Source organism: Amycolatopsis sp. CA-126428, from assembly GCF_002904335.1.
In the GTDB taxonomy this organism is placed as follows: Bacteria; Actinomycetota; Actinomycetes; order Mycobacteriales; family Pseudonocardiaceae; genus Amycolatopsis.
Map to the genome: position 1 here is coordinate 1 of NZ_PPHF01000187.1, position 206441 is coordinate 206441.

At 71.6% G+C, this 206441-nt stretch carries 183 protein-coding genes, 2 tRNA genes and 3 pseudogenes; 113 read left to right on the top strand and 75 right to left on the bottom strand.

The window, feature by feature from the left end; all coding sequences use genetic code 11:
* From C2L58_RS47490 to C2L58_RS47500, 3 genes and pseudogenes are all read left to right on the top strand, one after another.
* Positions 1-5419: type I polyketide synthase (locus tag C2L58_RS47490; protein WP_146073853.1), on the top strand; the 5419-nt coding region annotated here is incomplete at its 5' end.
* A gap of 53 nt (positions 5420-5472) precedes the next feature.
* A pseudogene (locus tag C2L58_RS47495) lies at positions 5473-16977 on the top strand (type I polyketide synthase); the annotation flags it as partial.
* Positions 16974-18245: a macrolide family glycosyltransferase gene (locus C2L58_RS47500; RefSeq protein ID WP_103344209.1), complete on the top strand. Its 1272-nt coding sequence runs from the start codon at positions 16974-16976 to the stop codon at positions 18243-18245. The pseudogene C2L58_RS47495 and the gene C2L58_RS47500, both read left to right, overlap by 4 nt.
* 136 nt (positions 18246-18381) lie before the next feature.
* Here C2L58_RS47500 and C2L58_RS47505 read toward each other — a convergent pair whose 3' ends face one another.
* From C2L58_RS47505 to C2L58_RS47530, 6 genes are all read right to left on the bottom strand, one after another.
* The gene (locus C2L58_RS47505) at positions 18382-19839 is read right to left on the bottom strand and encodes an ArnT family glycosyltransferase (protein WP_233226339.1); all 1458 of its coding nucleotides are present in this window, start codon (positions 19837-19839) and stop codon (positions 18382-18384) included.
* Between the two features lie 484 nt (positions 19840-20323).
* Complete coding sequence (locus C2L58_RS47510; protein ID WP_158264266.1) at positions 20324-20989, bottom strand: helix-turn-helix transcriptional regulator; 666 nt, start codon at positions 20987-20989, stop codon at positions 20324-20326.
* Positions 20990-21391: 402 nt separating this feature from the next.
* Entirely contained in the window at positions 21392-24685 is a 3294-nt protein-coding gene (locus C2L58_RS47515; RefSeq protein WP_146073854.1) for a glycoside hydrolase family 172 protein, read from the bottom strand.
* A gap of 206 nt (positions 24686-24891) precedes the next feature.
* A complete protein-coding gene (rfbB, locus tag C2L58_RS47520) occupies positions 24892-25866 on the bottom strand; it encodes a dTDP-glucose 4,6-dehydratase (protein ID WP_103344366.1) in 975 nt (324 codons plus the stop codon).
* 5 nt (positions 25867-25871) lie between these two features.
* Positions 25872-26756, bottom strand: coding sequence for a glucose-1-phosphate thymidylyltransferase RfbA (rfbA, locus tag C2L58_RS47525; RefSeq protein WP_103344212.1), 885 nt, complete (start codon positions 26754-26756; stop codon positions 25872-25874).
* Between the two features lie 77 nt (positions 26757-26833).
* The gene (locus C2L58_RS47530; RefSeq protein ID WP_158264267.1) at positions 26834-28102 is read right to left on the bottom strand and encodes a macrolide family glycosyltransferase; all 1269 of its coding nucleotides are present in this window, start codon (positions 28100-28102) and stop codon (positions 26834-26836) included.
* A 269-nt stretch (positions 28103-28371) separates the two neighbouring features.
* Here C2L58_RS47530 and C2L58_RS47535 point away from each other — a divergent pair, with 269 nt between their 5' ends.
* The 10 genes from C2L58_RS47535 (at position 28372) to C2L58_RS47580 (ending at position 49968) form a co-directional block, all read left to right on the top strand.
* A complete protein-coding gene (locus C2L58_RS47535; protein ID WP_103344214.1) occupies positions 28372-29391 on the top strand; it encodes a Gfo/Idh/MocA family protein in 1020 nt (339 codons plus the stop codon).
* Positions 29391-30161: an NAD-dependent epimerase/dehydratase family protein gene (locus C2L58_RS47540; protein WP_103344215.1), complete on the top strand. Its 771-nt coding sequence runs from the start codon at positions 29391-29393 to the stop codon at positions 30159-30161. The genes C2L58_RS47535 and C2L58_RS47540 overlap by 1 nt, the downstream gene beginning before the upstream one ends.
* Positions 30162-30251: 90 nt before the next feature.
* A complete protein-coding gene (locus tag C2L58_RS47545) occupies positions 30252-30752 on the top strand; it encodes a TetR/AcrR family transcriptional regulator (protein WP_199191775.1) in 501 nt (166 codons plus the stop codon).
* Between the two features lie 14 nt (positions 30753-30766).
* Positions 30767-31117, top strand: a complete 351-nt coding sequence (locus tag C2L58_RS47550; protein ID WP_103344217.1) for a hypothetical protein — start codon at positions 30767-30769, stop codon at positions 31115-31117.
* Complete coding sequence (locus C2L58_RS47555; protein WP_199191776.1) at positions 31114-32148, top strand: alpha/beta hydrolase family protein; 1035 nt, start codon at positions 31114-31116, stop codon at positions 32146-32148. Before C2L58_RS47550 ends, C2L58_RS47555 begins: the two co-directional genes overlap by 4 nt.
* Positions 32149-32193: 45 nt before the next feature.
* Positions 32194-32544: a hypothetical protein gene (locus C2L58_RS47560; protein WP_146073855.1), complete on the top strand. Its 351-nt coding sequence runs from the start codon at positions 32194-32196 to the stop codon at positions 32542-32544.
* Positions 32545-32720: 176 nt separating this feature from the next.
* Positions 32721-44510 carry a DNRLRE domain-containing protein gene (locus C2L58_RS47565; protein WP_158264268.1) on the top strand — a complete coding sequence of 3930 codons (11790 nt, stop codon included), beginning with the start codon at positions 32721-32723 and terminating at the stop codon, positions 44508-44510.
* 75 nt (positions 44511-44585) lie between these two features.
* Positions 44586-45095, top strand: coding sequence for an SMI1/KNR4 family protein (locus C2L58_RS47570; protein WP_103344220.1), 510 nt, complete (start codon positions 44586-44588; stop codon positions 45093-45095).
* 77 nt (positions 45096-45172) lie between these two features.
* Positions 45173-48916 (top strand): S8 family serine peptidase, encoded by a 3744-nt coding sequence (locus C2L58_RS47575; protein WP_146073856.1) that lies wholly within the window; start codon positions 45173-45175, stop codon positions 48914-48916.
* Positions 48913-49968, top strand: coding sequence for a Dyp-type peroxidase (locus C2L58_RS47580; protein ID WP_103344222.1), 1056 nt, complete (start codon positions 48913-48915; stop codon positions 49966-49968). Before C2L58_RS47575 ends, C2L58_RS47580 begins: the two co-directional genes overlap by 4 nt.
* 73 nt (positions 49969-50041) lie before the next feature.
* On the opposite strand, the gene C2L58_RS49120 is transcribed toward C2L58_RS47580, so the two are convergent.
* The gene (locus tag C2L58_RS49120) at positions 50042-50566 is read right to left on the bottom strand and encodes a hypothetical protein (RefSeq protein WP_146073857.1); all 525 of its coding nucleotides are present in this window, start codon (positions 50564-50566) and stop codon (positions 50042-50044) included.
* A gap of 189 nt (positions 50567-50755) precedes the next feature.
* Between C2L58_RS49120 and C2L58_RS47585 the strand changes: the two genes are divergently transcribed.
* Positions 50756-51289: a hypothetical protein gene (locus C2L58_RS47585; RefSeq protein WP_103344223.1), complete on the top strand. Its 534-nt coding sequence runs from the start codon at positions 50756-50758 to the stop codon at positions 51287-51289.
* A 270-nt stretch (positions 51290-51559) separates the two neighbouring features.
* On the top strand, positions 51560-52126 hold the full coding sequence (locus C2L58_RS47590) for a hypothetical protein (RefSeq protein WP_103344224.1): 567 nt from the start codon (positions 51560-51562) through the stop codon (positions 52124-52126).
* Positions 52127-52195: 69 nt separating this feature from the next.
* Here C2L58_RS47590 and C2L58_RS47595 read toward each other — a convergent pair whose 3' ends face one another.
* On the bottom strand, positions 52196-52957 hold the full coding sequence (locus C2L58_RS47595) for an ABC transporter permease (protein ID WP_103344225.1): 762 nt from the start codon (positions 52955-52957) through the stop codon (positions 52196-52198).
* Positions 52954-53718 carry an ABC transporter ATP-binding protein gene (locus tag C2L58_RS47600; RefSeq protein ID WP_103344226.1) on the bottom strand — a complete coding sequence of 255 codons (765 nt, stop codon included), beginning with the start codon at positions 53716-53718 and terminating at the stop codon, positions 52954-52956. Before C2L58_RS47600 ends, C2L58_RS47595 begins: the two co-directional genes overlap by 4 nt.
* 91 nt (positions 53719-53809) lie before the next feature.
* On the opposite strand from C2L58_RS47600, the gene C2L58_RS47605 reads away from it, so the two are divergent.
* From C2L58_RS47605 to C2L58_RS47625, 5 genes are all read left to right on the top strand, one after another.
* Entirely contained in the window at positions 53810-54136 is a 327-nt protein-coding gene (locus C2L58_RS47605; RefSeq protein WP_103344227.1) for a PadR family transcriptional regulator, read from the top strand.
* Positions 54133-54489 carry a DUF1048 domain-containing protein gene (locus tag C2L58_RS47610; RefSeq protein ID WP_103344228.1) on the top strand — a complete coding sequence of 119 codons (357 nt, stop codon included), beginning with the start codon at positions 54133-54135 and terminating at the stop codon, positions 54487-54489. Before C2L58_RS47605 ends, C2L58_RS47610 begins: the two co-directional genes overlap by 4 nt.
* Before the next feature lies 1 nt (position 54490).
* Positions 54491-54799 (top strand): DUF1048 domain-containing protein, encoded by a 309-nt coding sequence (locus tag C2L58_RS47615; protein WP_103344229.1) that lies wholly within the window; start codon positions 54491-54493, stop codon positions 54797-54799.
* Positions 54800-54899: 100 nt separating this feature from the next.
* The gene (locus C2L58_RS47620) at positions 54900-55847 is read left to right on the top strand and encodes an ATP-binding cassette domain-containing protein (protein WP_103344368.1); all 948 of its coding nucleotides are present in this window, start codon (positions 54900-54902) and stop codon (positions 55845-55847) included.
* Positions 55844-56611 carry an ABC transporter permease gene (locus tag C2L58_RS47625; protein WP_103344230.1) on the top strand — a complete coding sequence of 256 codons (768 nt, stop codon included), beginning with the start codon at positions 55844-55846 and terminating at the stop codon, positions 56609-56611. Before C2L58_RS47620 ends, C2L58_RS47625 begins: the two co-directional genes overlap by 4 nt.
* Here the strand turns inward: C2L58_RS47625 and C2L58_RS47630 are convergent.
* A complete protein-coding gene (locus tag C2L58_RS47630) occupies positions 56589-59714 on the bottom strand; it encodes an ATP-binding protein (RefSeq protein ID WP_103344231.1) in 3126 nt (1041 codons plus the stop codon). The two genes, C2L58_RS47625 and C2L58_RS47630, sit on opposite strands and share 23 nt — an antisense overlap.
* A gap of 124 nt (positions 59715-59838) precedes the next feature.
* Here C2L58_RS47630 and C2L58_RS47635 point away from each other — a divergent pair, with 124 nt between their 5' ends.
* Together C2L58_RS47635 and C2L58_RS47640 are read left to right on the top strand one after the other, a co-directional pair.
* Positions 59839-61395, top strand: a complete 1557-nt coding sequence (locus C2L58_RS47635) for a Na+/H+ antiporter (RefSeq protein ID WP_103344232.1) — start codon at positions 59839-59841, stop codon at positions 61393-61395.
* A 222-nt stretch (positions 61396-61617) separates the two neighbouring features.
* Positions 61618-63555 carry a potassium transporter Kup gene (locus C2L58_RS47640; RefSeq protein WP_233226340.1) on the top strand — a complete coding sequence of 646 codons (1938 nt, stop codon included), beginning with the start codon at positions 61618-61620 and terminating at the stop codon, positions 63553-63555.
* 6 nt (positions 63556-63561) lie between these two features.
* Here C2L58_RS47640 and C2L58_RS47645 read toward each other — a convergent pair whose 3' ends face one another.
* The 7 genes and pseudogenes from C2L58_RS47645 to C2L58_RS51200 form a co-directional block, all read right to left on the bottom strand.
* Positions 63562-64623, bottom strand: a complete 1062-nt coding sequence (locus C2L58_RS47645) for a cation diffusion facilitator family transporter (RefSeq protein ID WP_103344234.1) — start codon at positions 64621-64623, stop codon at positions 63562-63564.
* A 258-nt stretch (positions 64624-64881) separates the two neighbouring features.
* Entirely contained in the window at positions 64882-66069 is a 1188-nt protein-coding gene (locus C2L58_RS47650; protein WP_103344235.1) for an MFS transporter, read from the bottom strand.
* Entirely contained in the window at positions 66066-66188 is a 123-nt protein-coding gene (locus C2L58_RS51365; protein ID WP_255410635.1) for a hypothetical protein, read from the bottom strand. The genes C2L58_RS47650 and C2L58_RS51365 overlap by 4 nt, the downstream gene beginning before the upstream one ends.
* Positions 66189-66346: 158 nt before the next feature.
* A complete protein-coding gene (locus C2L58_RS47655) occupies positions 66347-67291 on the bottom strand; it encodes a M56 family metallopeptidase (protein ID WP_103344236.1) in 945 nt (314 codons plus the stop codon).
* Positions 67288-67649: pseudogene (locus C2L58_RS47660) on the bottom strand (BlaI/MecI/CopY family transcriptional regulator). The gene C2L58_RS47655 and the pseudogene C2L58_RS47660 overlap by 4 nt, the downstream one beginning before the upstream one ends.
* A 180-nt stretch (positions 67650-67829) precedes the next feature.
* On the bottom strand, positions 67830-68426 hold the full coding sequence (locus C2L58_RS47665; protein WP_103344237.1) for a DUF305 domain-containing protein: 597 nt from the start codon (positions 68424-68426) through the stop codon (positions 67830-67832).
* A 60-nt stretch (positions 68427-68486) separates the two neighbouring features.
* On the bottom strand, positions 68487-69593 hold the full coding sequence (locus C2L58_RS51200) for a coiled-coil domain-containing protein (protein ID WP_233226341.1): 1107 nt from the start codon (positions 69591-69593) through the stop codon (positions 68487-68489).
* A gap of 292 nt (positions 69594-69885) precedes the next feature.
* Here C2L58_RS51200 and C2L58_RS47685 point away from each other — a divergent pair, with 292 nt between their 5' ends.
* Both C2L58_RS47685 and C2L58_RS47690 read left to right on the top strand, forming a co-directional pair.
* A complete protein-coding gene (locus tag C2L58_RS47685; RefSeq protein ID WP_103344238.1) occupies positions 69886-70758 on the top strand; it encodes a hypothetical protein in 873 nt (290 codons plus the stop codon).
* Between the two features lie 20 nt (positions 70759-70778).
* A complete protein-coding gene (locus C2L58_RS47690; protein WP_103344239.1) occupies positions 70779-73016 on the top strand; it encodes a heavy metal translocating P-type ATPase in 2238 nt (745 codons plus the stop codon).
* 124 nt (positions 73017-73140) lie between these two features.
* Here C2L58_RS47690 and C2L58_RS47695 read toward each other — a convergent pair.
* Positions 73141-73213, bottom strand: a tRNA-Arg gene (locus C2L58_RS47695).
* A gap of 151 nt (positions 73214-73364) precedes the next feature.
* On the opposite strand from C2L58_RS47695, the gene C2L58_RS47700 reads away from it, so the two are divergent.
* Complete coding sequence (locus C2L58_RS47700) at positions 73365-74465, top strand: epoxide hydrolase family protein (protein ID WP_103344240.1); 1101 nt, start codon at positions 73365-73367, stop codon at positions 74463-74465.
* Here the strand turns inward: C2L58_RS47700 and C2L58_RS51205 are convergent.
* Positions 74462-74602 carry a hypothetical protein gene (locus C2L58_RS51205; protein ID WP_233226342.1) on the bottom strand — a complete coding sequence of 47 codons (141 nt, stop codon included), beginning with the start codon at positions 74600-74602 and terminating at the stop codon, positions 74462-74464. The two genes, C2L58_RS47700 and C2L58_RS51205, sit on opposite strands and share 4 nt — an antisense overlap.
* Positions 74603-74645: 43 nt before the next feature.
* Here C2L58_RS51205 and C2L58_RS51210 point away from each other — a divergent pair, with 43 nt between their 5' ends.
* Both C2L58_RS51210 and C2L58_RS47710 read left to right on the top strand, forming a co-directional pair.
* Positions 74646-74933, top strand: coding sequence for a hypothetical protein (locus C2L58_RS51210; protein WP_233226343.1), 288 nt, complete (start codon positions 74646-74648; stop codon positions 74931-74933).
* Between the two features lie 154 nt (positions 74934-75087).
* Positions 75088-76008, top strand: coding sequence for a cation diffusion facilitator family transporter (locus tag C2L58_RS47710; RefSeq protein ID WP_103344241.1), 921 nt, complete (start codon positions 75088-75090; stop codon positions 76006-76008).
* Positions 76009-76027: 19 nt separating this feature from the next.
* On the opposite strand, the gene C2L58_RS47715 is transcribed toward C2L58_RS47710, so the two are convergent.
* A complete protein-coding gene (locus C2L58_RS47715) occupies positions 76028-76750 on the bottom strand; it encodes a DUF305 domain-containing protein (protein WP_103344242.1) in 723 nt (240 codons plus the stop codon).
* Positions 76747-77565 carry a DUF3105 domain-containing protein gene (locus C2L58_RS47720; protein ID WP_103344243.1) on the bottom strand — a complete coding sequence of 273 codons (819 nt, stop codon included), beginning with the start codon at positions 77563-77565 and terminating at the stop codon, positions 76747-76749. The genes C2L58_RS47715 and C2L58_RS47720 overlap by 4 nt, the downstream gene beginning before the upstream one ends.
* A gap of 196 nt (positions 77566-77761) precedes the next feature.
* Between C2L58_RS47720 and argS the strand changes: the two genes are divergently transcribed.
* From argS to prfA, 8 genes are all read left to right on the top strand, one after another.
* Positions 77762-79417 (top strand): arginine--tRNA ligase, encoded by a 1656-nt coding sequence (gene argS, locus C2L58_RS47725; protein ID WP_103344244.1) that lies wholly within the window; start codon positions 77762-77764, stop codon positions 79415-79417.
* Between the two features lie 3 nt (positions 79418-79420).
* Positions 79421-80851 carry a diaminopimelate decarboxylase gene (gene lysA / locus C2L58_RS47730; RefSeq protein ID WP_103344245.1) on the top strand — a complete coding sequence of 477 codons (1431 nt, stop codon included), beginning with the start codon at positions 79421-79423 and terminating at the stop codon, positions 80849-80851.
* A gap of 6 nt (positions 80852-80857) precedes the next feature.
* Positions 80858-82183, top strand: a complete 1326-nt coding sequence (locus C2L58_RS47735) for a homoserine dehydrogenase (RefSeq protein ID WP_103344246.1) — start codon at positions 80858-80860, stop codon at positions 82181-82183.
* Positions 82180-83241, top strand: coding sequence for a threonine synthase (gene thrC / locus C2L58_RS47740; RefSeq protein ID WP_103344247.1), 1062 nt, complete (start codon positions 82180-82182; stop codon positions 83239-83241). The genes C2L58_RS47735 and thrC overlap by 4 nt, the downstream gene beginning before the upstream one ends.
* Positions 83238-84122: a homoserine kinase gene (thrB, locus tag C2L58_RS47745; RefSeq protein ID WP_103344248.1), complete on the top strand. Its 885-nt coding sequence runs from the start codon at positions 83238-83240 to the stop codon at positions 84120-84122. Before thrC ends, thrB begins: the two co-directional genes overlap by 4 nt.
* Positions 84123-84532: 410 nt before the next feature.
* Positions 84533-86554 carry a transcription termination factor Rho gene (rho, locus tag C2L58_RS47750; RefSeq protein ID WP_103344249.1) on the top strand — a complete coding sequence of 674 codons (2022 nt, stop codon included), beginning with the start codon at positions 84533-84535 and terminating at the stop codon, positions 86552-86554.
* A gap of 181 nt (positions 86555-86735) precedes the next feature.
* On the top strand, positions 86736-86966 hold the full coding sequence (gene rpmE / locus C2L58_RS47755) for a 50S ribosomal protein L31 (protein WP_086863515.1): 231 nt from the start codon (positions 86736-86738) through the stop codon (positions 86964-86966).
* Between the two features lie 76 nt (positions 86967-87042).
* On the top strand, positions 87043-88113 hold the full coding sequence (gene prfA / locus C2L58_RS47760; RefSeq protein ID WP_103344250.1) for a peptide chain release factor 1: 1071 nt from the start codon (positions 87043-87045) through the stop codon (positions 88111-88113).
* Between the two features lie 150 nt (positions 88114-88263).
* Here the strand turns inward: prfA and C2L58_RS47765 are convergent, their stop codons facing one another.
* The 5 genes from C2L58_RS47765 to C2L58_RS47785 form a co-directional block, all read right to left on the bottom strand.
* Positions 88264-89535, bottom strand: coding sequence for a DUF2029 domain-containing protein (locus C2L58_RS47765; protein ID WP_103344251.1), 1272 nt, complete (start codon positions 89533-89535; stop codon positions 88264-88266).
* 22 nt (positions 89536-89557) lie between these two features.
* Positions 89558-90823, bottom strand: coding sequence for a mannosyltransferase family protein (locus tag C2L58_RS47770; RefSeq protein ID WP_103344252.1), 1266 nt, complete (start codon positions 90821-90823; stop codon positions 89558-89560).
* The gene (locus tag C2L58_RS47775; RefSeq protein ID WP_103344253.1) at positions 90816-91247 is read right to left on the bottom strand and encodes a GtrA family protein; all 432 of its coding nucleotides are present in this window, start codon (positions 91245-91247) and stop codon (positions 90816-90818) included. The genes C2L58_RS47770 and C2L58_RS47775 overlap by 8 nt, the downstream gene beginning before the upstream one ends.
* Entirely contained in the window at positions 91244-92248 is a 1005-nt protein-coding gene (locus C2L58_RS47780) for a glycosyltransferase family 2 protein (RefSeq protein ID WP_103344254.1), read from the bottom strand. Before C2L58_RS47780 ends, C2L58_RS47775 begins: the two co-directional genes overlap by 4 nt.
* Positions 92249-92368: 120 nt before the next feature.
* On the bottom strand, positions 92369-92527 hold the full coding sequence (locus C2L58_RS47785) for a hypothetical protein (protein ID WP_199191777.1): 159 nt from the start codon (positions 92525-92527) through the stop codon (positions 92369-92371).
* A gap of 164 nt (positions 92528-92691) precedes the next feature.
* Here C2L58_RS47785 and prmC point away from each other — a divergent pair, with 164 nt between their 5' ends.
* The gene (gene prmC, locus C2L58_RS47790; RefSeq protein ID WP_091317424.1) at positions 92692-93558 is read left to right on the top strand and encodes a peptide chain release factor N(5)-glutamine methyltransferase; all 867 of its coding nucleotides are present in this window, start codon (positions 92692-92694) and stop codon (positions 93556-93558) included.
* 328 nt (positions 93559-93886) lie between these two features.
* On the opposite strand, the gene C2L58_RS47795 is transcribed toward prmC, so the two are convergent.
* Positions 93887-95860 (bottom strand): M6 family metalloprotease domain-containing protein, encoded by a 1974-nt coding sequence (locus C2L58_RS47795; protein ID WP_103344255.1) that lies wholly within the window; start codon positions 95858-95860, stop codon positions 93887-93889.
* A 955-nt stretch (positions 95861-96815) separates the two neighbouring features.
* Between C2L58_RS47795 and C2L58_RS47800 the strand changes: the two genes are divergently transcribed.
* The 14 genes from C2L58_RS47800 (at position 96816) to aroA (ending at position 108860) form a co-directional block, all read left to right on the top strand.
* Positions 96816-97466: an L-threonylcarbamoyladenylate synthase gene (locus C2L58_RS47800; protein WP_013229531.1), complete on the top strand. Its 651-nt coding sequence runs from the start codon at positions 96816-96818 to the stop codon at positions 97464-97466.
* Between the two features lie 74 nt (positions 97467-97540).
* Positions 97541-98698, top strand: coding sequence for a glycosyltransferase family 4 protein (locus C2L58_RS47805; RefSeq protein WP_103344256.1), 1158 nt, complete (start codon positions 97541-97543; stop codon positions 98696-98698).
* Positions 98699-98745: 47 nt separating this feature from the next.
* Positions 98746-99189 (top strand): hypothetical protein, encoded by a 444-nt coding sequence (locus C2L58_RS47810; protein WP_103344257.1) that lies wholly within the window; start codon positions 98746-98748, stop codon positions 99187-99189.
* Positions 99190-99699: 510 nt separating this feature from the next.
* Positions 99700-100500: a F0F1 ATP synthase subunit A gene (gene atpB / locus C2L58_RS47815; RefSeq protein ID WP_103344258.1), complete on the top strand. Its 801-nt coding sequence runs from the start codon at positions 99700-99702 to the stop codon at positions 100498-100500.
* Positions 100501-100555: 55 nt separating this feature from the next.
* A complete protein-coding gene (locus C2L58_RS47820; RefSeq protein WP_033261340.1) occupies positions 100556-100813 on the top strand; it encodes an ATP F0F1 synthase subunit C in 258 nt (85 codons plus the stop codon).
* Between the two features lie 30 nt (positions 100814-100843).
* Positions 100844-101401, top strand: coding sequence for a F0F1 ATP synthase subunit B (locus C2L58_RS47825; RefSeq protein ID WP_103344259.1), 558 nt, complete (start codon positions 100844-100846; stop codon positions 101399-101401).
* Positions 101402-101407: 6 nt separating this feature from the next.
* On the top strand, positions 101408-102235 hold the full coding sequence (locus tag C2L58_RS47830; RefSeq protein ID WP_103344260.1) for a F0F1 ATP synthase subunit delta: 828 nt from the start codon (positions 101408-101410) through the stop codon (positions 102233-102235).
* 57 nt (positions 102236-102292) lie between these two features.
* Positions 102293-103933 (top strand): F0F1 ATP synthase subunit alpha, encoded by a 1641-nt coding sequence (atpA, locus tag C2L58_RS47835; protein WP_103344261.1) that lies wholly within the window; start codon positions 102293-102295, stop codon positions 103931-103933.
* Positions 103934-103944: 11 nt separating this feature from the next.
* Positions 103945-104892: a F0F1 ATP synthase subunit gamma gene (locus C2L58_RS47840; RefSeq protein ID WP_103344262.1), complete on the top strand. Its 948-nt coding sequence runs from the start codon at positions 103945-103947 to the stop codon at positions 104890-104892.
* On the top strand, positions 104892-106319 hold the full coding sequence (gene atpD / locus C2L58_RS47845; protein ID WP_103344263.1) for a F0F1 ATP synthase subunit beta: 1428 nt from the start codon (positions 104892-104894) through the stop codon (positions 106317-106319). The genes C2L58_RS47840 and atpD overlap by 1 nt, the downstream gene beginning before the upstream one ends.
* 127 nt (positions 106320-106446) lie before the next feature.
* Positions 106447-106812 (top strand): F0F1 ATP synthase subunit epsilon, encoded by a 366-nt coding sequence (locus C2L58_RS47850; protein ID WP_003102658.1) that lies wholly within the window; start codon positions 106447-106449, stop codon positions 106810-106812.
* 25 nt (positions 106813-106837) lie between these two features.
* Positions 106838-107272, top strand: coding sequence for a DUF2550 domain-containing protein (locus C2L58_RS47855; RefSeq protein ID WP_013229520.1), 435 nt, complete (start codon positions 106838-106840; stop codon positions 107270-107272).
* Between the two features lie 19 nt (positions 107273-107291).
* Entirely contained in the window at positions 107292-107612 is a 321-nt protein-coding gene (locus tag C2L58_RS47860) for a putative quinol monooxygenase (protein WP_103344264.1), read from the top strand.
* A 9-nt stretch (positions 107613-107621) separates the two neighbouring features.
* A complete protein-coding gene (gene aroA / locus C2L58_RS47865) occupies positions 107622-108860 on the top strand; it encodes a 3-phosphoshikimate 1-carboxyvinyltransferase (protein WP_103344265.1) in 1239 nt (412 codons plus the stop codon).
* Positions 108861-108914: 54 nt separating this feature from the next.
* Here the strand turns inward: aroA and C2L58_RS47870 are convergent, their stop codons facing one another.
* Entirely contained in the window at positions 108915-109490 is a 576-nt protein-coding gene (locus C2L58_RS47870) for a cob(I)yrinic acid a,c-diamide adenosyltransferase (protein WP_103344266.1), read from the bottom strand.
* A gap of 61 nt (positions 109491-109551) precedes the next feature.
* Between C2L58_RS47870 and murA the strand changes: the two genes are divergently transcribed.
* Entirely contained in the window at positions 109552-110826 is a 1275-nt protein-coding gene (gene murA / locus C2L58_RS47875; protein ID WP_103344267.1) for a UDP-N-acetylglucosamine 1-carboxyvinyltransferase, read from the top strand.
* Between the two features lies 1 nt (position 110827).
* Here murA and C2L58_RS47880 read toward each other — a convergent pair whose 3' ends face one another.
* Positions 110828-111421 carry a TetR/AcrR family transcriptional regulator gene (locus C2L58_RS47880; RefSeq protein ID WP_103344268.1) on the bottom strand — a complete coding sequence of 198 codons (594 nt, stop codon included), beginning with the start codon at positions 111419-111421 and terminating at the stop codon, positions 110828-110830.
* 93 nt (positions 111422-111514) lie between these two features.
* Between C2L58_RS47880 and C2L58_RS47885 the strand changes: the two genes are divergently transcribed.
* From C2L58_RS47885 to C2L58_RS51220, 4 genes are read left to right on the top strand one after another with little or no spacing between them, the layout of a single operon-like run.
* Positions 111515-111946 carry a nuclear transport factor 2 family protein gene (locus C2L58_RS47885; protein WP_103344269.1) on the top strand — a complete coding sequence of 144 codons (432 nt, stop codon included), beginning with the start codon at positions 111515-111517 and terminating at the stop codon, positions 111944-111946.
* Entirely contained in the window at positions 111939-112757 is an 819-nt protein-coding gene (locus C2L58_RS47890; RefSeq protein WP_103344270.1) for an NmrA family NAD(P)-binding protein, read from the top strand. The genes C2L58_RS47885 and C2L58_RS47890 overlap by 8 nt, the downstream gene beginning before the upstream one ends.
* Entirely contained in the window at positions 112754-113518 is a 765-nt protein-coding gene (locus C2L58_RS51215) for an alpha/beta hydrolase family protein (RefSeq protein ID WP_233226344.1), read from the top strand. The genes C2L58_RS47890 and C2L58_RS51215 overlap by 4 nt, the downstream gene beginning before the upstream one ends.
* A complete protein-coding gene (locus tag C2L58_RS51220; RefSeq protein ID WP_233226345.1) occupies positions 113494-113946 on the top strand; it encodes a hypothetical protein in 453 nt (150 codons plus the stop codon). The genes C2L58_RS51215 and C2L58_RS51220 overlap by 25 nt, the downstream gene beginning before the upstream one ends.
* Here C2L58_RS51220 and C2L58_RS47900 read toward each other — a convergent pair.
* Both C2L58_RS47900 and C2L58_RS47905 read right to left on the bottom strand, forming a co-directional pair.
* Positions 113943-114569 (bottom strand): LysE family translocator, encoded by a 627-nt coding sequence (locus C2L58_RS47900; RefSeq protein ID WP_103344271.1) that lies wholly within the window; start codon positions 114567-114569, stop codon positions 113943-113945. The two genes, C2L58_RS51220 and C2L58_RS47900, sit on opposite strands and share 4 nt — an antisense overlap.
* A complete protein-coding gene (locus tag C2L58_RS47905) occupies positions 114569-115195 on the bottom strand; it encodes a LysE family translocator (RefSeq protein WP_103344272.1) in 627 nt (208 codons plus the stop codon). The genes C2L58_RS47900 and C2L58_RS47905 overlap by 1 nt, the downstream gene beginning before the upstream one ends.
* 265 nt (positions 115196-115460) lie before the next feature.
* On the opposite strand from C2L58_RS47905, the gene C2L58_RS47910 reads away from it, so the two are divergent.
* The 3 genes from C2L58_RS47910 to C2L58_RS47920 all read left to right on the top strand — a co-directional run bounded on the left by C2L58_RS47910 (position 115461) and on the right by C2L58_RS47920 (position 118647).
* Entirely contained in the window at positions 115461-115982 is a 522-nt protein-coding gene (locus C2L58_RS47910; RefSeq protein WP_103344273.1) for a PH domain-containing protein, read from the top strand.
* A gap of 54 nt (positions 115983-116036) precedes the next feature.
* The gene (locus tag C2L58_RS47915) at positions 116037-116543 is read left to right on the top strand and encodes a hypothetical protein (RefSeq protein WP_103344274.1); all 507 of its coding nucleotides are present in this window, start codon (positions 116037-116039) and stop codon (positions 116541-116543) included.
* 85 nt (positions 116544-116628) lie between these two features.
* Positions 116629-118647, top strand: coding sequence for a protein meaA (locus C2L58_RS47920; RefSeq protein WP_103344275.1), 2019 nt, complete (start codon positions 116629-116631; stop codon positions 118645-118647).
* Here C2L58_RS47920 and C2L58_RS47925 read toward each other — a convergent pair.
* Entirely contained in the window at positions 118640-119197 is a 558-nt protein-coding gene (locus C2L58_RS47925) for a cysteine hydrolase family protein (RefSeq protein WP_103344276.1), read from the bottom strand. The genes C2L58_RS47920 and C2L58_RS47925 overlap by 8 nt on opposite strands.
* A gap of 72 nt (positions 119198-119269) precedes the next feature.
* On the opposite strand from C2L58_RS47925, the gene C2L58_RS47930 reads away from it, so the two are divergent.
* The 4 genes from C2L58_RS47930 to C2L58_RS47945 all read left to right on the top strand — a co-directional run bounded on the left by C2L58_RS47930 (position 119270) and on the right by C2L58_RS47945 (position 122028).
* Positions 119270-120253 (top strand): GlxA family transcriptional regulator, encoded by a 984-nt coding sequence (locus C2L58_RS47930; RefSeq protein WP_103344277.1) that lies wholly within the window; start codon positions 119270-119272, stop codon positions 120251-120253.
* On the top strand, positions 120235-121002 hold the full coding sequence (locus C2L58_RS47935) for an enoyl-CoA hydratase-related protein (protein ID WP_103344278.1): 768 nt from the start codon (positions 120235-120237) through the stop codon (positions 121000-121002). The genes C2L58_RS47930 and C2L58_RS47935 overlap by 19 nt, the downstream gene beginning before the upstream one ends.
* A gap of 64 nt (positions 121003-121066) precedes the next feature.
* Positions 121067-121567, top strand: a complete 501-nt coding sequence (locus C2L58_RS47940; RefSeq protein ID WP_103344279.1) for a TetR/AcrR family transcriptional regulator — start codon at positions 121067-121069, stop codon at positions 121565-121567.
* Complete coding sequence (locus tag C2L58_RS47945; protein ID WP_103344280.1) at positions 121564-122028, top strand: DUF2867 domain-containing protein; 465 nt, start codon at positions 121564-121566, stop codon at positions 122026-122028. Before C2L58_RS47940 ends, C2L58_RS47945 begins: the two co-directional genes overlap by 4 nt.
* Here the strand turns inward: C2L58_RS47945 and C2L58_RS47950 are convergent.
* Positions 122000-122545 carry an NUDIX domain-containing protein gene (locus tag C2L58_RS47950; RefSeq protein ID WP_103344281.1) on the bottom strand — a complete coding sequence of 182 codons (546 nt, stop codon included), beginning with the start codon at positions 122543-122545 and terminating at the stop codon, positions 122000-122002. The genes C2L58_RS47945 and C2L58_RS47950 overlap by 29 nt on opposite strands.
* A 37-nt stretch (positions 122546-122582) precedes the next feature.
* On the opposite strand from C2L58_RS47950, the gene nucS reads away from it, so the two are divergent.
* The 10 genes from nucS to C2L58_RS48000 all read left to right on the top strand — a co-directional run bounded on the left by nucS (position 122583) and on the right by C2L58_RS48000 (position 132143).
* Complete coding sequence (gene nucS, locus C2L58_RS47955; protein ID WP_014467679.1) at positions 122583-123242, top strand: endonuclease NucS; 660 nt, start codon at positions 122583-122585, stop codon at positions 123240-123242.
* Position 123243: 1 nt separating this feature from the next.
* Positions 123244-123450 (top strand): DUF1653 domain-containing protein, encoded by a 207-nt coding sequence (locus tag C2L58_RS47960; RefSeq protein WP_103344282.1) that lies wholly within the window; start codon positions 123244-123246, stop codon positions 123448-123450.
* 435 nt (positions 123451-123885) lie between these two features.
* The gene (locus C2L58_RS47965) at positions 123886-124662 is read left to right on the top strand and encodes a hypothetical protein (RefSeq protein ID WP_103344283.1); all 777 of its coding nucleotides are present in this window, start codon (positions 123886-123888) and stop codon (positions 124660-124662) included.
* 198 nt (positions 124663-124860) lie between these two features.
* Positions 124861-126558 (top strand): sodium:solute symporter family protein, encoded by a 1698-nt coding sequence (locus tag C2L58_RS47970; RefSeq protein WP_103344284.1) that lies wholly within the window; start codon positions 124861-124863, stop codon positions 126556-126558.
* A 9-nt stretch (positions 126559-126567) separates the two neighbouring features.
* Positions 126568-126852: a hypothetical protein gene (locus C2L58_RS47975; protein ID WP_103344285.1), complete on the top strand. Its 285-nt coding sequence runs from the start codon at positions 126568-126570 to the stop codon at positions 126850-126852.
* A 47-nt stretch (positions 126853-126899) separates the two neighbouring features.
* A complete protein-coding gene (locus C2L58_RS47980) occupies positions 126900-127892 on the top strand; it encodes a DUF3558 domain-containing protein (protein ID WP_233226347.1) in 993 nt (330 codons plus the stop codon).
* 67 nt (positions 127893-127959) lie between these two features.
* Positions 127960-128961, top strand: a complete 1002-nt coding sequence (dhaK, locus tag C2L58_RS47985) for a dihydroxyacetone kinase subunit DhaK (RefSeq protein ID WP_103344287.1) — start codon at positions 127960-127962, stop codon at positions 128959-128961.
* A complete protein-coding gene (dhaL, locus tag C2L58_RS47990) occupies positions 128961-129590 on the top strand; it encodes a dihydroxyacetone kinase subunit DhaL (protein ID WP_103344288.1) in 630 nt (209 codons plus the stop codon). The genes dhaK and dhaL overlap by 1 nt, the downstream gene beginning before the upstream one ends.
* On the top strand, positions 129587-130258 hold the full coding sequence (dhaM, locus tag C2L58_RS47995; protein WP_103344289.1) for a dihydroxyacetone kinase phosphoryl donor subunit DhaM: 672 nt from the start codon (positions 129587-129589) through the stop codon (positions 130256-130258). Before dhaL ends, dhaM begins: the two co-directional genes overlap by 4 nt.
* Before the next feature lie 118 nt (positions 130259-130376).
* Entirely contained in the window at positions 130377-132143 is a 1767-nt protein-coding gene (locus C2L58_RS48000; protein WP_103344290.1) for a 3-hydroxyacyl-CoA dehydrogenase family protein, read from the top strand.
* Positions 132144-132286: 143 nt separating this feature from the next.
* Here C2L58_RS48000 and tsaA read toward each other — a convergent pair whose 3' ends face one another.
* From tsaA to C2L58_RS48015, 3 genes are read right to left on the bottom strand one after another with little or no spacing between them, the layout of a single operon-like run.
* Entirely contained in the window at positions 132287-132682 is a 396-nt protein-coding gene (tsaA, locus tag C2L58_RS48005; RefSeq protein ID WP_103344370.1) for a tRNA (N6-threonylcarbamoyladenosine(37)-N6)-methyltransferase TrmO, read from the bottom strand.
* Between the two features lie 11 nt (positions 132683-132693).
* Positions 132694-133119, bottom strand: coding sequence for a nucleoside deaminase (locus C2L58_RS48010; protein ID WP_093948181.1), 426 nt, complete (start codon positions 133117-133119; stop codon positions 132694-132696).
* Positions 133116-133955: an LLM class flavin-dependent oxidoreductase gene (locus C2L58_RS48015; protein WP_103344291.1), complete on the bottom strand. Its 840-nt coding sequence runs from the start codon at positions 133953-133955 to the stop codon at positions 133116-133118. The genes C2L58_RS48010 and C2L58_RS48015 overlap by 4 nt, the downstream gene beginning before the upstream one ends.
* 93 nt (positions 133956-134048) lie before the next feature.
* Between C2L58_RS48015 and C2L58_RS48020 the strand changes: the two genes are divergently transcribed.
* The gene (locus tag C2L58_RS48020) at positions 134049-134513 is read left to right on the top strand and encodes an Lrp/AsnC family transcriptional regulator (protein WP_103344292.1); all 465 of its coding nucleotides are present in this window, start codon (positions 134049-134051) and stop codon (positions 134511-134513) included.
* On the top strand, positions 134497-135021 hold the full coding sequence (locus C2L58_RS48025) for an AAA family ATPase (protein ID WP_103344293.1): 525 nt from the start codon (positions 134497-134499) through the stop codon (positions 135019-135021). The genes C2L58_RS48020 and C2L58_RS48025 overlap by 17 nt, the downstream gene beginning before the upstream one ends.
* Positions 135022-135023: 2 nt before the next feature.
* Here the strand turns inward: C2L58_RS48025 and C2L58_RS48030 are convergent, their stop codons facing one another.
* Entirely contained in the window at positions 135024-135500 is a 477-nt protein-coding gene (locus C2L58_RS48030; protein ID WP_103344294.1) for an Lrp/AsnC family transcriptional regulator, read from the bottom strand.
* 58 nt (positions 135501-135558) lie between these two features.
* Between C2L58_RS48030 and C2L58_RS48035 the strand changes: the two genes are divergently transcribed.
* Positions 135559-136677 carry a trans-sulfuration enzyme family protein gene (locus C2L58_RS48035; RefSeq protein WP_103344295.1) on the top strand — a complete coding sequence of 373 codons (1119 nt, stop codon included), beginning with the start codon at positions 135559-135561 and terminating at the stop codon, positions 136675-136677.
* 6 nt (positions 136678-136683) lie between these two features.
* On the opposite strand, the gene C2L58_RS48040 is transcribed toward C2L58_RS48035, so the two are convergent.
* Positions 136684-136896, bottom strand: a complete 213-nt coding sequence (locus tag C2L58_RS48040; RefSeq protein WP_103344296.1) for an FmdB family zinc ribbon protein — start codon at positions 136894-136896, stop codon at positions 136684-136686.
* Positions 136897-136941: 45 nt separating this feature from the next.
* Here C2L58_RS48040 and C2L58_RS48045 point away from each other — a divergent pair, with 45 nt between their 5' ends.
* The 3 genes from C2L58_RS48045 to C2L58_RS48055 all read left to right on the top strand — a co-directional run bounded on the left by C2L58_RS48045 (position 136942) and on the right by C2L58_RS48055 (position 139841).
* Complete coding sequence (locus C2L58_RS48045; RefSeq protein WP_103344297.1) at positions 136942-138066, top strand: alkaline phosphatase family protein; 1125 nt, start codon at positions 136942-136944, stop codon at positions 138064-138066.
* Positions 138067-138186: 120 nt separating this feature from the next.
* A complete protein-coding gene (locus C2L58_RS48050) occupies positions 138187-139287 on the top strand; it encodes an NAD/NADP octopine/nopaline dehydrogenase family protein (RefSeq protein ID WP_199191778.1) in 1101 nt (366 codons plus the stop codon).
* Between the two features lie 248 nt (positions 139288-139535).
* Positions 139536-139841 (top strand): hypothetical protein, encoded by a 306-nt coding sequence (locus C2L58_RS48055; protein WP_103344298.1) that lies wholly within the window; start codon positions 139536-139538, stop codon positions 139839-139841.
* 34 nt (positions 139842-139875) lie between these two features.
* On the opposite strand, the gene C2L58_RS48060 is transcribed toward C2L58_RS48055, so the two are convergent.
* Entirely contained in the window at positions 139876-140415 is a 540-nt protein-coding gene (locus C2L58_RS48060) for a GNAT family N-acetyltransferase (RefSeq protein ID WP_103344299.1), read from the bottom strand.
* Here C2L58_RS48060 and C2L58_RS48065 point away from each other — a divergent pair.
* Entirely contained in the window at positions 140414-141181 is a 768-nt protein-coding gene (locus tag C2L58_RS48065) for an alpha/beta fold hydrolase (protein WP_103344300.1), read from the top strand. The genes C2L58_RS48060 and C2L58_RS48065 overlap by 2 nt on opposite strands.
* On the opposite strand, the gene C2L58_RS48070 is transcribed toward C2L58_RS48065, so the two are convergent.
* Positions 141163-141984 carry a phosphotransferase family protein gene (locus C2L58_RS48070; RefSeq protein ID WP_103344301.1) on the bottom strand — a complete coding sequence of 274 codons (822 nt, stop codon included), beginning with the start codon at positions 141982-141984 and terminating at the stop codon, positions 141163-141165. The genes C2L58_RS48065 and C2L58_RS48070 overlap by 19 nt on opposite strands.
* 134 nt (positions 141985-142118) lie before the next feature.
* Between C2L58_RS48070 and ctaD the strand changes: the two genes are divergently transcribed.
* The 4 genes from ctaD to C2L58_RS48090 all read left to right on the top strand — a co-directional run bounded on the left by ctaD (position 142119) and on the right by C2L58_RS48090 (position 146449).
* The gene (gene ctaD / locus C2L58_RS48075) at positions 142119-143906 is read left to right on the top strand and encodes an aa3-type cytochrome oxidase subunit I (RefSeq protein ID WP_103344302.1); all 1788 of its coding nucleotides are present in this window, start codon (positions 142119-142121) and stop codon (positions 143904-143906) included.
* Between the two features lie 116 nt (positions 143907-144022).
* Complete coding sequence (serB, locus tag C2L58_RS48080; RefSeq protein WP_103344303.1) at positions 144023-145252, top strand: phosphoserine phosphatase SerB; 1230 nt, start codon at positions 144023-144025, stop codon at positions 145250-145252.
* Positions 145249-146028 (top strand): peptidyl-tRNA hydrolase, encoded by a 780-nt coding sequence (locus tag C2L58_RS48085; protein ID WP_103344304.1) that lies wholly within the window; start codon positions 145249-145251, stop codon positions 146026-146028. Before serB ends, C2L58_RS48085 begins: the two co-directional genes overlap by 4 nt.
* Before the next feature lie 16 nt (positions 146029-146044).
* Positions 146045-146449, top strand: coding sequence for an OsmC family protein (locus tag C2L58_RS48090; protein ID WP_103344305.1), 405 nt, complete (start codon positions 146045-146047; stop codon positions 146447-146449).
* On the opposite strand, the gene C2L58_RS48095 is transcribed toward C2L58_RS48090, so the two are convergent.
* From C2L58_RS48095 to C2L58_RS48105, 3 genes are all read right to left on the bottom strand, one after another.
* Entirely contained in the window at positions 146446-146787 is a 342-nt protein-coding gene (locus tag C2L58_RS48095) for a hypothetical protein (RefSeq protein WP_103344306.1), read from the bottom strand. The genes C2L58_RS48090 and C2L58_RS48095 overlap by 4 nt on opposite strands.
* A gap of 58 nt (positions 146788-146845) precedes the next feature.
* On the bottom strand, positions 146846-148894 hold the full coding sequence (locus C2L58_RS48100) for an ATP-dependent DNA helicase (RefSeq protein ID WP_103344307.1): 2049 nt from the start codon (positions 148892-148894) through the stop codon (positions 146846-146848).
* Between the two features lie 104 nt (positions 148895-148998).
* Positions 148999-149586, bottom strand: a complete 588-nt coding sequence (locus tag C2L58_RS48105; protein ID WP_103344372.1) for a biotin transporter BioY — start codon at positions 149584-149586, stop codon at positions 148999-149001.
* A gap of 212 nt (positions 149587-149798) precedes the next feature.
* Here C2L58_RS48105 and C2L58_RS48110 point away from each other — a divergent pair, with 212 nt between their 5' ends.
* Entirely contained in the window at positions 149799-150416 is a 618-nt protein-coding gene (locus C2L58_RS48110; RefSeq protein ID WP_103344308.1) for a choice-of-anchor P family protein, read from the top strand.
* A gap of 1 nt (position 150417) precedes the next feature.
* Here C2L58_RS48110 and C2L58_RS48115 read toward each other — a convergent pair whose 3' ends face one another.
* Genes C2L58_RS48115 through C2L58_RS48125 form a run of 3 tightly spaced genes read right to left on the bottom strand, consistent with a single transcriptional unit; the run spans position 150418 to position 152953 of the window.
* Positions 150418-151062: a bifunctional 4-hydroxy-2-oxoglutarate aldolase/2-dehydro-3-deoxy-phosphogluconate aldolase gene (locus C2L58_RS48115; protein WP_103344309.1), complete on the bottom strand. Its 645-nt coding sequence runs from the start codon at positions 151060-151062 to the stop codon at positions 150418-150420.
* Complete coding sequence (locus tag C2L58_RS48120) at positions 151059-151637, bottom strand: isochorismatase family protein (protein WP_103344310.1); 579 nt, start codon at positions 151635-151637, stop codon at positions 151059-151061. Before C2L58_RS48120 ends, C2L58_RS48115 begins: the two co-directional genes overlap by 4 nt.
* A gap of 14 nt (positions 151638-151651) precedes the next feature.
* Complete coding sequence (locus tag C2L58_RS48125; RefSeq protein WP_103344311.1) at positions 151652-152953, bottom strand: nicotinate phosphoribosyltransferase; 1302 nt, start codon at positions 152951-152953, stop codon at positions 151652-151654.
* Between the two features lie 74 nt (positions 152954-153027).
* Between C2L58_RS48125 and clpS the strand changes: the two genes are divergently transcribed.
* The 3 genes from clpS to C2L58_RS48140 are packed head-to-tail and all read left to right on the top strand — an operon-like array spanning position 153028 to position 154870.
* Complete coding sequence (gene clpS, locus C2L58_RS48130; RefSeq protein WP_013229464.1) at positions 153028-153327, top strand: ATP-dependent Clp protease adapter ClpS; 300 nt, start codon at positions 153028-153030, stop codon at positions 153325-153327.
* Positions 153324-153881 carry a DUF2017 domain-containing protein gene (locus tag C2L58_RS48135; protein ID WP_020640928.1) on the top strand — a complete coding sequence of 186 codons (558 nt, stop codon included), beginning with the start codon at positions 153324-153326 and terminating at the stop codon, positions 153879-153881. The genes clpS and C2L58_RS48135 overlap by 4 nt, the downstream gene beginning before the upstream one ends.
* Positions 153878-154870, top strand: coding sequence for a P1 family peptidase (locus tag C2L58_RS48140; protein ID WP_103344312.1), 993 nt, complete (start codon positions 153878-153880; stop codon positions 154868-154870). The genes C2L58_RS48135 and C2L58_RS48140 overlap by 4 nt, the downstream gene beginning before the upstream one ends.
* Here C2L58_RS48140 and C2L58_RS48145 read toward each other — a convergent pair.
* Positions 154855-155199: a hypothetical protein gene (locus tag C2L58_RS48145; protein WP_103344313.1), complete on the bottom strand. Its 345-nt coding sequence runs from the start codon at positions 155197-155199 to the stop codon at positions 154855-154857. The genes C2L58_RS48140 and C2L58_RS48145 overlap by 16 nt on opposite strands.
* Before the next feature lie 117 nt (positions 155200-155316).
* Here C2L58_RS48145 and C2L58_RS48150 point away from each other — a divergent pair, with 117 nt between their 5' ends.
* The 3 genes from C2L58_RS48150 to C2L58_RS48160 all read left to right on the top strand — a co-directional run bounded on the left by C2L58_RS48150 (position 155317) and on the right by C2L58_RS48160 (position 157016).
* Positions 155317-155724: a Mov34/MPN/PAD-1 family protein gene (locus tag C2L58_RS48150; RefSeq protein ID WP_103344314.1), complete on the top strand. Its 408-nt coding sequence runs from the start codon at positions 155317-155319 to the stop codon at positions 155722-155724.
* Between the two features lie 65 nt (positions 155725-155789).
* A complete protein-coding gene (locus tag C2L58_RS48155) occupies positions 155790-156062 on the top strand; it encodes a MoaD/ThiS family protein (RefSeq protein ID WP_086679767.1) in 273 nt (90 codons plus the stop codon).
* A 3-nt stretch (positions 156063-156065) separates the two neighbouring features.
* Entirely contained in the window at positions 156066-157016 is a 951-nt protein-coding gene (locus tag C2L58_RS48160; protein WP_103344315.1) for a PLP-dependent cysteine synthase family protein, read from the top strand.
* Positions 157017-157299: 283 nt separating this feature from the next.
* Here C2L58_RS48160 and C2L58_RS51680 read toward each other — a convergent pair.
* Positions 157300-157884 (bottom strand): annotated as a pseudogene (locus C2L58_RS51680) (MBL fold metallo-hydrolase); the annotation flags it as partial.
* Here C2L58_RS51680 and C2L58_RS48170 point away from each other — a divergent pair.
* Positions 157856-158572, top strand: coding sequence for an aspartate/glutamate racemase family protein (locus tag C2L58_RS48170; protein ID WP_103344373.1), 717 nt, complete (start codon positions 157856-157858; stop codon positions 158570-158572). The pseudogene C2L58_RS51680 and the gene C2L58_RS48170 overlap by 29 nt on opposite strands.
* Before the next feature lie 2 nt (positions 158573-158574).
* Here C2L58_RS48170 and C2L58_RS48175 read toward each other — a convergent pair whose 3' ends face one another.
* Positions 158575-159426: an arylamine N-acetyltransferase family protein gene (locus tag C2L58_RS48175; protein WP_103344317.1), complete on the bottom strand. Its 852-nt coding sequence runs from the start codon at positions 159424-159426 to the stop codon at positions 158575-158577.
* Positions 159427-159517: 91 nt separating this feature from the next.
* Here C2L58_RS48175 and C2L58_RS48180 point away from each other — a divergent pair, with 91 nt between their 5' ends.
* The 5 genes from C2L58_RS48180 to rdgB are packed head-to-tail and all read left to right on the top strand — an operon-like array spanning position 159518 to position 163146.
* On the top strand, positions 159518-160147 hold the full coding sequence (locus C2L58_RS48180) for a rhomboid family intramembrane serine protease (protein WP_103344318.1): 630 nt from the start codon (positions 159518-159520) through the stop codon (positions 160145-160147).
* Entirely contained in the window at positions 160144-160950 is an 807-nt protein-coding gene (gene murI / locus C2L58_RS48185; RefSeq protein WP_103344319.1) for a glutamate racemase, read from the top strand. The genes C2L58_RS48180 and murI overlap by 4 nt, the downstream gene beginning before the upstream one ends.
* 29 nt (positions 160951-160979) lie before the next feature.
* Positions 160980-161747 carry an MBL fold metallo-hydrolase gene (locus tag C2L58_RS48190; RefSeq protein WP_103344320.1) on the top strand — a complete coding sequence of 256 codons (768 nt, stop codon included), beginning with the start codon at positions 160980-160982 and terminating at the stop codon, positions 161745-161747.
* Positions 161748-161770: 23 nt separating this feature from the next.
* Positions 161771-162547, top strand: coding sequence for a ribonuclease PH (rph, locus tag C2L58_RS48195; protein WP_103344321.1), 777 nt, complete (start codon positions 161771-161773; stop codon positions 162545-162547).
* Positions 162544-163146: an RdgB/HAM1 family non-canonical purine NTP pyrophosphatase gene (gene rdgB, locus C2L58_RS48200; protein ID WP_103344322.1), complete on the top strand. Its 603-nt coding sequence runs from the start codon at positions 162544-162546 to the stop codon at positions 163144-163146. The genes rph and rdgB overlap by 4 nt, the downstream gene beginning before the upstream one ends.
* Here rdgB and C2L58_RS48205 read toward each other — a convergent pair.
* The 6 genes from C2L58_RS48205 to C2L58_RS48230 form a co-directional block, all read right to left on the bottom strand.
* Positions 163143-166322 (bottom strand): NACHT domain-containing protein, encoded by a 3180-nt coding sequence (locus tag C2L58_RS48205; RefSeq protein ID WP_103344323.1) that lies wholly within the window; start codon positions 166320-166322, stop codon positions 163143-163145. The genes rdgB and C2L58_RS48205 overlap by 4 nt on opposite strands.
* Positions 166323-166326: 4 nt before the next feature.
* Positions 166327-166800 carry a thioredoxin-dependent thiol peroxidase gene (bcp, locus tag C2L58_RS48210; protein ID WP_103344324.1) on the bottom strand — a complete coding sequence of 158 codons (474 nt, stop codon included), beginning with the start codon at positions 166798-166800 and terminating at the stop codon, positions 166327-166329.
* A 15-nt stretch (positions 166801-166815) separates the two neighbouring features.
* Positions 166816-167361, bottom strand: coding sequence for a hypothetical protein (locus C2L58_RS48215; RefSeq protein WP_103344325.1), 546 nt, complete (start codon positions 167359-167361; stop codon positions 166816-166818).
* Positions 167362-167551: 190 nt separating this feature from the next.
* Entirely contained in the window at positions 167552-167734 is a 183-nt protein-coding gene (locus C2L58_RS48220) for a hypothetical protein (RefSeq protein ID WP_103344326.1), read from the bottom strand.
* 129 nt (positions 167735-167863) lie between these two features.
* Entirely contained in the window at positions 167864-168751 is an 888-nt protein-coding gene (locus C2L58_RS48225; protein WP_103344327.1) for a hypothetical protein, read from the bottom strand.
* Positions 168752-168800: 49 nt separating this feature from the next.
* Positions 168801-169679 carry an AraC family transcriptional regulator gene (locus tag C2L58_RS48230; RefSeq protein ID WP_103344328.1) on the bottom strand — a complete coding sequence of 293 codons (879 nt, stop codon included), beginning with the start codon at positions 169677-169679 and terminating at the stop codon, positions 168801-168803.
* A gap of 118 nt (positions 169680-169797) precedes the next feature.
* Here C2L58_RS48230 and C2L58_RS48235 point away from each other — a divergent pair, with 118 nt between their 5' ends.
* Positions 169798-170880 carry an aldo/keto reductase gene (locus C2L58_RS48235; protein WP_103344329.1) on the top strand — a complete coding sequence of 361 codons (1083 nt, stop codon included), beginning with the start codon at positions 169798-169800 and terminating at the stop codon, positions 170878-170880.
* A gap of 6 nt (positions 170881-170886) precedes the next feature.
* On the opposite strand, the gene C2L58_RS48240 is transcribed toward C2L58_RS48235, so the two are convergent.
* Positions 170887-171804, bottom strand: coding sequence for a helix-turn-helix domain-containing protein (locus C2L58_RS48240; RefSeq protein ID WP_199191780.1), 918 nt, complete (start codon positions 171802-171804; stop codon positions 170887-170889).
* 70 nt (positions 171805-171874) lie between these two features.
* Between C2L58_RS48240 and C2L58_RS48245 the strand changes: the two genes are divergently transcribed.
* Entirely contained in the window at positions 171875-172816 is a 942-nt protein-coding gene (locus C2L58_RS48245) for a saccharopine dehydrogenase NADP-binding domain-containing protein (protein ID WP_103344331.1), read from the top strand.
* Here C2L58_RS48245 and C2L58_RS48250 read toward each other — a convergent pair.
* Positions 172803-174116, bottom strand: coding sequence for a hypothetical protein (locus C2L58_RS48250; RefSeq protein WP_146073858.1), 1314 nt, complete (start codon positions 174114-174116; stop codon positions 172803-172805). The genes C2L58_RS48245 and C2L58_RS48250 overlap by 14 nt on opposite strands.
* Positions 174117-174275: 159 nt before the next feature.
* A tRNA-Leu gene (locus tag C2L58_RS48255) sits at positions 174276-174349 on the bottom strand.
* Positions 174350-174449: 100 nt separating this feature from the next.
* On the opposite strand from C2L58_RS48255, the gene C2L58_RS48260 reads away from it, so the two are divergent.
* A complete protein-coding gene (locus C2L58_RS48260) occupies positions 174450-174671 on the top strand; it encodes a DUF3618 domain-containing protein (protein ID WP_103344333.1) in 222 nt (73 codons plus the stop codon).
* Between the two features lie 3 nt (positions 174672-174674).
* On the opposite strand, the gene C2L58_RS48265 is transcribed toward C2L58_RS48260, so the two are convergent.
* Positions 174675-175130, bottom strand: coding sequence for a hypothetical protein (locus C2L58_RS48265; protein WP_199191783.1), 456 nt, complete (start codon positions 175128-175130; stop codon positions 174675-174677).
* Positions 175131-175334: 204 nt separating this feature from the next.
* Positions 175335-175892 (bottom strand): TetR/AcrR family transcriptional regulator, encoded by a 558-nt coding sequence (locus C2L58_RS48270; RefSeq protein WP_199191784.1) that lies wholly within the window; start codon positions 175890-175892, stop codon positions 175335-175337.
* 113 nt (positions 175893-176005) lie between these two features.
* Between C2L58_RS48270 and C2L58_RS48275 the strand changes: the two genes are divergently transcribed.
* A complete protein-coding gene (locus C2L58_RS48275; RefSeq protein WP_103344336.1) occupies positions 176006-177463 on the top strand; it encodes a flavin-containing monooxygenase in 1458 nt (485 codons plus the stop codon).
* Between the two features lie 58 nt (positions 177464-177521).
* Here the strand turns inward: C2L58_RS48275 and C2L58_RS48280 are convergent, their stop codons facing one another.
* From C2L58_RS48280 to C2L58_RS48290, 3 genes are all read right to left on the bottom strand, one after another.
* Positions 177522-177992, bottom strand: a complete 471-nt coding sequence (locus C2L58_RS48280; RefSeq protein WP_103344337.1) for a helix-turn-helix domain-containing protein — start codon at positions 177990-177992, stop codon at positions 177522-177524.
* A 180-nt stretch (positions 177993-178172) separates the two neighbouring features.
* The gene (locus tag C2L58_RS48285; RefSeq protein WP_103344338.1) at positions 178173-179846 is read right to left on the bottom strand and encodes an LCP family protein; all 1674 of its coding nucleotides are present in this window, start codon (positions 179844-179846) and stop codon (positions 178173-178175) included.
* Between the two features lie 144 nt (positions 179847-179990).
* On the bottom strand, positions 179991-182144 hold the full coding sequence (locus tag C2L58_RS48290) for a phospholipase (RefSeq protein WP_103344339.1): 2154 nt from the start codon (positions 182142-182144) through the stop codon (positions 179991-179993).
* Between the two features lie 165 nt (positions 182145-182309).
* Here C2L58_RS48290 and C2L58_RS48295 point away from each other — a divergent pair, with 165 nt between their 5' ends.
* Positions 182310-183440 (top strand): hypothetical protein, encoded by a 1131-nt coding sequence (locus tag C2L58_RS48295; RefSeq protein WP_103344340.1) that lies wholly within the window; start codon positions 182310-182312, stop codon positions 183438-183440.
* Here C2L58_RS48295 and C2L58_RS48300 read toward each other — a convergent pair.
* Together C2L58_RS48300 and C2L58_RS48305 are read right to left on the bottom strand one after the other, a co-directional pair.
* Positions 183418-184860, bottom strand: coding sequence for a GGDEF domain-containing protein (locus tag C2L58_RS48300; RefSeq protein ID WP_103344341.1), 1443 nt, complete (start codon positions 184858-184860; stop codon positions 183418-183420). The genes C2L58_RS48295 and C2L58_RS48300 overlap by 23 nt on opposite strands.
* 284 nt (positions 184861-185144) lie before the next feature.
* Entirely contained in the window at positions 185145-186359 is a 1215-nt protein-coding gene (locus C2L58_RS48305) for an MFS transporter (RefSeq protein WP_103344342.1), read from the bottom strand.
* 337 nt (positions 186360-186696) lie between these two features.
* Between C2L58_RS48305 and C2L58_RS48310 the strand changes: the two genes are divergently transcribed.
* Positions 186697-187596 (top strand): SDR family NAD(P)-dependent oxidoreductase, encoded by a 900-nt coding sequence (locus C2L58_RS48310; RefSeq protein ID WP_103344343.1) that lies wholly within the window; start codon positions 186697-186699, stop codon positions 187594-187596.
* Between the two features lie 60 nt (positions 187597-187656).
* Here C2L58_RS48310 and C2L58_RS48315 read toward each other — a convergent pair whose 3' ends face one another.
* Positions 187657-189522, bottom strand: a complete 1866-nt coding sequence (locus C2L58_RS48315) for an AMP-dependent synthetase/ligase (RefSeq protein WP_103344344.1) — start codon at positions 189520-189522, stop codon at positions 187657-187659.
* Positions 189523-189734: 212 nt separating this feature from the next.
* On the opposite strand from C2L58_RS48315, the gene C2L58_RS48320 reads away from it, so the two are divergent.
* From C2L58_RS48320 to C2L58_RS48340, 5 genes are all read left to right on the top strand, one after another.
* Positions 189735-190391, top strand: coding sequence for a transcriptional regulator (locus C2L58_RS48320; protein WP_103344345.1), 657 nt, complete (start codon positions 189735-189737; stop codon positions 190389-190391).
* A gap of 598 nt (positions 190392-190989) precedes the next feature.
* On the top strand, positions 190990-193557 hold the full coding sequence (locus tag C2L58_RS48325; RefSeq protein WP_103344346.1) for a sensor histidine kinase: 2568 nt from the start codon (positions 190990-190992) through the stop codon (positions 193555-193557).
* On the top strand, positions 193557-193976 hold the full coding sequence (locus C2L58_RS48330; RefSeq protein WP_013229428.1) for a roadblock/LC7 domain-containing protein: 420 nt from the start codon (positions 193557-193559) through the stop codon (positions 193974-193976). Before C2L58_RS48325 ends, C2L58_RS48330 begins: the two co-directional genes overlap by 1 nt.
* A complete protein-coding gene (locus C2L58_RS48335) occupies positions 193973-194344 on the top strand; it encodes a DUF742 domain-containing protein (RefSeq protein WP_103344347.1) in 372 nt (123 codons plus the stop codon). Before C2L58_RS48330 ends, C2L58_RS48335 begins: the two co-directional genes overlap by 4 nt.
* A complete protein-coding gene (locus C2L58_RS48340) occupies positions 194325-194927 on the top strand; it encodes a GTP-binding protein (RefSeq protein ID WP_103344348.1) in 603 nt (200 codons plus the stop codon). Before C2L58_RS48335 ends, C2L58_RS48340 begins: the two co-directional genes overlap by 20 nt.
* Positions 194928-195043: 116 nt before the next feature.
* Here the strand turns inward: C2L58_RS48340 and C2L58_RS48345 are convergent, their stop codons facing one another.
* Positions 195044-195475: a DoxX family protein gene (locus C2L58_RS48345; protein WP_103344349.1), complete on the bottom strand. Its 432-nt coding sequence runs from the start codon at positions 195473-195475 to the stop codon at positions 195044-195046.
* A gap of 113 nt (positions 195476-195588) precedes the next feature.
* Between C2L58_RS48345 and C2L58_RS48350 the strand changes: the two genes are divergently transcribed.
* The gene (locus tag C2L58_RS48350) at positions 195589-196056 is read left to right on the top strand and encodes an NUDIX domain-containing protein (protein ID WP_103344350.1); all 468 of its coding nucleotides are present in this window, start codon (positions 195589-195591) and stop codon (positions 196054-196056) included.
* Here the strand turns inward: C2L58_RS48350 and C2L58_RS48355 are convergent.
* The 3 genes from C2L58_RS48355 to C2L58_RS48365 all read right to left on the bottom strand — a co-directional run bounded on the left by C2L58_RS48355 (position 196046) and on the right by C2L58_RS48365 (position 198895).
* A complete protein-coding gene (locus C2L58_RS48355; RefSeq protein WP_103344351.1) occupies positions 196046-196693 on the bottom strand; it encodes an HAD family hydrolase in 648 nt (215 codons plus the stop codon). The two genes, C2L58_RS48350 and C2L58_RS48355, sit on opposite strands and share 11 nt — an antisense overlap.
* A gap of 207 nt (positions 196694-196900) precedes the next feature.
* Positions 196901-197692 carry an alpha/beta fold hydrolase gene (locus C2L58_RS48360; protein ID WP_103344352.1) on the bottom strand — a complete coding sequence of 264 codons (792 nt, stop codon included), beginning with the start codon at positions 197690-197692 and terminating at the stop codon, positions 196901-196903.
* Positions 197693-197776: 84 nt separating this feature from the next.
* Positions 197777-198895, bottom strand: coding sequence for a metallophosphoesterase (locus tag C2L58_RS48365; protein WP_233226350.1), 1119 nt, complete (start codon positions 198893-198895; stop codon positions 197777-197779).
* Positions 198896-198942: 47 nt separating this feature from the next.
* On the opposite strand from C2L58_RS48365, the gene C2L58_RS48370 reads away from it, so the two are divergent.
* The gene (locus C2L58_RS48370) at positions 198943-199239 is read left to right on the top strand and encodes a DUF6412 domain-containing protein (protein ID WP_233226351.1); all 297 of its coding nucleotides are present in this window, start codon (positions 198943-198945) and stop codon (positions 199237-199239) included.
* 62 nt (positions 199240-199301) lie between these two features.
* On the top strand, positions 199302-199946 hold the full coding sequence (locus C2L58_RS48375) for a YidC/Oxa1 family membrane protein insertase (RefSeq protein WP_103344355.1): 645 nt from the start codon (positions 199302-199304) through the stop codon (positions 199944-199946).
* On the opposite strand, the gene C2L58_RS48380 is transcribed toward C2L58_RS48375, so the two are convergent.
* Complete coding sequence (locus C2L58_RS48380) at positions 199929-200342, bottom strand: J-domain-containing protein (protein WP_103344356.1); 414 nt, start codon at positions 200340-200342, stop codon at positions 199929-199931. The genes C2L58_RS48375 and C2L58_RS48380 overlap by 18 nt on opposite strands.
* Positions 200343-200404: 62 nt before the next feature.
* Here C2L58_RS48380 and C2L58_RS48385 point away from each other — a divergent pair, with 62 nt between their 5' ends.
* Complete coding sequence (locus tag C2L58_RS48385; protein WP_103344357.1) at positions 200405-201175, top strand: TetR/AcrR family transcriptional regulator; 771 nt, start codon at positions 200405-200407, stop codon at positions 201173-201175.
* Here the strand turns inward: C2L58_RS48385 and C2L58_RS48390 are convergent.
* The 3 genes from C2L58_RS48390 to C2L58_RS48400 all read right to left on the bottom strand — a co-directional run bounded on the left by C2L58_RS48390 (position 201172) and on the right by C2L58_RS48400 (position 203719).
* A complete protein-coding gene (locus tag C2L58_RS48390) occupies positions 201172-201429 on the bottom strand; it encodes a hypothetical protein (protein ID WP_103344358.1) in 258 nt (85 codons plus the stop codon). The genes C2L58_RS48385 and C2L58_RS48390 overlap by 4 nt on opposite strands.
* 4 nt (positions 201430-201433) lie before the next feature.
* Positions 201434-202609, bottom strand: coding sequence for a lytic transglycosylase domain-containing protein (locus tag C2L58_RS48395; protein ID WP_103344359.1), 1176 nt, complete (start codon positions 202607-202609; stop codon positions 201434-201436).
* A 195-nt stretch (positions 202610-202804) separates the two neighbouring features.
* Entirely contained in the window at positions 202805-203719 is a 915-nt protein-coding gene (locus C2L58_RS48400) for a LysR family transcriptional regulator (protein ID WP_103344360.1), read from the bottom strand.
* Between the two features lie 103 nt (positions 203720-203822).
* On the opposite strand from C2L58_RS48400, the gene C2L58_RS48405 reads away from it, so the two are divergent.
* Together C2L58_RS48405 and C2L58_RS48410 are read left to right on the top strand one after the other, a co-directional pair.
* On the top strand, positions 203823-204518 hold the full coding sequence (locus tag C2L58_RS48405) for an SDR family oxidoreductase (protein WP_103344361.1): 696 nt from the start codon (positions 203823-203825) through the stop codon (positions 204516-204518).
* A gap of 88 nt (positions 204519-204606) precedes the next feature.
* On the top strand, positions 204607-205311 hold the full coding sequence (locus C2L58_RS48410) for a hypothetical protein (RefSeq protein ID WP_233226352.1): 705 nt from the start codon (positions 204607-204609) through the stop codon (positions 205309-205311).
* Between the two features lie 2 nt (positions 205312-205313).
* On the opposite strand, the gene C2L58_RS48415 is transcribed toward C2L58_RS48410, so the two are convergent.
* Entirely contained in the window at positions 205314-205754 is a 441-nt protein-coding gene (locus C2L58_RS48415) for a GNAT family N-acetyltransferase (protein ID WP_103344363.1), read from the bottom strand.
* Between the last annotated feature and the right edge of the window lie 687 nt (positions 205755-206441).

The following is a 206441-nucleotide window of genomic DNA, read 5'->3' on the forward strand; positions in this document are numbered from 1 at the left end:
GCTGTTCTCGTCGTTCGCCGGCACGGTCGGCGCGGCGGGACAGGGCAGCTACGCGGCGGCCAACGCCTACCTGGACGCGCTGGCGGAACACCGGCGCGGCGCGGGCCTGGCCGCCACCTCGATCGCCTGGGGCCCGTGGGCCGAGGCGGGGATGGCCGCCGAGGGGGCCGAGCGGATGCGCCGCGGCGGCCTCACCCCGCTGCCGCCCGCGGCCGCCACGCCGGCGCTCGGGCAGGTCACCGGCGCCGTCACGGTGACGGTCGCCGACGTCGGCTGGGAACGGTTCGCGCCCGGCTTCGCCGCCGCCCGGCCGAGTCCGCTGCTCGCCGAGCTTCCCGAAGTGCGCCGCGTCGCCGGCCGCCGGCCGGTCGCGAACCCGGTGCCGGCCGACCTGCCCGGAGCCGACCGGCCGGGCGCCCTGCTCGAACTCGTGCGCGCCCAGGCCGCGGCCGTGCTCGGCCACCGGGGTCCCGAGCAGGTCGATCCCGCCCGCGCCTTCCGGGAACTCGGGTTCGACTCGCTGACCGCCGTCGAGTTCCGCAACGCGCTCGGCGCGGCCACCGGCCTCTCGCTGCCGTCGACGCTGGTCTTCGACTACCCGACGGCCCAGGCGCTGGCCGGCTACCTCCACGCCGAGCTGTTCGGCGACTCACCGGAACCGGGCCGCCCCGCGCGGACCGTCGCGCTCGACGAGCCGATCGCGATCATCGGGATGAGCTGCCGGTTCCCCGGCGGCGTCGACTCGCCCGAAGCCCTGTGGCGGCTGCTGGACCTCGGCGTGGACGCGATGACGCCGTTCCCCGAGGATCGCGGCTGGGACGTCGAGGGGCTGTACGACCCGGACGGTGAGCGGCCCGGCACGTCGTACACCCGGCACGGCGGTTTCCTCGCCGGTGCCGCGGAGTTCGACGCGGGCTTCTTCGGGGTGTCACCCCGGGAAGCGGTGGCGATGGACCCGCAGCAGCGGGTGCTGCTCGAAGCGTCCTGGGAGGCGCTCGAAGACGCCGGGATCGACCCCCGGTCGGTGCAGGGCAGCCCGGTCGGCGTGTTCGTCGGGACCAACGGGCAGGACTACCCGATGCTGCTCGCGTACGCCGACCAGGACTCCGCCGGGCACGCGGGCACCGGCAACGCGGCGAGCATCGTGTCCGGCCGCGTGGCGTACACGCTGGGCCTGGAAGGCCCGGCGGTCACGGTCGACACGGCGTGCTCGTCGTCGCTGGTCGCCCTGCACTGGGCGAGTGAGTCGCTGCGCCGCGGCGAGTGCACGCTCGCGCTGGCGGGCGGGGTGACGGTGATGTCGACGCCGGGCTCGTTCATCGAGTTCAGCCGTCAGCGGGGGCTGGCCCCCGACGGCCGGGTGAAGGCGTTCTCCGCGGACGCGGACGGCACCGCCTGGGGCGAAGGCGCCGGCGTGCTGCTGGTCGAGCGCCTGTCCGACGCGCGCCGCAACGGGCACCCGGTGCTGGCCGTCGTCAAGGGCTCGGCGGTGAACTCCGACGGCGCGTCGAACGGCTTGACCGCCCCGAACGGCCCTTCGCAGCAGCGGGTGATCCGCGACGCGCTGGCCGCCGCCGGGCTCGAAGCGTCCGATGTGGACGCCGTCGAGGCGCACGGGACGGGCACCACGCTGGGCGACCCGATCGAGGCGCAGGCGCTGCTGGCCACCTACGGGCGGGACCGCGACCGGCCGTTGTGGCTGGGCTCGGTCAAGTCGAACCTCGGGCACACGCAGGCGGCCGCCGGGGTGGCCGGCGTGCTGAAGATGGTGCTGGCCCTGCGCCACGGCGTCCTGCCGCGGACGCTGCACGTCGGCTCGCCGACGTCGCACGTGGACTGGACCGCGGGAAACGTCGCGCTGGCGACCGAACCGGTGCCGTGGGACGGGGGCGAGCGTCCCCGCCGCGCCGGCATCTCGTCCTTCGGCCTCAGCGGCACCAACGCCCACGTCATCATCGAGGAGGACACCGAGCCGGCGCCGGCGAGGGACACCGAGCCCGTCGTCTCCGGTGGCACGGTGCCCCTCGTGCTCTCCGCGCGCGATGCCGACGCGCTGCGCGCCCAGGCACGCGCGCTCGCCGCCGTCGTGGAATCCCGCCCGGAAGCGGAGCTCGCCGACCTCGGCTGGTCGCTGCTCACGAGCCGGGCGTCGCTCGAACACCGGGCCGTGGTGCTGGCCGGCGACCGGGCCGCCGCGCTGGCCGGGCTGACGGCGCTCGCCGAGGGCGGCCGGGGCGGCGTCACCGGCGTGGTCGCGGAAGGCCGTTCGGCGTTCCTGTTCTCGGGACAGGGCGCGCAGCGGGCCGGCGCGGGCCGGGAGCTGGCCGAGACGTTCCCCGCGTTCGCCGAGGCGCTGGCCGCGGTGTGCGCGCACCTGGACGCCGAACTGGACCACCCGCTGCGGGAGGTGATGTTCGGCGACGCCGAGGTGCTCGACCAGACCCGGTACACGCAGGCCGCGCTGTTCGCGCTCGAAGTCGCGCTGTTCCGGTTGCTGGAGTCGTGGGGTGTCGCGCCGGACTACCTGGCCGGCCACTCGATCGGCGAACTGTCGGCCGCCCACGTGGCCGGCGTGCTTTCGCTGGCCGACGCCTGCCGGCTCGTCGGCGCGCGGGGCCGGCTGATGCAGGCACTGCCGCCCGGCGGGGCGATGGTGGCGATCCAGGCGAGCGAGGCCGAAATCGCCCCGCTGCTCACCGGCGGCGTGTCGATCGCGGCGGTGAACGGGCCCGCCTCGGTCGTGGTTTCGGGCGACGAGGACGCCGTCGAGGCGATCGCCGCCCGGTTCCGGGACGACCGCAAGACGCGCCGGCTGACCGTCAGCCACGCGTTCCACTCACCGCGGATGGAGCCGATGCTCGCCGAGTTCCGGCGCGTCGCGGCCGGGCTGACCTACCACGAGCCGTCGATCCCGGTCGTGTCCAACGTGACCGGAACCCTGGCCGCGGAGGGCGAACTGACCTCGCCGGACTACTGGGTGCGGCACGTCCGGCAGGCGGTGCGGTTCCACGACGGGATCACCTGCCTCGCGGCGGAGGGGGTCACCCGGTTCCTCGAACTCGGCCCCGACGGCGTGCTCACGGCGATGGCCGCCGAGTCGGCCGACGCCACGATGGCCGGGGTCCTGCGCAAGAACGGCGGCCCCGAGCCGGAGAGCGTGCTGACGGCCCTCGCGGCGCTCCACGTCACCGGGCAGCCAGTCGGCTGGACACGGCTGTTCACCGGCGCGCGCCGGGTCGCGCTGCCCGGCTACGCCTTCCAGCGCCGGCACTACTGGCCCCGGTTCGACGCCGCAAGGGCCGCCGCGGCCGGCCCGGCGAACGACGTCGACGCGCAGTTCTGGGCGGCCGTCGAGCGGGAGGACCTCGGCGCGCTGGCCGAGACCCTGTCCGTCGACGGCGAAACCACGCTCGGGTCGCTGCTGCCCGCGCTGTCGGCGTGGCGGCGTGAGCGGACCGAAAAGTCCACTGTGGACTCCTGGAACCACCGGATCGGGTGGCGGCGGATCGAGGCGACGGCCCGGCCCGCGCCGGCCGGGACCTGGCTGCTGGTGCTGCCGGTGCGGGCCGGCGACTGGCACGCGGCGGTCCGGAAGGCCCTCGAACAGCGGCTCGGCCGCTGCGTGCCGGTCGAGATCGAGACCTGCGCGGACCTCGACCGCGCCTCGCTCGCGGAGCGGTTGCGCGCGGCCGCCGCGGAGGAACCCGGCCTAGCCGGCGTGGTCTCCCTGTCTCCCTTGGCCGATACGGCCGAGCCGGGCGAACCGGCGGTGACGCTGGCGCTCGTGCAGGCACTCGGCGACGCCGGCGTCGCGGCCCCGCTCTGGTGCCTGACGACGGGCGCGGTGTCGGTCGACCGGGCGGAACCGGTCCGCAGCCGGATGGGGGCCGCGGCCTGGGGTCTCGGCCGGGTCGCGGCGCAGGAGGCGCCGGACCGCTGGGGCGGCGCCGTGGACCTGCCCGAGGTGCTCGACGAACGCGGCGCCGACCAGCTCGTCGCGGTGCTGGCCGGCCTCGACGGCGAGGACCAGGTCGCGATCCGGGCGACCGGCGTCTTCGGCAGGCGGCTCCTGCGCGCCGCCGCCGTGGACACGGCGGGCGAGTGGCCGGTCTCGGGCACCACGCTCATCACGGGCGGCACGGGTGCACTCGGCGCGGAGGTCGCCCGCTGGGTGGCGGGCCAGGGCGCGGAACACATCCTGCTCGCGAGCAGGAGCGGCGAGAACGCGCCCCGCGCGGCGGAACTCGCCACCGAACTGGCCGGACTGGGCGCGCGGGTCAGCGTCGTCGCGTGCGATGTCGCCGACCGGGACGCGGTGCGGCGCCTGCTCGCGGAAATACCGGAGGAGTACCCGCTCACCGCGGTGGTGCATGCCGCCGGCGTGCTCGACGACGGCGTGCTCGACTCGATGACCCCGGACCGGCTCGCCGCCGTGCTCGAGGCCAAAGTGGACTCCGCCGTGCACCTGCACGAGCTGACCCGGGAGCACGAGCTCCAGGCCTTCGTGCTGTTCTCCTCCTTCGCGGGCACGATCGGCGCGGCCGGGCAGGGCAACTACGTCGCCGCGAACAGCGCGCTCGACGCGCTGGCCGAGCAGCGCCGGGCGGCTGGCCTCCCCGCCACCTCCATCGCGTGGGGGCCGTGGGCCGAGGCGGGCATGGCCGCGGGCGAGACGGTGGCGAGTCGGCAGCGCCGCGGCGGTGTGCGCGCGCTCCCGCCGCGGCTGGCCGTGGCCGCGATGGCTCGCGCCGCCGAGCGTCCCGACGCGTGCCTGGTGGTGACCGACGTGGACTGGGCGGCCTTCGCGCCCGGGTTCACGGCGCTGCGGCCGAGCCGGCTGTTCGACGAGATCCCGGAAGCCCGGCGCGCTGCCGCCGCGGAACCCGAGAGCTCGCCGGCGGACTTCACGGCCCGGCTCGCGGCCCTGCCGGAAGGCGACCGGGCCAACGCCGTGCTCGAACTCGTGCGCGGGCAAGCCGCGGCGGTGCTCGGCCACGAGGGCGCGAGCGCGATCGAACCGGGGAAGGCGTTCTCGGACCTCGGCTTCGACTCGCTCACCGCGGTCGAGCTGCGCAACGTGCTCGGCGCGATCACCGGCCTCGCGCTGCCGGCGACCGTCGTGTTCGACCACGCGAACCCCGCCGCGCTGGCGCGGCGGCTGCGCAGCGAGCTGTTCGCCGGCGGCGAGGCCGAGGTCGTGCCGGTGCTGGCCGAGCTGGACCGGCTGGAGAGCGCCGTGGCCGCGCTCCCGGTCGAGCAGCTCGCGGGCACCCGCCTCGCGGCCCGCCTGCAGGCCCTCGTGAAGCAGCTCGGCGACGCACAGCACGGCGAACGCGGCAACGAGGTCGCGGAGCAGCTGCAGACGGCGACCTCGGACGAGGTCTTCGACTTCATCGACAAGGAGCTCGGCCTCGGCTGAGGCCGGTCCGAAGCGCCACCCAGCCAGCGAGACGACGAACCGGAGAGACCAGGATGGCGGACCAGGACAAGCTCCTCGACTACCTCAAGCGGGTGACGGCCGACCTCCACCAGACCAGGCAGCGGCTGAGCGAAGCCGAGGCCGGCCTGCCGGAGCCGATCGCCATCGTCGGGATGAGCTGCCGCTTCCCGCACGGCGCCGACACCCCGGAACGACTGTGGGACCTGCTGTCCGGCGGCGTCGACGTGATGTCGGAGTTCCCCGCCGACCGCGGCTGGGACCTCGACTCGCTCTACGACCCCGACCCGGAGAAGCCGGGGACGAGCTACGTCGCCGAAGGCGGCTTCCTCGACGCGGCGGGCGAGTTCGACCCGGCGTTCTTCGGGATCTCGCCGCGCGAGGCGCTGGCGATGGACCCGCAGCAGCGGCTGTTGCTGGAGACGTCGTGGGAGGCGATCGAACGCGGCGGCCTCGATCCCGCCTCCCTGCGCGGCGGGCAGGTCGGGGTCTTCGCCGGGACCAACGGCCAGGACTACGGCGGGCTCGCGGCGCTGGCGCCCGGCACCGAGGCCTACCTGGGCACCGGGAGCTCGGCCAGCGTGCTGTCCGGGCGCATCGCGTACGCGCTCGGGCTCGAAGGCCCCACGCTGACCGTCGACACGGCGTGCTCGTCGTCGCTGGTCTCGGTGCACCTCGCGGCCCAGGCCCTCCGGGCCGGCGAGTGCCGGCTCGCGCTGGCCGGCGGCGTGACGGTGATGGCGACGCCGGGCGCGTTCGTCGCGTTCAGCCGTCAGCGCGGGCTCGCCGCCGACGGCCGCTGCAAGGCGTTCTCCGACCGGGCCGACGGCGTCGGCTGGAGCGAGGGCGCCGGGATGCTGCTGCTCGAACGGCTCTCCGACGCCCGGCGCAACGGCCACCCCGTGCTCGCGGTCGTGCGCGGTTCGGCGATCAACTCCGACGGTGCCTCGAACGGGCTCACCGCCCCGAACGGCCCGTCGCAGCAACGGGTCATCCGGCAGGCGCTCGCCGACGCGGGGCTCTCCCCGTCCGATGTGGACGCCGTCGAGGCGCACGGGACGGGCACCTCGCTGGGCGACCCGATCGAGGCGCAGGCGCTGCTGGCCACCTACGGGAAGGACCGGGACCGGCCGTTGTGGCTGGGCTCGGTCAAGTCGAACCTCGGGCACACGCAGGCGGCCGCGGGCGTCGCGGGCGTGCTCAAGGTCGTGCTGGCGCTCCAGCACCGCGAGCTGCCGAAGACGCTGCACGTCGACCGGCCGTCGAGCCGGGTCGACTGGACGGCGGGCGACGTGCGCCTGCTGACCGAGCCGCAGCCGTGGACCGGCGACACGCGCCGGGCCGGGGTTTCGGCGTTCGGGGTCAGCGGCACGAACGCGCACCTGATCATCGAAGAGGCGCCCCGGACCGACGAGACCGCGCCGGAGCCGGCGGAGGTGCACGCGCCGACGCCGTGGCCGCTGTCGGGCCGCACCGAAGCGGCGCTGCGGGACCAGGCCCGGCGGCTGCGCGAGCGGCTCCGGGCGGCCCCGGAGCCGGCGCCCGTCGACGTCGCCTACTCGCTGGCTTCCTCCCGCTCCGCGTTCGAGCATCGTGCCGTCCTGCTCGCCGACGACGTCGAAACCGCGTTGCGCGGCCTCGACGCGCTCGCCACGGGCGAGCGGGCATCCGGCGTGCTCACCGGGGTGGCCGCCGAAGGGCGCACGGCGTTCCTGTTCTCCGGGCAAGGTGCCCAGCGGACGGGGATGGCCGCCGGTCTCGCCGCGGCGTTCCCCGCGTTCGCCGAGGAACTCGGCCGGGTCTGCGCCGAGCTGGACCGCCACCTCGACCGGCCGCTGCGCGAGCTGCTGGACGCCGGGGCCGACGTGCTGGACCGGACCGAGTACACCCAGCCCGCGCTGTTCGCCGTCGAGGTCGCGCTGTACCGGTTCCTCGGCCGCTGGGGGCTGGCCCCCGATCTGGTCGCGGGCCACTCGATCGGCGAGCTCGCCGCCGCGCACGTCGCCGGGGTCCTCTCGCTCGAAGACGCCGCCGTGCTCGTCGCCGCGCGTGGCCGGCTCATGCAACGGCTGCCCGCCGGGGGCGCGATGGTGGCCGTCGCGGCCACCGAGGCGGAGGTGGTGCCGCTGCTCACCGCCGGCGTCGAGCTCGCCGCGATCAACGGGCCGGCTTCGGTCGTGCTGTCCGGTGACGAGCCGGCGGTGCTCGACGTCGCCGCGCAGTTCGATCGACAGGGCCGCAAGACCCGGCGGCTACGGGTCAGCCACGCGTTCCACTCGCCGCGGATGGAACCGATGCTCGCCGAGTACGCCGCTGTCGCGGACGGACTGTCCTATCGGGACCCGTCGATCACGGTCGTCTCGACGGTGACGGGCGAAGCGGCGAAACCGGGCGAGCTGAGCACCGCCGAATACTGGGTCCGGCAGGTGCGCCGCGAGGTGCGCTTCCACGACGCCGTCCGCGCGCTGCGCGAACTGGGCGCCACCCGGTTCGTCGAGCTCGGTCCGGACGCCGTGCTCACCCCGATGGTCGAGGAGAGCCTGGCCGGCGACTCCGGCGAAGAGGTGGTGATCCCGGTCCTGCGCCGGGATCGTGACGAAGCCGAGGCGCTGACGACCGCGGTGGGCGTCCTGCACGGCGCCGGGGTCTCGCCGGACTGGGCCGCGGTCTTCGCCGGGCGGGGCGCGCGCCGGGCCGACCTGCCCACCTACCCGTTCCAGCGCAGCCGCTACTGGCCGGACGTCGTGTTGCCCGGCGGGAGTGACGGGATGCGCTACGCCGGGCTGAGCGGCGCGTCCCATCCGCTGCTCGGTGCGGTGGTCGGGCTCGCGGGGGCCGGCGGTGCGGTGTTCACCGGCCGGCTGTCGACGCGCACCCAGCCGTGGCTGGCCGACCACGTCGTCGCCGGAACGATCCTGGTGCCCGGCACGGCGTTCCTCGAACTGGCGGTGCGGGCGGGCGACGAGTTCGGCTGCGCGTGCGTGGAAGAGCTCACCCTCGCCGTGCCGCTGGCTTTGCCCGAACGCGGCGGTGTCCGGCTGCAGGTCGTCGTCGGTGACGCCGACGACTCGGGCGCGCGGGCGATCAGCGTCCATTCCCAGCGCGAGGACGAGGGCGCCGAGGCACCGTGGACCCTGCACGCGACCGGCGTGCTCGGCACCGGCGCGCCGGCCGGGACCGACCAGGACACCACTGCTTTTCGGGGGTTCCGGGTGGCGGAGCCCCCGGCCCGGGGCGAAGCCCCGGATCTCACCGTGTGGCCGCCGGACGGCGCGAGCCCGGTGGACCTGACCGATGCCTACGCCAAGCTGGCCGCCGCGGGACTGGCCTACGGCCCGGTGTTCCAGGGACTGACCGCTGTATGGCGGCTCGGCGACGAGCTCTTCGCCGAAGTCGCCCTGCCCGGGGACGCAACCGGGGAGGCCGCCCGCTTCGGGCTGCACCCGGCGTTGCTCGACGCCGGTCTCCACGCCCTCGGCGTCGGCTCCGGGGCGGCGCTGCCGGGAGCGGCGTCCGGGACCACCGTGCTGCCGTTCTCCTGGACCGGGGTCGTGCTGCACGCGACGGGCGCGGCCTCCTTGCGCGTGCGGCTGAGTCCCGCCGCCACCGAGGACGCCGTCGTGCTGCACGTGACGGACCCGGCGGGCGCGCCCGTGCTGACCGTCGAGTCGCTGACGTTGCGCGCGGCGCCCGCGGACCCGGGGACGGCCGGCGCGACCGAGTCGCTGTTCGAGCTCGCCTGGCCGGAGGTGCCGGCCGGGGCGAAGGCCGGCTGGACCGACCTGGCCGGGTCCGAGCTGGCCGCGCTGGCCGCGCGGATCGACGACGGCGCCACCGTGCCCGAGCACGTGCTGGTGTCACTGGTAGCTCGGGGCGGACTGCCGGAGCGGGCCCACGCGCTGGCCGGCCAGGCGCTCGGCCTCGTTCAGGCGTGGCTCGCCGACGCGCGGTTCGCCGCGTCCCGGCTCGTCTTCCGCACCCGCGGAGCCGTCGCGGCCGGCGCCGGCTCCGACGTCACCGATCCCGCCGCCGCGACGGTCTGGGGACTGGTGCGCTCGGCGCAGGCGGAGAACCCCGGCCGGTTCGTGCTCCTCGACACCGACGGCAGCGAGGACTCCGGCGATGCCGTGCTGGCGGCCGCGCTCGGCTCCGGCGAGCCCCAGCTGGCCGTGCGCTCCGGCGTGCTGCGCGCGCCGCGGTTCGCCCGTGCCGCACCGGCCCCGGACTCCATTGTGGACTGGGGCGACGGGACCGTGCTCCTCACCGGGGGAACCGGTGCGCTCGGCGGGATCTTCGCCCGGCACCTCGTGACGGCGCACGGCGTCCGGAGGCTCCTGCTGGCGGCCCGGCGCGGCCTGGCCGCCGACGGGGCGGCCGAGCTCGTCGCCGAGCTCACCGGCCTCGGCTGCCACACCGAAGTCGTCGCCTGTGACGTCGCCGATCCGGACGCGCTGGCCGAGCTGCTGGCCGGCCTTCCCGCGTCCGCCCGGCTCAGCTCGGTCGTGCACCTGGCCGGGGTGCTCGACGACGGCATCATCGAATCGCTGACCCCGGACCGGCTCGGCACCGTGCTGCGGCCGAAGGTCGACGCCGCGTGGCAGCTGCACGAGCTGACCCGCGAGGCGGACCTGCGCCAGTTCGTGGTGTTCTCCTCGATCTCCGGCGTCGTCGGCGCCGCCGGCCAGGGCAACTACGCCGCCGCGAACGCGTTCCTCGACGCGCTGATGGCGCAGCGCGCGGCGATGGGCCTGCCCGGCCGCTCGCTCGCGTGGGGCCTGTGGGACGAGGCCGGCGCGATGACCGGCGGGCTCGACGAGGCGGACCGGTCGCGGATCGCCCGCGGCGGGGTGCTGCCGCTGTCCGCCGACGAAGGCCGCGCGCTGTTCGACGCGGCCCTCTCGACGCCGGGTGCGCTGCACGTGCCGATGCGGCTCGACCTGCCCGCGCTGCGCGGGATCGGCGAAGCGCTCGCGCCGATCTGGCGGACGTTGGTGCCCGCCGTCCGCCGCCGCAGCGCCGGCGCCGCGGCACCGCGGGGATCCGCCACCGCGCTCGGCGAACGCCTCGCCGAGCTGGCCCCGGACAAGCGTCAGGACGCGGTCGTCGAGCTGGTCCGCGCGCAGGCCGCCGCCGTGCTCGGGCACCCGGACGGCACCGGGGTCGACCCCGGCCGCGCGTTCCGCGAGCTCGGCTTCGACTCGTTGACGGCGCTCGAACTGCGCAACGGGCTCGCCGCGGCGACCGGGCTGCGCCTGCCCGCCACCCTGATCTTCGACTACCCGAACTCGGCCGTGCTCGCCGAGCACCTGCTCGAACGCGTCTTCGGGCCGGGAGAGGCCCGGGCGGGGACGCGGACGGTCCGGCGGTCCGGCGACGAGCCGATCGCGATCATCGGGATGAGCTGCCGCTATCCCGGAGGCGTGCGCAACCCCGATGACCTGTGGTCGCTCGTCGAGGCCGGCGGCGACGGGATCTCGCCGATGCCGCTGGACCGGGGCTGGAACCTGGAGGCGCTGTTCGCCGGCGATCCGGACCAGGCCGGCTCCAGCTACGTGCGGGAGGGCGGGTTCCTCCACGACGCCGCGGAGTTCGACGCCGCGTTCTTCAGCATCAGCCCGCGCGAGGCCCTCGCCATGGACCCGCAGCAGCGGCTGCTGCTGGAGGGCTGCTGGGAGGCGGTCGAGTCGGCGGGGATCGACCCGACGTCGTTGAAGGGCAGCGAAACGGGCGTCTACACCGGCGTGATGTACCACGACTACGGCGCCCAGCTGTTCATGCTCCCCGACGGCGCCGAGGGCTACGTCGGGACCGGCACCTCGGGCAGCGTCGCCTCGGGCCGGGTGTCCTACGTGCTCGGCCTGGAAGGCCCCGCCGTCACCATCGACACGGCGTGCTCGTCGTCGCTGGTCACCCTGCACCTCGCCGCGCAGGCCCTGCGCCGCGGCGAATGTTCGCTCGCGCTCGCCGGTGGCGTGACGGTCATGTCGACGCCGAGCACCTTCATCGACTACAGCCGGCAGCGCGCGCTCTCGGCCAGCGGCCGGTCGAAGTCGTTCGCGGCCTCGGCCGACGGCACCGGCTGGGGCGAGGGGCTCGGCATGCTGCTCGTCGCGCGGCTCTCGGACGCGATCGAGGCCGGCTACCCCGTCCTGGCGATCGTGCGCGGCACGGCGGTCAACCAGGACGGCGCGTCGAACGGGCTGACCGCCCCGAACGGCCCGTCCCAGCAGCGGGTCATCCGGCGGGCGCTCGCCGACGCGGACCTCGACGGCGCCGAAGTCGACGTCGTGGAGGCCCACGGGACGGGCACGCGGCTCGGCGACCCGATCGAGGCGCAGGCGCTGCTGGCCACCTACGGGCAGGACCACCCCGACGACCGGCCGCTCTGGCTCGGCTCGGTCAAGTCCAACCTCGGCCACACCCAGGCCGCGGCCGGCGCGGCGGGGGTCATCAAGATGATCCTCGCCATGCGGCACGGGCTGCTGCCGAAGACCATGCACGTCGACGCCCCGACGCCGCAGGTCGACTGGTCCGCGGGCAACGTCCGCCTGCTGACCGAACCGGTGCCCTGGGAACGCAACGGACGGCCTCGCCGCGCGGCGGTGTCGTCCTTCGGCATCAGCGGCACCAACGCGCACGTGATCCTCGAAGAGCCCGAACCGGGCGAGCCCGCGGCCCGCGAACCCCGCACCGGCCCGGCGCTGCCGTGGGTGCTCTCGGCCAAGACCGCGGATTCGCTGCGCGGGCAGGCCGCCCGGCTGTTGTCCTATGTGGACGAACACGGTCAGGTCGACCTCGCCGACGTCGGCTTCACCCTGGCGACGCGGCGCGCGGCGTTCCAGCACCGCGCCGCGGTGACGGCCGGCGATGTCGCCGGGTTCCGGGCCGGGCTCGCCGCCCTCGCCGACGGGACGGTGGCGAGCAACCTCGTGCGTGCCGAGGCCGGGCCGGCCGGCAAGACCGCGTTCGTGTTCCCCGGCCAGGGCGCGCAGTGGGCCGGGATGGGCGCCGAGCTGCTCGACGCCTCGCCCGTCTTCGCCGAGCGGATCTCGGAGTGCGCGCTCGCCTTCGCCGGCCTCGTCGACTGGTCGCTCGTCGACGTCCTGCGCGGCGAGCCGGGCGCGCCCTCGCTCGAGCGGGTCGACGTCGTCCAGCCGGTCTCGTTCGCCGTCATGGTCTCGCTCGCCGCCCTGTGGCGCGCGGCCGGCGTCGAGCCGGACGCCGTCGCCGGGCACTCGCAGGGCGAGATCGCCGCCGCCTGCGTCGCCGGTGCGCTGTCCCTCGAGGACGCCGCGACGATCGTCGTGCGCCGCAGCCAGGCCATCGAAGCCGGCCTGTCCGGGCACGGCGGCATGGCGTCGGTCGGTCTTCCCGAGGAGGAGGCGCGCCGCCGCATCGCCCGGTGGGAACCGCGGGTGTCCGTCGCGGTGGTCAACGGCCCTTCGGCGGTCGTGGTGGCGGGGGAGCGGGACGCGATCGACGAGCTGGTCGCGGTTTTGGACGCCGACGGGGTGCGCGCCAAGCGGATCGCCGTCGACTACGCGTCGCATTCGGCGCACGTGGAACGGATCGAATCCGTGCTCGCCGAGGTGCTGGCCGGGGTGCGGCCGCGCGAGGGTGCGATCCCGATGCTGTCCAGCGTCACCGGCGACTGGATCGGCGGCGCGGAGCTCGACGCCGCGTACTGGTACACGAACCTGCGGGAGCCGGTGCGGTTCGCGACGTCCGTGCGTGGCCTAGCGGACGCGGGCTACACGGCGTTCGTCGAGGTCAGCCCGCACCCGGTGCTGTCGACGGCGATCCAGGAGACGCTGGCCGACGCGGGCCGCGGTGGGGCGGTGACGGGGACGCTGCGCCGCGACGACGGCGGCCTCGGCCGGTTCCACACGTCGCTGGCCGAGTGGCACACCCACGGCGGAGCCGTGCGGTGGCAGCGTTTCTTCGCCCCGTACGACGCGCGGCCGGTGGAGCTGCCGACCTATGCCTTCCGGGCCGAGCGGTTCTGGCCGAAGGCCCCCGACTTCGGCGGCGACCCCGTCTCGCTCGGGCTGGCGGCCGCGAAGCACCCGCTGCTCGGCGCCGGGGTGTCGCTGGCCGGCTCCGAGGCGCACCTGTTCACCGGCCGGCTCTCGGCGAACACCCAGTCCTGGCTCGCCGATCACGTCGTCGCCGGCACGAACCTGGTGCCGGCCACGGTGTTCGTGGAACTGGCGATCCGCGCGGGGGACGAGGCCGGCTGCGACACCGTGGACGAGCTCGTGCTCGAAGCGCCGCTCGTGCTGCCCGCGCGCGGCGGGGTGGCGCTGCAGGTGCGGGTCGAACCGGCCGACGGGACCGGCCGCCGGCCGGTGACCGTCCATTCGCGACCGGACGGGGCCCCGGACGAGCAACCCTGGACGAGGCATGTGAGCGGCCTGCTGGCGGCCGGAGCCACCGCCGCCCCGGCCGGACCGTTCGGTGGCGAGTGGCCGCCGGCCGGCGCCGAGCCGATTCCGCTCGACGGCTTCTACGGCGACGACGGCTTCTACGACTACGGGCCGGCGTTCCGCGGCCTGCGCGCCGCGTGGCGGCACGGCGACGAGGTTTTCGCCGAGGTCGTGCTGCCCGAGGGCGGCGAGGCCGACCGGTACGGCCTGCACCCCGCGCTGCTCGACGCCGCGTTGCACACGCTCGGCCTCGGTGTCGTCCGGCTCGGTGAGGACGGCGCGGCCGTGTTCCCGTTCTCGTGGTCGGGCGTGACCCTGCACGCCGCCGGCGCGTCGGTGCTGCGCGTGCGGGTGGCGTCCGCCGGCACCGGCAGCGTCGCGATCGACGCGGCCGACGAGGCGGGCGCGCCGGTGCTGACCGTCGGCTCGCTCGCCTTCCGGCCGATGCCGGCCGACGCGATCGCGGCGGCGAGCGCGGTCCACCACGAATCGCTGTTCCGGCTGGAGTGGGCGCCGGCCGCCGTCGCCGACGCGGCCGACGACGGGATCTGGGTGGTCCTCGGCGACGACGAGCCGGCCCTGCGCGACCGCCTCGACGAGGCCGGCCGGGGACGGCGGACGATCGAGTCCTATCCAGACGTCCACGCGCTCGGCGAGGTCGTCGAGTCCGGTGTCGCGGGCGTGCGGACCGTGGTGCTGCCGGTCGTGACCGGTACGACGGCCGAGGCGGTCCGGGCGGCGGCGAACCGGGCGCTGGCGGTGCTCCAGGACTGGCTCGCCGACGATCGGCTGGCCGCGACCAGGCTCGTCGTCGTCACGTCGGGCGCGGTCACCACCGCGGGCGAAGCCGTCACGAACCTCGCGGGCGCGGCCGTCTGGGGGCTGGTCCGGACGGCACAGTGGGAGAACCCCGGCCGCATCGTCCTGATCGACCACGACGACGACCCCGCCTCGCTCGCCGCGCTGCCCGCGGCCGCGTCGGCGGGCGAACCCCAGCTGGCGGTGCGCGCGGGTGTCCCGAGCGTCGCGCGGCTCGCCCGGGTGGTCGCCGCCGGGACCGAGCCCGCGAAGTGGGATCCCGAGGGCACGGTGCTGATCGTGGGCGGCACGGGCACGCTCGGCCGGAGCGTCGCCCGGCACCTCGTCACCGAGCGCGGCGCGCGCCGGCTGCTGCTGACCAGCCGGCGCGGAGCCGAGGCCGACGGCGTCGCCGAAACGGTCGGGGAACTCACCGAGCTCGGCGCCGAGGTCACCGTCGCCGCGTGCGACGCGACCGATCGGGACTCGCTCCGCGCGGTCCTCACCGGCATCCCCGAGGCGCACCCGCTGACCGCGGTCCTGCACGTGGCCGTCGTGATGGACGACGCCACGATCGGTTCGCTGACCCCCGAGCGGATGGACACGGTGCTGCGCTCGAAGGTCGACGTGGCGCTCAACCTGCACGAGCTGACCGGCGACCGGGAGCTCGCGGCGTTCGTGCTCTTCTCCTCGGTCGCGGGCGTGCTCGGCCTGCCCGGGCAGGGCAACTACGCCGCCGCGAACGCGTTCCTCGACGCGCTCGCGCACCACCGCCACTCGCTGGGGCTGCCCGCCCTCGCACTCGACTGGGGCCTGTGGGCGCGGTCGGTCGAGGCGGGCCGCACTCCCGAGCAGGTGGGCCAGGCCCGGGTCGGCGGCGGCGCGGTCGCCCCGCTGCCCACCGAGAAGGGGCTGCGGCTGCTCGACGTCGCGCTCGCCTCGGGAGAACCCGTGCTCGCCCCCGTGGCGCTCGATCTGGCCGCGCTGCGCACCCAGGGCGAGCTGCTGCCGAAGGTGTTCCGGTCGCTCGCACCGGTCACCCGCCGGGTGGCCGGGGCGGCCGCCGAGACCGACAGCCGGGAACTGGTCGCGCGGCTGGCCGCGCTGCCGCCCGCCGACCGCGTCGACGAGACGGTCCGGCTCGTGCGGTCCTACGCGGCCGCCGTGCTGGGCTTCCCCGGGCCCGACGCGATCGAACCGGACCGCGGGCTCGCCGAGCTCGGCTTCGACTCGCTCACCTCCGTCGAGCTGCGCAACGGATTGGCCGCCGCGACCGGGCTCCGGCTGCCCGCGTCGCTCGTCTTCGACCACCCGGTGCCGACCGACCTGGCGGAGTTCCTGCTCGAGCAGCTCGCGGACGCGCTCGGCACCGTCGCGCCGCCGGCGGGCGGGAACCCGGCGGGCGCGGCCGCCGCGCCGGACGACGACGGCGAGACGCTCAGCGACCTGTTCCGGCTCGGCATCGAGCAGGGCAAGGAGCGGGAGACGTGGGAGATCCTGCGGGCTGTCTCGAAGCTGCGGTCCACGTTCTCCGCGGTCGCGGAGGCGACGAGGATCCCCAAGGCGGTGACGCTCTCGCGGGGGCCGTCGCCGGCGAAGCTGATCGCGTTCTCGTCCTACGCGGGACTCGGCGGCGTGCACCAGTACGCGCGGATGGCGGCCGCCTTCCGCGGCACGCACGAGCTGCACGCGTTCCCGAACCCCGGCTTCGCGAAGGGGGAGAGCCTGCCGATCTCGATCGAAGCGGCGGCCGCCGTGCTCGGCGAGGCGACGCTGCCGCACGTCGAAGACGGCGACTTCGTCCTCTTCGGACACTCGGCGGGCGGCCTCATGGCCCACGCGACGGCGTGCTACCTCGAACGGCTCGGCGTGCGGCCGGCGGCGATCGTGATGATGGACAGCTTCCGGCCGGACGACAGCGCGGCGCTCGGCGTCTCGGGGCCGGAGATGATGGCCGGTCTCCTGTCGCGGGAGGACATCGCGGGCCGGATGGACAGCACCCGGCTCACCTCGATGGACTGGTACTTCCGGATCAGCGGGGAGTGGACGCCGGGGGAGCCCGCCGCGCCGATCCTGTTCCTGCGCGCGGCGGACCCGATGGGCGAGACGGAACCCGATCCGGACGGCGGCAAGCCGTGGCAGCCGACCTGGAAGGAAGCGCACACGGTGCTCGAAGTGCCCGGCGACCACTTCACCATGGTCGAGTCGCTGGCCGCCGGCACCGCCGAAGTGATGCGGACCTGGCTCGCCGAGCACCTCCCCGCCGAACTGACGGTTACCGGGATCTCCCCGGCGGAAAGGACGACAGCGCGATGACGGTCACCACGGCGAAGGACAACGAGAGCGGCACGGCGCCGGAGGAAGCGAGCCCGGGCAAGCACCTGCTGGTGTGGCCGTTTCCCGGGTACGGGCACGTGAATCCGGTGCTGCCGGTGGTGCGCGAGCTGGTCCGGCGCGGGCATCGGGTGACGATGCCGACGACCCCGCGCTTCGCCGCCGAGGCCGAGGCGGCGGGCGCCGAGGTGCTGCCGTACGTCTCGGCGCTGGCGGGGCGTCCGCTGCCGGAGGTGTTCGACGCCGACTACCTGGCCAGGGAACCGCTGCGCGCGATGCTGGAGGCGATGGCGACCATCCCGCCGGTCGAGTCGTACTTCACCGGCCGGGAGGTGCCCGACCTGCTGCTCTACGACTCGAGCACCTACGCCGCCGGCCGGGTGCTCGCCGCGAAGTGGCAGCGCCGGGCGATCCAGCTGTACCCGACGTTCGCGGCCAACGAGAAGTTCCAGCTCGGCCCGCTGGTCGGGGCGGAGTTCGCCCCGGAGCTGGACGCCACGCACCCCGCGTTCTCGGAGTTCTTCGCGTGGATGGGCGAGCTGCTGGCCAGCCACGGCCTGGCCGAGCTGCCGATGGAGGAGTTCCACGCTCCGTGCGAAAGCAGCAACATCGTGTTCCTGCCGGAGGTGTTCCAGCTCGAGTCCGCAAGCTTCGACGACCGGCACGCGTTCGTCGGCCCCTGCGTGGAGGCCGCGCCCGCCGGCGAACGGCCGTGGCAGCCACCGGCCGGCGACGACCCGCTCGTGGTCGTGTCGCTCGGTTCGGAAAAGAACCGGGACGCGGGCTTCTTCACCCGCTGCGCCACCGCGTTCGACGGGCTGCCGTGGCGGGTGGTGCTCACCCTCGGCGGCGGCCTCGACCCGGCCGATCTCGGCCCGCTGCCCGCGAACGCCACGGCGTACCGCTGGCTGCCGCACACCGAGGTGCTGCCGCACGCCACGGTGCTTATCACGCACGCCGGGATGAGCAGCGTCATGCGCGCCCTGCACGCCGGCGTGCGCCAGGTACTGGTCCCGGGCACCCCGGAGGAGCACTTCGTCGCCCGCCGCGCCGTCGAACTCGGAGCCGGCCGCTTGCTCGACCCGTCCGAGGCGGACGCCGAGTCCCTGCGCGACGCCGTCCTGGCGGTGGCGACCGACGAGTCGGTGGGAGAGAGCGTTGCACGGCTGCGCGAGGCGACGAGGAACGCGGGGGGTGCGGTGCGCGCCGCGGACGTCGTCGAAGCACGTCTCGGCGCGCCGGCCCGGTGAGCCGCCCGGCGATCAGCTGGTGCGGTTCACGAAGTTGTGCCGCTGACGGGGCCTGAGACGGGGGACGGGTCTTCCGGCGGCGGGACGAGAAGTGCGACCCACTCGTCCCGCCGGAGCAAGACCCGTCCTCGTCCGGCTAGCTGGTCCGCAGGTGCGGCCAGATCTCGCTCCACGGCTGCCGACGGCCCTCGTACAACGTCAACAGGCCCCCGACCACCTCGCGGCTGCTGCTGAAGTAGGGCGCGATCTGTTCGCCGTCGCTGCGGCTCGGGTTGACGACGAGGACCTTGTCCTTGGTGTCGGACGGCATCCCGAAGTACCAGTAGCCCCGGTGTCCGCTGTAGACCTGCTCGATGCCGTAGGCGCGGCCGTAGTAGTCGGTCGCGGCCGCGAACGGGTAGATCTCGGCGAAGACCGCGGTGTGCGCGCGCACTTCTTCGGGCAGTGCGGCGTACGCCTGGCCCGCGCGGATGCCGACGTCCCGCTGGGGCAGCTCGCCGCTCGCGAAGGTCGAGCCGAGCGGGATGCCCTGCCACGACTGGGGCATGCCCTGCACCTTGCTCGCGGGGTAGATCGGCAGCTGGACGACGGCGAGCACGGCCGAGAGCGCGAACACCGGCCAGACCAGCAGGCGCCAGGGCTTCGCCATCTTGCGCCGGCTCAGCTCGGCGGCCGCGGCGCCGAACGGCAGCGCGTACAGCCCCATCGTGTAGTAGAACCGCCCGTCGGTCAGCAGGAACGCGACGAACGTCGCCAGCAGCGCGACCGCGAGGAACCGGTAACTCCGCAGCTCCGGTGCGCGCAGCAAGCGCCAGTACCCGTAGCAGAGCCCGATCACGCCCGCCAAGAACCCGGCGCCCGACACACTCGTGATGACGAAGGCCACCTTGCCGGTGGACTCGCCCGCGACGACCTGGCCCATCTGCAGGTACGGCCAGCCGTGCGTGGCCTGCCACACCAGCGTCGGAACGGTGCAGACCACCGCCACGGCGGCGCCGAGCCAGAGCATCGGCCGGCGCAGCAGCTCGCGCGGCCCGAGCACGAGCGCGCTGAGCCCGGTGAGCACCCAGAACGCCGGGATCATGAACTTGGTCTCCAGCGAGACCGCGGTGACGATGCCCGCCCAGAGCAGCGGCCGGTCGTCGCGGACGCCGGCCCGGTGCAGCCGCACCCAGCGGACCACCAGCCAGGTGAGCAGCGTCCAGAAGAACGGGTCGAGGGTGTAGGTCGCCAGCCAGTGGCTGACCGTGATGACCCCGCTGCAGGCGTAGGCGCCGGCGGCCATGGCCTGCGCGCCCTTGCCACCGCCGAGTTCCCGGGCGATGAGCGCGGTGATCCCCGCGCCCGCCGCGGCCGCGAGGCTGACCGGCAGGCGCAGGGCGACCAGCGAATCCGGGAACCACCGGTCCAGCAGGCCGGCCAGCAGCGGCACCAGCGGCGGCTGGTCGAAGTAGCCCAGGGCCGGATGATCACGCCCGGCGATGAGGAAGTACATCTCGTCGAACCCGCGGGCGTAATTGGCGCTGGTCACCACCATCACGACGCCGACGAGGAAGACAATGGCGAGTACCGGCCCCCACGCGATGCGGGGCACCGAGGGGGAAGCGGGAACGGGTGTCGCAGTGCCGGCTCTCGCGGCGCCTGCCGGGGCGGTCAGCGTCCGTGCGTTCTTGGAAAGCATCACGGGTACCGGCGGTCCTTTCAGTGGGAACCAGCTCGACTCTCGGTGGTGAGATACCCATCTGACCGTGGATCAAGCGCGGTTTCGACCTCTCCAAGGTCCAGGATTGGTGCGGATGACCCAATACTTTGGTATGCCCCACTCGGATCGCGTGAAAAGGGATTACCCCATTTGGGTAATGCTATCGAGAGGATGAATACGGTGAGTAGTCAAATCTCGGGAAGTGGGTCAGGTTGCTCTGACGCTTACGGGTGATGTTTAAACCTAATGTGACTCAGATCTCACGGCGGTCGGTCTGCCCGGCAGAGATGGCTGGCCTACAAGAAAAGGGCACCGCGCCCCCTTCTCGGAGTGCGCGGTGCCCTTTTCGGTAGGTCCGAAAACCCTGACGGCGTCGTCAGTGAATGTTTTCCGGTGAAACCTTCGGTGGCCATTGGCCGACGGGCAGGATTCCTTGCGCGTACGCCTTGGAAACCAGTGCGGAACGGTTGGGAGTCTTGAATCGGCGCAGCATCGCGCTGACGTGGTACTCGATCCCCTGTCTGCTCAGGTAAAGCTTGGTGGCCAGTCGTGCGGTCGAAATGCCGGTGGCGATCCCTTCGAGCACGCGCGCGTCCAGCTCGCTCAGCGTCTTGCGCTGGTCGGGCTCGGGCGGGGGTACCGCCGCGCGGGCTCGATCCGGCCTGAGCAGCATGACGATGCCGCTCACCTCGCCCCCGGCCTTGCGCACGGCGATCCCGGTCAGCATGCCGGAGGCCACCGTGAAGCTCGGCCGTTCGGCCAGCATCCGGGTCGTGAACCGGTCCCGGGTACCCGCCCGGAGTCCGGCCAGGTGCTGGGAGACGAGACGTTCGACGCTGGGATGGACGAACTTGCTGAACGTCCGCCCGTAGACGTCGGTCGCGGACCGGCCGAGGTAGTGGAGAAACTCGGCGTTCGCTTCCAGTACGAGGAGGTTGTGGTCGAGATTGGCTACACAGAATTCGGAAAGCTGACCGGCGGGTGCCGGCCACCCTGTTCGCTGCGTCGGGCAAATAGCTCCCGGTGCCGGCGAAGCTTCCATACGCACATTCATTAGTAGACCCCCCAGAGACCTACGAATAATGTTAATTGTATATTAATTGCATGTATGCAGAAGCCATGGTGAACTTCTAACTATAACCTATCAGCAGTGGGTGGGTCAGTCAACCAGGCTTTGATAAGTGTTGAAGTCGGGAGTTTTACTCCTGGGTTAAGTGGACTGAACGGGAAATGATCATGGCTAATAAGGGACCGATTCCCGTCATTCATGCGAACTGTTCTCGGTCGAGCAAGCGACCTTGGGATATCTTTCGATATACCTTGGTATATTTTTCTGTTGCCTGGATCTCATCCCCTTGTCGTGGCTCGCAAAACATCGCGGCCGGCTCGCCTCGAAGCCGGAGGGTGGGTGGCTCCCCCGTAGATCAGTGTCCTCGGCCGCGGATCAAACGAGTGTGAGAACAAGCTTGTCCACACCGAACACCAGCGCGGCCGACGCCGCGTTCTTTCCGGCGCTCCGGACGGCGAGCTCGTGCTTTCCGGCGGTCAGCCGCACGGTGCCCCGGTCGTTTTTCACGACTGTCTCGCCGCCGGGCCGGTAGGCGTCGAACGGCTCGCCGACCGCTTTCCCGTCGAGCTCGATCGCGCCCAGGCCGCGTTCGGGGGAGGCCGACCAGAATGCGCTCAGCTCGTACGCCCCGTCCCGGGGCACCGAGACGGACGCGGTGAAGCCGTCGCCGGGGTGGTCCGCCGCGGCCAGCACGTAGGCCGTGTCCGACATGAGGGGACTCAGCGGCACGTAGAGCTGCACGTTCGACTGCGCCTTCGAGGCGAGCGCCTCGGCCTCGATCTCGTATTGCCGTCCCGCGGTGCCCGCGACGGCGGCGGAGGCAGCGCTCGCGTTGCCTCCGCCGTCCACCGCCCGGACGCGGTAGTACCACCGGTCGCCGGGACCGGCACCGCGGTGCTGGAACGAGAGGCCGGTCGTGGTGCCGGCGAGGTTCGCCGGCGTCAGCGGCACATCGGGCGTTTTCGCCGCGTACACCTCGTACTGCGAGATCGTCCCGTCGTCGCGGGCCGGCGCCCACGCGACGTTCACGGAGTCGGTGCGGTCCGCCCTCGCGCGCACCGAACCCGGCACGGCCGGTGGGGTCGTGTCGGCGAAGGGGTCGACGCGGGACAACAGCCGGTACTGGGAGGCCGACCACGCGGGCGCGCCGGCTTTCGGCCGGAGTTCGACGGTGAGCTCGCGCTGGTTCCCGGTCAGGGCGGCGGGCAGCGGGAACTCGTCCTCGAGCCAGCGCGAGGTCTTGTCGTGCAGCGGTTGCCGCCACGTCCCCGCCGCCGTGCCGTTGACGAACACCTCGGCTTCCTGGCCGGCGAGCTGCTGATCGGCCAGCCGCCGGAGGAGCGCGCCGCGGCCGTCCGGCGCGGTCCGCACGGTGAACGCGACGGTGCCGGTCGCCGAGGTCGTCGGCCGCTGCAGCTTCGCCCGGTAGGCCACGCCCTCGACCGTGCTGTCCAGGGTGGACACGGTCTCGCCGCCGGCCCGGTAGCCGTGTGCCGCCCGGCTCGCGCCGTCGGCGGTGTCGACGAGGTCGGTTTCCCGCAGCCCGGCCTTTTCCTGGCCGTACCAGTACGAGGTCCAGCTGTGCTCGACCGGGTCGGTGTTCACCGAGCCGCGTTCCGCGGAGAACCGCAGTGAACCGGCGAACGGGATCGAGTCGGTCAGCAGCAGCTTGGTCGCGCCGACGCACAGCGCGGTACATCCGTCGGCCTCCTCGGAGAACCCGGACAGCGCGGCCGTCGGCGTCGACCCGGGCATGGTGATGCCGAGGAAGTACCAGCCGCCGCCGTAGAAGTCCTCCGTGCCGGTGCCGTGCAGCGCGGGTGTCGCGCGGCCGTCGACGTAGGCGCGCTCGTCGCCCTCGAGGAATTCGAGCTGGTTCGGGCCACCCGGCGCGCCCCGCATCGTGTCGGTGACGCCGTAGAAGGTCCCGCGGCCCCGCGCGTCGAGCAGCGGCACGTCCTGGCCGTCGGGGAGCCTGCCCGACTTGCCGTGGGTGGCGTGGAAGTAGCCGATGGACTGGGCCGCGAGCTTGCCGGCGACCGAGCTGTCCGGCGCCGAGGTGACCTCGACCTTCGCGCCGGTGATGGGCACGCCGGCGTCGTTCACGAGCTCGACCTCGGCGTGGCCGGCGAAGGGCATCGGCCACCACGCCGTGTACCAGCCGCCCGGCGAGGGGTCCATGGCGTACAGCAGGGTCCTGGTGTCGAACGCCCCGAGCCCGGAGCCGAAGAACTCGCCGACGGGCGCGTCGACCGTGGTGTGCCCGTCGAACGAGATGCGCAGGCGCGCCCCGGCGAGCAGGGCGCGAGAGCGCTCCGCGGCGGCGTCGGGCACCGGGATGCGCAGCTTCCGGAGGCCGTGCCACACCTCGCCGCGGTTCGTGTAGTCGTGGGCGCGTTCCTCGGCGGCGTGCCAGTGGCCGACGTCGAGCGTGTCGGTCCTGGTGTAGGAGCCGTCGACGAGACTGTGGACGTCGAAGCGGAACTCGGTGGAGCGGTCGGTACCCGGGCCGGTCTTGGTGGTGATCGCGAGCGACGATTTGCCCGCCGTGAGCTCCGCGGGCACCTGCAGCGACTCGAACGCGGCATCGCCGGCGGCCGTCGCCGTGACGTCCGCCCGCTTGCCGTCGACGAACACCTGCGCGCGCGGCCCGGCCTCCGCCGGGTCGACCTCGCGCGTGAGCCGGACCCCCTGGTTGCGGGGATCGACGGCGACGCGGAACGAACTCCCGCCGCCCGCGCCGAGCGTCCGGCCGTCTTCGTAGCCCGCGGAGGCCGGCACGACCTGCGGAAGGGCGACGCGCAGCCGGGTGATGCGGCCGGGGCCCGTCAGCCGGATCGGCTCGGTGGCCCGGCCGCTCGGGATGTCGGCGGTCCGGGTCGCGGCCGTCGCGCCGGGGGCCGGTGGTTTCGGGTCGTCGAAGCCGAACCGCCGCAGCCGCTGGACCACGTCGGCGGCGGGGTCGGCGGGGTCGAACGTGCGCACCTGGGACGCGTCGTCGAAGTCGCGGTAGTCGACGTGGTAGAACAGCGGCGAGCTGCTCATGGTGACCCGCATCGACTGGCGGTAGGGCATCGGGATCCCGATCGACATGCCGCCCTTGGTGCCGAGGCTGTCGCCGACCAGCGGCCAGACGAACGGCCCGCCGAGCTTGCCGGACACGACGTCGCCCATGCGGGCGGCGAGCACCGTCTTGCCGTCGAGTTCGATCTTGATCGTGTTGTTCTCGTAGCGGTCGGGCGGCGGCACGCCGGCCGCTCCGGCCGGGTTCGGCGGCCCGCCCGCCTGCTTGATGGCCTGCTTGGCCGGGGGATCCGGCTCGTCCGGGGGCGTGTCGCCGACCATCCAGATCGAGGTCAGCTCCCCGGCGCCGGTCCGGTCGGCGATGACGCAGCCGTCCGGGCTCTCCCGCAGGCAGGTGTAGGTGCCGAAGAAGCCGTCGTCGTTGGCGCCCGACCGGTCGAAGCTGGAGAACCGGCCGCTCCGGTCGCCCGCGCGCAGCGAGCTCAGGCCGTCGAGGTCGCGGTAGGCGTCCCAGCCGCCGCGCTGGGCTCCGGACGCCGCCGCCGCGGACGGCACCCCGCCACCGGAAGCCGTGGCGAAGCCGGTCGCGGCGGTGGCGAGCACCAGAAACCCGGACAGCAATCGTTTGCATCGATCGAACCGCACGATGTAGTACTCCCCCAGAGCACTAGGTGATCAATGACGCCGACGTTAGAACATCGGGTGGTTGCTCGCGCGGTGGTCTGCGGCTTTGAGGGAAAATGCCAGTCCTGCCCGCGTCAGGCCTGGTCAAGGGTTGCCGTGCCCCGGGTGGGGGTGGGAAACTGGGACACTTGGGGGATGGCCCGCTCCAGGAGCGTGCGCCGCCGCGGTCAGCGCGCCTTCAGCGGCTCCCACCACGACCGGTTGTCCCGGTACCAGGAGACGGTCTCGCGAAGCCCGGTCGCGAGGTCCACCCGCGGCTGGTAGCCGAGCTCGGCCGACGCCTTCGTGATGTCGACCGAGTAGCGGCGGTCGTGGCCCTTGCGGTCGTCGACCGGGAGGATGGCGGACTCGTCGCGGCCGGTCGCTTCGAGCAGCCGGTGGGTCAGGTCGCGGTTCGTCAGCTCGGTTCCGCCGCCGATGTTGTAGACCTCGCCGGCCCGCCCGCCGCCGGCGACCAGCTGGATGCCCCGGCAGTGGTCGTCGACGTGCAGCCAGTCGCGCACGTTGAGCCCGTCGCCGTACAGCGGGACGCGGAGGCCGTCGAGGAGGTTCGTGACGAACAGCGGGATGACCTTCTCCGGGAACTGGTACGGACCATAGTTGTTGGAACAGCGGGTCACCGAGACGTTCAGCCCGTGCGTGCGGTGGAAGGCGAGCGCGATCAGGTCGCTCGACGCCTTCGAGGCCGCGTAGGGGGAGTTGGGCGAGAGGGGGAAGTCCTCCGTCCACGAGCCGTCGTCGATCGAGCCGTAGACCTCGTCGGTGGAGACGTGCACGAAGCGCCCGACGCCGGCGTCGAGCGCTCCCTGGAGCAGCGTCTGGGTGCCGACCACGTTGGTCCGGACGAAATCGGCCGCGCCCTCGATCGACCGGTCCACATGCGACTCGGCGGCGAAGTGCACGACCAGGTCGGCGTCGGACATCGTCTGCTTGACGATCGCGGGATCGCAGACGTCGCCGACGACGAACCGCAGCCGCTCGTCGGCCTCGACCGGGGCGAGGTTGGCCCGGTTGCCGGCGTAGGTCAGCAGGTCCAGCACCGTCAGCACTTCCGGTTCGAATCCGGGGTAGGCGCCGGAGAGCGCCTGCCGGACGTAGTGCGAACCGATGAACCCGGCTCCGCCGGTCACCACGACGCGCATCCGGCTCACCTCCCGTTCCGTTGTGCGGCGAGCGCGATTTCCATGACGTACTGCCCGTAGACCGACTTGCTGATCCGTTCGCCGAGCCGGTGGCAGGCCTCGGGGTCGATGAACCCCATGCGCAGGGCGATCTCCTCGAGGCAGGCGATGCGCACGCCCTGGCGTTGCTCCAGCGTCTGCACGTAGTGCCCGGCTTCGAGCAGCGACTCGTGCGTACCGGTGTCCAGCCAGGCGAAGCCGCGCCCGAGATCGACGACGTGCGCGCGGCCCCGCTCCATGTAGGTCGCGTTGATGTCGGTGATCTCGAGCTCGCCCCGCTTGGAGGGGGTCAGGCCCTTCGCGATCTCCACCACGTCGTTGTCGTAGAAGTAGAGCCCCGTGATCGCGCGGTTGGACTTCGGCTCGGCCGGCTTCTCCTCGACCGAGATCAGCTTGCCGTCGTCGTCCACCTCGCCGATGCCGTGCCGGTGCGGGTCGGACACCGCGTAGCCGAAGAGGACACAGCCCTTGAGGTCCTGCGTCTTGGCCTTGAGCATCCCGGAGAAGCCGGGGCCGTGGAAGATGTTGTCGCCGAGGATGAGCGCGGCGTCGTCGTTGCCGATGTGGTCGGCGCCGATGATGAACGCCTCCGCGAGGCCGTTCGGTTCCGGCTGTTCGGCGTAGTCGATCCGCAGCCCGAGCCAGGATCCGTCGCCGAGCAGGCGGCGGAAGGCGGGGAGGTCGGTGGGTGTGGTGATGATCAGGATCTCGGTGATGTCGGCCAGCATGAGCACCGACAACGGGTAGTAGATCATCGGCTTGTTGTAGACCGGCACGAGTTGCTTGGACACGGCGAGCGTGACCGGATGCAGCCGGGTGCCGCTGCCGCCGGCGAGGATGATGCCCTTCATGGGAAACCTCGTGAGGTTGTCGGGACGAACGGAATGGGGGCACCGCGTCCGGGATCGGGGGCGGCGGAGGGGAACGTTCAGGGTGCGGTCGTGCGCGGCCACAGCGACTCGAGCACGTCCGCTGCCCGGACCGAGCCGCCGGCCTCCCGGATTTCGGTGTGCATGCGGGCGACGTGCCGGGCGATCCCGGGATCGGTGGTGACCGCATCGACCGCCGCCCGGATCGTCGCGCCGGTCGCGTCGGCGGGGTCGAGTGTCTTGCCGAGCCCCACCTTCTGGAGGTGGCGGGCGAACGTCACGGCGTCCGGTTGCTGCGGCACCATCACCACCGGCACGCCGTGCCGCAGGGCGTCGAGGACCGTTCCCGCGCCCGCCGAGCAGACCACGGCTCGCACCTGGGGGAACACTGCGTCGTGGTCCACCCAGTCGTGCGCCTCGACGCCCGCGGGCAGCCGGTCGACGTCGGCCGCGCCGAGGTGGCCCGCCGTCGCGAGGACGACCCGCCAGCCGCTGCCCGCGAAAGCGTCCGCGCAGCCGCGGAAGAACTCCGGGTTCGCGGTCGCCGACGTGCCGAGCGAGACGAGCACCGCGCGGTCCCGGTCCTGGTGCGGGCGCAGGGTGCCGGTGTCCGGTCCCGGTTCGGGGCCGACGAACGCGAAGGTGTCGTCGAACCGGTCCGCGTAGGGCTGGAGGGCCTTGGGGATGAAGACCAGGTTCGCCGAAGCCGCGCGGCCGTGCTGGGCGTACTCGAACGCGGCCTCGTCGAGCCCGTACGGCACCAGCGAGGTGAACAGTTCCTCGCCGGCCCGCTCGATGATCGCCGTGTCCGGCATCAGCGGGTTCTCCGGAGCCGGCTCGCCGCCGTCGAGCGAGACCTCGTCGTTGCCGGCGAACCCCGCGAACGTCCGCACGACCGGGCAGCCGGCGTCGCGGGCGATGAGGGCACTGGTCGCGGTGCTCAGCGCGTCCTCGAGCACCAGGTCGGGGAGCTGGTGCCCGAGGTGCTTGCGCGCGGCCGGCAGGGCCGCCAGCCCTTCGCGCAGGAAATCGACGAGGAGTGCGGTCAGCTCTTCCGGGGTGTCCACCGGTCCCACCGCGGAGGGGAAGCGCGACGGGTACGGCACGACGTCCGCGCCCGAGGCCGCCACGGCGTCGGCGTACGACTCGGCGGCGAAGTAGGTGACCCGGTGTCCCCGGCGCAGCAGTTCGCGCACGACCGGCAGGGTCGGCCGGATGTGCCCGAACCTGGGGAAGTTGAAGACCGCGACATGACGGGGGCGGCCGGCCTCGCCGCGGCGAGGCACTCTCGGCGCGTGCGGGAACTCGGCGGCGGTTGGCTTGGACACGCGACCACCATGCCGTCCGCCGAGGTCACGGCCAACCGACGGTGCCGAGTAATGAGAGATTCCCTAGTGGGTCGCACGCGGCGCCGGAAGAACCCCCCGATCCCGCCTAGTGTTGACCGACAGAACTCGGGGAGTGGCCGAGTTTTCCCGTGAGGAGAGTGCATGTCCCGCCACCGCGAACCGAGTTCGCCCCACCCTCGAGCCGCGGCGCCGCGCCCGGAAGCCGGCACGCGGTCGCGGAACACGCCCGCTTTTCCGAGGGGGTTGCGATGAACGAGCACGCCGGCCCGCCGTTGCGCTTGGGACTGATCGGGTGTTCCCCGATCGCCCGCCGCCGCATGCTGCCGGCCATCGGCCTGGTGGACACGGTTCGCTTGAGCGGCGTCGCCGCGCGCGAGGTCGAGCGCGCCAAGGAGATCGCCGCGGAGCTCGGCACCGTCGCGTGCGGCTACGAGGAGATCCTCGAACGCGACGACGTCGACGCGGTCTACATTTCCTTGCCCAACGGACTGCACTGCGAATGGGCGGGAAACGCGTTGCGCGCCGGCAAGCACGTGCTGTGCGAGAAGCCGCTGGCCACCACGCGCGAGGACGCCCTCGAACTGACCGAGCTGGCGGCCCGCAACGGCCTGGTGCTGCGGGAGAACTTCAGCTTCGAACACCACAGCCAGCACACGAAGGTGCGGCAGCTCCTCGCCGAAGGGCGGTTCGGCACCCCGAGGACGTTCACGGCCTCGTTCTGCATTCCACCGCTTCCCCCGGACGACACCCGGTACAACGCGGCACTGGGCGGTGGCGCGCTGCTCGACATCGGGGTGTACCCGCTGCGGGCCGCCCAGCTGTTCCTCGGCCCGGACCTGACCGTGACCGGCGCGACCCTGCGCATCGACGAGCGGCTGTCGGTCGACCTCGCCGGCCAGGTGCAGCTGGTTTCCGCCGACAGCGTGTTCGCGACGCTCGACTTCGGGATCCAGCACAGCTACGGCTCGCGGTACTCGCTGTGGGGGAGCACGGCGTCGGTCGCGCTCGATCGCGCTTTCACGCCGCCCCCGAGCCGGCTGCCCGTGTTGCGCATCGACGAGCAGGACCACGCCGAGGAGATCGTGCTGCCGCCGTCGGACCAGTTCCGCAATTCCCTCGAAACCTTCGTGGGGGCGGCGACCGGGCCGGTGGTGGACGAAGACGTCGAGCGTCCGTGGCGGGCCGCGGCCGTGACGACCGCCGGCCTCATCGACGAGATCCGCAAGAAAGCCGTGTGCGTCGGTGTGCGTGACGAAGGCGAGAGTTGATGGAGATCATCGGGAACGGCTTCATCGCGGGGCACGCGCGCGCGTACTTCGGCGCGGCGCATCCACACGCGACACTCATCGCGGCGGGAGTGTCCAGTGTGTACCTGACCGACGCACCCGCGTTCGAGCGCGAAGCGAAACTCGTCTACGACGTGATCCGCCGGTGCAAGGCCGAAGGACGCACGGCGGTCTTCCTCTCCACCGCGGCGGCCGGGATGTACGGCGCGCCCGACTCGCCGGGCACCGAGGAGGGCCCGGTGTTCCCGGAGACCCACTACGGCCGGCACAAGCTCGCCCTGGAGGCGGTGTTCGCGGCCTCCAGCGTGCGCTGGCTCGGGTTGCGCCTGACGCACATCGTCGGCGAGATGCAGGTGGCCCACCAGCTCCTGCCCTCGCTCACCCGGCAGCTGCTGAGCGGCAAGGTCACCGTCTACAGCGGCGCTTCGCGGGACCTGCTGGACATCGAGCACCTGATGCGGGCCGTCGACCTGCTGCTGACCCGCGACGTCCGCGACGAGATCGTCAACATCGCGTCGGGACAGCCCGAGGACATCGAGCTCATCGTCGACGGTCTCGAACAGCGGCTGGGGACGCAGGCCGAGCGGACCGTGGTGCACGGCAAGCCGGCCAAGCGCTCCGTCGCGAGCATCGCGAAGCTGCGCAAGCTGGCGCCGGAGATCGACGACTTCGGCTTCGGCCCCGGCTATCTCGCGGCGCTGCTGGACCGCTACGTCGACGACCTCGCGGCGCACGCCAGCAAGGCGCTTTAGCAGCACTTCACGCGGTCGGCCCGGCCGTGCCGGACCGTTGAGGAACGATCGTTCTTGACTGATCGTTCCTCAACGGTCTACGGTCGTGCCATGGGCCGGCCAAGAGCGTTCGACGAGGACGAAGTGGTGCGCGCCGCCGTCGCGTTGTTCGGCGGCCGCGCGTACGACGGGGTGTCCGTCGACGACCTCGTCACCCACCTCGGCGTGCACCGCAACAGCCTGTACAAGGCGTTCGGCAGCAAGCGCGGCCTCTACCTGGTCGCCTTGCGCCGCCACCTCGCCGACGACGTCGGCCCCTTGGCCGAAGCGCTGGCCGCGGCACCGGACGCCGCGACCGCGCTGCGGCTCGTCACGGCGGCCGACCTCGGCCTGCTGCTGCTCGCGGCGGTCGAACGCGCCCCGGCCGACGAGGAGGTGGCCGCCGAGGTGGCCGCGGCGCTGGCCGCCGTCGACCAGGCGATCGCCGGCGCCCTCGGCACCTCCACCGAACTGGCCGCCGCCCTGACGGCGGCCGCACTGGGCATCCTCCTGCGCGGCAACCCCGACGGCGCCGCGGCCGCGCTCACCCACCGTCTCGATCCCCTCGATTGACAAGGAAAACAGAAATGGCACTGGTTCACATCGACGGCGACGACCTCGTCGTCGTGATCGAAGGTCTCGACAAGCTCTGGGCCTTCAAGAGCAGCCTCACCATCCCGCTGGCCAACGTCCGCGGCGCCACCGCCGACCCCGGCATCGCCGCCGACCCGAAGGGGATCCGCGCGCCGGGTGCCCACCTGCCCGGCGTCATCACGGCGGGCACCTTCCACCTCGACGGCGAAAAGGTCTTCTGGGACATCAAGGATCCGGCGAAGGCGGTCGTGATCGAACTCGCCGACGAGCGCTACGCCCGCCTGGTCCTCCAAGTCGACAACCCGCGCGAGACCGTCACGCTCGTCGAGAACGCCCTGCGGTGAAGACGTTCCCCCACCTCACCGCGGCCGTGATGTCGCTGGCGGTCGTGACCGCCACCCCGGCCGAGGCGGCGCCCGGCCTGGTGCCCGCCGCCGACCGCGAAGTCGTCTTCACGGCCGACGGGACGGCGACGTACGGCACCCTGCACGTGCCCGCCCACCGCGCCGGGCACCGGTTGCGCGCGGCGCTGCTGCTGCCCGGCAGCGGCCCCACCGACCGCGACGGCAACCAGCCACCCCACGCGGCTCCGAACACCCTGGCGCAGCTGGCCGCCGCCCTCGACGCCGACCGGGTCGCGACGCTGCGGTTCGACAAGTACGGCACCGGCCGCACCGGCCTCGGCGCCTACCGCGACCACCCCTCGGAACTCGACTACCCGGCGTTCGTCCGTCAGGCAACAGCCGCCTACGCGTTGTTGCGCGACCAGCCGGAGACCGACCCGCACGCGCTGATGGTCGTCGGGCACAGCGAGGGCGCGATGACGGCCCTGCTGCTCGGCGGCTCGGCCCACCTGCGCCCGGCCGGCGTGGCCCTGCTGCAACCGCAGGCGATCCGCCTGCTGGACCTGGTCGCGCTGCAACTGCACGCCCAGGTCGCCGAGGCGGCCCGGCAGGGCCAGCTGACCCCGGACCAGCAGCGGACCATCGACGCGGCGGTCGACGCCGCCGTCACCGCCCTGCGCGAACACCGGCCGGTCGACACCACGGGCCTGCTGCCCGCCGTCGCCCAGCTCTTCGAGGCCTTCCAAGGCCCGAACGGCCGATTCGTGCAGAGCGACGACGCCGTCTACCCGCCGGCGGCCGCGGCGGCCCTGCGGCCGGGGACCAGGGTGCTGGTTACCTGCGGCACGAACGACGTCCAAGTCCCTTGCGCTACAACGGACGCCTTGACCGCTGCACTACGCCGGGCGCACGTCGGCGGACCGGGCCGGGTGCGGCTGCCTGGACTGGACCACCTGCTCCACGACACCGACCACCCGGACACCGTCGCCCCGGCGGCGCTCGACGCCCTGCGCCGATTCGCAGAGCGCTGAGGCTCCGCCGGCGAGGTCGAAAGCGGCCGGGCTCATAATCCGGCCGTGGTCACCCGGTTCTGGCCTACGCTGGACGCCATGACTCGCCATCTCCGCCTCGCCGGTGGTTGTGCAGCCGTAGTGCTCCTGGGGTTCCTGACCGCCTGCAGTGGCGACGAGCCGCCGAGCCGGGACGTGATCATCGCGAAGATCAAGTCCGATCCGCAGACTCAAGGCACGTCGGACCGCACGGCCGGATGTCTCGCTGAGTGGTACCTGAAATACGCCACGGCAGAACAGGTCTCGGCCTTCGTGGCAGGCAAGGCGGGAGATCGCCCGCTCGACCAGGTCGCCGCGGATCCGCAGGCCAAGGCCGCCATGCTCGACTGCCTGAAGGCGGCTGCCGACGATCGGTGAGAGTGCCCGGCTTGTGCCCGATTGGGCGAAGATGACGCTGTTTGGGCTATGGCGCGTGATCCAAAGCTGGTTAGGCTGAGGATCAGCAGCGGCCGCCGGCACCATCGTCAAAGGGGGGGATGGCTTCCGGCGGCCACGATCTGGGGGGATCAGTGCACGGTAGACGTGGCTCTGGTGTGCTCTCGCGCGTCCTGGTCCTGGCTCTGGTGCTTGCGGTGGCCGCCATCGGGCTACCCGCGTCCTTGCCGATTTCCCTGGGAGACGGCCAAAACAACGCGCGTCACCAGCCCGCCGGGGCGCCGGTGCGCGTGCGTGAGCTGGCCGAGCGCCGCACCGCGGACATGCGGGTGTTCGAGCTGTCGAACGGCCAGCTCGAAGCGGAGCTTTCCGCCCGGCCGCAGTCTTTCCGCGACCGGCAGGGAACTTGGCAGCCGATCGACACCACGGTGCGCGAGCACGCCGGCGACGGCTACCGATTCGCCAATGACACCAACCGGTTCAGCACCTCCTTCGGGGACCGGACGGATCGGCTGGCCCGGTTCGCCATCGACGGTACGCGGGTCGAGCTGGGGCTCGACGGCGCGGGCCGGCCGGTCGAACCCCGGGTGGGCAAGGACTCCGTCAGCTATCCGGGCGCGTTCGACGGCGCCGAGCTGAACTACCAGGTCACCCGCGATTCCCTCAAGGAACGAATCGTCCTCGCGGCACCGCCCCGCGATGCCACGTACCGCTTCAAGGTGCACCTGTCCGGCGTTTCCGCCCAAGCGCAGCCGGACGGCTCGATCGCGTTCTTCGGCACCGGCACCGACGGGCCGCCGCGGTACGTGATGCCCAAGCCGTTCATGCTCGACGCGTCGGGTTCGCGCACGGATTCCTTCAGCGGCCGGGTTTCCCAGACGGTCGAGCAGCACGGGCCGGACATCACCGTGGTCGTCAAGGCGGACCACGACTGGCTGGCCGCCCCGCAGCGCAGGTACCCGGTCGTGATCGACCCGACGATCAAGGTCGAGCCGACGTCGAACTCCGGTCAGGACAGCCAGCTCTGGTCCGACACCCCGGATCGCAACGACGGCGCGAGCTACCAGCTCTCGGTGGGCACCGACGGCTCCGGTATCGCGCGCAGCCTGGTCAAGTTCGACACGTCCGTGGTCCCCGCCGGCACCAGCTTGACGTCGGCGAAGCTGCGGATGTACTACGACAACGAGCTTTACACCAACGCCAACGACGTCACCATGGAGGCGCGCCGGGTCACCGCCGCGTGGGCCGAGAACACGGTCACCTGGAACACCTTCAACGGGGCCTTCGCCGAGGCGGGCCTGACGACCGCGGTCAAGCGCGCCAACGTGACGCAGGCCTGGTCCGAATGGGACGTCCGCAACATCGCGCAGTCGTGGGTTTCCGGTTCCGCCGGCAACAACGGGCTCCTCGTCAAGGCGACCGACGAGACGCTCAAGCGCGGCGGCGCGATCCACCACGGCGCCGAGTTCGACTACAACGGCGACACGGCGACGTTCCCGAAGCTGCTGCTGACCTACGGCAAGCCGGGCGCCGTCCTGCAGCCGATCACGAAGGCCTACGCCACCGGCGCCGAGCTGGCCTGGACCCCCTACACGAACCCGGGTCCCGGCAACGGTCCCGACGACATCGTCGGGTACCAGGTGCACCGTTCGGTGTCGCAGGTGTACACCCCTTCGGCCGCGACGCTGGTCACTTCGCTGGGGCCGCAGGCGACCCGGTTCGTCGACACCACCGCCCCGGTCACCCCGGACAGCGCGCCGGACCTGGGCTGGAACGCCTACTACTACACGATCGTCGTGCGGACCCGCAGCGGCGAGAGCATCCCGAGCGCCACCCAGCTGACCCGCACGCCGAAGGCGGGGCAGGTCCGGCAGATCTTCCCGGCCACGGCGGACACCACGGTGTCCGCCACCCAGCCGAACACCAACTTCAACGTGCTCACCGGACAGCCGTGGCTCCAGGTCGGCAACAACGGCGCCACCCTCGGGAAGAGCCGGGCGCTGGTGAAGTTCGGCGGTCTGAGCGCGATCCCGGCGGGGACCACGATCGTCGACGCCGACGTGTCGATGTGGGGGTTCTACTCCAACGGGTCCGGCGCGACCTTCGACGGGCACACGCTCGGCCGGGCCTTCGTGGAAGGCGAGGCGACCTGGAACCGGGCGTCCGCGGCCGCCGCGTGGACCGCGCCGGGCGGTGACATCGCGGCGACCCGGTCGGACTTCGTTTCGGGCGTTCCCGACCGCCCGACGTGGCAGATCTGGGAAAACCCGAGCATGGCGCAGGGCTGGGTGAACAACCCGGCGTCCAACAACGGCTTCGAGATCAAGCTGCACGACGAAGCGGGCGCGGCCCAGCGGGTGCTGTTCCTGTCCAACGAGGCACCGGAACCCTCGCTGCGGCCCCACCTCGCGGTGTCCTACCTGGGCACCCCGCCGCCTCCGCCCGCCGCGCCGATCGTGTCCTCGGTGGACTACCCGCAGGACGGCTCGTACGGTGCGCCGGGGCAGGCGGGCGCGTTCGTGTTCAAGCCGGGCAACACCGTGCCGATCGCCAAGTTCGCCTACCAGCAGGACTCCGATCCGCACCCCACGGAGGTGCCCGCGACCGGGCAGGTCACGGTGAACCTGGCGCCCGCCGCGCCGGGCCGGCGGACCCTGAGCGTGTGGGCGCTCGATGCCAACGGGGTGTCCTCGGGCGAGACGGCGTACACGTACTCCGTCGCGGAGCCACCGACCCACCGCAAGCGAAAGTCGGACTTCAACGGCGACGGCAAGGACGACGTCGTCACCTTCACCCGTGGCAGCGCTCCGGCGGTCTACGTCTCCCTGTCCGACGGCACGAAGTTCGTGCAGGACGGCTGGAAGTGGCACGACAGCTTCGCGGCGCAGAACGAAATCCCGCTGACCGGTGACTTCAACGGCGACGGCAAGGCCGACGCCGTCACGTTCACCCGGGGCACCGACGCGAGTGTCTACGTCGCGCTCTCCGACGGCACGAAGTTCGCGGCCACCCCGGCGAAGTGGCTGGGCAGCTTCGCCGCGGGCACCGACATCCCGGTCGTGGGCGACTTCAACGGCGACGGCCGGGACGACGTCGCCGGCTTCGCCCGCGGCACGGACGGCGGCGTGTTCGTCGCGCTGTCCGACGGCACCAAGTTCGGTACCCCGGTGAAGTGGCACAGCTCGTTCGCGCTGGGCACCGCCATGCCCGCGGCCGGCGACGTGAACGGCGACAACAAGGACGACATCGTCGGGTTCTCCGGTGGTGAAGCGGCGGACGTCTTCGTGGCGCTGTCCGACGGCACGAAGTTCGGTGCCGCGGCCAACTGGCAGGACAACTTCGCCCCGGACGCGAGCCGGGCCACTGTCGGCGACATCGACGGTGACGGCAAGGACGACGTCGTCTCGTTCTCGAACGGCCAGGTGAACGCCGCGATCTCGACCGGCTCGGCGTTCGGCGCCGCACGGCAGTGGAACGCGAGCTTCGCACCCGGCGACGAGCTCCCCGGCCTCGGCGACTTCACCGGGGACGGCAAGTTCGACATCGTCACCTTCACCCGCGGTACCACCGGAAAGGCCTACGTCGGCGCTTCGGACGGCACCCGCTTCGGTGCGGGCGTCCAGTGGCACAACCACTTCGCGGTGGGCGCCGAAGTCCCGCGGCCCAGCGTGTTCGCCGCCGGGCCGGGCACCCCGGCGCCGGTGCCGCCCGCCGCCCCGCTCGCGTCCTCGGTGGACTACCCGGCGGACGGTCAGCCGCACGGCCGCCCCGGTCAGCCCGGCACGTTCGTCCTGAAGCCGGGCGACGCCGTGCCGATCGCGAAGTTCGTCTACCAGCTCGACTCCGACTCGCAGCCGACGGAGGTGGCGGCCACCGGGCAGACCTCGGTGACCGTGACGCCGCTCGCCGCGGGCAACCGGACCTTGACCGTCCGCGCGGTCACCGCCGGTGGCCTGGCCTCACCGCCCGCCACCTATGCGTTCGTCGTCGCGACGCCTCCGCAGGCGCCCGCCGCACCGCTGGTGTCCTCGGTGGACTACCCCGCGGACGGCCAGCCGCACGGCGTGCCCGGCCGGGAAGGCGTCTTCACGCTCAAGCCGGGCAGCGCGGCCGCGGTCACCGGGTACCGGTGGCAGCTCGACGACGGCGGTCCCGCGGACGTCTCCGGCACCGGTGAGGTCCAGGTGCGCGCGACGCCGCCGACGCCGGGACAGCACACGCTGACCGTGCGCGCGCTCGGCGTCGAGAACCTGATCTCGCCGCCGGCCACGTACACCTTCGTCGTGGCCGACGCGCCGAACGGACCCGGTGCGCCGCAGGTGCTTTCGCTGGACTACCCGTCCGGCGGGGCACCGTACGGGGCGCCCGGCAAGGAAGGGACGTTCACCTTCCGGCCGACCGGGTCGACGGCGATCGCGGGCTACCGCTGGCAGCTCAACGGCGGCCCGGCCACCGACGTGGCCGGCGCCGGCAAGGTGGCGGTGAAGATCACGCCGGTCACCGCGGGTTCGCAGACGCTCACCGTGCGGACGTTCACCGCGGCGGGCGCGGTTTCGGCACCGGCGAACTACACGTTCGAGGTGGCGCCGCTGCCGCCGCCGGACGCGCCGGGCGTGTTCTCCACGGACTATCCCGCGGACGGGCAACCGCACGGGAACGCCGGCCAGGAAGGCGGCTTCACCTTCCGCCCGGCCGGGACCACGGCCGTCTCCGGCTTCCGCTGGAAGCTCGACGAAGGCACGACCACGGACGTACCGGGCACCGGCGACGTCGCGGTGCGGATCACCCCGCCGACCGGCGGCACGCACACGCTGGTCGTGTGGGCGATCGGCAGCGCGGGCAGCGCTTCGGCGCCGGCCGCCTACACGTTCCTGGTCGCCGGGGCGGCACCGACCCCGGCCACGCCGCTCGTGTCCTCCACGGACTACCCCGCGGACGGGCAGCTGCACGGCAGCCTCGGCCAGGCGGGCACGTTCACCCTGCGCAGCCAGGGTGCCGTCGCTGCGGACGCCGTGCGGTACCAGCTGGACACCGACGCCGCACCCACCGAGGTGCCCGCCGGCACCGGCACCGCGACCGTCAGCCTCACCCCGGTCCGCTCCGGCCAGCGCACGCTGACCGTCTGGGCGAAGGTCACGTCGAGCGGGGTGCTTTCGGCGCCGGCGAAGTACCCGTTCGCCGTCGGTGCGCCGTCCGGCCCGCGCGACTACTTCTACGACGCCGCCGGACAGCTGGCGGGCGTCACGAACAACTCCGGTGAGGCGGCCGCCTACCGGTACGACGCCGCGGGCAACCTCGAGGCGACCGACCGCTACCGCACGGACACCGCGTCGGTCTTCGCGCTGGTGCCCACCCGCGGCCCGACCGGCAGCACGGTGGAGATCAGCGGCACCGGATTCGCCACGCAGCCGGCCGGCAACCAGGTGAGCTTCGACGGGATCGCCGCGCAGGTCACCGCCGCGACGGCGACCCGGCTCACGGTGATCGTGCCCGCGGGCACCGGCGGTGGCGCGGTCAAGGTGACCGCGAACGGCAAGACCGCGGCCGCCCGCGCCCCGTTCGTGGTGACCAAGGGCGTACCCGCACCGGCGATCACCGGCGTGTCGGCCGACCGCGGCAACTCCGGGGACACGATCACCATCACCGGCACCGGCTTCGATGCCGATGCCACGCGTGACGTCGTGCTGTTCCACCAGACCGCCGCGCGGGTCAAGCAGGCCGGCCCGACCAGCCTGACCGTCGAGGTGCCCGCCGCGGCGGCGTCCGGCCGGATCAGCGTGCGCACGCCCGGCGGGACGGCGACCAGCGGTGCCGACTTCCTGGTGTCGCCGCGCGGGTTCAAGATCGACCAGCTGGTCTACGGCGGCCGGATCGAGCTCGGCAAGCCGATGGAGCTCGACATCCCGGCCGGCAAGGAAGCGGTCGTCCTGATCGACGGCCAGGCCGGCGAGCGCGTGCACCTGGACCTGGAGAACAACACCGTCCCGGTCCGCTCGGCGATGTGGATGTTCTCCCCGCACGGTGGCGACTTCGCCCGCCGCACCATGGGCGACCCGCTCGACCTGTGGGCGGGCAGCACGCTGCGCCAGGACATCCCGGTGTTCGGCGCCACCGGCACCTACACGATCGTGGTCGCGCCGGACGACGACGCGGCCGGCAAGGTGCGGATCACCGCGTCGCACACCCTGACCGGGGACAAGCTGACCCGCGACGGCACCGGCGTGCCGTTCACGGTCAGCGTGGCGCAGCAGCGCGCCGAAATGACGTTCACCGCCACCGCGGGCGAATGGCTCAGCTTCGGCTTGACCGACCTGAGCATGCCGGCCAACACCTTCGACGTCCTGGTGACCCAGCCCGACGGGTACAAGAACACCTGGAAGGCCTCGCTCACCCTCTACACCCCGACGATGGTGTTCAAGGCCCGCCAGACCGGCACGTTCACCGTCGGCGTCACCTTCGGCGCGAACGAGCTCGGGGCCGGCAAGGTCTGGTTGTCCGGGGTGCTCGAGGCGGGCCAGCTCGCGGTCGACGGGGCGGGCACGCAGTTCAAGATCAACCGGCCCGGCCAGTCCGTGCGGCTGCCGTTCACCGGTGTCGCGGGCAAGAACCTGCGGTTCGGCGTCACCGAGAACACGCTGCGCGAGAACGGCCGCCCCGGTTACCCGGGCGGAATCCTGGCCGAACCGGACGACAACCAGGTCGAGCTGCGCACCGGCACGCAGGAGATCCGCAACGTCCCGATCCGCAAGAGCGGCCAGCACAGCCTGTTCATGAGCGGCTGGGAAGCCGTCGGCAGCGCCCGGGGCTGGCTGACGTCGGCGACCGAAGCCGGCCAGCTGCCGATCAACGCGCAGACCAAGGTCACCATCGACCGGCCGGCCCGGGAGGTGTGGTTCGACTACGACGGTGTCCAGGGCCGGCCGCTGCACCTGCAGACCCGGGACAAGAGCCTGCCCGGCTACGTCACCATGCGGGTCTTCCAGCCGACCGGCGGCAAGCTGGTGACGAGCTCGATCGACGGCAAGCTGGACGTTCCCGCGCTGCCCGAGACCGGGAAGTACCGCATCCAGCTCGAACCGGCGTACGCCACCACGGGCGACGTCACGATCGCCGCGTCCGAGCCGCTGGACCTCGGCCGGCTCGCCATCGACGGGCCGCCGCCGACGGCTTCGGTCACCGTGCCGGGCCAGCGCGTCGTAGCGAAGTTCACCGGGCAGGCCGGGCAGCGCCTGAGCCTCGGCTTCACGTCGCCGAACATCCCGTTCCTCAAGCCGGCGGTGTACAAGCCGGACGGCACCACGCTGGACTCGCCGTTCAACTTCGGCCTGCCGTGGGGCTTCGACCTGACCACGCTGCCGGTGGCGGGCGACTACCGGATCGTGCTCGAACCGCTCGAGGACGGGGCCGGCCCGGCGGCGGGTGACCTGACCGTCCTGCTGTCGTCCGAAGTGGACGGGGGCAAGGTCGCCGTCGGCGGCGCCGCCAACACGGTCACGATCGGGCGGACCGCGCAGAACGGGAAGGTGACCTTCGACGGCACCGCGAACGACGTCCTGCAGGCGGACTTCACGTTCGGTTTCCCGAACAACGGCGGGTCCTACTACAGCCTGATCGCGCCGGACGGCACGATCTCGCCGAACCACTCCTGGATTTCGTTCAGCCGGTTCAAGCTGCCCGCGCTGAAGATGACGGGCACCTACACCATGGTGTTCGACCCCGGCGGCCAGGCCACCGGCTCGATGACCGTGGCGCTCAGCAAACCCGCCACGGCCGCGATGGCGGCCCCGCAGGCGCGGATCGACCCGCCGAAGCCGGTCACGCCGAAGTGCGTCCCCGCCGAACCGGTGCCGGCCCCGGCCAAGTCCGGCAAAGCGCCCGAGGGCTCGGCGCAGCCCCCGGCCGCACCGGAACCCCCGCCTGCCCCGCCGTCCTCGTCGACCTGCGGGTCGCCCGGTGGCTGGCAGCCGGACACCGCCAACCTGAACGGCACCGACTGGAGCACCCGCTACGACCCGGCGCCGGTGCGGGACCGGCCGCTGCAGTTCGACGTCGGGTTCACCGGCCTGGTCGGCAAGGTCCAGTCCACGGCCGGCCGGCCCCTCGCCGGCGTCACGGTGAGCGCCGGCGGCAGCCGCGTCACCACCGACGACAAGGGCAAGTTCGTGCTGACCGGGCTGCCCGGCGGCCACGTCGTGGTGCGGGTGGACGGTCGTACCGGCACCTCCGGCCGCCCGTTCGGCTCGTTCGACATCGGCGTCGACCTCAAGGGCGGCCAGGTCCTCGTCCTGCCGTACACGGTGTTCCTGCCGGAGATCGACGCCGCCGCGACGGTGCACGTGCCCAGTCCGACGACGACCGAGACCGTCCTCACCACCAAGGCCATTCCCGGCCTGGAAGTCCGGCTGCCGGCGGGGACCGTCGTCCGCGACGCCGACGGGAACGTGGCGACCGAACTGAGCCTCACCCCGATCCCGATCGACCGGCCGCCGTTCCCGCTGCCGCCCACCAAGGTCCCGGTGTACTTCACGGTCCAGCCGGGTGGCAGTTACCTCTTCCCCGAGGGCGCCACGATCGTCTACCCGAACTACACGAAGGAGCGACCGGGGACCCGGACCCAGTTCTGGAACTACGACCCGGACGGCCCGGGCTGGCACATCTACGGCTACGGCACGGTTTCACCGGACGGCAAGCAGATCGTGCCCGACGCGAGCGTCAAGTTCTACCGGCTGACCGGCGCGATGACCGCCGTGCCGGGGATGAACCCGCCCCCGATCGCGCCGAGGGCCGGCGTGCCCCGCGTCGGGGACCCGGTGGACCCGGCGACCGGGCTCCTGGTGGACGAGACGACCGACCTGGTCGTCGACGACATCGCGCCGATCGAGATCAAGCGCAGCTACCAGCAGGGCGACACCGACATCCGCGCGTTCGGCGTCGGCACGAGCTTCGACTACGGCCTCTACCCGTGGTCTCCCGGGATCATCGGGCAGTTCACGTTCCAGGAGTTCGACCTGGTGCAGCCGGACGGCAGCAAGATCCACTACCGCCGCACCTCGCCGGGGCAGGACTACGCGGGCGCGGTGTTCAAGGCCGACCCGACGCCGACGCGGTTCGACGGCTCGATCGTCAAGTGGATCGACAGCGGCTGGGACGTGACGCTTCGCGACGGCACCGTGATGGTGATCGGCGAAGAGGCGCCGGTGCAGGAGATCCGCGACAAGTTCGGCAACACCACCACCATCACGCGGGCGACCGCGCCGCCGGGTACCGACGGGAAGGTCCGCGCCAACGGGCCGGTCACGCAGATCACCTCGCCGAACGGCCGGTGGGTGAAGTTCGCCTACGACGAGTCGAACCCGCCGCGCGTCAAGTCCGTCGAGGACAACCTGGGCCGGCACGTCGGCTACACCTACGACGCCACCGGGCACCTGGAGACGGTGACCGACGTCCGGGGCGGCCTCACCCGCTACACCTGGGACGAAAAGGGCCGGCTCAAGACCATCACCGACCCCAGGGGCATCCGGTACCTGCTCAACGAGTACGACGACAAGGGCCGGGTGAAGACCCAGACGGCCGCGGACAACGGGATCACCAAGTTCGAGTACGTCACGTCCGGCGACGCGATCGTCGAGACCAAGATCACCGACCCCCGCGGGCACGTCCGGCGGATGACCTTCAACGACAAGGGATCGGTGCTCACCGATACCAAGGCGTTCGGCACCGGCGTCGCCGAGACGACGACCAGCGAGTACGACACGGACGGCGTCCGGCTGAAGGCCGTCACGGACGCGTTGCAGCGCAAGACGGTCTACCTCTACGACGATTTCGGCCAGGTCAAGGAAAAGACGGTCCTGGCGGGCACGCCGGACGCGCGCACCGAGAAGTTCGAGCGCACCGGGCCGCATCACGAGCTGACCAAGTACACCGACGGCTACGGCAAGGACACGGTGTACGGGCTCGACCCGCGGGGCGCGGTGCAGTCGGTCACCGACCCGGCGCAGCGCGTCAAGACCTATGACACCAACGAAAAGGGCCTGGTCACCAAGGTCACCGATCCGGCGGGCAAGTTCGCCACCACCGAGTACGCGGGCACCGATCCGGTCAAGACCACCGACCAGCTCGGCCGGGTGGGCAAAGCGGGCTTCGACTCGCTCGGCCGGACGGTGCTGGCCACCGATCCACGGGGTGCGGTCACCGAAACCGCGTACACCGCGGCGAACGAGGTCGCCTCGGTGACCGATCCGCTCGGCCGGACCATGGCGTACGGGTACGACCCGAACGGCAACCGCCACCAGGTCACCGACGCCCGCGGCGGCGAAACGGTCTTCGACTACGACAACATGGACCACGTCGCGAAGGTCACCGACCCGCTCGGCCGGTTCGAGCAGGCGGAGTACGACCAGAACGGCAACCTGAAGAAGCACACCAGCCGCCGCGGCATCGTCACCGAAAACGACTACGACGACCTGGACCGCAAGTCCGAAAGCCGGTTCGGCGCCGAGAGCAGCACGAAGTTCGGCTACGACCTGGGCAACCGCCTGAAGCGGACCGAAGACTCGGTGGCCGGGGTGGCGACCACCGAGTACGACGGCCTGGACCGCGTCAAGGCCGAGACCACCACGCAGGGCAGCGTGTCGTACGACTACGACACCGCCGGGCGGGACCGGGTGCTGACCGTGCCCGGCCGGCCTGCGGTGCGGTACGTCTTCGACGCGGCGGGCGCGTTGTCCGAGGTCCAGCAGGGCGGCACCGCGGTCACGACCGTCAGCCGGGACGCGGTGGGGCGCGTGCAGCGGATCGGCGCACCCGGCGGCGGCGTCTCCCAGACCTACGGCTACGACGACGCCGGCGAAGTCAAGACGATCACCTACCGCGCGGGCCAGACCGTGCTCGGCGATCTCGCCTACGACTACGACGCGGCGGGGCAGCCGGTCCGGACCGGCGGCAGTTACTCCCGGGCGATGCTGCCGGAGCAGTTCGGCGTGGCCACCTACGACCAGGCGAACCGGATCCGCGGCATCGGCGCGACACCGGTCAGCCACGACGCGGACGGCAACCTGATCTCCGACGGCGTGGCCGGCTACACCTGGAACGCCCGTGGCCAGCTGGCCACGGAGTCCGGGCCGGGGATGACGGCCGCCTTCAGCTACGAGGCGGACGGCCGCCGCCGCTCCAAGACGATCAACGGGGTCACCACCGGCTTCCTGTACGACGGGAAGAACCCGGTGCAGGAGAAGGTGAACGGCGCGGTCACCGCGACGATCACGTCGTCCGGTGTGGACGGGTACCAGCTCCGCGACGCCGGCGGCGTGACCCGCCGGTACCTCACCGACGGTCTGGGCAGCACGCTCGGGCTGGTCGACAGCGCCGGCGCGGGTGCCACGTACACCTACGAGCCGTTCGGCCGGACCTACGTCGCCGGCAACGACGGCGGGAACGCCTACCGGTACGCGGGGCGCGAGGACGACGGCACCGGGCTGTACTACAACCGGGCCCGCTACTACAGCCCCGGCCTGCAGCGGTTCTTGAGCGAGGACCCGACCGGGTTCGACGGCGGGAACAACCTGTACGGCTACGTCGGGAACCAGCCGACCTCCCTGACCGACCCGGACGGGGAGAAGCCGAGTGCGGACAACTACCGAGGCCGGTACCAGGCCGATCTTTGGGAACGGAACCAGCCGCGGCTCCCCCAGAACTGGGACGCCCACCACCGGATTCCGCAGTACTACCGCAACGATCCGCAGTTCTCCGGTTTCGATTTCGACGCGCCGGGCAATGTTCGCGGGGTTCCCGGCAGCCGGCAGCCCGGCCCCGTCACCAACGTGCACCAGCAGATCACGAACGAGTGGGATGAATTCCAGCGGCAGAATCCCAATGCGACCCGGCAGGAGATCGAGAATTTCGCCGATCGGATCGACGCCCAGTTCGAGGGGTGGTGGTGGTACGCGTGACGCCGCGACCGCCGGGAGCTAGGCTCGCCACCGTCGCGAGGATCCGGATCGAGACTCCCCTGAGGTGCGATAACAGTGTTCGACTATGACGCATGGCGGCTGAGCACGGGCAACGCGGTCGATGCCGTGCTCGCCCGCTTCCAGGCCCGGTTCGGGTACCCGCCCGACGATCATCTGATCGGCGGGCCCTCCGACGCCGAACAACTTCAGGCCGCGCGGGAGGCGGGCACGGTGCCCGCCGAATTGCTGGAGTTCTACCGGAATGTGTCGAGAATCGATCTGCCGGACGTGCACAACGGCTTCTTCGTGCACCCGCTGTCGCAGGTGCTCGACAATGAGAAAAATGGCACACCGGTGCGGGCTCCGGCTTTGACCCGCTCCGGAATCGTCGTTTTCGGCAGCGATGGTGGCGGCGCGCTCTTCGCACTCGACGCGACTGGATCGCCGGTTTACCTGCTGCCACCCGGTGCTGTGCGGGAGGGCACCTACGAAGGGCGATTCGACCCGCCTCGCGTCATCGCAGCGAGCCTGCCCGAATTCCTCGAGTGGCTGAGGTCGGCCGTCGAGGGCTTCGCGGCGAGGTAGAAACCGACCACGATGGGGGGACCGTGACGATGCGTGCGCGGGTAAACAGACGTCGGTTGTTCGCCGCGGGTGCCGCGGTGGCGGTGTTCGCAGGGCTCTCCGCGGGGGTCGCGGCACCCGCGCAGGCAGCCGTGGGGCAGGTGGTGAAACCGGCCGGCGCCAAGGTGATCGACGGCAGCTACATCGTCCTCACCAAGCCGAGCCAGCTCGCGGTCTCCGCCGCGGCCGGCGTGCTCACGAGCCGCTACGGCGGCAAGGCCGGGCGCACCTACCAGGCGGCCCTGCACGGGTTCCTCTTCACCGGGACGGCGGAGCAGGCCGCGAAGCTGGCCGCCGATCCGCTGGTCGAACGGGTGGAGGCCGACGCGATCGTGTCGGGTCAGGCCACCCAGCCGCTGCCGCCGTGGAACCTGGACCGGGTCGATCAGCGGAGCACCGTGCTGGACGACGCGTTCAGCTACCCGGACGGGGCGGGCGCGGGCGTGACCGCGTACATCATGGACACCGGCGTCCGGATCTCCCACTCGGAGTTCGAGGGGCGCGCCAGTGTCGGCTTCGACGCCATCAACGACGGCTGGAACGGCCAGGACTGCAGCACCTCGGGGCACGGCACGCACGTCGCCGCCACGGTCGGCGGCAAGACGTATGGGGTGGCGAAGAAGGCCAAGCTCGTCTCGGTCCGGGTGCTCAGCTGTGAGAACCTCGGCGCGACCAGCCAGATCATCGCGGGTGTCGACTGGGTGACCCAGCACGCGCAGCGCCCGGCGGTGGTCAACATGAGCCTGGGCGGTGGGCAGTCGGCCGCCGAAGACCTCGCGGTCAAGAACTCCATCGCGGCCGGCATCACCTACGTCGTGGCCGCCGGGAACGACGATCGGGACGCCTGCTTCGCCAGCCCGGCGGACGTGCCCGCGGCGATCACCGTCGGCGCGAGCAACCCCGTCGACGAACGAGCCCGCGACTGGAAGGAGACGGGCGGCGTCACCGGCGGCTCGAACTACGGATCCTGCGTCGACTTGTTCGCGCCGGGGGAGTCGGTCAAGTCCGCGCACAACGCCACCGACACCGCGACGGTGACCCTCCGGGGTACGTCGATGGCGTCCCCGCACGTCGCCGGCGCGGTCGCGCTGCTGCTGTCACAGTCTCCCGGCCTGAGCCCGGCCGAAGTGACCAACGCCCTGCTCGGGCGGGCCACGGCCGGCGTCCTCAAGCAGGACACGCTGAAGACCGGTTCCCCGAACAAGCTGCTCTACACCGGCGTGCCGCCGCAGCAGGTCTGCACGGCCGCGAACGACACCCGGCAGCCGATCCCGGACCTGGGCAGCGTCACCAGCACGATCGAACTGACCGCCTGCGGGCGGAAGGTGGCCGCCACCGCGCGCGTGCGCGTGCGCGCCGAGCACCCGGCGCGCGGTGACCTCTCGATCCGCCTCGTCACGCCGGACGGCACCGAGCTGCCGCTGAAGGACGCCGACGGCACGGACGCCGCGGCCGACCTCGACCAGACGTACCCGCTGCCCGACCTGACCACGAAGGACGCCAATGGCGTCTGGAAGCTCGTCGTCCGCGACAACTTCGGCTTCGACGAGGGGGCGCTGGCCGGCTGGAACCTGGTGCTGGCCGAGCCCGCCGTGGCGCTGCCCGTCGTGTCGTCGGCGGCCTACCCCTCGGACAACCAGCCGCACGGCGGCGCCGGGGTCGCCGGCACCTTCACGTTCAAGCCCGGCAGCCCGGTCCCGGTCGCGAAGTACTCCTACCAGCTGGACACCGAGGCGCAGCCGAGGGAGGTGACCGCGGTCAACGGCGAGGCGTCGGTGACCGTCACGCCGGGCTCGGCCGGGCGCCGGACGCTGACCGTGCGCGCGTTCAACGCCGTCGGCGAGCCGTCCGCACCGGTCCCGTACGACTTCGTCGTCGCCGACGTGGCACCGCCGGCCACGCCGCTGGTGTCGTCCTTCGACTACCCCGCCGATGGACATCCCAGCGGTGGCACCGGTTTGACGGGGACGTTCACCTTCAAACCGGGTGGTACCGAGCCGGTCGACAAATACGTCTACCAGCTCGACTCCGACTCGCAGCCGGTCGAGGTGACCGGCACGGGTGAGGTTTCCGTGGGCGTCACCCCGAATTCGTCCGGCGTGCGAACGCTGACCGTCCGGGCCGCGAAGGGTGGCAGCCAATCCGCGCCGGCCACGTACACGTTCACGGTCGCGGGCGCGGCGGATGTCGTCGACGGTGGCACGATCGTGGCGGACGGCGCGGCGGCCAACCCGGCGATTCCCGCGGACAAGGTGCTGCGGCTGAAGTTCGACGCGACGGCGGGGGACAAGGTCGGCATCGGCGTTCCGTCGAATTCGCTCACCACTTCGGCACGGCTCTGGCTGGTCGATCCCGGTGGCCGGTCGTTCACCGTCGAGACGAACAACGGACCCACGTATCTCGCCGCCGGCCTCGGGCGTGACGTGACGCTTCCCGCGCTGCGCACCACGGGGACGTACCAGGTGTTCGTCGATCCGGACGGCACCGGGACCGGTGCGGTGACCGTGCAGTTGTCGAAGAGCATCGCCGGGACCACCGACACCGCTTCGGCGGGATTCGCCTACAGCCGGAGCCGCTCCGGCCAATTCGTGGATCTCGGCTTCGACGGCGCGCAGGACACTTGGTACGACATCGGCGTCACGGATCAGCCCGGCCTCACCTACCTCATGGTGTACGTGTTCGATCCGAGCGGCGCCCGGGTGGGGAATCCGCTGGTGATCACCGCCGGTTCAGCGGACCGGCTCCGGATTCCCGTGGCCGGCAGGTATCGGCTGGTCGTCGGCCAGTACTTCGGCGAAAGCACCGGCAGCGGAAAGCTGTGGCTTTCCGCGGAGGTGGTCGCGGGGGACATCAGCGCGACCGGCGCGGGCAAAGCGCTGACCCTGAGCAGGCCCGGACAGCAGGCGCGCCTGAGGTTCGACGGAACCCAAGGGCAGCGGCTCGGCGTGGGGTTCGCCGGCGCGGCGTTGTCCAACGGCTCGCCGAAGGCGGCTCTCGTCGGCCCGGGCGGCGCACTGCTGACCGCGGAAAACTACGGGACCGGGGCGTTCTTCCCCGCACTGAGCCAAACCGGCAGCTACGACGTGCTCGTCAACGGCGGCTCCGGAACCGGGACGGTGACCACCTGGCTGTCCGAAGAGATCGCGGCCGGCACGCTCGCCGTCGGCGGCGCCGCGAAGCCGATCAGCGTCGGCCGGGTCGGGCAGCACACCCGGCTGAAGTTCGACGGCACGGCGGGGCAACGCCTCAGCCTCGGCGTGACCAACGCGACGGCGGGCTTCGACCAGCAGTTCTTCCGGGTGTACAAACCGGACGGCACGGCGCTGAACTACGGGGACAACACCACGGGCGCGGGCAGTGCCGCGTTCGGCGCGATGCCGGTGACGGGCACCTACGAGCTCGTGGCGGCGCCCACCAACAGCGCCACCGGCACGGTCACCCTGACCTTGTCCGGTCTCGCCGACGCGGGGACGATCACGATCGGCGGCGCCGCGGCGACGGTTTCGGTGACGCGGGCCGGCCAGGACGGCCAGGTCGCGTTCACCGGCGCCGCGGCCGACAAGCTCCGGCTGACCTTCAGCGGCAGCACGTTCCCCGGCAAGACGTTCGTGCTGACGGTGCTCAAGCCGGACGGAACGACCCTCGTGGACCGGGCGTACAAACCCGACCAGAACCCGTACGACCTGCCCGCGCTGCCCACGGCGGGCAGCTACCGGGTGCTGCTCGATCCGGCGTCCGCGGAGACCGGCTCGATCGCGGTCGGCCTGGTCAGGACGCCATGACACCCCACCGCCTCGGCCGGCGGTCGTTCCTGGCCGCAGTGGGGGCGGCGGGCCTCGCCGGCTGCGCGGGCCAGCCTCCACCGCGGCCACCCCGGCCGGTGCCGGGCCAGCCTGGCGTGGTGACGCCCGCGCGCTCGAAGACGGCGCTCGCGGCGTTCGACGTGACCACGCGGGACCGGAACGGCCTGGCCGAAACCCTGCGGGCGTGCGCCTCACCGGTCCCGGACACCACGACGACGGTCGCCGTGGGCGCGTCCCTGTTCGACGGCCGGTTCGGTCTCGAGCGTCCGCGCCACCTGACGTCGATGCCGTCGTTCCGCAACGACGTGCTGGATCCCCGGTGGTGCCACGGGGATCTGCTCGTCCAGGTGAGCGCGGACAGCCAGGAGGCGCTCGACGCGGCGCTGGCCCGCCGGATTCCGGGTGTGACCCCGCGCTGGCAGCTGACCGGTTTCCACCCGGACGGCGAATCCCGCAACCTGTTCGGTTTCCGCGAAGGAGCGGGAAACCCCGACGTCACGGACGCCCGCGCCATGGAGAAGTACGTGTGGGTCCAGCCGGGCGACGACGAACCCGCCTGGTGCACGGGCGGGACGTACCAGGTGGTCCGCCTCATCCGGCTCGCGATGCCGATCTGGGACGCAGAGCCGATACCGGTACAGGAACGCGTGTTCGGCCGCCGAAAGTCCTCCGGCGCGCCTTTGGGCCAGGTGGATGAAAGCGCGAAGCCCGACTTCGCCGGCGACCCCCAGGGCGGCGTCATCGCCCTCGACGCGCACATCCGCCGAGCCAACCCGCGGACGCCGGAGAGTGAAGCGCACCGGATCTTGCGCCGCGGCCACTCGTACCGCCGTTCGGGCGAGGACGTCGGCCAGATCTTCGTCTGCTACCAGCGCAACCTGGAGTCGGGCTTCGCGACCATCCAACGTCGCCTCGCCGGGGAGGCATTGGAGAAGTACACCCTGCCATTTGGCGGAGGTTACTTCTTCGTCCTCCCGGCGAGTACGGGCGCGGGCGGCGACTACCTCGGGCGCACGATGCTGACCACCTGAACGGACCCGAATCGGCTGCTTTGGCGCCATGCGCAGATGCCCGGGTCTGCCGTGGTTGGCCGGGGTTGGCAATTCATGCCGATCCATCAGTGGCCGGCGTGTCCACTTCCGTGTGTTCATGCTGAAGCAGAACGGTGCGGCCAGTAGGGATTGCCGTGAGACGGGTCTTGATGCTCGACACGTGAACACGGACAGTATTGGCGAAGCGCAACCGATCGGCATCGATGGTGTCGAGGGCTGCCGCCCAGCTTTCTTCGGTCATCTCGCCGCGATTTATTCGTGCGTTTTGCTTCCAGAAAGTCTTGTCCATGCTCAGGGCTGCCTCGACAACCTCTGGCTCGCCGACAAGCCAGATCGCGGCAAGCGCTTGGTTCCATGTCACCCAGTCGATCGGTACGCCGCGTCTCCACTTGGCGGCCATGGCGTGGTATACCCTCGTCGACTCGGAAAGAATATCGGCGCAGACGTCGATTTGCTTACTTCGATTCCACAGACGCCGCTGCGTGCGCCCGGAAAGTACGGATCCCACGAAGACGCCTATCAAGGTGATCAACGCGCCTGCTGCACTCGAAGTCGCAATCTGCAACGGAAATGGCATGTTCTCTCCTCCGTGTCGGCGCGCGAGCGCCCCGCCGCCGACAAAACTCGCCGACTTCCTCCAACACCGCGGAGGCACTGGTGACTTGTCTCCTCGGACAACGCTGCTGCCGGCTGATACTGCCAGTGAGCTTGCGGCACCGCGGACCACGGTGGCCGACGAGAGCAGAGCGTCACCACCGAGCGGATCGTGCTCACCGACGCTTACGAGCGGTTGGAACGCATGATCCGCGAGCGCAGCGACGGCAGTTTCGGGATCGCCGGGCCGCGTGGCGTCGGCAAGTCGACGCTCGTGCGGTTCTTCGCCACCACGCGCGGAGTGCGCGGCCTGCCCGACGACGAAGAGCACGAGCGGGCGACCCGGAATCGGCCGCGTCTCGGTGTGGTCGTTTCGGCGCCGGTGGCTTACCAGCCCCGTGACTTCGTCCTGCACCTCTACGCCGAGCTGTGCAAACGGGTGATCGGCGGCGACGGCCCGGCCGCCGGGCCGGGGAACGAGCCCGAACCCCGGTTCGCCGGGATGTCGCTGCGCTGGGCCCAGGTGTGGCTGATGGTGCTGGGTGGCGGCGCGCTGGCTGTCACGGCCGGGCTGCCGGCCCTCGTGGGTCTCCGCGGGCCGCTGTGGGTCGCGCATCCGTTCGTGGCACGCTTCGGTTGCCGGCCCGGCGCAAAGACCGGGTGTGGCCGGCGGTGGCCCTCACCGCGCTGGTGGTCGACGGGCTGATCATGGTCACCGCCGGGGATGGCTGGGTGGGCCCCACCTGGCAGCTGCTGGGGGCGGTGGCAGGCGCGCTGATCGGCATCCCGGCGTTCGTGCTGGCCGGCAGGCTTCGTGACCTGTTGTCCCGGATGGACTTTCCGACGAGTTACCCCTCTCCGCGGAGGGGCAGCTGCGCGAGCTGGCGGTCGAACGGCTGCGCGGGATCCGATACCAGCAGAGCTTTTCGCACGAGAGGTCGATGTCTTCGACAGCGCTTTCGACGACGTGCTTGCCGTGCGTCTGCTGGACATGCGGAGTTCGCGGAAGATCGTCTACGGGCTCTTGCTCGGCTGGACGAAGCCGTTCGTCGGCCTGTGTTACGTCCTTTCCGGCGGACTCGCCCGCGACCTGCGGCGCAGCGCGCGGGAACTCGTGTCCCACCGCGGCAAAGGCGACGAAATCGAGCTCGGCGCGGCCGCGCTCGCCATGTGCCGCCACGAGGCGGAAGCGCGGGCCGACGCGATCCGGCACGAGCTGATGCGGGACCCGTTCGACGCCCTGAACATCGACCTGCTCGCCAAGGTCGCGGACCTCACGCCCGCCGAAGCGACGGTTCCGTCGCTGCTGAAGTGGCACGACGGGCTGACGTCGTGGGCACCCGCGGTGGCGCCGGGGGAGCCGATCCCGGCGGCGGTCCGCCTCGGGAGCGAGCTGGCAGCGTTACTGCTCTTCGCCGCGACAGTGCTGGAGGTCTTCGACCCGGCCGAGGTCACCGAGCGTATCCGCGAAAAGCGGAAAAACCCGGCGGCGGCGCGAAATGCCTGTCGACGTTGGGCACGGCGCGGCGGTCACTCGCGTTGAGCCCCGGGATTTCGATGGCGCATACCCGGCTTTTCCGGACGGCCTGGAACCTGAGCTCATGAGTTTTGCTCAGGAGATCTTGCGGCGGTAGGCCGCGGTGGCGAAGACGTAGGCGACGACGAGGATCCCGGCGCACCAGCCAAGGGCGCTCCAGATGTCGCCGCCGACCGGCGCCTGCGTGAACAGGGCCCGGATCGTGTTGACGATCGACGTCACCGGCTGGTGTTCGGCGAACCAGCGCACCGGCCCGGGCATCGTGCCGGTGGGAACGAACGCCGAGCTGAGGAACGGCAGGAAGATCAGCGGGTAGGAGAACGCGCCGCCACCCTCTGCGGTCTTCGCGGTGAGGCCGGCGATCAGCGCGATCCAGGTCAGGGCCAGGGTGAACAGCAGCAGGATGCCGGTCACCTCGAGCCAGGCCAGGACGCCGGCGCTCGAGCGGAAGCCCATGAGCAGCGCCACGCCGACGACGATCACGAGCGAGATCAGGTTGGCGACCAGCGAGGTCAGCACGTGGGCCCACAGCACGGCCGAACGCGTGATCGGCATCGAGTGGAAGCGCTCGAAGATCCCGCTCTTGAGGTCGGTGAACAGCCGCAGCGCGGTGTAGGCGATGCCCGAAGCGATCGTGATCAGCAGGATGCCCGGCAGCATGTAGTCCACATAGGAGGCCGATCCGGTGTGGATCGCGCCGCCGAAGACGTAGACGAACATCAGCATCATGGCGACCGGCGTGACGACGGTCGTGATGATGGTGTCCAGGCTGCGGGTGACGTGGCGCAACGACCGTCCCAAGAGGACGCCTGCGTCACCGAAAGCGTGCGGGGTCATCGGTTCTCGCCTTCCGTGCGGGTGCCGACGACGGCGAAGTAGACGTCTTCGAGGGTCGGCTGTTTCTCGACGTATTCGACCTGGGCGGGCGGGAGGAGCTGCTTGAGTTCGGCGAGGGTGCCGTTCACGATGATCCGGCCCTCGTGCAGGATCGCGATCCGGTCGGCGAGCTGTTCGGCCTCGTCCAGGTACTGGGTGGTCAGCAGCACCGTCGTGCCGCGGGCGGCGAGGCCCTTCACCGCGGCCCAGACCTCGATGCGGGCCTCGGGGTCGAGGCCGGTGGTCGGCTCGTCGAGGAAGATCACCGGGGGATCGCCGATGAGGCTCATGGCGATGTCCAGGCGGCGGCGCATGCCTCCGGAGTACGTCGACACCTTCCGCGCGCCCGCGCCGGTCAGGGAAAAGCGGGCCAGCAGGTCGTCGGCGATCTTGCCGGGCTCTTCCAGGCGCCGGAGTTTGGCGATGAGGACGAGGTTCTCCCGGCCGCTGAGGATTTCGTCGACGGCGGCGAACTGGCCGGTGAGGCTGATCGCCGCCCGCACGTCGCCGGCCTGGGTGACGACGTCGAAGCCGTTGATCGCGGCGGTCCCGGCGTCCGGCTTCAGCAGCGTGGCCAGGATCCGCACGGCGGTGGTCTTGCCGGCGCCGTTCGAGCCGAGCAGGGCGAAGATGCTGCCTCGCGCCACGTCGAAGTCGACGCCGCGCAGGACGTGCAGCTCCTGGTACCACTTCTCGAGGCCGCGAACTCGGATGGCGGTCATCGGTCATCCCCCTTGTCGAGCTAGTAAGTGGTGCTGAGTACTGGTATATAGTAGTACTGACTAGTGGCGCCAGAGCAAGCCCGGAGGAGCGATGGACGACCTGACCGAGATGCTGAAGGGCACGCTCGAAGGCTGCGTGCTCGAGATCATCGGCGGCGAGGAGACCTACGGCTACGCGATCACGCGCCGGCTGAACGACCTCGGTTTCGGCGACGTCGTCGAGGGGACGGTGTACACGATCTTGTTGCGGCTGGAGAAGAACGAGCTCGTCCAGGTGACGAAGCGGGCGTCCGAGAAGGGACCGCCGCGCAAGTTCTACCGGCTCAACGACGCGGGTCGCGAAGAACTCGCCCGGTTCTGGGCGAAGTGGCAGTACGTCTCGTCGCGCATCGACAAACTGAAGGAGGGCGGGGAATGAACATCTGGGAGACTCTCACCGGCAGTGACATGACCCGGGAATACCAGGCGTTCGACGCCCGGGCCGGGGCCTTACCGGACGATTACCGGACGGCGTGGGAGCAGATCAAGGAACACCTGCTCCCGTACGGAAGCTTCACCGGACGCAATCTGATGCCGATCCTCGACGGCGCACTGGGCCTGCTCGAAGAAACCGCGGCGGAGGGCCAGAGCGTCCAGGACGCGCTGGGCGAGGACATCCCGGGCTTCTGCGCGGCGCTGGCCGGCGAGGAAGGGGCCCGCGATTTCCGCGACCGGTGGCGAGCGCAGCTGAACCGGAACGTCGCGAAAAAACTGGGCCGGCTGGGAGGCTGACATGGGGATCCAGGACATCATCGAAGGCAAGAAGCAGTGGCGGGCGCACATGGCCCGGGTCAAGGCCCTCCCGCCGGACTACCAGATCGTCTACAAAGAGATGCAGAAGTACCTGTTCAAGGTCGGTCCGGTCGACCTGCTCGAGGGGAACCTGCTTCCGGGGATCGTCGACTTCTTCGAGGAGAGCGCCGCGACCGGCCGGGGAGTCCTGGCGGTGATCGGCGAGGACGTCGCCGCCTTCTGCGACGAGCTGATCAAGGATTCCCGGACCTACGCCGACGTCTACCAGGAGTCGATCAACGGCAAGTAGCCGGCCGGGCGGAAAGCGGCTTGAAACCAGGCTGAAACTCAGGTCGCGCACTCTCGTCGCAGCCGTGACCGCCGAGGTCACGGCGGACGAGAGGAGAACCGTGACCACCCCGGCGATAGCGGCCAGCGGGCTGCGCAAGTCCTTCGGTGACCAGGTCGTGCTCGGCGGCATCGACCTGCAGGTCCCCGAAGGCACGATCTTCGCCCTGCTCGGGCCCAACGGCGCGGGCAAGACGACCGTCGTGCGGATCCTGTCCACCCTGATCCACGCCGACGGCGGACAGGCCTCGGTCGCCGGGCGCGACGTGGCCGCCGACCCGGACGGCGTTCGCGCCGCGATCGGCGTCACCGGGCAGTTCTCGGCGGTCGACAACCTGCTGACCGGCGAGGAGAACCTGCTGCTGATGGCCGACCTGCACCACCTCGGCCGCGCCGAAGGCCGGCGGAAGGCGGCCGGCCTGCTCGAGCGGTTCGACCTCGTCGAGTCCGCGGGCAAGCTGGTCTCGGCCTACTCGGGCGGGATGCGGCGGCGGCTCGACCTGGCGATGACGCTCACCGGCGAGCCGCGTGTCCTCTTCCTCGACGAGCCGACGACCGGGCTCGACCCGCGCAGCCGGCACACGATGTGGCGGATCATCCGCGACCTCGTCGCGGGCGGCGTGACCGTTTTCCTGACGACGCAGTACCTGGACGAGGCCGACGAGCTGGCCGGCCGGGTCGCGGTGCTCGACCACGGGCGGGTGGTCGCCGAAGGCACGCCCGACGAGCTGAAGCGGCGGGTTCCCGGCGGGCACGTCCGGCTGCAGTTCGCCGATGCCGAAAGCCTGGACGCGGCCGCCCGGGCGCTCGGCGAGGGCACCCGGGACGAGTCCGCGCTGGTGCTGCAGGTGCCGGGTGACGGCGGGGTCCGTTCGTTGCGCGGGCTGCTCGACCGCTTGGACGCTGCCGCTGTCGACGTCGGCAGCCTGTCGGTGCACACCCCGGATCTCGATGACGTCTTCTTCGCGCTCACCGGCCACCCCACCACCGAGGAGGAACCTGTTCGATGAGCTACGCGATGCGTGATTCGGCGACCATGCTGCGGCGCAACCTGACGCACCTGCGCCGGTACCCGAGCATGATGATCATGGCGTTGGGCATGCCGGTGCTGCTCCTGCTGCTGTTCGCCGAGGTGTTCGGCGGCGCGATGCAGGCGGGCGTCCGTGATGGGGCGTACGTCGACTACCTGGTGCCGGGGATCCTGCTGATGACCGTCGGCTACGGGGCGTCGATGACGGCGCTGGCGGTGAACCGGGACATGACCGAGGGGATCATTTCGCGGTTCCGGACGATGGCGATCGCCCGGGTGTCGGTGCTCACCGGTCACGTCCTGGGTGCGGTGCTCCGCACGGTCGTCAGCGCGACGCTGGTCGTCGGGGTGGCGCTGCTGTTCGGGTTCCGGCCCGCGGCGGAGCCCGGTGGCTGGTTCGCGACGCTGGGACTGGTCGTCCTGCTGGCGTTGGCGCTGACCTGGCCGGCGGTCGGGGTCGGATTGGCGGCGAAGAACGCCGAGGGCGCGAACCTGTTCATCCTCCTGGTGCAGGTGCTGCCGTTCCTCAGCAGCGCGTTCGTGCCCACGGACACGATGTCGGGGGCGGTGCGCTGGTTCGCCCGCCACGAGCCGTTCACGCCGGTCATCGACACCCTCCGCGGCCTGATGCTGGGCACGCCGGTCAGCGGCAGCGTGTGGATCGCCGTCGCCTGGTGCGCCGGGTTCGCCGTCGTGGGTTACGTCTGGGCGCGAGCGCTGTTCAGGCGTGATCCCGCGAGCTGAGCGCCGGCGCCGCGAGCGCCGCGGCGCGTAGCTCCTCGCGGCCGAGGCCGGCGTATTCCGACTGCGCGCCGGTGTACGCCGGCTCGTCGGCCCGTTCGGCCACGGCCCGGATGCGGGCCGAAGACATCGTCGGGTGGAAGCCGCGCACGTACCGGAAGCGCTCGGCGAGGGCGATCAAGCGCACCGCTTCGGCCCGCGCACCGTCGGTCCGCGCGCGGTCGAGGTCGGTCAGGGCCAGCGCCAGCAGGAGGGCACCGCAGATCGGGAGCGACGTCCCGGGGTCTTCGAGCAGGCCGGGCAGCGCGCGGGGGAGGTCGCCGGTGATCTCGGTGACGAGGTCGAGGCGTCCGTGGCCGGCGTGGGCGATGACGGTGACGGCCTGGGTCTCCCACATCCAGCCGTCGGCGCCGGGCCCGGTGTCCTTGGCGGACCGGAGCCGTTCGGCCGCCTGCCGCCACAGTCGCAGGCCCGTGTCGACGTCGCCGCGGGCCAGGTGGATCTCCGCGCGGGCCCCGACGTCCACCATGGACGCCCCGGCGACCTCGCTGCCGCCGGTCAGCATGGCCTGTTCGAGCCAGTGTTCGGCTTCGTCGATCGCGCCGGTCTGCAGGTTGGCCAGGACCAGCGCACCTCGGATGCGGGCGGCGCCGGGCCAGGTGCCGGTTTCGTCGAGCACCGCGAGCACCGTGCCGATCGACCGCCGTGCTTCTTCCCCGCGCTCGAGATCCAGGCACAGTTCCCCGACCCGGGCGTGGGCAACGGCGCGCAGCCACGGCGAATCGTGGTTGTCGAACGCGGCGACCATGCGTTCGGCTGCGGCCAGGGCGCGGTCCGGATCGTCGAGGGCGGACCACGCGTAGCTGGCGACCCCCTCGGCCAGCCCGGCGACGAGCGGATTTTCGTTGCTGCACAACGCGAACAACGGGGCGAAGTCCGGTGCGGCCACGGTGCGGAGCACCGTCTCGGTGGCGTGGACCAGGGTGCCGGAGGCGGCGGGCGGGAGGTGGCGGAGGGCGACCAGCGAGCGGGTGGGCCGGGGGCCCTGCAACAGGAAGCTGTTCACCGCGCTCAGCACCAGCGCCGCGCGGGTCGCGGCCACGAGGCCGGGCTCGGGCCGGAAGTGTGAGAGCAGCCAGGCGGTGTCCTCGACCAGCGCGGCCATCCGGCCGAAGTTCGATTCGAAGGTCCACAGGCCGCCCAGGACGGCGGCGGTCGCCGCCACGGTCGCGCCGTCTTCGTGGTCGATGCCGTGCCGCAGCGCGTGCACCAGGTTGTCCTGCTCGGCGCTCACCTGCCGCATGGCCGGGACGAGGCCGGCTTCGAAAAGTGCTTCGTGGTGGGCCAAGGAGAACTCGACCGCCCAGGTCAGGAAGCCGGCGGTGCTCTGCCCGGTTTCGCCGGCTTCCTCGCGGCGCGCGGCACCGAACTCGCGGACCGTCTCCAGCATCCGGAACCGGGTGCCCGCCGGGGTGTTCAGGACTTTGAGCAGCGAGTGGCCGGCGAGCTGGTCGAGCAGGTCCACGGCGTCGGCGCCGAGCAGGTGCCGGGCGGCGTCGGCGGTGAAGCCGCCGGGAAAGATCGACAGCGCCCGCATGGCGGCCTGTCCCCGCTGGTCGAGGAGGGCCCAGCTCCAGCCGATCACGGCCGCCAGCGTGCGGTGCCGCGGCGGGGCGTCCCGGGCGCCGCCGCGCAGCAGCGCGAACCGGTCGCCGAGGTGCCGGGTGATCTCGGCGACGGACATGACCCGGCAGCGGGCGGCGGCCAGCTCGATCGCGAGCGGCAGGCCGTCGAGGTGCGCACACAGCTGCCGGACGTCCTCGTCCGGCAGCTCGACGTCCGGCCGGACGGAACGGGCCCGCTGCCGGAACAGTTCGGCGGCGGTCGCCGGGCTCAGTTCCGGCAGTGCGTGGACCGACTCCGAAGAGAGGTGCAGGGGTGTCCGGCTGGTCGTGAGCACTCGCAGGTCCGCGCTCAGCGCGACGAGCGTCCGGACGAGGTCGGCCACGCCGCGCACGACGTGTTCGCAGTTGTCGAGCACCAGCAGCGCCGGGCCGGGGCCGAGCGCTTCGAGGATGCCGGTCACGGCGTCGCGCGGGCCGGGCGGCCGGCTGCCCGGCGGGCCGCCCGCGTCGGCACCACCGACCGCCGAGGCGACTTCGGTGGCGACCTCGTCGTCGCGGGCGATGCCGGCGAGCGGCACGAAGTGCACGATCCGCTGCTCGGCCCGGCGGCTGACGGCGTGCGCCAGCCGGGTCTTGCCCAGGCCGCCCGCGCCGACGATCGACGTGACCCGGGACGTCCGCAGCAGCCCGTCGACGGCGGCCAGGTCGGGGTCCCGGCCGAGCAGCGGGTTCGGCTCGTGGGCGACGCCGTGGCGGACCGCGGGTGCTTCGCCCTGCAGGAGCCGCTGGTGCAGCTCGCGCAGCGCGAGTCCGGGGTCGCCGCCGAGTTCGTCGCGCACCCGGCGCCGGTAGTCCTCGTAGCGGGCCAGTGCGGCGGCGGGCCCGGCCGTCGCGGCTTCGCTGCGCAGCAGTTCTCCCAGGAGTTCCTCGTCGCGCGGCCATTCGGACGCCAGCTCGATCAGCTCGTCGATCGCCTCCGCGGCCCGGCCCAGCCGCGAGCGGCACAGCGCACGGGCCCGGACGAGCCACCGGCTGGTGGACGCGCGGGCCGTCCGCAGCGCGCCGAGCGGATCGGCGCTGCCGGGGTTGCCGCGTGCCGTCCAGAGCGCCAGGCCGGCCTCGGCGTGGGCCAGCGCGGCTTCGTGGTCGCCTTCGCGGGAAAGCCGGGCGCAGGCGGCCGCGCTGAGCACGAGCGCGCCGGCGTCCACCCGGTTCTCGGCCAGGGTGAGCCGGTAGCCGGACGGCGTGGCTTCGATGACGTCGTGGCCGAGCTGGGCTCGCGCGCGGGACACCAGCACCTGCAGCGCCTTGGCGGGATGCTCCGGTCGCTCATCCGGCCAGAGCCCCTCGATCAGGCGGGCGGTGCTCACGCCGGTGCGGAGGTCGTCGGCGAGCAGGGCGAGCAGCCCGCCGAGGCGGGGGCTGGTGATTTCCCGGCCGCGGTGGGCCACCCGCGGCAGCAGGACCAGCTCGATCGTCACCGCCTCAAGGCTAGTGGGGGTACGCCGGTCGTGGGCCCGGTCGTGCGGGCGCGTCGCGTAGGCTGAGCGCGGCGCGCCGGGAAGTCTGGTCGGCATCCGGATTTCGGATCGGAAGGACCGGCTCATGCGCGGCGTGGAAACCGTCCTGTTCCTCGTGGTCGTGGCGACCGTCGTGGCCACGTTCGCGCGGCGGCTGCGCGTTCCCGCGCCGTCGCTGCTGGTCGTCGTCGGTGTCGTCGTGGGGCTGTTGCCTGGCGTCCCGGTGGTGCAGGTGACGCCCGAGGTGATCAGCCTGGTCGTGCTCCCGCCGCTGCTGTTCGCCGCGGGGGAGGAGCTGCCGTGGCGGGACCTGCGCGCGGTGGGGCGGCCGGTCGCGGTCCTGTCGGTCGGGCTGGTGCTGCTGTCGGCCGCGGCGGTGGTCGGGATCGCGGTCGCGGTGACGCCGTTGCCGGTCGGGATGGCGTTCGTGCTGGGCGCGGTGCTGGCGAGCACCGACCCGGTCGCCGTGACGGCGCTGGCGCGGCGGCTGGCGTTGCCGCCGCGGGTGCAGGCGCTGATCCAGGCCGAGAGCCTGTTCAACGACGCGACCAGCTTGCTGCTGTTCCGGGTGGCGCTGTTCCTGGCCGTGGCCGGCGGGGCCGCGTCGTGGGGGCGGACGCTCGCGGAGTTCGGCGTGCTCGCGGGCGGCGGGGTGGCGGTCGGGGTCCTGACGGCGCTCGGGGCGTTCCTCATCCGGCGGCGCACCGAGGACCCGGTGCTGGAGACGGTGATCTCCCTGGTGACGCCGTATGCGGGGTACGTCGTCGCGGAGTCGGTCGGCGGGTCGGGGGTGACGGCGGTCGTGGTGGCGAGCGTGATTCTCGGGACGCAGGCCGAGCGGTTGACGACGGCGCGGATCCGGCTGCAGGTCGGCGCGGTGTACCAGACCGTGGTGTTCCTGCTGGAGAGCGTCGTGTTCGGGCTGATCGGGCTGCAGCTGCCGGCGCTGGTGCGGCGGGTGGCCGGCGGCGGGGCGTGGTGGCTGCTGCAGGCGCTGGCGATCGCGGCGACGCTGGTCGTGGCGCGGCTGCTGCTGGTGTTCGTGCTTTCGGCGCTGCGGCAGCGGCGGCAGGACGGCCGGATCTCCTGGCAGGTTCCCGCGGTCGTGTCCTGGGCGGGTGCGCGGGGTGTGGTGCCGCTGGCGGCAGCGCTGTCGCTGCCGGTGTCCACCATGGACGGTTCCGCGCTGCCCGCGCGCGACCTGGTGCTGCTGCTGACGACGGCGGTGATCGTGCTGACCCTCGTGGTCCAGGGCTTCACGCTCGCGCCGCTGGTGCGCCGGGCGGGGATCGCCCTAGACCCGGCCGACCTGCGGACGGAGTACGGCACCGCGCGCCGGAAGCTCGCCGAAGCCGGGCTGTCCCACCTGGAGCACCTGGCCGAGACCGAGTCGACGCCGGCGTTCGTGGTCGACCAGCTGCGCGCGGGCTGGCAGGCCCGGCTCGACCACATCCGCGGCGACACCGGCGAGGAGACCGCGGACTGGGTGCGCGGAATCGACTACCGCGCCCTGAAGCGCGAGCTGATCGACATCGAGGCGGCCGAGCTCACTCGCCTGTTCGAGGCGGGCGAGATCACCGACGGCACCCGGCGGCGGATCCAGCGGCTGCTCGACCTGGAGCACGCGGGGCTGGAGGACTGAGCGAGCCCGGCAGTTCCGCCGGCGGGACCTTGACGTCGGCTTGACCCCGGGTCTCGTCCGGGTGGACCCTGGCGACGGGAAGGTGTCCGGGTTCGCCGGCGCTAAGAAACCGTCAATACGCGTAAAGCTTCCCGCGACCCGCCGCGATCGACGTCGTCCGGCCACAGTGGATCGGTAGGGTTCCGCCTCGATGCGCCAGGCGCACTGGCCGGAGGAGGACGCGTGAGCCAGGAGACGACCACGGCGGAGAGCACGCCGTCGCCCGCGCGCGACGTGGCCCGGCTGGGGCTGGTGGTCGGTGCGCTCGGCGTGGTGTTCGGGGACATCGGCACCAGCCCGATCTACACGCTGCAGACGGTGTTCAACCCGGCCGACCCGCACCCGGTGCCGGTGAGCACGGAGAACGTCTTCGGCGTGGTGTCGCTGATCTTCTGGTCGGTGATGATCATCGTCACCGTCACCTACGTGCTGCTCGCCATGCGCGCCGACAACGACGGCGAGGGCGGCATCATGGCGCTGATCACCCTGCTGCGCCGCTGGAGCGGGCCGCGCGGCCAACGCGCCGCCGTCGTGCTGGCCGGGCTGGGCATCTTCGGTGCCGCGTTGTTCTTCGGCGACAGCATGATCACGCCGGCGATGTCGGTGCTGTCCGCCGTCGAAGGTCTCAAGGTCGTCGACGAGTCGTTCGAAGGCTGGATCGTGCCGATCACCGCCGTGATCGCGGTGGGGCTGTTCCTCGTGCAGAAGCGCGGCACAGCGGCGGTCGGGCGTGTTTTCGGGCCGGTGATGATCGTCTGGTTCGCGGTGATCGGCCTGCTCGGGATCACCGGCATCGCCGGGCATCCGGAGATCCTCAAGGCACTCTCGCCCACGTACGCGCTGGGCTTCATGATCGGCCACTTCGACATCGCGTTCTTCGCGCTGGCCGCGGTCGTGCTCGCGGTCACCGGCGCCGAAGCCCTCTACGCGGACATGGGCCACTTCGGCCGCAAGGCGATCACGCGGGGCTGGCTGTTCCTGGTGCTGCCGGCCTGCGTGCTCAGCTACTTCGGCCAGGGTGCGCTGATCCTCGAGGACCCGGCCAACATCAGCAGCCCGTTCTTCCTCCTCGTCCCCGGCTGGGGACGCCTGCTCATGGTGCTGCTGGCCACGGCCGCGACGGTGATCGCGTCCCAGGCGGTGATCACCGGGGCGTTCTCGGTCGCGTCGCAGGCCGCCCAGCTGGGTTACCTGCCGAGGTTGCGGATCGCGCACACGTCGGAGACCGAGCGGGGCCAGATCTACGTGCCGTGGGTCAACTGGCTCCTGCTGGTCTCGGTGCTGACGCTGATCTTCGCGTTCCGCAGCTCAGCCGCGCTCGCGTTCGCCTTCGGCATGGCGGTGACCGGCACGATCACCATCACCACGCTGCTGTTCTTCTACGTCGCCCGCGCGAAGTGGGGCACGCCGCGCTGGCTGATCGGGATCGGCGCGGCCGTGCTGCTGGTCGTCGACCTGCTGTTCGTCGGGGCCAACCTGACCAAGCTGGTGCACGGCGCGTGGCTGCCGCTGCTGATCGGCCTGACGGCGTTCACGGTGATGATCACCTGGCAGCGCGGGCGCGAGGTCGTCACCGCCGAACGCGAACGCCGGGAAGGCTCGTTGCCGCAGTTCATCGAGCAGCTGCGCGACCGGGAGACCCCGACCATGCGGGTGCCCGGAACGGCGGTGTTCCTCAACCGCGGCGGCCGCACGGCACCGCTGGCCCTGCGCGCCAACGCCGGACACAACCACGTGCGCCACGAGCACGTGGTGATCCTGTCGCTGGAGACCGAGCCGGTCCCGCGGATCCCGGACGCCGAGCGGGTGACCGTCGAGGACCTGGGCTACCGGGACGACGGGATCGTCTTCGTCACCGCCCGCTTCGGCTACATGGAAACCCCGGACGTCCCGAGTGCCCTGGCGCAGCTCACGCCGGAGCAGACCGAGGGCCGGCTGAACCTGGAGGAGGCCTCCTACTTCCTGTCCAAGATCGAGCTGCTCCGCGGCAAGGAGCCGACCATGGCGGGGTGGCGCAAGCGGCTGTTCATCGCCACGTCCTACATCACCGCCGACGCCGCGGAGTACTTCGGGCTGCCCCGCGACCGCACGGTGATCATGGGCTCCCACATCGAGGTCTGAACCCGGTCAGTACCGCGGTGTCCCGTGGTGCGCCACGGTTTCGTGCGCGGATCGGGCGTTGCCGGCGGGCTCGGTGTGGATGACCGCCGCGGTCAGCCGCGGCACCGCGTGCAGGAGCCGGTGTTCGACCTCGTGGGCGAGCTGGTGGGCCTGCGCGATGGTGAGACCGGCGTCGACCTGCACGCTGAGTTCGGCGCGCAGGGTGTGCCCGATCCAGCGCATTCGCACGTCGCCGGCGTCGTGGACGCCGGTGGTCTCGCGGGCCGTGCGTTCGGCGAGGTCGACGGTGGCCGGGTCGACGGCGTCCAGCAGGCGGCGGAAGACCTCCTTCGCGGCGTCGCGGAGCACGAACAGGATGGCGACGGTGATGACGAGGCCGATGATCGGGTCGGCCGCGGGGAAGCCGAGGGCGACGCCGGCGGCGCCGAGGACGACGGCGAGGGAGGTGAAGCCGTCGGTGCGGGCGTGCAGGCCGTCGGCGACGAGGGCGGCCGAGCCGATCCGGCGGCCGACGGTGATGCGGTAACGGGCGACCAGCTCGTTGCCGGCGAAGCCGACGATCCCCGCGATGGCGACGACCCAGAGGTGTTCGACCGGCCGGGGGTCGAGCAACCTCAGGACGGCTTCGTAGCCGGCGAGGGCGGCCGAGGCGGCGATGAGGAGGACGACGAGCACGCCGGCGAGGTCTTCGGCCCGGCCGAGCCCGTAGGTGTAGCGGCGGGTGGCGGCGCGGCGGCCGAGCAGGAACGCGATCCCGAGCGGGAGCGCGGTGAGCGCGTCGGCGAAGTTGTGGATCGTGTCGCCCAGCAGGGCGACGGATCCGGTGACGAGCACCAGCGCCAGCTGGACCACCGCGGTCACGAAGAGCGCGGTGAAGGACCAGACCAGCGCGCGGATGCCCCGCTTGCTGGTCTCGAGCGCGGTGTCGACGCGGTCGGCGCTGTCGTGGCTGTGCGGCGTGAGCAGGTGCCGCAGCTGGTGCCGCAGCGCGGAGAGGCGGCCGGGCCGCGTCTGGCCGTGGGTATGGCCGTGGCCGTGTGGGTGCTGGTCGTGGCCCGGTGTTGCCATCTTCGTCTCCGCTTTCGCCGAGCATCGAGGTGTCTTACCCAAGTTAGCTCGCCGCCGAGTCTTTCCGGCTCCTCGCGGACCCGCCCCGGATCAAGGTCCGGTGGGCCCTGCTGCACCACGTCGACCGCGACATCCGCGAGGAGCGGTCCGGCGAGCACGCCCAGCCGCACCGGCCGCGCGCCCGGCAGATCGGCAAGTGACAGGTTCGGCGGTGAAGCCGTCCGTGGCCGCGGGTGGAGGGGCCGGCCTGGCTGCCGGTCAGCTGTCGGTTCCGTCTGCCGTGGTTCGCGCGCCGAGCACGGTCAAAGCGGCGACGCCGAGCAGGATGGCCAGGCCGAGGAACCCGGCGCCGAGGGTGGCCACCACGGCGATCGTGCCGACCAGCAGCGGGCCGCCGGCGTCGCCGAGTTCCCGGCCGACCTCGGCCGCGCCCATGGTCTGCCCGAGCCGCTCGGCCGGGGTGGCCGCGGCGAGGTGCGCGAACCCGAGCGGCGTCGCCAGCCCCACCCCGGCCCCGACCGCCACCGCAGCGGCCAGCACCCCGGTGACCCCGGGAACCACGGCGGCCAGCGCCATTCCGGTGGCGGCCAGGGCGAGCCCGCCGGCCATGCCGGCCCCGTCGCGCAGCCATCCGGCGTCGCGGGCGCGGCCGGACCACGGCTGAACCAGCGCCGAGCACAGGGCCAGCAGGGACACGGCCGCGCCGGTGACCACCGGAGGCAGCCCGGCCGCGGCGCCGGTCACCGGCAGGAATCCCACGCCGACCGCCAGCGCCGCGGTCGTGGCGGCGAGCGTCGCGGTCGGGCGCAGGAAACCCGGGGACGCCAGGCGGCGGGCCAGGTCCAGCACGGTCTGGCGGGTTCGTGGCAGCGGTGGCGCGCTGGGCACGACCGCCGCCGCCCAGCCGGTGACGGCCAGCGCGAGGACGGCGAGGGTGGCGAACAGCAGCGGGAATCCGCCGAGGGTGATCAGGACACCGCCGAGCAGCGGGCCGAAGGTGTAGCCGAGGCTCTTCCACGCGCCGTAGCCGCCGAACGCGCGGCCTTGCCGCTTCGGCGGGGACAGCCGGGCGACGAGCGTGCCGGCGGTGGGGGAGAACGCCGCCGCGGCGGCGCCCTGGCCCAGCCGGGCCAGTCCCACCGCGGCCGGGTTCCCGGCGAGGACGAAGGCGGCGGACGCGGCGGCGAACGCGAGCAGGCCGCCGAGCAGGACCGGGCGGGGCCCGATCCGGTCGGCCAGCGACCCGAACACCGGCTTCAGGATCACCTCGGCGCCGTCGTAGAGCGCCAGCAACAGGCCCAGGGTGAGCAGGGAGGCGTGTTCGCCGCGGGTGTAGGCGCCGAGACTGGCGGCGATGCTGTGCGCGCCGAACGCCGTCACGAACCCCGCGGCGTACAACGGCCACAGCGCGACAGTGGAGCCGGGGCCGGGGGACTCGGTGCTCATCCGCGCGACGCCGGCCGGGACGGACGTGGTCCGGTGGTCAGCGCGGGCCGCAGCGGGGTGTGCCCGGCGAGTTCGGCCAGCCACACGAGCGGTCGGCGGAGCTGGGTGCCGGCGCTCATGTCGTCCCTCGGCTCACATCTGGTGCAGGGCTCGGAAAACGAGTTCGGTGTACTCGGCGAGGCCCGGACCGGACGCTCAGCGGTGGCGCCCGCCGATGGTCGGGCTCCGCTCACCTGGTCAGTGCGCGTCGGCGCTGACCAGGTAAGCGAAGCGCCGGTCACGGACAGGAGATCAGGCCGGTCCCGACGACCAGTCCGGCCGCCACGGTGGGCGGCGCCAGCAGCGCCAGACCGCCCACGGCGACGGCCGTCAGCCGCGTGGCGAATCGGGATCGGGGTTCCGGCGCGGTGGTGAGCCAGTGCAGCCGGATCGCGGTGTCGCCGCCCGACATGGCCAGTGCCCGGCGCGGTCCGCCGGCGGCGCGGATCGAGCGCAGCGCCGAGCCGAGTGGTTCGGGACCGCACCGGCCGGCCGCGGTCCGGTCGGCGGAGAGTTCGACGAGCAACCGGACCGCTCCGGGGAGTTCGCGCATCAGCGGCAGGAACCGCAGCGTGCGGCCGAGCACCTCGGCGACGGCGGTCAGCAGGTGGTGGCGGCCGTGGACGTGCGCGCGTTCGTGGGCCAGCACGGCCCGCAGCTCGGCGTCGGAAAGCCGGTCCTTGAGCCCGGTGCTGGCGACGATCAGCGCCCGGCGTCCGCCGAGGCTGTAGGCGATCGGCTCGTTCTCAGCGAGCCACAGGGTGGGCACCGGCCGGCTGGTCGTGGTTCCCGACAGCCGGGGGGCTTCGAGATGGCGCCGGTGCAGGAGGTTGCGGCGCTGACGACGTCTCGCGGAAGCCAGTGCGAGCCGGCCGCCCACGCCGAGGACCACGGCGCCGGCCGCGGTGGCGACGATCGGGTCGAGGCTCGGCAGGCCACCGTGGCCGACCGCCGACCAGCAGCCGTGCAGAACCCGCATGATCGCGGTCGCCGGTCCGTGGTCCGGCAGCACCAGCAGCACCACGCCGCCGATGGCACCGGCGATCACCCCGGTGGCGGTCAGCAGCCACCAGGCGATCGCTGTGCCGGGGGCGGCACCGGCGGCGGTCAGCCTGCTCAGCGGGTGCGGTGACCACCAGGCCACCAGCACCACGCCGAGCAGCAGAGCCGCCGCGGGGATCACCGCTTCCGCGGCTTCCGGCGCAGGGCCCGGCGGAGGATGTCCGACTCCTCCTCGGTCACGGCCGCGGCGAAGTGCAGCAGCACGGACTCCCGGTCGCCGGCCGAGTCGAGCACGTCCCGGAGGTTTTGCGCGGTGGCTTCTTCACGCGTCGTGGCCGCCTGGTCCGGTACGCGCGGCCGTCCAGTTCGCGGACGACCCAGTCCTTGCGGTGCAGGTTGTCCAGCACCGTCATGATGGTCGTGTACGCCAGCTCGCGGTCTCGGTTGACCTCGGCCAGGACATCCCGGACCTTCATGGGTTCCGTCGCGTTCCAGAGCACGTCCATCACCGACGCCTCGAGCTCACCCAACCGCCGCATGGCACCTCCGCGGCCAGGGTACTGCCTGCGGATCAGCCGACGACGCGTCGCGCACCGATCAGGTGCCGTTCGCCCCGCAACGGCCGCTGTTAGTACTAGGTGCACAAGTACTAGACAGGCAGTAGTCAGAGTCCGGTGAAGCGCCGGGCCGGTCTCGGTGACCGGCCCGGCGCACGGGGGTCAGCTCTGCGAGAGCATGCCCCGCATTTCGGTGATCTCCGCCTGCTGGGCGTCGATGATCTTCTGGGCGAGCGCCTTCGCGTCGGCGTTGCTGCCCTTCTGGAGCTCGGTCTTGGCCATGTCGATCGCGCCCTGGTGGTGCCTGATCATCATGTCGAGCCACATCTTGTCGAACTCGGCACCCTTGGCGCCCTCGAGCTTCTTCATGTCGGCATCGGACATCAGGCCGGGCATGCCGTGGTCCATGTCCGGCATCGCCGACGACGTGGTCCCGGCGCCCCAGCTGGTGAGCCAGCCCTGCATCGTCTTGATCTCGGGGTCCTGGGCCTTCTCGATCCGGCTCGCCAGGTCGATCACCTTGGGGTTGGTGCTGCGGGACGGCACGAGCTTCGCCATGTCCAGTGCCTGGCTGTGGTGCGGGATCATCTGCTGGGCGAACGCGATGTCGTCGGCGTTGTGGCCCGCCTGCTGACCCGGCGCCGGCGCGGAGGTCGACGGCATCCCGGACATCCCGGACGGGGAGTCGCTGCTGCTGCAGGCGCCGAGGAGAACGGCGGAGGCCAGCGCGATGCCGCCGATGACAAGTGTTTTGCGCATGACAAATCCTTCGCTGTGAGTTCTTGGGGAAATCGATCGGTACCGCGTGGGTCCGGTCGATCACACCCGCAACACACAAAGCGAAGTGAGGACCGTGCGCCCCAGTCTGTCGGGTGGGCGCTCGGGGCGCGCCGACCTGGGCGAGCCGGTCGTCGCCGCCGATAGCGCGGCCGACCGGGAAAACGACCACAGGGCAAGCAAGGCGAGCAGTGCCGCACCGGCGGCGGACAACACGGCGAGGCACAGGTGCAGGAGGCCGTGCGCGTCGCTCGGCATGTCCGGGTGCTCGTCACCGGGCGCCGCGGCCGGTCCGGTGTCGAGTTGTGCCGCCGACATGGAGTTCATGGGGGACACCGACGCGCCGTCCGACATCCCGACGTGGTGCATGGCGACAACGCACCAGGCGAGCGCGAACAGCAGGATGACCTGCTTGACGCCGGCGAGGCGAGTCGTCATGGCTCCACCGTACCGACCCGCGCGATCGCCGGCGCTCAGGGTCTTGTCGGCCGCCTTGATCTGCTCGATCTGGTCGTCGAGCGTCTTTTGCTTGGCCTTGATGTCCTCGGTCAGCTTGGCCGCGGCGTCCCGCGCGTCCTGCGCGCGTTTCACGGCGTCCGCGGCCTTGGCGGCAGCGGCATCGGCCTGCTGGACCGCGCCGGTGAGGTCGGTCATCGCGCCGTTCTTCTCGGTCGCGAGGACTTCCAGCGCCGAGGAGCGGTCCAGGAAGTCCTGTGCGGACGGACCGGACAGCAGCGCGGACAGCTTGTTGAGCTGGACGCCGCCGGTGAACGAGGCGCCGGCGAACTTGTCGACTTCGGCCTGGTACTTCTTCTGGTTCTCGCTGGGCTTGGCGCCCTGGTCCTTGGCCGCGTCGAGGTCACCGGTGGCCTTGTCGAGCTCACGTTGCCTGGCGTCCTGGTCGCTCCGGGCTTTGAGCAGGTCTTCGTTGAGCTTCCCGGCCTGCGCCGCGAGTTCGCGGTACTTGGCCAGCGCTTCCGACCCGGAGGGGGGAACTTGCCGGAAGGGACTGGGGCGGCGGTGGCCGTCGGCTGGGCGACGGTGACCACGAGAATCACCGAGGTCGCCGCGAGAATGCCTGAAACCACGCGCCTGATTACGCTGTGCTAGGCGGCATAGTACTGACTGCGATAGTGGATCCGTGGTCAACGCGCAGTACTGCTCAGCCGCACCCTGCTCGCCGGAATCGGTGTGGACGAGACTCAGCTCACTTGAAACCCATACCCCCTAGGGGTACGTTGAAGCCATGAACGGCTACGGCGGCGAAGGCCGGCGCGCGCCTCGTCAAGTCCTGAGAGCGCGTCCCGCGAAGGAGAACGCCATGACCACCGGCACCTACACCGTGACCGGCATGGCCTGCTCGCACTGCGTGGCTTCGGTCAGCGAGGAGGCCGGTTACCAGCTCGCCGGGTAGTCCCGGCCGCACGCGAGGGAAGCAGACATGAACACCACAGCACGGCTCGCCGCGTTCGGCGGAGCGCTCGCCCTGCTGGCGGCCGGGGGATTCGCCGTCGGGAACACCGTCGGCCCGGTGTCGGCCGCCACCAGTACGGGCGCCGGGCATGGCGACATGAGCGGCGAGCACGCGGGCATGGCGGATCCGGCCGACGAGCTGCCGGGTGGACTGGCGTCGAGCAAGGACGGTTACACGTTCGCGGTGGCCGGCGCGACTCCGGAGCCCGGCCGGTTCTCGTTCACCATCACCGGTCCGGACGGCAAGCCCGTCACCGCCTTCGACGTCGAGCACGAGAAGCAGCTGCACCTGATCGTGGTCCGCCGGGACACCTCGGGCTTCCAGCACGTCCACCCGGAGATGGCGCCGGACGGCACGTGGAGCGTCCCGCTGACGCTGCCCGCCGCGGGTTCGTACCGCGCGTTCGCCGACTTCGCCCCCACGGGCGGCAAGGCGATGACCCTGGGCGTGGATCTGTCGGTCGCGGGGAACTACCGGCCGGCGACCTACGCGACGAGCCGCACGGCGCAGGTCGACGGCTACACCGTCCGGCTCGACGGCGGCCTGACGGCCGGGAAGACGTCGCCGCTGACGCTGACGGTCAGCCGCGGCGGCATCCCGGTGACCGACCTGCAGCCGTACCTCGCTGCCTATGGGCACCTGGTCGCGCTGCGCGAAGGCGACCTCGCCTACCTGCACGTCCACCCGGACGGCGCACCCGGTGACGGCAAGACGCCCGCGGGCCCGCAGGTGAAGTTCGCGGCCGAAGTCCCCAGCGCGGGGACCTACCGGCTGTTCCTCGACTTCCGGCATGGCGGTGTCGTCCGGACCGCCGAGTTCACCCTCACCACCGGCCACTGACCGCGGAAGGAGAGCCGATCATGACCGAGATCGAACTCGCGATCGGGGGCATGACCTGCGCGTCCTGCGCCAACCGCATCGAACGCAAGCTCAACAAGCTCGACGGCGTCACCGCGTCGGTCAACTACGCCACGGAGAAGGCGCGCGTGCACGCGCCCGAGGGGGTCGACCCGGCCACGCTGGTGGCCACGGTCGAGGCGGCGGGCTACGGCGCGGCGCTGCCGCAGCCGGAGAAGCCCGAGCCGGAGCCGGACGACGACGACCCGACGCGGCCGCTGCGGCAGCGCCTGATCACCAGCGCCGTGCTCGCGGTGCCGGTGATCCTCCTCGCCATGGTCCCGGCGCTGCAGTTCACGTACTGGCAGTGGATTTCGCTGACGCTGGCCGCGCCGGTCGTCACCTGGGGTGCCTGGCCGTTCCACCGGGCGGCGTGGACGAACCTGCGCCACGGCGCCGCGACCATGGACACCCTGGTGTCGATGGGGGTGCTGGCCGCGTCCGCGTGGTCGGTGTGGGCGCTGCTGTTCGGCACGGCCGGGACGCCGGGCATGGTGCACCCGTTCGAGCTGACGATCGCGCCCTCGGACGGCGCGGGCAACATCTACCTCGAGGTCGCCGCCGGCGTCACCACGTTCATCCTGGCCGGCCGCTACTTCGAGGCGCGGTCCAAGCGCCGCGCCGGCGCCGCGCTGCGGGCGCTACTGGAGCTGGGCGCGAAGGAGGTCGCCGTCCTGCGGGGCGGCGCCGAGGTCCGCATCCCGACGTCCGAGCTCGCGGTGGGGGACCGGTTCGTCGTGCGGCCCGGCGAGAAGATCGCCACCGACGGCGTCGTCGAGGAAGGCAAGTCCGCCGTGGACGCCTCGATGCTCACCGGTGAGCCGGTGCCCGTCGAGGTCGGCGAAGGCGACGCGGTCACCGGGGCGACGGTGAACGCGGGCGGCCGGCTGGTCGTCCGGGCCACCCGCGTCGGAGCGGACACCCAGCTGGCGCAGATGGCCAAGCTGGTCGAGGACGCCCAGAGCGGCAAGGCCCAGGTCCAGCGGCTGGCCGACCGGATCTCGGGCGTGTTCGTGCCGATCGTGATCGGCCTGGCGGCCGCCACGCTCGGGTTCTGGCTCGGCACCGACGTCGGCACGGCGGCGGCGTTCACCGCGGCGGTCGCGGTGCTGATCATCGCCTGCCCGTGCGCACTCGGCCTGGCCACGCCGACCGCGCTGCTCGTCGGCACCGGCCGTGGCGCTCAGCTAGGCGTGCTGATCAAGGGCCCGGAGGTCCTGGAGTCCACCCGCCGCATCGACACGGTCGTGCTCGACAAGACCGGCACGGTGACGGCCGGGCGGATGACGCTGGTCGGCGTGCACGTGGCCGAGGGCGTCGACGAGACCGAACTGCTGCGGCTGGCCGGCGCGCTGGAAGACGCATCCGAGCACCCGATCGCCACCGCGATCGCTCGCGGCGCGCGGGAACGCGTCGAGCTGCCTGCCGTCGAGGACTTCACGAACGTCGAAGGCCTCGGGGTCCAGGGGATCGTCGACGGTCATGCGGTTCTGGTGGGCAGGACGGCGTTACCGGCGGACTGGAGCCAGCCGCTGACCGACGACCTCGCCGAGGCCAAGACCGCGGCCGAGGAACGAGGGCACACCGCGGTCGCGGTGGCCTGGGACGGTGCGGCCCGCGGCGTCCTGGTGGTCGCCGACACCGTCAAGCCCACCTCGGCCGAGGCGATCGCCCAGCTGCGTGAACTGGGCCTGACGCCGGTGCTCCTGACCGGCGACAACACGGCGGTGGCGCGGGCGGTGGCCGACGAGGTCGGCATCGACGAGGTGATCGCCGAAGTTCTCCCGGCCGACAAGCTCGACGTCGTCAAGCGGCTGCAGGACGAGGGCAAGGTCGTCGCGATGGTCGGCGACGGCGTGAACGACGCGCCGGCACTGGCCCAGGCCGACCTCGGGCTGGCGATGGGCACCGGCACGGACGTCGCGATCGAGGCAAGCGACATCACGCTGGTCCGCGGCGACCTACGCGCGGTCGCCGACGCGATCCGGCTGTCCCGCCGGACGCTGCGCACGATCAAGGGCAACCTGTTTTGGGCGTTCGCGTACAACCTGGCGGCGCTGCCGCTGGCCGCGGCCGGGCTGCTGAACCCGATGATCGCGGGCGCGGCGATGGCGTTCAGTTCGGTCTTCGTCGTCGCCAACAGCCTGCGGCTGCGCGGCTTTTCCTCCGGATCGACGACCCAGCCGAACCGGGCGTTGTAGACAGTCAGGCCGTCGCGCCGACGTAGTGGAGGATGCTCGCGTCGTCCCGCGCCACCCGGGCGCGGACACAAAAAAGGGAACGAGGAGGTCGTGTCCGACGTCTCTCTCGTTCCCATCCTTGGAGTGCCCTCGGCAGGATTCGAACCTGCGACACCTGCCTCCGGAGGGCAGTGCTCTATCCCCTGAGCTACGAGGGCCCATCGCTGGGCGACTCCGAAAGCTTAGCGCATGCCCCGCGACCCCCCTCCCGCAGGTGGCCGGACCGGCGATCCCGCTGGTCAGCCCCGGTGAGGTTGATCGATTCGGCGGGTCGTCGCTAGCGTGGGCGGCCCACCTGAAGGAGCCGAGATGGCCGTGCCGTTCCAGGTAACTCTCGATGAGGCCGATGTCGCCGATCTGCGGGAGCGGCTGCGGCGGACTCGGTGGCCCGAGGCCGAGACCGTCGATGACTGGTCGCAGGGGGTTCCGCTCGCCTATGTGCGTGAGCTCTGCCGGGATTGGGGCGAGGAATACGACTTCGGGTTCGCCCGCCGGGTCAATGCCTTCCCGCAGTTTCGGGCCACCGTCGACGGCGTGGGCCTGCACTTCCTGCACGTCCGGTCGCCGGTGGCCGAGGCGCTGCCGCTCGTGCTCACCCATGGCTGGCCCGGGTCCGTGCTGGAGTTCCTCGATGTCCTCGGGCCGCTCACCGATCCCGGGAAGCACGGGGGTGATCCCGCCGATGCCTTCCACGTCGTCGCGCCGTCGCTGCCGGGGTTCGGGTGGAGTGACAAGCCCGCGCTGAAGATCTGGCACGTGGCCGAACTGTGGGACCGGCTCATGACGTCGCTCGGCTACGACCGCTACGGCGCCCAGGGCGGCGATTGGGGTGCCGCCGTCACCAATGCCCTGGCGCGGTCCGGTCACGTGGCCGGTGTGCACGTCAACTTCGCGCCCGTGCGGATGGACACCGCCGATCCGACGCCCGGGGAGCGGCAGGCCCTCGCCGATCTCGAGGAGTTCCGGCGGAGCGGCAGCGGCTACTCCGCCCAGCAGGGCACCCGCCCGCAGACCCTCGGCTACGGCCTCACCGACTCGCCCGCCGGCCAGGCCGCCTGGATCGCCGAGAAGTTCTGGGCCTGGACCGACCACAAGGGCCGCCCGGAGGACGCCGTCGACCGGCAGCGCATCCTGGACGCGATCTCCGTCTACTGGTTCACCGCGACGGCGGCCTCGTCCGCGCGGATGTACTGGGCGAACAACGACCGCGATTTGTCCACTGTGGATGTTCCGGCCGGTATTTCGGTGTTCCCGAAGGAGATCGTGCGGCCTTCGCGGCGGCAAGCCGAGCAGCGCTACACCGACCTGCGCTGGTTCGAGCAGCTGCCCGTCGGCGGGCACTTCGCCGCGCTGGAGCAGCCCGGGCTGTTCGTCGAGCAGGTGCGCGGGTTCTTCCGGCTGGTGCGCTAGGCGAGCCAGCCACCGGTCAACCGCTGCACGGCCGCGCCGTCCAGGTCGGCGAACTTGAGCGCCGCGAACTCCTCGGCCCACTTCGACGTCCGGATGCGGAAGGCGGGCGTCTCCGCCGTCATCGCGTCCAGGATCACTTCGGCGACCTCGTCGGCGGTCTGCGCGCCCTGGAACGACTTCGTGACGTTGGCGATGTCCTTCTGCAGGGACCCGGCGTACGGCCCGGCCTCGGCGAAGAGCCGCTCGTCGACGCCGACGTTGTTGACGAACTCCGTCGCGACCGCCGAAGAAGTTGACCTCCATCGTCGCGCGAACCGCCGAGACGGGCTCCTGCTCGATCGTGCCGAGGTGGCCGGCGCCGGCGTGGCCGGCGCGGCCGGTGTCGCGCAGCGTCGCGACCGTGCGAAAGCCCCGCCGGGCCGCCGTACCGCCGCCCTGCTCGGGCGAATCGTCGACGCCGAAGCGTGACGAGTCCGCCTGGCGGGAAACCCCGCCTGGTGGATTGGATGGCTCGCACCGCGCGCGGTAGCTTGCCGGTGAGTGATCTTAGGCTGTCCTCTGTTGCACATATGCGCATCCGACTATATGTTTGACCCGACGGTGAACCGGGAACGGAGGCGGCATGGGTCAGGGACACGGCCACGGGCACTCGATCGCGCCGGCGAGCGCGTCGGGGCGCCACGTGCGACGGCTGGCCATCGCCCTGGGGATCGGCGCCGGGTTCATGGTGCTCGAGTTCGTCGTCAGCGTGACGACCGGCTCGCTGGCCCTGCTCTCGGACGCGGCCCACATGTTCACCGACGTCCTCGGGGTCGGCATGGCGCTGGCCGCGATCATCCTGGCCCGGCGCAGCGGGCCCACGGTCAGCCGCACCTTCGGGCTCTACCGCGCGGAGGTGCTGGCCGCGCTGGCCAACGCGCTGCTGCTGTTCGGCGTCGCGGGATACGTCCTCATCGAGGCCATCGGCCGCATCGGCGAACCGCCGGCGGTCCCGGGCCTGCCGGTGCTGCTGGTCGCGGCGGCCGGCCTGGTGGCCAACCTGGTGTCGTTCGCCGTGCTGCGGTCGGGGGCGAAGGAGAGCCTCAACGTCCGCGGCGCGTACCTCGAAGTGCTGGCCGACCTGATCGGCTCGGTCGGCGTCCTGATCAGCGGCGCGGTGACGCTGCTGACGGGCTGGCGCTACGCCGACCCGATCATCGGTGTCGCGATCGGGCTGTTCGTGCTGCCCCGCACGTGGACGCTGGCCCGCCGGGCGCTGCGCATCCTGTTCCAGCACGCGCCCCAGGGCGTCGACGTCGGAGCGATCAACGCGGAGCTGGCGGCCCTGCCGGGCGTGGCCGACGTGCACGACCTGCACGTCTGGACCCTGACGTCCGGCATGGAGGTGGCTTCGGCGCACCTGACGCTGGCGCCGCCGGCGAAGCAGTCGGACGTGCTGACCGAGGCGCAGAACCTGCTGTCTTCGCGGTACGCGATCGAGCACGCGACGCTGCAGGTGGAAGCGCCGCAGTGCGCCCGCCGCTGCCAGGAACTCTCCTGGTGACGCCGAAGCGCCCGGCCGGCTAAGCCGGCAGCGGCTGGGCGCCCCGGCCGGACAGCATCAGCTTGATCTGGTCCATTTCCGCGCCCTGCGACGCCAGAATGCTGTTCACCAGCGCCTTCAACGCCGGCAGCGTCGAATGCGCCGCCGCGTACTCGGCCATCGAGGTCCCGCCCTGGTGGTGGCGCAACATCAGCTGCAGGAAGAACACGTCGAAGTCGCGGCCCGACAGGGAGCGCAGCTTCTTCAGGTCCTCGTCCGTCGCCATGCCCGGCATCAGCGGGCCGCCCGCCGGGTTGACCGATGCCGGGGCCATCGACATTCCCGGCATGTCACTGTGGCCCTGCATCGGCTCGGTCATCCACTGCATCGGGGCGCCGATCGGCTGCTCGGGCCGGTCCCACAGCATGAGCCAGCCCTTCATGCGGCCGACCTGCTCGAGCTGCGTGCGCTCGATGTCGAACGACAGCTGCTTGATCTCCGGGTCGGTCGTGCGGTCGCGGGCGATGCCCGCCATCGTCACCGCCTGGAGGTGGTGCGTCGACATGTCCTGGGCGAAGCCGACCTCGACCGAGCCGGCGGCCGGGGTGGCCGCGGGCGGGTCGTCGACGGCGCGGGTGAGGAACATCCCCGCCGTCCCGCCGATCAGCAGGACCGCGAGGAGCGTCCCGCCGATGATCACCCAGCGCGACCAGGTCGGCTGCTCGGTGACCTCGTCGGTGTCGAGGCCGGCTTCGGAGGTCACTTCGTCGTCGGAGCGGAAGCCGGGGCGGACGCGGGTGCGGAACCGGGCGCGGACGGCGGCATGCCCTGCTCACCCTGCGCGGCGGTGCTGCCCTTGTAGTCCATCGGCTTCGCGTCGGGGCCCGGCTTCGAGGCGTCGAACGGCGGCGGGTTGTCCGGGTCGAACTGGCCCGGGACCGCGTCGCAGGACGCGCCGACCTCGGGGTAGACGCCGTTCGGGTTGCTCCGCAGCGCCGCGATGAACTCGTCGATCCGCGGGTCGTTGACGTCGTCCAGCTTGAGCTGGTGGCCCCACGACTGCAGCGAGATCGGCTTGTCCAGGCCCGGGTAGGGCGACAGCATCGTGTACGGCTTGCCCCTGGCGCGGACGCTCAGCGTGTTGACCGCGTCACCCGTGATCTGCTGCGGGTTGTAGGCGATCCAGACGGCGCCGTGTTCGAGCGCGTGCACCATGTTCTCGGTGCGGACGGCGGTCGGGTACACGGTGCCGGTGCAGGTGGCCCACGTCTGGTCGTGCGGGCCGCCGAACGGCGGGGTCTTGTCGTAGGCGACGCGCTCGGTCGGCAGCACGTGCACGCTGCCGGTGTAGGTCGCGGTCACCACGCCGGGAATGCGCTTCGAGGGGTCCGGGTCCGACGCGCTCGGCGCGAACGACGCGGCGGCGGCCTCGCGGTCGGCCTGCGCGCGCTTGGGGGCGGACTGCACCATGTAGTAGATGATCACCGAGGCGGCCAGCGCCACGATGGCGACGACGGCGATGATCGTGCCCCACGGGGTGCCCTTCTTGCTCACCACGGAACCACGGGCCGCCTTCACCGCCGACCCCTTTTTCCGAGTTGTCCCGTTCGCCATGGCTCCCGCGTTCTCCCTCTGGTGGCTGCGGACGGATTCCCGCCCGGGCCAGTGTAGAGACCACGCGTCTGACTACCGTTAACACCTCACATACACCCCGGCCGTGACGTGGCCGAGACCGCTGCAAGCGCCGGACCTGGGCACACCTAGAATTCGGCAAGTGACTCCCGCCGCTCTCGCCGACCTGGTCCGCAGCTCCGCCGTGCAGGTGCTCGCCGCACGCGGCATCGACGACGCCGTGCTGCCGGAGCAGGTGACCATCGAACGCCCGCGCAACCCCGACCACGGCGATTACGCGACGAACCTCGCCCTGCAGGTGGCCAAGAAGGCCGGCCTCAAGCCGCGCGACTTCGCCGAGGCGCTCGCCGAGGCGGTCTCGGCGGACGACGGCGTCGCCTCGGCCGAGGTCGCCGGCCCCGGCTTCCTCAACTTCCGGCTCGCCGCGGCCGCGCAGGGCGACATCGTGCGCCAGGTGCTCGACGCCGGCGCGGCCTACGGGCGCGGCGACGCGCTGACCGGGACGCGGATCAACCTCGAGTTCGTCTCGGCGAACCCGACCGGCCCGATCCACCTCGGCGGCACCCGCTGGGCCGCGGTCGGCGACGCGCTGGGCCGGGTGCTGGCCGCGCAGGGCGCCGAGGTCACCCGCGAGTACTACTTCAACGACGCCGGTGCCCAGATCGACCGGTTCGTCCGGTCGCTGATCGCCGCCGCGAAGGGCGAGCCCGCGCCGGAGGACGGCTACGCGGGCGGCTACATCAACGACATCGCCGCCGAGGTCATCAAGGCCGAGCCGAGCGCGCTGTCGCTGCCGGAAGAACAGCGTCACGAGACGTTCCGCCGGATCGGCATCAACCTGATGTTCTCCGAGATCAAGCAGAGCCTGCACGACTTCGGCACCGACTTCGACGTCTACTTCCACGAGAACTCGCTGCACGAGTCCGGCGCGGTCGACGCCGCCGTCCAGCAGCTGAAGGACTCCGGGAACCTGTACTTCGACGAAGGCGCCTGGTGGCTGAAGTCGTCCGAGTACGGCGACGACAAGGACCGCGTCGTCATCAAGCAGGACGGCAACCCGGCCTACATCGCCGGTGACCTGGCCTACTTCAAGGACAAGCGCAACCGCGGCTTCGACCTGTGCATCTACATGCTCGGCGCGGACCACCACGGCTACACCGCGCGGCTCAAGGCGGCCGCCGCGGCCTTCGGCGACGACCCGGGCACGGTCGAGGTGCTGATCGGCCAGATGGTCAACCTGGTCAGCGACGGCAAGCCGGTCCGGATGTCCAAGCGCGCGGGCACCGTGATCACCATGGAGGACCTGGTCGAGGCCGTCGGCGTCGACCCGGCCCGCTACGAGCTGATCCGGTACTCCGTCGACTCCACTTTGGACGTCGATCTGGACCTGCTGCGCAAGCACTCCAACGACAACCCGGTCTACTACGTCCAGTACGCCCACTCGCGGATCCGCTCGATCGAGCGGGCGGCCGGCGACCTCGGCCTCAAGTCCGATGTGGACGTCGACTTCGGGCTCCTGACCTCCGCCGCCGAGGGCGACCTGATCCGCACCATCGGCGAGTTCCCGGAAACCGTGCGCCGCGCCGCCGATATGCGCGAGCCGCACCGGATCGCGCGTTACCTCGAAGAACTCGCGGGCGCCTTCCACAAATCCTACAACTCGAGCCGCGTGCTGCCCATGGGCGACGAAGAGGCGACTCCGCTGACGTACTCGCGGCTCGCGATGTACCAGGCGGCCCGTCAAGTGCTGGCGAACGGCCTCACGCTGCTCGGCGTCACCGCACCGGAACGGATGTAAGAAATGGCGCACCCCGCGGGCCCCAGGCACGCCGACGTCCACACCCACGCCGACACCTCCGGGCTCCAGCCGTCCGGGGTCGAGGAACTCGACAAGCTGCCCGCGAAAGTGTGGCCGCGCAACACCTTCCGCGCCGCCGACGGCGTCGTCCGGATCGCCGGCGTCGACGTCCGCGAGCTCGCCGAGCGGCACGGCACGCCGCTGTTCGTCGTCGACGAAGCCGACTTCAAGTCCCGGTGCGCGGACTACGCCGAGGCCTTCGACGACCCGTCGCTGGTGCACTACGCGTCCAAGGCCTTCCTGTCCATCGAGGTCGCCCGCTGGGTGGCCGAGCAGGGGCTGAGCCTGGACGTCTGCAGCGGCGGCGAGCTCGCCGTGGCGCAGCGCGCGGCCTTCCCGGCCGAGCGGATCACCTTCCACGGCAACAACAAGTCGCCCGCCGAGCTGGAAGCCGCGGTCGTCGCCGGGGTCGGCACGGTCGTGCTCGACTCCTCCTTCGAGATCGCGCGGCTGGCCGACATCGCCGCCCGCCACGACGTCGTGCAGTCCGTGCTGATCCGGGTGACCGTCGGCGTCGAGGCGCACACGCACGAGTTCATCGCGACCGCCCACGAGGACCAGAAGTTCGGCTTCTCGCTGGCTTCCGGCGACGCCGCCGAGGCGGTGCGCCGGGTGCTCAACGCGCGTTCGCTCAAGCTCGTCGGCCTGCACAGCCACATCGGCTCGCAGATCTTCGACGCCGACGGCTTCGAGGTCGCCGCCCGCCGCGTCGTCGGGCTGCTCGCCGACCTGGCCAAGGAGCACGGCCCCGAGCTGCTCGACCAGCTGAGCCTGGTCGACCTCGGCGGCGGCTTCGGCATCGCCTACACCGAGAAGGACAACCCGCCGCCGCCCGCCCAGATGATCACGCAGATCCGCGAGATCGTCCGCAAGGAGTGCGCCTACGCCGGCCTGCCGGTGCCGCGGATCGCCGGCGAGCCGGGCCGCGCGATCGCCGGTCCGGGCACGATCACGCTCTACGAGGTCGGCACCATCAAGGACGTCTCGCTCGGCGACGAGTCGGCGCGGCGGTACGTCAGCGTCGACGGCGGGATGAGCGACAACATCCGCACCGCGCTCTACGACGCGGTCTACGACGTCCGGCTGGTTTCCCGCTCCGCGGCCGACAACGATCAGCCGGTGCCGGCCGTGTTGTCCCGGGTCGTGGGAAAACACTGTGAGTCCGGCGACATCGTCGTACGAGACTGCTGGCTGCCCGACACGCTGGCTCCCGGCGACCTGCTGGCGGTCGCGGCGACCGGCGCGTACTGCTACTCGATGGCGAGCACGTACAACCGGATGCCGCGTCCGGCCGTGGTCGCGGTGCGCAACGGCAGCTCACGGCTGCTGCTGCGGCGGGAGACGACCGACGACATGCTGCGCCTGGAGGTCTGAAACACCGTGTCTGCTTCCGAACTGCCCGCAGCCGAACGACGTCCGATCCGGGTCGCGCTGCTGGGCTGCGGGACGGTCGGCGGCGAGGTCGCCCGGCTGCTCACCGAGCAGGCGGGGGAGCTGGCCGCGCGGGCCGGCGCGCCGGTCGAGCTGGCCGGCATCGCCGTCCGCCGCCCGGACAAGCACCCCGAGCTGCCACCGGAGCTGCTGACCGCCGACGCCGAGAAGCTCGTGACCAGCGACGACGTCGACGTCGTCGTCGAGCTGGTCGGCGGGATCGAGCCGGTGCGCGGCTGGCTGCTCGCCGCGCTGAAGGCCGGGAAGTCGGTGGTCACGGCGAACAAGGCGCTGCTGGCCGAGCACTCCGCGGACCTGTTCGAGGCGGCCGACGCCGCGGGCGCCGACCTCTACTTCGAGGCCGCGGTGGCCGGGGCCATCCCGCTGCTGCGGCCGTTGCGCGAATCCCTCGCGGGCGACCGGATCACCCGCGTGATGGGCATCGTCAACGGCACCACGAACTACATCCTCTCGGCGATGGACTCCACCGGCGCCGGCTACGCCGAGACGCTCGACGAGGCCAGCCGGCTCGGGTACGCCGAGGCCGACCCGACCGCCGACGTCGACGGCTACGACGCCGCCTCGAAGGCCGCGATCCTCGCCTCCCTCGCCTTCCACACCCGGGTGACGGCGTCGGACGTGCACCGCGAGGGCATCGCCGACGTCACCGCCTCCGACCTCGCGGCGGCCCGGGGGCTCGGGCGCACGGTGAAGCTGCTGGCCATCTGCGAGCGGGTCATCGACGACGACGGCGTCGAGTCGGTGTCCGCCCGCGTGCACCCGGTGATGATCCCGCGCAGCCACCAGCTCGCGGGGGTCGGCGGCGCGTTCAACGCCGTCTACGTCGAGGCCGACTCGGCCGGTGAGCTGATGTTCTACGGCCAGGGCGCGGGCGGTGCGCCGACCGCGAGCGCGGTGCTCGGCGACCTCGTCGCGGTGGCCCGCAACCGGGTCGTCGGCGGCCGCGGCCCGCGCGAATCCGCGCACGCGGCCCTGCCGGTGCGGCCGATGGGGCAGACGCCGACCCGGTACCACGTCAGCCTGTCCGTCGCCGACCGCGCCGGCGTGCTCGCCCAGGTGGCGCAGGCGTTCGCCGACCACGGCGTCAGCATCGCGGCGGTGCGCCAGAGCGACGTCGGCGACCGCGCGAGCCTGGTCGTGGTGACGCACCAGGCGCCCGACGCGGCCCTCCAGTCCACTGTGGACGAGATCAGCCGGCTGGACGTCGTGCACGAAGTTGTCAGCGTCATGCGCGTGGAAGGCGAAGACCAGTGATCAGGCACCCCTGGCCCGGGCTCATCGAGGCGTACCGGGACCGCGTCCCGGTCCCGGACGGGGCGCGGGTCGTCACGCTCGGGGAGGGCAACACGCCGCTGCTGCCCGCCCACCACCTGTCCGAGCTGACCGGCTGCGAGGTGTACCTCAAGGTCGAGGGCGCCAACCCGACCGGCTCGTTCAAGGACCGCGGGATGACCGTGGCCATCACGCACGCGCTGGCCAGCGGTCTCAAGGCGGTGATCTGCGCGTCGACCGGCAACACGTCCGCCTCGGCGGCGGCCTACGCCGCCCGCGCCGGGCTCACCTGCGCCGTGCTGGTGCCGCAGGGCAAGATCGCCATGGGCAAGCTCGCCCAGGCCGTCCTGCACGGCGCGCGGATCCTGCAGGTCGACGGCAACTTCGACGACTGCCTCGAACTCGCCCGCAAGACCGCGGCCGACTACCCGGTCACCCTGGTCAACTCGGTCAACCCGGTGCGCATCGCCGGCCAGAAGACCGCGGCCTTCGAAATCTGCGACGTGCTCGGCACGGCCCCGGACATCCACTGCCTGCCGGTCGGCAACGCGGGGAACATCACCGCCTACTGGGCGGGGTATTCGGAGTACGCGGCCGACGGTGTGGTGAAGAACACGCCGCGGATGTTCGGCTTCCAGGCGGCCGGTGCGGCGCCGCTGGTGCACGGCGAGCCGGTGCGCGACCCGGACACGATCGCGACGGCGATCCGGATCGGCAGCCCGGCGTCCTGGACCGCCGCCGTGAAGGCCAAGGAGGCGTCGGACGGGCTCTTCGAAGCCGTCACCGACGAGAAGATCCTCGAGGCCTACCGGCTGCTGGCCGGCCGCGAAGGCGTCTTCGTCGAGCCGGCGTCGGCCACCAGCGTGGCGGGCCTGCTGGCCACGGCCGCCGACGGCCGGCTCCCGCGCGGCTCCCGGGTCGTCTGCACGGTCACCGGACACGGCCTGAAGGACCCGCAGACGGCGCTGGCGGGCAACGTCGAGGTCGAACCCCTCGCCGTGGACCCCTCGGCGGTCGCGGCGGCGCTGGACCTGCGGTGAGCGCCTTCACGGTCACCGTTCCCGCGTCCACGGCGAACCTCGGGCCGGGCTTCGACGCCTTCGGGATGGCGCTGAGCCTCTACGACGTCGTCGAAGTGCGGGTCGCCGGCTCCGGGCTCAAGGTCGAGGTGGAGGACGCCGGCGCCGGGGGCGTGGCGGACGTCCCGACCGACGAGACCCACCTGGTCGTGCGGGCCATCCGCGCTACCTGCGAGCACCTCGGCGTCGAGCTGCCCGGCCTGCACCTGCGCTGCTCCAACGCCATCCCGCACGCGCGCGGCCTCGGCTCGTCCGCGGCCGCGGTGGTCTCCGGGGTGGCCGCCGGGTACGCCCTCGCCGGCCGGGAACTCGACGCGTCCGAAGCGCTGCAGCTGGCCGCCGGGTTCGAAGGCCACGCCGACAACGCCGCCGCCAGCCTGCTCGGTGGCCTGATCCTGGCCTGGTGCGACGCCGGCCGCTTCCACGCCGAGCGGCTCACGCCGCACCCGTCGATCCGGCCGGTCCTGGCCGTGCCGTCGGTCCGCTCGGCCACCGCGACCACGCGCGGCCTGCTGCCGGCGGTCGTGCCGCACGCCGACGCCGCGCACAACGCCGGCCGCGCCGCGCTCGCCGTCCACGCGCTCACGGCGCGGCCCGAACTCCTGCTCCCGGCCACCGAAGACCGCCTGCACCAGGGCTACCGCGCCCCCGCGTACCCGGCGAGCACGGAGCTGGTGGCGACGCTCCGTGCACACGGAGTGGCCGCCGCGGTTTCCGGCGCCGGTCCCACGGTGCTCGCCCTGACCACCACGGGAATACTTCCGCCGGAGGTGGGCGTTGAGGGCTTCGACGTCTTCGAGCTGCCCGTGGATCTTGCGGGCGTGCAGGTTGCGGCTCAGTAAAGGGTGGGTCACGTGCCCGCCGCCACGCCCGCCACGCGGGGGGTGGTTGTTGCACCCGGCACCGCTGCGGTCTACCCTCGGGGGCGTTCGATCACCGTGCGTTTCCGCACCCGATGCCGGTCCCGGGGATTCCCCCGGATCGCATCCTTCGTCGATCCGCCGAATCCGCACCGCCTGGCACGCGGGGTAACGCGGAGGGACGCAGGCGGGTTTCCGGTCTCGGCGGTGCCGAATTCCGTGTCCTCCGAATGGAGGACGCAAACCCCTGTGGTGGAGGCGCTCCAGCTGTGTTCCGCACGGCCGAAGAGCTCATCTCGCGTATCGGGGGGCAATTACGCCGGTTCGCGATCAGAAGCGAGCGGCAGTCCGCTGATCCGCCTGGAGGCGTGGATCGGTCAGGAAGGACATGTGTGAGCAACACCGATCTTTTGAGCGACGTGGGTAGCGACACGGCCGGTTCGAACGGCACGGCCCCCGCTCCCAAGCGGGCGGTCGGCGGGCTGACCGGTAAGACCGTCGCCGAACTGCGTTCGCTGGCTGGGGAGCTCGGCGTCGGCGAGACGACGGGCATGCGCAAGGGCGATCTGATCGCCGCGATCCGTGAGCGCCAGGGCAAGTCCCGCAAGCCGCGTGCGGCGGCCGAGACGTTGCCGCTGGAAGGCGTCGGCGAGCCGCCCAAGGCGGCCCCCAAGGCGAAGGCCGAGGCGCCCGCCGCTCCGGCGGAGACCAAGCCGGAGCCGAAGGCCGAGGCGCCCGCGTCCGCGCCGTCGGACGCCCCGCCGCAGGCCGAGCGCCCGCAGCAGGACCGGCAGGACACCCCGCAGGACGGCCAGTCCGAGGAGGGTGGCCGCAGCCGCCGTCGCCGCGGGTCCAACCGGGCCGCCGGATCGCCCGACACCCAGCAGGGTCAGGGTGGCGATCGCCAGCCGGGCCAGGGCGACCGTCAGCAGGGCGGTGACCGCCAGCAGGGTCAGGGCGGCGACCGCCAGCAGGGCGACCGCAACCGCGACCAGCAGCGCCAGGGCGGTGGCAACCGCGGCGACAACCGCAACGACAACCGCGGGGACAACCGCCAGGACGGCAACCGCGGGGACGGCCGTCAGGACGGCAACCGCCAGCGCAACAACCAGCAGGACGGCAACCGCGGCGGCCAGGACAACCGCAACCAGCAGCCGGACGACGACGAGGAAGGCGGCCGTCGCGGCCGTCGCTTCCGCGATCGCCGTCGCCGGGGCAGCGGTGGCGGCCAGCGCGAGGGCGGTTCGCCGGACACCGAGATCCGCGACGACGACGTCCTGCTGCCCGTGGCGGGCATCCTGGACGTGCTCGACAACTACGCGTTCGTGCGGACCTCCGGCTACCTCGCCGGCCCGAACGACGTGTACGTCTCGCTGTCGCTGGTCCGCAAGTACGGTCTGCGCCGCGGTGACGCCATCACCGGCGTCGTGCGGCAGCCGCGTGACGGCGAGCAGCAGCGGCAGAAGTTCAACCCGCTGGTGCGCGTCGACTCGATCAACGGCCTGGAGCCGGACGAGGCCAAGCGCCGCCCCGACTTCACCAAGCTGACCCCGCTGTACCCGAACGAGCGGCTGCGCCTCGAGACCGAGTCGCACAAGCTCACCACCCGCGTGATCGACCTGATCATGCCGGTCGGCAAGGGGCAGCGCGCCCTGATCGTGTCGCCGCCGAAGGCCGGTAAGACCACGATCATGCAGGACATCGCGAACGCGATCTCCACGAACAACCCCGAGTGCCACCTGATGGTCGTCCTGGTCGACGAGCGTCCGGAAGAGGTCACCGACATGCAGCGCTCGGTGAAGGGCGAGGTCATCGCCTCGACCTTCGACCGGCCGCCGGCCGACCACACCTCGGTCGCGGAGCTGTCGATCGAGCGGGCCAAGCGCCTGGTCGAGATGGGCCACGACGTCGTCGTGCTGCTCGACTCGATCACCCGCCTGGGCCGGGCCTACAACCTGGCGGCTCCGGCGTCCGGCCGGATCCTGTCCGGTGGTGTCGACTCGACCGCTCTCTACCCGCCGAAGCGGTTCCTCGGCGCGGCGCGCAACATCGAGAACGGCGGCTCGCTGACCATCTTCGCCACGGCGATGGTCGAGACCGGCTCGACGATGGACACGGTCATCTTCGAAGAGTTCAAGGGCACCGGTAACGCGGAGCTCAAGCTCGACCGGAAGATCGCCGAGCGCCGGGTGTTCCCGGCCGTCGACGTCAACCCGTCCGGTACCCGCAAGGACGAGCTGCTGCTGAACCCGGACGAGCTCGCCGTGACCGTGAAGCTGAGCCGGGTGCTGCACGCGCTCGACTCGCAGCAGGCCATCGACCTGCTGATCTCGCGGCTGCGCAAGACGAAGACGAACACCGAGTTCCTGATGCAGGTGTCGAAGACCGCCCTCGGTGGCGGCGAAGACGACTGAGTCCCGGCCTGCGGAAGGGCCTTCCCGGCGTGCCCGGGGGCCCTTCCGCGCCGGGAATAGCTGGTCAGCGGGGTACGTTCCAGTACCCGTCAGCCCGTCTGGCAGAATTAACCGCTGAAGTCCGGCGCCGGTTCACCCCGTGGGAACGACTGGGGACCCGGAGCCAACGAGAGAGGACACCATGAAGAGCGGCATTCACCCCGAGTACGTAGTCACCGAAGTGAACTGCGACTGCGGCAACAGCTTCACCACGCGCAGCACCAAGACCAGCGGCAACATCCACGTCGAGATCTGCTCGAACTGCCACCCGTTCTACACGGGCAAGCAGAAGATCATGGACACCGGTGGCCGGGTCGCGCGCTTCGAGGCTCGCTACGGCAAGCGGCAGAAGAAGGACGCCGACGCCAAGTAGCTTTTTCCACGGCGCCCACCCGCACGCGCGGGTGGGCGCCGTTTCTCGTCTTGACCCGGGCTGAGAGGTGGCAGAGGTGGATTCGAGCTCGCTCAAGGGGCTGCTCGCCGAACACGCGGAGCTGGAGGCCCAGCTCGCGGACCCGGCGGTGCACGCCGACCAAGGGCGCGCCCGCAAGCTCGGCCGCCGCTACGCCGAGCTGTCGCCGGTGGTGCGGGCCGTCCACGAGCTGGACACCGTCCGAGACGACCTAGCGGCCGCGCGGGAGATGGCTTCCGAGGACGCGGAGTTCGCCGCCGAGGCCGAGGTGCTGGCCGCGCGGATCCCCGACCTCGAGTCGAAGCTCACCGAACTGCTCCTCCCGCGCGACCCGTACGACGGCTCCGACGTCGTGATGGAGATCAAGTCCGGCGAGGGCGGCGAGGAGTCGGCCCTGTTCGCCGGCGACCTCCTGCGCATGTACCTGCGCTACGCCGAGCGCCACGGCTGGAAGGCGGAGGTCCTCGACTCGGTGGACTCCGACCTGGGCGGCTTCAAGGACGTGACGCTGTCGATCAAGACCAAGGCCGCCGCCGTGGACGGGGTGTGGTCCCGCCTGAAGTTCGAGGGCGGCGTCCATCGCGTCCAGCGCGTGCCGGCGACCGAGTCGCAGGGCCGCATCCACACCTCGGCGTCCGGCGTGCTGATCTACCCGGAGCCGGAGGAGGTCGAGGTCGAGATCGACCCGAACGACCTGCGCATCGACGTGTTCCGGTCGTCGGGCCCGGGCGGCCAGAGCGTCAACACGACCGACTCGGCGGTCCGGATCACCCACCTGCCGACGGGCATCGTGGTGTCCTGCCAGAACGAGAAGTCCCAGATCCAGAACCGCGCCCGGGCGCTGCAGGTGCTCCAGGCCCGCCTGCAGGCGGTCGCGGAGGAGGAGGCGGCGGCGAAGGCGTCCGACGCCCGCCGTTCGCAGGTCCGCACGGTGGACCGCTCGGAGCGCGTCCGGACGTACAACTTCCCGGAGAACCGCATTTCCGACCACCGGGTGAACTACAAGGCGTACAACCTGGACCAGGTCCTCGACGGCGAACTGGACGGCGTGCTGGACGCCCTGGCGACCGCGGACCGCGAAGAGCGCCTGGCGGCCCAGTCGGGCTAGCCCGTGTCGACCTCCTGATCACACGTGTCGGCTTCTGGATCACGCGAGCCGACCCTTCGGACACGAGCTGGACCTTCTGGTTCGTGCCCCGAGAGTCGACACACGTGATCAGATGGTCGACACGCGTGTTTGAAGGGTCGACACACGGCCCTACCGGGGGAGTGGCTCGCGGTGCCGGCGGAAGTCCCAGACGGCGTACCGGACCAGCAGGATCAGCGCCGCCAGTTCCAGCGCCGCGAGGATGCGGAAGTCCACCGGCTCGCCGCCCTCCTTCGCGAAGAAGATGTTCGGCAGGTAGCACATGAGCGAACAGAACTCGACGACGATCGGGATGTACCACAGCTGCCGCGGCAGGTAGAACGCCAGGACGAGCGTCAGGACGTCGGCGAGGTAGAAGTAGCGCTCGTGCATCGACGGCAGGACGAAGGGCACGAGGATCGCCGAGATCGCCCCGATCACCAGGATCCGGGTGTCGGTCAGCTCCACCCGGCTGAGCACCACCAGCAGGCAGAGCGTGAAGATCAGCAACGCGGTCAGCAGGACCGCCGCGGTCTTCATCGTTTCCATGCCGTGCTCGCCGCGGAAGAACTGCCAGATGTTGGGCGCGCTGAGGGTCAGCTGCGGGTAGATGCTCGTCTGGTTGAGGTAGACCGTCAGCAGCTTCGCCGGTGACGCGCCGGCCAGCAGCGCGGGGACGTCCAGCGCGAGGTAGACGGCCGGGATCGCCACCAGGGCCCGCCACGGCACGCGGCCGAGCAGCACCATCACAAGCAGCAGCGGGAACAGGAAGATCGCCTGCAGCTTGAACGCCAGCGCGAGGCCGAAGAAGACACAGGCCCACCAGGGCCGCTTCCGCAGCAGGAAGTAGACGGCGCCGAGGGAGAACGCGGTGTAGATCGCGTCGCCCTGGGCCCACATGGCGCTGTTGATCACGACGGTCGGCAGCATGAACACGGTGAACGCGGCCGCGGCCGCGATCCAGCGCGACGGGTGCTTCAGCGCCACGATGCGGTACACGAAGAACGCCGTGATCACGTCGAACAGGACCGAGAAGGCCTTGATCCCGGCGAGCGGGGAGGGCACCGGCAGGTGGGGCAGCAGCACCATGAAGTACCGGTAGGGCGCGTTCAGGTCGGAGAACTCGTACTTGAGCGCGTTGATCCCGCCCTGGTCGACGACGAAGTCGTACCACCGCCGGTAGAAGGCGGTGTAGTCCGCGGTCTCGTACCGGAACAGGGCCAGCCGGACGCCGAAGGCCAGCAGGACCAGCAGGGCGGCGAGCACGACCACGTAGACCCGGCGGGTCCGCTCGGACGGCCCAGCAGCGGCCGGCCGGTCGGCGACCGCGGATATTTCGACGGTCTGTTCGGCCGCCGATGGTGCGTGCTCGGTTTCCTGTCGCAGCGAACCGGACAAGCTCATTTCCCGCCCCCTTCGGCTGGGCTCAACCGGACCAGAAACCGGTGATGAAGCGCAGGTAGATCATTCCGCAGACCAGCGCGTTCGCGTACAGGACCACGTGCACCGCGCCGCGCAGCTTCGGGCGGCGCTCGCCGAACAGGACCAGCGCCACGTACATCACCAGGCACGGCAGCAGGTAGCGGTGCACCGACACCACGTTGTTGTTCATCGTCAGCATCACGATCGACGCGAACCCGAACAGCGCCAGCGGGACACCGTCGGCGCGCAGCGCCACCAGGACGTACACCGAGGACGCGAACAGCAGCGCCAGGCCGATCATCGGCAGCACGTGGCTCATCAGCGTCCACGCGTCCATCGGGGTGTCCCCGAGCAGCGCGTGGCCGGTGATCTTGGCTTCGCGCCAGAGCGTTCCGAGGATGTTCGGGTTGAACTGGTGGTACGACCACTCCCGCACGCCCTTGAGCGCGTTAAAGCTGGCGAAGAAGTCCCCGGTCTGGATCTTCATGGCGACGAGCACGCCGCCGAGGCCGAGGAACGCCGCCGGGAACCACAGCACGTTCGCCGACAGGAGGCCGCGCGGCTTCCAGTCCTTCGACCGCCAGAACTCCAGGAAGCACAGGCCGACGAACACCGCCGCCGTGATGCGGGAGGCCGTCAGCGGGATGAGCGTCAGGCCCATCCAGAGCCATTGGCGGCGCAGCGCGAACAGGTAGGCCCAGAAGCCCAGCGCGCAGAACACCGCCTCGCTGTAGAACGAGTGCAGGAAGAACGCGGCGGGCGCGGTGAGGAACGCCGCGACGACCAGCCACGGGGCCCGCTCGCCGTCGAAGAAGTGGCGGCCGATCTTCAGCAGCGCCACCGCGGCCAGCCAGGTGGCCACCAGGTTGACCAGGAAGCCGGCGGCGAGCAGGCCGAGCGTGCCGAAGCTGACCGTCTGCACCAGCCAGACCAGGAGCGGGAACACCGGATAGAACGCCCGCGTCGGGGCGTAGCTGCCGGTGTAGGCGTGCACGGCGATTTCGCCGTAGTTGCCGGCGTCCCAGCGGTAGGTGTGCGCCAGGAGGCTCATCGTCGAGCCGATGCCGGTCTTCGGGATGCCCTCGTCGACCGGGCTGGACGGCGCGAACAGGTACGCCACCGCGAGCAGCACCACGTTCCAGGCCAGCACCACGGCGAAGACGCGGGCGTAGTCGCCGTTCAGCCAGGCCCAGCGACCGGCGGCGGCCGGTTCCGCACGTTCCGGCTCGACCTCGTCGGCGAGCCGGGACGGGACGGCCGTCCTAGTCATGCGTGACCTCGGCGACCGGCGGCTCGGCCGCCGCGGGCCGCTGCCGGAAGACGACCTTGTTGTAGAGCACGTAGTTCCAGACCAGGCCGACCGCGATCCCGGCGAACTTCGGGATCAGCAGGTTCACCCCGGGGAACGCCGCGGTGACGGCGAAGATGATCGCCGCCTGCACCACCCACAGCCCGAACGCGGTGACACCGAAGAACAGCAGCGCCTGGCGGCGGACGTCGCCGTCCTTGGCGCGGAAGGTGAAGTTCCGGTTCAGGGTGAAGCTGAGCAGCATGCCCGTGGTCGTCGAGGCGAAGTTCGCCACGAACAGCGGGACACCCAGCGTCACCAGCAGCGCGTAGCCGAGGGCGTCGACGAGGGTGTTGCCCACGCCGACCAGCCCGAAGCGCAGCTGGGTCGCCGAAATCAGCTTCACCGGGCGCTTCTTCCCGCTTCGGCGCCCTCGCGGGCCTCGACCGGCACCCCCGGGCCGGTGCGCACCGACGCGACGCCGTAGAGCGGCCGGTTCTGCACCTGCGAGTACGTGCGGCCGATGTAGCTGCCGAGCACGCCGAGCATGATGATCTGGATGCCGCCGAGGAAGAACATCGCGATCCCGAGGAAGGCCCAGCCGGGCACCGCGGTCTGCGGGGCGAACAGCTTGACGCCGCCGACGTAGAGGACCCCGACGAAGCTCAGGAACGAGATCAGGTACCCCATGCGCGTGATCATCCGCAGCGGCGTCACCGAGAAGCCGAGGATGCCGTCGGCGGCGAAGCGCAGCATCTTGCGCAGCGGGTAGCCCGTGACGCCGGCGTGCCGCTTGTCGCGGTCGAACAGCACGGCCGTCTGCTTGAAGCCGATGTAGCTGACCAGCCCGCGCAGGAAGCGGTCGCGCTCGCGGTACTTGCGCAGCTCGTCGACCACCTTGCGGTCGATCAGCCGGAAGTCGCCGGTGTTCTTCGGGATGTCGACGGCGGCCATCTTCCGCAGGAACCAGTAGAACCCGCCGGCGGTCAGCTTCTTGAACGCCGAGTCCTGCCGCGAGCGCCGCTGCGCGTAGACGACGTCGAAGCCCTCTTCCCACTTCTCGATCAGCTCGAGCGCCACCCGCGGCGGGTCCTGCATGTCGCTGTCCATGATGACGACGGCGTCCGCGTCGACCAGGTCCAGCCCGGCGGTGACGGCCATCTGGTGGCCGAAGTTGCGGGACAGCTCGACCACGGTGACCCGATCGTCGCGGGCGCTGAGCTCGGTGAGCTTGGCCAGCGAGCCGTCCCGGCTGCCGTCGTCGACGTAGAGGAAGCTGAAGTCGTACTTCCCGGCGAGGGGGGCGGTCACCTCGTCCACGGTCCGGTGCAGCAGGTCGATGTTCTCTTCCTCGTTGTAGATCGGGAAGATGAACGCCACCCGGCGGGTGATCGGCTCTGTGGGCACTGCGGGGCTCCCCGGAGTTTCGGTGTCGAAGGTGCGGGCGGCGCCGTCGAGCAGGCGATTCCCCCGTCCTGGTGCCCTGCATCCTAGAAGATCCGGCAGGACGCGATCCCGGGACCCGGGTCAGCCCACCGCGGCGGCCGGGGAGCGGAAGCAGCCGCGGCCGGTGCGGAACAGGCCGGCGAGCAGGTCGAGGGTGGCGCCGGTCCGCCGGCCCCGGCGGCCGAAGTCCGCGCCGACCTCGGCGAACTCCGGCTCGTTCCGGCCGGTCGAGCGGGGCAACCTGCCGGGCCGGCGCGAACGGCTCCCGCGGCGGCACGATCGGCACGGTACTTGTCGGCCAAACCCCGGGGGTGCCTCGATACGCTGGTCGGGTAGGACCGGCGCGTGTCCTCACGGGGGAGTTCCGCCTGGTGTGCCAGGCTCGACGAGGTGAAGGACGACGAGTGAATCGGCAGCCGCTGCGCCTGGCCATCATCGAGGCCACCCGGATCCTCGAGCGCGCGGGCGTCGCCTCGCCGCGCTTCGACGCCGAGGTGATCGCCGCGCACGTGCTCGGGGTCGAACGCGGCCGGCTGCCGATGGTGCCGCTGGTCGACCCGCCGGTCATCGAGGCCATCGGCCAGCTCGTCCAGCAGCGCGCCAAGCGCATCCCCCTCCAGTACCTGACCGGCTGGGCCGCGCTCGGCGACATCACGGTGGCGGTCGGCGCCGGGGTGTTCGTCCCCCGGCCGGAGACCGAGCTGCTCCTCGAGTGGGGCGTCAAGTTCCTGCAGGGCCGCGAGTTCCCGGTGGTGGTGGACCTGTGCACGGGCTCCGGCGCGCTGGCGCTGGCGGTGGCCAACGCGCGCCCGGACGCGGTGGTCTACGCGGTGGACATCGACCCGCAGGCGCTGGCCTGGGCCCGCCACAACGCCGACGTGCACGCCGACGCGGGCAACACCCCGATCCGGTTGTATTCGGGCGACATCGGCGACCCGACGATGTTCGCCGAGCTCGACGGCCTGGTCGACCTGGTGCTGTGCAACCCGCCGTACGTCCCGGAGGGCACCCCGGTGCCCCCGGAGGTCGCGGAGCACGACCCGCCGCGCGCGGTGTTCGCGGAGGAGAGCGGCCTGGCGGTGATCCGCCACGCGATCGCGGCGGGCGCAAGGCTGCTGCGCCCGGGCGGCGGCTTGGCGATCGAGCACGACGACACGCACGGTTCGGCGGTCCCGGCCCTGGTCCGGGCGCGCCGGGTGCTGACCGGGGTCGAGGACCATGCGGACCTGACGGGCCGGGCGCGGTTCGTTACTGCCCGCCGGCTGGGCTGAGGGAGCGGCGCCGGGACGCTGGCTGGGTCGAGCGGGCGGCGCCCGGGCCGTGGTGGCGTCGAGGAACCGCTGCTGGAGGCTGTGACGGGTCGCGGCTCACCACCGCACCCAGCGCTGTTCGACCAGCCCGCAGCGCAGGCAAACCTGGCCCGCCGCCCGGGGGCGCCCCCGTCTTCCACGCTACCGATGACCACCGACAGTTTCGGGCGTATCTCGTGCCGGCAGCCGGAGTTGTCCACAGTTCGCGCCGGCAGCCGGAGTTGTCCACAAGCAGGCGAGCAGAAGGGGGGCCGCCCGAACCGGCGCGGCCCCCCAACCAGAAGCCGGGCTAGAAGCCGAACGCCGTGCAGCTCGCCGTCGCGGTCTTCGACGGGTCGCTCACCGATGTCGCCGTCAGCTTCACCCTCGCCGCCAAGTCGCCGCCCTGGCCGCGCTTCGCGTACGCCGGCACCTTCACGTGCCCGCCGAACTTCGCCGTGGCCAGCTCGTTCGGGAGGCGGACCTCCCAGCCCCGGGCGTCCGTCGACACGCTCAAGCGGTACGTGTCCGTGTCGTACGGTGCCTTCGCACCCCGGGCCGAGCCCGTGTTCAGCAGGCCGAACTCGCAGGTCGCCAGGCCTCCCCGGGCGAAGGCCGGGAGGGCCGGGGTCAGTGCCGCCCCGCGCGCCTGGCCGCCCGAGCCGTCCAGCGAAGCCACCGTCACCGTGTACGACAGGATCCCCTGGCGGTCGCGGGCCACGTCGGTGATCAGGAACCGCAGGCGGTTCGCCTCGTCGGTGTACTCGTACGGGCTCGCCGCTTCGGTGCCCGCCTTGAACAGGGCGTCGTTGAGCTGCCGGTAGTCACCGATGGTGATCTTCACCGGCGTCCCGTCCGGCTTCGTGTAGTCGGTGATGCCGATGTCACGCGGGTTGGCGTCGATCACCCAGTCGAACGGGGCGTTGTCCTGGTTCTTCGTCTTCGTGATCAGCACACCCGAGTCGGGCGCGAAGGAGTCCGAGCCCATCCGGTCGACGACCTCGACGGTGTAGTTGTCGTAGCCGCCCCCGTCACAGAACGGGTCCTTCGACCGGTCGCACTTGGGCGCCTTGTCCCCGCCGGTGAGCGTGATGTTCAGGCCGGTGAACGCCCCGGGCTGCGCCTCGGCCTCGCGCGCCGTCAACCGCGCCGACACCGGCCCCGAAGTGGCCAGCTCGGCGCGGTCCAGCCGCAATACGTCGGCGGGGTCGACGATGCCGAGCTTCAGCTTGTTGCGCAGCTGGTGCTGGGCTCCCATCGAGCTGCCCTGCGTCGCCGGGATCTGCCACCGCGTGTGCGGGCCGCCGGGGCCGTTGAACGTGCCGCGCGACAGCATGTCCCACGGGCCGCTGTAGCTGCGCGAAGGCGGGACGCCGAACGGGTTGTTGTAGTTGTCGCCGATGCCCAGGATGTGGCTGAACTCGTGGGCGTAGGTCGACTGACCGGAGCTTTCGGCCTGCACCGAGCTGCCGTCCTGGGCGTTCGGCCAGATGCTGGCGGCCGACGCCCACGACGTCCACGGCACGTACCGGGTGGCCGCGTAGTTCGGCAGGTCGTGGTTCGGCGGGCCGAAGCTGTCGGGCACGTTCTCCTTCGTCCCGAACTTCATCTCGCCGAACTCCTGCCAGGTCGAGCTCTCGTCCTGGCCGGCGGAGAGGTAGAAGACGAAGTCGAACTGCTTCGCGGCGTCGCCGACGTCGGCGCGCCAGGCGTCCCCGGCGTCCTTGCGCAGGTCACGGGCGCAGTTCGCGCCGGGCGGGCACGCGCTCGGCTGGAACTCCATGCCGTACTCGAACGACTTCCCGGGCATCCGGTACGGCCCGAAGGCGGTCAGCTGCACGCCGAACCGGCCGCCGGAGTCCTCCATCCAGTACTCGTTGATCGTGTGGCCGTTGTTCAGGGCCTCGGGCTTGTTGAGGAAGTCCTGGTAGTGCTTCGCGACGTTCGCCCGCGGGATGTTCGCCGCCGTCGGCGCGGGGTTGCCGAACACGGTCGAGTTGGCGGGACGCGTGACGACGAAGTCCTGGTCCGGGTAGTCGGCGAGCACGACGGCGCCCTTGAAGGTGCGCTGGGTCGGCTTGAGGTTCGGGTCGGCCCAGTTCGTGCCGGGCACCTTGCGGTAGTCGGACCAGGTCATGTGGTCCTGGTTCTCCCAGTGCGCGGCATCGATCGGGGCGGGCCAGCCCCGGGTGAGCGGTTCGGCCGCGGCGGTACCGGTGCCGAGCCCGGTGAGGACGGCGACCGCGGCGAGCAGGGCGAGTGCTTTCGGGGTTCTGGGGCGCATGTGCGGCTCCTTCACTGGGAACCCACGGGTGGTGGTTCCCGAAGATCGACCGTATTGAGCCGCACTGTCTTGGTTCCGCCCTGCGGCGAGGTTTACCCGCTTGCCCCACGACGAAAGTCTGGCCGGTCAGCCCGGCGACGGGCATGGCACCGGCGGCGGCGCGGGACTGTGCCGAGCGTTGTGGACAACTCCGGCCGCGGGCACCGGGAACGCCCGAAACTGTCGGTGGTCGCCGGTAGCGTGGAAGACGGGGGGCGCCCCCAAGGCACCGGGCTGCACGTACCTGCGCCGGGCCGGGCCGACCAAGCCGGCCAGCCGAGCGATCAGCCAAGCCGGCCTGCCGAGCGATCAGCCAAGCCGGACTGTCGAGCGACCAGCCGAGCCGGCCAGCCGAGCGATCAGCCAAGCCGGCCAGCCGAGCTGAGCCGACCTGCCGAGCCGACCAAGCAGCCGAGCCGAGCAGTTGGGCCGCGCCCCACGGCGCTGGATTGTGCCGAGCGTTGTGAACAACTCCGGCTGCGCGCACCAGGACCGCCCGAAACTGTCGGTGCTCGCCGGTAGCGTGGTAAGCGGGGGGCGCCCCCAAGGCGCCGGCCTGCATGCACCCGCGCCGGGCCGCCAAACCGGCCAGCCGAGCTGAGCCGAGCCAGCCGACCGACCGACCGACCAGCCGAGCCGAGCAGCTGAGCCGACCAGCCGAGCAGCTGGCCGAGCCGAGCAGCGAGCTAACCGGCCAGCCGAGCTGAGCAGCGAGCCAACCGGCCAGCCGAGCTGAGCCGAGCCCAACCGGGACAGACCGGGACCGGCCGGGACCGCAAACCCACCCAGGAACAGCCCACCCCGCACTCACCCGACCACGACCAACCCACCGCCGACCGGCACCGCTCCTCCACCCACCCCAGCCGGTGTGACGCGGCGAACGCCCCCGCGACCGGCCGGACTACCCTTGGCCCCCATGAGCGTGGTCTACGACTGCAGCAAGCGGGAGACCCGGGCCGACGGGCTGGCCGCGGCGGCCGGGGCGGTGCGGTCGAGCAGGCTGGTCGTCCTGCCGACCGACACGGTCTACGGCATCGGTGCCGACGCCTTCGACGCCGGCGCGGTCCAAGCGCTGCTGCGTGCCAAGAACCGCGGCCCGGACATGCCGGTCGGCGTGCTCGTCGGGTCCTGGTCCACTGTGGACGGGCTGGTGCTCGGGGTGCCGCCGCAGGCGCGGGCGCTCATCGAAGCCTTCTGGCCCGGCGATCTGTCCATCGTGCTGCCGCACGCGCCGAGTCTGCAGTGGAACCTCGGTGACGCCCGCGGCACCGTGATGCTGCGGATGCCGCTGCACCCGGTGGCGCTCGAGCTGCTGCGCGACGTCGGCCCGATGGCCGTCTCGAGTGCGAACGTCTCCGGGCGGCCGCCCGCCAGCACCGCGCAGGAAGCCCAGGAACAGCTCGGCGATTCGGTCGCGGTGTACCTCGACGGCGGGTCGAGCGGGGAGGCCGTCGCCTCGAGCATCGTGGACCTCACCGGCACCGAGCCGGTCGTGCTGCGCGAGGGCGCGGTGGGCAAGGAGGCCATCGCGGAGGTGCTCGGTGTCCCCGCGGAATCGTTGGCGTGAAGCCGGATCAAGGGGCCCGAAGCGGCACGATAGCGTGTCGCGGGTGACCCCGACCCCGCGAGCGTGACGTCCCCGTGCCGCCCACATCCGGTCTCCTCCCCATCCGGGAATACATCCTCGTCGCGCTGACCGCGACGGCCGTGACCTACCTGCTCACCGGCGTCGTCCGCCGGATCGCCATCCGCGTCGGCGCGATCGCCAACCCCCGTGCCCGTGACGTGCACGTCGCCCCCATCCCGCGGATGGGCGGGATCGGCATCTTCCTCGGCGTCGCCGGCGCGATGGGCTTGGCCCACCAGCTGCCCGCGCTGTCGCACGGCTTCGACGCCTCCTTCGACTCGGTCGGCGTGCTGCTGGCGGCCGGTGTGATTTCCCTGATCGGCGCGCTCGACGACCGGTTCGAGCTGGACGCCTGGACGAAGCTGGCCGGCCAGGTCATGTGCGCCGGGATCCTGGTCATCTTCGGCGTGCAGTGGGTGTCGTTCTGGGTGCCGTGGGGCGGCACCGGTGCCTCGTTCGGCTCGGTCCTGGTGCTCGACAAGAACCAGGGCGCGCTGCTCACCGTCGTGATGGTCGTGGTGATGGTCAACGCGATGAACTTCGTCGACGGCCTCGACGGGCTGGCCGGCGGCCTCGGGTTCATCGCGGCCGCCGCCACCTGCGCGTTCTCTCTCGGCCTGCTCGACAGCTCCGGCGGCGACGTCGGCACCTACCCGCCCGCGCTGATCGCGGCCACGCTCGCCGGCGCGTGCCTGGGCTTCCTGCCGTACAACTTCCAGCCCGCGAAGATCTTCATGGGCGATTCCGGCTCGATGATGATCGGCCTGATGCTCGCGGGCGCGACGACGTCGGCGTCCGGGCGGGTGCCGTACCCGCAGTTCAGCGGCAAGGACGCGATCGCGCTGCTGTCGCCGCTGGTGGTCGTGGCGGCGGTGCTGTTCGTGCCGATGCTGGACCTGATCATGGCGGTCATCCGGCGCACCCGCCGCGGCGAAAGCCCGTTCGCCGCCGACAAGATGCACCTGCACCACCGCCTGCTGGAGATCGGTCACTCCCAGCGCCGCGCGGTCCTGCTGATCTACTTGTGGGCCGGGATCCTCGCCTTCGGCGCGGTGTCCGTGACGCTGTTCGACGACGCCGCGGCGCTGTGGATCATCGGCGTCGGGCTGGTGTTCGCGGTGGTGGTCTCGGTCGTCCCGCGGCTGCGCTCGCGCAACCAGCCGGGGACCTGACCGGCGGGAGTCTCTACACTCGGGGGCAACCGAGCAGGGAGCCAGGTGTGAGCGAAGCCGAAACGCACGAGCAGGAGAACCCGCACGCCAAGGTGGTGCTGCAGGCGGCCCGCGCGATGACGAAGGCCTCGCTGCTGGTGACCCCGCCCGCGGTGCTGGTGTGCATCGCGTTGTTCAGCATCCTCAACGGCCTGCCCGGCTTCCTGGGCTCGCTCGTCGGCGGCGTGCTCGCCATGCTGGCGTCGTTGTCCACCCTGGGCATGATGAGGTTCAGCGCGGGCCAGGACCCGATGTTCGTCATGGTCATCGCGCTCGGCGGGTACGTCGTGAAGGTGGTCCTGCTCTTCGGGGCGCTGACGCTGCTGAAGGGCGTCACCGCGTTGCACCCGATGTCGCTCGGCATCACGATGATCGTGGCCATCCTCCTCGCCGCGGCGGCCGAGTTCGCCGCCTTCCGCAAGACGAAGATCCCGACGATCATCCCGTCCTGACGCCGTTACTCTTCGTGCCCTCATCTGCGGCCGCCCGAGTGTGACCGGCGCCACAAAGGTGCGCTTTCGTGCGGACTGCGGACGGTGACCGGGACCCCTCGCCTGCGGTGATCCGGACCGGGTCCCGGCCCGCACCGGACCTGGGTCCCGGGACGACCCGGGACCTAAGTCCTGGGCTGATCGGTTGGTTAGGAGTACGCCTGTCCGGCACTGATTGACCTGCTGGTATGGTCCGCGTCAAGGGTGGTGGCCTCGACCGCGCACTCCCTCAGACGAACCGCGATCAGCAGAGTGGCGACCGTGTAGTTCCGCCGTCCGGCCGCTGGTCCGAAGTAGACCGCAGGGCAGTGTTCACGCGAGACAACCCCGTGTGCAGAACGTGAAGACGTGTTCATCGCACAGTGGGGCAGCCGCCTCCGACGTCCCGATACGTATCGGGTACGTTAAGTCCAGATCGTGACGATTCCCCCGGCGGAGTGAACGCCGGCCGGGAGAACCGGAAGGAGCCCAGTGGGCGCGCTGGTACTGACCGAGGGTGAGACATTCAAGCCCCCCGGTGTGGCGGACTTCAACCTGCCGCCTCTCTTCGGCTCCGGGTACTGGGGCAGCTTCACCAAGCCGATGCTGCTCGTGGTGATCTCCGTGATCATCATCATCGCCTACTTCGTGCTGGCGTCCCGGAAGCTGAAGGTCGTCCCCGGCAAGTCGCAGTTCGTCGCCGAATCCATCTACGACTTCAGCCGCAACAACATCGCCAGGGAACAGATCGGCTCGAAGGACTTCAAGCCGTTCATCCCGCTGGTCCTCGCGCTGTTCACCTTCGTACTGGTGAACAACCTGTTCGGGATCATCCCGTTCTTCCAGTTCCCGACGATGGCGCGGATCGGTTTCCCGCTCGCGCTCTCGGTGCTGGTCGTCTACCCGGTGTACCACTACGTCGGCTTCAAGCGCCACGGCTTCAAGGGTTACCTGAAGAAGGAGCTCGCGCCGGCCGGAGTGCCGGGCTTCGTGCTGCCGCTGTTTTCGACGATCGAGTTCGCGCAGAAGTTCTTCATCGCGCCGGCCACGCTCGCCATCCGAGTGTTCGCCGCGATGTTCGCCGGTCACCTCATCATCATGGTGTTCACCCTCGGCGGCACTTTCCTGCTGACCGAGACCGACGGGATCGGGCTGAAGCTCGTCTCGCCGGTGGCGTTCGCCTTCGCGATCCTGATGACTTTCCTCGAGGCCTTCATCCAGGTGCTGCAGGCCTTCATCTTCGCCCTGCTGTCGGCCGGGTACATCGGCGCCGCGCTGGCGTCGGAGCACTGAGAACACAAGCCCCCGATCCGCGCGAGCGCGTGGACCGAAGTGAAGGGAAATGCACGTGAGCAACATCGTTCTGGCCCAGGCCGCGGAGCAGGCCGCCAACATCAACCCCGGCCTCGCCGCCATCGGTTACGGCCTGGGCGCGATCGGCCCGGGCATCGGTGTGGGTCTGATCTTCGCCGCCGTCATCAACGGCACCGCGCGTCAGCCTGAGGCGCAGGGCAAGCTCCAGGGCATCGGCTTCTCGACCTTCGTGCTGACCGAGGTGCTGGCCCTGATCGGTATCGTCATCTACTTCATCGCCTCCGCTGCCTGAGTTCGTCAGCTCATCGCTTAAGGAGACGTCGTGCTGAAGACTGAATTGGTGTTGGCCGCCGAAGAGGCGCCCAACCCGATCATCCCGCACATTCCCGAGGTCATTCTCGGGATCGTCGCCTTCGTGATCCTGCTGCTCGTTCTGAAGAAGTACGTCGTCCCTCGCTTCGAGGCCGCGTACGAAGAGCGTGCGCAGAAGATCGAGGGAGGCATCGAGAAGGCCGAGCGGGCCCAGGCCGAGGCCGAAGAGGCGCTGGCCAAGTACAAGGCCCAGCTGGCCGAGGCGCGGTCCGAAGCCGCGAAGATCCGCGACGACGCCCGGCTCGAAGCCGAGCAGATCAAGGCGGAGCTGCGGGCCGACGCGGAAGCCGAGTCCCAGCGCATCGTCGCCCAGGGGCAGGCCCAGCTGCAGGCCCAGAAGGCGCAGATCATCGCGGAGCTGCGGGCCGACATGGGCCGCAACGCCGTCGAGCTGGCCAGCCGGATCGTCGGCGAGTCGCTCGAGGACGAGGTGCGCCGCCGCGGCACCGTCGACCGGTTCCTGGCGGAGCTGGAGACCGCGGGTGCCTCCAACGGAGCGGGGAAGTAACCAGAGATGACGCTGCATGCTGCGAGCCGTGAAGCGCTCGGCCTCGCCGAGGAACGCCTCGGCGAGGTTCTGGCCGACGCCGACGCCACAGTGTCGTCCTCGGTCGGCGACGAGCTGCTCTCGGTCGTCGACCTGCTGGACCGGGAGATCGGCCTGCGCCGGGCGGTGAGCGACGCCTCGGCGACGCCGGAGGCGCGCACCGCGCTGGTGCGCCGGCTGTTCGACGGCAAGCTGTCCGAACCGGCTCTCAAGGTCCTCGACGCCGTGGCGGGCAGCCGCTGGTCCAGCCCCCGTGAGCTGACCGACGGGCTGGAGTCGCTCGGTCGCTCGGCCCTGCTCACCTCGGCGGAGAAGACCGGGAACGTCGACACCGTCGAGTCCCAGCTCTTCCAGGTCGCGCGGGTCGTGGCCAACCACCCCGAGCTCGAGGCGGCGCTGTCGGACCTGAACGGTTCCGCCGAGGCGAAGCGCGCGCTCGTGCGCGGGCTGTTCGCCGACAAGGTGGACGTGGTCACCGAGACCCTCGTCGAGCAGGTCGTGCGCCGGGCCAAGGGCCGCGGCGTCGGCGTCGGGCTCGACAAGCTGGTCGAGCTGGCCGCGGAGCGGCGCCGGCGCTCGGTCGCCTACGTGACCAGCGCAAGTGCCCTGTCCGACGAGCAGACCGCCCAGCTGGGCGCGAAGCTCAACGACATCTACGGGCGGCAGATCGCGCTGCACGTCGAGGTCGACCCCCGGCTCGGCGGCGGGCTCGTCGTCCGCGTCGGCGACGAGGTCATCGACGGGAGCGCGGCGGGACAGCTCGCGGCGTTGCGCAGGCGGCTGGCCCGGGCATAGCCCCAGGTCACACAAGACTTTGCATACTGGCAAGAACGAAGCGAGAGCGGGAAAGACATGGCCGAGCTGACGATCTCCTCGGATGAGATCCGTAGCGCGATCGAGAACTACGTCTCGAGTTACGCCCCGGACGTGAGCCGGGAAGAAGTTGGCGTCGTGATCGACGCGGGTGACGGCATCGCCCACGTCGAAGGCCTTCCCTCGGCCATGGCCAACGAGCTGCTCGAGTTCCCCGGCGGCGTCCTGGGCGTCGCCCTGAACCTGGACGCGCGCTCCATCGGTGCCGCGATCCTCGGTGACTTCGAAAGCATCGAAGAGGGCCAGCAGGTCAAGCGCACCGGGCAGGTCCTGTCGGTACCGGTCGGCGACGGCTACCTCGGCCGCGTCGTCAACCCGCTGGGCCAGGCGATCGACGGCCTCGGCGAGATCGAGACCACCGACCGCCGCGCGCTGGAGCTGAAGGCCGCCTCGGTGGTCGAGCGCCAGCCGGTGTCGGAGCCGCTGCAGACCGGCATCACCGCCATCGACGCGATGACGCCGATCGGGCGCGGCCAGCGCCAGCTGATCATCGGTGACCGCAAGACGGGCAAGACCGCCGTCGCCGTGGACACGATCATCAACCAGAAGGCCAACTGGGAGACCGGCGACCCGAAGAAGCAGGTTCGCTGCATCTACGTCGCCGTCGGCCAGAAGGGCTCGACGATCGCCGCGGTCAAGAAGTCCCTCGAGGACTCCGGCGCGATGGAGTACACCACCATCGTCGCGGCCCCGGCTTCGGACTCCGCCGGCTTCAAGTGGATCGCGCCGTACACCGGCTCGGCCATCGGCCAGCACTGGATGTACGAGGGCAAGCACGTCCTCATCGTGTTCGACGACCTGACCAAGCAGGCCGACGCCTACCGCGCGATCTCGCTGCTGCTGCGCCGCCCGCCGGGCCGCGAGGCGTTCCCCGGCGACGTCTTCTACTTGCACTCCCGCCTGCTGGAGCGCTGCGCGAAGCTGTCGGACGAGCTGGGCGCCGGCTCGCTGACCGGTCTCCCGATCATCGAGACCAAGGCGAACGACGTGTCGGCCTACATCCCGACCAACGTCATCTCGATCACCGACGGCCAGTGCTTCTTCCAGTCGGACCTGTTCAACGCCGGCCAGCGCCCGGCCATCGACGTGGGCATCTCGGTGTCCCGCGTGGGTGGTGCCGCGCAGGTCAAGGCGATGAAGTCGGTCTCCGGCTCGCTCCGGATCGACCTGTCGCAGTACCGCGAGCTGGAGGCCTTCGCGGCCTTCGCCTCGGACCTCGACGACGCGTCGAAGGCGCAGCTCGAGCGCGGCGCCCGCCTGTACGAGGTGCTCAAGCAGCCCCAGTACTCGCCGATCCCGGTCGAGGAGCAGGTCTGCACGGTGTGGCTGGGCACGAACGGCCACTACGACTCGGTCCCGACCGAGGACGTCCGCCGCTTCAACCAGGAGTTCCTCGACTCGCTCCGCCGCAAGCACGCCGAGATCCTCGACGCGATCCGCGAGAGCGGCAAGTTCGAGGACGAGACCGCCGACAAGCTGGTCGCCGCGGTGAACGAGTTCAAGAAGGAGTTCACCACGTCCGAGGGCAAGTCCCTGGTCGAGGCGGACGCCGACGCGATGGACGCCGACAAGGTCGGGCACGAGACCGTCAAGGTCAACAAGCCCGCCCCGAAGAAGTGAGCTGATAGCTCATGGCCGCACAACTCCGGGAACTCCGGTCGCGCATCAAGGCGACCAAGTCGATCGGCAAGATCACCAAGGCGATGGAGCTCATCGCCACCGCGCGCATCACCAAGGCGCGGGCGAAGGTCGCCGCCTCCCGGCCGTACGCGGACGAGATCACCAAGGTGCTCTCGGCGCTGGCCGGTGCGGCGGCCAACCTCGACCACCCGATGCTGGTCGAGCGCCCGAACCCGAAGCGGGCCGCTGTCCTGGTCGTGACCAGTGACAAGGGCCAGTGCGGTGGCTACAACTCCAACGTGCTGCGCGCGACCGAAGAGCTGCTCGCCCTCCTGCGTTCGGAGGGCAAGGAGCCCCAGGTCTACGTCACGGGCAACAAGGGCCTGAACTACTACCGGTTCCGCAACCGCCCGGTCGAGGACAGCTGGACGGGCTTCTCCGACCAGCCGACCTACGCCGGCGCGGTGGCGGCCGGTGAGACCCTGGTCGAGTCGTTCATGGCCGGTGTCGACGACGAGCACGGCAACACCGACGGTGTCACGGGTGTCGACGAGATCCACATCGTCTACACCGAGTTCGTGTCGATGCTGACCCAGCGGCCGGTCGCCAAGCGCGTCGCGCCGCTCGAGGTCGAGTACACCGACGGCGAGGAGGAGCAGCAGCCGAAGCCGGGCGAGCTGCTCCCCAGCTACGAGTTCGAGCCGAGTGCCGACACGCTGCTGGACGCTCTGCTGCCGAAGTACATCAACACGCGGCTCTACGCGGCCTTCCTCGAGTCGGCGGCGTCCGAGCTGGCCGCCCGCCGGACGGCGATGAAGGCCGCCTCGGACAACGCGAACGACCTGGTGGGCAACCTGACGCGGGAGATGAACCAGGCCCGCCAGGCGCAGATCACCCAGGAGATCTCCGAAATCGTCGGTGGCGCGAACGCGCTCACCGCAGCAGGAAGTGATGATTGATGACCAGTACTGAAGCCCCGCGCGCCAAGGGGCGCATCGTGTCGGTGACCGGTCCGGTCGTCGACGTCGAGTTCCCGCGCGGTTCCGTCCCCGAGCAGTTCAACGCCCTCAAGGTCGAGATCGAGTTCGAGCAGCTCCGCAAGACGGTGACGCTCGAGGTCGCCTCCCACCTGGGTGACAACCTCGTCCGCACCATCTCCCTGCAGCCGCAGGACGGCCTGGTGCGCGGCGCCGAGGTCACCGACACCGGCGGCCCGATCACGGTCCCGGTCGGCGACAAGGTCAAGGGCCACGTCTACAACGCCCTCGGCGAGTGCCTCGACGAGCCCGGCTACGGCGATGACCTCGAGCGCTGGGGCATCCACCGCAACGCGCCGTCCTTCGACCAGCTCGAGGGCAAGACCGAGATGCTGGAGACCGGCCTCAAGGTCGTCGACCTGCTCACCCCGTACGTCCAGGGCGGCAAGATCGGCCTGTTCGGCGGGGCTGGCGTCGGCAAGACGGTGCTCATCAAGGAGATGATCACCCGCGTCGCCCGGAACTTCGGCGGTACCTCGGTGTTCGCCGGCGTCGGCGAGCGCACCCGTGAGGGCAACGACCTCTTCCTGGAGATGTCCGAGGACGGCGTCATCAACGACACCGCCCTCATCTTCGGCCAGATGGACGAGCCGCCGGGCACCCGCATGCGGGTCGCGCTGTCCGCGCTGACCATGGCGGAGTACTTCCGCGACGTCCAGAACCAGGACGTGCTGCTGTTCATCGACAACATCTTCCGGTTCACCCAGGCCGGCTCGGAGGTGTCGACCCTGCTGGGCCGCATGCCGTCGGCCGTGGGTTACCAGCCGACGCTGGCCGACGAGATGGGGCAGCTGCAGGAGCGGATCACCTCGACCCGGGGTCGCTCGATCACCTCGATGCAGGCGATCTACGTCCCCGCGGACGACTACACCGACCCGGCCCCGGCCGCGACGTTCGCCCACCTGGACGCCACCACCGAGCTCTCCCGGTCGGTGTTCCAGAAGGGCATCTTCCCGGCGGTGGACCCGCTGGCGTCGACGTCGACGATCCTCGACCCGGCCATCGTCGGTGAGGACCACTACCGCGTCGCCTCCGAGGTCATCCGGATCCTGCAGAAGTACAAGGAACTGCAGGACATCATCGCGATCCTCGGTATGGACGAGCTGTCGGAAGAGGACAAGCTGACCGTTCAGCGCGCGCGCCGCATCGAGCGGTTCCTGTCGCAGAACATGCTGGTCGCCGAGGCGTTCACGCAGATCCCGGGCTCGACGGTGCCGCTGTCGGAGACCATCGAGTCGTTCGACCGCATCACCAAGGGTGACTTCGACCACTACCCGGAGCAGGCGTTCCTGGGTATCGGTGGCCTCGAGGACCTCGAGAAGAAGTACAAGGAAATCACCAAGAAGTGATGCGTCAGCAGACGCAGTCGAGGGCGGCGGGGGCAGTGTCCTATGTGGACTCAAGCCCCCGCCGTTCTCATACCAGGAGACAGACCTATTACACTCGGTGGTAACACCCCGAGCGAAGGAGTGCTACGTGGCTGAGATGTCCGTGGAGCTGGTGGCCGTCGAGCGCCGTCTCTGGTCGGGTACTGCCACTTTCGTGGTGGCCCAGACCACCGAGGGCGAGATCGGCATCATGGCCGGTCACGAACCCGTGCTCGGGCAGCTGGTCGAGGGTGGCGTGGTCAAGGTGACGACCACCGACGGCGAGACGGTCTGCGCGGCCGTCCACGGCGGGTTCCTCTCCGTGACCGGTACCGGGGTGAGCATCCTCGCCGAGAGCGCCGAGCTCTCGGACGAGATCGACGTCGAGGCAGCCAAGGCGGCCCTGACCGGGGACGACGAAACCGAGCGGGCGAGGGCTTCGGCCCAGCTCCGCGCAGCGGGTCAGTCGGCCTGAGCGCGAGACGGGCAGGAGCCGGGCCGTGAAGATCACCGTGGTCGTAGCAGGGCTCCTGATCGTGCTCGCGGTGCTGGCCGCCTGGTACGGCCAGCGGTGGATCCGGATGCGCCGCGGTGGTGGCGTGAGCGTCGCGCTGCGGTGGCGTCCGGACAACCCGCGGTCCAGCTGGCACCTGGGGCTCGGCCGCTACGAGGGCGACGAGTTCGTCTGGTACCGGGTGTGGAGCCTGCGCACCGGCGCGGACCGCGTCTTCCAGCGCGAAAGCATGCAGATCGCCGACCGCCGGGACCCGTCCGGCACCGAGGCCTACGCCGTTCCCGAGGGCTCGACGGTCCTGCGCTGCGAGTCGGAGACCCAGGAGGCGATCGAGATCGCCATGGGCCCGGGTGCGCTGACGGGCTTCCTTTCGTGGCTCGAGTCCGCCCCGCCCGGGCGGCGCCTTCCGCGCGCCTCGTAGCGGGCTTACCGTGGAGGCCATGATTCTCATCGTGGTCAAGTTCCCGGTCAAAGCCGAGCACGCGGAAAACTGGCCGGACATCGTCGCGGACTACACCGCGAACACCCGCGCCGAGGCCGGCAACCGGTTCTTCGAGTGGTCCCGCAGCCTCGAGGACAAGAACACGTACGTGCTGGTCGAAGGCTTTGACGGGCAGGACGCGGCCGTCGCGCACGTCGGCTCCGACCACTTCAAGTGGGCGGTCGAGAACCTGGGTGCGTACATCTCCGACAACCCGCGGATCATCAACGTCCAGGACGCCTCCGACTGGGGCCCGATGGCCGAGATTTCCCCCCACTAAACTCACGGTGTGACTCTCGTCGAGATCCCCGGCTCCAAGTCCGTCACCGCCCGTGGCCTGTTCCTGGCCGCCGCCGCGCACGGCACCACCGTGCTCGGCCGTCCGTTGCACTCGGACGACACCGAGGGCTTCGCCGAGGGCCTGGTCAAGCTCGGTTACCGCGTCGATCGGCAGCCGGGCGAGTGGACCATCGAGGGCCGGCCGTCGGGCCCGGGAGTCGCCGAAGCCGACGTCTTCTGCCGGGACGGCGCCACGACGGCCCGGTTCCTGCCCGCGCTGGCCGCGGCCGGCACCGGCACCTTCCGCTTCGACGCCTCCGACCAGATGCGCCGCCGCCCGCTGGGGCCGCTCACCGACGCCCTGCAGGAGCTGGGCGTCGACCTCGAGTTCCGCGGCGAGCCGGGCCACCACCCGCTGACCGTCCGCGCGAACGGCATCAAGGGCGGCGAGCTAACCCTCGACGCGGGGTTGTCCTCGCAGTTCCTGACGGCGTTGCTGCTGGTCGGGCCGCTGACCGCGGAGGGCCTGCGGATCACGGTGACCGACCTCGTGTCGGTGCCGTACGTCGAGATCACGCTGGAGATGATGCGCCGCTTCGGCGTCGACGTCCGCCGCGAGGGGCAGACGTTCGTGGTCCCGGCGCAGCCGTACCAGGGGTGCGAGTACCCGGTGGAGCCCGACGCGTCGACGGCGAGCTACTTCCTGGCCGCGGCGGCGGTCACCGGCCGCACGGTGACCATCCCGGGCCTCGGCTCGGACGCCCTGCAGGGCGACGTGAAGTTCGCCGACGTGCTGCGGGAGATGGGCGCGCACGTCGACCTGACGCCGGACTCGGTAACGGTCGCGGGCCCGTCGGACGGCCTGCGCGGCATCACGGTGAACATGCGGGACATCTCCGACACGGTCCCGACCCTGGCGGCGATCGCGCCGTTCGCCTCCGGCCCGGTGCGCATCGAGGACGTCTACAACACGCGCATCAAGGAGTGCGACCGGCTCGACGCGTGCGAGGAGAACCTGCGCGCGATGGGCATCGAGGTGGCGACCGGCCGCGACTGGATCGAGATCCAGCCGGGGGAGCCCACGGGCACCGTGGTGTCGTGCCGCCGCGACCACCGGATCGCGATGGCGTTCAGCATCACGGGCTTGCTGGTCGACGGCGTGACCCTGGACGATCCGGACTGCGTGAAGAAGACCTTCCCCGGCTTCCACCAGGCCCTCGCCGACTTGCGTGAGCAGTGGGCCTCGTGAGTGGTAAGGCGGGTTCTAACCCGCCTTACCACTCACGGCAACTTGCGCCGGGACCTACTGGGGCTGCCCGCCCGGTGCCCACAGCACGTCACCCTCGGGATTGGCCAGCCGGGCGAGGATGAACAGCAGGTCCGACAGCCGGTTCAGGTACTTCAGCGCGATCGGGTTCGTCGTCTCCGGCTCCGCCTCGTAGAGGGCCCAGGCCGAGCGCTCCGCGCGTCGCGACACCGTGCGCGCCTGGTGCAGGAACGCCGCCCCCGGGGTGCCGCCCGGCAGGATGAACGACGTCAGCTTCGGCAACCGCTCGTTGAACTCGTCGCACCAGTTCTCGAGCCGGGAGACGTACTCCTCGGTGATCCGCAGCGGCGGGTACGGCGGGTCGTCGGAGATCGGCAGGCAGAGGTCGGCCCCGACGTCGAAGAGATCGTTCTGCACCGTGCGCAGCACGTCCGTCACCTCGGCCGGCAGGCCGCCGACCGCGATCGCCAGGCCGAGCACCGAGTTCGTCTCGTCCGTGTCCGCGTACGCGCCCAGGCGTGGGGACGTCTTCGGCACGCGGGACCCGTCGCCGAGCGCGGTCGTGCCGTTGTCGCCGACCTTCGTGTAGACGCGGTTGATGCGAACGACCATGAACCCACCATAGCGGCCCCCGCCCGGGCCGAATCCGGGCGAGAGGGCATGATTGGCGGCCATGAGCGAGCACTTCGACGTGCATGGCGGAGCCCGGCTGGTCGGCGAGGTCGACGTGGTCGGCGCCAAGAACAGCGTGCTGAAGCTGATGGCCGCGGCACTGCTGGCCGAGGGCACCACGACCATCACGAACTGCCCGCAGATCCTCGACGTCCCGCTGATGGGCGACGTGCTGCGGAGCGTCGGCTGCGAGGTCGTGATCGAGGGCGACACCGCCACCATCACGACGCCGGCCGAGCTGTCGCACCGCGCGGATTCGGCGGCGATGGGCAAGCTGCGCGCGTCCGTCTGCGTGCTGGGGCCGCTGGTCGGCCGGCTGAAGCAGGCCGTCGTGGCGCTGCCGGGCGGCGACGCGATCGGCTCGCGCCCGCTGGACATGCACCAGAACGGCCTGCGCAAGCTGGGCGCGACGAGCACGATCGAGCACGGCTGCGTCGTCGCGAAGGCCGAGACGCTGGTCGGCGCGCAGATCTGGCTGGACTTCCCGAGCGTCGGCGCGACCGAGAACATCCTGATGGCGGCCGTGCTGGCCGAGGGCACCACGGTGATCGACAACTGCGCGCGCGAGCCGGAGATCGTCGACATCTGCACGATGCTCATCGAGATGGGCGCGAAGATCGAGGGCGCCGGCACGTCGACGCTGACCGTGCACGGCGTGGAGCAGCTGCACCCGACCACGCACAGCGTGATCGGCGACCGGATCGTGGGCGCCACCTGGGCGTTCGCCGCCTCGATGTCCCGCGGCGACATCACCGTGCGCGGGGTCAACCCGCACCACCTCGACCTGGTGCTGAACAAGCTCCAGCTGGCCGGCGCGGACGTCGAAACGTTCGGGGACAAGGGTTTCCGCGTGGTCCAGCCGGAGCGCCCGAAGGCGGTCGACTGGGTGACGCTGCCGTACCCCGGCTTCGCGACCGACCTGCAGCCGTTCGCGGTGGCGCTGTCGGCGGTGTCGGAAGGCACGTCGATGATCACGGAGAACGTCTACGAGGCGCGCTTCCGCTTCATCGAAGAGATGGTCAGGTTGTCGGGCGACGCCCGCACGGACGGCCACCACGCGGTGGTCCGCGGCGTCGAACGGCTCTCGAGCGCGCCGGTCTGGGCGTCGGACATCCGCGCGGGCGCGGGGCTGGTGCTCGCCGGCCTGTGCGCGGACGGCGTCACCGAGGTCTGGGACGTCTTCCACATCGACCGCGGCTACCCGCACTTCGTCGAGAACCTGAACCGCCTGGGCGCGAACATCAAGCGCGTCACGGGCGAGCCTGAGCGGAAGTGAGTCACCCACCCTGCGCGCCCAGTGCGCGCAGGGCGTACTCCACGAGCCGGTCCGGGTAGTCGGGCTCGGCGGGCGCCTGCCGGACCACCAGGCGCCAGTAGATCGGCGCGGCCAGCACGTCCAGCGCCATCTCCAGGTCGAGGTCTCCGGGCAGTTCGCCGCGCGCGATGGCCCGGCGCAACATCACTTCGCCGACCTCGCGGCGCGTTCTGCCGATCTGCTCGCGCGTGCTGCGGTTGCGCTCCGGGTTCCGCGCGTCCTCCGCGATCACGTCCGGCAGGATCCGCGAGAACAGCGGGTGCGTCAGCCAGTCGATCAGGGCTTGCATCGTCTCCCGCAGGTCGCCGCGCAGTGATCCGGTGTCCACGTCGGCCGCGCGGGTCACGCTGAACTCCGTGAGGACCGCGGCGATCATTGCGTCCTTCGACCGCCAGCGCCGGTAGAGCGCGCTCTTGCCGACCCCGGCGCGTTTCGCCACCGCCTCCATCGACAGCCGGCCGTAGCCCTGGTCGGCCAGTTCCTGCAGGACGGCGTCGGTGATGGCCTGCGTGACCTCGGGCTGGAGGACCGCGGCGCCGGTCGGGGTGCGTGCCATGGGGGCAGTCTAGCGGGTGGACGGGACGGTACCGTCCCGTCTAGGCTTGCGTCGGGACGGTACCGTCTCGTCCAAACCTTGAAGGAGGCTGCGATGCGCGACTTCGTCGAGCACGCGCTCGATCTGCTGCTGAAGCACGACATGGCCGGGTTCGCCGGGCTTTGGGCCGAGGACGGCGTGCTCGAGTTCCCGTTCGCCGGGCCGGGCTACCCGAAGCGCGTCGAAGGGCGCGATGCGATCCGCGAATACCTGCGCGACTACCCGAACCTGCTGGACATCCGCGAAGTCACCGCGAAGACCGTGCACGAAACCACCGACCCGGCCGTGGTCGTCGGCGAGTTCACCGTCGCCGGGGTCGTGGTGGCCCCGCAGAAGCCGTACGAGCTGTCGTACATCGCCGTGATCACCGTCGAGAACGGCGAGATCCGCCACTACCGCGACTACTGGAGCCCGCTCGCCGCGGCGGAGATCCTCGGCGGCGTCGAAGAGCTGACAGCGGCCTTCACCGGCGGCGACCGTGGCTGACGTCCTGGTGCTCGGCGGCACCGGCACGACCGGCCGCCGGGTCGTCGCGGGCCTGCGCGCGGCGGGAGTCCCGGCCCGGGCGGCCACCCGGAAGCCGGCGGAGCCCGGTCAGGTCCGGTTCGACTGGGCCGACCGCTCGACCCACGCCGCCGCGCTGCGCGGGGCCGCCGCGGTGTACCTGCTGGCCCCGATCGGCGAGGCCTCGCCCGCGGTGCTGGTGGAGCCGTTCTTGGCGGACGCCCTTGATGCGGGCGTGCGGCGAGTCGTCCTGCTCAGCTCGTCGGCCGTCACCGAGGACACGCCCGGGCTCGGCGCACTGCCGCGGCTGGTGCGCGCGGCGCCGGAGTGGGCCGTGCTGAGGCCGTCCTGGTTCATGCAGAACTTCACCGGCGAGCACCTGGTCGCCCAGGGCGTGCGGGACGGCGAGATCGTCACGGCCACCGGCGACGCCCGGGTCGCGTTCGTCGACGCCGGTGACATCGCGGCGGTCGCCGTCCGCGCGCTGACCGATCCGGTACCGCACAACACCGAACACGTCCTGACCGGACCGGCGGCCTTGAGCTACGCCGAAGCGGCCGCGATCGTGGCCGCGCACCTCGGCCGCCCGGTGCGGCACCGCGCCGTCGGCACGGCCGAGTTCGCCGAGCACGTGGCGGCGTCGGGGATTCCCGCCGAGTTCGCCCGCGTGCTGGCCGCCCTCGACGAGGACATCCGCCGCGGCGCCGAAGACCGCGTCACCACGGTCGTCGAGCAGGTCGCCGGACGGCCGGCCCGGTCGTTCGAAACCTTTGTGCAGGAGGAGATCCGGTGAAGCAGCTGATGTTCGAAGACGACGTCCAGTTCTGGTTCGAAACCCTGCGCCTGTTCGGGCACGCGGCCTACGGCGGCTCGGACTTCGGCGAGGTCCTCGCGGCGGCCTCGACGGTGACGCCGGGCGACTACGACAGCTGGCACGACGCCTACCGCGCGCTGGCCGACCGGCTGTACGCCGAAGCGGCTGAGGCGGGGCCGGTCACCGCGCGGGACCTGCTGCTGCGCGCCTCGACGTACTACTTCTCCTCGGAATTCTTCCTGCACGGCGACCCGGCGGACCCGCGGATCGCGGCGGCGTACGACCGCAGCGTCGAGTGCTTCCGCCGGGCGGGCGTGGCCGAGCCGGTCGAAATCCCTTACGACGGCACGGTTCTGCACGGTTACTTCTACCGCGCGCCGGGCGAGGACCCGAAGCCGTTGCTGATCATGCACAACGGTTTCGACGGCAGCGCCGAGGAACTGCACTACCTGGGCGCGGCGGCCGGCGCGTCGCACGGCTACCACGTTCTGACGTTCGACGGCCCCGGCCAGCCGAGCGCGGTCCGGCGCGAGAAGCTCCTGTTCCGCCCGGACTGGGAGCACGTGGTCACGCCGGTGGTGGACTTCGCGCTGGCGCTCGACGGCGTCGACCCGGCGCGCATCGCGCTGCTCGGCGTGAGCTTGGGCGGCATGCTGGCCCCGCGCGCGGCGGCGTTCGAGCCCCGCCTGGCCGCGGTGGTCGCGGGGTGGACGGCGTGTACGACGCGGGCTCCGCGGTGACGTCGATGCTGCCGTGGCCGCGCGAGGAGATCGTGCGCCGGGCCCGGGCGCCGCACGACGAGGAGTTCGACGCGCTGCTCGCCGCGGGGCGCCGAACGAGCCCGACGCTGCGCTGGGCGTGCGACCACGGCCGTTACGTGCTGGGCGCGGCGACCGACCGCGAGTTCGTCGCGAAGTACCTGGAGTACACGCTCGAGGACGGCGTGGCGGAGAAGATCACCTGCCCGGTCCTGGTGTGCGAAGCGGCCGACGACCTCTTCTTCGGCGGTTCGCGGGAGACCGAGCCCCGGCGGCTGTACGCGCACTTGGCGGCACCGAAGACGCTGCTGACGTTCACGGCGGAGGAGGGCGCGGACGCGCACTGCCACGTCGGCGCCCAGCGGCTGGCGACGGGCCGGATCTACGACTGGCTGGACCGGACGCTTTAACCTTCGAGGGCGAGCGCCGCGCCGAAGCCCACCAGCGCGGTGCCCGTCGCGCCGTCCATCGCCCGGCGCACCTTCCGCTGCCCCAGCCAGCCCCGGACCCGGTGCACGAAGAACAGCAGCAGCACCTGCCACACGACGCCCAGGGCCGCGACCGTGTACGCCAGCAGCAGCGCGTCGGCCTGGTCCGTCACGCCCGGCGTCAGGAACTGCGGCAGCACCGACAGGTACAGCACGATCACCTTGGGGTTGGTGATGTTGGACAGGAACCCTTCGCGGAACCGCCGTCCGCGGGAGGCGCGGGCCCGCCGGACGTCGTCGAGGGCCTCGTAGTTCCCGCGCCAGGCGCCGCGGAGGGCCTGGACGCCCAGGATGACGAGGTACGCGGCGCCGAGCCACTTCACCGTTTCGAACACCGGGCGGTAGCGGGTGATCACCGCGCCCAGGCCGAGCGCCGCCGCCGTGCCCTGCAGGAAGTTCGCGACGGTGATCCCCGCGCACGCCCAGCCGCCGCCACGGGCACCGCCGGTCAGGGCGTTCTTCAGCACGACCATCGTGTCCGGGCCCGGCATCATCGCCAGGAACGCCATCATCCCGGCGAACCCCGCGTAGGTGCTCCAGGTCATCAGGCCTCCAGGGCGAGGGCGGCGCCGAAGCCGAGCAGCGCGGTACCGGTGACGCCGTCCAGCGCCCGGCGCACCCGCCGGCGCTCCAGCCACGCCCGCACGCGGTGCACGAACACCAGCAGCACCAGCAACCACAGCACACCGAGCACGGCGACGGTGTAGGCCAGCGCGAGCGCGTCCCACGTCGTGGTGCGCCCCGGATCGAGGAACTGCGGCAGCACGGACAGGTACAGCACCAGCACCTTCGGGTTGGTGATGTTGGAGAGGAAGCCTTCGCGGAACCGCCGGAACCCGCCGCCCCGGCGCCGCTGGGCTTCTTCGACGGCGTGGTAGCTGCCGCGGAACGCACCGCGCAGCGCCTGGACGCCGAGGAAGACGAGGTAGGCCGCGCCGGCCCACTTGAGCGCGAGGAACACCGGCTGCGAGCGGGCGATGAGGACGCCGAGCCCCAGCGCCGCGGCGCTGCCCTGGACGGCGTTGCCGGCGAAGATGCCCACCGACGCGAGCAGCCCGCCCCGGAACCCGCCGGACAGCGCGTTCTTGAGCATGACCATCGTGTCCGGCCCCGGCGCGAGCACGATCAGGACCACGATGACCAGGTAACTCCCGTACGAACTCCACGTCACGGCTGCCCACGCTAACCGACGGGACCGGCCCGGTCTCGCGGATTTCGGTCACACAGTCCCGTCTCCCGGTTCGCCGCGTGTGAACCAGGGGAGCTCAGGGGTCGGCGTCCTCGTCACCCGGCGGCGGCGCCGGATCGTCCACATCGACCCGTCCGCCGAACGCGATCTGGTGCTCCCCGCGATCAGCCACGCACACAGGGTGCACGAGCAGGTGCGGCGCGCGCGGGACTCGGCGGGAGACGCTCCGGCAGAGTAGTGTTCGGCCATGTCAGCAGGCGAAATCGATCTTCTGCCCGGTGAACGCGTGCTCTGGGCGGGGGAGCCGGTCCAGCGCCCGCTCTACGTCGCCGCGGACGGGGTGATCGCCCCGGCGGGTCTCGTTCTCGCCGCCGCCTCCCTCTGGTTCCTGCTCACGAAACAGCCGAGCGGCGTCACCATGGCCGCCGCGGTGGTCGCGCTGGTGCTCGGCTGCTACGGCGCGGTCGGCCGGTCGGTCGTCCGGTACCTCGCGCTCGGGCGCACCACCTACGCGCTGACGGACAGCCGGATCATCGCGCGCTCGGGCCTGTTCCGGCAGAAGGAACGCTCCAGCGAGCTGGCCGGCCTGCCGGCCCCGGTGCTCAAGACGGGGCCGTCCCGTACCGGGACCATCGCCTTCGGCGGCCCGGGAACGGTGACGCTGATGGGTATCGGCGAGCCCAAGCGGGTCCGCGACCTGCTCACCAAGGCGATCGAGGAGGCCACGGCCCGCCAGGCCCCGCCGGAGGCGGACAGCCCGGCCGCCTGATCGGGCAACCCGCACGGCCTCCCGGAGCGTCAGCCCGGCAAAGAGGAGGTCGCCGTGGACGAACCGTTGATCGCCCTGGAACCGGGCGAGCGGCTGCTCTGGTCGGGACGGCCGCGGCGGATCGCCCCGACGGGTCTCGAGTGGTACCGCATCGTCTTCGGCTCGGTCATGGTGGCGGGGTTCGCCGCCGCCCTCGGATTGCCGGCCCCGGGGGCGGCCGTGACCTTGGGGATCGTCGGGCTCGCCGTCGTCTGGGGGCCGGTGCTCTGGCGGCTCCGGAGGACGCGCCGCGAGGTGTACGCGGTGACCGACCAGCGGGTCGTGGTGGCCGACCGCGTCTCGGGCCGCACCCGCGCGTACGAGTACCTGAGTGAGCTGGAGCCGCCGGTCGTCCGGCGCGGCCAGGACGGCGGCGGCCGGCTCACCCTCACCAGGCGGGACGCGGCCGTGAACCTGCTCGGCTACTCGATGCCGAAGCGGGGGCAACCGGCCCCGATCGAGCTGTTCGACGTGCCGGACGCCGACGGGCTGGGTGCCCTGATCGTGCAGGCGCAGGACTGATGTCACCCGGACGTGTCCGATTGCACTGCCACCATAAGTTACCGGTCGGTACACTCGACGAAACGTCCACCGCCGGAGGTGCCCAGTGCCGTACCCAACGGACCGCGAGCGAGACCGACCGTGGGTGATGCGGACCTACGCGGGTCACTCGTCCGCGGCCGCGTCGAACGAGCTGTACCGGCGCAACCTCGCGAAGGGGCAAACCGGCCTCTCGGTGGCGTTCGACCTGCCCACCCAGACCGGCTACGACCCGGATCACCAGCTCTCCCGCGGTGAGGTCGGCAAGGTCGGCGTCCCGGTGTCGCACCTCGGCGACATGCGGCGGCTCTTCGACGGCATCCCGCTCGCCGAAGCCAACACGTCGATGACCATCAACGCGCCGGCCATGTGGCTGCTCGCGCTGTACGTCTCCGTGGCGCGTGAGCAGGCCGAGGCCGAGAGGCGGGACGTCGACGAAGTCCTCGCCAAGCTCGCCGGCACCACGCAGAACGACATCATCAAGGAGTACCTGTCCCGCGGGACCTACATCTTCCCGCCGGGGCCGAGCCTGCGGCTGATCACCGACGTGATCGCCTGGACCGTGCACCACGTCCCCAAGTGGAACCCGATCAACATCTGCAGCTACCACCTGCAGGAAGCCGGCGCGACGCCGACGCAGGAGGTCGCGTACGCGCTGTGCACCGCGATCGCCGTGCTCGACGCCGTCCGCGATTCGGGGCAGGTCGACGCGGCCGACATGGCGAAGGTCGTCGCGCGGATCTCGTTCTTCGTCAACGCCGGTGTCCGGTTCGTCGAGGAGATGTCCAAGATGCGCGCGTTCACCGCGCTCTGGGACGAGCTCACGCGGGACCGTTACGGCGTAACGGATCCCAAGGCCCGCCGGCTGCGCTACGGCGTGCAGGTCAACTCGCTGGGCCTCACCGAAGCCCAGCCGGAGAACAACGTCCAGCGGATCGTGCTCGAGATGCTCGCGGTGTCGCTCTCCCGCGGTGCCCGCGCCCGCGCGATCCAGCTGCCCGCGTGGAACGAAGCCCTCGGCCTGCCGCGGCCGTGGGACCAGCAGTGGGCGCTGCGGATGCAGCAGGTGCTCGCGTTCGAGACGGACCTGCTGGAGTACGAGGACATCTTCGACGGCTCGCACGTCATCCAGGCGAAGGTCGACGAGATCATGGCCGGGGCCCGCGAGGAGATCGCCCGCGTGCAGGACCTCGGCGGCGCGGTCGCCGCGGTGGAGAGCGGCTACATGAAGTCGCAGCTGGTCGCCTCGCTGGCCGAGTACCGCCGCGAGATGGAGAACGGCGAGCGGGTCCTCGTCGGGGTCAACAAGTTCGGGACGACCGAGCCGTCGCCGCTGCAGGCCGAAGGGGCGAAGGCGATCGAGACGATCGACCCCGCCGTCGAGAAGGCCGCCGTCACCGCCATCGAGGAATGGCGCGCCGCGCGGGACAACGACGCCGCCGAGCGGTCGCTGGCCACGCTGAAGGACCGCGCGCGGACCACCGAGAACCTCTTCGAGGCCACTGTGGACTGTGCGCGGGCCGGCGTGACCACCGGCGAGTGGGCCGGCGCGCTGCGGGAGGTGTTCGGCGAATACCGGGCGCCCACCGGCGTGTCCGCCGCCGCGGTCGCCGGCGTGGGCGACCCCGAGCTGGAGCGGGTGCGCGCGCGGGTCCGGGAAACCGGGGCGGAGCTGGGCGAGCGGCTGCGCATCCTGGTCGGCAAGCCGGGCCTCGACGGGCACTCCAACGGCGCCGAGCAGGTCGCCGTCCGGGCGCGCGACGTCGGCTTCGAGGTCGTCTACCAGGGCATCCGGCTGACGCCCGAGCAGATCGTCGCCGCCGCGGTGCAGGAAGGCGTGCACGTCGTCGGGCTTTCCGTGCTCTCCGGCTCGCACCTCGAGGTCGTCCCGCACGTCGTCGACGGCCTGCGGGCGGCGGGCGCCGGCGACGTGCCGGTGATCGTCGGCGGGATCATCCCGCCCGACGATGCCGCGCTGCTGACCGAACGCGGCATCGCCCGGGTGTTCACGCCCAAGGACTACGAGCTCACCGGGATCATGGACGGCATCGTCAGCCTGATCCGGGAGCGGCACGGCCTCAGCTGAGTCCGGCCAGGACGTCCTTTGTGGACTGCACGGTGGCGAAGCCGCCACCGTGCAGGTTGGTCGCCGTCGCCCGGGACAGCTCGTCGGCGGTGAGCACGGTGCCGTCGGGCCCTTCGAGGTCGAACGTGAACGTGGCGTCGAGGGCGAACGTGACGTCGTAGCCGAGGTTCCCGCCCATCCGCGCGGTGGTCTCACAGCAGAAGTTCGTCTGGATGCCCGCCAGCACGATGCTCGTGATGCCGCGCTTGCGCAGCCACGCGTCGAGGTCGACGTCGCCGATGAAGGCCGAGTTGACCCGCTTGCCGAAGACGAGGTCCGGCCGCGCGCCGTCGAGTTCGGGCTTGAAGTCGTTGCCCGGCTGCCCGGGCCGCAGCGCGGACGTCGGGCCGGTCGAGTCGTGGTGCACCAGCACCACCGGGAGCCGCCGCTCCTGCCAGGCGTCGAGCAGTGCCTTGATGTTCGCTTCGGCGCCGGGGTTGTTGCGTGGTCCCCAGACGGGCTCGTCGAACCCGCGCTGGACGTCGATCAGGATGAGTGCCGTTTCGGTCATGACGTCGAGTGTTGCCGTCCCCGGCACGGCGAGGGGAGTGGCAGAAGGCGCGCGATGCGGTACTTTTCTGCCATGCGCACGATCGGCGTCCTCCTGCTGCCGGGCACCCGGATGTTCGACCTCGCGGTGATCGGCGAGGTCTGGGGCCAGGACCGGACCGACAGCGGCATCGGCCCGTTCACCGTGCGGCTGTGCAGCCCGGCCCGGGTGCGGACACGTACGTCGCCGTTCGGTGACGTCGCGGCCACGCACGGCCTCGCCGGGCTCGACGGCTGCGACCTCGTGCTGGCGCCGGGCCGCGACGACCCTCTCGCCCCGGTGCCCGCGTCAGCGGTCACGGCGTTGCGGCGGGCCCACCGGGACGGGCGCACGGTCGCCGGGCTGTGTTCCGGCGCGTTCACGCTGGCCGCCGCCGGTCTGCTCGACGGCCGCCCGGCCACCACGCACTGGCGTGACCTCGACACGCTCGCCGGCGTCGCCCCGCGGGCGGATTTGCAGCGTGACGTGCTCTACACCGACGACGGCGGGGTCCTGACGTCCGCGGGTGTCGTCGGCGGCCTCGACCTCTGCCTGTACCTGGTCCGGCGGGACCACGGCGCCGACGTCGCCGCCAGGCTGGCGCGCCGGCTGGTGATGCCGCCCGCTCGCGAAGGCGGGCAGCGCCAGTACGTCGACAACCCGCTGCCGCCGTCGGCGGCCCAGCCCGGCCTGGCGTCCACAATGGACTGGGCGCTGGCCCGCCTCGGCGCCGGGATCGGGGTCGAGGACCTGGCCGGGCACGCGCGGATGAGCGAACGGACGTTCCACCGCGAGTTCGCGGCGGCCACCGGCGTCACCCCGGGGCGCTGGCTGCGCGTCCAGCGCGTCCGGTACGCGCAGCGCCTGCTGGAGACGACGGCGCTGCCGGTCGAGCGCGTCGCCGAGCGATCGGGGCTGGGCACGGCGGCCAACCTGCGCCGGCGGATGCGGGCCGAGGTCGGCGTCGGCCCGGACGGCTATCGGCGCACTTTCCGGGCCGGAGGGGCTACGGTCGGGGAATGTACGAGCACCTCCTGATGAGCCGGGACGGCGACACCGTCACGATCACCATGAACCGGCCGGAGCGGCGCAACTCGCTGTCCGCGGACCACCTCGCCGAGCTGCTCGCGGCGTTCCGCGCGGCGGGGACGTCCGACGCGACCGGCGTCGTGCTGGCCGGCGCGGGACCGGTGTTCTCCGCGGGGCACGACTTCGGCGACGTGGCCAAGCGCGACCTGATGGGCGTGCGTGAGCTGCTCACGGTGTGCACGGACCTGATGAAGACGATGCAGTCGATCCCGCAGGTGGTCATCGCGCGGGTGCACGGCCTGGCCACCGCGGCGGGCTGTCAGCTCGTGGCGTCGTGCGACCTGGCCGTGGCCGCCGAGTCGGCGGGCTTCGCGCTGCCGGGCGGCAAGGGCGGCTGGTTCTGCCACACGCCGGCGGTGCCGGTGGCGCGCGCGATCGGCCGCAAGCGGCTGATGGAGCTGGCGCTGACGGGCGACGTCATCGACTCGGCGACGGCGTTGGAGTGGGGCCTGGTCAACCGGGTCGTTCCGGACGACCAGCTGGACGACGCCGTCGGGGACCTGCTGTCGCGGGCGACGCGCGGCAGCCGCGCCAGCAAGTCGATGGGCAAGGTGACGCTGTACGCCCAGCTCGACCGGCCCGAGGCCGACGCGTACGCGATCGCGCTGGAGGTCATGGCGGCGGCGTCCCAGCTGCCGGGCGCCCGCGAAGGCATGGCGGCGTTCCTCGAGAAGCGCAAACCCTCCTGGCCCGACTGAACCCTTACGGCTCCGGCCGGGTTACGTCGTGGCCACGGACCGTACCATACGGTATGGTACGGCCATGGCGGGCAAACGGGACTGGCTGGACGCGGGACTGGTGCTGCTGGCGGAGCAGGGCGCACCGTCGGTGACCATCGAGCGGCTCACCGAACGCCTCGGGCTGTCGAAAGGCTCCTTCTACCACCACTTCAAGGGCATGAGCGGCTACCGCACCGCGCTGCTGGAGCACTTCGAGGCCGAACGCACCACGCGGTTCGTGGCGCAGGCCGAGGCGGCGGAGGGCGACCGGCTGGGCGCGTTGCTGAACCTCGTCCTCGCGCCGGGCCCCGGGCCGGAGCTGGAAATCGCCGTCCGGGCGTGGGCCCTGCAGGACGCCGAAGCCCGGGCGGTCCAGGAGCGCGTGGACTCGACCCGGGTGGCCTACCTGACCGAGATCAGCGGCGACGCCGGCCTCGCGCGGGCGCTGTACCTGGTGGTCGTCGGGGCGGGGCAGGTCGTGCCGCCGCTGACCGGCCGGCAGCTCAAGGACGCACTGGAACTCGTACTGGGGAGACGGAAATGACCGAGCCGTACGTCGAAGGCGCCGATTACGTCGAGTTCAAGGAGATCGAGAGCGAGAACAGCCTGCGCGAGTTCGTCGCGGGCCTCTTCGGCTGGTCGCCGCCCTGGGTGAAGGCCCTGTTCGGCGTCCGGTACGTGCTCGCCAAGGCGTTGCGGCTGGACACCGCGTCCGTCCCGCGCACCGGCCGGCTCCGGCCCGAGGACGTCGGCTTCGCGCCCGGCGACCGGGTCGCGTTCTTCACCGTCCGGTCCGGCGATCCGGAGCGGTACCTGGTGGCCGGCGCGGACGACAGTCACCTGACCGGGTACCTGACGGTCGAAGCGGTGCCGCGCGGCTTCCGGGTCGGCACGATCGTGCACTTCCACAACCGCGTCGGCCCGGCCTACTTCGCGCTGATCAAGCCGTTCCACCACCTGGTGATCCGCGGGATGCTCAAGGCTGGTGCCGCTCGGCCAGCATGAGCTGCGCCCACGCGGCGATCGACTGCGCGTCGGTGATGTCGCCCGCGAGGATCATCTTTTCGATGTCCGCGCGCGCGAACCACGCGCTGCGCATGTCCTGCTCCTCGTGCTCGCGCTCCGGCTCGCCTTCGGTGAGGTCCGTGGCGAGGAACACCCAGCCGCGCTGGCTGCTCATGCCGGCGGCGACGTCGAGCTGGCCGAGCGGGACCATCGAGCCGGCGCTCAGCCCGGTCTCCTCGCGCAGTTCCCGCGCGGCGAGCTCGGCCGGCGGCACGTCCGCCAGGTCCGGCGCGGTGCCCTGGGGGAACTCCCAGCGCCGCTCGCCGAGCGGGTAGCGGAACTGCTCGACCAGCCGGAACCGGTCGCCGTCCTGGGCGATGACCAGCGCGTAGGTGGGTTTGTCGATCACGCCGTAGATGCCCGGCGAGCCGTCGGGGCGGCGGATCTCGTCCTCCCGCACCGTCATCCAGTTGTTCCGGTACACCTCGCGGGACGCGACACGCTGAATGGGGTCCACACGCCCAGTATCACCGACCCTGTCCTACCCTCCTCGAGTGCGTCTCGTGATCGCGCGGTGCCAGGTCGACTACGCCGGCCGCCTTACCGCCCACCTGCCGATGGCCACCCGCCTGCTGCTCGTCAAGTCCGACGGCTCGGTGTCGGTGCACTCCGACGACCGTGCGTACAAGCCGTTGAACTGGATGAGCCCCCCGTGCTGGCTGATCGAGGACGGCAAGCTCTGGATCGTCGAAAACAAGCAGGGCGAGAAGCTGGTGATCTCGATCGAAGAGGTCTTCCACGACTACTCGCAGGCCCTGGGCGCGGAACCGGGCCTGCAGAAGGACGGCGTCGAAGCGCACCTGCAGGAGCTGCTGGCCGAGCACATCAAGACCCTCGGCGACGGCTACACGCTGGTCCGCCGCGAATTCCCCACGGCGATCGGCCCGGTCGACATCATGGCCCGCGACGCCGACGGCAAGTCGGTGGCGGTGGAGATCAAGCGCCGTGGCGAAATCGACGGCGTCGAGCAGTTGACGCGCTATTTGGAACTGCTCAACCGCGACCCGCTCCTGGCGCCGGTGCAGGGCGTCTTCGCGGCCCAGATCATCAAGCCGCAGGCCCGCACGCTGGCCGAGGACCGCGGCATCCGCTGCTTGACCCTGGACTACGACGAACTCCGCGGCATCGAGTCCGACGAGTTCCGGCTGTTCTGACGTGGAGCCCGGCCGGTACGTCCACTACAAAGGTGGCGAGTACGAGGTGCTCGGCGTGGCCCGGCACAGCGAGACCGAAGAGGAACTCGTGGTGTACCGGGCCCGGTACGGCGAGCGCGGGCTGTGGGTCCGCCCGGCGCCGATGTTCACCGAGACCGTGGAGACACCCGCCGGCCGGGTCCCGCGCTTCCGGCGAGTGCCGGACTGACCCGGGTCGCGGAGCCGGCCAGTTCGTGCGGCTGGGCTGCTTTGCCGTCCGGCTGGTGCCGTTGAAAAACTGGCCCCTCCGGCCGCCCGAAGGGGCGGTCTCGGTGCCGATACCGAATCGATGCCGAAATCGACGTATCTGATCCGCTGATTGTCACTCCGCCAGGAAATCGTTAACCCGATAGGCCGCCGCACAGTCAACAGAAACTTTTTCATCGCTATTTATGCGCTGTTCGGGTGAGTTCGGGATCTTATTCGCCGGGGTCGTGCGACACTCGATTGGAGGGGTTCCGCCGGTGCGTCCGGCGTGGCCGGAGGGTGGTGCGCTCGGCCGTCTTTCTTCGTCGTGCCAACGTTTCAGTCCGCCTTCGAGCTCGTGGTGCGCATGTCATCCGGCCGACGTGCGCGCATTTTCGACTGCACGGAGGAGGAAGTCATGCGTTATCGCCCACTCGGTTCCGATCCGGCCGACCCGCGGCTGGGCCGGTTCATTCCGGACGACTGGCGGCACGTGGAAAGGTATCCGCTCGGCGCGCTGGCCGACGAAGACCGGCCCACCCGGTCGCCGGTCGTGATCGGCGTCAACTGGTACTCGGCGTTCGACACGCCGGAACAGGACGAGAAGTCCGGCGAGTTCTTCATCGCGAAGGCCGGCGTCAAGAAACTCGGCCACATCCGCGGCGGCCACTGCGTGTGCCTCGAGCCGGGCGGCACCCCGGACACCGACGCCTGGTACGCGTTCTACGACCAGGGCCACGAAGGCGCCTGCGTCGGCTTCGGCTGGTCGCGCTGCATGTCGATCTTCAACGGCAGCGAGTTCGCGGCCCGCTGGCTCTGGGACTCGGCCAAGAAGCAGGACGAGTGGCCCGAGACCAACCCCGGCGACGAGAACGGCACGTCGGTCCGGGCCGCCGCCGAGGTGCTCAAGGACACCGGGCACGTCCTGTGGGACGAGTCCTACGCGGGCGACGACTGGCACGTCCGGGAGCAGTACACCCCCGAAGCCAAGCAGGGCCTCAAGGCGTTCCGCTGGGCCAAGTCGGTCGACGACGTGCACGCCGTGCTCGCCAACCCGCGTGCCGACGAACTCGGCGCCGTGCCGCTGCTCAATTCCTGGGGACCGGGCTTCCCGCACCGGACCTACCTGCCCGACGCGGTGCTCGCCAAGCTGATCGAGGAGGACGGCGAGATCGCGGTACCGACCGATCGGTGATGCCGGCCGCTCCCGCGGCGCGAGAACGAGGGCGCGTTTCCCCTGGTGGTGACCAGGGGAGGCGCGCCCTCCGGCCTTTGTGGACACGTCAGCGTGCCGACCCTGAATCCATGCAGTACTGTCCCGATCCGACAGGGTGCTGGTGATTCCTGTCGGTTGTTGTCCTGTTTGAATAAGGAACTGCCGGAGGTGGGTCGGGTGCTCGTCCTAGCCGATGCGAACCTGCGACTCGACGCGAGCGCGATCGACTACATCGAATTGGCGTTCTACTTCGTGCTCGTGCTCGGCATCGGGTACCTGGCGCGGCGGCAGGTGTCGAGCAGCCTCGACTTCTTCCTGTCGGGCCGCTCCCTGCCGGCCTGGGTCACCGGCCTGGCGTTCATCTCGGCGAACCTCGGCGCGGTCGAGGTCATGGGCATGTCGGCCAACGGCGCCCAGTACGGCCTGCCGACCGTCCACTACTTCTGGATCGGCGCCATCCCGGCGATGCTGTTCCTCGGCATCGTGATGATGCCCTTCTACTACGGCTCCAAGGTCCGCAGCGTCCCCGAGTTCATGCGGCGGCGCTTCGGCAAGCCGGCCCACCTGGTCAACGGCATCAGCTTCGCCGCCGCCCAGATCCTCATCGCGGGCGCGAACCTCTTCCTCCTGGCCAGCGTGGTCAACCTGCTGCTGGGCTGGCCGCTGTGGGTGTCGATCATCGTCGCCGCCGCGATCGTGCTCTCCTACACCGCGCTCGGGGGCCTCTCCGCCGCCATCTACAACGAGGTCCTGCAGTTCTTCGTCATCGTCATCGCGCTGGTCCCGCTGACGATCATCGGCCTGGTCAAGGTCGGCGGCTGGCAGGGCCTGGTCGACAAGGTGACCAACAGCCCGGGCGGCACCGCGCAGCTGCACTCGTGGCCCGGTGACAACCTGACCGGCTTCGGCAACAGCCTGCTTTCGGTGCTGGGCATCGTCTTCGGCCTCGGGTTCGTGCTCTCCTTCGGCTACTGGACGACGAACTTCGTCGAGGTCCAGCGCGCGATGGCGTCGAAGAGCATGTCCGCCGCGCGGCGCACCCCGATCATCGGCGCGTTCCCGAAGATGTTCGTCCCGTTCATCGTGATCATCCCCGGCATGATCGCCGCGGTCACGGTGTCCGAGTACGTCAAGGACAAGCAGGTCCTGCTGGACGGCGGCACCGCGGAAAGCGGCGTCACCTTCAACAACGCGCTCCTGCTGCTGATGCGCGACCTGCTCCCGAACGGCATGCTCGGCATCGCCATCGCCGGTCTGCTGGCCTCGTTCATGGCCGGCATGGCCGCGAACCTCAGCTCGTTCAACACGGTCTTCACGTACGACATCTGGCAGACCTACGTGAAGAAGGACAAGCCGGACGGCTACTACCTGAACCTGGGCCGCATCGTGACGTCGGCCGGCACGATCCTCGCGATCGGCACCGCCTTCATCGCGTCGAACTCCGGCAACATCCTGAACTACCTGCAGGACCTGTTCTCCTTCTTCAACGCGCCGTTGTTCGCGACGTTCATCCTGGGCATGTTCTGGAAGCGGATGACCCCGCACGCCGGCTGGAGCGGCCTGGTGCTGGGCACGGCGTCCGCCATCACGATCTGGGGCCTGTCGCAGGCCGGGGTGATCGGCCTGTCGGGCCAGGGCACCAGCTTCGTGGCCGCCGGTGTCGCCTTCGTGGTCGACATCGTGGTGAGCGTCGTCGTCTCGCTGGCCACCAAGCCGAAGCCGGACGAGGAGCTGGTCGGCCTCGTCTACTCGCTCACGCCGAAGGAAACCCGCCAGCACGACTCGACCGGCGAGAACGCGGGCTGGTACCGCAAGCCGGGCCTGCTCGCCGGCATCGTGCTCGTCCTGACCATCGCCCTCAACATCATCTTCTAGGAGGTCGGAATGGCTACCGAGTCGCAGCCGCGCGCACACAAGGCCGGCGCCTTCGACATCCGGCTGATCATCGCCCTGCTGATCGGCGTCTACGGCGTCATCCTCACCGTCATGGGCATCGGCTTCACCTCCGACGAGGAGATCAAGAAGGCCGCCGGCGTCAACATCAACCTGTGGGCCGGGATCGGCATGCTGGTGGTCGCCGCGCTGTTCGTCACCTGGGCCCTGGTCCGGCCGCTCGTCGTGCCGGCCGAGACCGAGACCGGCGACACACCGGCGGCGGCGGGCGAATAGCCGGGTTGTCCGGACAGCGGCGCGAGGCTGCGGCTACCGTGCTTCGCGTGCTCCCTGACGTTCGGCGCCGCCGTCTCCCGAAGCTGTTCCTGCTGGTCACCGCGCTCGCGCTGCCGCTGACGGCGTGCGGCCAGGACCTCGGCAAGTCCAACTTCGCCCGGACGACGGTGCCCGCGGCGGCCGGCTCCGGCCAAGTCGCCGACGGCCCGATCACCGACCCCGCCGTGGCGGCCGATGTGCTCCGCACGATCCAGCCGTGCCAGTTCCTGACGAAGGCCGCCCTCGGCGCCCGGGGCCTCGGCACGGTCGAGAACGACCCGTCGCCGTCGTCCATCGCCTTCGACACCTGCAGCAACAAGGTGAAGGACCCGGGTGGCAAGGAGATCCGGTTCGAGCTCGAGATCGGCAGCACGGTGGTGCCGCGGGCCGACAAGACGGCCGGGGTGGTCGGCGGGCTGCCGCTGCGCGTCAACAAGACCGGCGACACCGACTGCACCGTCGCGGCGATGACGGCGCTGAACCCGGACGTGGCGCTCGCGGTGTCGGTCACCTACGCCGGTGATCCCTGCCGTCCCGGGCAGGCGTTCGCCGACTCCGTCGTCCAGAAGCTGCACAACTCGCCGGAGAAGTACTCGACGCCCGCGGGCACGGTGCTGACCGCCGATCCGTGCGCGATGGCCGACACCGCGGCGGTGACCGCCGTCGTGACGGCGGCGAAGCCCGCGCCCTCGGGCCTGCACTCGTGCGAGTGGCGGGACCGGGGCCCGTCGGTGACGGTCGGGTTCCGCCCGGGGCTGCCGCCGCTCGTCGGCGACGGTTACTCCAAGGTGGACCTCGGCAACGGCGTGACCGGCTTCCAGAAGCAGGCGACCGGCGGTTCGGCCCGGTGCAAGGTCGAGTGGCAGCACCGGCCGTGGCAGGGCGACGACGTCGAACTGGCCCAGGTGGACTACCAGGGCTATGACGACAACGACAGCGATCCGTGCGGCAAGGCGGTGGCCGTCGCGAAGAACGTGGTCACCAAGCTCCCCCGCCCCTGATCTGGCGGCGCGCCGCGCGGAGAGGTAGGAAGGGGGCACCCCACCCGCCGATGTGCCGGAGGCTGCCGTGAAGAAGATCATCAACGACCCGGCGAACGTGGTCGCCGAGTCGCTGCGGGGGCTCGCCGCCGCGCACGCCGACGTCCTCCGCGTCCAGTACGACCCGGACGTCGTGATCAGAGCCGACGCGCCGGTCGCGGGCAAGGTCGCCGTCATCTCCGGGGGCGGGTCCGGGCACGAACCGCTGCACGGCGGCTTCGTCGGCCAGGGCATGCTCGCCGCCGCGGTCCCCGGCGCGGTGTTCACCTCGCCGACGCCGGACGCGGTGCAGGCCGCGGTCACCGCGACCACCGGCGAAGCGGGCGCGCTGCTCATCGTGAAGAACTACACCGGCGACGTGCTGAACTTCGAGACGGCCGCCGAGCTCGCCGCCGCCGAGGGCCTCGAGGTGCGCAGCGTCGTGATCGACGACGACGTCGCGGTCAAGGACTCGACGTACACCGCGGGCCGCCGTGGGGTCGGCGGCACCGTGCTGCTGGAGAAGATCACCGGCGCCGCCGCCGAGCGCGGCGACTCGCTCGACGCCGTCACCGCGCTGGCGCAGAAGGTGATCGGCCAGGTCCGGTCGATCGGGGTCGCCCTCACCGCGCCGACCGTGCCGCACGCCGGCACCCCCAGCTTCGACCTCGACGACAACGAGATCGAGTTCGGCATCGGCATCCACGGCGAGCCCGGCCGCGAGCGGATTCCGGCCGAGCCGGCCGACGCGCTGGTGGCGCGGCTGGTCGAGGCGGTCGTTTCGGACCTGCCGTTCGCCTCCGGCGACCGCGTGCTGCTGTTCACCAACTCGATGGGCGGCACCCCGCTCGTCGAGCTCTACCTGGCCCACGGCATCGCCGAGCGGCTGCTGGCCGAGCGTGGGATCGTGGTCGAACGCCGGCTGGTCGGCCCGTACATCACCAGCCTCGAGATGCAGGGGATGAGCCTGACGTTGCTCAAACTGGACGACGAACTGACCGAGCTCTGGGACGCCCCGGTCAACACCGCGGCCCTGCGGTGGGGGCTCTGATGGCCTGCACGGCCGAGGGGGTCGCGGCGGCCGTTCGCGCCGCCGCGGCGGTGGTCGCCGAGCACCGCGGGGAACTGATCGACCTCGACCGCGCGATCGGCGACGGCGACCACGGCGAGAACCTGAACCGCGGCTTCACGGCCGTCGTCGCGGCGCTCGATTCCGCCGTGCCCGACACCCCCGGCGGGGTGCTGAAGCTCGTCGCGACGACGCTGATCTCCAAGGTCGGCGGAGCCGCGGGCCCGTTGTACGGCACGGCTTTCCTGCGTGCCTCGGCCAAGCTGGGCCCGGCCGCCGAGCTCGACGTCCCGGCGCTGCTGGACGCGCTGCGCGCCGGCCTCGAAGGCGTCCAGGCCCGCGGCAAGGCCGTGGGCGGCGACGCGACCATGGTCGACGCCCTGATCCCGGCGGTCGCGGCCGCGGAGAAGGCGGCCGGGGACGGCGGGGACGTCGCCGCGGTGCTGACCGCGGCGGCCGGCGCGGCCGACACCGGTGCCGAGTCCACAGTGGACCTGGTGCCGCGCAAGGGCCGGGCGTCCTACCTCGGCGAGCGCGCGGTCGGGCACCTCGACCCCGGCGCCCGGTCGTCGGCGCTGCTGCTGCGCGCGTTCGCGGAGGCCGCCCGGTGAGCGTGGGAATCGTGCTCGTGTCGCACAGTGCGAAGCTCGCCGAAGGCCTGGCCGAGCTGGCCGCCCAGATGGCGCCGGACGTCACCATCGTGCCCGCCGGCGGCCTCTCCGACGGTTCGATCGGCACGGACTACGACGAGGTCGTCGCCGCCACCCAGCGCGCCGACTCCGGCGACGGCGTCGTGCTGCTCTACGACCTGGGCAGCGCGCAGATGACGGCCGAGCTCGCCGTCGAATCGCTGGCCGACCCGTCGGCCGCGATCGTCGCGGACGGCCCGCTGGTCGAGGGCGCGATCGCGGCGGCGGTCGCCGCGCAGGCGGGGCAGGGCAGCAAGGCGGTGGCCGAGGCCGCCGCGTCGGCCGGCCTGCCCGAGGACCTGGCGCCCGCCGAGGCTGCGGCCGACGCCGCCGAAATCGAGCTGGAGCTGCACAACGAGGTCGGGTTGCACGCCCGGCCCGCCGCGGTGCTCGTGCGCACGCTCAGCGCGTTCGACGCGGAGGTGATCGTGCGGCTCGGCGACCAGGAGGCCGACGGCCACAGCGTCCTGGCCCTGATGTCGCTCGGCGCTCGCCAGGGCGACCGGATCCGCGTACGGGCGCGCGGGCCGCAGGCGTCCGCCGCGCTGGAGAAGGCGAAAGAGCTGGTGGACGGCAATTTCGGCGAGTGAAGCCGGGCGCTCGGCCGGGTGACTTGAGCGGTACTGACTCGATTCCGTCTGGGCTTCCGGCGGTTCCGTGTGGGAGAGTCGGGGCAATTACCAGCGAGTAACATCTCTGGAGGCCTCGATGGCGCGGGACATCTCGACGGTCGGTGTGGTCGGCCTGGGCACCATGGGGGCCGGTATCGCCGAAGTGCTCGCGCGCAGCGGGCTCGACGTCGTCACGGTCGAGCTCGACGACGCGGGTGTCGAGCGCGGCCGCGGCCACCTCGAGCACTCCACCGAACGGGCGCTCTCCGGCGGCAAGCTGGACGCGCCCGGGCGGGCGGCGCTGCTGGGCCGGATCCGGTACAGCACGTCGCTGTCGGATCTGTCCGAAGTGGACCTGGTGATCGAGGCGATCCCGGAGAGCCTCGAGCTGAAGGCCGAGGTCTTCGCCGAGCTGGACAAGATCACCCGGCCCGAGGTGGTCTTCGCGTCCAACACGTCGTCGCTGTCGATCACCGAGATCAGCGTGCACACCGCGCGGCCCGGCAAGGTCGTCGGCATGCACTTCTTCAACCCGGCACCGGTGCTGAAGCTCGTCGAGATCGTCAAGACGGTGGTGACCGAGCCGGACGTGGTCGCCGAAGTGGTCGAGTTCGCCGAGCGGCTCGGCAAGGTGCCGGTGGTGATCGGCGACCGCGCCGGGTTCATCGCCAACGCGCTGCTGTTCGGCTACCTCAACCACGCGGTGCGGATGTACGAGCAGCGCTACGCCACCCGCGAGGACCTCGACGCCGCGATGCGCTTCGGCTGCGGCTACCCGATGGGCCCGCTCGCGCTGCTCGACCTGATCGGGCTGGACACCGCGAACGAAATCCTCGACACGATGTACCACCAGTCCCGCAACCGCCTGCACGCGCCCGCGCCGCTGCTCAAGCAGATGATCACGGCGGGTTTGCTGGGCCGCAAGACCGGCCGGGGCTTCTACACCTACGACGCCCCGGACTCGCCCACCGTGGTCTCTTCCGGTGTCGTGTCCACGGTGGACGGTGCCTCGCCGCGCCCGGTGGCGCGGGTCGGTGTGGTCGGCACCGGAACGATGGCGACCGGCATCGCGGAGGTGTTCGCCAAGCGCGGCCTCGACGTCGTGCTGCGCGCCCGGAGCCTGGAGAAGGCGCAGGCGTCGGTGGCTCGCGTCAAGAAGTCGCTCGACAAGGCCGTGGTCAAGGGCAAACTGTCCGAAGAGGACGCTGCTGCGGCACTGGCCCGGATCACCCCGGTGACCGACTTCGAGGCCCTCGCCGACGTCGACCTCGTCGTCGAGGCGGTGGCCGAGGAGCTTTCGGTCAAGCAGGCGGTGTTCGCGGCGCTGGACGAAGTGGTCCGCCCCGGCGCGGTCCTGGCGACGACGACGTCATCGCTGCCGGTGATCGAGTGCGCCGCCTCGACGTCCCGGCCGTCCGACGTGGTCGGCCTCCACTTCTTCAACCCGGCCCCGGTGATGAAGCTGGTCGAGGTGGTGTCGACGATCGCGACGGCCCCGGACGTGGTGGCGACGGCGAGCGCGATCTGCGCAACGGTGGGCAAGCACGCGGTGCACTGCGGCGACCGTGCGGGCTTCATCGTCAACGCGTTGCTGTTCCCGTACCTCAACGACGCGGTGAAGATGCTGGAGGCCCATTACGCGGCCGCGGACGACATCGACACGGCCATGAAGGTCGGCTGCGGCCTGCCGATGGGCCCGTTCGAGCTGCTGGACGTCGTCGGGCTGGACGTGTCGCTGGCCATCCAGCGGACGCTGTACAACGAGTTCCGCGAGGAGGGTTTCGCGCCGGCGCCGCTGCTGGAGCACCTCGTGACCGCCGGGCGGCTGGGCCGGAAGACCGGGAAGGGCTTCAAGGATTACTGATCGGTGAACGCCGCGCTGAGGTCGAATGCCGGCCCGGCGGTGACAGCCGGTGCGCCCGGCGAACCGGCGCGGGCGTGGGTCCGATCGCACGGAGGAGGTCGCTTAGCCTGCGGTGGCCGTGACCCGGATCGTAATCGGTCGGGTCAGCGCTCGGCCACCTCGCCGAGGACCGGTTTCACGTCGAGCACCGGGGTGTCGTCGATGGCTTCCGAGCCCGTGACCGTGACCGTGGCGCCGTCGACCGCCGTCACCGTGACTGTGTGGAGGCCGATCGGGTTCGGGCGGTCCGGGGAGCGCGTCGAGAACACGCCGGTGCTCGGGCGGTCGCGGTCGCCGCGGGGGTGGACCGTCTGGACGTTGCGGTCCGCCTCGTGCAGCCACGTCAGGAGGACCAGGCGGTCGCCCGGCCGGAGGTCGGCCGCCGCCGGGGTGTACTCCGGGGCGAACACCACCCGGGACGGCGGCGCGCCCTCGTCGCCCTGCCTCGGTGCCGTCGAACGGTCCGTCAGGGGCGACTCGATGCGCGCCACCGGGCGCACCTGGTAACTCGTCACCGGTAGTAGCCCTCGACCGGCACCCGGGCCTCGTCGAACAGCGCGGGGCCCTCCAGTTCGTACCCCCAGGTGACCGGCGGGCGCAGCGTGAGGAACTGCTCCGTCGACAACGCGTAGACGACGCGGCCGAGCCCGGACCGTTCGATCGCGCCGGTGCACATCCCGCACGGCTGCGTGCTGGTGAACATCGTCGTGGCCGCCGCGGTTTCCGGGTCCAGGTTCTGCGCCGCCCAGCGGGCCAGCTTCAGTTCCGGGTGGGCCGTGATGTCGTTGTCGGTCAGCGAGGTGTTGCGGTCCTCGGCCAGGATCTTGCCGTCGGCGTCGGCCAGCAGGGAGCCGAACGGCGGGTTGCCGTGTTCTTCGCGCGCCTCGCGGGCGAGCTCGATCGCCCGCCGCAGCAAGGCTTCTTCGGTGTCCTTCACAGGTTCTCCCTCCAGGACGCGGCCACCGCCGCGAGGTCTCGCCACGCCACCTCCGGGCGCAGCGTTTCGGCCGGGTCCGCGTCGAACGGGTCGAGCACGACGGTGTCCGCCCCCATTGCCCGCAACTGCGCGAGATCGTCGATGACCTGCTCGAGCGTGCCTTCTCCGGCACGCCGCTCCGGCCCGGTCACCGGCGCCGCCGTCACGCGCAACAGGATCCGCGGCGCGAACGCGGGCAGCGGCCGGTCGCCGGCCAGCTTTTCCAGGCGCCCCAGCGTTTCCCGGAACCCGGCCATCGTCAGCCGCAGCGGGTGCCACGCGTCGCCGAGCTCCACCGCCCGGCGCAGCCCGGCGTCGCTGTGCCCGCCCAGCCACAGCGGGATCGGGTCCACGCGGTAGTCGTCGCGCTCGGCCCACGCCGCGCGGATCGTCCGCAGGTACTCGCTGGTGAGCTTGCCCCGTTGCTCGAACGGCACGCCCAGCGCGTCGAACTCCTGCTTCGCCCAGCCGATCCCGGCACCCAGCACGAGCCGGCCGCCGCTCAGCTCGCCGAGGTTCGCCGCCATCCGCGCCACCAGCAGCGGATGCCGGTACGGCACCACCAGCACGGTGGTGCCCAGCCGCACCCGCTGCGTGACCCCGGCCAGCCAGGACAACGTCGTGAACGGCTCGTAGAACGGCGCCGGGTACTGCCCGGCGACGTCCGGCGTGATGGCGACGTGGTCGGACACCATCAGCAGGTCGTAGCCCAGCCCTTCCACCGTCTGCGCCCAGGCACGCAGCACGCCCGGGTCCGTTCCGGGCCCGAAATTGGGGACGTTCACGCCGATCTTCACCGCAAAAGGCTATCGGCGGACGAGCCCGGACCGGAAGGGATCGCTCACGGCGTTCGGGCCGTTCCGCCGTGGATCCCACGGTATGTTCGGCGGATGACCGAGAGTCTCGATCCGACGGACTGGGCCATCCTGGCCGAGCTCCAGCGCGACGCCCGGCTGCCCCTCACCGAGCTCGGCCGCCGGGTGAACCTCAGCGCCTCCGCGGCGACCGAACGGCTCCGGCGGCTCGAGACCGCCGGCGTGATCAGCGGCTACCGCGCGGAAATCGACCTCGCCAAGGTCGGCTACCCGGTGCTCGCCGTGGTCCGGCTCAAGTACCCGGGCAGCCGGCACGAGCCGCTGCGCAAGCTGCTCGGCGAGCGCTCCGAGATCCTCGAATGCCTGCGCACCACCGGCGACGACTGCTACACGCTCAAGATCGCCGCGGCCTCCATGGCCCACCTCGAGCAGACGGTGGACGAGCTGGCCCAGTTCGGCAGCACGACCACGAACCTCGTCTACAGCCAGACGCAGCCCTACCGCGGCCCGCGGGAGCCCGCCCGTGACCTCGGTGCCTGACCGCATCGTCGTCATCGGCGTGACGGGCTCGGGCAAGTCGACGCTCGCGGCCCGGATCGCCGAGCGGACCGGCCTGCCCTACCACGCCGCGGACGACATCGCCTGGCAGCCGGGCTGGGTCGGCACGCCCGACGAGGAACAGCGCCGCCGGATCGCCGAGGTGTGCGCGCAGGACCGCTGGGTCCTCGACGCCGCCTACAGCAAGTGGCAGGACCTCGTCCTGCCGCGCACTCAGCTGATCGTCGGCCTCGACTACCCGCGCTGGCTTTCGCTGGGCCGCCTGGTGCGCCGGACGCTGGTGCGGGCGGTGACGCGCGAGCGGATCTGCAACGGCAACGTCGAGTCGTTGCGCCAGGTGTTCTCCGCCGACTCGATCATCCGCTGGCACTTCCGGTCGTTCGCGAACAAGCGGGCCCGCATCCGGGCGTGGGCCGCCGACTCGCCCGGCCCGGTCGTCGTCCGGCTGACGTCGCCGCGCGAGACCCGCCGTTGGCTCGAAACCCTCTGAGCTCAGGCGCCCGGCGGCAGCAGCGGACCGCCGCTCCAGTGCTGGAACACCAGGTTGGTGTGGACGCGGGCGACCTCGTCGCGCGCGGTCAGCTCGTCGAGGACCAGCCGCTGCAGCTCCCCGGCGGAGCTGGTCGCGACGTGCGCGAGGAAGTCGTCCGGCCCGGTCAGGTGGTAGACCGCCCGCACCTCCGGCAGGGAGAGCAGGTGCTCGATGAACGGGTCCACCAGCGGCCGCCGGTGCGGGCGGACCTGGACGAACAGGAACGCCTCCAGCGGCCGCCCGAGCTTCGCCGCGTCGACCGACGCGTGCTGGCCGGTGATCACGCCGGTGTCCCGCAGCCGGGCCACCCGGTCCAGGCAGGTCGACGGCGCGATGCCGACCGCGGCCGCCAGGTCCTTGTTGGTGATCCGGGCATCGTTCTGCACCAGGCGCAGGATTTCGAGATCGACCGGACTCAGTTCGACGGAAGCGGACATCGCCGAATGATATCCGAGAGTGTTGCTCCTGGTCCGGTGAAAGCTCGACCATGCTCGCATGACTTCCTCGCTGCGCACGCGGGCCGTCCACGCCGGCCGTGACGATCTCACGGACCTCGGCGTGCACGCCGCTCCGCTCGACCTGTCCACGACCTACCCGTCCCGCGACAGTGCCGCCGAAGCTGCCCGGATCGACGCCTTCGCCGCCGGCGCCGAACTCGACGGCCCGCCGATCTACGGCCGGGTGGGCAACCCGACCGTCGAACGGTTCGAGCGCGCGCTCGCCGAGCTCGAAGGCTTCGACCACGGCGTCGCGTTCGCCAGCGGCATGGCGGCCGTCTCGGCCTGCCTGCTTTCCGCGGTGGCGCAGGGGAAACGGCACGTCGTCGCCGTGCGCCCGCTGTACGGCTGCAGCGACCACCTGCTCCAGTCCGGGCTGCTGGGCACGGAGGTCACCTGGGCCGCACCCGGCGCCGTCGCCGCCACGCTGCGGCCGGACACCGGGCTGGTGTTCGTCGAGACGCCGGCGAACCCGACCCTGGCCGAGGCGGACATCGCCGAGCTGGCCCGGGCCTGTGGCGAGGTGCCCCTCCTGGTGGACAACACGTTCGCCACCCCGGTCCTGCAGCGGCCCGGCCTGCACGGCGCCCGCATGGTGCTGCACAGCGCGACGAAGTTCCTCGGCGGCCACGGCGACGTGATGGGCGGGATCGTCGCCTGCGACGCGGCGGAAGCCGCGCGGCTGCGCCAGATCCGCTTCGCGACCGGAGGCGTGCTGCACCCGCTCGCCGGATACCTGTTGCTGCGCGGGCTTTCCACGCTGCCGCTCCGCGTCACCGCCGCGTCCGCGACTGCCGCAACGCTGGCGTCACGGCTCGGCGAGCACCCGGCCGTGACCGCCGTCCACTACCCGCGGATCGGCGGGCCGCTGGTGGCGTTCGAGGTCGGCGGCGACCCGCACGCCCTGATCGGGGCGGTCCGGCTGATCACGCCGGCGGTCAGCCTCGGCAGCGTCGACACGCTGATCCAGCACCCGGGCTCGATCAGCCACCGGATCGTCGACGAGGGCGATCGGCGCGGTGCCGGTGTGTCCGCCCAGCTGATCCGGATGTCCGTCGGCCTCGAGGACGTCGAGGATCTGTGGGCCGACCTGGAGCAGGCGCTGAAGGCCGGCTGAGCCTGGTCAGCCGCAGCAGCCGCCACCACAGCAGCCGCCACCGCCACCCGCCGGAGCCGCGGAACCGCTCGCGGCCCCGGTGAGGGCGACCGTGGTGAGCAGCTTGACGGTGTCGGCGTGGCCCTCCGGGCAGGTCGCCGGCGCGCCGGATTCGCTCATCGGGCGCAGGAGCTCGAACGTCTCGGTGCACTCGCGGCAGCGGTAGGCGTAGGTCGGCATGCCGTGATTATCGCCGGAGGCACCCGGGGATGGGAAGCTGGGCGCGTGCAGCCGCCCTCGCTCGCCGACGTCCCGCACCTCGGCCAGGTCGTCCCGTCCCTGCTCGCCGCGCTCGGGGTGCCCGGCTGCGGGAACGTCCTCGCGTTGCCGGAGGCACGCAGCGCCGGCGTGCTGCTCGTCGACGGGCTCGGCTGGGAGCTGCTCGCCGAGCACGCCGCGGACGCCCCGGTGCTGACCGAGCTCGCCCGCGAGTCGCTGCGCGTGGGCTTCCCGTCGACGACGGCTGCCGGGGTCGCCGCGATCGGCACCGGGCTCGCGTCGGGCGAGCACGGGATGGTCGGCTACACGTTCGAGATGCCCGGCGCCGGCGTGCTCAACGCGTTGCGCTGGTGCAGCCACGAAGACGGCAGCGATCTGCGTGGCGCCCTCCCGCCCCGCGAGGTGCAGCCGCTGCCGACGACGTTCGAGCGGGCCGCCGCGGCGGGCATCGACGCGGCCGTGGTGTCCTCGGCCCAGTTCCGCGACACGGCCTTGACGCTGGCCACCCAGAGCGGGGCGCAGTACGCCGGGGTCCACGCGCTGGGCGACCTCGCCGCGCGGACGTTGTCGGTGCTGGACGGGCGCGCGTTCTGCTACGCCTACCACAGCGAACTCGACTTGCTGGGGCACGTCTACGGCCCCGGCTCGACCGCGTGGCGCATGCAGCTGCGCCAGATCGACCGGCTCGTCGAGTCCCTTGTGGACGGTCTGCCCTCCGGCGCGCTGCTCGCCGTGGTGGCCGACCACGGGATGGTGACCGTCGAGGACAAGCTCGACCTCGAAGACGCCCCGGAGCTGCTGGCCGGCGTCCGGACGTTCGGGGGCGAGGTCCGCGCGCGGCACGTCTACACCGAGCCGGGCGCGGCCGCGGACGTCCTCGCGGCCTGGCGGGAGGTGCTGGGCGAGCGGGCCTGGGTGCGCTCGCGCGAGGAGGCGGTCGCCGAGGGCTGGTTCGGGCACACGGTGAGCGACCGGGTGCTGCCGCGCATCGGCGACGTCGTCGCCGCGGCCCGGGACCGGTTCGGGATGGTCCGGGGGCTCGCGGAGGCCGTGGAGACGTCGCTGATCGGGCAGCACGGCTCGCTGACCACGGCCGAGCAGCTGGTGCCGCTGGCGTTGGCCCAGGGGTAGGCCGTACCCCGGCGGACGACACGCGTGCCTGGGCGGACGACACGTTCGTCTTGCCTGGGAACTTTCCGCTTTCCGGTGCCGACCTGTCCACTGCGTACCGGACTGACGGGAGTGGGCGGAATGAGCGTGCTGGACGGGATCGGGGTCGTCGGGGCGGGCGGCGAGGGACGGGCCGTGGCCGCCTACCTCGCCGCGCGGGGGCTGCCCGTGCACCTCTGCACGCGGGATCTCGCGGCCGTCGGGGAGATCGCGCGCCGCCGGGAGATCGTCGCGCACGGCGTGCTCGACGGGCGGTTCCCGCTCCGGGAGGTGACCGCGGACCCGGCCGGGCTGGGTGCGCGGGCCGTCGTCCTGGTCGCCACCGTGACCACCGCCTACCCGGAGGTCGCCGCCGGGCTTGCGCCGCACCTGCGTCCGGGGCAGGTGGTGGTGCTGTTCTCCGGCAAGCTCTGCGGGAGTGTCGAGTTCGCCCACGCGCTCGCCGCCGCCGGGGCGCCCGACGTCGACGTCGTCGAGACCGACGCGCTGTTCGCCGCGCGGCCGTCCGGGACCGACGGCGTGACCGTGCTCGGCGCCAAGGGCTGGAACCTGATCTCCGGCAGCACCGAGGCCGCCGTCGCCCGGCGCGCCGGGCTGCTGTGCGAGTGGTTCCCGATGCTGGAGCTCGCGCGCAACCCGGTGGAACGTGGCCTGCACGACTTCGGCGCGGTCGCGCACGTGCCGATCGCGCTGGCCAACCTCGGCACCATCGACCGCGCGGAGGAACTGCTCTTCTACGTCGACGGCGTCTCGGCGCGGACGATCGCCCTGCTCGAACGCACCGAGGCCGAGTTCGCCGCCGTCGCGGCCGCCTACGGCGCCCGGCTGCTGCCCATGACCGAGGTCCTCGACCGCTACTACGGCTGCCCGGCCACGACGTTGCTCGACGCGCTGCGGACGGTGAAGCCGTACCGGACGATCGCCGCGCCGACCAGCCTCGACCACCGGTTCCTCACCGAGGACATCCGCTCCACTTTGGTGCCGCTGCAGGCACTCGCGCGGTGCGCGGGCGTCGCCACGCCGATGGTCGACGCGGCGATCACGATCATGTCCGTGCTCGGCGGCGAAGACTTCCGCCGGACCGGCCGCACGCTCCGCCGCCTCGGCTGGGACGGCCTCGCCCACGACGCGATCCTGGACCGGCTGGGCGCCGGCGGCCGGGTGGGGGACCGCGCGGCCTGAGTACCGCCGGGTCTCCCGTGTCCGGGCGGGTATCACCCGTGTCTGGAGGGGCATCACGTGTGACTGGGCGGGCATCACTCGTGATTGGAGGGTCGACTCGCGTGATTAGAGAGTCATCACACGTGATTGGAGGGTCGACTCGCGTGCCGGGAGGGTCGGCTTGCGTACCTGGAGGGTCGGGTGGCGTGCCTGGAGGGTCGGATCGGGTGCGGGCCGGGGCGAGTGGGGGTGGCGGTTAACGTTGGGGTGTGCCACGACGCAACCGTCCCGGCCGCCGCTCGGACGGTGGGCCGCCCGAGCGGGACCTTGGTGCCGCCACCGGGTGGGCGCGGGCCGAGTCCGGGACCGATGGGGACTGGCTCGTGCGGACCGTGCCCGGGAGCCAGGCCACCAAGTTCTACCGCTGCCCCGGCTGTGACCACGAGATCCGGCCGGGGACGCCGCACCTGGTCGTCTGGCCCGCCGACGAGACCGGATCCGTCGCCGACCGCCGGCACTGGCACCGGGCCTGCTGGGAAGCGCGGGCCCGGCGGCGGCCGCACCGCCGATGGTGACTTCGCTCTGGAGTTGTCAAACATCGCCCGGCGGTCAGCGCCGGTAGTGCCGGGACATCGCGCCGTCGTACATCTCCTCCGTGTACTCCCTGAAGCCCAGCCTCTCCGCCACCCGCAGCGACGGCTTGTTCGCGATGCTCACGCTCGCCAGCACCGGCACGGACGGCAGCTCGCGGGCGCACCACTCCAGGACCGCCTCTCCCGCCTCCACCGCGTAGCCCTTCCCCCACGCCGACGGCCGGAACCGGTAGCCGAGGTTCAGGACCTTCGCGCCGTGGAACTCGCGCAGCCGCACGCCGCACATGCCGATCACCTCGGTGCCGCCGCGTTCGAGGACCGCGGGGTAGCCGAAGCCGTGCTCGGCCCAGTGGGCCAGCCAGTCCGAGAACATCGCCGACGCGCGCGGGACGTCGGGTGGGTCGGGGTGGAAGCGGTTGGTCCGGGGATCGGTGTGGATGTCGACCATCGCCTGCCGGTCCGCCTCGTGGAGCGGACGCAGCAGGAGCCGGTCGGTTTCGATGTCGGTGAACACATCGGCGAAGCTAGCGAGGGGGTCCGACAAAATGACGCGCATGACCGAACTGCCGCTGGTCCTCCTCCACGCCTTTCCCCTGGATTCCCGCATGTGGAACGCGGTGCGCGAGCCCCTCGCTTCACACCTTCGGGTGATCACCCCGGATCAGCGCGGGCTCGGCCGCTCGCCGCTGCCGGAGTCCGATCGCGAACCGAGCCTCGAGGACGCCGCGCGGGACGTCGTCGCCCTGCTCGACCGGCTGGACCTCGACCGCGTCGTGCTCGGCGGCTGCTCGATGGGCGGCTACCTCGCGATGGCCGTGCTGCGGCTCGCGCCGGAGCGGGTCGGCGGGCTCGTGCTGATCGACACCAAGGCCGCGCCCGACACCCCCGAGGCCGCCCAGACGCGGCTGGACGTCGCGGCCCGCGTCGAGCGCGAAGGCATCGACAACTGGCTGGCCGAGGCGAACCTGCCCAACCTGCTGGCCGCGTCGACGCGGGAAACGCGGCCCGACCTCGTCGAGACGGTCCGGGAGATCATCGAATCCCAGCCGCCCGCCGGCATCGCGTGGACGGCGCTCGCGCTGCGGACCCGGCCGGACTCGCTCGACCTGCTGCGGGAGTCCGGCGTTCCCGCGCTGGTCATCGTGGGGGAGGAGGACCGGATCACCCCGGTGGCCGCGGCGAGCGCGATCGTCGAGGTGCTGGACGGCGCGACGCTCGTGGTGCTCCCGGAGTCCGGTCACCTGACCCCGCTCGAAGACCCCGCGGGCGTGGTCGAGGCGATCCTGTCCTGGTACCCCGCGACTCACGAAGAAGCGAAGTAGGCGGCCAGCGCGGAGCGGGCTTCGGGAAGCCGGTGCGGGAACCGCCGGGCGATCACGAAGCGCCACGCCACGGCGAAGAGCTCCCGCAACCGCGTGTACGCGCGGAGGGCCTCGCCGGACACCGCGCCGGGGTAGGCGGCCAGGTGTTCCGGGCCGCCTTGCCGCGCCAGGATGCCGAGGTCCCAGGCGAGCGGCCCCAGCCAGGTGTCCTCGAAGTCCAGCCAGCACGGCCCGGCCGCCGTGGCGATCAGGTTCCCGGGGTGCGCGTCGCCGTGCAGCGGCTGGACGGCGCCGCCCGGCAGCGTGGCTTCGATCCGCACGGCTTCCGCCCGCAAGCGGGGGTCGAGGTCGTGCCGGGCGAAGAGCCGCTCCAGGTCGTCCAGCGGCCCGCGGCGGGGCAGCTCGCCCGGGTACTCGCGCAGGGCCGCGTGCACGTCGGCGAGGGAGTGCGCGACGACGTCCGGGGCGTACCGGTGGGCCGGATCGTGCGGGGTGTGGTGCCAGAGTGTGACCGGCAGGCCGTCCGCGAAATGCGGTCCGGCCGGGGGATCCGCGGTGGGTGAGACGACGAGCACACCACGGTCCGTGAGGAACCTCGAGAGCGCGACGTCCCGGGCCAGCCAGGCCGCCGGTTCCGGGCGGAGCAGGCGGGTCGTGGCGGGCACCCTGGCGACCAGCGGACCCAGCCTCACCAGCACGTTCGAGCGTTCGTGGAGCACTTCGGGATCGTGGGCGGGCAAGCCGAGCCGAGCGGTCACCGCGCGGGCCGCGAGCACCGCCGCACGGGTGTAGTCGTCGGCCACACACCGATCTTGCCAGCCGGTGCGCGCGACTGTCGGTAGCGAGGGCTACGATCCCCCTAAGCCGCCGGTTCGGGTCCCGCCCGACCCTGTGGCGCGACGATGACCACCACAAGGTTTCAGTGTTGGAGGCAGGAGTGACGGCCGTAGCCCCCAAGCCGATCGCCACGCGCCCGTACCCCGCGCGCGAGTCGGTTAAGGGTTCGTACCTGCTGCGGTTGTTCCGCACGACGGACCACAAGCAGATCGGGATCATGTACCTGGTCACGTCGTTCGCCTTCTTCATGGCGGGCGGCGCGATGGCCATGCTGATCCGCACCGAGCTGGCGCGGCCCGGGCAGCAGTTCCTCTCGCAGGAGCAGTACAACCAGCTGTTCACCATGCACGGCACGGTGATGCTGCTGCTGTACGCGACCCCGATCCTCTTCGGCTTCGCGAACTTCGTCCTGCCGCTGCAGATCGGCTCGCCGGACGTCGCCTTCCCGCGGCTGAACGCGTTCTCGTACTGGCTGTACCTCTTCGGCGGCCTGATCGTGCTGTCCGGCTTCCTGACCCCGGGTGGCGCCGCCGACTTCGGCTGGTTCGCCTACACCCCGCTGTCGGACGCCATCCACTCGCCGGGCGTCGGCGCGGACCTGTGGATCTCCGGCCTGGTGGTCTCCGGTCTCGGCACCATCCTCGGCGCGGTCAACATGATCACCACCGTGGTCTGCCTGCGCGCGCCGGGCATGACGATGTACCGGATGCCGATCTTCACCTGGAACATCCTGGTCACGAGCATCCTGATCCTGCTCGCCTTCCCGATCCTGACCGCGGCCCTGATGGGCCTGCTGGCGGACCGGCACCTCGGGGCGCACGTGTTCGACCCCGAAAACGGCGGCGTGATCCTCTGGCAGCACCTGTTCTGGTTCTTCGGCCATCCCGAGGTGTACATCGTCGCGCTGCCGTTCTTCGGCATCGTGTCGGAGATCTTCCCGGTGTTCAGCCGCAAGCCGCTGTTCGGCTACAAGAGCCTGGTCTGGGCGACGCTGGCCATCGCGGCGCTGTCGGTCGCGGTGTGGGCGCACCACATGTACGCCACCGGCGCCGTGCTGCTGCCGTTCTTCTCCTTCATGACGTTCCTGATCGCCGTCCCGACCGGCATCAAGTTCTTCAACTGGATCGGCACGATGTGGAAGGGCCAGCTGTCCTTCGAGACGCCGATGATCTTCTCGATGGGCTTCATCGTCACGTTCCTCTTCGGCGGCCTGACCGGCATCCTGCTGGCCGCGCCGGCGATCGACTTCCACGTGTCGGACAGCTACTTCGTCGTCGCGCACTTCCACTACGTGCTCTACGGCACGATCGTGTTCGCCACCTTCGCCGGCATCTACTTCTGGTTCCCGAAGATCACCGGCCGGATGATGGACGAGAAGCTGGGCAAGTGGCACTTCTGGACCACGTTCATCGGCTTCCACGGCACGTTCCTCGTCCAGCACTGGCTGGGTGCCGAGGGCATGCCGCGCCGGTACGCGGACTACCTGACCAGTGACGGCTTCACCACGCTGAACACGATCTCCACGATCGGTGCGTACATCCTCGGTGCCTCGACGCTGCCGTTCATCTGGAACGTCTTCAAGAGCTACCGGTACGGCGAGATCGTCACGGTGGACGACCCGTGGGGCTACGGCAACTCACTCGAGTGGGCGACGTCCTGCCCGCCGCCGCGGCACAACTTCACCGAGCTGCCCCGGATCCGCTCCGAGCGGCCCGCGTTCGAGCTGCACTACCCGCACATGATCGAGCGCATCCACAACGAGGGTGAGATCGGTTTCTTCGGGAAGCAGAAGGTCAACAGCCACGCGGCGCCGTCGCAGGTGCTCACCGAAGCGGTGATCCCGGGAGACCACTCCAAGGACAACGCGAGCGAGCAAGGCGACAAGTAACACCCTGATCGAGTGAGCGCGTGCCCGGCTGATGTGAAGCCGGGCACGCGCTCTACTTATGTCCGAGCCCGGACCGGCAGACTGACGGTGCAGCGTTGCCGAACGAGGGATGACCAGTGACCCAGACCCCCGTCCTGATCACGACGACCGGCCCCGACAAGCCGGGTGTCTCGTCCGTGCTGTTCGCCGTGCTGACCCGGCACGACGTCGACGTGCTCGACGTCGAGCAGGTGGTCATCCGCGGGCAGCTCGTGCTCGGGGTGCTCGCCGGGGTCTACCGCGACCCGGAGGGCCTGCAGGAGACGGTCGAGCAGGCGATGGCGTCCGTCGGCATGAACGTCGACGTGAAGATCGGCAGCGCGATCGGTGACGACCCGTTCGCGCTCGGCCGCCGCGACTCCTCCCACGTGCTGGTGGTGCTGGGCCGGCCGGTGACCGCGCGGGGCTTCTCCGAGGTCGCGCGCCGGCTGGCCGCGCTGGGTGCCAACATCGACGCGATCCGCAGCGTCGCCGACTACCCCGTGACCGGGCTCGAGCTGTACGTCTCGGCCGACGAGGACACTCCGGAAGCCGATGCCGCGCTGCGCTCGGAACTCGCCGACGCCGCGGTCGAGGCCGGCGTCGACATCGCCGTGGAGCGAGCCGGCATCATGCGCCGGGCCAAGCGGCTCGTCGTGTTCGACGTGGACTCGACCCTGATCCAGGGCGAGGTCATCGAAATGCTGGGCGCGCACGCCGGGGTCGAGCCGGAGATCCGCGAGATCACCGAAGCGGCGATGCGCGGCGAGCTGAACTTCACCGAGTCGCTGGAACGGCGGGTCGCGCTGCTGGCCGGTCTGCCCGCGACGGCGATCGACCAGGTCGCCGCGTCGATCGAGCTGACCCCGGGCGCCCGCACCACGATCCGGACGCTCAAGCGGATGGGCTTCCGCACCGGCGTCGTTTCGGGCGGCTTCACCCAGGTCATCGACGGCCTCGTGGAGGAACTGGGCCTCGACTTCGCGGTGGCGAACGAACTCGAGATCGTCGACGGCAAGCTCACCGGGAAGGTCATCGGCGACGTCGTCGATCGCGCGGGCAAGGCGAAGGTGCTTCGCCGCTTCGCCGCCGAGTACGACATCCCGCTCGAGCAGTGCGTCGCCGTCGGGGACGGCGCCAACGACATCGACATGCTCTCGGCCGCGGGCATGGGTGTCGCGTTCAACGCGAAGCCGGCGCTGCGCGAGGTGGCCGACACCGCGCTGTCGCACCCGTACCTCGACGCCGTGCTGTTCGTGCTCGGCCTCACCCGCGGCGAGGTCGAAGCGGCCGACGCCGCCGACGGGTTCGAGCTGATGCGTCCGTGAGCAGCGTTCTCGACCCCCTGGGCGCCCGCTACGCCTTCTGGCTGGGGCTTCCGGCCGAAGACACTTCGGACACCTCCGACGAGCTCCCCGAGGAAGTCCGCGCGATGCCGGTCATCCTCCGCATCGAACGCGCCGAGCCGCCGGGCCGCACGCCGCTGCTGGAGGCGGCGGCCGCGGCGGCGCTGGCGGTGTGCCTCGACGAGCGTGCCCAGCCCGGCGGCGAGTGGGCCGAGCCGATGCACGCCTGGCTCGACAACCGGATCCGGAAGGTCGCGCGGCGGGCGCGGGGCGCGCACTGGGCGGCCGTCCAGGAGCTGCCGGGCGTCACCGTCGAGGTCGACGGCGCCGAGGCGCGGGCGCTCGTGCCGGGGCTGGTCACCGAGACGCCCAAGGAAGTCGCGCGGCTGCAGATCTCCGGCAGCGAACTGCCGCCGGACGAGCCGGGCCCGCTCCCGGACGGTGTCCCGCTGCTGCTGCTCAACCCGCACGTGCCGATGACAGTCGGCAAGGGTGCCGCCCAGGTCGGCCACGCGACGATGCTCCTCGCCGCGTTGCTGGGCGACGCGGAGCGGGCCGCCTGGGCCGATCGGGACTTCCGGGTCGCCGTGCGCACGGCGAGCCCCGTGCGGTGGAAGGAACTGCACCCCGGCGACGACCCGGAAGGCGCGTGGCGGCGCGACCGCGTCATCGCCGTGCGGGACGCCGGGTTCACCGAGGTCGACCCGGGCACGATCACGGTGCTCGCCCAATGGGCGCCGGAACAAGCGTCCCCCTGAGCCGGTTGGAGCGGGCATGGGACTCGAAGTACAGCGCGACGGGCAGCACGCGTTCGTGGGGCGCAACGACCGGGGTGCCGAGGTCCGGATCGGCCGGAAAGACGCCGAGGGAGCGTTCTCGCCCGCCGAACTGCTGCAGATCGCGGCGGCGGGCTGCAGCGCGGTGACCGCGGAAGAGCTGATCACGCGGCGGATCGGCGAAGAGGCGAAGTTCCGCGTCGCCGTGAGCGCCGACCGTCGTGAAGGCGCTTCGGAGCTGGACGCCGTGCACGTCGCTTTCGACGTCGACGTGTCGACATTGTCGGCGGATCAGCGGGAAGCGCTGGCCGGCGCCGTGGACCGGGCGATCGACCGGCTGTGCACGGTGAGCCGCACGCTCAAGAAGGGGATCCCGGTGACGGAGACGTTCCCGCAGAGTTAGTTCTGGCTGGATTCCCAGACGACGTAGGCCTGGTCGGCGTCGGTCGTCATGGCCTCGATGAACTTCTCGTTGTCGAAGCCCGGCAGGGCCTGCAGGCGCTCGATGAGCGCGTCGGCCGCCGGGTCGCCGCTCGGGACCGCGGTGCCCTTGCCGTCGGTGCCCACCAGCATGAAGAACACGTCTTCGTTCCAAGGGCCGTCAGGGATGACCCTGACCATCACCGACGACAGGTCGGACCACGTGACGGCCTCTTCGCTGCCGTCCGCGAGCCGCCGCCGCACTCCGGTGTCGTCGACGCTGACGGTCCGGGACTGGGCGCTGGACGAATCCTGGGTCAACCGGTGCTCCCTTGTTGCTTCGGTTGCTTCACCGTACCGGGCGGTGCTGTGGAGCGCGTCACGCGGGCGCGGCTGCGTCCAGCCGGCGCAGTGCCTCCCGCACCACCTTCGGGTCCATTGTCGGCCAGAACGGCGGCAGCGACGCGCGCAGGAAGCCGCCGTAGCGGGCGTTCGCCAGCCGCGAATCGAGCACCGCCACCACGCCGCGGTCGGTGACCGACCGGTGCAGCCGCCCGGTGCCCTGCGCCAGCAGCAGCGCCGCGTGCGTGGCCGCCACGGTGAGGAACCCGTTGCCGCCGCGCGCTTCCACCGCGCGCTGCCGCGCCGAGGACACCGGGTCGTCCGGGCGCGGGAACGGGATCCGGTCGACCACCACGAGCTGCAGCGACGGCCCGGGGACGTCGACGCCCTGCCACAGGCTCAGCGTGCCGAACAGGCACGTGCGGACGTCTTCGGAGAACTTCTGGACCAGCAGCGACGTCGCGTCGTCGCCCTGGCACAGGATCGGGAAGTCCAGCCGTTCCCGCATCTCCTCGGTGGCCTGCTTGGCCGCCCGCATCGAGGAAAACAGGCCCAGCGTGCGCCCGCCCGCCGCCTCGATCAGCTCGGCCAGTTCGTCCATTGTGGACGACATGAGGCCGTCACGGCCCGGTGGCGGCAGGTGCTTGGCCAGGTACAGGATGCCGTTGCGCCGGTGGTCGAACGGCGAGCCGACGTCCAGGCCGGTCCACTTCGGGCCCGAGTCGTCCGACGGCGCTTCCTTCTCCGTCGCGGCGCCGGGCGCCTGTTCGACCCGGGCCGCGCCGGGCGGGAGACCCCACTGGCGGGCCATGGTGTCGAACGTGCCGCCCAGCGTCAGCGTCGCCGACGTCAGGATCGTCGTGTGCTGGTTGAACACCCGCTCCCGCAGCAGGCCGGCGACGCCCAGCGGCGCCACCTTCAGCGCCGGCGGCCGCGGGTTCGAGGAGTACTTGTCGCCGGAGAGCCAGACGACGTCGCGCTGGTGCGCCTGATCCTCGTCGAAGGCTTCCAGCAGCCGGACCGCGGTGTCGTGCACCTCGTCGAGCAGGGACCGCGCCAGCTTGCGCGCGGTGGCCCCCTCGACGTCCTCCTTGCGGTCGGAACCCAGCGCCGTGATGCACCGGTGCGCGGCGTCGCGGACCGCCGGGATCGCGCCCTTCAGCGGCCGCGGCAGCTCGTCCATCCGGCCCGCGGGCAGGTCGTCGACGATCAGGGCCAGCCCGTCACCCGCTTCCAGCAGGCCGTCGGCGACGTCGGCGTCGATCAGCTTGCCGCAGCGGCGCGCGGCGGCCGCGCACATCGCGCTGGTCAGCTCGCCGGTGGCGACCGAGGTGACCCGGTCGACCAGGTCGTGCGCCTCGTCGATGATCACCACGTCGTGGTCCGGCAGGACCTGGTAGCCCTGCAGCGCGTCGATCGCCAGCAGCGCGTGGTTGGTGACGATGACGTCGGCGCGGCCGGCCTCGGCGCGGGCCTTCTCGGCGAAGCAGTCCGTGCCGACGGGACAGCGCGAAGCGCCGAGACATTCCTTCGCCGTCACGGAAACCTGGCGCCACGCCTGGTCGGTGACGCCGGGGACCAGCTCGTCGCGATCGCCGGTCTCGGTGTCCGACGCCCACTCCCGCAGCCGCGTGACCTCCTTGCCCAGCCGGGACACCGCGAACGGGTCGAACAGCTGGGCGTCCTCCGGCTCGTCCGGCGCGCCGGAATCCAGCCGGTGCAGGCACATGTAGTTGCGGCGGCCCTTGAGGATCGCGAAGGTCGGCTCGCGGCCCAGCGGCTTCTTCAGCGCCTTCGCCAGGCGCGGGAGGTCACGGTCGACGAGCTGGCGCTGCAGCGCGATCGTGGCCGTGGAGACCACGACCGTGGCCTCCTTCTCGACGGCGTGCCGGATCGCGGGCACGAGGTAGGCCAGCGACTTGCCGGTGCCGGTGCCGGCCTGCACGGCCAGGTGCTCACCGGTGCGGATGGCGCGGCCGACGGCGTCGGCCATCTGCACCTGCCCTGGGCGTTCGGCACCGCCTACGGACTCCACCGCGTGGGTGAGGAGTTCGAGGACGCCGGGGAAATCGGTTCGGGCGGGCACAGCGACACACATTAGCCGCCACCACCGACAGAGATCGGTGCTCCGTCGCGAACGGGCCACTCGCGTCGCGGGACCTTCCGGCGGGGAAGGTCCCGCGGCGAGCGTCAGTCCTGGTTGCGGCCGGAGACCAGCTTCCAGGTCAGCGGCAGCAGGCCGGCGGCGACGACGATCTTGATCGCGTCCCCGATCAGGAACGGCGTGACACCTTTGGCGAACGCGGTCGACAGGTCGAACCCGGTCGACGCCATCAGCCACGGCACACCGAACGCGTAGATCACCAGGTTGCCGAGCACCATGGTGCCCGCGGTGCGCACCGGCGTCCGGTCGCCGCCGTGGCCGGCGAGCGCGCCGACCAGCGCGCCGGCGAAGACGAACCCGACGATGTAGCCGGCGCTCGCGCCCGACAGGCCGGACGTGCCGTGCTGGAACCACGGCACACCCACCGCGCCGACCAGCAGGTACACCAGCATCGAGGCGGCCCCGCGCGACATGCCGAGCGACGCGCCGACGAGCAGCGCGGCGAACGTCTGGCCGGTCATCGGCACCGGGCTGCCCGGCACCGGGATCGTCAGCTGCGCGGCGGCGCCGGTGAGCACGGCACCGCCGGCGACCAGCGCGATGTCCCGCACGAGCGAGCCGGGGACGAGGTCGGCCAGCACGGGCCGCTTGCCGGCGAAGGACAGCGAAGACACGAAACCTCCCGAGGTGAACAAGGCGACAACCGAGGTTAACGCTCGTTACCGTTCCGTGGACCCGCCGAGTTGCGTTCCTCACCGGCCACTCGTCCGGGTGGACCCGATCAGGGCGGGCGCGGGACCGGCCGATGACGAAAGGGCAGAGCTGCGAACTGTCACGCCAACCGCGGAGGCCGGACATGCGAAACCCCAGGAAGCGGACATTTCGGTTGCTGGCCGTGACGACGCTGGCCGCTCCGCTCCTCGGCGCGGCGGCCCCCGTGACATCCACCGGATGGGCGTCGTCCGGCTCGGTCGACGTGACGATCGACAACGAGCAGGTCGTCACCGGTGAACTGGCGAAGTGCACCGTCGACGGCCCCTACCAAGGCTGGACGCAAGGCGGCGCCACGGGCGACATCGCGGTGTTCGGCGCCGGTAACACCGGCTGCGGGCGAGCCGGCGAGACGGCGATCGCCCAAGCGGCCGGGCGCCGCTTCCGGGCGACCGTGCTGCAGCGCTACGGCGGCCCCGAACTCACCGTCCGCACCTTCTCCGCGAAGTGCGCGACGACGGCCACTGGCAGCCAGGGCGAGGTGGCGGTCGGCGCCGTCGAAGGCGTCACCGTGCCGGAGGAGATCCCGCCGAACTACCGGATCGTCATCCCCGGCGGCGCCGCCGGCACCGCGCTGGCGACGGTCGTGCTCAACGAGACCGTGACCCCCCAGCCGCCGGACGGCAGCCTGGTGACGCACGCGGTGCACATCAAGCTGTTCCCGCAGGGCGGCCCGGCGAGCGGCGACATCTACCTGGGCACGGCCGCCTGCGACCCCTTCGGCAAGAAGTAGCTCAAGCCGTCCCGAAGCGCGCGGCCGCCGCGACGAATTCGCCCGCCCGCGTGGCCAGGTCCGGCAGGCTGCCGCCGGAGGACAGCGCGTCGCCCAGCAACGGCGTCGCCGCGGCCACCGCGATCGCGCCCGAGCGCAGGTAGCCCTCGACGTCGGCCAGATGGACGCCGCCGGTCGGCACCAGCGGGACGTCGGGCAGCGGCGCCCGCACGGCGCGCAGGTACGCGACCCCGCCCACGGCCGCGATCGGGAACACCTTCACGGCGGCCGCGCCGAGCCGCCAGGCCTGGTCGATCTCCGTGGGCGTCAGCGCGCCGCAGACCACCGGCGTGTCCAGGGCCGCGGCACGCTCGAGGACCGCCGGGTTGACCGTCGGCGTGATCAGGTACGCGGCACCCGCGTCCACCGCGATGTCCACATCGGACGCTTCGCGGACGCTGCCCGCGCCGATCAGCGCGGCTTCGCCCAGCGCCAGGCGCAGCGCGGTGATGGCCGCGGGCGCGCCCGGCGTCGTCAGCGTCGCTTCGAGCAGGCGGATGCCCGCCGCGTGCAGCACCATCGCGGCGTCGGCGAACCGCGACGCGTCGCCGGCGCGCAGGATCGCGACGAGCCGGTGTTCCGCCAGCGCCGCCCGCAGGTCCTTCACGCGGCCGGGCCGACGACGGCGGTGCCGGTGTAGGTGACACCCGCCTCGTCGAAGTCCTTCAGCGTCGCGTCGACCGTCGGCTGCGAGCCGCCGACGGTCATGTCCAGCAGCACCCGCACGCCGAAGCCGGCCTTCGCCGCGTCGAGCGCCGTCGCGCGGACGCAGAAGTCCGTCGCGATGCCGACGACGTCGACGTCGGTCACGTCGTGCTCGCGCAGCCAGGCCTCCAGGGACTTCCCGTCGCGGGCCGCCCCCTCGAAGCCGGAGTACGCGGCGCTGTACTCGCCCTTGGAGAACACCTCGCCGATCGGGACGACGTCGAGCGCGGCGTGGAACGACGCGCCCGCCGTGCCGGCGACGCAGTGCACCGGCCAGCTGTCCTTGAAGTCCGGCGTCTCGCTGAAGTGGTCGCCCGGGTCGATGTGGTTGTCGCGGGTGGCCACGACGTGGCTGTACCCGCCCTCGGCGGCCTGCTTCGAAATGGCGGCGGCCGCGGCGGCCCCGCCCGGCAGGCCGAGCGAGCCCCCTTCGCAGAAGTCGTTCTGCACGTCCACCACGATCAGCGCGGTTCCCATGGCCGGACTCCGTTTCAGAAGAAGAGGGTGGGGATGGCGGGTTCGCCGTGCGAAAGCTTGAGGCCCTCCCACGGCAAGCTGACCAGGCCGCGGCGCAGCCGCTGCCTCGCGTCGTCGAGCGTAGGCAGGTCGGGCGCCGGACGGCCAGCGCGGATCAGCGGGATCTGCAGCGGCCGGTCGTTGGCGTCCGGCTCGGGAGCGGCCCCCGAGGTCGTCCAGACGACCTCCTCGACCGCCGTGCCGGTGCCGCGGTGGCGCCGCAGCGCGGACTTGCGCCCGCCGCGCGACTCCTTGTGCGCGCTGCGCTTGGCGACCGGCTTGCCGTCCACTTCGACCAGCTTGTAGACCATCCCGGCGGTCGGCGCGCCGGACCCGGTGACCACCGAGGTGCCGACGCCGTAGGCGTCCACCGGCTCCGCGCGCAGCGCCGCGATGGCGTGCTCGTCCAGGTCACCGGACACCACGATCCGGGTGTCTTTCGCACCGAGGGAATCCAGCTGCTCGCGGGCGCGGCGGGCGAGCGGGCCGACGTCGCCGGAGTCGATCCGGATCGCGCCGAGCTCGGGCCCGGCGACGCGGACCGCCGTCTCGATGCCCGCGGTGATGTCGTAGGTGTCGACCAGCAGCGTCGTGTCCGCGCCCATCTTGTCCACCTGGGCGCGGAAGGCCGCTTCCTCGCTGTCGTGCAGCAGCATGAAGGCGTGCGCGACGGTCCCGCGCGTCGGGATGCCGTAGCGGCGGCCGGCTTCCAGGTTGGACGTCGTCGCGAACCCGGCCAGGTAGGCGGCGCGGGCGGCGGCGACCGCGGCGTACTCGTGCGTGCGGCGGCCGCCCATCTCGATGATCGGGCGGCCGTGCGCGGCGCCGGACATCCGGGCGGCGGCCGACGCGATGGCGCTGTCGTGGTTGAGGATCGACAGCACCAGCGTCTCCAGCAGCACGCACTCGGCGAACGAGCCGGTGACGGTGAGGATCGGCGAGCCCGGGAAGTACAGCTCGCCTTCGGGGTAGCCGTCGATGTCGCCCGAGAACTCGTAGTCGGCGAGCCAGCCCAACGTCGCTTCATCGACGACCGCGGTGGCCTCCAGCTGCGCCAGCTCGGCGTCGGTGAAGCGGAAGTCCGCGATCGCGTCGAGGACCCGCGCGGTGCCCGCCACGACGCCGTAGCGCCGCCCGTCCGGCAGCCTCCTGGCGAAAACTTCGAACACGCAGGGCCGCACGTGCGTCCCGTCGGCGAGTGCGCTGCCCAGCATGGTCAGCTCGTAGTGGTCGGTGAGCAGCGCAGTGCTGGCCGTGACCGGCTCCGGTGAACCCATGGGGTAAGCCTATTCACCCACATGGCCGGACCTGGCGCGGCGTACCCCGTCACCCCCGTGACACCATGGGGTGCATGTCCACGCCTGTCGCATCCGAACAGACGCAGGTCGAACCGGCCGGAGCGGAAGTCGCCGAGTCGGACACACCGTGGCGGACCGTGGTGTGGAACGACCCGGTCAACCTGATGTCGTACGTGACGTACGTCTTCCAGAAGCTGTTCGGCTACAGCCGTGACCACGCCACCAAGCTCATGCTGGACGTGCACCAGAAGGGCAAGGCGATCGTGTCGTCCGGCAGCAAGGAGAAGGTGGAGACGGACGTGGCGAAACTCCACGCGGCCGGCCTCTGGGCCACCATGGAGCAGCCCTCGTGAACGGTTGGCGGCGCAAGGGCGCGGTGATCCACGCGGGGTTCGAGCAGCAGGAAGCGGCCGTGCTGCGCGGGCTGGTCAGCCAGCTCGAAGACATGCTCACCGCGCGGGCCGAAGAGGCGCCCCAGGACGAGCTCGCCGAGCTCACCGGCATCCGGACCGGGCCCAGCGAGTCGCCGGACGACCCGGTGCTGTCGCGCCTGCTCCCGGACTTCCACAAGCTCGACCCGGACAACCCGTCGCGGGAGGACATCGACTCCGTCGCGGCGATGCGGTCGCTGCACGAGCCGGAGCTGCTCGACATCAAGGTCGGCGTGGCCAAGATCGTGCTCGACACGCTGCCCCGCGACGGCGGCCACGTCCGGCTGACCGAGGAGCAGGCCGACGCGTGGCTGGGTGCGCTGAACGACGTCCGCCTGGCGCTCGGCACCGCGCTCGACGTCACCGAGGACATGCCCGACGAGCTGCCCGAGGACGACCCGCGGGCCCCGCACCTGGGCGTCTACCACTGGCTGACCTGGGTGCAGGAGACGCTGATCCAGGCGCTGACCGGATGATCACCGACGTGCCGGGTGTCCTGGTCGGGCACCACGAGCGGGTCGGCGACGGCTGGGCCACCGGGACGACGGTGGTGCTGGTGCCCGAGGGCGCGGTCGGCGCGGTCGACCAGCGCGGTGGCGCACCCGGCACGCGGGAGACCAACCTGCTGGAGCCGGAGAACCTGGTGCAGCGGGTCAACGCCGTCTGCCTCTCGGGCGGATCGGCGTACGGCCTCGCCGCGGCCGACGGCGTGATGCGGTGGCTTTCGGAGCGCAACCTGGGCTTTCCCGTCGGGACGCAGCCGCACGAGGTGGTGCCGATCGTGCCCGCGGCCGTGCTGTTCGACCTGCCGCGCAGCGACTGGGGCAACCGGCCCGACGCGTCCTTCGGCTACGCGGCGTGCGACGCGGCTGCGCGCTCGTTCGAGCTGGGCACGGTTGGGGCCGGTGCGGGGGCGGCCGTGGGGTCGCTGAAGGGCGGGATCGGCTCGGCCGGCGAAGTCGTCGGCGAGTTCACGGTCGGGGCGCTCGCGGCGGTCAACGCGGCCGGCGAGGCCGTGGACCTGACGACGGGCCGGGCGTACGCCGCCGACCACGGCGATTTCGGCGTCCAGTGGCCTTCACGGGCCGCTGACCTGCCCTCCCGCCGGACGGACCTCAACACGACCATCGGCGTCGTCGCGGTCGACGCGGCACTGTCCAAGGCCGAAGCACGGCGGATCGCCGTCGCGGCGCAGGACGGGCTGGCGCGAGCCGTGCGCCCGGCCCACACGATGTTCGACGGCGACACGGTGTTCGCGCTGGCCACAGGGGCGCACGAGCTGCCGGACGCGAGCGGCCCGTTCGGCGCGGTGGCCCGGCCGGCGGCGCTGGACGCGCTGTGCTCGGCGGCGGCGCGGGTGTTCGCGCGGGCGATGGTGCACGGCCTGCTGGCGGCGACGACGGCCGGCGGGGTGCCGGCTTACCGGGACGTCTGGCCGGAAGCGTTCGGTCAGCCGCCCGGGTAGGGGTCTTCGGGCAGGGCGTCGCCGCTGACCTCGAGGTTCGCCGCGCGGACGACGCTCACGTACTCCTCGTCGATCTCCATGTCGATCCCGCCGACGGACAGGATCGGCCCGAGCGAGGGGTGGATCTCGAGCGGGCCCAGTTCGGTGCTGCGCGGCAGGCGTTCCCAGATCTGCTTCGGCCGGTTCAGGGTCCAGCGGCTGCACGCCAGCAGGGTCACGTGCCGGTCGGTGACCATGACCAGGAACCCGACGCGCATGCGTGAGCGGTTGACGTAGAGCGACATCCCCGGGATCACGTACTGGATCCGCTCGTCCGTGCCCAGGTACATCCGGCATCGATCGCGGATTTTCGACGACAGTGGCACCCGGTCAGTATCCCGGGAACGGCTGGTGAGCGGTAGCTCTCATCATCTGGACGCGCTTTGTCCACCACCTAAGATGTCGGTGTGCTCCGGATCCGCCGTGAACTCGTCGACGAGATCGTCGCCCATGCCCGCCGTGACCACCCCGACGAGGCGTGCGGGGTGATCGCCGGGCCCGAGGGCTCGGATTCCCCCGAGCGGTTCATCCCCATGCTCAACGCGGCCCGGTCGCCGACGTTCTACGAGTTCGACTCCGGTGACCTGCTGAAGCTCTACCGCGAGATGGCCGCGAACGACGAGGTGCCGGTGGTGATCTACCACTCGCACACCGCGACCGAGGCCTACCCGTCGCGGACCGACGCGAACATCGCGGCCGAGCCGGACGCGCACTACGTGCTCGTCTCCACCCGCGACCCCGAAGTGCACGAGTTCCGGTCGTACCGGATCGTGGACGCCGAGATCACCGAGGAGCCGGTCGAGATCCTCGGCTGAGCTCACGGAATAAACCGCCGCGCCACCGGCGTCTGCGTGTAAGAACCCACCGGAGGTAAGAACCCATGGCCGTGACCGTCTCCATCCCGACGATCCTGCGCACCCACACCGGCGGCGAGAAGTCCGTCGAGGCGAAGGGCGCGACCGTCCTCGAGGTCATCGACGACGTCGAGTCCCGCCACGCGGGCATCAAGGGCCGCCTGGTGAAGGAGGAGAAGCTGCACCGCTTCATCAACGTCTACGTCAACGACGAGGACGTGCGCTTCGCCGGCGGGCTCGAGGCCGAGGTCAAGGACGGCGACACCCTGACCATCCTCCCCGCCGTGGCCGGTGGCTGATCGATGGCTCGCTTCGAGTCGCTGCTCGACGCGCTCGGCGGCACCCCGCTGGTCGGGCTGCCCCGGCTCTCCCCGACGCACGACGTGCGCCTGTGGGCCAAGCTGGAGGACCGCAACCCGACGGGTTCGATCAAGGACCGGCCCGCGCTGGCCATGATCGAAGCCGCCGAGCGCGAAGGCAAGCTGCGGCGCGGCTCCACGATCCTGGAGCCGACGTCGGGCAACACCGGGATTTCGCTGGCGATGGCCGCCAAGCTCAAGGGCTACGGGCTGGTCTGCGTGATGCCGGAGAACACGTCGACCGAGCGCAAGCAGCTGCTGCAGGCCTACGGCGCGCGAATCGTCTTCTCGCCGGCCGCGGGTGGCTCGAACGAGGCCGTCCGGCGGGCGAAGGAGCTGGCCGAGGCGAACCCCGACTGGGTGATGCTCTACCAGTACGGCAACCCGGCCAACGCCGACGCGCACTACCGCGGCACCGGGCCGGAGCTGCTCAAGGACCTGCCGACGCTGACGCACTTCGTCGGCGGCCTCGGCACGACGGGCACGCTCGTCGGCGTCGGGCGCTACCTGCACGAGGCGAAGCCGGACGTCCGGATCATCGCGGCCGAGCCGCGCTACGGCGAGCTGGTGTACGGCCTGCGCAACCTCGACGAGGGGTTCGTGCCGGAGCTGTACGACCCTTCGGTGCTCAACGGCCGCTACTCCGTGGGGGCGTACGACGCGTTGCGGCGCACCCGGGAGCTGCTGGAGAACGAAGGCATCTTCGCGGGCATCTCGACGGGCGCGGTGCTGCACGCGGCCTTGGCGGTGGCCGAGAAGGCCGCGGCCAAGGGCGACCCGGCGGACGTGGCGTTCGTCGTCGCGGACGCCGGGTGGAAGTACCTGTCCACCGGGGCCTACGCGGGGTCGCTCGACGAGGCGGCCCAGCGGCTCGACGGGCAGCTCTGGGCCTGAGTCGCCCGGCCTGCCACAGCGCGGGCAGGGCGAGGTCGACACCGTCGGTCCGCGCGAGCCGCTCGGAAGTGGCCACGGTCGCCCCCAGGTCGTCGAACGGCTTCGGCAGCAGCTTGAGCGGCTTGGACAGCGGGCGCCAGAAGGCGTCCCAGTGGATCGGGCGGACGACGCGCGGGCCGAGCGCGCCGACGATCTCCCGCCAGTACCGCTCTCGCCACTCCTCGGTTTGCTTGCCGGCCGCTCCGATGCCGAGGTAGACGACGTCCGCCGAGTAGCCGGTGAGCGCTCCGGGCACGAAGTTCGCCGACGCGTGGACCGCGACGCTGCCCGCCGCGTGCGCGATGTGGAACGAGTAGCACCGCCCGGTCTTGAAGGCTTTCGCCTTGGCCGGCAGCCGGACCGGCTCGGTGATCTCACCGGGCACCCGGTCGCCGGCACTGTGCTCGGTGTCGACCGGGGTCACCGTGAAGGCGCCGAACTCGACGGGCCGGCCCGGGACCAGTTCCTCGAACGGCCCGGCGGCCAGGCCGTAGCCCTCCTGGACCTTCCGGGTCGACGGTGAGCCGGCCAGCGTGGCCCCGGTCAGCTCGGCGACGACCGGCGCGTCGAGGGCGTGGTCGACGTGGAAGTGCGCCATCAGCACGGCGTCGACTTCCGTGATCCCGAGGCGGCGCAGGGCCTCCTCGATCCGGCCGCGGTCCGGCGCCACGCGTGTCGCCAGCTTCAGCAGCGACGGCCGGGAGAAGAAGCCGTCGACCAGGACCGCCGAACTCCCGTCGGTGACCAGGACGTTCGAAACCCCGGCGAACGCCGTGCGCGATTCGGGCATGCTGGGGAGCATGAAGGTCATCGGGCTGCTCGGCGGCATGAGCTGGGAATCCTCGATCGAGTACTACCGGCTCGTCAACGAGCGGGTGAAGAGCGTCCTCGGCGGGTTCCACTCCGCGCACACCGTGCTCTACTCCGTCGACTTCGCCGCCATCGAAGCCATGCAGGCCGACGGCCGCTGGGACGACGCCGGTGCCGAGCTGAACCGGGCCGCCAAGGCCCTCGAAGCCGCCGGGGCCGACTTCGTCGTGCTGTGCACCAACACCATGCACAAGGTCGCCGAGCAGCTGGAAGACGGCCTCGGCATCCCGCTGCTGCACCTCGGCGACGCCACCGCCGCGGCCATCAAGGCCGCCGGTCTCGGCCGGGTCGGGCTGCTCGGGACCGGCTTCACCATGGGGCAGCCCTTCTACCGCGACCGCCTCGCCGCGCACGGGCTCGACGTGCTCGTGCCCGGCGCCGAAGACCGCGACCTCGTGCACCGGATCATCTACGACGAGCTGGTGCTCGGTGTCGTGAAGCCCGAATCCCGCGCGGCCTACCGCGGCGTGATCGCGCGGCTGGCCGGTGCGGGCGCCGAGGGCGTCATCTACGGCTGCACCGAGATCGAGCTGCTTGTCGGGCCGCAGGACAGCCCGGTGCCGACGTTCCCCACGACCCGCCTGCACGCCGAGGCGGCGGTGGACTACGCCCTGGGCACCACCGCGCTGCCCGTGCGGCCCGCCTGAGGTCACACGCCGACCACCGCCTCGCCGCCCGTGTGCGCTTCGTGCTGCGCGACGACCTGCCGCCAGAGCCGCTCGCGCTCCTCGTCCGTGAACTGCGCCGGTGAGACGCCGAACACGTCGGCCGCCGCCGTCCACCAGGCCGGCGGCGACTCGATCAGCTCCTTGACGCCGTGGCGGTTCAGGGTCAGCGCCCGCAGGGTGTCGACGCCGGCCGCGTCGCGCCGCTGGAGCACGCAGACCCGCACGAACCCGGACTCCGGCGCCGTCGACAGCCACGCGTGCTTCTCGGCGAAGTCGGCCATCTCCGCCGGGCCGGGTGCGAAGTCGAAGCCGGTGAAGCTGCCCGAGGGGTCGTGGTCGAACCGCCAGCCACCCGGCGCCACCTCCGACGGCCGCAGCCGGTAGGTGTGCGGGCCCTGGACGTAGGTGCCTTCCCGGAGGGGGAGCGGCTCGTGGAGGCCGTCGCCCAGCCCGGCGTCCACCAGCCAGGTCGCCGACGGGTCTTCGGGCAGGCCGGTGACGGTCAGGGCCAGGTGGTTCCGGTCGACGTTCGGCGCGTCCGCGGCGCCGCCCTGCACCCCGCCGTGGTGGCGCGTGACCTGGTATCCGAGGGCCCGCAGCAGCGCCGAGAACGCCCCGTTCAGGTGGTAGCAGTACCCGCCGCGGCCCCGCAGGATCCGCGCCAGCGACGCCGACGGCTCGAGCGAGGTCGTCCGCCCGAGCTGGATCTCCAGCGGCTCGTACGGCACCCGTTCCACGTGTGCCGCGTGCAGCCGCCGCAGGGCGCCGGCGCTCGGCGGCTCCGCGTCGAGGCCGAGCCGCTGCAGGTATCCGGTGACGTCGAAGTTCCCCATGCCGCCACGGTAGCGGCGACCCCCGACAAAACCCGCGGATCAGGGATTTCACCCGAGGTGGAGGGGCCACGGCCCGCCGTAGCCTCGAAGGGTGAGCACCTTGAGCCCCGCCCCGGAAACCGCCGCCGCCAAGCGCGTGCTGCCGCCGAAGCCGGTGGCGGCCGCGATCGTCGCGCTGTCGTTCACCCTGCTGCTGTACCTGGTCGAGCTGGTCGACGTCATCCTCCCCGGTGACCTCGACCAGGGCGGCATCCACTCGCGGGCGCTGTCCGGGCTGGACGGCGTGCTGTTCGCCCCGGTCCTGCACTCGGGCTGGTCGCACCTGTTCGCGAACACCGTCCCGGTGCTGGTGTTCTCCTTCCTCGCGATGGCCGCCGGAATCGGCCGGTTCGCGCTGGTCACGGCCATCATCTGGGTGGTTTCCGGGCTCGGCGTGTGGCTGATCGGGCCGTCGGACGGCGTCACCGTCGGCGCGTCCGGGCTGGCCTTCGGCTGGCTCGCCTACCTGCTGGTCCGCGGCCTGTTCAACCGCGCGGCCGGGCAGATCGTGGTCGCCGTCGTCCTGCTCGGCGTGTGGAGCGGCATGCTGGCCGGGCTGCTGCCGGGCAACCCCGGCGTCTCCTGGCAGGGCCACCTCTTCGGCGCGCTGGCCGGCGTTCTCGCGGCCTGGCTGACCACCCGCCGGGCCGGCAAAGCCGCGCCGGGTAACCTCGAAGCGTGACGTCTCCGCCCGCTGATGGCCCGATCGGTGTGTTCGATTCCGGCGTCGGCGGGCTGACCGTCGCGAGGGCGATCCTCGAGCAGCTGCCCGCCGAGCAGCTCCGCTACGTCGGCGACACGGCGCACAACCCGTACGGCCCGCTCCCGATCGCCACCGCCCGCAGCTATGCGCTCGCGGCGCTCGACGAGCTGGTCGAGAGCGGCGTGAAGGCACTGGTGATCGCCTGCAACACGGCGTCCGCGGCCTGCCTGCGCGACGCGCGCGAGCGCTACGACGTCCCGGTGATCGAGGTCGTCCTGCCCGCCGCGCGCCGCGCCGTCGTGGCGACGCACACCGGCCGCGTCGGCGTGATCGGCACCGAGGGCACCGTGCGGTCGCGGGCCTACGAAGACGCCTTCGCCGCGGCGCCCGCCATCACGCTGACCAGCGTCGCCTGCCCGCGGTTCGTCGACTTCGTCGAGCGCGGCATCACGACCGGGCGCCAGGTGCTGGGGCTGGCGCAGGGCTACCTCCAGCCGCTGCTCGACGCCCAGGTCGACACGCTCGTCCTCGGCTGCACGCACTACCCGCTGCTGCAGGGCGTGCTGCAGATCGTGATGGGCCAGGAAGTCACCCTGGTGAGCAGCGCGGACGAGACCGCCAAGGACCTCGTCCGCGTGCTGACCGAGGGGGACTTGCTGACCACGCGGGAGACCCCGCCGCGGCACGAGTTCCTCGCCACCGGCTCGGCGGAGCCGTTCACCCGGCTCGCCCAGCGGTTCATGGGGTTCGCGCCAGGTGTCCTCGCTCCCACCACCGCGTGATCGCGGCGGTGGACGCTTAGGGTGTCGTCGTGCGACTGACCATCCTCGGGTGCTCCGGCAGCATCCCCGGGCCGAACGCCGCCGCGTCCGGCTACCTGGTCGAGGCCGAGGGCTTCCTGCTCGGCCTCGAACTCGGCAACGGCACGCTCGCGCAGCTGCAGGCCGTGGCCGACCCGTTCGACCTGGACGCGCTCGTGCTCACGCACCTGCACCCCGACCACTGCGCCGACGTCAGCGCGCTCACCGTCCTGCGGCGCTACCACCCGGCGCCGCCGTACCCGGCCCGCCCGCGGCTGCTGCCGCTGTACGCCCCGCCGGACGCCCCGGTCCGGCTGGCCAACGCCTACGCCCCCAACGAGACCGAGCGGGCCGTCACGGACCTCTCCGACGTCTACGAGTTCCGGCCGCTGCGGCCCGAGCCGTTCCGGATCGGGCCGTTCGAGGCCGTCGCGGTCGAGGTCGACCACCCGACCCCGGCGTACGGGCTGCGGCTCTCCTACGGCGGCCGGATCCTCGCGTTCACCGGCGACACCGGGCCGTGTGCGGCGCTGAACGAGCTCGCCGACGGCGTCGACCTGCTGCTCGCCGAGGCGTCCTGGACGGACTCGGCCGAACGCCCGGCCGGCGTGCACCTGTCGGGCAAGCAGGCCGGTGAGCTGGCCCGTGACGCCGGCGTCGGGCGGCTGCTGCTGACGCACATCGCGCCCTGGACCGACGCCGGGGCGGTGCTGGCCGAGGCTTCGGCCGGGTTCCCCGGCGCCGAGGTCGTCAAGCAGGGTGCCGTCTACGACGTCTGAGCGCGCGGTCATAGAGTGCACGTGTGGCTCGTAAAGATGGCAGGAACGACGACCAGCTCCGCGACATCAAGATCACCCGGGGATTCCAGCAGTGGCCGGCGGGGTCGGTGCTGATCGAATTCGGCAACACGCGGGTGCTGTGCGCGGCGAGCGTCACCGAAGGGGTGCCGCGCTGGCGGGCCGGCTCCGGCCTCGGCTGGGTGACGGCCGAGTACGCGATGCTGCCGTCCGCGACCAGCACGCGCAGTGACCGCGAGTCGGTGAAGGGCCGGATCGGCGGCCGCACGCACGAGATCTCGCGGCTGATCGGCCGCTCGCTGCGGGCCTGCATCGACCTGGCGGCGCTGGGCGAGAACACGATCGTCATCGACTGCGACGTCATCCAGGCCGACGGCGGCACCCGCACGGCGGCGGTGACCGGCGGTTACGTGGCCCTGGCGGACGCGATCACCTGGCTGGGCGCGGCGAACCGGCTGAACGACCCGCAGCCGCTGTCGTCGTCGGTGGCGGCGGTGAGCGTCGGCGTGGTCGACGGCCGGGTCCGGCTCGACCTGCCGTACGAAGAGGACTCGCGCGCCGAGGTCGACATGAACGTGGTGGCCACCGACGCGGGCACCCTGATCGAGGTCCAGGGCACCGGCGAGGGCGCCACCTTCGCCCGGTCCACTTTGGACACGATGCTCGACCTGGCGCTCGCGGGCTGCGCGGAGCTGACCCGCCTGCAGAACGAGGCCCTGGCGCTGCCCTACCCGGGTGAGCTGCCGGAACCGCGCCCGGACAAGAAGAAGGGCTCGAAGTGACGAAGCTGCTTCTGGCTACGCGCAACGCGAAGAAGCTGGGCGAGCTGCGGCGGATCGTGGCCGCGGAAGGTCTTTCGGGCCTCGAGGTGATCGGCCTCGCGGACGTGCCCGACTTCCCCGAGGCACCCGAGACGGCCCCGGATTTCGAGGGCAACGCGGTGGCGAAGGCGCGTGACGCGGTGGCGGCTTGTGGTTTGCCGGCCATCGCTGACGATTCGGGCATCGCGGTCGACGCGTTGAACGGGATGCCGGGGGTGCTGTCGGCCCGGTGGTCCGGGCGCCACGGGGACGACGAGGCAAACCTGGATCTGGTGCTGGGACAGCTTCGTGACGTGCCCGACGAGCGCCGCGGAGCCCAGTTCGTCTGCGCCGCGGCTTTGGTGCTGCCCTCGGGCGAGGAGACGGTGGTCCGGGGCGAATGGCGCGGCACGCTGGTCCGGGAACGACGTGGGGTGAACGGCTTCGGGTACGACCCGATCTTCCGGCCGGACGGCGAGAGCCGGACGTCGGCGGAGATGGAGCCGGCGGAGAAGGACGCGGTTTCCCACCGGGGGCTGGCTTTGCGGGCGCTGCTGCCGGCGCTGCGCGAGCTGGCTTAACTCAGCCGCACGCCGGGGCCGAGCTTTTCGGCGCCGCGATGGGCGGTATCGATCAGCTCGACGGTGATCCGCAGGTCGGCCAGCGGGGTGAGGTCGACGGGTTCCGAGACTTGTTCGAGGACCAGCCGTCGAATTCCGGGCAGTGTGGCTACGAAACTGAGATCGATGGCCGGCGTGTAGTAAATGGTCAACTCGCTCAAAGGCAACCGCGACAGCTCGTGGGCGTTCTTGATGATCGGGTAGCCGAGTGTTATTTCTGTGGCATTCGAAAACTTCTCGGCGATCACTTTCATGTCGACTTCGGTGAAACGTTCGTCTTTGTCGAAATGCAAACCGACATAGATCACTCGCTTTAGTGGTGCGCTTCGGGCGATGAGCTGTGGCGTGCACTCCCAGAGGTTGAGGTTTTTCAGATTCTCCAGTGAGTCCAGTGCATCGAGGTTCTCGATGGTGTACACGGCGTTGAGGGCCAGAAAGCGGATCGGCAGCCCCGCAAGCGCGTTCAAGTTGCGCCAGGGAGTCTCGCAAAAGAGAGTGAGGTTCCGAAGACCGTTCAGCCGGCTCAGGTGCCGGACGTTGGTGTATCTGTTTGCGAAGAACAGGAGCACGTACTTGAGCTGTTTGTGCTTGGTCAGTGGCCTCAGGTCGACTGTGGCGTCGGTGTCGAACGTCACCCCGACTGATTGAAGGCCGGGAGCACCTTCGAGCCAGGACAGGTCGCGGTGGCGTTCCGTGTCCAGGCGAATTTCCAGATCGGTCAGTTTTTTCAATCGGTGAACGTGGGGCAGCAGCCGGCTCGCTCCGATGCTGATCGTCCCGTGGTCCAGGGGAGAATCTGCCAGCACGGTGGCGGCGAATTGTGCTGGTTCGAAGTATTCCCACGCTTGGGCAAGCTGTGCTTGCACTCCCTTGCGCGGATCTCGAGCGTAACTCCGCAGCAGTTGCAATGCATCGTTACCCGCAGTGAGAGCTGCCGCCCGCACCGACGCCGCCGCTGCGGCCTCGGAGAGTCCCTCCAGGCTGGGCGGCAGATAGCGCAGGATCCGATGGCCGATCGAAGCCAGCGAGCGCGTTTCCCGGAGGCTGCGCGGCGGCACCAGCTGCTCACGGATCACCGCCTCCACCCGCTCGATGACAGCCGGATCGGCGTTGCTCACCGTCTCCAGGCACGCCGCCGCCAGCAGCCGCAAATGGCGTGCGTGACGGTGTTCCGCGTCCGCCCGGTCCAAGATCCCGGTCAGCAACGTCCCCGCCTGGTGGTGCTTCGCGTGGCCGCACGCCATCACGAAGGTCTCCCACCACGTGTCCAGGTGCGCCCGGTCGATCAACGTCTCCAGGTGGTCCTGTTCCGTCGCCTCGTTGGCCGCCAAGCACTCCTGGAACGTCCGGTGCACGAAGTCCACCCGGCCCCGCACCGGCTCACGCAGCACGCCGCTGCGCTCGAGCAAGTGGTCCAGGACTTCGGACGGCGTGTGGTCGACGTGCGGCAGCGAAGGCAGCCGACGCGCGACGTGCGACAGCACCCGCTCCTTCGGCAGCTCGACCTTCGACGCCAGCGAAAGCCGCCAAGCCAGGTCGCCCAGCAAGATCTGCTTCTGCGCCTCCGTCAGGATCACGCCGATGCGGCGCTCCGCGTCGCGCAGGTGCAACAGCATCGACAACGCCTTGCGGTACAGGTCCATCCGGTCGCGCGGCAGCTCGGACCGGTGCGCCAGGTTGAGCGCGCACAACATCGCGCACAGCAACGGACTCGCTGCCAGAGTCCGCAGGTGGGGCCGGGAATCGAGCTGGTTCAGCAGCCGGCGCTGGCCCGCGGCCAGGTCGGTGTCCGGGCGGACCGTCCCGCCCGCCGCGGCCGCCTTGTGCCAGCGGGCCACCAAGGCCTGGATGTCGTCCGCGCTCATCGGCTCCAGGAGGACGCAGCCAAAGCCCTCCTGGGCCAGCCAGCGCTGGTCGGCCGCCGCCGTCCGGGATGTCACCACGATCACCGTCCCCGGGAACGCCGAAGACAGCTTGCGCAGCCAGGCCTTGACCTCGCGGCGGTGGCTGGTACCGACCTCGTCGACGCCGTCGACCAGCACCATCGCCCGGCCGCTGCCGAGGATGCGGCGAGCCCAGCCCTCCGGCGGCGCCAGCATCGGCGCGATGTGCGCGAGGAACTCCTCCGGCCGCGGCAACGGCTCGGCGGCGAAGCTCCGCAGCCGGATGGGGAACGGTACCCGGCCGTTCCAACCTTCGAGCTTGCCGCTGAAGCCGGCGCGGGCCGCCGTCACGGCCAGCCAGTCCAGCAGTGTCGTCTTGCCCGACCCGGCCTCGCCCCGGACCAGGACGTGCGTGGTGCCGCTGAGCGCCATCTCGACGCGCATGGTGGCGCTGCTCGCGCGGTCCTGCCGCTTCTCGAACCACAGCTCGTCCATGCGCCGCTCGGCCCGGCGGGGTTCGCCCTCGGGGGAGACGCTCAAGCTCAGGTAGGCCACCGTCAGCGGCAACGCCGGCTGGTCGTCCATCGTCAGGCCGAGCAGCTCGAGCCGGTCGAGGTCGCGGGCAAGCTGGCGGAGGTACGCCGCTTCGAACTCGGCGTCGTGGTCGACACCCTCGGGGGCGGCGAGGCTCGTCTTCGGCACCCGGGCCAGCAGCTCTTCGAGCTGTTCGCTCTGGCGGCCGAGCCGGCCGAGGACGTCGGCGAGCGCGCGGGGCTGGAACGACGGCAGGTGGCGCACCACCTGGACGAGGTGGCGGCACGCCTGGTCCAGCGCCAGCTCGTACAAGGCGGCCGCCTTCGGGGCGAGGAGCCGCTCGCGCGGGAGGTCGCCGCGGATCTTCCTGGCCAGCTGCTCGGGATCCGCGTCCGCTGCCAGCAGCGCCGCGTCGGACAGGTCCGCCGTGGCCAACGCGTCTTCCACCGCCAGGAAGGCCGCTTCGATCTCGTGCTCCGGAAGCGTCGAGAAGCGGTCGGCGAGGATCGGCTCCAGCTGCTCGGCCACCTGCATGCCGATGTGCCGGACGAGGTTCTCCAGCTTGGCCCGCTCCAGCGGCCCCTTCAGTTCACCCGCCGCCAGGTCCACCAAATCGGCGGACCGGGCGATGCCGGCCTTTCGCCGTTGCAACCACGACTTCGCCGCGGCCGAGGCGATCTGGCCGCCGAGCTTGAGTGCCGGCCCCTCCAGGCTCGTCACGGCGTCAGGATGCCAGGCCGAGGTCCCGGATCAGCTTCGCCACGTGGCCGGTCGCCCGGACGTTGTAGAAGGCGTGGGCGATCTTGCCGTCGGCGTCGACGACGAACGTCGAGCGGATCACGCCCAGGTACGTCTTGCCGTAGTTCTTCTTCTCGCCGTACGCGCCCCACGCTTCGATGACCGTCTTCTCGGGGTCACCCAGCAGCGGGAACGTGAGGCCTTCGTTCGCAACGAACTTCGCGAGCTTCGCCTGCTTGTCCGGCGAGATGCCGACGACCTGGTAGCCGGCGTCGTTCAGCTCGGCGAGGTTGTCGCGGAAGTCGCAGGCCTGCTTGGTGCAGCCCGGTGTGCTCGCCGCCGGGTAGAAGTACACGACGACGGACCGGCCGCGGAAGTCGCGCAGCGACACTTCCTTGCCCTCGCTGTCGGGCAGGGTGAAGTCCGGGGCTTCGTCACCGGGGGAAAGGCGCTCGGTCATGCCCCGAGCCTAGCGTCAGGCGGGACCGCAGTAGGTGACCGCGACGGCCTCGGTCGCGCTCGGGCGGATCTGCAGCCGCAGCTGCGTCTGCTCGCGCGGGACCGCGAACGCCAGCGTGATGTGCACCGAGCGGCCCGGCATGACGTCCTTGCCCGCGTCGGTGATGCCGGTGAAGCCCTGGGTGGTGTCCACGACCTGCTTGACCGCGGCGCCGCTCGAGGTGGCGGTCACGTTGAGGCCCGAGAGCTTGTACGTCGTCGAGCCGTCGTTGGTCAGCTGGACGTCGAAGGCCGCGCCGCGCGGGCTCTGCGGGTACGCCGACGGGCTGGGCCGGAACGACTGCGGGGAGCCGACCGAGATGGTGAGGCCGCTGGCGAACCGGTGGTCGGCGCCGAACTTGAGGTCGTGGCCCGCCGGGGAGACCGAGGCGCCGGCGCCCGCGGGGGAGCCGGCCGCGCCGAGGGCCGCGGTGCCGTCGTGAGCCGAGGGGACCCCGCACGCCACCGCCAGGCCGAGCAGTCCTGCGGTGAACATGATCTTGCGGGTGCGCGCGAGCGCCATTGCGGGTACTCCAGTCGGCGGGTCGGGTGCCGTCGGCAACGGGGGATTGCCGGGCGAACCCGCTCCACTCTGGCCGTGATCGCGCGCGGTTACGAGGCGCAACCGGGGGTTGTCGCGCACCTGGTGCCACCCCGTGGCCAATCCGTGACCGGAACGGCACGGCTGGTGACAATCTTTGGCCACATGCCACTTAAACCGCGAGCGCGAACAACAGGATGAAGATCGCGACGCCGGCCACCCACGCCGCCATCAGCCAGCCGAAATCCCGGACCGGGTCGACCGCCCGGCTCTCTTCGCCCGGCACGTACACGCCGCGTTCCTCGAACCAGTCCACCCAGCGGGCGATCCAGTGCAACGGATTGCGCGACGACATGCTTCACCTCCGGGGGCGCGTTTCCCCCGTCACAGTACGCGTTCGGCCACGCACGCCGGAAGACGCGGGCGGCCGTCCACTTCCGACAGGCCACGGCCGGGTGAACCTCGGTGCCACTCGTGTAGAAACTCAGGCGAGTCCGTGACGGCGCAGGATCGCCACCGCACGCACGGTCGCGTAACCGCGCCATTCGAGCGCCGCGGCCGGCGAAAAGCTCGCGAAATCCACCCGCCAGCCACCATCGTCCTGTTGCGCGGCCGCGAGCCGCCGCAGTTCGGCCTCGATGACGTCGTCGGCGAACAACGCGCGCGCCGGGCGGTCCGGCAGCGGGGCGAAGTCCAGGGCACGGAGGGTTTCGCCCTCCGAACCACCGTCCACCGGGGCCAGTCCGTCGGCCGGGACGAACGCGGCGAGGTGCGCCAGGAGCGCGGGCGCCTCCTCGTGGAGGTCGTGCGCCGCGTCCGCGAACTGCACCGCGAAGGACAGCGCGATCGCGTGCGGCGGCGCGGAAAGCTCGCGGATGGCGCGGAAGCAGTACCGGGTCGCCGCGGCCAGCCACGGGTGCTCGCGCACGGCCCGGTCGTGGCGGGCGACGCGCAGGGCCACGCCCGCGGTGAACGCGGTGCTCTGCAGGGTGGCCTCCGCCGGATCGGCCTGGACCCAGAAGGGCGCGCAGCCGGCCGGGTCCGCCACGGGCCGGGCGAAGGGCAGGCCACCGTCCGGACGGGACGCCGTGGCCAGCCAGTCGCAGAGCTTCGCCGCGTGCGGTGTCGTCGCCGGGGCGATCTCCTCGAACACCTCGAAGGCGTGCAGGGCGCCGCCGGGCTGGCTTTCCGGGGCCCGCAGGTCCGGCTCGAGGCCCCAGCCGTAGCCGCCGTCGGCGTTGCGGTAGCCGTCGACGGCGGCCAGCACCGCGTCGGTGCCGGTGGCGCCGCCGAGCAGCTCGAAGCGGCGGCGGTCGAGGAGGCGGGCGTGCGTCGCCATGAAGGACGCCGCCGCGGGAAGGTTCACGGACATGCCGCCAGCCTCGCACCGGTGCGGCCGGCGGTCTTGAACGGATCGGACCTCAGGGCAGCCGGGGGCCGACGGAGGGCGCCTCGCGCAGCCGCGCCGCGTCCTGCCCGGGTGGGGCGCCGAACAGGCGCCGGTACTCGCGGTTGAACTGCGAAGGGCTGTCGTACCCGACGAGGTGCCCGACACCGGCGACGTCACCCGCGTCGGCCAGCAGCAGCGACCGGGCTTCCTGCAGGCGGATGCGCTTCTGGAACTGCAGCGGGCTCATCGCCGTCACCGCGCGGAACTGGCGGTGGAACGCCGACGCGCTCAGCCCGCTCAGCCGCGCGAGCTCCTCGATCCGCATCGGCTCGGCGTAGTTGGCCCGGATCCAGCGGATGGCGCGGCCGACGTGGGCGGCGCCGCTGTCGGCCAGGCCGATCCGGCGGACCAGGCCGCCGTGCGGGCCGGTCAGCAGCCGCCAGAGGATTTCCCGCTCGATCAGCGGCGCGAGCACGGGCGCGTCGGACGGGTGGTCGAGCAGCCGCAGCAGCCGCAGCGCCGCGTCCAGCAGCTCCGGACCGGCGTCGTCGATGGCGATGGGGGACGCGGGTGGGGTGCGAGGCGGCGCTTCGAGCAGCAGCGGGGCGATCGCCGCGGGCCGCAGGGCCAGGCCGAGGCCCAGCGCCGGCGTCCGCGGGGTCGCGCCGACGAAGTGGCCGGTCACCGGCAGGTCGGTGCCGACCAGCAGGTATTGCCCGGCGCGGTACTCGTGCACGTGGTCGCCGAGCAGCAGCCGCTTGCCGCCCTGGGCCATGACGACCAGCAGCGGCTCGGCGAGCGAGTGGTGCGGTTCGCTCGTTTCCACTTTGGACAGCAGCAGGCCCGGCACCGGCGTGCGCAGGTCGGCGTGCGCGTGCCGGGTGACGAGGTCGCGGAGTTGTTCGAGCACTCGTCCAGATAACCGGGTCCGAGAGGATCGTGCAAGAGGTCGGGGCGATCGGTCTACCGGTGACCAGGGTGTTCGCGGTTTCCTGGTCTCAGTCGATCCACTGAGCAAGGAGAGTTTCGTGTCACTCGATCACTACGTCACCCTCGGCCGGTCCGGCCTCCGCGTCAGCCCCTTCGCCCTCGGCGCGATGACCTTCGGCGAAGACCCCGGTGGCGCCGGCTGCGGGGTCGAGGAGTCCGAAAAGATCCTCGCGACCTACCTCGACCTCGGCGGCAACTTCGTCGACACGGCGAACTTCTACACCAACGGGCATTCGGAAAAGATCCTCGGCGACTTCTTCGCCGCCCGCCCCGGCCTCCGCGCGCGAGTGGTGCTCGCGTCGAAGTTCTTCGGCAACCTCTTCCCCGGCGACCCCAACGGCGGCGGCGCCGGCCGGGCGTCGATCATCGCCCAGCTCGACGAGACGCTCCGGCGGCTGCGGACGGACCACCTCGACCTGTACTGGCTGCACAACTGGGACCGCCGCACGCCGATCGAGGAGACCATGCGGGCCCTCGACGACCTGGTGCGCGCGGGCAAGATCCGGTACGTCGGCTTCTCCAACACCCCGGCGTGGGTCACCGCGCAGGCGCAGGCGACCGCCTTGCTGCGCGGCTGGACGCCGTTGATCGCGCTGCAGGTCGAGTATTCGCTGCTGGCGCGGACGGTCGAGGGCGAGCTGGCGCCGTTCGCGCTCGACCAGGGCCTGGCGCTGGTGCCGTGGAGCCCGCTGAAGAACGGTTTCCTGTCGGGCAAGTACCGGCGTGGCGCTCCGGCGCCGGAGTCCGCCCGCGCGGCTTTCGTCGGCGGTCCGTCCGAAGCGGAGTTCGCGGTCGTCGATGCCGTCGCCGCGATCGCCGGGGAGATCGGTTCGACGTCCGCGGCGGTGTCGCTGGCGTGGTTGCGCGCGCGGCGCGGAACGGTGGTCCCGATCATCGGCGCGCGGCGGCTGGAGCACCTGACCGGCAACCTCGCCGGGCTGGAGGTGACGCTGACGCCGGCGCAGCTGGCCCGGCTGGACGAGGTGTCGGCGCCGACGCTGGACTACCCGGCCCCGATGCACGGCGCCCAGCGGGCGATGCTCCAGTTCGCGGGCACGACGGTCGACGGTGAACCGTCCACTGTGTACCCGTCGTTGCTGCAGAGCGACGTCCGCTACTGAAGGACGCTAACTGCGGAACGTGCGGCGGTAGGTGTCCGGTGGCACGCCGACCGTGCGGTTGAAGTGCCGCCGCAACGTCGTCGCCGTGCCCATGCCGACCGCCTCCGCGACCGCGTCGATGCTCGCGTCCGTGTTCTCCAGCAGCTCCTGCGCGCGGCGGATGCGCTGGTTCAGCAACCACCGCAACGGCGTCGTGCCGGTGGCCGAACGGAAGTGGCGGCCCAGGTGGCGGGAGCTCATGTTCGCGTGGGAGGCCAGGTCCTCGACCGTCAGCGGGCGGTCGAGGCGGGTGGTGATCCACGGGAGCAGCGAGGCCAGCGGGTGGTCGTCGCGGGTGGGGACCGGCGCCGTCACGAACTGGGCCTGGCCGCCCGCTCGGTGCGGTGGTACCACCAGGCGGCGGGCGATCGCGTTGGCCGCCGCCGGGCCGTGGTCGGCGCGGACCAGGTGGAGGCACAGGTCCATGGCCGCCGCCTTGCCCGCCGAGGTCAGGACCTGGCCGTTGTCGACGTAAAGGACGTCCGGGTCCACCGTCACCCGCGGGTAGCGGGCGGCGAGGACGTCCGTGTGGGCCCAGTGCGTGGTGGCGCGCAAGCCGTCCAGCAGACCGGCCGCGGCCAGCACGAACGCGCCCGTGCACAGCGACGCCACCCGTGCCCCGCGGGCGTGGGCGGCGCGCACCGCGTCGACCAGGCCGGCCGGCGGGTCCGCGTCGACGTCGGCCCAGCCCGGCACGAGCACCGTGTCCGCGCGCGCCAGCCGGTCGAGGCCGTGGTCCGGCTCCAGCAGGAACCGGCCCACCCGCACCGGGGCGGGGCCGCAGACCGCGAACCGGTACCGGGGGTCGTCACCGAACACCTCGGTGGCGATCGTCAGCTCGAACGACAGCATCCCGTCCGTGGCGGCGAGGGCGACAGCGTGCATGTCCGAAAGTGTACGCAGCACGTCGTTCCGGACACTGGTGGCGGCGACCGGCGCTGGCCAGGATTGCCTCATGACTTCGGTACTGGTTTACGGCGCTTACGGGCACACCGGCCGCTTCGTGGTGGCTGAACTGCGGGAACGCGGTTACGACGTGGTCCTTTCCGGACGGAACCCGGCGAAGCTGCCGGGCGGGCGGCCGGCGTCGGTCGACGATCCGGCCTCCCTCGACCGCGCGCTCGAGGGCGTGGCCGCGGTGATCAACTGCGCGGGCCCGTTCGCCGAGACGGCCCTGCCGGTCGCCGAGGCGGCCATCCGCGCCGGCGTCCCGTACGTCGACGTCGCCGCCGAACTCGAGGCGAACCTCGACACCCTCGCGCTGACCGCCGACACCGCCGTGGTGCCCGCGATGGCGTTCTTCGGCGGCCTGGCCGACTTGCTGGCCACGGCGGCGATGGGCGACTGGACGGCGGCCGACGAGGTGCACGTCGCCTACGGGCTCAGCGGCTGGCGCCCCACGGCCGGGACCCTCGCCGCGGGCCGGGTGTCCCGGGAACGCCGTGGCGGCAGGCGCATCCGCTTCGCGGGAGGACGGCTGGAGTACCGCGACGACGCCCTGCCGACGCGGGAGTGGCCGTTCCCCGAGCCGCTCGGCCCCCGGCCCGTCCTCGGCGAGTTCTCGATGGCCGACATCGTCACCATCCCGCGGCACTTGGAGGTGCGCGACGTCGTCAGCTACATGACGGTCGACGCGGCGGAAGGCCTGGCGGCGGCGGGCGAGCGCGACGCGGCCGAGACGTTCGTGGTCGACGTCGTGGTGCGAGCCGGGAACGACGAACGCCGGATCGTGGCGCGCGGCGAGGACATCTACGCGGTGAGCGCGCCGCTGGCGGTGGAGGCGGTGGACCGGATCCTGACCGGGCGGGCGAAGGGGAAGGGCGTCGCGCCGGCGGGGGAGATGTTCGACGCCGCCGACTTCCTGCGGGCGCTGGCCCCGCACATCACGGTCGAGTAGGCCGCTGGGCCGGGGGGCGTTCTTCGCGGAGCACGGGGCGCATCACGGGGCGGGTCAAGGCGACCGCGTCGCGGTCCAGGACCGCAGCCACATCGGGGCGGCGGAATTCCCGGATGGCGTAGTAGCTGAGGGTGATGAGCATCGCGAGCTCCAGCGCCGCGAGAATGCGGAAGTCGACGGGGCCGACGGCCCGTTCGCCGCCGGGTGTCCCGAACAGCGCCGGAATGCAGCTGAGGAGGGAGACGAACTGCACGACGATCGGCACGTACCAGAGGCGCCGGGAGTAGTAGAAGGCGAGCACGACCGTGAGCAGATCGGCGAGGTAGAAGTACCGCTCGTGCATCGAAGGCAGCACGTAGGGCACGAGGATGGCGGAAACGGAGCCGATCAGCAGGATCTGCGGAACCGTCATTTCGGCCCGCGCGATCAGGAGCAGCAGGCAGAGGGTCAGGATCAGCAGGCCGGTGACCAGGACGCCGGCGGTGTGCATGACGCCGGTGTCCTGGACGCCGCGGAAGAACTGCCAGACCGACGGCGCGTTGAGCGTCATCTCCGGGTAGATCCCGGACTGGCGGGGGTAGATGGTCAGCAGCCGGATCGGGTCGGCGCCGATGAGGATCGCGGGGACGTCGAGGGCCAGGTAGACCGCGGGGATGGCCAGCAGGGTGCGCCAGGGCACCTTGCCGAGCAGCACCATCGCCAGCAGCAGCGGCAGGATGAAGATCGCCTGCAGTTTGAAGGACAGCGCGAGCCCGAAGAACGTGCACGCCCACCACGGCTGCTTCCGGAGCAGGAAGTAGACACCGCCGAGGGCGAGCGAGGCGTAGATGGAATCGCCTTCCGCCCACATCGCGCCGTTGATCACCACGGTCGGCAGCATGAAAACCAGCAACGCGGCGAGCGCGGGCGTCCAGCCAGACGGGTACTTGACGGCGACGATCCGGTAGGCGAAGTAAGCGGCCACGATGTCGAACAACACCGACAACGCCTTGATGCCGCCCATCGGCGGTAGCGGAAGGTAAGTCAGGATCACCAAGAGGTAGCGGTAGGGCGCGTTGAGGTCGGAGAAATCCTCCTTCAGCGCGCGGAAACCGCCGTGCTCGACGATGAAGTCGTACCAGGGCCGGTAGAAATCGCGGTAGTCCGGGGTTTGGAAACGAATGAGGGACCACCGCACGCCGATCGTGAGAAGCGCGATGGCCACGCCGAGGCCGATCAGGTACAGCCGTCGAGCTCGTTCCGGCGGCGCCTGCCGCCGCTCCGCCGGTTCTGTTGCCGTGCGCTCGGATACTGCAGTCATCAGTACTCGTCTTCCCCCGCCGAGTTGAGCAGTGTGGCCGACCCGGTGCCACGCTGTGGAACGCAGCATATCCCGCACGGATTCGCCCGCGGCCCCCGGCGGGGCACGACGAGCGAGGCCGGCGCGCACCTGCGCACGCAGACCCCGCCCACGCGCGAGTGGGCCCGGAGAGACTCGAACTCTCACTGGCACGGACCTAAACCGTGTGCCTCTGCCAATTGGGCTACGGGCCCCCGGCGCTTCGCAGCCTAGCGTGCGGCGTGGCCCCTGCGGAGGCGGCGGGGCGGTCGACTAAGTTGGGGCCTTGGAAGTCCCTTGCGGCGAGGAGGACAAGTGGCCCGCGATCCCGAGACGATCGAGCGTGAGATCGAGCAGGCTAGGACCGCTCTGGCGGCGACGCTCGACCAGCTGACCGTCAAGGCCGACCCGAAGAAGCTCGCCGACGCGGCCAAGGACGGCGTGCGCGCCAAGCTGGACAACCCCAAGGTCAAGTTCCCGCTGATCGGCGCGGGTGTCCTCGTGGTGGTCCTGCTGGTGCGCAAGCTCCTCAAGTAGCGCTCAGGCCTGTTTCGCCGGCGCCTTGCTCTCGGCAGCGGGCGCCGGCGCTGCCGGGCTCTTGCGGTCCTCGACCGCCTTCGGCAGCTGCTTGCTCGGCGGCAGCTGCGGCTTCTTGTCCGCCGCCGCCACAGTCTCCTGCTCGGGCACAGTCTCCTGCTTGGACACAGTCTGCTGCTTCGGCACGCTGCCGGGCGGCGGGACCTCGAGCGGCGGCAGCTTCGGGAGCGTCAGCCGGGCCGTCATGTACGCACTGGTGAAGTCCAGCGCACTCCCGTTGAGCAGGTGCACCACCGTGGTCTTGCCGTCGCCGGCGAGCTCCTCGACCAGCTGGTCGGCCCGGTCGCGCGCGGCGATGATGCCGGGCGCTCGCGCGGTCAGCTCCTTACCGCGGCCGCTGACCGTGATGGCCCAGTCGGCGTCGTCCTGGACGTACGTCGCCGTGATCGCTTCCACCATCTGCCTCACGCCCCTCTCCCTCACCAGCATCCTTACACAACCGTGACGCGGTCACCGCGGTTTCGTGACGTGGTTCCCGCGCCCCTCCTCAGGTCGCGAAGGTCCAGCACACTTTCTACCTTGTCATCGGTACCGTAGAGCAACTCTGTGTCACAGGACACGACAACGCTGAGTAACGACCAGATGGCCTAGTGCACGCGCAGGCTAACGTGCACGCTGCCGCAGGCCGGTCCACAGCACGTCCATGGCGTATTCGGTGGCCGTCTCGGGGCTCACTTCGTCGTGGCGCTCGCACCAGATCGCGAGCCGTTCGCACGCTCCGACCACGAATTCCGCGGCCGCTTCGGCCCGCAGGTCGTCCCCGGTGTCGAAGTGGCCGCTCATCAGCGCGGCGATGAGGTCGGTCTGCTGCCGCCGGGTCTCCTCGACCTCGTCGGCGGCCGGCGTGCCGATCAGCACCATCTCGTGCCGCAGCAGCGACCACGCCTGACGCCGTTCCCGGATGAAGACGAAGAAGGCCAGCAGGCCGCGCCGCAGCGCGTCTTCGGCGTCCACCGCGCCGACCGTCGCCTGCTCGGTGACCTCGCGCAGCACCGCCCGCGACTCCCGGATGCAGGCCAGCAGCAGGCCTTCCTTCGAGTTGAAGTACTCGTAGAGCATCGGCTTCGAGACGCCCACCAGTTCGGCGATCTCGTCCATCGACGCCGCCGCGTAGCCGCGTGCCGAAAAGACCTGCTCGGCGACCTCGATCATCTGCCGCATCCGGTCGGCCCGGGGCATGCGCTTGCGCTTCGCGGTGGTCACGGGCCACACTCTACCGCTGGTAACCTACTCCCAGTAAGTTGGACGACGGGTAACAGGAACTCGGAGGCGTCATGGGCAACCGCACGGAGACCGGGGTCGTCATCGTCGGGACCGGGTTCTCCGGTCTCGGCATGGCGATCCAGCTGCTCGAAGAGGGCCGGGAGGACTTCGTCATCCTCGAGAAGGCCCACGACGTCGGCGGCACCTGGCGCGACAACAGCTACCCGGGCTGCGCCTGCGACATCCCGTCGCACATGTACTCGTTCTCCTTCGAGCAGAACCCGGGCTGGTCGCGGGCCTACTCGCCGCAGCCGGAGATCTGGCGCTACCTGCGCGAGGTCGCCGACAAGCACGACCTGCGCCGGTTCGTCCGGTTCGGCCAGGAGATGACCGGCGCCCGCTGGGACGCCGAGGAGAACCGGTGGCACGTCGCCACGAGGGGCGGCGACGAGTTCACCGGTACCGCGCTGGTCGCCGGGGTCGGCGCGCTCCACCTGCCGATGATCCCGGAGCTGCCCGGGATCGAGAAGTTCGCGGGTCCGGCCTACCACTCCGCGCGGTGGCGGCACGACGTCGACCTCGCGGGAAAGAAGGTCGCGGTGATCGGCACCGGCGCCAGCGCGGTCCAGTTCGTGCCGAGGATCGCGCCCGAGGTGGCGGAGCTGACGCTGTTCCAGCGGACGCCGCCGTGGATCATGCCGAAGGCCGACCACGAGATGTCCGGCCGCACGCGGGCGCTGTTCAAAGCGTTCCCGCCGGCCCAGCGCGCCTACCGCACCCTGCTCTACTGGCTGCTCGAAGCGCGGGCGATCGGCTTCAACGGCCAGTCGTGGGTGATGAAGCTCGGGCAGCGGATCGCCAAGCGCACCATCGACCGCGCGATCGAGGACCCGCAGCTGCGGCGCAAGGTGACCCCGGACTACACGATGGGCTGCAAGCGCGTGCTCGTCTCCAACGACTACTACCCGGCACTGGCGCGCGCCAACGTCGACGTCGTCACCGAGGGCGTGCGGGAGGTCCGCGAGCACAGCATCGTCGACGCCGCGGGCGTCGAGCACGAAGCCGACGTCCTCATCTACGGCACCGGCTTCCACGTCACCGACGCCTTCGACGACCTGGAGATCGTCGGCCGCGACGGGCGCAACCTCGGCAAGGAGTGGGCGACCGAGGGGATGCGGACGCACCTCGGGATCACCGTCGCGGGGTTCCCGAACCTGTTCTTCCTGCTCGGCCCCAACACCGGCCTCGGGCACAACTCCGTCGTGTTCATGATCGAGGCGCAGATCTCCTACATCGCCGAGGCGCTGCGGCTGGCCGCCGGCCGGGCGATCGAGCCGAAGCCCGAAGTCCAGGAGCGGTTCAACACGCGGATCCAGCGCAAGCTCGCGAAGGGCATCTGGACCCGCGGCGGCTGCAAGAGCTGGTACCTGGACGCGAAGGGCGTCAACCGGACGATCTGGCCCGGCTTCACCTGGCGCTACTGGCTGGACACCCGGAAGGTGCGGCGCGAGGACTTCCAGGTCGGCTGAGGGTCGTGAGTGTTTAGGCGGGTTCTAACCCGCCTAAACACTCACGACCGCCGGGGGATCAGCGGGAGGTGTAGCGGCGGAGGTGGGCGATCAGGTCGACGGTCGGCATCCGGCACAGCTCGGCCATCCGCTCGAGGGCGGGCAGGTCGAGGGCGATCTCGCCGCCGCCCTGCTCGCCGGCCTGCCGCAGGCGGTCCTCGGCCCACCGGCGCAGCGGCGACAGGTCGGGAGGGGCGTCGGCGACGACCTTGCGCAGGTCGACGCGGACCCGCCCGGGCTCGTCCAGGAACACCCGGCGGTGCACCTTGGCCAGCAGGTCCTGGGGCAGTTCGTCCATCGCGACGCACAGCTCGACCAGGCGCACGACGGAGCACTGTCTGGTGCCCAGCTCGTAGGTGGCCAGCGTCTGCAGCGAGATCTCGCTCTGCAAGTGCTGGTTCAGCTCCTTGCGCGTCCACCCTCGGCTGCGCCGGAGCTTGCGGAGCTCGTCTCCGAGGATCCGCTGGTACTCCTCAGCGTCGATCAGCACATCAATGTCCCCTGCCGTGCGCTCCCGCGGCACCCGCACGGGCGTGATAATTCCCGTGCAGGTGCACCCTCACGTGTATGTAAGTGCGCTGGCGCCCGGCCCTTACGCGATTTCGGGCATGTCTTTGATACCGATTGCGCGAGTTAGGCCGAATGGGTTAACGACGGCTCGCTCACCGGCTCAGTTCACGCAGGGAACGCCCTCGGCGGTGATCGGCTTTTCCTCGTCGGCCCCGGCCGGCGGGGGTGCGGCGGCCTGCGACGTCGCTCCCGGCGCACCGGCGCCCGAGCCCGCGTCGGAGGTCGTGCCCTGGTAGTCGGCGCCGAGGAACACCGTCACGTGGCCCGCGGCCACGCTCTTGTCCTCCTGGATCGTCGGCGAGCCGCCCAGGGCGGACGCGACGGCCTGGCCCTTGTCCTTGCCGCCCTTCGGCACCCAGATCACCGTGGTCTTGCGCGAGGTCGCGTTGGACGTTTCGCCGGAGGTGAAGCCCTTGCCTTCGAGGGTCTTGGCGACGCCCGCCGCGAGGCCGGTGCGCCCGGAAGCGTTCCGGACGTCGACCGTGGTCGCCTTGTTGGCGGGGTCGGCCTGCTGGGCGGGCGGAGCTGACTCGCCCGGCTGCGGCCCGGCGAGCCCCTGCACGAACTGCTTCACCGCGGTGGGGTCGACCTGGATGGCCGAGCCGTCTTCGGGGGTCTTGTAGTCGATGTTCTTCACCGGGATGGTGCGGAACTCGAGCTGGCCGCCGGTCAGGCCCTTCATCTGCTGGGCGAACCCGAAGATGTCCCAGTGCTGGCTGAGCACGACCGACTTCTTGATCGCGTCGATCAGGTCGTTGAGCTTGCCGGGGTTGGTCAGCGTGCCGGCCGAGAGCACCTTGCGGGCCATGCCGGCCATGAACACCTGCTGGCGCACGACGCGGTCGAGGTCGCCGTTCGGCAGGCCGTGGCGCTGCCGGACGAACTCGAGGGCTTCGACGCCGGAGATCGTGTGCTGGCCCTTGGTGAAGTTCGCGCCGGAGTACTCGTCCTTGACGTTGTTGTTCAGGCAGACGTCGACGCCGCCGACGGCCTTGGTGATCTCGCTGAAGCCGAGGAGGTTCACCGCGGCGTAGTTGTCGATGGTCGACCCGGTGAGGTTCTGGACGGTCTCGATCAGCTCGCGAGCCCCGGCCTGGTTGGCCTGGACGTCGAGCTCCTTCGGGTCGGTGACGCCCTTCTTCTGCAGGTCCTTGCGGGCCGTCAGCATCGCCCGCGCGTACGCCGAGTTGATCTTGTGCTTGCCGTAGCCGCCGGGGATGTCGACGTAGGTGTCTCGCGGCAGCGAGATCGCGACGGCCTTGCTGCCGTCGTTGGGGATGTGCACGAAGATCAGCGAGTCGGTGTTGAGCTCGCCGTCGGCGTCGCCGGCGCGCAGCTCGTCGAGCACCTCGCGCGGCAGCGGGTTGCCCTGGGCGTCGGTGCGGCTGTCGAGGCCGACCAGCAGGATGTCGCGGGCGCCGTCGGCGGGCTTCTCGCCACCGCCGCCGTCGCTGATCACGTTCGTGTAGTTGAGCCCGTTGACCAGGCCCTGCATGGCCGCCCAGGCGTACCCGGTCAGGCCCATCACCAGCAGCGAGACGACGGTCAGCGCGATCTTCGCGCCGCGGAAGGAGTTGCGGCCGGCGCGCGCGGCCGGGCGCGGCTGCGGACGGCGGGACGCCGGCGGCGCCGCACGGCGGGCATCCGCCGGCTCGCGACGCGGTGCCGGGCGGCGCGCCGGGTTGGCGCGCCGTGCGTCGTCGCGGCCTGGCTCGTCCTGCCAGGGCCGGGCGGGGCGACGGCCGCCTTGCCCGTTCCGAGGCGGGTGGTCCACGCGGGCGACTCCTCACTCCATCGATCGGGTGGTGCTGAGGGATGGACGCATGGTGCCTCCCCCGGGTTGCCGTAGCGTTACACATCCCCCTGCGAATGTGCTCCGCGCCACCCAGTTTCCCGCACGTTCGATGGTTTCGCCTGGTCAGGACGCCACGTTCGCCGGCGGTCGAACCGGGATGAGCGTCCCCGCGGCGGCCAGCAGGGCGAATGCGGCCGTCACCGCGTGGAGGGTGACGCCGAGGAAGCCGGGCGTGCTGCCGTCGGCGGCGAACAGCAGCGACGGCGCGCAGGCGAGCGCGGTGGCCAGCCACGTGCCGGTCGCCGCGCCGGCCCCGATCCGGATCGTGTGCAGCAGGAAGACCCCGAGCAGCAGGTGCACCAGGCTCTGGATCGGGTCGAGCCGCAGGCCGAGCAGGTCGGCGTCGGCGGCGACCCCGCCGAAGCGGGTCAGCGCGAAGCCGAACACGCCCAGCGTCGCGTAGCCGGTCCCGAGCCCGGCCGCGGCCCGGGTGAGCACCGCCGTCCGGCGGCCGGGGTGGTCGGCCGCGCGCGGCTCCCGGACGCCGTGGGTGTGCCGTTCGAACCACCAGAAGACCAGCGTGGCGGGCACCGCGAGCAGCCCGACCGCGACCAGCGTGCGCGGGCGGATCAGCCAGCTGACCCCGTCGGCGATCCGGCCGGGCAGGTACACGACGGCGACCAGCAGCAGCATCGCGGCGAGGAACGCCAGGTAGAGGCTCATCGGCGCGCGCAGGACGAACCGGCACGCGCGGGCGACGCCCGGCCGGTCGCCGAGCCTGGCGAGCGGGCGGGCCAGCAGCCCGAGCACGCCCAGCTGGACGAGGCCGAGCAGCAGCACGCCCCACGGCGGGGCGGAGAACGCGGCGGGCGCGCCCGGGCTGCCGAGCAGGACGGGTGGCCCGTCCCGCAGGACGCTCATCCCGGCGAGACCCGCGACCCCGGCCGCGGCGGCCGCGACGAGCAGCCGGCGCGCCGGGCGAACGCCGTCGGCGTGCGCGAACGCGAGCTGCTGGGCGAGCAGGGCGATGGCGAACGTCGCCACGTACCGCGGCAGCGGCGAACCGGACCAGCTCGCGGCCAGCTCGCCGCCGGCGATCAGGGCGAGCAGCCCCGCGGCCGCGGGCACCGGCGCCCGGCGGTGCAGGGCCAGCAGCGGGGGTGCGCACACGATCGTCAGCAGGTAGACGCCGAGCAGCCAGAGCGGGTGCAGCGCGATCCGCATCACCGTCGCCGTCGTCCCCGCCGGGCTGCCGAGCAGTTCGAGCGCGAGCGGCGTCAGCAGCGCGACGACCGCGAAGATCAACGCCGGGCGCAGCAGCGGGCTCGCGCGTTCGGCCAGGTAGTGGCGGTAGCCGCCGCCGGCTTGCTGCTCGGCGCGCCAGCCGGCCGCGTTGGCGTGGCCGCCGGCGAAGTAGATCAGCGGGGCGAGCTGGGCGAGCCAGGTGAGCGGCCACAGCGCCGTCTCGGCCCCCCCGGCCCAGTGCGCGAGCGCGGTCACGGACTCGCCGAGCAGCAGGACGACGACCCCGCCGGCGCCGAGCAGGGCCCACCGGCTGATCTCCGCGGGTGCGGCCGCGGGCACGGGCGCCCGCGGCACGCGGCGCGCCCGCAGCCAGCCGCGCAGCCGGAAGACCAGCAGGCAGGCGATCACCAGCACCCCGGCGACCATCGGGCCGATCGGGTCGCCGACCGGCGGGCCCCAGCGCTGGTGCCACGAGTTGACGACCAGCCCGGCCGAGTAGAAGGAGGCGACGACCCGGCAGGTGAGCGCCGAGTTCATCGGGTTGAGGTCGCAGGCGTGGTGCATGTCGTAGGCCAGGCGGTCGTCCAGGGCCTCGCGGACCTCGGGGCCGAGCGGGTGGCCCTTGCGGTCGGCGTACCGGAGCAGGTCGTAGCCGAGGTCGTGGGCCTTGCACGGCACGGCGTAATCCCACTTCGTGTTGTCGTCACCCCACGGCGTCGAGCAGCCGCCGTCGACGTGCACGGCGCGGACCGTGCCGTCGCGGGCCGGCAGCGCGCCCGGGGTGACGCCGCTGAGCGCGGTGAAGTCCTTCGGCAGCCGGGCGAGCGCGTCGGGGTGCGGACCGGGGTGGACCAGCGCCTCGACGGCGTTCTGCGCGGCCAGCACGTCACCGGTCGGCGGGCCCTGGTCCGGCGGGGCCGGCGGGCGCGAGGCGATCAGCCCGAACGCGAAGACGACCAGCAGGACCAGCAGCAGCCACCCGGACGTCGACCAGGGTCGGCGGGTGCGTGGCGAATCGGTCGGTGCCGGCATGGGTTCAAGGGTGCCAGCCCCGCTCGGCGGCCGACATGGGGATAACCGCCGGGTTGCCCCGGGGGTTTGCCGCAGGCTGCCCGGACGGCTGCCCGTTCTTCCCTACCGCGGCGCGGACGTCCTGGTGAGACTGGGGAGAGGGGGCGCGGCGACCAGGAGGCAGCAGTGCGCTCGACCGAGCTCGCCGTGCCCGCGGAGAACACCGTGCGCGCACTGCGCCGGCTCGCCCCCGGCGCCCGGCTGCGCGAACCGCGCACGCCGGAGCTGCGGGTGCTGGCCGGTGCGCTGCGCGACTGCGCGCCGCCGGAGCTGGCCCGCGCCCACCCCGGGCCGGTCGCCCGGGCGGTGCTGGCCGCGCAGCTGCGGGCGCTGGACCGGGCGATGACCGGCTTCTTCGCGGCCGACGAAGGTGGCCGGGAGGCGGCTCGCCTGGTGCGGGCGGCCTTTTTCGGCAAGGTCCGGCAGGCACGGCCGCTGCTCGACCGGCTGCGCACCGAGCCGGGCTTGCGGACGGCGGCACTGGCCTGGGCGGACGTGCTCGGCCACCGGATCCTGGCGGGAGAGCTGCGCGGGGTCCGGGAGCGTCCCGGGGAAGAGGACGGCCGGCTGGCGGCGGAGCTGGCGGTGGCGGCGCTGTTGCCGCGCGCCGAGACCGGCGCGGGCGGGCGTGAGGTGCTCCTGCCGCCGGACGGTGCTGCGGGTGGGCCGGTGGGCGGTGGTTCGGCGCCGGGCTCCGGGCCGGTGGGCGTGCCGCCCGGCGGTGGTGCGGGGGATGCGACCGGGCCGCGGCCGGTGGGCGATGGTTCGCTGCGGGGCTCCCGGCCGGTGGGCGAGCCGCGAGACGGTGCGGGTGATGCGGCCGGCCCGCCGGGAGGCACGCCCGATCCGGGTGACCGTGGCTCCCCGCCTCCTGCCGCCGCGGCCGGCGGCAGCGTCTTCCTCGACGTCCGCTCGGTCCGCGTCACCGACCGCGGTTTCCGGGTCGACGTCCACGCCGATCCCCCCGTCGAGCTGCTGCGCGACGGCGACGGCCTCACCCTCCGCGCCCTGTGGTGGAACGGCCTGGACCGGGTCGCCGACGACCTCGGCCACGAGTACCTCCTGCTGGCCAGGGACCACGCCGGCACCGGGACGGTCCGGCACTGGTGCCACCCCCGTCCCGCGCCCGGCGCGGGCGCCCTGCGGCTCGAGTCCGCCGGCTACCGCGGTGAGCTGGTGCGGCTGGCCCCGGCCTCGGCCGGGACCTGCGCCGAGGTGCTCGTCAAGCTCGAGCTCACCGTCCGGCTGGGGGCGTGACCGTGTCCGGGGCGAAGCAGACCTGGTCGCGGCCGTTCTCCTTCGCCAGGTAGACCGCCGCGTCGGCGGACTGGAGGAGACGCTCGAGGGTGTCCCCGTGGCGGGGGTGGCGGGCCACGCCGATCGACGTCGTGCGGTCGGCGATGGTCGCCGGGTCGCCGCGCTTGTCCGTCGTCACCATGTGCAGCTTGGCGATCGCGATGCGGATGCGCTCGGCGGCGTCCCACGTCGCCTCTTCGCCGATGTCCGGCAGCAGAACGAGGAATTCCTCGCCGCCGAAACGGCCGACCAAGTCGCTCGGCCTGGTCACGTCGTCGAGCGTTTGCGCAACGGTGCGCAGCACGTCGTCGCCCGCCGGATGTCCATAGGTGTCGTTAATCCACTTGAAGTGGTCCAGATCGACCATCAGCAACGCCAGTTGATCACCCGATCGAGCGGTCCGTTCAAGAGCCCGTTCCGCCGCCTCTGACCAGCCACGCATGTTGAGAATGCCCGTTTTCGGGTCCGTCCGGACGTCGTTCTGGAGCTGATCGAGTTCCGCGAGGCGATTGAAGACCACGGTGACCACGGCCATCACTGCCACCATCGGCGGGACGGCGGCGAGCAGGATCGCGGTCACCGCGCCGAGGCCGATGGTGATCGCTTCGAGCATGTTGTCGGCCGGGCTGCCCAGCACGTTACGAACCGTGCGCCCGGCGGGGGATCCGAGCAGCAGGACCCCGCCCACGTACGCGATCTGGATCGCTTCGTAGATGGCTCCGGTGACGACGATGGTGCCGGACTCGCGGAGGAAGTCACCCCACCCCGGCCGCCCGAGCAGGTGCGGCCCGAGCGCCGTGTAGGTGAGGTGGGCGAGTGCGCCGGCGAGGCCGTGCGTGATGGACGAAAATATGAAGTTGTGGGCCGGCCGCCGCGCGATGAACCAGTGCTGCAACCGGATGACGGCAATGACGAAAAGGATGAGCGGTACCGGCAGTATCATCGCGGCGGAAAACGTCCACACGGCGGTGAGGTCGATCAGCACCGTTTTGGTCCGGTCGCGTCGCCGTTCTTCCTGGCGCTGGGTCAGTTGAATGTGGACGGTGGCACCCGCGGCCAGAATCGCGAAATTGATCCAGTCGTTTCCGGACGGAATCGGCGAACGTGCGAACGACACGGCGAGAACGGCCACCGCGACGGCCTCGGCCGCCAGCATGAAGGCGACCTGCACCGGACGGCGGCGCCAGAGCGCCCAGTTGCCCGGCCAGTACGCGTGGCGGACCCGGGCGGTCGCCGGTGCGCCACTGGTCGTGGTCGCGGGCGTACCTGTGGTCACGTCCGGTTCCGCGGCGCCGTGGTCTCGGGACGCGGCCGCCCGTGCCGCCTGGTCGCCGCCCGGTTCGCCCGGCGCGGCGGGGTCCCCGTCCGGTCCTGGATGCAATTGGTCACCTCCTTTCCAGCCTAGTCCCGGCCTTGAGTAATCTCATCGGTACCTGGCAGAGTGTTCACGCATTCCGTAACCGGGTACCATCCCACAGCAACGGATCGGCCAAGGCCCCGGAGTAACTGCCGGGAACGCGGCGCAAACGGTTCTGCGAGACTCTCCCCGCATGGAGGTGGCCCCCATGAGCAACCGCGACTTCTGAACCACCCTCGAATTGTCACCCGTGGCGTCCGCGAATGCCATTCATGATCTTGGCCGTACCCGGAGGTGGCACCTGGCGCTCACGACGGCCACGGTTGCGGTGCCGCCCCGCCCACCCGGCGCCAGGCGAACGCCACCGGCACGGCCAGCAGCAGTCCCACCGCGCCCGCCAGCGCGATGGTCGTGTGCGCGGAACCCAGCGCCTGCGCGACCAGCCCACCCACGCCGACACCCACGCCCTGCGCGACCCGCAGCCCGGTCCGGTACAGCCCACCCGCGCTGCCCCGGATGTCGTTCGGCACCCACGTGATGAACGTGGCGGACACCGTGATGACGTACGCGCCCGTCGCGCCGGCCAGCGCGAGCAGGATCAGCGCGAACGCCAGGTTCGGCCGCAGCGCGAACGCCGCCAGCGCGGCCAGCGGCAGCGCGGCGAGCACGCCGAGCAGCTTGCGGCGGTGCTCGGTCGTGACGAACCGCGACAGCAGGAACGTCCCGGCGACGAAGCCCAGCGGATCGGCGGCCAGCAGCCAGCCCACCGCCTGGTCGCCCGCGCCCAGCTGTGCGGCGAGCGGCGCCGCGAGGCCCTCCGGGATCACCGCCAGGCCGACGAGCCAGGACAGGTAGAGCAGCACCCGCAGCCGTTCGTCGCCGAAAACCTGCCGGACGGCGCCGAACCACGGGGCACCGCCGTCGCCCGCGGCGGGCCGCCGCAGCACCAGCAGCCACACGGCGACGGCGGCCACCAGGAACGTCAGCGCGTCGATCGCCAGCGCCCACGACGTCCCGATCGTGGTCACCAGCAGCCCGCCGACGGCGAGGCCGGCCAGCATCGCGGTGTTGTTCGTGATCCCGCGCAGGTCCTGGCTCTGCAGGTAGACGTCGTCGTCGGTGAAGACCTCGCGCCCGAGCGCGTTCTGCGCGGCGTTGCCGGGCGCGTTCGCCAGCCTCGCGAGGACGAACAGCGCGAACAGCCAGCCCATCGGCATCCCGGGCAGGGCCATCAGCCCGATCAGGACGGCCTGGGCGAGCGAGCCGATCACCAGCACCGCGCGCCGGGGGAACCGGTCGGCGAGCTGGGACAGGCCGAGCCCGCCGGCGAGCGCGGGCAGGAACGTCAGGGAGTAGACGACGGCCGACAGCAGCGGCGACCCGGTCCGGTCGAAGGTCAGGATGGCCAGCGCGACGATGGTCAGCTGGTCACCGAGCATCGACTGCGTCTCGGCGAACCACAGCGCGCGGAACTCGCGGTTGGCCAGGACGGCCCGGAGCCGGGGTGTCGCGCGCGTTGTCACCTCGTCACCACCACCGTCCCCCGATCGAGTGAACTGGACCGTCGCATTGTGCCTCTCCGGTGACGACGCCGTCCGGGGGAGTCACGGCCTACCACCGGGAAGCACCCACAGTATGCCGCCGGTTACGCGCCGATGTCCCCTGAATGCGAGCCAGTCACCCCCTCGTGACCGGCCCCCGGGTACGTCCGGCTGATCGAACCGGACTCGCTCGGCGCAAGGCGGCGGCCGCTCGTCGTCGCGCCGATGCCGCGTTGGACCGAATGGGCCAAGACTGGACAGTGAGCCGGCCGGGGTGGACGGACCGCGCGCCGCCGGCGCTGCAGATCGGGGAGAAGCGATGGACGGGTTGATGGAGGGCAAGGCGGTCGTGGTCACCGGCGCCGGCCGGGGCCTGGGCGAAGCGTTCGCGGTGCACATCGCGCGCGCGGGCGGGGCAGTGGTGGTCAACGACGTCGACGCCGAGCTGGCGGAGCGGACGGCGGACACCATCCGGGCGCACGGCGGCCGCGCCGTCGCGAGCGGGCACAGCGTGGCCGAGGCGGGGGAGGCGCAGGAGATCGTCGACCTGTGCGTCAAGGAGTTCGGCGGGATCGACGGGCTGGTCAACAACGCGGGGCTGAACTACGAGGCGCTGCCCTGGGAGGACGACGCCGAGCAGGCGCGGGAGCTCGTCGCGGTCAACGTCCTCGGCGTGGTGAACACCGGCCTGGCCGCGATCAAGGCGATGGTCGACGCGGGCACCGGCGGTTCGATCGTCAACATCTCCTCGGGCGCTTCGCTCGGGCAGCGCAAGCTCGGCGTGTACGCGGCGAGCAAGGGCGCGGTCGCGTCCCTGACCTACTCCTGGGCCCTCGACCTCGAGGACGTCGGGATCCGCGTCAACGCCGTCTGCCCGCTCGCGCACACGCGGATGGTGTGGAAGTCCGAACGCTCTCTGCGCGCCTGCCCGCCGGACCGCACGCCGTCGCGGATCGCGCCGGTCGTGCTGTTCCTGCTCGGCGAGGGTTCGGACGGCATCACCGGGCAGATGATCCGGTGCAACGGCCCGCAGCTGCACGTCATGGGCCAGCCGTTCCTCAAGCAGCCGATCCTCGAGCGCCCGGTGTGGGACACCGAGACCGTGCAGAAGGCGTTCGACGAGGTCTTCTCCGCCCACCTGGAGAACTACGGCCTGGAGAAGCGCGTCCCGCCACGGCTGCGCAAGTGGACGGAAACGACCTCGCCCCGGACCGCCTGACCCGGTCGTGAGTGGTAACGCGGGTTCTAACCCGCGTTACCACTCACGACGAGGTGACCACTAGGACCCGGCGGCCGGCTCGGGGTCGCGCACCGCCGCGTAGAGAGCCTCGATGTCGGCCGAATAGCGGTCGTTGATGACCCGGCGCTTGAGCTTGAGCGTCGGGGTCAGCTCGCCGGATTCGGGCGTCCACGCCTTCGGGAGCACGTGGTAGCGCTTGATCTGCTCGATCCGCGCGAGCCTGCTGTTGGCCGACTCGACCGCGCGTTCCAGCTCGGCCCGGACGGCCGGGTGGTCGGCGAGCTCTGTGAGGTCTTCGGGGGCCGCCTCGACGCCGTTCGCCGCGGCCCAGCCGGGCGCGATCTCGTCGTCGAGCACGATCAGCGCCGTCACGTACGGCCGGTCGTCGCCGATCGCGACCGCCTGGCCGATCAGCGGGTGCTCCTTGAGCAGGCCCTCGACGCGGGTCGGCGCGATGTTCTTGCCGCTCGAGGTGATGATCAGTTCCTTCTTGCGGTCGGTGATCGTCACGAAGCCGTCTTCGTCGACCGTGCCGATGTCGCCGGTGGCGTACCAGCCGTCCGCGTCGGTGGCGTCCTGGATCGTCCCGTCCTCCTGGAGGTACCCGAGGAACACGATCGGGCCGCGCACCAGCAGCTCGCCGTCCTCGGCGACCTTCACCTCGACGCCGTCCAGTGGCTTGCCGACGGTGCCCGCGCGGAACGCCGCGCCGGAGTTGGACGTCGCCGCGCCCGTCGTCTCGGACAGGCCCCAGACCTCGCAGATCTCGATGCCGAGCCCGGCCAGGAAGTAGATGATCTCCACCGGGATGGCGGCCGCGCCGCTGGAGGCGACGAGCACCTTGTCGAGCCCGAGCAGGGCGCGCACCGGCGCCAGCGCGGCTTCGTCGGCCTGCCGGATCTTCTCGGCCAGGTCCGCGGGCACCGGCTGCCCGGCGCTGCGCAGCTTGTAGCCCTGCTGCAGCAGCTCGTTCGCCTGCAGCAGCGCGGTGCGCCTGTCCTCCGGGACGCCGCCGAGCATGTTCTTGAGCCCGGCGACCATCTTCTCCCACACGCGCGGGACGCCGAAGAAGCTCTGCGGGTGCACCTTGCCGAGCGCGCCGACGACACCGGTCGGGTCGGCGAGGGTGTGCACGTGCCCCGCCCAGACGATCGGCAGGTAGATCGACAGCTCGCGCTCGGCGATGTGGGCCAGCGGCAGGTACGCGATGTTCGTCGCGTGCATCGGCGGGTGGTGCAGCTCGGTGACCGCGTACGCCTGGTGGATCGCGTTGCGGTGCGAAAGGACGACGCCCTTCGGGTCGCCGGTGGTGCCGGAGGTGTAGATCATGGACAGCGGGTCGTCCGGCTTGATCTCCGGCCAGGACCGTTCGAAGACGCCGGGGTCGGCGGCAAGCGCTTCCCGGCCCCGGGCGCGCAGATCGGCGAGGGAAACGAACCGGTCGTCGCCGCCGGGGATCGCGGTCTCCTCCATTACGACGACGTGCCGCAGCGCCGGGAGGTCGTCGAGTACCGGCCGCCAGCGCGCCAGCTCGCTCTCCCCGCCGAGCACCACGACCGGTGCCGCGCTGTGCCGCGCGACGAACCGGATCTGGTCCGGGCTGAGCGTGGCGTAGGCGGTGCAGGGGATCCCGGACAGGTGCGTCGCGGCGAGGTCGGCGACGATGTGGTCGGGGCAGCCGGGCGCCATGATCAGCATGCGGTCACCGGCGGCGAGCCCGAGCCCGGCCAGCCCCCGGGAGACCTCGGCGATCGCGGTGCGGAACTCCGCCCACGTCAGCGTCGGTTGTCCTTCGATGTCGAGCGAGGTGATCGCCGGCAGGTCCGGGTACTCGACCGCGTTGCGGTGCAGCAGCCGCGGGATCGTCTGGCCTTCGGTCTGCTCGGCGACGGACGGGGTGGTCAACGCTGGCCTCCTCGGTACTCCGGATGGCCACACTGTAGGGGCTCCCGGCGCAGGGGGATAGAGAATCGCGGCCACGTCAAGCGGCACCGTCGAACCGGACATAGCGGTCAGGTCTCCACCACTGTCCACTGTGTACACGGGCGGCCGCGCCGGAACCGCGCTTCAATGGAGGGGCTGCTTCCACGAGGGACGGCGGACTCCGGGGGGAATCGATGACGCGGTCGGCGCGCAAGCTGCTCGAAGAGATCCAGGCGGAACTCGCGCCGCACGACGGCGACAACCGGCTCGTGCCGCTGATCGCCGCGGGCCGGGCCCCGCGTGCGGTGTTCGCCGCGCTCGCCGCCGAGGAGAAGCTGATCACGCTCAGCGACTGGCGCAGCTTCCACGCGCTGGCCGCCCGGGCCGACGAACCGAACGCGCGCACCTTCTTCGGCGGGCTCGCGCCGGGCGAGCAGCAGGCGAACGGGATGCTCGACGCGTTGCTCGCGGCGACTGGTCCGGACCACGGGCGGGAACTGCCCCGCGCCGGCTGCCAGGTCTACCCGGCCTACGTCGCCTGGCTCGCGCTGAACGGCGAGTCGTCGGCGACCGCGGCCGGGATCTTCGCCAACTTCGCCGCCTTCGGCCGGTACTGCCGGGACGTCGCCGCCGGCATGCGGGAGCACTACGGCTTCACCGACGAGCAGTGCGCGTTCTTCGACTTTTTCGCTGCGGACGTTCCGGAAATAGAAGAACAAGCGCTCGCCGCGATCCAGGCCGGCCTCGACGCCCACCGGCTCGACGACCGCGAAGCGCACCGCTGCGCGCGGCTGTTCCAGAGCTACGAACTGCTCTTCTGGAACACGCTGGCCGACGAGTTCCCGGGCTGAGTGCTTGCCGCAGCCGCGGAACCGGTACCGGGCCACCACAGCGTGATCGACCGACCGCGAATGCGGAATACCGGGAATTCTCGCTCGGTCTCCGGCGAATCCGCGGCAGCGTTTCGCCGATCCTGCGCATTCCGCTTTCCCGCGGCTGTCCACTCCGGACGAAGGCGGGGTGCGGGGGTGCGAGTGCGGGTCCGTGATGTTTGTCACCGAACGATTCGTCGCTGTCGTACGTAGAGGGGCCGGCCGGGACGCACGGCGGCGATCGGGAGCGCTCCCAGTGCTCACATCCGTACGGGGAACGAAAGTCGCCCTGCGACGAAGGTCACGACTTACGGTGGTGGACTTTCCAAGCGCAGGCAGCGAGTGTTGAGGGGTCACCGTTCCAAGATCACGTTCTCGCCACGGACTTGACGCGCCCTGGAGGGCTGCCTAACGTCGTCGCGGGCGAAGCAGACCACGGTGATGTTGATCCGGCTGGTCGGAATCCGGGTGTCGAACGCCTCGGGCGACCCGAAACCATGTACTGCCGGAAGGAAAACGGACCCAGGTGAAGCAGATTTCTCTTCGACGCAACCGGGGATCCTCGATTCGGAAGCGCGTGCTCACGATCGCGCTCGTCCCCAGTATCGCGCTGTTGCTGGTCGGTGTGGCCCTCGCGGGTTACCTCATCTACGACGCGGTAACCGGCCGGGACTACACGAACCGCATCCGGGGCTCGGAAGCCCCGTCGATCCCCTTCCTCGCCTCACTGCAGCAGGAGCGCCAGGCCACGCTGAGCTTGCTCGCGGGCCAGAGCAACCAGCGTGCCGTGCTGGCGGCCGTCCGGCCGAAGACGGACGAGAACGCCGCGAAGACGATCCAGTACCTCAAGGACAGCTTCGCCGACTACGACGACACCCCGCCGAGCGTGCTGAAGAACATCACCACGTTCTTCGGGCTGTACCAGCAGCTGCCGCAGAACCGGCAGGCCATCGACGGCGGCCAGATGCAGATCAACCAGGCCTTCGTCTACTACAACAAGATGATCGACCAGTTCACCGACGGCGTGGCCGGGCTCGCGCAGAACGCGCGCGGCGCCCAGAACGCCTTCGACCGGCTGACCGCCATCCCGCTGTTCACCGCGGCCGACGCGATGCAGCGCAGTGACGCGCTCGCCGCCGCCGGGCTGGCCGCGGGCGGGCTGAGCAACGACGACTTCCGGACCTACGTCGGTCAGGTCGGTGCCTACCACGCCCAGCTCGACGCCTCGGCGCCGAAGCTGATCCCCGAGGTCAAGGCCAAGTACGACGAGCTGCTGGCCAGCCAGCCGTGGCAGACGGTGAACCAGGTCGAGACCACGTTCCTGCGCGGTGACCTGTCGAAGCTGCCGGTGCCGCAGGACCAGTGGCGCACCGCCGCCCGCCAGGTCGGTTCCGCGCTGATGGGCATCTTCATCCTCCAGAGCTCCAACGCGAGCCAGGCGGCGATCAACGACGCGGACTCGACGTTCACCGAGTCGCTGATCGCCGGCGTGATCGCGGTCCTGTTCGCGGTCTTCGTGGTGTTCGTCGCCGTCCGGCTGTCGAACCGGCTCATCGGCCGCCTGCACCGGCTGCGCGAGGACACCCTCGACGCGGCCGAGGTCCGGTTGCCCGAGCTGGTCGCCCGGGTCCAGGCGGGCGAGCCCGTCGACCTCGAGGAGGGCGGCCACTTCCTCGACCACGGCACCGACGAGATCGGCCAGGTCGCCGACGCGTTCAACAAGGCGCAGCAGACCGCCATCGCGGCCGCCATCGAAGAGGCGAAGACCAGGGAGGGCACCAAGACGGTGTTCCTCAACATCGCCCACCGCAGCCAGGTCATCGTGCACCGCCAGCTCAAGGTGCTCGACCAGGCCGAGCGCAAGCAGGAGGACCCGGAGCAGCTGGACACCCTGTTCCAGCTCGACCACCTCTCCACCCGCGCCCGCCGCAACGCCGAGAACCTGATCATCCTCGGCGGCGGGCAGCCGGGCCGTCAGTGGCGCAACCCGGTCGGGCTCGCCGAACTGGTCCGCGGCGCGTCCGCCGAGACCGAGGACTTCGCCAGGGTCAAGGCGGCGGTGCTGCCGCAGATCGCCGTCCGCGGCCCGGTCGTCGGCGACCTCGTGCACCTGCTCGCCGAGCTGATCGACAACGCGACGGCGTTCTCGCCGCCGCAGTCCCGGGTCGAGATCCGCGGCAACGTGGTCGGCAAGGGCGTCGTGATCGAGGTCGAGGACCAGGGCCTCGGGCTCGAGCCGGACCAGACCGAAGAGATCAACACGATGCTGGCCGACCCGCCGGACTTCGGGATCATGGCGCTGTCGGACGAGCCCCGCCTGGGCCTGTTCGTGGTCGCGCGGCTGGCCGCGCGGCACGGCATCCAGGTGCACCTGCGGGAGTCGGCCTACGGCGGCACCCGGGCCATCGTCCTGGTGCGCACCGACCTGCTCGCCCCGCTCGCCGAGATCGAGCCGGAGCAGCCGATCACCCCGCCGAAGCCGGAGCTCGTCCCCAACCTGGCCGAGCCCGAGACGACGGCCAACGACGAGGTCGCGCCGCTCAAGCGGCCGGTCCGCCGTCCGCCCCGGCACCGCACCGAGCCGCCCGCCGCCCCGCCGGCGCCCCCGACCGCTCCCGCGGCCGTGAGCCAGCCGCCCACGCCGGTGCCGCCGATGGCGGCCCCGCCGGTGACCGTCCCGCCGCCGGCCCCGGTCCAGCCGTCCGCCCAGCCGTCGTCCGCGCCGACGCCGGTCCCGGTCGGGTCGGTGTCGGAGCCGGTGAGCCAGCCGACCCAGGCCCAGCCCGTGGCCGCGGTCCGGCCGCCCGCCCCGCCCGCCCGGTCCTCGCGCCCGGCGCGGCCGGCCGCGCAGCAGCCGGTGTGGCCGCCGCAGGAGCCGCGGGCCGCGGCGACGCCCGAAAGCCGCCCGCAGCAGCCGCGCCGCCCGGAGGCGCCCGGCCGCCCGCCGCTGCCGCAGCGGCGACGCCAGCAGAGCCTCGTCCCGCAGCTGCGGGAAGATAAGCCGGCGACCGCGGAACGCGAAGAGGTCCGGCTGGACTCCCCGGAGGTCGCCCGCAGCAGGCTGTCCGCCTTCCAGCAGGGCACCCGGCGGGCCCGAGACGAAGAGTTTCCCGAGAACGACGACAGGTACGGAGAGCGCGAGTAATGGTCAACTCAGGCGCCCACGAGCTCGACTGGCTGCTGGACGACCTCGTCAAGCGGGTCGCCGGGGCGGACCGGGCGGTGGTGCTGTCCTCGGACGGCCTGCTCATCGGGAGGTCGGGCAACCTTTCCGAGGAGGACGCCGAACACCTGTCCGCGGTGGCTTCGGCGTTCCAGAGCCTGGCCCGCGGCACCGGGCGGCACTTCGGCGGCGGCAACGTCCGCCAGACGATGGTCGAGATGGACCACGCGTTCCTGTTCGTGACGGCGGCCGGGCGGGGCGCCTGCCTCGCCCTGCTGGCCCGCGAAGACGCGGACATGGGGCTGGTCGCGTACGAGATGAACCTGATGGTGAAGCGCGTCGGCCAGGTCCTCACCTCGGCCCCGCGGACCGGTGCCGGCGTCCTGCCCACGTCGCCATGAGCGCACGGCACGAAGCCTGGTTCGACGACGAGGCCGGCCCCCTGGTCCGGTCCTACGCGGTCACGGGCGGCCGCACCCGGTCGGACACGCTCGGGCTCGACCTCATCACGCTCGTGGTCGCCCTGCGCACCGCGCACGAGGCGGGCATGCTCGAACCGGAGTACGCGCGGATCATCGCCTTGTGCCAGCGGCCGGTCTCGGTGGCCGAGGTGGCCGCCCGGGTCGATCTCCCGCTGCCCGTGGTGAAGGTGATGCTGAGCGACCTCATCGAGCAGAACCTGGTGCTGTTCCGTACCGCGGCACCGGCCAAGGAAACCCCCAACCGACACGTATTGCAGGCGGTTCTTGATGGCATCCGGAAACTCTGACCCCCGGCGGAACCTGACCGCGACCGCGGTCAAGGTACTCATCGCCGGCGGGTTCGGGGTCGGCAAGACCACGATGGTCGGCTCGGTGAGCGAAGTGCCGCCACTGCGAACCGAGGAGGTCATCACCACCGCGTCCGAGGGTGTCGACGACCTGTCCGGCGTCGAGCAGAAGACGACCACGACGGTCGCGCTCGACTTCGGCCGCATCACGATCAACCCCGACCTGATCCTCTACCTGTTCGGCACGCCGGGGCAGGACCGGTTCTGGTTCATGTGGGACGAGCTGGCGGAGGGCGCGCTCGGCGCCGTCGTGCTGGCCGACACGCGGCGGCTCGACAGCTGCTTCGCCGCGGTGGACTTCTTCGAGCGCCGCAACCTGCCGTTCGTCGTCGGCGTGAACTGCTTCGACGGCGCGTACCGCTACGGCACCGAGGAGGTCCGGCAGGCGCTCGACGTCGGCATGGACGTCCCGCTGCTGCTGTGCGACGCCCGCGAGCGCGACTCGACGAAGCAGGTGCTGACCAGCCTGATGGAACACGTGATGGCGCGGTCCGACCTCGCGGCCGCCCAGGGCGGCTACTGATTGAACCTCATTCTGGTCAGGCCAGCGCTACGGATCGCAACGCACCCGCAAGTAGCGACAGTTGCGCCGGCCGGCGGCTGAATGAGGTTCACCGGACCGCGCCCCGAGCCAGCCCCTCAGCGCTTGATGAGGTTGTCGAGCGCGAGGCGGCCGGGGCCGATCGCGGCGAACAGCAGGAAGATCCACGAGTACACCGCGGCGGGCTCACCCATGTTCTGCAGCGGCAGCAGGCCCATCGGGGCGTGCACGGTGAAGTAGGCGTAGGCCATCACGCCGGAGAGCAGGATCGCGGCCGGCCTGCTCGCCAGCCCGACGAGCAGCAGCGCGGCGCCCACGAGCTCGAAAACGCTGCCCCACCAGCCGGGGAACGAGCCGAACGGGACGCCGCCGCCCTGGCCGTCGATGCCGCCGAAGAGCCCGAATCCCTGCAGGCCGTGGAAGCCGAACAGGAACGAGATCACGATCCGGCTCGCGCCGATCACGAGGCCGGTGACCTGGGTCTTGGCCGGGGTGGTGGTGCGGGTTTCGTGGGCGATGGTGGCGGTCATGGTGGGGTTCCTTCCCTGGGTTTCCCTTGCTTCTGCCTACGCGTCGATCGGGCCACGGCCGGTTTCGACACCCTCGCGGAAAAATCTTGGAAGAGTTTCGGGAGACTGTCTCCATGGCGGGCAAACAGAGTGCCGGGCTCCTGCTCTACCGCGGCCGCGGCGAAGACGTCGAAGTGCTGCTCGGGCACATGGGCGGGCCGTTCTGGGCGAAGAAGGACGCGGCCGCGTGGTCGCTGCCCAAGGGCGAGCTCGACCCGGACGAGTCCCCCGAGAAGGCGGCCCGGCGGGAGTTCGAGGAGGAGCTGGGGCTGCCCGCGCCCGACGGCGAGTACGTCGAGCTGGGCGTGGTGAAGCAGTCGGGCGGCAAGGTCGTCACGGCGTGGGCGGTCGAAGCCGACCTCGATCCGGCCACGGTGGTGCCCGGGACGTTCACGATGGAGTGGCCGCCGCGTTCGGGTCGTCAGCAGGAGTTCCCCGAGGTGGACCGGGTGGCCTGGTTCTCGCTGCGGGACGCCCGGGAGAAGCTGGTGAAGGGCCAGCTGCCCTTCCTGGACCGGCTGCTGGCGCTGGTCAGCGGCTGAGCAGCGCCTCGAGCGGCTTGGCGGTGAACGACGGCAGCACGACGTCCGCCTGCTCGAAGTCGAGGTTCCGGGTGATCGCGTTCGGCACGGCGACGCAGGTCAGCCCGGCGGCCTTGGCGGAGGTGACGCCGTGCGGGGTGTCCTCGAAGGCGATGGCTTCGTCGGCGGCGGTTCCGAGTGCGTCGAGGGCCGCGAGGTAGAGGTCGGGATCGGGCTTGGCTTTGTGCAGGTCCCCGGTGAGGACGGCGTCGAAGTAGCCGTCGATGCCGAGCCGTTCGAGGTGCGGGTTCACCCACGCCCCGGACGAACTGGAGGCGACGGCCAGCTTGATGCCGTTCGCGCGCGCGGTTTCGAGGTAGCCGAGCACGCCTTCGCGCGGGCCGAGGTCCTCGAGCAGCCGGAGGACGTGCGCCCGGGTCCGCGGCCGCAGCGCTTCCGGGTCGATCCCGGGTGCACGCTCGGCGAGCAGGGCGAACATGGCGGGCGTGGTGCGCTGGGTGCCGATGACGGCGTACCAGGCATCCAGCGGAAGTTCGGTGCCGTGTTCCCGGAAGACGGCCTGCCACGACTGCAGGACGGCGGATTCGGTGTCGGCGAGCGTGCCGTCGAAGTCGAAGACCAGGGCGCGGGTGGGCACGCCTGCACCCTGCCCGCTCGGTGATCGTTCAGGCAAGGGAGTTGTGACGAGCCCGAAAGGCCGCCATGGCCGCTTGCCGCGGAGGGCGAAGACGACCTCATTGATGGGGCCGGGTTCGGCGGCGGCGACGGTGGGGAACGCGACGGTCCGGGTGCCGAGGTCGCGCGCCACCCGCACGGGGTGGCGGTGGCGATCGCCGAGGAGTTCCTAAGCCAGGAAGAACTCCGTCAGCACCGGAGCCAGCGCCGGCGCCTTCACGATGTGCGTCTGGCCCGGCAGCGTCCGGTACTCCGCCGATGGCAGCACCTTCGCCAGCGATGCCACGCCGTTGCGCATCCAGTCCGGGCTGCGGCCTCCGTCGATCGCCAGTGCCGGGACCGTCACCTCCGGCCAGGCCGCCGGGAGGGGCTCGCCCGCCTGGTGGCCGATCACCAGTGCCGTGTCGTACGGGATCGTGTGGGCGACTCTCTTGAGCTTCGCCCAGAACGGCATGATCCGCATCATCGCCACCGTCGCGCCGCTCAGGCCGACGCCTTCGGTCATGAACATCTTGACCGCCTTGCCGCGCTTGCCCTCCTTCAGCGCCTGGTCGAGCCGGGTCACGTAATCGGCCGGGACGCGGGCGCGGGTGGCGTCGACGATGAACGGTGGCTCGTACACCGCCAGCTTCGGGAGCGGGAGGCTGCGCGCCGCTTCGAGAGCCAAAGCGGCGCCGGAAGAAATGCCGAACAGGAACGCCTCGCCGCCCGCCTCTTTGACGAGCGTCGCGACGTCCTCGACCTCGCGCTCGACCGTGTACGGCCTGGTGTCGCCGCTCTCGCCCCGGCCGCGGCGGTCGTAGGTGTACACGGTGAAGTGCGCGGCCAGCTCCTTCGCCAGCGCGTCATTGGGGGACGAGCCGCGGTAGCACATCGCGCCGTCCACGAGGACGAGCGCGGGGCCGGATCCGGCGCGGGTGTAGGCGATCTTCGTGCCGTCGGCAGAGGTGGTCGTCGTCATGCGGACAGCGTGAACCCGACGCTTCGATCTGTCAAGACAAAAAAAGTTGTCGGTGGTCCCTCGAGACCGCCGAGGGGAGAGACGTCAGGCCGGACGCAAGGTCAGGAGCGTGATCTCGCTGGGCGCGAAGATCCGGAACGGCGGGCCCCAGAAGCCCGTGCCGCGGCTGTTGTACAGCTGCGTCTCGCCGTGCCGGCTCAGGCCGGACAGCGTCGGCTGGTCGAACCGCACCAGGAGGTGGAACGGCCAGATCTGCCCGCCGTGCGTGTGGCCGGAGATCTGCAGGTCGACCCCGGCCTCGCGGGCCTGCACGACCTGCTTCGGCTGGTGCGCGAGGAGCACCACCGGCACGTCGGCGGGCCGGTCCGCCAGCGCCGCGGCCAGGTCGGGGCCGTGGCCGGGCAGCCCGGACGCCGCGCCGGTCGGGTCGTCGATGCCGGCGAACAGGATCCGGTCGCCGCCGCGCTCGAGCAGGGTCGCGCGGTTGTGCAGGGTGTCCCAGCCGAGCCCTGCCATGTGGTCGAGCCACGCCTGGGCCTCGCCGAAGTACTCGTGGTTGCCGGTGATGTAGAACCGCCCGAGCCCGGCCTCGACGCCGCCGAGCGGGTCGACCTGCTTGCGGCGCTTGGCCACCGCGCCGTCGGCGAGGTCGCCCGCGTGGCAGACGACGTCCGCCTCGAGCGCGTTGACCGCCGCGACGACCTCCTCCGACCACTTCGTCCGGTCGATCGGCCCGAAGTGGGTGTCGGTCAGCACCGCGACGCGCAGGCCGTCGAGCCCCGGCCCGAGCCGCGGGATGGCGACGTCGACCGCCTTCACCGGCGGCACGCGCATGGCGACGCGGTGGCCGTGCACGAGCAGCCCGGCGGCGATCAGCGCGGCCGCGCCCGCGACGATCCGCGACCGCGCCGGGTCGTCGACCCCCAGCAGCGCGACCCGCAGCACCAGGCTCAGGATCGACCAGCTGAACAGCACCCAGATCACCGCGAGCAGCGTGTCGCCGAGGCGGGCGGCGCCGTCGCGCTGGCGGCGCCCGTGGCCGCGCACCATGGCGACCGGCATCGCCACCAGGCCCAGCACGAACACCGCCGTCCCGGTGATCGTCCCCGCGGTACCCCAGTCCGGCGCCAGCACCAGCGTCCACCACGGGACGGTGAACAGCAGCAGCAGTGCCAGGACCGGCACGACCCATCGGCCTCTCATCGAACCAGGTTACAGCCCATCGGGCTGTTAGCGTTTTCGCTACTCTGGTGGGGGAAGGAAGGGGGGACGCCGTGCACACGCTGCTCGAGCTGGCGTTCCCCGCGCTGGCCGGCCCGGCCGCGCTGGTCGCCTTCGCCTCGCTCGCGGCCGCCAGCCTCCTGGTCGTCCTGCTGGTCGGCAGCACGCACCGCGCCGAGCTCGCGCTGTGGTCGGCGCCGGTGCGCAGCCGCGCCACGGCGTTGCGCCGCCGGGCCCGGCGTGCCGAGTCGATCCGCCTCCGCGACCCCAGCCGGCCGGGCCGAAGCCGCCCACGAGCACCCGGTTTCCGCAGCACGGCTGCGTAGGAACCACTTCAGCGCAGCCATTCCGCTCACCCCTACCCCTCTTACTCAGCGGAGTGCTGCCCATGTTCGGCTTTCTCGACGTGCCCGTCGAAGGCGCGTACCACCTGATCCACGTGCTCACCGGCCCCCTCTCGACGGCGCTGGCCATCGTCGTGTTCACCCTCGGCGTGCGGCTGCTGCTGCACCCGCTCGCCCGCTCGGCCGCCCGCGGCGAACGAGCGCGAACCGCCCTGCTGCCCGAGATCCAGGCCTTGCGGGAGAAGCACGGCCGTGACCGGGAAAAGCTGGCCGCGGAGATGACGAAGCTGCAGCAGGAGTCCGGGACGTCCCTGTTCGTCGGCTGCCTTCCAATGCTGCTGCAGTTGCCGTTCTTCACGGTCATGTACCGGCTGTTCACCACGGCCACGATCGGCGGCGAACCCAACTCGCTGCTCGGCGCGACCCTGCTCGGGACGCCGCTGGGCGCGCACGGCCTGGCCGGCGGCCCGCTCGTGTTCGTGATCGCGGCCGGGCTCGCCGTCGTCGCCTGGTTCTCGGTGCGCAGCCAGCCGGCCACCGTCGACGCCCCGGGCGGGAAGCTGCTGCGGCTGCTGCCCTACGGCACCGTGCTCGCCACGCTCGTCGTGCCGCAGGCCGCCGGGATCTACCTGCTCACCACCACGGCGTGGAGCGCGGCGGAACGGGCGTTGCTACGACGCGGCTCCTGACCGCCGCCAGTCCTCGACCGCCTCTTCGACGTCCACCAGCGCCACCGTGAGCGGGGGACCGGAGAGGTGGTTGAGGTAGGCCTGGCGGATCCGCTCGTTGAGGTCCTCGACGAGCTCCCGCACCCGCCGTTCGGTGCGCTCGGCGGCGAGCTTCCCCGGCAGGTCCTGGACTTCGCGCTTGAGCGCGAGCGACGGCGGCAGCAGCACCGTCGTGTCGTGGCCGCCCTTCCGGACTTCGCGCAGCACCCAGTCGGTCACGGCGTCGTTGCCGGTGGGCTTGGGCAGCGGCTTGCCGGCGCCGGGCAGGTCGTCGAACTCGCCGCGCTCGCGCGCTTCGGCGATCTGCCGGTCGACCCACCAGCGGAAGGACACCTTCGGTGGTTTGCGCCTGCTCATCTCCTCGCACCCCCTCCGTCCACTCTCCAGGGTAATGTCCGGATGACGAGCGAGGGGACCGCATGACCGTCGAACGCAGTGGCGCCGAGGACGTCGACCGGACGCTCGCGCTGCTCTGGCGCACCCGCGGCGGCGGTGCCGAACCGACCAGGGGCCGCCGCCCGACGCTGACGATCGAGCGGATCGTCGCCGCCGCGATCGCGGTCGCGGACGCCGACGGGCTCGCCGCCGCGTCGATGCACCGCGTCGCCAAGGAGCTCGGCGCCGGCACGATGACGCTCTACACCTACGTGCCCGGCAAGGCCGAGCTGGTGGACCTGATGGTCGACGACGTGCTCGTCGGGCGGCGGCTGCCCGGGCCGGGCGAGCCGCGCCGCGGGGACTGGCGCGAGCAGGTGGCGCTCTACGCCGAGCGGACCCGGCAGGTCTACCGCGATCACCCGTGGCTGTGCGAGGTCTCGCGCGTCCGGCCGCCGCTGGGCCCCGGCCAGCTGGCGGGCCAGGAGTACCTGCTGTCGATCATGGACGCGCTCGGGCTGCCGCCGCGGCAGGCCGTCGCGGCGGCCAACGGGATCGGCACGTACGTCGACGCGAACGCCGCGCTCGGTGCGGAGAACACCCGGCTGGAGCGCAGCACCGGCCAATCGACCGAGGCGTGGTGGCACCAGCGGTCATCGTTCTGGGAAAACTACTTCGTCGTCGACGCGCACCCGGCGATGAACCGCATCTGGCTCGGCGGGGGCTTCGACCAGAGCGCCAAGGCGCAGGGCGACACCGCGTACGAGTTCGGCCTGAACCGGATGCTCGACGGCATCCAGGCCCTGGTGGACTAGCGCCGGCTGCGCCACCGCAGCCGGCGTCGCTCCTGCTGGGGCACCGAAGCCGGCTGCGCTGTCCCGGCCCGCAGGACGTCCCGGCAGACCGGGTCGAACCGGCCGGGTTCTTCGATCATCGGCGCCGCCAGCACGACGTGCCCGCACACCGCCCGGAACCGCCCCTCGTGCCGGCCCACCGCGAACTCCTCTTCGGTGACGGCATGGGTGTAGCCGTCGGTGTCGCAGCGGATGTGCACCAGGAACGGCTCCACCTGTTCACCCGGCCGAGCTGGTCGAGGTGGTCGAGGTGGGGGCGTCCGTCGAGTCGGCCGGGGCGGCGGCCGTCGAGGACGGCGGCGGGGTGGTGGTGCTGGTCGTCGCCGGCGGCGGCGTGGTCGGGTCCGTCGAGGGCGGCGTCACCGGGTCCGAGGACGTCGGCGTGGTCGGCGCCGGGGACGTCGGCGTGGTCGGGGTGGCCGGATCCGGCGAGGTCGGCGTCGTCGGCGTGGCGCCCGGGGTCTCCGTCAGCGGGCTGTCGACCGGCGGCGCGGGCGGCGCCGGGACGCCGACCGGGGACCCGGCCGCGGCGGCGTCCGGCGCGTTCGGCACGCCGATCGGCACCTGGCTGTCGGGCAGCTGGGCCACCCCGCCGCGGTAGGCCGAGGCCCAGGCCAGCACAGTGTCCACATAGGACTGCGAGTTGTTGTAGCGGCGCACGGCGATCCGCTGGCCCGCGTCGGTGGAGAGGTCGAGGCCGCCCGAGCACAGGTAGCGCGCGGTGGCCAGCGTCTCGTCGTAGATGTTGTTCGGGTTCGACACGCCGTCGCCGTTGCCGTCGGAGGCGTAGCCGCGCCACGTCGACGGGATGAACTGCGTCGGGCCGACCGCGCGGTCCCACACGGTGTCGCCGTCGTACTTGCCGCCGTCGGTGTCCGCGATCGCGGCGAACGCGCCCGCGCCGTTGAGCACCGGGCCGAGGATCGGCTCCAGCGTGTCGCCGTTGGCGTTGACGTACCCGCCGCGGGCGTGGTTGGACTCGATCCGGCCGATGCTGGCGATCAGCGCCCAGTCGAGGTGGCAGTTCGGCTGTTCCTTGGCGAGGATGTCCGCGGCGTTCTTATACGCCTTGAGCATGCTTCCCGGGATGCCGAGCGATCCGGAGATGCCGGCGGAGCCGGCCCGCCCGCCGGGCACGACCAGCGGTTCGGGCAGCGGCGGCTGGGGCAGGCTGCCGTCGACCGCGATCGGCGGCATGACGATGTTCGGCTGCTGCGGCTGCGGAGCGGCGGCGATGGCCTGGTCCGGCTGGGTGTCCCCGGCGTTGGCCACCACGACCGGCGCGGGCAGGCCCGTGGTCAGCGTCGGCAGCACGACGAGCGCCCCACCCGCGAGCGCGGCCGCGGCCCGGCGGACCGAACGCGTGCTCGTTCGACGTGGCCGGTGCTTGGGCATGGTCGTCCCCGCTTCCCTCGATCTGTCGCTGATCGCCTCACCCGATCGGCCTCACCCACCGGTACTGACCGGTAGGAGCAAGCTATCCGATGGAACCAAACTTTGGCGAATGCCACAGCCAAATCGACCCTGGATGGAGAAGTTCGTCTGGATGGCACAAAACCTTCGTAGGAAATCTGTCAGATTCACCAGGACTTAACGGACCGCTGCGGACAGTTTGTCCGACAGGACACCGGGCACGGTGAGCCCGCGGTGTGTCACGTCCGCGGAAAAACGCCGGACGAGCGGATCCGACGGCGTCGCGGTGAACGTGACGACGTCCCGGTGCAGCGGGGGCTTCAGCCGCCGCAGCGCCCCCGGGAAGTTCCGGGTCAGCGCGGTGGTCGGGACCAGCGCCACCCCGAGTCCCGCCGCGGCGAGCTGAGCCGCCGTCGCCGCCTGTTTCGTCCGCATCACCGCGTCCAGCACCGTCCCGCACCGCGCAGCCTCCTGGTCGAGCCAGCCACCGAGACCATTGTCCCGGTGGTAGTGCACCACCGGAATGCCCGCGAGGGCGGTCATCGGGACGCCCGCCCGGGCAGCGAGCGGGTGGTCCGCGGCCAGGGCCACGACGATCTCCTCGCGCCCCACCACCTCGGCGGACCCGGCCCAGCGGCTCGGCCGCGGTCCGACCGCGACGTCCGCTTCGCCCGTTTCCACTGCTTCGGCCAGCGCGTCCGCGCTCGTGGTCTCGGTCAGCGTGAGCAGCACTTCCGGACGGTGGCGGTGCCAGGCGCGCAGGACGGGGGCGAGCAGCCCGGCGGTCATGCTCTCCGCGCACGCGATGCGCAGGGTGCCTTCGCCGCCGGCGGCCACCGCGCGGCCGGTCCGGACCACCCGCTCGGCGGCGGCCAGCGCCGCCCGCGCGTCCGCGAGCACCGCCCGCCCGGCGGCGGTGGGGCGCACTCCGCGGGGCAGCCGTTCCAGCACCGGTGTCCCCAATTCCCGTTCGAGCGCGCCGATCTGGTGGGACAGCGCGGGCTGCGACAGGTGCAGCCGGGCGGCCGCCTCGGTGATCGAGCCCGCGTCCAGGACCGCGACCAGGCACTCGAGCGCGCGCAGCGTAGGCATTCGCGAATTCTATCGCAGCAATCGAAAACCTTCGGATCGCGACGGGATTGTTCCGGGGCCGCCCGGCGCTGAACGCCGTGTGCGAGACGAAAGGAGCACGGAAATGTCGTTCGAGGGAAAGCGGCTGGTCATCGTGGGCGGCGGCTCGGGGATCGCCCGGCGGATCGCGGTGGACGCGGGCGCGGCGGGCGCGGAAGTGATCTGGGCCGGCCGCCATCCGGCGGCGCTGGTGGAGCGGGGAGTGCGGGCCGCGTTCGCGGATCTCGGCGAGGAATCGTCGTTGAAAGCGCTTGCCGAAGAAGTGGGCGAAGTGGACTTCGTGGTCTCGCTCGCCGCGGCGCCGGCGAACGGCCCGGTCGCGACGCTGGAGCGGGCCGCCGTCGCGCGGGCCTTCGACGCCAAAGTGGTCGGTCCCCTGATGCTCGCCAAGCACTTCGCGCCGCGATTCCGCGAAGGTGGGGCCATGGTGTTGTTCTCCGGCGTCGCCGCCTGGCGCCCGGCGCCGGAAAGGACGGTCATGGCGACGACGAACGGCGCGGTCGCGTTCCTCGCCGAAGCGCTGGCTGTGGCTCTCGCGCCGGTCCGGGTCAACGCGATTTCCCCGGGCATCGTCGACTCGGGTGCGTGGGACGGGCTCGGCGAGGCGAAGGCGGAATTCTTCCGCCGGACCGCGGACGCGAATCCGGCCCGCCGGGTGGGCCGGCCCGAGGACGTTTCGGCCGCCACGCTGCACCTCTTGGCGAACCCGTTCGTCACGGGTTCGGTGCTGCATGTGGACGGTGGCGGCCGGCTCGGGTGAGCGAGCCTTTACACGGACTTGAAGCGTTCCTATGATCGGCCGTCCGGACGCGTTGCCGTCCGTTCGGACGGCCCAGGTGGAGGGTTTGATGGCACGTAGGGCTCCGCGCCGAGAGGTGGTCACCGTCGCCGAGCTGCTGGTCCGGTCCGACGCACCCCTTGATCGTTACCGCGACGAGGACACCGTGGTGTTCCCGCGGGTGGCGCGTCACCGGGAGAAGCCGCAGGTCTTGCGTTCGCTGACGCGGTTGCGGGTGTTGTCCGTGGTCGCGGGGGCGCTGGCGCTGACGGGCGGGGTCAGCGCGGCGGTGTCGATGCCGTCCTCGCGCGACCTGGGTGCGGCCTGGCCACCGGTCGGCTTGGAACCCCCGGCCGTGGCGCTGGTCCCGCTGCCGGCGGACGTCGTCGTGCCGCCGGCCAAACACGCTCCGCCGCCCGCAGCTCCCGCAGCTCCCGCGGCTCCGGATTCCGTAACGCCCCCCGCCGCGCCGGCCGGAATTTCCCCGTCGGCCGTCGATCCGGAATCGAATTCCGTCGGCCAGACGGGGCATCGCGGAACTTTGGCCCGGGCGGTGAAGATCGTCGACAAGGTGAAGGCACCGGTGAAGGCGAAGCCGAACCCGCCGGAGCAGGCGGCGCCGGTGCGCCACGAGACCCCGGAGATCCCGCTTTGGTCGCGCGGCCGCCCGGCAACCCCGGACTGGCCGGCGATGTGGGGCGCCCGCCGCCCGGCCGGCTTCTCCTTCGGCGAACACCACCACGGATGTGGCGGCGGTGGCCGTCACCGCCGCTGAGGTCAGGTGCCGAGCGGAATCTGGTACTGCATTAAGCCCTTGTCGAGCGCGACCTGGTCATAGAGCCGCCGGGCGGTCGTGTTCGAGGTTTGGGTGTGCCAGTAGAGGCGCACGCACCCCCGCGCTCGCGCCCACCCGGCAACGGCTTCGATGAGGGCGCGGCCGGCCCCACGCCCGCGGGCGTGGGCATCGGTGAAGAGATCCTGCAGGTAGCAGACGTCGGCGGAGGTGGTGCTGGCGTGCGTGAGGAAGTGGACGATGCCGACGAGTTCGCCGTCGGCCCACGCGCCGAGGGCGTGCATCCGTTCCCCGCGGGCGAACTCACGCCACGCCCGGTCCACGAGTTCCGGCGCGAGGGTCCTGCCGTAGAACGTGTTGTAGCCGGCGAACAGGTTTTCCCAGGCAGCGCGGTCATTTTCGGTCAGGCCCCCGATGGTGATCATGGTCCGAGGCTAACGCCCGGCGGACACGCACCGGACACAACTCACGAGTAAGGTGACGAACCCGAATCAAATTCATAGAATCGCGGAGCCCGGGTCGGCGAAAGCAGCGGAGGTTCTCGATGGCGCGCACGGCGCACCGTGCCAGTGGCAGCCGCGTCTCGGTGGGGGAGCTGATGCTGCGGCCGGATGTCCGCGGTCGCCGCCGCCCCGAAGATCTCGAAGTACTGGAGCTGGCCTACCGAATGCGCCGCCGAACCGGCCCCGAGGCGGCGGTCCAGGTCCCGTCCCCGGGAGCCCGAGCACTGGCAGCGGTGACCGCCCTTTGGCGGCGCAGGCCGAGGTAGCCGCGGCAGGTTTCGCTGCTGCTGCTGGTGAGCTTTTGCTGGTCACGCGAGTGGGCTTCGGCGATGGTTGGCTTGAGGAACTCCGGTAGGCCGACGGTTCCCCGGCGGAGTGGTGCCGGGGCTGGTGACGGCTGCGCCGGCGGGTGCGGGCATGGCCTGGCCCTGGTTGCCGGATGGACGCTCGTCGCATGGGCTCTTCGACGGCGTGCCTCTCTCGTCGGCGGGGGTTGCCGTTGGCGGTGTTCTGGCCACGGACCTCTTCGCAGTGGGTGTGGGTGTGGGCCCGTAGCCGTGTGGCTGCGGGCCTTTCCCGTGTTCAGGCTGCGAATGGGAGTGGTTCGTG

Bases quoted from the DNA above. Each gene is read 5' to 3' on its own strand.
- C2L58_RS47500 (WP_103344209.1), top strand. From the start codon at position 16,974: ATGACGGTCACCACGGCGAAGGACAACGAGAGCGGCACGGCGCCGGAG.
- C2L58_RS47510 (WP_158264266.1), bottom strand. From the start codon at position 20,989: ATGGAAGCTTCGCCGGCACCGGGAGCTATTTGCCCGACGCAGCGAACA.
- rfbB (WP_103344366.1), bottom strand. From the start codon at position 25,866: ATGCGCGTCGTGGTGACCGGCGGAGCCGGGTTCATCGGTTCGCACTAC.
- rfbA (WP_103344212.1), bottom strand. From the start codon at position 26,756: ATGAAGGGCATCATCCTCGCCGGCGGCAGCGGCACCCGGCTGCATCCG.
- C2L58_RS47535 (WP_103344214.1), top strand. From the start codon at position 28,372: ATGAACGAGCACGCCGGCCCGCCGTTGCGCTTGGGACTGATCGGGTGT.
- C2L58_RS47540 (WP_103344215.1), top strand. From the start codon at position 29,391: ATGGAGATCATCGGGAACGGCTTCATCGCGGGGCACGCGCGCGCGTAC.
- C2L58_RS47545 (WP_199191775.1), top strand. From the start codon at position 30,252: ATGGGCCGGCCAAGAGCGTTCGACGAGGACGAAGTGGTGCGCGCCGCC.
- C2L58_RS47550 (WP_103344217.1), top strand. From the start codon at position 30,767: ATGGCACTGGTTCACATCGACGGCGACGACCTCGTCGTCGTGATCGAA.
- C2L58_RS47580 (WP_103344222.1), top strand. From the start codon at position 48,913: ATGACACCCCACCGCCTCGGCCGGCGGTCGTTCCTGGCCGCAGTGGGG.
- C2L58_RS49120 (WP_146073857.1), bottom strand. From the start codon at position 50,566: ATGCCATTTCCGTTGCAGATTGCGACTTCGAGTGCAGCAGGCGCGTTG.
- C2L58_RS47595 (WP_103344225.1), bottom strand. From the start codon at position 52,957: ATGACCCCGCACGCTTTCGGTGACGCAGGCGTCCTCTTGGGACGGTCG.
- C2L58_RS47600 (WP_103344226.1), bottom strand. From the start codon at position 53,718: ATGACCGCCATCCGAGTTCGCGGCCTCGAGAAGTGGTACCAGGAGCTG.
- C2L58_RS47605 (WP_103344227.1), top strand. From the start codon at position 53,810: ATGGACGACCTGACCGAGATGCTGAAGGGCACGCTCGAAGGCTGCGTG.
- C2L58_RS47610 (WP_103344228.1), top strand. From the start codon at position 54,133: ATGAACATCTGGGAGACTCTCACCGGCAGTGACATGACCCGGGAATAC.
- C2L58_RS47615 (WP_103344229.1), top strand. From the start codon at position 54,491: ATGGGGATCCAGGACATCATCGAAGGCAAGAAGCAGTGGCGGGCGCAC.
- C2L58_RS47625 (WP_103344230.1), top strand. From the start codon at position 55,844: ATGAGCTACGCGATGCGTGATTCGGCGACCATGCTGCGGCGCAACCTG.
- C2L58_RS47635 (WP_103344232.1), top strand. From the start codon at position 59,839: ATGCGCGGCGTGGAAACCGTCCTGTTCCTCGTGGTCGTGGCGACCGTC.
- C2L58_RS47645 (WP_103344234.1), bottom strand. From the start codon at position 64,623: ATGGCAACACCGGGCCACGACCAGCACCCACACGGCCACGGCCATACC.
- C2L58_RS47650 (WP_103344235.1), bottom strand. From the start codon at position 66,069: ATGAGCACCGAGTCCCCCGGCCCCGGCTCCACTGTCGCGCTGTGGCCG.
- C2L58_RS51365 (WP_255410635.1), bottom strand. From the start codon at position 66,188: ATGAGCGCCGGCACCCAGCTCCGCCGACCGCTCGTGTGGCTGGCCGAA.
- C2L58_RS47665 (WP_103344237.1), bottom strand. From the start codon at position 68,426: ATGCGCAAAACACTTGTCATCGGCGGCATCGCGCTGGCCTCCGCCGTT.
- C2L58_RS47685 (WP_103344238.1), top strand. From the start codon at position 69,886: ATGAACACCACAGCACGGCTCGCCGCGTTCGGCGGAGCGCTCGCCCTG.
- C2L58_RS47690 (WP_103344239.1), top strand. From the start codon at position 70,779: ATGACCGAGATCGAACTCGCGATCGGGGGCATGACCTGCGCGTCCTGC.
- C2L58_RS47700 (WP_103344240.1), top strand. From the start codon at position 73,365: ATGGCCGTGCCGTTCCAGGTAACTCTCGATGAGGCCGATGTCGCCGAT.
- C2L58_RS47710 (WP_103344241.1), top strand. From the start codon at position 75,088: ATGGGTCAGGGACACGGCCACGGGCACTCGATCGCGCCGGCGAGCGCG.
- lysA (WP_103344245.1), top strand. From the start codon at position 79,421: ATGGCGCACCCCGCGGGCCCCAGGCACGCCGACGTCCACACCCACGCC.
- rpmE (WP_086863515.1), top strand. From the start codon at position 86,736: ATGAAGAGCGGCATTCACCCCGAGTACGTAGTCACCGAAGTGAACTGC.
- C2L58_RS47765 (WP_103344251.1), bottom strand. From the start codon at position 89,535: ATGAGCTTGTCCGGTTCGCTGCGACAGGAAACCGAGCACGCACCATCG.
- C2L58_RS47770 (WP_103344252.1), bottom strand. From the start codon at position 90,823: ATGACTAGGACGGCCGTCCCGTCCCGGCTCGCCGACGAGGTCGAGCCG.
- C2L58_RS47795 (WP_103344255.1), bottom strand. From the start codon at position 95,860: ATGCGCCCCAGAACCCCGAAAGCACTCGCCCTGCTCGCCGCGGTCGCC.
- C2L58_RS47800 (WP_013229531.1), top strand. From the start codon at position 96,816: ATGAGCGTGGTCTACGACTGCAGCAAGCGGGAGACCCGGGCCGACGGG.
- C2L58_RS47830 (WP_103344260.1), top strand. From the start codon at position 101,408: ATGACGCTGCATGCTGCGAGCCGTGAAGCGCTCGGCCTCGCCGAGGAA.
- atpA (WP_103344261.1), top strand. From the start codon at position 102,293: ATGGCCGAGCTGACGATCTCCTCGGATGAGATCCGTAGCGCGATCGAG.
- C2L58_RS47840 (WP_103344262.1), top strand. From the start codon at position 103,945: ATGGCCGCACAACTCCGGGAACTCCGGTCGCGCATCAAGGCGACCAAG.
- atpD (WP_103344263.1), top strand. From the start codon at position 104,892: ATGACCAGTACTGAAGCCCCGCGCGCCAAGGGGCGCATCGTGTCGGTG.
- C2L58_RS47860 (WP_103344264.1), top strand. From the start codon at position 107,292: ATGATTCTCATCGTGGTCAAGTTCCCGGTCAAAGCCGAGCACGCGGAA.
- C2L58_RS47870 (WP_103344266.1), bottom strand. From the start codon at position 109,490: ATGGTCGTTCGCATCAACCGCGTCTACACGAAGGTCGGCGACAACGGC.
- murA (WP_103344267.1), top strand. From the start codon at position 109,552: ATGAGCGAGCACTTCGACGTGCATGGCGGAGCCCGGCTGGTCGGCGAG.
- C2L58_RS47880 (WP_103344268.1), bottom strand. From the start codon at position 111,421: ATGGCACGCACCCCGACCGGCGCCGCGGTCCTCCAGCCCGAGGTCACG.
- C2L58_RS47885 (WP_103344269.1), top strand. From the start codon at position 111,515: ATGCGCGACTTCGTCGAGCACGCGCTCGATCTGCTGCTGAAGCACGAC.
- C2L58_RS47900 (WP_103344271.1), bottom strand. From the start codon at position 114,569: ATGACCTGGAGCACCTACGCGGGGTTCGCCGGGATGATGGCGTTCCTG.
- C2L58_RS47910 (WP_103344273.1), top strand. From the start codon at position 115,461: ATGTCAGCAGGCGAAATCGATCTTCTGCCCGGTGAACGCGTGCTCTGG.
- C2L58_RS47925 (WP_103344276.1), bottom strand. From the start codon at position 119,197: ATGACCGAAACGGCACTCATCCTGATCGACGTCCAGCGCGGGTTCGAC.
- C2L58_RS47930 (WP_103344277.1), top strand. From the start codon at position 119,270: ATGCGCACGATCGGCGTCCTCCTGCTGCCGGGCACCCGGATGTTCGAC.
- C2L58_RS47935 (WP_103344278.1), top strand. From the start codon at position 120,235: ATGTACGAGCACCTCCTGATGAGCCGGGACGGCGACACCGTCACGATC.
- C2L58_RS47940 (WP_103344279.1), top strand. From the start codon at position 121,067: ATGGCGGGCAAACGGGACTGGCTGGACGCGGGACTGGTGCTGCTGGCG.
- C2L58_RS47945 (WP_103344280.1), top strand. From the start codon at position 121,564: ATGACCGAGCCGTACGTCGAAGGCGCCGATTACGTCGAGTTCAAGGAG.
- C2L58_RS47965 (WP_103344283.1), top strand. From the start codon at position 123,886: ATGCGTTATCGCCCACTCGGTTCCGATCCGGCCGACCCGCGGCTGGGC.
- C2L58_RS47975 (WP_103344285.1), top strand. From the start codon at position 126,568: ATGGCTACCGAGTCGCAGCCGCGCGCACACAAGGCCGGCGCCTTCGAC.
- dhaL (WP_103344288.1), top strand. From the start codon at position 128,961: ATGGCCTGCACGGCCGAGGGGGTCGCGGCGGCCGTTCGCGCCGCCGCG.
- C2L58_RS48000 (WP_103344290.1), top strand. From the start codon at position 130,377: ATGGCGCGGGACATCTCGACGGTCGGTGTGGTCGGCCTGGGCACCATG.
- C2L58_RS48020 (WP_103344292.1), top strand. From the start codon at position 134,049: ATGACCGAGAGTCTCGATCCGACGGACTGGGCCATCCTGGCCGAGCTC.
- C2L58_RS48030 (WP_103344294.1), bottom strand. From the start codon at position 135,500: ATGTCCGCTTCCGTCGAACTGAGTCCGGTCGATCTCGAAATCCTGCGC.
- C2L58_RS48035 (WP_103344295.1), top strand. From the start codon at position 135,559: ATGACTTCCTCGCTGCGCACGCGGGCCGTCCACGCCGGCCGTGACGAT.
- C2L58_RS48040 (WP_103344296.1), bottom strand. From the start codon at position 136,896: ATGCCGACCTACGCCTACCGCTGCCGCGAGTGCACCGAGACGTTCGAG.
- C2L58_RS48050 (WP_199191778.1), top strand. From the start codon at position 138,187: ATGAGCGTGCTGGACGGGATCGGGGTCGTCGGGGCGGGCGGCGAGGGA.
- C2L58_RS48065 (WP_103344300.1), top strand. From the start codon at position 140,414: ATGACCGAACTGCCGCTGGTCCTCCTCCACGCCTTTCCCCTGGATTCC.
- C2L58_RS48060 (WP_103344299.1), bottom strand. From the start codon at position 140,415: ATGCGCGTCATTTTGTCGGACCCCCTCGCTAGCTTCGCCGATGTGTTC.
- C2L58_RS48090 (WP_103344305.1), top strand. From the start codon at position 146,045: ATGGGACTCGAAGTACAGCGCGACGGGCAGCACGCGTTCGTGGGGCGC.
- C2L58_RS48120 (WP_103344310.1), bottom strand. From the start codon at position 151,637: ATGGGAACCGCGCTGATCGTGGTGGACGTGCAGAACGACTTCTGCGAA.
- C2L58_RS48125 (WP_103344311.1), bottom strand. From the start codon at position 152,953: ATGGGTTCACCGGAGCCGGTCACGGCCAGCACTGCGCTGCTCACCGAC.
- clpS (WP_013229464.1), top strand. From the start codon at position 153,028: ATGTCCACGCCTGTCGCATCCGAACAGACGCAGGTCGAACCGGCCGGA.
- C2L58_RS48140 (WP_103344312.1), top strand. From the start codon at position 153,878: ATGATCACCGACGTGCCGGGTGTCCTGGTCGGGCACCACGAGCGGGTC.
- C2L58_RS48145 (WP_103344313.1), bottom strand. From the start codon at position 155,199: ATGTACCTGGGCACGGACGAGCGGATCCAGTACGTGATCCCGGGGATG.
- C2L58_RS48155 (WP_086679767.1), top strand. From the start codon at position 155,790: ATGGCCGTGACCGTCTCCATCCCGACGATCCTGCGCACCCACACCGGC.
- C2L58_RS48160 (WP_103344315.1), top strand. From the start codon at position 156,066: ATGGCTCGCTTCGAGTCGCTGCTCGACGCGCTCGGCGGCACCCCGCTG.
- C2L58_RS48170 (WP_103344373.1), top strand. From the start codon at position 157,856: ATGAAGGTCATCGGGCTGCTCGGCGGCATGAGCTGGGAATCCTCGATC.
- C2L58_RS48175 (WP_103344317.1), bottom strand. From the start codon at position 159,426: ATGGGGAACTTCGACGTCACCGGATACCTGCAGCGGCTCGGCCTCGAC.
- bcp (WP_103344324.1), bottom strand. From the start codon at position 166,800: ATGACCGAGCGCCTTTCCCCCGGTGACGAAGCCCCGGACTTCACCCTG.
- C2L58_RS48215 (WP_103344325.1), bottom strand. From the start codon at position 167,361: ATGGCGCTCGCGCGCACCCGCAAGATCATGTTCACCGCAGGACTGCTC.
- C2L58_RS48220 (WP_103344326.1), bottom strand. From the start codon at position 167,734: ATGTCGTCGCGCAATCCGTTGCACTGGATCGCCCGCTGGGTGGACTGG.
- C2L58_RS48225 (WP_103344327.1), bottom strand. From the start codon at position 168,751: ATGTCCGTGAACCTTCCCGCGGCGGCGTCCTTCATGGCGACGCACGCC.
- C2L58_RS48240 (WP_199191780.1), bottom strand. From the start codon at position 171,804: ATGCACGCTGTCGCCCTCGCCGCCACGGACGGGATGCTGTCGTTCGAG.
- C2L58_RS48245 (WP_103344331.1), top strand. From the start codon at position 171,875: ATGACTTCGGTACTGGTTTACGGCGCTTACGGGCACACCGGCCGCTTC.
- C2L58_RS48250 (WP_146073858.1), bottom strand. From the start codon at position 174,116: ATGACTGCAGTATCCGAGCGCACGGCAACAGAACCGGCGGAGCGGCGG.
- C2L58_RS48265 (WP_199191783.1), bottom strand. From the start codon at position 175,130: ATGGTGGAAGCGATCACGGCGACGTACGTCCAGGACGACGCCGACTGG.
- C2L58_RS48270 (WP_199191784.1), bottom strand. From the start codon at position 175,892: ATGCGGCAGATGATCGAGGTCGCCGAGCAGGTCTTTTCGGCACGCGGC.
- C2L58_RS48275 (WP_103344336.1), top strand. From the start codon at position 176,006: ATGGGCAACCGCACGGAGACCGGGGTCGTCATCGTCGGGACCGGGTTC.
- C2L58_RS48290 (WP_103344339.1), bottom strand. From the start codon at position 182,144: ATGCCGGCACCGACCGATTCGCCACGCACCCGCCGACCCTGGTCGACG.
- C2L58_RS48310 (WP_103344343.1), top strand. From the start codon at position 186,697: ATGGACGGGTTGATGGAGGGCAAGGCGGTCGTGGTCACCGGCGCCGGC.
- C2L58_RS48320 (WP_103344345.1), top strand. From the start codon at position 189,735: ATGACGCGGTCGGCGCGCAAGCTGCTCGAAGAGATCCAGGCGGAACTC.
- C2L58_RS48330 (WP_013229428.1), top strand. From the start codon at position 193,557: ATGGTCAACTCAGGCGCCCACGAGCTCGACTGGCTGCTGGACGACCTC.
- C2L58_RS48335 (WP_103344347.1), top strand. From the start codon at position 193,973: ATGAGCGCACGGCACGAAGCCTGGTTCGACGACGAGGCCGGCCCCCTG.
- C2L58_RS48340 (WP_103344348.1), top strand. From the start codon at position 194,325: ATGGCATCCGGAAACTCTGACCCCCGGCGGAACCTGACCGCGACCGCG.
- C2L58_RS48345 (WP_103344349.1), bottom strand. From the start codon at position 195,475: ATGACCGCCACCATCGCCCACGAAACCCGCACCACCACCCCGGCCAAG.
- C2L58_RS48350 (WP_103344350.1), top strand. From the start codon at position 195,589: ATGGCGGGCAAACAGAGTGCCGGGCTCCTGCTCTACCGCGGCCGCGGC.
- C2L58_RS48360 (WP_103344352.1), bottom strand. From the start codon at position 197,692: ATGACGACGACCACCTCTGCCGACGGCACGAAGATCGCCTACACCCGC.
- C2L58_RS48365 (WP_233226350.1), bottom strand. From the start codon at position 198,895: ATGAGAGGCCGATGGGTCGTGCCGGTCCTGGCACTGCTGCTGCTGTTC.
- C2L58_RS48375 (WP_103344355.1), top strand. From the start codon at position 199,302: ATGTTCGGCTTTCTCGACGTGCCCGTCGAAGGCGCGTACCACCTGATC.
- C2L58_RS48380 (WP_103344356.1), bottom strand. From the start codon at position 200,342: ATGAGCAGGCGCAAACCACCGAAGGTGTCCTTCCGCTGGTGGGTCGAC.
- C2L58_RS48385 (WP_103344357.1), top strand. From the start codon at position 200,405: ATGACCGTCGAACGCAGTGGCGCCGAGGACGTCGACCGGACGCTCGCG.
- C2L58_RS48395 (WP_103344359.1), bottom strand. From the start codon at position 202,609: ATGCCCAAGCACCGGCCACGTCGAACGAGCACGCGTTCGGTCCGCCGG.
- C2L58_RS48400 (WP_103344360.1), bottom strand. From the start codon at position 203,719: ATGCCTACGCTGCGCGCGCTCGAGTGCCTGGTCGCGGTCCTGGACGCG.
- C2L58_RS48405 (WP_103344361.1), top strand. From the start codon at position 203,823: ATGTCGTTCGAGGGAAAGCGGCTGGTCATCGTGGGCGGCGGCTCGGGG.
- C2L58_RS48410 (WP_233226352.1), top strand. From the start codon at position 204,607: ATGGCACGTAGGGCTCCGCGCCGAGAGGTGGTCACCGTCGCCGAGCTG.
- C2L58_RS48415 (WP_103344363.1), bottom strand. From the start codon at position 205,754: ATGATCACCATCGGGGGCCTGACCGAAAATGACCGCGCTGCCTGGGAA.